Here is a 225417-nt window from a genome sequence, read left to right as displayed (position 1 = left end):
CGCAACTACCGCTCCACCGGCCATATCCTCGCCGCCGCCTCCGGCCTCATCGCCAAGAACGAGGGCCGCCTGGGCAAGACCCTGCGCACCGAAGACGTGGCCGGTGAGAAGGTGACCGTGTCGGGCGCCTGGGATTCGGAGGAGGAGGCGCGCCAGGTCGCCGAGGCGATCGAGAGCCTGCAGGCCAAGCAGCACCCGCTCTCCGAGATCGCCGTGCTGGTGCGGATCTCGGCGCAGATGCGCGAGATCGAGGACCGCTTCGTCCAGCTCGGCCTGCCCTACCGGGTCATCGGCGGCCCGCGCTTCTACGAGCGGGCGGAGATCCGCGACGCGCTCGCCTATCTGCGCGTCACCGCCAATCCCTCCGACGACCTCGCCTTCGAGCGCATCTTCAACACGCCGAAGCGGGGTCTGGGCGACGCCACCCTGCAGGCGCTGCACGCCTATGCCCGGGCCGAGCGGGTGCCCCTGCTCCAGGCCGCCCGCCTGGTCGTCGAGACCGACGAGCTGAAGCCCCGCGCCCGCTCCGGCGTCCGGGCCCTGGTCGAGAGCTTTTCGCGGTGGTCGCGCCTCGTCGGCACGCAGCCCCATTCCGAGGTGGCGCAGACCATCCTGGAGGAATCCGGCTACACCGAGATGTGGCAGAAGGAGAAGTCGGCCGACGCCGCCGGGCGCCTGGAGAACCTCAAGGAGTTCGTGCGCTCCATGGAGGAATTCCCGGATCTCGCCGCCTTCCTCGAGCACGTCTCCCTCGTCATGGAGGCCAGCGAGCAGGAGGGCGCCGACCGGGTCTCGCTGATGACCCTCCACGCCGCCAAGGGCCTGGAATTCGACACCGTGTTCCTGCCCGGCTGGGAGGACGGCCTGTTCCCCAACCAGCGGGCCCTGGACGAGAGCGGCCGCGCCGGGCTGGAGGAGGAGCGTCGCCTCGCCCATGTGGGACTGACCCGCGCCCGCAAGCGCGCCAAGCTGTCCTTCGCCGTCAACCGGCGCATCCACGGCCTGTGGTCCTCCACGGTGCCGAGCCGCTTCATCGACGAGTTGCCCGAGGACAGCGTCGACGTGATCGACGCGCCCGCCCACTTCTCGGCCGGAGCCTCGCGCTTCGACCGCAACCCGACGCCCTTCGGCTCGTCCTACGGCACCCCCGGCTGGCAGCGGGCCCAGGCCAATACGGCGCAATCGGGCAACGCCAACGGCTACGGGGTGGGCAACCGCCCGGCGGCCGGCCGCGGCGGCCCGCGCCAGATCGAGGGCGAGCTCATCGCCAAGTCCACCGGCGCGCCTTCGGCCTTCAGCGTCGACATGCGGGTGTTCCACACCAAGTTCGGCCCCGGCACCGTCGCGGGTGTGGACGGCAACAAGCTGACCGTTGATTTCGACAAGGCCGGCCGGAAGATGGTCCTCGACAGCTTCATCCAGGCGGCCTGATCGCGGGACGCCGGGGGCTGCGGAGGGCGTCGTGCCGATGCGGACTGCGTCTTTTCGGACACAGGACCAGGCAATCGGCCGCTGCGGCCGATTTGCTCCCGCAGTGCAGCATCAGCGCAGACTTTGTACATCATTCGCAAGAATAGTTGTTGTCACGCCCCTGTCGCGCCCGGCGCGGCATGGTGCGTGCAACGCGAAGTCCTGCGGTCATCGGGGCCGCATCGGAAATCCACAGGCTTGATGGACCCGCCCGGAACTTGAGGGCGGTCTCCGGATTGGCTGTGAAGCGGGCGAGGTGGAAAGGATCGCCGAAACGGGAACGGTCAAGGAATGATGCGAAGCCAGTTCAGCAAGTCAGGCTCAGATTAAATCCAGGTTGGCAAGTCCGGTTGGAGTGTTGATCGATGAAGAGACGCCGCGCACGACTTGAACTCGTTGAGGACCGTCCGGTCCGGCTGCACAAAACCCGCTTCGACGAAGAACGTAACTTAAGTCCGATCCAACCCCTCACCGACCGGCAGGCGCAATATCTCGACGCCCTCGCCCTTCACAAGCAGGTCATCGTGCTCGGCCCGGCCGGCACCGGCAAGACCTTCATCGCGGGCACCCGCGCCGCCGACCAGCTCCGCCAGCGCCGCATCGCCAAGGTGATCATCACCCGGCCGAACGTGCCCTCGGGCCGCTCCCTCGGCTTCTTCCCCGGAACGCTCGAAGAGAAGATCGCCCCCTGGGTCGCGCCGCTGACCGAGACCATGAAGGAGCGCATGGGCGAGGCCGCCTTCGAGATCGCGGTGAAGACCGGCGACATCGAGGTCGTGCCCTTTGAGGTGATGCGCGGGCGCACCTTCAAGAACTGCCTCGTGATCCTCGACGAGGCGCAGAACACCACCACCGCCGAGATCAAGATGTTCCTCACCCGCATCGGCGACGATTGCCAGGTGATCATCAACGGCGACGTTTCCCAGACCGACCTGCGCGAGACCTCGGGCCTGCGCACCGTGATCCACCTGATCAAGAGCCGGATGATGCCGATCCCGGTGGTGGAATTTACCCTCGACGACATCGTCCGCTCGGGAATTTGTGCTGAGTGGGTGCGGGCTTTCGAGGAAACGAATCTCTGACTCGGGTGTTATCTGCGGCGGGCCGGAACGGGGCTCGCCGCTCACTCCGGTGCGCGACACGCGTTTCTCGGCCGCCGGTGCGAGAGAACCAACCGGGTGCCGCGCTCGGATTTAAGAGAATGGGAGTCTTCACGTGAGGAAACTGACCCTAGCCTTCGCCGTGCTCGCCTCGCTCGGCGGTGCCAGCCTCGCCACCACCGCCTCGGCCGCCCCGGGCGCTCCCATGGGCGTGACCGCCCCTGAGACCGTGTCCACCGTGCAGATGCGCATGGAGCGCCGGATGGAGCGTCGCATGATGCACCGTCGCATGGAGCGCCGGATGATGCGCCGTCACATGGAGCGCCGCATGATGCACCGTCGCATGGATCGCCGGATGATGCACCGGATGTGATCGGTCGCCCGATCTGACCGGTCTGGAGAAGGGTCCCTCGCGGGGCCCTTTTTCGTTGGGCGCCGGGCTGGCCCGCGTCCGGACCGGGCGCTGCCGGCGGCGGCCTTCTGGTAAGGGGACCTGTGCCGTCGCGCGCGACGCGCCAGGAGTGCTTGCCCCGTGACCTTCCAGACCTGGTGGCTGTTCCTCAGCGCCGTCTTCCTCCTGTCCGGCACGCCCGGCCCCAACATGCTGCACGTCCTGGCGCGCAGCGTCCGGGTCGGCTGGCGTCGCAGCCTCGCCGCCATGGCCGGCTGCCTGAGCGCGGTGATCCTGGTGCTGGTCGCCTCCGCGGCCGGCCTGAGCGCCGTCCTCCTGGCTTCGCCCATCCTGTTCGACGGGCTGCGCTATGCCGGTGTCGCCTACCTCGTCGTCCTCGGCATCCGCGCCTGGCGCGGACAGGACGGGGCGCTGGGCGTACCCGGCGCGGAGGGGGCGCCGGCACCCCTCGGACTGGCGCGGCTCTACCGCGACGGGCTGCTGATCGGCCTGAGCAACCCGAAGCTCCTCCTGTTCGCCAGCGCCTTCCTGCCGCAATTCGTCGAGCCGACGCGGCCGCAGGCCCCGCAATTCGCGATCCTGGTCGTCACCTTCGCGGGGGCGGAGCTGTTCTGGTACGCGGTCTACGCGCTCGGCGGCCGTCGGCTCGCCGCCTCCCTGACCCGCCCGGCGCTCCGGCGCGCCTTCGACCGGATCACCGGCGGGATCTTCCTCGGCTTCGGCGTGATGCTGCTCGGCACGCGCTGAGCCGGACCCGGGCGGGGGAATCAGTTCTTGGGTGTGGTGGAGCCGGTGGTCTTCGGCGAGGCGGCCGCGGCCGCCTTCTGGACCGGCTTGCCGGCCTTCTCCTCGTCGGCCTTGCCGGTGTTGGCCGGCGCCGCGGCCGCATGCACCGTCTTGGCCGGAACATGCTTCGCGGCAGGCTTGGCCGCGATGTTGGGCTTGGCCGCGACGTGCTCCGGCTCGGCCGCTGCCACGGCCGGGACGGTGGCGGCGTCGGTGGCCGGGGTCGCGGGGGTACCGTTGCTGAACAGGTTGCCGAGCAGCTTCTTGTAGGCGGCCGGATCGCCCTCGGCGTCGGCCACCATGACGCGGGCGGGCTTGGCCGGCTGGACCGCCGGCTCGGCCACCACCGGCTCGGGTTTGGGCGCCGGGCCGACGCCCTTGCGGGCGAGGTTTGCGGCGGCGGCCTTGGTGGGAATCGGAGCGGCGGCGGCCATCATCACCGGGCGGCCCTTGGCGTCGACCTCGATCTCGCGCTCGCCGGCGGCCAGGCTCTCGGGGCGGCTGACGTCGCCGAGCCGGTGCTGGGCGTAATCCTTCGGATCGAAGGGCAGCTCCGGCTCGGGCGCGGTCTTGCCGAGGCTCGCGAAGGTCAGGGTGCTGGCGGGCGGCTGCTGGCCGCGGAACACCGGGTTCTGGCTGCCGTCGTCGTACACGAGGCGGGTCGCCGGTGTGCCTTTGGCGATCAGCTCGGCGATCTCGCGGTTGTCGCGCTCGCGCTTCTCCGCCACCAGGGGCTCGACCTTCGGCGTACAGGAACCCGCCGCCGCGTCGGCGCCGCCGAAGACGTACTTGGTCCCGCACAGGCCGACGCGCGGCTCGTCGCGCAGGGCCTCGAAATAGTCCGAGCCCTCCTTGAGGTTCTTCCAGAACGGGGCGTTCGGATCGTTGCGGAACTTGGCGACGTTGGCCGCCGTCATCCGGAACGGATAGGACTGGAACTGGAACGCGCGCTGGCCGCCCGCGAAGGAATCGCGCGCCAGGGCGTAGATCTCCCCCATCGACTCGTCGGTCATGGCAAAGCAGCCCGATGACGAGCAGGTGCCGTGCACCATGATGTAGTTGCCCGTTCGCCCGTTCGCCCGGTCGTAGGCGTTCGGATAGCCGGTGTCGAAGGAGAGGTAGTAGGACGAGTTCGGGTTCATCTGACCCGGTGTGACGGTGTAGAAGCCCTCCGGCGCTTGGCGGTCGCCCTGCTTGGTCTTCGGGCCGAGCTGGCCCGACCAGCGGCAGATCGGGAAGGTCTTCAGGAGGGCGTACTGGCCGTTGGTGCCGCGCTTCCACACCTCCATCTCGGCTTCCCGCTTGTAGGCGCGGATCAGGATGGGGTCGCTCTGCGACATGCCCTTCTGGGCCATCAGCGCGAGGGTCTTCGGGGGCACCGGGGCCAGGGCGCGCAGGGGAACGCCACCGCCCGTCGAACCGTCCTGGCAGGCGCCGAGCGACAGGGCGAGCAGAGCGAAACCGGCGGCCACGAGCGGGCGCATAGCCATGGGGAAACCTATCCTCAGTCATGCAATCCCGGGCTCGCGCCCTGGAATGCCACTCCCCAACCCCTTAGCGTCGTTAAACTTACCCGGTTGTTACCGCAAGGCGACGGAGCCGGCGGCCCGGGCGGGGTGTGGATTGCGGAGATCGGCGGCCCGCCGACCCGATCTCGCCGCAATCGGTGCCGCGTCCGATGCGCCGGTGGGAAGAGGATTGATTTGGCAGGTCTTTCGCCGCCGATCCCCTCGGGCGAGGTGTGGCGAAACCTTGGCGGGAGCCGACAGGCCCGATCCCTATTGGTTCCAGCGGCCGGACGCGACGGAGTGTCGCGGTTTCAGAGCTTGCGGCCGATGTCCAGGAACTTCGCGGCGCGCCGGTCCCGGATCTCGTCGGGCCCCAGGCCCTGGAACTCGATCAGGGCCGCCTCGATCGCGGCGCCCGTCGCCTCGATGGCGGCCTCGCGCCCGCGATGGGCGCCGCCGGTGGCTTCGGGCACGATGCCGTCGATGATGCCGAGGCGCAGCAGGTCCTGGGCGGTGATCTTCATGGCGGTGGCCGCGTCCGCGGCCCGGCCCTGGTCGCGCCAGAGGATCGAGGCCGCGCCCTCCGGCGAGATCACGCCGTAGATGGCGTGCTCCAGCATGAGCACCCGATTGGCGGTGGCGAGCGCGATGGCGCCGCCCGAGCCGCCCTCGCCGATGACCACGGCGACGTTCGGCACGCCGAGGGCAAGGCAGGCCTCCGTCGAGCGGGCGATGGCCTCGGCCTGCCCGCGCTCCTCGGCCTCGATGCCCGGGAAGGCACCGGCGGTGTCGACGAAGGCCAGCACCGGCAGGCCGAAGCGGTCGGCGAGCTCCATCAGGCGCACGGCCTTGCGGTAGCCCTCGGGCTTGGCCATCCCGAAATTGTGCCGCAGGCGGGTCTCGGTGGTGGACCCCTTCTCCTGGCCCAGGACGCAGACCGGCCGACCGCGGAAGCGTCCGAAGCCGCCGACGATGGCCTGGTCCTCGCCGAAGGCGCGGTCGCCGGCGAGGGGGGTGAAGTCGGTGATCAGGCCGGCGCAATAGTCGATGAAGTGCGGCCGCTGCGGATGCCGGGCGACCTGGGTCTTCTGCCACGGCGTCAGGCCGGCATAGATGTCCGACAAGGCGGCGGCGGCCTTGGCCTCCAGGCGCCCGACCTCCTCGCTGATCGAGACCGCGCCGTCGCGGGCGGCCATGGTCTTCAGCTCCTCCAGCTTGGATTCGAGCTCGGCCACCGGCTTCTCGAAATCGAGATAGGAGCGCGTCACCGACATGGGTCAGGGATCCTTGTTCGTCGCCATCGCGCGCGGGGCGGCCGGGTCAGGGACGATCGCGGCGGAGGGCGTGCGGAAAAAGCCGCGACTGGGCGGGGGTGTTGGCGAAGGAGCCCCGCCTGTCAACCATCAGGGGGCGGCCGGACCCTGCGAAGGCGCGGGTCCTGACAACGTGCCCGCATCGTCCGGTCCCGCGGTGGCGATCACCCGGGCCTTGCGTCATGGTGGCGTCACCCGCCCCGGGCAACCCTCGGTTGGCGTTCCACCGACCTGGGACTCGCCCGCCGCGACGCGCGCCGGCACGCCGCGTGCAGGATGGAGTGTTCGGACCGATGAAAGACATCCGCTCGTGACGGCAGAATCCGGTTGTACCGTCCTCGTGCTCCAGGGCGGCGGGGCGCTCGGCTCCTATCAGGCCGGGATCTACGAGGCCCTGGCGGGCGACGATCTCGGGCTCGACTGGGTGGCGGGCATCTCCATCGGGGCGATCAACGCCGCCCTCATCGCCGGAAACCCGCCCGACCGCCGCCTGGAACGCTTGAGGGCTTTCTGGGAGCTGGTCTCCTCCGGCGTGCCCGGAACGCCGTGGCTTCCGGGCGAGTGGGCGCGGTCAGCCTTCAACGAAGCGAGTGCCGGCTGGATCGCCGCCTTCGGCGTACCCGGATTCTTCGAGCCCCGGTTTCCGCCCGCGCCCTTCTTCCCCGTCGGTGCACCGGAGGCGCTGAGCTACTACGATACGGCACCGCTCCGGGCGACGCTGGAGCGCTTCGTCGACTTCGACCGCATCAATGCCGGCGCCGTCCGCCTGAGCGTCGGCGCGGTCCACGTTCGCACCGGCAACTTCGTCTACTTCGACAATCGCCGCGATCGCATCACCCCGGAACACATCATGGCTTCCGGAGCGCTGCCACCGGGCTTTCCGCCGGTGATGATCGACGGCGAGCCCTACTGGGACGGCGGCATCGTCTCGAACACGCCGCTACAATACGTCCTCGACGCGGAGCGCGGGCGCGATCTCACGGTGTTCCAGGTCGACCTGTTCCCGGCGCGCGGAGCGATGCCGCGCTCGCTGACCGATGCCGCCGAACGCGAGAGGGATATTCGCTTCTCCAGCCGGACGCGCCTCAACACCGACATGACCATCGAGATTCGCAGGGCCAAGGCGGCCACGCGCAATCTCCTCGCCAAGCTGCCCCCGGAACTGGCCGACGATCCCGACGTCGCGTTCCTGAGGAGCATCAGCCACGACAACGTCGTGACGATCCTGCAACTGATCTACCGCCGCAAGGCCTACGAGCGGAACTCGAAGGACTACGAGTTCTCGCGCACGACCATGCTGGAGCACTGGGCCGCCGGCCTCGACGACATGCGCCGTTCCCTGCGCGATCCCGTCTGGCGCGACCGCCGGGCGGATGCCGGCGGCATCGCCGTGTTCGACCTCACCCGCGAGACCGAGACCTGAGCGGCCCCACCTTCCGAAGGGAGACATGCCCGTGACCCGCGACGAGATTCTCCAGGTTCCCTCGATGCCGGCCTTCAGCCCGAGCTATCCCCCTGGGCCCTATCGCTTCCTCCGGCGCGAATACCTCATCGTCACCTACGAGACCGATGCCGACGCCCTACGCCGGGCGCTGCCCGAGCCGCTGGAGCCGCACCCGGACAACCTGGTCTACTACGAGTGGATGAAGATGCCGGATTCCTCCGGCTTCGGCGACTACGAGGAGAGCGGCTCGGGGGCGCTGGCGACGTTCGACGGCGAGCCCTGCAACTTCTCGATCCAGATGTACCTCGACGACGAGCCGCCGATCACGGCCGGGCGCGAGATCTGGGGCTTCCCGAAGAAGTGGGGCGTGCCCCGCCTCAAGCTCACCAAGGACACCCTCACCGGCACCCTCCATTACGACGACGAGCGGGTCGCGATGGGCACCATGACCTACAAGCACCGGAGCCTGGAGCACGACCTCGCCGCGGTGAAGCAGGGCCTGGGCAAGCTCAACGTCAACCTCAAGCTGATCCCGGATGTCGGCGGCGGCCCGAAGGTGGCACAGCTCGTCGGCTACCGCCTGGAGGACATCACCGTCCACGGCGCCTGGGAGGGCGAGGCCCGCCTCCACCTGATCCCGCACGTGAATTGCCGGGTGGCCGACCTGCCCGTGCGCCGCATCGTCGGCGGCCGGCACATGGTCGTCGACTTCACATTGCCCTACGGGCAGGTGCTGCACGATTATCTCGCCTGAACGGCCGGGCTTTCCGGGTCGTGACGTCCCGCGTCGTGGTCGGCGCCGCCCGGGCCGGCCACCCGTCCCAGGCTTTGTTCGACCGCACGCTTTTCCGACGCGTTCGGATCCCCTTCGTCGAAGAGCGCCCCCAAGGAGGCTTCCATGATCCTGACATCCAAGACCGCCGTCGTCACGGGCTCCACCAGCGGCATCGGGCTCGCCTGTGCCCGCGCCTTCGCCAAGGAGGGGGCCAACATCGTCCTCAACGGCTTCGGCAAGCCCGAGGAGATCGAGGCGACGCGGGCCGGGATCGAATCCGAGTACGGCGTGAAGGCCACCCACTCGCCGGCCGACCTGACCAAGCCCGGCGAGATCGAGGGGCTGATCCGTCTCGCGGAGGAGACCTACGGCTCCGTCGACGTGCTGGTGAACAATGCCGGCGTCCAGTACGTCTCGCCGATCGAGGATTTCCCGCCGGAGAAGTGGGAACAGATCATCGGCCTGAACCTGTCCTCGGCCTTCTACACCATGCGGGCGGCGATCCCCGGCATGAAGCGGCGCGGCTGGGGGCGGATCATCAACACAGCCTCGGCGCACTCGATGGTGGCCTCGCCGTTCAAGTCGGCCTACGTGGCGGCCAAGCACGGCCTCGTCGGCCTGTCCAAGGCCGCGGCCCTGGAACTCGCCACGCACGGCATCACGGTGAACTGCATCTCGCCGGGCTACGTCTGGACGCCGCTGGTCGAGAGCCAGATCCCCGACACCATGAAGGCCCGGGGGATGACCGAGGACGAGGTCATCAACGAGGTGCTGCTCAAGGCGCAGCCCACGAAGGAATTCGTCACCATCGATCAGGTGGCGGCGCTGGCGGTGTTCCTGGCCTCGGACGCGGCGAGCCAGATCACCGGCGCCAACATGGCCATGGATGGCGGCTGGACCGCGCAGTAGCGCGATCCCGCGCGGGCTGCCCCCTCGCGCCGATTGCAGCGGGGGGCAGCCGGTCGGCTCAGCGGCGGCCGTGCAGCAGCAGGGCGAGGCCGTAGCCGACGGCGCCGGCGATCACGAGGGCGATGAACGGGTTCTCCTCGACGCGGTGGCCGACCACCCGGCCGCCGTCGCGCAGGTAGCTGCCACCGCGCTCGTAGGCGTCCTCGGCGTAATCGGAGACATTGTCGGCGACATCGCGCAGGGTGTCCTTGGCCTGCCCGTAGATGTCCTGCGCGCGGCCCTCGGCTTCGCGGTAGCGGCCCTCGGCCGAAGTGCGGGAAGAGCCGGCGAGGTCTCCCGCAGCGCCCTGAACCTTGCCGCCGAACTCCTTGGCGGCGCCGACGATGCGATCCGTATCGACCATGGTCTCTCTCCTGAACGCGGATGATGCGGGTCGTCCGTCCGGGGTCGGGGACGCCCGCATCCGACGTGCACAGAACGCCCGACGGCGCGAAGGGGACCCATGCCCGGATGGAAATTCTTCCGGCGCCGGCAAAGGACCGGGCCGCACAGCGGCTCAGCCGCCGGTCCGGCCGCGCAGCACGAGCCGGCGCGCGACCTCCGCACAGGCGCGGGCGAGGTGCTCCTCGGGCGTCTGGCGCCGGGGCCGCGCGGGCGCCGTCACGGGCCGCCGGGTCCGGGGCGGCAGCGGGATGTGTACGAACAGCGCCGGGGGCAATTCGCGTAAAGCGCGGAAATAGCTGGCGTTGCAGAGGTAGCGACCGGCATCGCGCGAGGGGATCGCCACGATCCCATGCCCGCGCAGCGTCGCAAGCGCGGCAGTCGCCGCGGGGGAGCGGCGCGCGGCCGGGCCATCCGGCTCCAGGGTCAGGCGCGACGCGATCCGGCCTGAGGCATCGGGGAAGAGCCGGCTCGTGCGGTTGCGGCCCTGGACTTCGACCCGGACCCGCTTGGCGCGGGTCGCGACGCCGAGCATCAGGATCGCGGCCGGCGCCTCGGCGAGGGCCGGCTCCAGCATCTCGGGGATCGCCGCGTAGGTGGTGCGCAGGATCAGAACCCGTACCGGGGTGCCGCCGAGCTTAGGGCGCGCGAGGGCGCCGATGCGCCGGGCCAGGGCCGCGCTCGGATTGCGGGGCACCCCGGGAAACGGACCGAAGCCGGTGATCAGCAGCGGTCCCGCCACGCGGTCAGAGGCCGATCAGGGTGGCGATGGCCTCCGCCCCGGCGGCGGGCGAGGATTCTCCGCGGCCGACCGCGGCCTCGGCCTCGGCCGTCTGGCGGCGCACATCGGCCGAGCCGACGAGGCGCTGGTGCAGGCGCTCGTGCACGAGGGCCCACATCCATTTCACGTCCTGGGCCCGGCGCTTCGTGGCGATCTCGCCCGTGGCGGTGAGCTTGTTGCGGTGATCGACGATCCGCTCCCACAGGCCGTCGAGGCCCTTGTTGTTCAGGCCCGAGATCGTGACCACCGGCGGCGTCCAGGTGGAGCTCGGCGCCGAGAGGATGTGCAGGGCGGCGCGGTATTCCGAGGCGGCCGCGCTGGCCCGGCGCTCGCCCTCGCCGTCGTCGGCCTTGTTCACCGCGATCATGTCGGCGAGTTCGAGGATGCCCTTCTTGATGCCCTGGAGCTCGTCGCCGGCCCCCGGAAGCATCAGCACCAGGAAGAAGTCGGTCAGGTCCGCCACCGCCGTCTCGGATTGGCCGACGCCGACGGTCTCGACGAGGATGACGTCGAAGCCCGCCGCCTCGCAGAGCAGCATGGTCTCGCGGGTCTTGGCCGCGACGCCGCCCAGGGTGCCGGATGAGGGGGAGGGGCGGATGAAGGCGTTGGGGTCGAGGGCGAGGCGCGCCATCCGGGTCTTGTCGCCGAGGATCGAGCCGCCGGTGCGGGTGGAGGAGGGGTCGACCGCCAGCACCGCCACCTTGTGACCGGCCGCCGTCAGGTTGGCGCCGAGCGCGTCGATGGTGGTCGACTTGCCGACGCCGGGCACGCCGGTGATGCCGACGCGGATCGCCGTGCCGGTATGGGGCAGCACCGCGTCGATGAGCCCGCGCGCCGCCGCCCGATGATCGGGTCGCTTCGATTCGGCCAGCGTGATCGCCCGCGCCAGGGCGGCGCGGTCTCCGGCGAGCAGCCGCTCGCGCAGGGCATCGATGTCGAGGGCGGGAGCGGGGGAGGCGGCCATGGTTGCCTTCTTTGCCGGTCCGGCCGGGTTTCGTCGAGGGGGACGAGCCCGCACGGCGGCGCTCCCCCCGCAAACCGGCGTGATCCGGGCGCCTCCGGCCTGTGGACCGGGGGCCACAGAGCCGCCTCTGCCCGCAATCCACATCGCCACGGTCACGCTTCCGCCCCGCCATGGTCACGATCCTGATCGACAGGGTACTGACGCGCTGCGCCCGTCCCGGGGCCGTCACGTTCAGGGCCGCCTTGCACGACATGATCCGACCCAAGAACCGAGCCATGACCCGACCTCTGCCTCCCACCCGTCGCGCGCTGCTGCGCTTCGCCGCCCTCTGGGGGGTGGCCGGCCTGACGCCCGGGCTGGCCGGCTGCGTCGCCGACGGCCTCGTCACCGACGCGGTGGGCGGCGGCGCGCCGGAGCGCCAATCGGCCCTCGACGTCAGCCCGGTCCTGCTCGTGGCCACCACGCGCAAGCCCGTCGGCATGCCGCCGAAGAGCCCCTACTTCACCTCCGAGCGCGGCCGCGGCCTCAGCTTCGCCGAAGTCCGCCTGTCGGCGCCGGACCGCTCGCTGATCGGCAAGGTCTCCTCCGTGGTGACGGGCGACTGGGCCGTGACGGCGGTGCCGCAGGTCGAGACCGGCCCGGGCGCGGCCGGCGCCTTCGCCCAGGCGGCGCTGGGACGCGACGTGCTGATCTACGTCCACGGCTATCGCGAGAGCTTCCAGTCGGCGGCCCTGAGCGCGGCCAAGCTCTCCGACGGCATCCGCTTCCGCGGCGCCTCGGCCCTGTTCACCTGGCCCTCGGCCGCCGCCACCTTCGATTACGGCTACGACCGCGAGAGCGCCCTGTGGTCGCGCGACGGCTTCGAGGACCTGCTGAAGGCCCTGGCGAACTCGCCCTCGGGCGGGCGCATCAACATCGTCGCCCACTCCATGGGCACCCTGCTGACTCTCGAAACCCTGCGCATGCTGCGGGCCGAGGCCGGCGAGGCCGCCATGGCGCGCATCGGCGCGGTGGTCCTTGCCGCGCCCGACATCGACATCGACCTCTTCACCAGCGCGGTGGAGCGCATGGGGCCGGACGTGCACAAGATCACGGTGATCTCGTCGACGAATGACCGCGCCCTCGAGCTCTCCGGCGCCATCGCGGGCGGCATCGTGCGGGCCGGCGCCGCGGACCGCGAGCGCCTGGAAGCCCTCGGCGTGCGCGTGGCCGACGCCTCCGATTACGGCGGCGGCCTGATCAACCACGACCTGTTCCTGTCGAATCCCGACGTGCAGGGCGTGGTCAAGCGGGCGATCGCTCGGGCGAGCGGCGGAGCCTGAGGTCCGGCCCGCTCCCGCAAACCGACCCACTCCGTCCCGGGCCATCCGTCCCGGGCCATCCATCCCGGGCCATTCATCCCGGGCCTTGGCCTGCGCTCCGTTCGCCCCTACACGGACGGCGGCCCCGAGGCTGCAGACAACAAGGATTCGCGATGTTCACACTCGAGATCGATGGCGTGGCCATCGCGGTCATCAACGGCTCCGAGGAGGTCGCCAACGACCTCTTCACCTGCGATGGCTTCAAGGACGACATCCAGACCATGAAGAGCGACGGCAAGGTGCTGTGGAACGGCACCTCTCCGCTCAAGGTCCGGGCCGCCACCGAAGAGGAGATCGAGATCTTCGAGGACGCCCTCGCGGAGGACGATTCCGAGGAGGACGAGCCCTACGAGCCGGATGCCCGCCACGCCGAGGCCTCGAACGACGACGAGGCCGATGACGAGGAGGATGCCGACATCGTGTTCCTGGTCGACATCGACGAGGACGGCGGTCTCGATTCCTGATCGACCGCGCAAGCACCCCGGCCCGGGATCTCAGCCCCGGGGCGGGGTCGCGCCCGGCGCCGGCCGCACGCCCCTGGTGGGGATCAGCCCCGGGGGAACGGGCCCTTCGCTCGCCGACCGGGCCGGGGTCGCGCGCGCCGCCTCCGGCCTGACGGCTTCGGGCTTGAAGACCTCGGGTTTCGAGGCTTCGGGCCTGACGGCTTCGGACTTCGGCGCCGCGCTCCGGCCGGCCTCGGGCCGGGCCGGAGGGGCGCCGCTGGAGGGGGCCTTCGGTTTCGGCGGCGCGATCGTGCCCGTCGCCGCCACGTCCGGCATCGGCACCGCCGGGCTGTCGATGCCGTAGATGTCGTCCCGGAAATGGGCGCGGCCGTCCGGCGTGGCGTAGCCGGTGAGATACACGAAGGTCACCGGGATCTGCTTCGGCAGCTTGATGTCGAGGCGCTCGTTGGTGGCGATGCTGGTCTCGATCTCGATTGGACCCCAGGTCGAGCCGGGGCCGTTGGGGCCGGGCGTGCCCTCGAGCAGCCAGCCGGCCAGTTCCTTCACCTGCGCGACGCGCACGCAGCCATGCGAATGGAACCGCACCTCGCGGGCGAACAGCGACTTCGACGGCGTGTCGTGCATGTAGACGGCCTGCTTGTTCGGCATGTCGATGCGCACCTGGCCCAGGGAGTTCTCCAGGCCGGAATCCTGCCGCAGGGTGTAGTTGGCGGCCTTCTCGCTCGACCAGTCGATCGCGGTGGGATCGACTTGCGTGCCGCCGGGGCCGAGGATGCGGATGCGCTCCCGGGCGAGGTAGCCTGGGTCCTTGCGCATCTTGGGGATGATCTCCTTCTTGATGATGGAGACCGGCAGGGTCCAGGTCGGGTTGAGGTTCACGTCGGTGATGCGCGCCTCGATCCGCGGCGTCGCCTTGTCGGGCTTGCCGACCACCGCCACGTAGCGGCGCACCACCACGCCATGGTCCACCGCCTCCACCGTGGCCGAGGGGATGTTCACCACCACGTAGCGGTCGCCGTAGGCGAAGTTCGAGCCGATCTGGCGGGCGGCCGAGGCCGCGAGCTGACGCTGGCGGGTGGCCGCCGGCACGTTGAGCGCCGCCACCGTCTGGCGTCCGATCAGCCCGGTCTCGGGCAGGCCGTGCCGGGCCTGGAACGCCTTCACCGCGGCGACCAGGGTGGCGTCGAACTGGTCGCTCATCGGCGCGTCGGCAGCCAGATCCCCGACGAGGATGAGGTGCTTGCGCAGGGCCGGAATGGATGGGTGGCCGGCGCCGGGCTTGACCACGAGATCGGTCGGCAGGGCGGCCCAGCCCCCGGCATCCGCCATGGCCTGGTAGCGGTCGGCCATCCGCAGGGTGTCGAGGAAGGTCGAGGGGCTCAGGGTCGGCACCGGATCGGCGGAGACCCTGGCCACCACCAGCGGCGGCAGCTCGCGCGACTTCTTGGCCGGGGCGGCGGGGAGGGGGCCTGCGTCGGCCGCGCTCGGGGCGATCGCCTGCACGGCGGGGGTCGCCGGAGCGGTGGTGGTCAGGCTCTCGACCTTCGGCGGTTTCGCGGAGGCGGGCGCGTCCGGCGCGCCGGAGACCTGTGCCGTCGCGGCTCCGCCCAGGGCCAGGAGCAGGGCCAGGGGCGACAGGCCCGCGCGGAGGCGGTGCGGGCGGAGGGCGACGGTTCTGTGGCGCGAAAGCATCGCGAACCTTTCGAATGGCTTGTCGCCCCGACCATGCGCACAGAGGGTTACCAATCTCCTGTCGCGCCGTGACGGGCGCCGGCGCGCGCCCTAACTCCCGCCTCGAAACGGCAGAGCAGGAGCGGCCATGACCAACCATCCGGCAATCCAGGCGGGACGGACCGCCATCGTCACCGGTGCGGCCAGCGGCATCGGCCTCGCGGCCGCCCGGCGCTTCGCGGCGGCCGGGATGCGGGTCTGGCTCGCCGACCTGCCCGGGGACGCGCTGGAGGCCGCGCAGGCCGAGGTCGCGCGGAGCGGCACCCCGGACTCCGTCCACGCGATGGCCACGGACGTGGCACGGCCGGAGGCCTTCGCGGCCCTGAGCGCGGCGGCTTGCGCGGAGGGCGTGCCGGCCGTGGTCATGCTCAATGCCGGGATCGAGGCCGGAGGCCGGCTGTTCTCCGATGCCGAGACCTGGCACCGCATCCTCGACACCAACCTTTGGGGTGTCATCAACGGCATCCAGGCCTTCGCCCCGGCGATGATCGCGGGGTCTCAGCCCGGCGCCATCGTGGTCACGGGCTCGAAGCAGGGCATCACCACGCCGCCGGGCAACACGCCCTACAACGTCTCGAAGGCGGGGGTGAAGGTCGTGACCGAGGCCCTGGCCCACGACCTGCGCGGGCGCGAGGGTGCCCGCATCAGCGCCCACCTGTTGATTCCGGGCTTCGTCTATACCGGCCTCACGCGCGCCCGCGGCGTCGCCGAGAAGCCGGCCGGCGCCTGGACCCCGGACGAGACGGTGGATTTCCTGATGGCCGGGCTGGCGCGGGGCGACTTCTACATCCTGTGTCCCGACAACGAGACCACCCGGGCGCAGGACGAGAAGCGCATCGCCTGGGCCGCCGGCGACATCATCGAGAACCGCCCGGCGCTGTCGCGCTGGCATCCCGACCATGCCGAGGCGTTCAAGCGGTTCGCCGGGTCGTGATCCCCGCCGGGGAGCGGTGCCGTCGCGCACGCCGAGCCGGTGGCGGACGCCTTGCATAGCGCTTCGGGGAAGCCGACACAGCGGGGACGATTCTTCGCGACCGGCCCGGGCCGCGCAACCGCGGGCAGACCGACGTGCAAACCGAACGGGAGCCGCCCTTGGCCACCATCATCCCCGTCGCCTCCTTCGACTGCGTCGTCTTCGGCGCCACCGGCGACCTGACGACGCGCAAGCTGCTGCCGGCCCTGTACTACCGCTTCAAGGACGGACAGATCCCGGGTACGAGCCGGATCATCGGCGCCTCGCGCTCGGAGATGAGCGCCGAGGCCTTCCGCGAGCGCGCCCGTGACGCGATCAAGCGCTTCGTGCCGGCCGGCGACATCAGCGAGGACAGGCTCGTCGCCTTCCTCGACCATCTCGACTACGTCGCGGTGGACGGGGCCGGCGACGAGGGCTGGGAGGATCTCGCCGCCAAGCTCGCGGAGCGCCCGGACCAGGTGCGGCCCTACTATCTCGCCACCTCGCCCGACCTCTACGGCTCGATCTGCCAGAACCTGTCGAAGCACGGCCTGATCGGCGAGAAGTCCCGCGTCGTGCTGGAGAAGCCCATCGGCAAGGACCTGAAATCGGCCCGGGCCATCAACGACGCCGTCGGCAAGGTCTTTCCCGAGGAGCAGATCTTCCGCATCGACCATTATCTCGGCAAGGAGACGGTCCAGAATCTCCTCGCCCTGCGCTTCGCCAACACGATCTTCGAGCGGCTCTGGACGGCCGACGTCATCGACCACGTCCAGATCACCGTGGGCGAGACCGTCGGGGTCGAGGGGCGTGCGGGCTACTACGACACCTCGGGCGCCCTGCGCGACATGGTGCAGAACCACATGCTGCAGCTCCTCTGCCTGATGGCGATGGAGAGCCCGCTCTCGCTGGACGCCAACTCGGTGCGCGACGAGAAGCTGAAGGTCCTGCGCGCCCTGAAGCCGATCACTCCGCACGACGTGCAGACCGTGACGGTGCGCGGCCAGTACGCGGCCGGCGCCGTCGGCGGCAAGCCCGTGGACGGCTACCGCACCGACCTCGGCGGCGACGTCGACAGCCGGACCGAGACCTTCGTCGCCCTGAAGCTCGAGGTGCAGTCCTGGCGCTGGGCCGGGGTGCCGTTCTACCTACGCACCGGCAAGCGCCTGCCCCAGAAGCTCTCCGAGATCGTGGTGCAGTTCCGCGCCTCGCCGTTCTCGATCTTCCCGGCCGAATCCTTCGGGCGCGAGCCCAACCGCCTCGTGATCCGGCTCCAGCCGGAGGAGGGCATCAAGCTCGAGGTCATGACCAAGGACCCGGGTCCCGGCGGCATGCGCCTGCGCCCGACCAACCTCGACATCTCCTTCGAGGAGACCTTCAAGCAGCGCTACCCCGACGCCTACGAGCGCCTGCTCATGGACGTGGTGCGCGGCAACGCCACCCTGTTCATGCGCCGCGACGAGGTCGAAGTCGCCTGGGCCTGGGCCGATTCCCTGCTCAAGGCCTGGGCCGACCGGCCCGAGCCGCCGCGTCCCTACGCGGCCGGCAGCTGGGGGCCCACCGCCGCCATCGCGCTGATCGAGCGCGACGGCCGGACCTGGCACGAGGAGATCCGCTGACGGGATGTCCGCCGGCTCCGAGCGGAGGTCCCTGTCGCCTGCGCGCGGGCGGCGCCGGGGCGTAGCCCTCATCCGTCGTCTCAATGGGATCGAGCGGATCTCGCCGGAGGCCTGTGCGCAGAACCGGGCTATAGTTCCGGCCTCTCTCGACAGGTCCCAGTCGAGGGATTACCAAAGGGGAGTATTTTTCCTTCCTGCTGCAGACGTCGCGGACCCATGAACAAGATCGAGACGGGCCTCGGCATCAACCGGCGCTATCTGCACGACGAAGTGGTCGACCGGATGCGCGACCTCATCCGCTCGGGTGAACTCGAACCGCGCGCACGGATCAACGAAAGCGAGCTGACCGAGCGCTTCGGTATCTCCCGCACGCCCCTGCGCGAAGCGATCAAGATCCTCGCCACCGAAGGCCTGTTGGAATTGCTGCCGAACCGGGGCGCCCGGGTCGCCAGCCTGTCGCAATCCGAGATCGAGGAGATGATCGAGGTCATCGCTGGCCTCGAGGCGACCGCCGCGGACCTCGCCTGCCGCATCGTCACCGATGCCGAGATCGACCGGATCTCGCGCGACCACGAGGCCATGGTCGCGGCCTGGCGGGCGGGCGAGGAGGGGGTCTACTTCGCCCTCAACCGCGAGATCCACGAGGCCATCATGCGGGCGAGCCGCAATGCGACGCTCGGGGGCATCTACGACAGTCTCTCGGGCCGGATCCAGCGCTCGCGCTACGCCGTGCACCAGACCCCGGAGCAATGGGCCCAGTCGGTGGCCGAGCACGAGCGGATGATCACCCTGCTGCGGGCCCGCGACGGCGAGGCGCTGGCTCTGCTCATGCGTGCCCATATCCGGGCCCGGACTCCGGTGATCGCCGAGAATTTCGGCACCGCCACCGGCGAGGCCCCGGGCTCGGCGGCCTGAGCCGCCATCGGTCCAAGCCGAACCCGGCCTGACGGACGGGCCGGGAGAAAGGCCTGGTCCTGCGCCGCGCAGCAGGTCGAGCTAGTTCCAGGTGTGCAGCACGGTGCGCCAGCCCTCGGGGCCGCGCTCCATCACGTTGACCCAGTTGCCCTCGAACCTCTTCCGGGCCCCACCCTCGCCGGGGCCGGTCATCGCCCAGCGCCCGGACAGCACGAGGACGTCGCCCTTCTCTCGCGCGGACTGGACGGTGATCCTGTGATCGTCGAAGCCCTTGGCCTTCAGGCCCGCGAAGAACGTCCTGATGTCGGCCGGTCCCGAGATCGCCGCGCCCTTCGGAATCACTTGCGCGTCCGGGGCATAGAGCGTGCCCAGGGTGTCCATGTCGCCGCTGTTGTAGATCCTGTCCCAGGCCTCCGCGGCGCTGCGTCCCACCGAAGCGGCCGTGTCGGCACGCGTGGCCGTGGGCAGGACGAGACACGCGGCCAGAGCCGCACCGAGAATTTGTCCGGTTGTCAGCATGGATGCCTCCCTCGCGAGATCCGGTCGATCCGACTCGCGAGGGAGATTTGGCAATTCAAATCGTCGTCAGTAAAGCGGATATGCGAAGACTTTCGCTTCACTGCAAGGCGACGGCGAAGTCGGTTCAGGCGGCGCGGACGGTGCCGAGGAACCGCGCCAGTTCCTGGGTCAGGTGCTCGGATTCACGCGAGAGCTCTGAGGCCGAGGCCAGGACCTGGGAGGCGGCCGCACCGGTCTCCTCGGCCGCGCCGGCGACGCCGGTGATGTTGGCCGTGACCTCGCCGGTGCCGGTGGCCGCCTCGCTGACGTTGCGGACGATCTCCTGGGTGGCCGCGCCCTGCTCCTCGACGGCCGCCGCGATGGACGTCGCCACGTTGCTGATCTCACGGATGCGCCCGCTGATGCTCTCGATCGCGGTGACGGCCTGACCGGTGGAGCCCTGGATGCGCCCGATCTGACCGCTGATCTCCTCGGTGGCGCGGGCGGTCTGGTTGGCGAGTTCCTTGACCTCGGCGGCGACCACGGCGAAGCCGCGGCCCGCCTCGCCGGCCCGGGCCGCCTCGATGGTGGCGTTGAGCGCCAGCAGGTTGGTCTGGCCGGCGATGCTGGCGATCATGGCGACGACGTCGCCGATCCGCGCGGCGGCGCTGCTGAGTTCCTGGACCTGCGACGCGGTCTGGGCGGCCTCGTCCACCGCCCGCTGGGCGAGCTGGGTCGAGCCGTCGACCTGCCGGCCGATCTCCTGAACCGAGGCGCCGAGCTCCTCGGCCGCCGCCGCCACCATGCCGACGTTGGAGGCCGCCTGGTCGGCCGCCGCCGCGACGGTGCTCGACTGCTGCGCCGTCTCGGACGCGGTGGTCGCCATGCTCTGGGCCGTGCTGCGCAGCTGGCCCGCCGCCGCGGTCACCCGGCCGAGGATGCCGCCGACGGCGCCCTCGAACCCGTCAGCCATCTCGCGCAACGCGGCCTTGCGCTGCGCCTCCGCGCCGGCGCGGGCGAGGCGGGTCTCCTCCTCCAGGGCGCGGCTACGCAGCAGGTTGGCGCGGAAGGTCTCCAGGGTATCGGCCATGGCGCCGATCTCGTCCTGGCGCCCGACACTCGGGATCTCGGTCTCCGCGTCGCCGTCCGCCACGCGCCGCATGGCCGCCGTCATCGCGCCCAGCGGCCGGGTGATGCCGCGGATCGTGTAGGCCATGGCGGCCAGCGCCATCAGGACGGATAGTCCGAGCATGACCTGGGTGGTCCGCACCGCGCCGGCGTGCTCGCTGCGCGCCGCCGTCTTGGCGGCCTCGCCGGCCTCGCCGTTGAGGGTCACGAGCTTGCGCATGGTGGCGCTGGTGGCGAGGTAGTTGGCGTTCATCGAGCCGCGGAACAGGGTCAGCACCTCGTCGCGCCGGGCCGGGTCGATCGCCTGGAGCTGGGTCCAATCCTGGCCCATCTGGGCGAGCTTGGCGCTGACCTCGTCGTAGAGGGCGCCCTCCTCGCGGGAATTCACCAGGGCCTTGTAGGCGACGCGCCGGGACTCGAGCTCCTTGGCCAGCGTCGCCGCCTGCGCGACGCTGTTGGCGCGCTCCTCGGCGGTATCGGCGACGATGTAGCGGAACTGCCAGAGCCGGATCCGCATCACCAGGGCGTTCATGGCGTGCGCGCCATCGACGGAGGGGAGGGCGTTGTCGGACAGTACCGTCATGCGGTCGCCGATGGCGTCCATCTTCGACAGGGACAGCAGACCCTGTCCGGCGGTAATGATGGCCAACAAGCCGAAAAGGCCGATCAAGGTCGACTTGAGGGAGAAGCGCATGGGAGGGACCGCGTGTCGAAGGGGTTCCTCTCTCGATTAGTCGATCTCCCTTAAGATTGACTTGCGCACCTACAAAATGCAATTATAGGTTGAATTACAAATTCTCGTGATGACCTTAGTGGCACGCTCTTCGGGGCGTCATGCCGCGGCATTGATCGAGCGCAGGCCCGCCACGAGGTCCGAGAAGCGGTCGCCCTGGACGATGACGTGGGCGCGCAGCCGTTCGGAGGCGCCGACCTCGTCGCCGGACACGATGGCGGCGACGATGGCCTCGTGCTCGGCTAGCGACTGGCCGAGACGGTTGCGGGCGCGCAGCTGAAGGCGCCGGAAGGGCGCGAGCCGGCGGTGCAGCTGGCGCGCCTGCTCCTCCAGGAAACCGTTCCGGCAGGCCCGGTAGATCACCGTGTGGAAGATGTAGTTCTCCGCGTAATAGGTCTCCGGGTCGCCGGCGGCCGCCGAGGCGGCGCAGGCGGCCAGGGCCGCCTTGAGGGCCGCCTCGTCGTCCGGTACGAGGCGGCGCGCCGCCAAACGTCCGCACGAGGCCTCGATCTCCGCCATCGTCTCGAACATCGCGATGAGGAGCTGCGGATCGGGAGCGCTGACGATGGCGCCGCGCCGCGGCTTGATCTCCACGAGGCCGGTCACCGCCAGCTGCAGCAGCGCCTCGCGGATCGGCGTGCGCGAGACCCCGAAGCGCTCGGCGAGCTCCATCTCGTCGAGGCGGGCGCCGATGGCGAGGCGCCCATCCACGATCTCGGTCTCGATGGTCTGCCGGAGGCGGCCCGACTGGTTCATGCGCTGAGGTCCCGGCCCGTTTTAATCCCGCCGACTCGCAAAAATCAGGCGTCCATCATTATTCAATCGCATTGACAAAATATACAAGACGTCGTTTCATGTATAAATAAGTCGCATCGCAGTATAAATGCTGCGCCGCAAAACGAAGCGGCCGGGCGCCGGCCCAGGGAGAGACACGCCATGATGCTGACACGCCGTGCCCTCGTCGCCGGCGGCCTCGCCGCCCCCGCCATCCTGTCCCTGGGCTCGCGCGCCCGGGCGGCCACCACCCTGAAGCTGTCGCACCAGTTCCCCGGCGGCACGATCGACGAGGGCGACTTCCGGGACCGGATGTGCCGCAAGTTCGCTCTGGCGCTGGCCGAGCGCTCGAAGGGCGCCCTCGAGGTGCAGGTCTATCCCGGCTCGTCCCTGATGAAGACGAACGCCCAGTTCGCCGCCATGCGCAAGGGCGCCCTCGACCTGTCGCTCTATCCCTCGCCCTATGCCGGCGGCGAGGTGCCGGAGTTGAACATCGGCCTGATGCCGGCGCTGGTGAGCTCCTACGAGCAGGCCATCGCCTGGAAGAAGGCGCCGGTGGGGCGCAAGCTCACCGAGATCCTGGAATCCAAGGGTATCATCCTCGTCTCCTGGGTCTGGCAGGCGGGCGGCGTCGCCAGCCGCGAGCGTCCCCTCTACGCGCCGGCGGACGCCAAGGGCCTGAAGGTCCGGGGCGGCTCGCGCGAGATGGACCTGATGATGAAGCAGGCCGGAGCGGCCACCCTGTCGATCCCGTCGAGCGAGTCCTACGCCGCCATGCAGACGGGGGCCTGCGACGCGGTCATCACCTCTTCCACCAGCCTGATCTCGTTCCGCCTGGAGGAGCTCGGCAAGGCCCTGACCTCGGGCCGCGAGCGCTCCTACTGGTTCATGCTCGAGCCGATCATGATGTCGAAGCTCGCCTTCGATCGGCTGCCCAAGGACCAGCAGGACCTGATCATGACCATCGGCGCCGAACTGGAGCCGTTCGGGCAGGCCGGCGCCAAAGCGGACGACACCAAGGTCGAGGAGATCTTCGCCAAGGCCGGCGCCAAGGTGCAGAACCTCGACGAGAAGACCCTGGGCCAGTGGCGCGACATCGCGCGGGACACGGCCTGGAAGGACTTCGCCGGCAAGTCGGCCGGCTGCGCCGAACTCCTCAAGCTGGCGGAGCAGGTCTCGTGAGCCACGCCTTCGACGCGGCATCCGCCGCCGCCGAGACGCACACCGCAACAGAGCCCCGGGTTCCGGGGCTCCTCGGCACCATCGACCGCTCCCTGAAGGGCGTCAATCACGTCATCATGCTGCTGGGCGGCATCGCCCTGGTCTGCGCCTGCCTGGTGCTCAGCTACAGCGTCGTCATCCGCTACGTCCTGCACGAGCCCACCGACTGGCAGGACGAGATGGCGGTGTTCCTCATCGTCGGCGCCACCTTCTTCTCGGCCGCCGCCGTGCAGGCCAAACGCGGCCACGTCGCCATCGAGGCGCTGACCGGCCTGCTCTCGGCGCGGGTCAACCGCGCCCGCCTGCTGATGGCGGACGTGATCAGCTTCGTCTTCGTGGTGTTCTTCGCCTGGAAGAGCTGGACCCTGCTCCACGAGGCCTGGGTCGACGGCCAGGTCTCGCAGTCGAGCTGGGGGCCGCCGCTCTGGATCCCCTATGTCCTCATGGCCGCCGGCATGACCCTGCTCGGCATCCAGTTCGCCCTGCAGATCGCCGAGGAGGTCCTCTACGGCGCCGAGAAGGCCGGCTGGGCGAACCCGAAGATCGGCCTCGGTGCCGATCTCAACCGTGACACGCAAGGGCGTCCCGGCCTGACGCCGGACGGCACCCGGCCCCTCGGCGATCCCCTCGCCAACACCGTACCGGACACGAAGGTCACCGGGAGGCATCCATGAGCGTCGCGGCCATCGGCTTCCTCTATGCGGGCGCCACCCTGAGCGCGATGCTCGCCGGCATTCCCATCGCCTTCGCCCTGGGCTTCGTCGCCCTGGCCTTCATGTATTTCTTCATGCCGGGCGCCTCCCTCGATACGGTGGCGCAGAACGTCTACGAGGAAATGGCCTCGATCACCCTGCTGTCGATCCCGCTCTTCATCCTGAAAGGCGCGGCGATCGGGCGGTCGAAGGCCGGCCAGGACCTCTACTCGGCCATGCATGCCTGGATGCACCGCATCCCCGGCGGCCTCGGCATCGCCAACGTCTTCGCCTGCGCGCTCTTCGCCGCCATGGCGGGGTCGAGCCCCGCGACCTGCTCGGCCATCGGCTCGGCCGGCATCCCGGAGATGCGCAAGCGCGGTTACTCGCCGGGCTTCGCCGCCGGCATCATCGCGGCGGGCGGGACGCTCGGCATCCTGCTGCCGCCCTCGATCACCATGATCCTCTACGCGGTGGCGGCCGAGCAGTCCCTGGGGCGCCTGTTCCTCGCCGGCATCGGGCCGGGCCTGCTCCTCGTCGGCCTGTTCGCCGCCTGGTCGGTGTACCGCTTCCGCGCCGAGTACGCCGCCGCGAAGGTCGCCTACGAGCGGAACGGCACGCAATCCGCGATCCTCGCGGAGGACACCTACAGCATGCGCCAGCGCTTCTCGACGCTGCCGCGGGTGCTGCCCTTCGTGATCCTGCTCACCGGCGTGATGGTGGCGCTCTACGGCGGCTACGCCACCCCGTCGGAGACGGCGGGTCTCGGCGGCCTGCTGGCGCTGGGCCTGATCGCCGTCATCTACGGCGTCTGGCGCCCCCGCGACGTCAGCCCGATCCTCACCGCGACCCTGCGGGAATCGACCATGCTGATGCTGATCATCGGCATGTCGCTCCTCTACGCCTACGTGATGAGCTACCTGCACATCTCGCAGTCGGCGGCGGCCGCGATCGTGGCGATGCAGCTCTCCCCCTGGGTGCTGCTGGTGACGATCCTCGGCCTGGTGATCCTGCTCGGCTTCTTCCTGCCGCCGGTCTCGATCATCCTGATGACGGCGCCGATCATCCTGCCGCCGCTCAAGGCCGCCGGGTTCGACCTCGTCTGGTTCGGCGTCGTGATGACCATCACCATGGAGATGGGTCTGATCCACCCGCCGGTGGGCCTCAACATCTTCGTCATCAAGAACATCGCCCCCGACATCCCGCTCAAGGACATCATCTGGGGCACGCTGCCCTTCGTGATCCTGATGGCGGTGGCGATCCTGATCCTCTGCCTCGTGCCCGGCATCGCCATGTGGCTGCCGAACTGGCTTCTGCCCACCACGCGGTGACGGCGGGCGTCGCGCAGGCGACCCCTCCGAGATCGGACACGGCCCCGGACGGGGCGTGCGACGGGCCCACGGCCGCGCACGTCCCCCTCCGGGGCCGATTGCGTTTTCGGGGCCACCGCATCCCTGGATCACCGGATCAGAGGAAAATGCGCGCCTTTAATCCTTTGAACACGGGTTGTTAACGAAGCGGTAACCATACCGGGCATCAATGGTCTGGTAAGGAATCGCGAGAGCCCGTGACTGACACAAGCCCTCCCCGCAGACCCGTTCAGCTTCGCGGCCGCGCCTTCAAGTCCTTGGTGCTGGCCCCGGAGACACCGCTTCCCGATTGGTTCGCCGATCTGGACGAGGCGCTCAAGCGCTCGCCGACCCTGTTCGACGGGCGCGCCCTGATCCTCGACGTGGCGGGGCTGGCGCCCGCCGCGCCGGACCTCGACAGCCTGCTCGCCGAACTCGGCAGCCGGCGGATCCGCATCCTCGGCATCGAGGGTACGGACGTGTCGCTCCTCGGACCGGGGCGCCCGCCGCTCCTCGTTCGGGGACGGCCCTCGGACACGATCGAGATCCCGGCCCAGCCGGAGCCGGAGCCCGAGGTGCCGCCGGCACCGCCCGAGCCGGCCACGACCTCCCTCACCATCGAGGGCTCGGTCCGGTCCGGACAATCCATCGTCCACCCCACCGGCGACGTCACCGTCATGGGGTCGGTCTCCTCCGGCGCCGAGATCCTCGCCGGCGGCTCCATCCACGTCTACGGCGCGCTGCGCGGCCGGGCCATCGCCGGTGCCGCCCGCAACCCCCGCGCCCGCATCTGCTGCCGCAAGTTCGAGCCCGAGCTTCTCGGCATCGACCGCCTCGTCCGCACGGCCGAGGAGATGGGCAACCACCTGCGCGGCAAGGCCGTGCAAATCTGGCTCGATGGCGGCGCCATCAAATTCGCATCCTTGGATTGAGGAGACAGCTCATATGGCCAAAGTTCTGGTCGTGACATCAGGCAAGGGCGGCGTCGGCAAGACGACGACGACGGCGGCCCTCGGCGCGGCCCTCGCGCAGGCCGGCAAGAGCGTGGCGGTGGTCGACTTCGACGTCGGCCTGCGCAACCTCGACCTCGTGATGGGCGCCGAGCGGCGGGTCGTCTACGACCTCATCAACGTGGTCAACGGCGACGCCAAGCTCAACCAGGCCCTCATCCGCGACAAGCGGCTGGAGAAGCTCCACCTGCTGCCCGCCTCGCAGACCCGCGACAAGGATGCGCTCACCGACGAGGGCGTCGCCCGCGTCATGGACGAGCTGCGCGAGAAGTTCGACTGGGTGATCTGCGACTCGCCGGCCGGCATCGAGCGCGGCGCCACGCTGGCCATGCGCCACGCCGACGTCGCCGTGGTGGTGACCAACCCCGAAGTCTCCTCGGTGCGCGATTCCGACCGCATCATCGGCCTGCTCGATTCCAAGACGCTTAAGGCCGAGCGCGGCGAGACGATGGAGAAGCACCTCATCCTCACCCGCTACGACCCTGCCCGGGCCGATCGCGGCGACATGCTCAAGATCGAGGACGTGCTCGAGATCCTCTCGATCCCGCTGCTCGCGATCATCCCGGAGAGCATGGAGGTCCTGCGCGCTTCCAACGTCGGCTGCCCGGTGACCCTGAACAACCCGCTCTGCGCCCCCGCCCGCGCCTACACCGACGCCGTGCGCCGCCTCAACGGCGACGCGGTCCCGATGTCGGTCCCCACCGACAAGAAGTCCTTCCTCGACAAACTCTTCACCCGGAGGGCAGCATGAGCCTCCTCAACATGTTCAACCGGCGCGGTTCGGCGCCGGTCGCCCGCGACCGCCTGCAACTCATCCTCGCCCATGAACGGGCGGGGGTCGGCGGCTCCGATCTCGTGATGGTGCTGCGCGAGGAGATCCTCGCGGTCATCGCCAAGCACGTCGAGGTCAACAGCGACAAGGTCCAGATCCGCCTCGACCGCGGACAGGACATGTCGACCCTCGACATCGACATCGAACTACCGCTCACGGCCGCCACCAAGGCCGGCCCCGCGAAGGTCAAGGCGGCGAAGCTCGCCGCCGCATGAGCCTCCGCGCCCCCGTCCTGGCCGGCACAGCCGTCAGGCTCCGATGAACAACCCGGCGAGCGTCGCGCTCGTCAGGTTGGACAGGGTGCCGGCCAGGATCGCGCGCAGGCCGAACCGGGCGATCTCCGCCCTGCGCTCCGGCGCGAGGCTGGCGAGACTCGCGAGCTGGATCGCCACCGAGGTCAGGTTGGCGAAGCCGCAGAGCGCGAAGCACAGGATCGCGGCCGTGCGCGGATCGAGGCTGCCGCCCTTCAGGACCGGCGAGAGCTGCGCGTAGGCCAGGAACTCGTTGAAGGCGATCTTCTGACCGAGCGCCCCGCCGACGAGCCCGGCCTGCTCCCAGGGCACGCCCATCAGCCAGGCCAGGGGCGCGAACACCGCCCCGAGGATGCCCTCGAGGCTCAGGGCGGGATAGCCCGCGAGGCCTCCGGCCCAGCCCATGAAGCCGTTCAGCAGGGCGATCAGCCCCGTGAACGCGATCAGCATCGCCCCCACCGAGACCGCGACGGCCAGCCCCTTCTGGGTGCCGTCGGCCGCCGCCTCGATCACGTTGACCGCCCGCGTCTCGCCGAAGGTGACCTGCGTGGAGGTGACCCGGCTCGGCTCCGTCGTCGGCACCAGGATCTTGGCGAAGAGGAGCCCGCCCGGCACCGCCATGGCGCTGGCGGCCAGCAGATACTCCATCGGCACGCCGAGCGCCGCGTAGCCGGCGAGGATCGTGCCCGCGGTGGAGGCGGCCCCGCTCGACATCACGGCGAACAGTTCGGCCGAGGTCAGCGCCGTCAGGAACGGACGCAGCGCGATGGCGATCTCGCTCTGGCCGATGGCAATGGTGATCACCGCCGAGAAGGTCTCGATCCGCGAGGTGCCGATCACCCGCTGCAGCACCGCGCCGATGCCGCGCGCGGCCGCCTGCATCACGCCGAAATGGTAGAGCACCGCGATCAGCGCCGAGACGTAGAGGATCTGCGGCAGGATGCGCAGGGCCAGGATGAAGCCGCTGCCCCCGAACAGTTCGAACATCCGCGGTTCGACGAGGCCGCCGAACAGGAACGCGGTGCCCCGGTCGCCGTAGTTCAACACGGTCTGAACAAAGGACGCCGCCGCCGCGAGGCCGGCCCGGCCCGCCGGAATGAACAGCACCAGGGCCCCCAGCGCCACCTGCAGCGCCAGGGCCGAGAGCACCACACGCGGGGAAATCGCCCGCCGATTCGTGGAAAACAGCACCGCGACGGCCAGCAGCAGGGCGAGGCTCGCGCCCGCGTGGATAAGTTTCTCGACCATGCCGCCCCACTGTTTCGACGGGGTGGAGCAAGCCCGATGCCGGGACGCTTGTCGCCTCCGAAGTGGAGGCATCCACCGCGACCCGCCCGGGACGGATCATCCGCCCAGGCGCGCATCCTCCCGCCACGCTTCGCCGGGGCGACGAGAGGGGTGGCCATCTCTCTGTCGGGCTGCCGTGCCTGTTGCCCGCAACCGTCACGACACTGTCGCCCAGACTTGCGATCCAGCACCGCGACCGTCGGCGGTTTGCCGGCAACAGGGCCGCCCGCATGCAGCGCCTCCTCACCGACACCACCGCCCTCCCGTGCCTGCTCTTCGCGATGGTGTTCGACGCCGCGGGGCGCGGGCGCCTGCTGGAGCCGGGCGGCGGCCTGCCCGAGCCGGTCGACGCGGGATTCCTCTGGCTGCATCTCGACCTCGTCGATGCGCGCCTCGACGGGCTGATCGGCGCCGGGCGCCTCGGTCCGCCCGCGCTCGCCGCCGCCACCTTCGCCCGGGACGGGCATCAGCGCGTGGTGATCGAAGACGCGGATCTCGGCCTCGTGATCGCCGACCGGGAGCGCGAGTTCGGCGGCCGGATCGAGGACGAGCCGGCCGGGCGCCTGCACTGCGTGCTCGGCAAGCATCTCCTCGTAAGCGGGCGCCGGCACGCCACCGCCGCCGCCGAAGCCGCCCGCGACGCGGTGTTGGCCGGGCGCCGGGTGACGGCCCCGGCGGGCCTGCTCGAGATCTTCGTCGCCGGTGTCGCCGCCTCCCTCGACGCCTCCGCCCGCCGCTTCTCCGATGCCCTCGACGCCATCGAGGACCGGATGCTGGACGAGGATCAGCCCGACGATCCCCGGCCGCTGGCTCCGATCCGCCGGCAGGCCGTGCGCCAGCACCGACAACTCGCGGGCTTGAGCGCGGTCTTCCACCGCCTCGAATCCGAGACAGAGGAGGACGACGACGCCCTGCCGGAGGCGGTGGTCAGCATGGCCGCCCGGGTGGTCCAGCGCCTCGATTCGCTACATCGCGACATGTTGGTCCTGTCCGAGCGCTCGCGCCTGCTGCAGGACGAGATCGCCGGGCGCACGGCGGCCGAGACCAATCGCCAGCTCTTCACCCTGTCGATCCTCACCGCCCTGTTTCTGCCCCCGACCCTGGTGACCGGCGTGTTCGGCATGAACACCAAGGGGCTGTTCCTCGGCGAGTTCGAGAACGGCTCGCTCCTCGCCCTGGCGATCTGCGGCGCCGCGGCGCTGGCGGTCTACGGCGTGATCCGCCGGCTCGGGCTCGTCAAACGGCGCGCCTGATCGTAAGCCGGCTCTCCGTCGGGCCGCGCGGAGCCTGAAAACACCGCGGCCGCCGCAAGATCGTCATCGAAGCGTCACGTCCCGTCGCGAACGGTGCGCCAAACGCCCCTGGGAGCCTTTTCCGCATGGACTTCTTTCGCCGCTTCACCGTCCTGATGTGCGCGCCGAACTTCGACCCCGACGATCTCGAGGGCGTGCGCGTCCAGCAGATCATCGGCTCCGTGGAGAAGCTCGGCTTCGAGGTGGTGCGGGCCCGGCGCGTCGAGGACGCCGCCATCGCGGTCCAGACCGATTCGGCCATCGGCTGCATGGTGGTGGACTGGGGCAAGCGCGGCCTCGACGGCAAGGCGGCGGCGCTGATCAACCTGATGCGCAAGCGCGGGCTGGAAATGCCCATCGTCATCATGGTCCGCCGCAAGCGCCTGGAGGACATTCCCGTCGAGGTGCTGGACTTCATCGACGGCTACATCTTCCTCGCCGAGGAGACCCCGGACTACATCGCCCGCGGCCTGGTGAGCCGCGTGAAGCAGTACGCCGAGACCCTGAAGACGCCGTTCTTCGGCGCGCTGGTCGACTATGCCGAGCAGGGCAACCAGCTCTGGACCTGCCCGGGCCACAACGGCGGCATCTTCTACAACCGCTCGCCGATCGGGCGGATCTTCGTCGAGCACCTGGGCGAGGCGGTGTTCCGCGACGATCTCGACAACTCGGTGCTCGATCTCGGCGACCTCCTCGTCCACGAGGGCCCGGCGCTCAAGGCGCAGAAGGAGGCGGCCGTCATCTTCGGGGCGGAGAAGACCTACTTCGTCCTCAACGGCACCTCGGCCTCCAACAAGATCGTGCTCTCGGCCCTGGTCGCCGAGGGCGACCTCGTGCTGTTCGACCGCAACAACCACAAGGCCGCGCATCACGGCGCGCTGTTCCTCGGCGGCGCGATCCCCGTCTTCCTGGAGACCGACCGCAACGCCTACGGGCTGATCGGGCCGATGTACCACGAGGCCCTCGACGAGACCGTCATCCGCCAGAAGATCCGCGACAATCCGCTGATCACCGACCAGGAGGCCTGGCGGCGCGAGCGCCCGTTCCGCGTCGCGGTGGTCGAGCAGTGCACCTACGACGGCACGATCTACAACGCCCAGATGATCCTCGATAAGATCGGGCATCTCTGCGACTACATCCTGTTCGACGAGGCCTGGGCGGGCTTCATGAAGTTCCACCCGCTCTTCGCCGGGCGCTTCGCCATGGGGCTCAAGGGTCTCGACGAGACCTCGCCGGGCATCATCGCCACCCAGTCGACCCACAAGCAGCTGGCGAGCTTCTCCCAGGCCTCGCAGATCCACACCAAGGACAGCCACATCCGCGGCCAGACCCGGCGCATCGAGCACCGACGCTTCAACGAGACCTTCCTCGTCCACGCCTCGACCTCGCCGTTCTATCCCCTGTTCGCCTCGCTCGACGTCGGCGCGCAGATGATGAAGGGCCGCTCCGGCGTCGTCCTGTGGGACGACACGATCCGACTCGGCATCGAGTGGCGCAAGAAGGTCCGCGCCATCCGCCGCGAGTTCGAGGAGAAGGAGGGCGATCCCCTGCGGCGCTGGTTCTTCGACCCCTTCGTGCCGGACACGGTCAAGGGACCCGACGGCAAGGTGCCGTGGGAGAGCCTCTCCACCGACGAACTCGCCAGCAATCCGAAATACTGGGAGCTGACCCCGGGGGCCGACTGGCACGGCTTCACCCACGTGGCGCCCGACTACGCCATGACCGACCCCAACAAGCTCACGGTGCTGACGCCGGGCTTCAACCGGCACACCGGCGCGTATGCCGAGCACGGCGTGCCGGCCCCCATCGTGGCGCAGTACCTTCGCGAAAACCGCATCGTGCCGGAGAAGAACGACCTCAATTCGCTCCTCTTCCTGCTGACGCCGGGCGTCGAGTCGTCCAAGGCCGGCACGCTGATCTCCGGCCTCGTCGCCTTCAAGCGCCTGCACGACGAGAACGTGCCGCTCGAGGAGGCCATGCCCGAATTCGTGCGGCGCCGGCCCAACCGCTACAAGGGCGTGCGCCTGCGCGACCTCTGCGCCGATTTCCACGCCTTCCACCGCGAGGCCGGCACCAGCACGCTCCAGCGCAAGCAGTTCGAGCCGGGACACCTGCCCGAGATGGTGATGACGCCCAAGGAGGCGGTGCAGCAGCTCACCCGCAACAACGTCGATTACGTGCCGATCGCGGAGGCCGAGGGCCGCGTGGCGACGACCTTGCTTCTGGTCTACCCGCCGGGCATCGGCACGGTGCTTCCGGGCGAGCGATTGGACGAGCGGGCCAAACCCATGCTGGACTACTTCAAGATGTTCGAGCGCTCCGCGAACCTGTTCCCGGGCTTCGAGGCCGAGATCCAGGGCGTGTTTCGCGACGTCGATCCGGACGGGACGATCCGGTTCTACACGTATGTCATGCGGGAGCCCCGCGTCATGCGCGAGAGCCGCTGATGGCGGGCTCGTCCGAGAGCGATCCCGATCTCGTCATCCGGCCCTCGTCGGATGCCGACGTGCCGGACATGGTGGACATCTATGCGCACCACATCCGGCGCGGCGTCGGCGATGTCGGGGATTTCGAGGAGGATCCGCTCCACCCCGACGACCTGAAGAAGCGCCGCAAGGCCATGCGCAAGAAGCGCCTGCCGCATCTCGTGGCCGACCGCGACGGGATCGTAGCGGGCTACGCCTACGCGGTGCCGTTCCGCAAGCGCCCGGCCTACCGCTACACCCTGAAGCACTCGATCTACGTCCACCACGAGCACCTGCATGCCGGCATCGGCCGGCGCCTGCTGCCGGCGCTGATCGAGGCCTGCGCGGCGGGAGGCTACCGCCAGATGATCGGCTACATCGACGCGCAGAACGAGGCGTCCTTGCGCCTGCACGAGGCCTGCGGCTTCGTCCGCGTCGGGCTGCTGCCGGCAGTGGGCTACAAGTACGGGCGCTGGAGCGACAGCGTCATGGTCCAGTGCGCCCTCGGAACCGGGTCCACGGACCAGCCCGGCACCTGGACCCGCCCCGTCGAGGCGGTGGTGGCGGGGCACGACTGGATCGGGAAGTAGGGAAATGCTGGGTCGGTCCGGCCGCGCGGGGCGCGCCGGACCGAGGCCCCTATTGCTGCGTGCGGTTGATCAGCGCCTGCAGCGCCCGGGCCACCGCCTCGCTGACGTTCTTGCGATACTTGCGGTGAACCAGCTGGCCGTTGTGGTAGATGTCATGCTCCACGTAGAGCTTTTCGCCGTCCCACCGGACGATGTTGTCGGTCTCGGTGGTCTCCTCGACGCCGAGATCCTCGCGAAAGGTAACGCCCCCGGCTTGCGCAAACATGGCTCGTCCCTGGTGATCGAAGCGACTTTCCGGCTTCCTGGAGCCGCATCTTAGGCAGCCGGGGCGCGGCGCGCTACCCGAAACGGCTTCAGCGCACCGTCACCTGATCCTTGATCCGCTCGTAGACCGCTCGGCTGAGGACGCGCTTCGACAGGAGTTCGCCGACGGAGGCGTAGGGCCGCTTCTGCACGATGGCGCGCCCGATCATGCCGCCGCCCCGTAGGCCGTTCAGTTCGGCGACGCTTCCGGTGTTGAGGTCGATGACCGCGACACCGCGCGGCCCGGCCGTCTCGGCGGCGTTGTCGATCGCCTCCTCGCCGGCCGACGGGGTCGCCGGGCGGGCGACGGTCCCGAGGTCCGGATCGGGCGACGGGAAGCTCGGCGCCGGGGTGCGCGGCGGAGACAGGGGCGAAGCTGCATTCGATGCGGGCGCTGGCGATGGGGCCGGCAAGGGGGCCGGCAAGGGCGCAGTCGGTGTCGGTGCGGGCGCCGGAGCGACTTGCGGCAGGGGCGCCGGCGCTATCGGGGACACGGGCCGCGTTGCGGCCGGCGGCACCGCCGCCTGGGTTCCGGCGGCCCCGGTCTCCGGGGCCGTCCGGGTGATGGGCGCCTCCGATGTTCCGCTGTCATGCGGACGCAGGATTTGGATGATCCCGGCCAGGACGGCTGCCACCACGATGAGAATGCCGACCCGCAGGACCGCTGAACCGCTGAGCATTGTGAGGGCGGCCTCGCGCCTGTGATGAGGATGAACGCCTAACATAGGCGATAAAGTGAAGTCTCGCCGGTGAAACGCCTGTCCTCAAGAGCTTGAAGACTTCGGTCGGTTCCGTGCTGACATCTGCGCGATGGGGTGCGGCGTCTGCGGCATCGACGGGGGAAGCGCGCCCGGTCATGGTCCCGGCCGATGCCCGACCGCCTCTCCGTCCTGACGGCCCTCTCCGCGCGCTTCGGCGTCCTGCGACACCTGCCGGCCCTGGCGCACCTCGTTTATGCCGCGAGTCCCCGCCTGCTCGTGGTCAGCCTCGGTCTGCGCCTGGCGCGGGCGAGCCTGCCCGTGGCAATGCTCTACCTCGCCAAGCTCATCCTCGACGCGATCGTGGCCGAGCATGCCAGGCCGCACCCCGGCGGGCTCGGGCCCGAGGCCTGGCTGGCGGACCCATCCCTGCGGCACCTCGCCCTGCTGGTGGCGGCGGAGTTCAGCCTCGCCATCCTGGCCGACCTCCTCGGCCGGGCCAGCACCCTGGTCGACGGCCTCGTGGCCGACCTCTACGGCACGGCCGCCACCCTGAAGCTGATGCGGCACGCCGCCGACCTCGACCTCGAGCAGTTCGAGGACAGCGCACAGCAGGACCGGCTCGAGCGGGCCCGGCGCCAGGTCACCGGCCGCTCCAACCTCCTGTTCCAGCTCTTCGGCCAGGGGCAGGACCTCATCACCCTGGTGGCCTTCGCGCTGGGCCTCGTGGCCTTCGCGCCCTGGCTGATCCTGCTCCTCGTGATCGCCCTGGTGCCGGCTTTCCTCAACGAGACCTACTTCAACCGCGAGGGCTACCGGCTGTCCTGGACCCGGACGCCGGAGCGGCGCGAGATCGACTACCTGCGCTTCCTCGGGGCGAGCGTCGAATCCGCCAAGGAGGTCAAGCTGTTCGGGCTGAACGGCTACATCGCCGAGCGCTACCGCGGGCTCGCGGCCAAGCTCGTGGCCGACAATCGCGCCCTGGCGTTGCGCCGGGCCGGCTGGGGCGGTGCCTTCGCGGCCCTGGGCACCCTGGCCTACTACCTCGCCTACGCCACCATCGTCTGGCGTACCGCGGCGGGCCAGTTCTCGATCGGCGATCTCGCCTTCCTGGCGGGCTCCTTCCAGCGCCTGCGCGGCCTGATCGAGGGCCTGCTCCTGGGCTTCTCGCAGATCGCCTCCCAGGCGCAGTACCTCGACGACCTGTTCTCGTTCTTCGCCGTCGTTCCGGCGATCCGCTCGCCGGCCGACCCGATGCCCCTGTCGCGTCCGATCCGCAGCGGGATCGTCTTCGAGGCGGTGGGGTTCCGGTATCCCGGAACCGAGACCTGGGCGGTGCGCGACCTCAGCTTCCGGCTTGCGGCCGGGGAGGTGCTGGCCCTGGTCGGCGAGAACGGCGCCGGCAAGACCACCATCGTCAAGCTGCTCACCCGCCTCTACGACCCGACGGAGGGCCGCGTGCTCCTCGACGGCCTGCCGCTCTCCGCCTACGACCTCGACGACCTGCGCGGCCGTATCGGCGTGATCTTCCAGGATTTCGTGCGCTTCAGCTTCACCGCCCGCGAGAACGTGGCCGTGGGCCGGATCGAGGCGCGCGACGATGGCGACCGCGTCGTGCGGGCGGCCGGGCGCAGCCTCGCCGACGGCGTCATCGGCCGCCTGCCGCTCCAGTACGATCAGCCCCTGGGCAAGCGCTTCGCCGAGGGTGTCGACCTGTCGGGGGGCGAATGGCAGAAGATCGCCATTGCCCGCGCCTACATGCGCGAGGCCGAGATCCTGATCCTCGACGAGCCCACGGCCGCCCTCGACGCCCGGGCCGAGTTCGAGGTGTTCCAGCGTTTCCGGGAACTGAGCCACGGGCGCACGGCGGTGCTGATCTCGCACCGCTTCTCCACGGTGCGCATGGCGGACCGCATCCTGGTGCTGGCCGGCGGGCGGGTGATCGAATCGGGCAGCCATGCCGAGCTGCAGGCGCTGGGCGGGCGCTACGCCGAACTGTTCGAGCTGCAGGCCGCCGGCTACCGTTGAGCCGGCCTAGACGCCGAGGGCCTCACGGTAGGCCGGTGCGAGGCGCAGGCCGAGGGGTACGGGCACGCGTGGCGGCGGGTCGCGCAGGCACGCGCTGAAGAACGCCATCGTGTCTAGGACGACCGCCTCGGTGAAGGGCTTGGCGATGACGCCGGCAGCCCCTTCGAACCCCTCCGGCAGGTGCTGGGCATTGGCGGTCACGAAGACCATCACCATCGCGGGATCTTCCCGCAGCGCGCGGACGATGTCGATGCCGGACGAGCCGCCGCGCAGCTGGAGGTCGACGAAGACGAAGTCCGGCCGCTCCGCGCGGGCGGTGCCGATCGCCTCGTCGGCGGTCGCCGCGGTGCCGACGACGATGTGGCCGGCATCCTCCACGAGGAGTTCGAGCTGCATCAGGATGAGCGCCTCGTCTTCCGCGATCAGGACGCGGAGAGGCTCGCTCACGTGCCGTCCTTCGCGCCGGGAGACTCGCGCGGCAGGCGAATATCGATCGAGGTTCCGGGATGTCCCGGATGCCAGGCGATGCTGGCGTTCAGCTGACGGGCCAGGCTCTCGATCAGGCGCTTGCCGAAGGAGCGCGTCCCCACGACCTCCTGGGGCATGCCGACGCCGTCGTCGATGATCCGGATGCCGAAGTAGCGCCCGTCGGGCTGGACCCGGATCGAGAGGCGGCCGGGCCGGCCGTCGGGGAAGGCGTGCTTGAGCGCGTTGGTGATGAGCTCGTTCATCATCAGCGCCACCGGGGGGGCCTTCTCCACCGGCACCTCGACGGGCTCGAGGTCGAGATGCAGGCTGATCTCGGAGCGGCCGGAGCCGCGCACCAGGTCGGTGGCCAGCTCCCGGGCGAACTCGGCGACGTCGAAGCGCTCGACGTCGTGGGACTGGTAGAGCCGCTTGTGCACCGTGCCCAGAGCCTCGACCCGCGTCAGCATCGACTTCATGGCTTCGCGCGCGCTTGGGTCCGAGATGCTCCGCGTCTGCATCGTCAGGAGGGAGGCGACCATCTGCAGGTTGTTCTTCACCCGGTGGTCGACCTCGTGCACCAGCATGGTCTTGGCCGCCAGGGCGTCCGAGAGTTCGCGTGTCCGCTTGGCGACCTCGCGCTCGAAATGCTCCTTCTCGTTCTGCGTCCGCATCTGCGCGTCGACCCGGTCGGTGACGTCGAGCTGCGAGGCGAAGAAGTAGTGCAGGTCGCCGGCCATGGTGACGACCGGGCTCATGTAGAGGGCGTTCCAGAACGGGGTGCCGTCCTTGCGGTAGTTCAGGATGTCGACGGCGATGTCGCGCCGGGTGTCCACCGCCTCACGGAGCTGCCGGACCGCGTTCGGATCGGTGTCGGGGCCCTGCAGGAAGCGGCAGTTGCGCCCCATGATCTCGTCGCGCTCGTAACCGGTGAGGCGCAGGAAGGCATCGTTGACGAAGACGATCGGGTTGTCGGCCCGGCGCGGGTCCGTGACGATCATGGGCATCCGGGTCGCCCGGATGGCGGCGGCGAAGGGATCGCCCTTGCCGTCCTCGACCATCAGGTCGTCCGTCATGTGCCACGCGTCGTCTCGTTCCATCGCCTCTGCCTCCTCCTCGCGACACCGACCCGCGCGGCCGGCCCGCCTCCGTCGACATCGTCACGACCGTCGGCGGCCCATGCGGACGGCGCGGCCGGTCCGCGCGGGCGCGATCGGTCGGCGAGAGCGGGTTTCGCGAGGGAAACGGGATGTCGGACCATCGATGCGACGGGCAACCGTCACAGGATGGTGCTCCAACGGACCTGCGTGCGGGAAGTTCATTTGATGTTGCAACCGGACGCGACGGCCGCGAGATCCACATACATTCGCGAGAGCGGACGGGATCGAGCCGCCTGCTGCCCGAATGCCACACCGGGAAGGTGTCGCGAAGCGTAGCCGGAACACGGCAAAGGCCAAGCTCGTTTCCGTGCTAGGGTCGTGTCGGGGTCGGGCTCCGGAATCTTGGCAGTGAACATGTCGAACATGCGTCGTCTCCGGTGGACTCGGGGGCTCCTCGTCCTGCTCGCCGCCGGCCAGCTCGCGGCCTGTGGCACCACGCCGCGCACCCCCTACACGGCGAGCGAGGCGGCCGCCGCGGTCCTGCCCGGGCTCGATCCGAACGTCCGCGCCTACGCGGACGCCTCGGAGAAGACCTTCACCGAGATGTCGGCGCGCCCCGAGAACAGCAAGGTGCCGTTCGCCTACCTCGCCCTGTCCGGCGGCGGCGGCGACGGGGCCTACGGCGCCGGCCTGCTGAACGGCTGGACGGAATCCGGCAAGCGTCCGGAATTCTCCCTGGTCTCCGGCGTCTCCACCGGTGCCCTGATCGCCCCCTTCGCCTTCGTCGGTCCGGAATACGACGCCGTCCTGAAGGACATCTATACCAGCGGCGTCGCCTCGACGCTGGTGCAGTCGCCGAGCTTCGCCAACGTGCTGTTCGGCTCGGGCCTGTTCGGCGACGGACGGCTGCGCGGCCTCGTACGCCGCTACGTGACGCCGGACCTCCTCGCCGCGGTCGCCGCCCAGCATGCCAAGGGCCGTCGTCTCCTCGTGGTGACGACGAACCTCGACGCCCAGCGTGCCGTGATCTGGAACATGGGCGCCATCGCCGCCAGCGGCGGGCCCGCGGCGATCGACCTGTTCACCGACGTGCTCACCGCCTCGGCCAGCATCCCGGCGGTGTTCCCGCCCCAGCTCATCGACGTCCAGGCAGCGCAGCGCACCTTCCAGGAAATGCATGTCGACGGTTCGGTGGTGACGCCGGTGTTCACCCTGCCGCAATCGTTCCTGCTCCGCGACCGCCGGTTCAAGGCGGGCGCCAAGTCGGACATCTACGTCATCATCAACGGGCGGCTGGAGCCGGAATTCGATCTCGCCCAGAACAACACGCTCTCCATCGTCGAGCGCTCGTTCACCACGGCGAGCCGCGCCCGCAGCCGGGCCACCCTGGCCTCGACCTACGCCTTCACCCGCGCCAACGGCATCGGCTTCAACCTCGCCTATATCGACGAATCCGCGCCCAACACCTCGACCGCGCGCGGCTTCGACACCGGCTACATGCGCAGCCTCTACGAGGCCGGCTATCAGACGGGCCGCACCGGCACCTTCTGGCAGAAGAACGTGCCGGTGGCGCCGCTGGTGAAGGCCTCGGTCGTCGCCGCGCAATAGGCCGGCGACCGGCCGGTCGGGACGCGTGGAGCGAGGGGGCCGGTTGCGCCGGGCGCCCCTCGCGCCGGATGGTGCGGTGCGGTAGGGTCCCGTCAGCGTCCGGGTCCGTCCGGTGTCCGCCCCCGACGAGTCCCCCCGCATGATCCAGATCGAAGACCTCACCTTCAGCGCCTGGGGCCGGCGCTTCTTCGACCGCGCCAGCGTCGCCGTGCCGCCGGGGTCCAAGGTCGGGCTCGTCGGCCGCAACGGCGTCGGCAAGTCGACCCTGTTCAAGATCATCCTGGGCGAATTGCAGCCCGACGGCGGTGCCATCCTGCTGCCGAAGACGGCGCGCGTCGCCTCGGTCGACCAGGAGCATCCCGCAACCCCCGTCAGCCTGATCGACACGATCCTGGCGGCGGATGTGGAGCGCGAGGCCCTGAACGCCGAGCTCGAGACCGCCGCGCCCGAGCGCCTGGGCGAGATCTATGGCCGCCTCATCGAGATCGACGCCGACCGGGCGCCGGCCCGGGCCGGCGAGATCCTGGCCGGCCTCGGCTTCTCGGTCGAGGACCTGACCCGGCCGATGGCGGAATTCTCCGGCGGCTGGCGCATGCGCGTGGCGCTGGCCGCCGCCCTTTTCGCCGAGCCGGACATGCTTTTGCTGGACGAGCCCACCAACTACCTGGATCTCGAGGGGGCTCTCTGGCTGGAGGCGCGACTCAAGCGCTACCCGCACTCGGCCCTGATCATCAGCCACGACCGCGAACTCCTGAACAATTCGGTGGACGCGATCCTGCACGTGGCCGGCGGCAAGCTCGAGCTCTACGCGGGCGGCTACGACGATTTCGAGAAGCGAAGGGCCGAGAAGGCCCGCCTCCAGGCCTCGACCAAGCAGAAGCAGGAGGCCGAGCGCGCGCATCTCCAGAGCTTCATCGACCGGTTCAAGGCCAAGGCCTCGAAGGCGGCCCAGGCGCAGTCCCGCGTCAAGCGCCTCGCCAAGCTAGAGCCGATCGCCACCACCATCGAAGAGCACGTGGCGCCGTTTCACCTGCCCTCGCCGAAGCGCCCCCTGGCGCCGCCCCTGATGCACCTGACGAACGCCACCATCGCGTATGGCGACGATGCGCCGGTGCTGCGCGACCTCAACCTCACCCTGGACGTCGACGACCGCATCGGACTGCTCGGCGTCAACGGGGCCGGCAAGTCGACCTTCGCCAAGATGGCGGCCGGTGCGCTCCAGGTGCGCGACGGACGGATGGTGCGGGAGGGCCGGGTGCAGGTCGGCTGGTTCCACCAGCACCAGATCGAGGCCCTCGACCCGAAGGACACGCCGCTGGCCATCATCCGTCGCGAGCGGCCCGACGACAGCGAATCCGCACGGCGCGCCAAGCTCGCCAGCTTCGGCCTCGCCTTCGACAAGCAGGAGACGACGGTGGATGCGCTGTCGGGCGGAGAGCGCGCGCGGCTGCTCCTCAACCTCGTGGCGATGCAGGCGCCGCACCTGCTGATCCTCGACGAGCCGACCAACCACCTCGACATCGACAGCCGGAGGGCACTCCTCGACGCGCTGAACGATTACGGAGGGGCGGTCATCCTCATCACCCACGACCGCTCGCTGATGGAGCTGGTGGCAGATCGCCTGTGGCTGGCCGCGGACAACACGGTGAAGCCGTTTGCCGGCGACATGGATGATTATGCGAAGTTCGTGCTCGACCGGACCCGCGCCGGCCAGCGTGCGCCCGGGCAGGGACGCGAAAAGAAGGCGAAGCGCCGAGCGGCCTGAGCCGCGAGGGCGTCCGGGCTCCGGAAGGGCCCGGATCGCGAAGGCGGCGGAGTTCCGGGCGGCCCGCGCCGCCCGGCTCGCAGAGACCGGTTCCGTATGGGGCCGTTCCCTGCGCCGGACTTTCTACTTGCGCAGGATCTTCGTCACGAGGCGGCCGAGCGGCGTGCCGGAATCGTAGTTGCGGTCGTCGCGGACCACGGGACGGTCCTCGTTGCCGAGGAGCTTGGTGACGATGCGTCCGATCAGGCTCATGGGTGGACCCTCTTGCTGTATGGGGCGCCGGGCAGGCCGGACTCGCGGCCCGCGAAATGGCGCAGCTTGTCTCTCAACCCGCGGGACGCGGTCCCCGTTCCCTCCAGCGGTCGGTCGCCCCGCCGCGCCGTATCAAGCCTGTCATGAAGCCGTGATCTAACCTTGGCTGTTAAGGCGGCAGGGATGGACTTTCACATGGACGGCGGGCAACGGGCAGCGGAGGTCGAGGCGATCCGCCGGGAGGTCGCCGACGACATCGACGAGGAACTCGAACTCGAGATGGAGGACGAGCGCCTGGAGCGCCTCGCCGGCGAACTCGGCCGTCCTTCCCGTCCGCCCGGCCTCGACCGCAAGGTCTATTTCCGCGAGCTGTTCCGCCTCCAGCACGAGTTGGTGCGCCTGCAGGACTGGGTCCAGGCCCACAAGCTGCGCGTCGTCGTGATCTTCGAAGGGCGCGACTCCGCTGGCAAGGGCGGCGTGATCAAGCGCATCACCCAGCGGCTCAACCCGCGCGTCTGCCGCGTCGCGGCGCTGCCCGCCCCGAGCGAGCGCGAGCGCACGCAATGGTATTTCCAGCGCTACGTCGCCCATCTGCCGGCCGCCGGCGAGATCGTGCTGTTCGACCGCTCCTGGTACAACCGCGCCGGCGTCGAGCGCGTGATGGGCTTCTGCTCGGCCGACGAGGTGGAGGAGTTCTTCCGCTCCGTTCCCGAATTCGAGCGCATGCTGACACGCTCTGGGATCATCGTGCTGAAATACTGGTTCTCGATCACCGACGAGGAGCAGGCCTTCCGCTTCCACATGCGCATCCACGATCCCCTGAAGCAGTGGAAGCTCTCGCCGATGGACGTGCAGTCCCGCCGCCGCTGGGAGGACTACACCAAGGCCAAGGAGGACATGCTCGCCCGGACCCATATCCCGGAGGCACCGTGGTGGGTGGTCGAGGCCGTCGACAAGAAGCGCGCCCGGCTCAACTGCATCAGCCACTTCCTCGCGCAGATCCCCTACGGCGACGTCGAGCATCCGCCCGTGCACCTGCCGGACCGGGAGCGCCACGACGACTACACCCGCCACCCCGTGCCGCCCGAGATGTTCGTGCCCGCGGTGTTCTGAGACGGAGGGAGGCGAGCCGGCCGCTTGCCCCGGCCGGCTTCGATGGGCGAGAGGGTAGCGCAGGCTTTCCGCGCCTGCGCGCCCAGGGACCCGGCATGACCGATACCAACCAGACCCATACCGAGGACCTTCTCTTCGCGGTCGAGGGCAGCATCGCCCGCCTCACCCTCAACCGGCCGCAGGCACGCAACGCGCTCACCTTCGGCATGTACCAGGGGCTAATCGACGCCTGCGCGCGCATCGAGGCGGACGGGGACATCAAGGCCCTCGTCATCACGGGGGCGGGCGACAAGGCCTTCGCGGCCGGCACCGACATCGCCCAGTTCCGGAGCTTTTCGAGCGCCCAGGACGCGATCGCCTACGAGCGCTTCATGGATCGGGTGATGGGTGCGCTGGAGCGCCTGCCCGTGCCGACCATCGCGGCGATCGCCGGCGCCTGCACCGGGGGCGGGGCGGCCATCGCGGCGGCCTGCGACCTGCGGCTCGCCACCCGGGACGCCCGGCTCGGTTTCCCCATCGCCCGGACCTTGGGCAACTGCCTCTCCCTCGGCAACCTGCGCCGGCTCTCCGCCCTGATCGGCCCGGCGCGGGTGAAGGACATGATCTTCACCGCCCGCCTCGTCGGGGCCGAGGAGGCCCTGGCCATCGGACTCGTCGGCGAGGTCCTGCCCGATGCCGAGACCCTGGCGACCCGCGCCGCGGAACTCGCGGCCCTGGTCGCCAGTCACGCGCCGCTCACCCTGCGGGCGACCAAGGAGGGTCTGCGCCGCCTCCAGGACGCGGACGAGGCGGGGGCCGAACGTCCCGGCGACGACCTCATCCGCCTCTGCTACACCAGCGCGGATTTTCGCGAGGGCATGGAGGCTTTCCTCGCCAAGCGCGCTCCGGCCTGGACCGGCCGGTAGCGCCTAGTCCAGCGCCGCCACCTTGATGGCGTCGCCCTCGAGCCGGACCTGGGCCGGCAGCCCGCGTTGGACCGGGCCGAGGTCGTCGGCGGTGCGGTAGAGGCCGTCGATGGCGATGAGTTCGGGTTCGAACCGGCGGCAGGTGATGCGCGCCTCCGGATTGCCCGCCGCCCCCGCGATCGCCCGGCCGCGCAGGGCGCCGTAGACGTGGAGCGAGCCGCCCGCGATCACCTCGGCGCCGGAGGCCACCGAGCCCATCACGGTGATGTCGCCCTCGAGATGCAGGATGGTCTGGCCGGAGCGCACCGGCGCATCGAGGATCAGCGAGCGGAACGGGGCCGGCGCCGAGGGCACCACGGGTGCGTCGGGCTCGGCGTCCGGCGTCGCCTGCGGGGCCGGGACGGCGTCGACCGGGCGCCCGCCCGCCGGGGGCGGCGGCAGGCCGGGGCCGAGCTGGCCCGGATCGGCGCCCTCGATGCCCATCACGGCGACGTCGCGGGCGGCGAGGTCCGCCACCAGGGCGGTCAGGGCCTCCCGTTCGAGTCCCAGCCCGGCCACGTCGAGGATGACTGGCCGGCCGACGAAGAAGGCCGGCGAGCGCCGGGCCAGGGCGTCGAGTTCGTCGAGCCAGTCCGAGACGGGCAGCACCGGGGCGAGCACCAGGGCCATGAACGAGCGGCCGCGGAAGCGGATCGGGGGACGGGAGGAGCTTGCGGTCACGATCGGGTGTCTTGTTCTCGTGCGGTGTTCGCGGGAAGCGGGCGCTGGCCGTCACCTTATCCTAACCCGCGTTCGGGATGCACAGGGCGCGACCTGCGGCCCGTCAACACGATTTCCGACGGCGAGGCGGTGTCCGCACCCCGACGAGGTCGCAGGGTGAAGCGCAGCGTCGAAAAGTCGAATTGGAATGATTCCACAACATAGCGTTTGCGAGCCCAAGACCAGGATCGCTATAGCGAGGCGATCCCCGTGAGATCGCGGGGCGGCCGAGAGATCTTCCCGGCCGTGACTGCCAGATCTGCCTGCCGTTGCGGGGTTCGGCTCCGCGCTCGTCTCGCCCACGCTCGTCCCGAAGGTGTTGCCCGTGACGGATGTTTCCAGTTTCCCCGACAGGAGCCGCCTGCGACAAGGCTGGCGCTACCGCGCGGCGGTGGCCGCGCGCGTGGGGCTGGCGGCCTTCGGCGGCTACGCGCTCGCGGGGCTGGCGACCGCCTTCCTGTCCCTGACCCTGCCGATGGTGCGCTCGGAGGCGGTGGCCACCGCGACCCTGATCAGCTTCGCCATCCTGGCCGGAGCCGTGATCTGGGTCTTCGCCGCCCGCACGCTGCTGCGCGCCGCACTCGGCCTCGGGTTTCCGATCGCACTGGTGGGCCTCGGCCTCTGGCTCGCCCTCGACGGCGTCGCGATGGGGCCGCCCGCATGAGGCAGGGATTCCGTCAGTCCATGGCCTGGCTCCACACCTGGGCCGGGCTCGTCACCGGCTGGGTGATGTTCGCCGTGTTCGTCACCGGCACCGCCACCTACTACCGCACTGACATCTCGCTCTGGATGCGCCCGGAGCTGCACGCCGGCCCCACCGATCCGGTCCCGGCCGCCGAACGCGGCATCGCCTACCTGAAGGCCCACGCCCCGAAGGCCATGGCCTGGTACGTCTCGGTGCCGCAGCCGGACCGGCCGGTCATCGGGGCCTATTGGATGGACAGCCTGGAGGCGCCCCTCGGCCAGGCCATGCTCGACGTCGAGACGGGCGCGCCGACCAGAGCGCGCGACACCCACGGCGGCGACTTCTTCTACCACTTCCATTACGAGCTCCAGATGATGCCGGTACTCGGCCGCTGGATCGTCGGGGCCGCCGCGCTGATCCTCCTCATCGCCCTGATCTCCGGCATCGTCACCCACCGGCGCATCTTCGCCGACTTCTTCACCTTCCGGCGGGACAAGTCGGCCCAGCGCGGCTGGCTCGACGCGCACAACGTCACCGGCGTGCTCGCCCTGCCGTTCCACCTGATGATCACCTATACGGGGATCGTCACGCTCGGCGTGATGTACATGCCCTGGGGCGTCACGGCGGCCTACAAGGGCGACGAGCTGCGCTTCTACGTCGAGGCCGCCCAGACCACGACCTGGCGTCCGGCCGCCGGGCGCCCTGCCGAGGCCGTCCCGCTGGCGCCGCTCCTGGCCCGGGCCCAGGGCGAGGTCTCCGAGCCCCTCGAGATGGTCATCGTGAACAACCCGGGCGACGCCAACGCCACGGTGGTCGCGGTGTTCGAGGAGCCCCACGGGCTGGCCCACCAGCATCCCCAGATCGCCTTCGACGCCGCCTCCGGCGCCGTCGTCGAGCGGGTGACGACGATGAAGCCGGCCGCGCGGGTCTTCACCAGCTTCATGGGCCTGCACGAGGCGCATTTCGCAAGCTCCGCGCTGCGGGCTCTGTTCTTCCTCTGCGGCCTGCTCGGCGCGGCCACCATCGCCACGGGCCTCGTCCTGTGGACCGTCGCCCGGACGCCGAAGGCGGGCGAGGTGCCGGGCTTCGGCCTGCGTCTCGTGCGCGGCCTGAACATCGGCACGATCCTCGGCCTGCCCATCGGCATGGCGGCGTTCCTCCTCGGCAACCGCCTGCTGCCGGTCGACCTCGCCCATCGGGCGACCTGGGAGGGCGCCGCGTTCTTCGGGGCCTGGGCGCTCGCCGCCCTGGTGCCCCTGGTGCGGCCGCACCGTCGGGCCTGGACCGAGATGGGCCTCGCCGCCGGCCTCCTCTTCGCCGCCGTGCCGGTGGTGAGCGCGCTGACCACGGATCGCGGCCTCGATTTCCTGGCCTTCGACGCCGCCATGCTGGGGCTCGGCCTCGTCCTGGCCCTCGGGGCCCGCCAGGTCTCCCGCTTCGAGGAGCGTCGCAGGTCCGCGAAGCCGGTGCGCCCCGTCCAGGGCCGGTCGCCCGAAGGTCTCGTCGAAGCATGACGCCGCTCTCCATCGCCCTCAACCTCGCCCTGAGCTTCGCCGGGCTCGCCGCCCTCTGCCTCGCGATGGATCGGCATCACCGGGCCATCGTGGGGCGCGGCCAGAGCCGGACCCGTGCCCGGGCCCTGCGCCTCTCCGGTTGGGCCGCCATCGCGGCCTCCTTCGCGGCCGCCATCGTGACCTCGGACTGGAACTTCGGTCCGGTGCAGTGGATCGGCTCGCTGACCGGCGCCGCCCTCGTCGTCGTCGGGCTGGTCTCCTACCGGCCGGCCTGGATCCGCCCGGCGGCCCTGCTCGCCCTGCCGCTGGCACTCGTGGCGGCCCTGCTCGCCTGAACGCGCCGGCATCGCTATCCTGGCAGCCGCCGCAGCCTGAGCCGGAGCGCCGATGCCCCTCGATCCCGCCCTTGCCGCCCGCATCGCCGAGGCCGTCGCGGCGGGTTTCCCCGAGCAGGTCGCTCACACGCAGGCCCTGGTGCGGTTCGGCTCGACGCGGGGCGCCGAGCACGCGATCCAGGATTTCGTCTTCCGGTCCTTCCGGGCGCGGGGCTACGCCCTCGACCGCTTCACCATGGACGGGGCGGCCCTCGCCGCCCATCCCGGCGGGGCCGCGCTGTCCGAGACGCATTCGCAGGCGCCCCTCGTCGTCGGCATCCACCGGCCCCGGGCCGAGACCGGGCGCTCGCTGATCCTCCAGGCCCATGTCGACGTGGTGCCGCCCGGCCCCGCCGACCTCTGGACCCATCCGCCCTTCGAGCCCGTCATCGACGGCGACTGGATGTACGGACGGGGCGCCGCCGACATGAAGGCGGGCCACGCCGCCAACCTGTTCGCCCTCGACGCACTGGCCAGGGTCGGCCTGCAGCCGGCCGCCACCGTCACCCTGCAATCGGTGGTCGAGGAGGAATCCACCGGCAACGGCGCCCTGATGACCCACCTGCGCGGCTACCGTGCCGATGCCGTGCTGATCCCCGAGCCGGAGGACGAGAAGCTCGTGCGCGCCAATGTCGGCGTGCTGTGGTTCACCGTCGAGGTCCGCGGCCGCCCGGTCCATGTCCGCGAGATGGGGGCCGGCGCCAACGCCATCGACGCCACCTACCGGGTGATCGGCGCCCTGCGGGCCCTCGAGGCGCGCTGGAACGCCGAGAAGGCGGCCCATCCCCATTTCGCTGACCAGCCCGACGCCATCAACCTCAATGTCGGCCGGATCGAGGGCGGCGACTGGGCCTCCTCGGTGCCGGCCTGGTGCCGGATCGACTGCCGCATCGCCCTCTATCCGGGCGTCTCGGCCGGGGAGGCCGCCCGCGCGGTGGAGCAGGCGATCGCCGATTTCGCCCGGGACGATGCCTTCCTGTCGAACACGCCGCCCCGCGTCGCCTTCAACGGCTTCTTCTCCGAGGGCTATGCCCTGGCGGAGGGATCGGACGCCGAGGCGGTTCTCGGCCGCGCCCACCGGACCGCGACGGGTGCGGAACTGCAGAGCTTCATGTCGCCGAGCTATCTCGATACCCGGGTCTACGCACTCTACGACCGGGTGCCGGCGCTCTGCTACGGGCCGATCAGCCAGAACATCCACGGCTTCGACGAGCGCGTCAGCCTCGCCTCCGTGCAGCGGATCACCACCGCGATGGCGCTCTTCATCGCCGAATGGTGCGGGACGGAGGGCCGGGACGCCGCCTGACCCGGCGGCCATCCGCGACATTGTGAGAACCGGCGGTGTGGATGGCGTCCCGGTGGAGCCTTGCCGAACCGCTGGGCTCCGCTAACCCTCTCCCCCGTGACACATCCGCGTAACGCCTCCCCCGCCGCGCCGCCCGGCGTCCTTCGCCGTCCGGCTCCCCTGGCCGCGTGCCTGCCGCTCCTTCTGGGGTTCGCGGCCGGCGGGGCGGGCGCGCAGACCACCGATACGAGTTGCTACGTCACCGGTGGCGGCACCCTGGAGATCTGCCGCGGAAGCGAGGCCGAGGGCGTGTTCTTCGCGCCCCGGGCCTGTGAATCCGCCAGCAGTGTGCAGATCCTCCGCACGACGCCCGGCACCGGGCCGCTCCAGGCGGTCTACCAGGCCGAGACCCCGGCCGCGGCCGGAAAGTCCCGACGCGGTGCGGCGGCCGAGGCCTGCGCGGCGCGCCGGGCCACCGATCCCCTCGACGGCGGCTCGGTCCGCTCCGGCGCGATGCCGGAGCAGCTCGCCACCACGATGCCGCCGACCCAGGGACGCCTGTGGGAGATGGCCCGCGAGGTCGCCCGCAGCCAGGAGGGGCGCCGGGAGCGCGGCCGGCGCGGCCGTCGCCGGGCCGAGGCCGCGGCGCCCCCGACGCCCGATCCGGCGGGCGAGGGCATCGCGGCCCGTCACCCGATGACGGTCGCGGGGCGGGCCTGGGGCGGGGACGCCTACAGCTACGTGTTCTTCCTCGCGGCGGTGCCGACGGAGGCCGGCAACCGGCACGCGCTGCTCCAGGCCCGCACGCTGGACTTCGCGAGCTTCGACATCCGCGGACGCACCGAGGCGGGAACGGTCTGGACGCCGTTCGGCGGCGACCGCCCGGAGGAGCGCTCCCGCCGTGGCCGGTCGCGGACGCCCGAAGCGCCGAGCCCCAGCGCCGTCCTCGACGAGACCGGGGCGGCGATCATCGGCAACTGCGCCGGGCAGGGCTTCGACCGCACCGATCTGGTCGGCGCGATCAGCGTGGTCGATCAGGTCTACCACTACTACTACACCGACGTGCTGCCCTCCGATTGCAACGAGCCGGCCGCGACCCGACGCATGGGGCTCTACCTGCGCACGAGCCGGGACCTCACCGCCGACCGTGTCTGGTCGCCGGCCCGCACCATCGCCGAACCGCTGCCGGCCCAGAGCCTCGTGCGGGTGGCCAAGGCCCGGGACATGGACCGCTGGGTGGCGGCGTATCGCTGCAACCGGCCCGCCAACACCATGGACGGTCCCGTCGCCGACATCTGCGTGCAGTACACCGCCGATCTCGCCCCGGGCTCCCTCGCGACCCTGACGTGGTTCTCGGAGCCGCAGGCGATCATGCGCTCCACCGCCTATCTCGGCCTGCGCTCGGGCGGCGACGGATCGGGCCGTTTCGGGCGCAGCCAGCATTTCTGGATGACCGACCGCTACGGCAACCTCGCGACCCCGACCAACTACCGCGCCAAGGCCGGGTTCCTGACATGGCTCGACCGGCTCGCACCCGGACCGGGCGGCGCGAACGCATCCAGCGTGTTCGGCCGTCCGGTCTATTGGGCCACCTGGTCGGTGCGGCCGGTGGCGGCGAAGTAAGCGCCTCAGGCCCGGGCCGGGGCCAGGGCGGACGCCGCGTCGGTCTCTGCCTCCGCGGGCAGATCCGTCTCCGCGCCCATCTCGCCCTGCCACTGGGCGACGGCGGCGGTGGCGAGGCCGTTGCCGAGGACGTTGGTGACGGTGCGGCCCATGTCGAGGATCTGGTCGACGCCCATGATGAGCAGGATGCCGGCCGCCGGCAGCCCGAACATCGGCACGGTCGCGGCCACCACCACGAGGGAGGCACGCGGCACGCCGGCGATGCCCTTGCTCGTTACCATCATGACGAGGAGCATCGTGAACTGCTCGGCGACGCCGAGATGGATGCCGAAGGCCTGCGCGATGAAGAGCGCCGCCATCGCCTGGTACATCATCGAGCCGTCGAGGTTGAACGAGTAGCCGAGCGGCAGCACGAAGCCGGTGACGCGGGGGCGCACGCCGAACTTCTCCAGCACCTCGACGGTGCGGGGGAAGGCGGCTTCGCTGCTGGCGGTGGAGAAGGCGAGGATCATCGGGGCGCGCAGCAGATCCAGCAGCCGCACCACCCGGTTGCCGAGGGCGAGCCAGCCGGCGCCGATCAGGATCACCCAGAGCACGGCGAGGCCGAGGTAGAATGCGCCGATGAACTTGCCGTAGTCGATGAGGACGCCGAGGCCCTGGACCGTGATCACCGCCGCGATCGCGGCGAAGACCGCCAGCGGAGCGAGCCGCATCACCGCGTCGGTGACCGCGAACATCACCCGGGCGAGGCCGTCGATCATGTGCACCATCGGGTCGGCATAGCGCCGGTCGATGACGCTGAGGCCGGAGCCGAAGAAGATCGAGAACACCAGGATCTGCAGCACCTCGTTGGTGGCCATGGCCGAGACGATGCTGGTCGGGAACACGTGGGTGAGGAAGTCGCGCAGGTTGAGGGAGGCGGCCTTCAGCCCGGTCTGGGCGCCGGCCTCCGGCAGCGGCAGGGCGAGGCCGGCCCCCGGCTGGAACAGGTTGGCGACGAGGAAGCCGAGGGTCAGCGACACCACGGAGGCGGTGAGGAACCAGCCCATGGCGAGGGCCGCGACCCGTCCGACGGAGCGCGTGTCGCCGAAGCTCGCGATGCCCGACACGATGGTGGCGAAGACCAGCGGCGCGATGATCATCTTGATCAGGCGCAGGAAGATGTCCGTGCAGAGGGTGAAGTACCCGGCGATCTCCTTGGCTTCCGCCGGCCCCGCCGCCATCCCGTGCAGGATCGCGCCGACCAGAATGCCGAGGACGAGTCCGATGCCGGTGTAGAGAGTCAGGCGGCCGGGTTTCCTGCCGTCCGCCTTGATGTCGCTTTTGGTCATGGTGTTTCCTCCCGATGGATGCTGTTGGCGCCGTGTCGGCGCTCTGGATCGCGGGTCATGGCGTGACCCGGTCAGGTGCAGCGTTTCCCTCCCCCTCTGCGGGGGGAGGGGGGATGCGCACGAAGGGTCAGCAGAGTTGAGCCCTCAGGCCACCGAGAACGCCTGCGGCCGGGTCAGGCGGTCCGGCTGGAGCACGGCGTCGAGCTGCGCCTTGGCCATCAGGCCCTTCTCGAGCACGAGCTCGTAGACGCCGCGCCCGGTGGCATCGGCCTCCAGGGCCACGGCGGTGGCGTTGCGGTAGCCGATGTAGGGGTTGAGGGCCGTGACGATGCCGATCGACTGCTCCACGCCGGCGCGCAGGCGCTCGCGGTTGGCGGTGATGCCCTGGACGCAGTGGACGTCGAGGGTGATGCAGGCCGCACGCAGGTGGGTGAGGCTGTTGAACAGGCTGTAGGCGATCACCGGCTCGAAGGCGTTGAGCTGGAGCTGGCCGGCCTCGGCCGCGAAGGTGATGGTCACGTCGTTGCCGATGACCTCGAAGGCGACCTGGTTGACCACCTCGGGGATCACCGGATTGACCTTGCCGGGCATGATCGAGGAGCCGGCCTGGCGCGCCGGCAGGTTGATCTCGTTGAAGCCGGCGCGCGGGCCGCTGGAGAGGAGGCGCAGGTCGTTGCAGGTCTTCGACAGCTTGACGGCCACCCGCTTGAGTACGCCCGAGAGCTGCACGAAGGCCCCGCAATCCTGAGTCGCCTCGACGAGATCCTCGGCCGTCTGCAGGGGGATGCCGGTGATCTCCGAGAGGCGCGCGCAGACGAGGGCGGCGTAGAGCGGATGCGCGGTGATGCCGGTGCCGATCGCGGTGGCCCCCATGTTGATCTCGCGGATCAGCAGGGCGGCCTCCCCGAGCCGGGCCTCGTCCTCGCGCAGCATCAGCGCGTAGGTGCCGAATTCCTGGCCCAGCGTCATCGGCACCGCGTCCTGCAACTGGGTTCGGCCCATCTTGAGGACATCGGAAAACTCGGTCGCCTTGACCGAGAAGCTGGCGCGCAGGCCGGCCATGGCCTCGATCAGTCGCCGGATGGCGCCGGTGGCTGCGATCTTCAGGGCGGTCGGGTACACGTCGTTGGTGCTCTGCCCCATGTTGACGTGCTCGTTCGGGTGCAGGTGCTCGTAGGCGCCGCGCGAATGCCCGAGGATCTCCAGTGCCCGATTGGCGATGACCTCGTTGGCGTTCATGTTCGTGGAGGTGCCGGCGCCGCCCTGGATCAGGTCGACCACGAACTGGTCGTGCAGGGCGCCGGCGCGGATCTCCTCGCAGGCCGCCACGATGGCCTCGGTGCGGGGCGCGTCGAGGAGGCCGAGTTCGCGGTTGGCGAGCGCCGCCGCCTGCTTGATCGCCGCGAGCGCGTTGATGAGGTCGGGGCAGTCGGCCAGGGTCCGGCCCGTGATCGCGAAGTTCTCGACCGCCCGCAGGGTGTGGACGCCGTAATAGGCCGCCCTCGGCACCTCCCTGTCGCCCATTAGGTCGTGCTCGGTGCGGGTCGGATGGTCGGTCACAGGTCTCTCCTCGTATTCCGGAGCGAGCGGCGTGCGGATGCGATCCGGCACGGCGTGCGGGGCGAGCAGCGGCCACGCGGACACGTCGGCGCAGCCGCGGGAGCGGCCTCGCCTCGGGTCTTCGTGGAGGGTCGGGATGGGGCGCGCCCGCGGTTCGCGGCGGGGCGGCTGCGGCTCAGATCGCCGCGGAGAGGGGATTAGCTTCGCGCGTCGCGCGCCGCCAATGCTCGTTTCGACCGTGTTTATTCCTGCAATGCATAATTTGGTTCATCGAGGGCGGCGGCGGCCCAGACGGCGTCGAGGAACGGTCGGGCACGCTCGGCGCTCCGGTAGAGCCGAATCTCCATCAGCATCTCGGCGCTGACGACCTTGAGGGCACCCGAGTCGATCTCGCCCGCCACCAGGCTGACGGGGAGCCAGGCGACGCCGTGGCCGGCCAGCGCCATGGAGCGCAGGGCCTCGGCCATGGAATTCTCGTTGGTGTGGATCGGGTAGGTGACCGGCGCGCCCTCCCGGGACTGGGCGATGGCGGCGAGGAGGCCGAGGAAGGACCCGCGGGAATATTGCAGCAGCGGCCGCCGTCCCTCGCGGTCGGGCGGGAGGCCGTTCGGGGCGGCTACCGCCACCAGGCTGTCGCGCCCGATGACCCGGTGAGGGTAGCGCTCCGGATCGAGGGGCATCGGGATGCCCGGGTGATGATAGGTGAGCAGCAGGTCGTAGCCGCCTTCCACCAGGGCCTGGACGCAGATGTTGAAGTTGTCGGGCAGGACCCGGCTCGCCATCGGCCCCACCGCCTCGCGGATGCCGTTCAGCCAGCGGGGCAGGACGGAGAGGCAGAGGGAATGGAGTGCCGCGATCGTCACCACCGGCAGGCTGGAGCGTTCGCTGCGATTGCGGAAATCGGTGCGGCTGAGGGTGAGGAGGCGCAGCACCTCTTCGGCGGTCTCGAGGAACTGGCGTCCGTCCGCCGTGAGGGTGATCGGGTAGGTGCTGCGGTCGAGGAGCACCGTGCCGAGCCAGACCTCCAGGGAGCGGATGCGCCGGCTGAAGGCCGATTGGGTGACGAACCGCGCCTCGGCCGAGCGCGAGAAGCTGCGGGTCTCGGCGAGGCTGATGAAGTCCTCGATCCACTTGAGTTCCATCGTCGTCCTTCGGCCCCGCCCCCGCTCGCTCCGGGGGCCGGCCGCGAACTCTCGCATCCGTGCGCGCGACGCGGCAAGGTGGGGCCTGCCGGGGGCCGTTTCCCGCACGGTCCGGCCCTTGCTGGGCGTCCTGGCCGGGCGTCCTGGTATCCTCCCCCGAACCCGAGAGAGCAGCGCATGCGCACGACCCCGATGCCGGACCCCGCGCTGCGCCAGCCCGCCCGGGCCGCCATCGCCGCCTTCGTCGGCACCACCATCGAGTGGTACGACTTCTTCATCTACGGCACGGCCGCAGCCCTGGTGTTCGGGCCCCTCTTCTTCGCGGAGGCGACGCCCTTCGTGGCGACGCTGGCGGCCTTCGGTACCTTCGCGGTGGGCTTCCTCGCCCGGCCCCTCGGCGGGCTGGTCTTCGGCCATATCGGCGACAGGCTCGGGCGCAAGCGGGCCCTCGTCGTCACCCTGGTGATGATGGGGCTGGCCACCACCGGCATCGGCCTGCTGCCCACCTATGCCAGCATCGGGATCTGGGCGCCGGTGGCGCTGGTGTGCCTGCGCATCCTCCAGGGCATCGCCGTGGGCGGCGAGTGGGGCGGGGCGGTGCTGCTCGCGGCCGAGCATGCGCCGAAGGGGCGCTCGACCTTCTTCGCCTCCTTCGCCCAGCTCGGCAGCCCGGCCGGGCAGATCCTGTCGCTGCTGGCCTTCCGGCTCGCCGGGTTGATGGACAAGGAGAGCTTCCTCGCCTGGGGCTGGCGCCTGCCCTTCCTCGTCAGCATCGTCCTGCTCTTCGTGGGCCTGTTCATCCGCCTCGGCGTCGGCGAATCACCGGACTTCCAGGAGGATCGAGAGGCCGCGAGCCGGACGGCCGCCCCGGCCCAGGCCCCGATTCGCGAGGTTCTGGCCACCAGCCTGACGCCGCTGGCCCTGGCGGCGGGGGCCAACACCTTCGCGATCGGCTCGGTCTACCTCTTCAACACCTTCATGATCACCTACACGACCCAGTATCTCGGCCTCCCCCGGGCGACGATCCTCGACGCGCTGCTGGTGGCGGCCTGCGTCCAATTGGTGATGACGCCGGTGGGCGCGCGGATCGCCGAGGCCATCCGCAACGAGCGCCTCTTCCTCCAGGGCACCCTGGTCTGGGCGATGCTGGCGCCCTACCCCCTGTTCCTCCTGGTCGATCTCGGCTCGGTACCGGCCCTGATGCTCGGGCTGGCCCTCAACGTCGTCGGCAGCGCCACCTTCTACGCGGTGATCGCCGGCTACGTGGCCGGCGCCTTTCCGACCCGGGTGCGCTACACCGCGATCTCGGTGGCCTATCAGGTCTGCGGCGCGGTGGCGGGTGGGCTCACCCCGATCGTCGGCACCATCCTGGCCGAGCGCTTCCAGGGCCATTGGTGGCCGATCGCCGTGTTCGGCACCACCCTCGCGGCGATCTCGTTCGTCTGCGTCACCGCGCTCGGGCGCTACCGGGCGCGCACCCCGCTCCTCGAGGCCGCCCGCGCCTGACGGGGGAGGGGTATGTCCGGTCCGGCGACGGTCGCCCCTTGCCCCGGAGGCCCACACCTTATATTGCGACGCGATAGCTCGATCCCGTGACCCGGCGCAGCCGGCCGCATTCCTGCGGCCCGTCGCGTGACGGGCTCTTCTCGCTTCCGGATACCCTATGAAGCTTCGCAACATCGCCATCATCGCCCACGTCGACCACGGCAAGACGACGCTCGTCGACAAGCTGCTGTCGCAGTCCGGATCGTTCCGCGAGAACCAGCGCGTCGAGGAACGCGCCATGGACTCGAACGACCTCGAGAAGGAGCGCGGCATCACCATCCTGGCCAAGGCGACCTCGGTCGTCTGGAAGGACACCCGCGTCAACGTCGTGGACACCCCCGGCCACGCCGATTTCGGCGGCGAGGTGGAGCGCATCCTCTCGATGGTGGATGGCGTGATCGTGCTCGTCGACGCCGCCGAAGGCCCGATGCCCCAGACCAAGTTCGTGGTCGGCAAGGCGCTCAAGATCGGCCTGAAGCCGATCGTGGCGATCAACAAGGTCGACCGCCCGGACGCGCGCATCACCGAGGTGGTGAACGAGGTGTTCGACCTCTTCGCGGCGCTGGACGCCACCGACGAGCAGCTCGACTTCCCGATCCTCTACGGCTCGGGCCGCGCCGGCTGGATGGCGACCTCGCCGGACGGCGACCAGAGCGAAGGCCTCGCGCCCCTCTTCGACCTCGTGCTGGAGCACGTGCCCCAGGCCAAGGTCGAGGAAGGTCCGTTCCGGATGCTCGGCACCCTGCTGGAGGCCAACCCGTTCCTCGGCCGCATCATCACCGGCCGCATCGCGTCCGGCACCGTGAAGCCGAACCAGGCCATCAAGGTCATGGACCGCACGGGCAAGCTCGTGGAGACCGGCCGCGTCTCGAAGATCCTGGCCTTCCGCGGCCTGGAGCGCGCCCCCATCGACGTCGGTGAGGCCGGCGACATCGTCTCCATCGCGGGCCTCGTGAAGGGCACCGTGGCCGATACCTTCTGCGATCCGCAGGTCGAGACCCCGATCCAGGCCCAGCCGATCGATCCGCCCACCGTCACCATGTCGTTCATCGTCAACGATTCGCCGCTGGCCGGCACCGAGGGCGACAAGGTCACGAGCCGTATGATCCGCGACCGCCTGTTCAAGGAGGCCGAGGGCAACGTCACGCTCAAGATCGAGGAGGCGGCCGACAAGGATTCGTTCTTCGTCTCGGGCCGCGGCGAACTCCAGCTCGCCATCCTGATCGAGACCATGCGCCGCGAGGGCTTCGAGATCGCCGTCTCGCGTCCCCGCGTGGTGCTCTCCAAGGACGAGAACGACAACGTCCTCGAGCCGGTCGAGGAGGTCGTGGTCGACGTCGACGAGGAGTACTCGGGCGTCGTCGTGCAGAAGATGTCCGAGCGCAAGGCCGAGATGATCGAGATGAAGCCGTCGGGCGGCTCCCGCCTGCGCCTCGTCTTCCATGCGCCCACCCGCGGCCTCATCGGCTACCAGGGCGAGCTCATGACCGACACCCGCGGCACCGCGATCATGAACCGCCTGTTCAAGGCCTACGAGCCCTACAAGGGCGAGATGCCCGGCCGCCGCAACGGCGTGCTGATCTCGAACGACAAGGGCGAGGCCGTGGCCTACGCCATGTGGAACCTCGAGGATCGCGGCCCGATGATGATCGAGCCCGGCGCCAAGGTTTACCAGGGCATGATCATCGGCGAGCACAACCGCGAGAACGATCTCGAGGTGAACGTGCTCAAGGGCAAGAAGCTCACCAACATCCGCACCACCTCGAAGGACGAGGCCGTGCGCCTGACGCCGCCGATCCGCATGACCCTGGAGCGCTCGCTCGCCTGGATCCAGGACGACGAGCTGATGGAGGTCACCCCGAAGTCCATCCGCCTGCGCAAGACCTATCTCGACCCGAACGAGCGCAAGCGCTTCGAGCGCTCGGGCGGGGTGGCGTAAGCGCACCCGTCCGCGACACCCACAGGACGACGAAAGGCCGGGCGAAAGCCCGGCCTTTTTTCGTTTGGCCATCTGACTACCAGTGCCTCCGGCAGCATCGGACAGGGTTCAAAAATAATACCTAGAATAAATTTTCATCCAACGTTAGGTTGGATCATGTTCAGCGTGTCCGCCACCGATCGCCTCGACCTCGCGAGCTTCGCAGGTGCGCCCCCGCTCCGGATGAGGTTGCACCCCGGTCGGGGGCGGGCCCCAGCCCCTTCGAATTCTCCCGGTCGGTTCGGACGCACGCCGGTGAGGCCTGCGCCTTCTGGAGAGGAAGCGCAGATGGCGGCTGGGCCCGCCTGCCTTTGCCCTGTTGCGTATCCGGCGATCGGCTGAGGCCGGAACGCTCGATCGAGACTGATGCGGACGCGCTGGAGTGTGTCGAATGGACCTAGAGCGAGGACGCGATTTCGATCGATTTCTGGAAGTCCTGGATCGGTTGTGCCAGCGCTTCGCGAAATACCGGTCTGAGTATCGCAAGGGCTTGGACGAATACTCGTTGCGAAACGAGTACTTGGATCCATTTTTCGCGGCGTTGGGCTGGGACGTCAGGAATACGAAGGACGATCCGCCCTTCATGCGAGACGTGCGGGTCGAGTACCGGGCCTATGACGGCGTCGTCAACGGCAAGGCGGATTACGTTTTTCGGATCGGTGGGTTCGATCGGTTCGTCTGCGAGGCGAAAAAGTTTCCCGAGAAGCTGGAGAATCATCGGTTCCAGCTGCAGAACTACGCCTACAACTTGCGTCTCTGGATCGGCCTGACGACGAATTTCGACGAGCTGAACCTGTTCGTCGTCGGGGGGAAGCCGAGTCGGGAGAAACCGTTCAGCGTCGTGCCGGGCTGGCGGCTCTGCTATCAGGATTATCTGGCTGCGGCGCCCAAGATCTGGGACCTGCTATCCCGGCAAGCCGTCGCGGCCGGGTCTTTGGAAGCCTTCATCCAGGACCTGCCCAAGGTCATCTCCCGTACGGACCGGCAACTCTGGCTGATTAAGCCGGACCGTAACCGGGCCGTCGATACCGATTTCCTGCAGTACCTCGAAGGCGAGCGTGCGCGCCTCGCCAAGTCCCTGATTCGGCATAATCCAGCCCTGCACTGGGACGTGGAGTCGATCAACGAGGCCGTCCAGGTGATCCTCGATCGGCTCATCTTCCAGAGGGTCTGCGAGGACCGCGACATCGATACATTCCAGACGCTCCGGCAGGCGTTGACGCTCTGGGAACGGCACGGACGCCGGAAGGGCGAACTCTGGAGCGTGATCGTCGGCAATCAGGCGAACATGCGGGCGGCCTTCAACGGTGGGCTCTACGGACGGTCTGGAACACCGTCTCACTTCGTCGAGTCCTGCGTGGTCGACGACCGGTGGCTCGCCGATTTCATCGATCATCTGGCCGGGGACGAGTCGCCCTATCTCTTCAGTACTCTGCCGATCGAAATCCTTGGGTCGGTCTACGAGCGCTTTCTCGGCTCGATCATCGACGAACAGGGGAACGTGACACCGAAGCCCGAAATCCGGAAGCAGGGCGGCGTCTTCTACACGCCCGAACACATCGTCGCCCACATCGTCGACGGCGCCCTGGCGCCGCTTCTGGAAGGCAGGACGCCGGATCAGATGCGCCGGATCCGGGTCCTCGATCCGGCCTGCGGGTCCGGAACCTTCCTGATCCGTGCGCTGGAGAAGCTCTTCCAGGCGCATATCCACTACTACCATCTCAACGTGGATAAGCGGGATTGGAAATCCGTCTACATCGACGCGCACGGCGACCTGAAGTTAACCAGTGAACTCAAGAAGCGCATCGCTAAGGATTGCATCTTCGGCGTCGATATCGATCGCCAAGCGGTCGAGGTCTCGGAGATGTCGATCTATCTCAAGATCCTCGAGGGCGAGACCCAATCCACCTTGGGGCGACAGAAGGTGCTGTTCCCGAACGAGACTTTTCTGCCGGACCTCTCCGGCAACATCCACGTCGGAAACAGCCTCGTCGGACAGGATGCCTACGCGCTTCTACCGGCCGACCTGCGAATTGCCGAGGCGAGGCCGTTCTCCTGGGACCTGGCGTTTCCCGAGGTCTGCGCACGTGGCTGGTTCGACGCCGTCATCGGCAACCCGCCTTACGATGTGATCGAGAAGGAACGCGGTGCGGCCTCCTGGCCCCACGACGTCTTCCGCGCCTACCTCGATCGGACGGACCGCCTGGACGCCGCAAAGGGCGGCAAACTGAACCTGTTCCGGTTCTTCCTGATCCAGAGCCTGCAACTCGTGCGGCACAACGGCTATCTGGGCATGATCGTGCCCATGGCGCTCCTGGCCGACTTCAGCTGCAGGAAGACGCGCCTCTCGGTCCTCGATCAGGTCGACGGGCTGAACGCCTGGGCCTTCCCGCAAAAGGACATCCGCCAGCATCGCGTCTTCTACGATGCCAAGCTGTCGACGGTGGTCGTCGGGGGCCGCAAGCGCTCACCCTCCCGGCGCAGGCACAATCCGCGCATCGGCCTCCACGTCTATCCCCGGGCCTCCTTCGACGATCCCTCCCGGGACGTCACGATGCAGCGGAGCGAACTGGCGGCCATCGATCCTCAGGGCCTGCCGATCCCGATCACCGATCAAGCCTCGTGGGAGCTGGCCAAGAAGCTGCATCGATCGAATTCGGTCGCGCGCCTCGACGGGATCGAAGGGATCCGGATCGCCCGCGGCGAGATCAATCAGACGATCTACCGCGCCTACATCACGGATGACCCGCGGCACAGCCGGCTTCTGAAAGGTGTCGAGGTCTCCGCCTACGCGATCCATCGTACCTTGAGCCAGGGACGGGTCGAATGGTTCGACCGTGTGCGGTACGAGCGGATCCGCAACACACCGGATGCCGTCGGTGTCCGGCGCATCGCGACCCAGAGGATCACCGGCGTCGACGAGAAGCAGCGGATCGTCGCCACCCTGTCGGAGCCCGGTTGGTACTTCGCCGATTCGACCAACTCGGTGGTCGTCGATCCGACCTGTGATCTGTCGCCGGAATACATCCTCGCCTGCCTGAACAGTCGCCTGCTGCAATGGCGATTCCAGCTCACCAGCTCCAACAACAATGTCGGGACAAACGAACTCGCCGCTCTGCCGATCAGGCTGCTCGACCTCGCTGATGACGGCGAGGGACACACACACGCCGCGATCGTCGCGCAGGTCGGTCGCCTGGTGCAGATCGGCGTGCAGATCCATGCCAGCCCGAGCGAGAGGGTCCGAACGGACGCGATTCAGCGCTTCGCCCAGATTCGGGCTGGCCTCGACCGGACGATCGAGGCGATCTACCAGCTGACCGCGGCCGAATCGGCCCTGATCAACCGGCGCTTCGGGGGCGATTGAGGGCTCGCGGCGGGCGCCCGCCTTCGATCCTGCTCACCCCTCCTTCGCCCGCTCCCGCAGCAGGTACTTCTGCACCTTGCCGGTCGAGGTCTTGGGCAGTTCGCCGAACACGATGTGGCGCGGGAGCTTGTAGCCGGCCAGGCGCTCGCGGCACCAGGCGATCAGGGCATCGGCTTCGACGGTGGCGTCGGGTTTCAGTTCGACGAAGGCCATCGGGGTCTCGCCCCATTTCGCGTCGGGGCGCGCGACGACCGCCGCGGCGGAGACGGCGGGGTGGCGGAACAGGGCGTCCTCGACCTCGATCGAGGAGATGTTCTCGCCGCCCGAGATGATGATGTCCTTCGAGCGGTCTTTGAGCTGGATGTAGCCGTCCGGGTGCTTGACCCCAAGGTCGCCGGAGCGGAACCAGCCGCCCGCGAAGGCCGCCTGCGTCGCCTTCGGGTTCTTCAGGTAGCCGCGCATCACCACGTTGCCGCGGAACATCGCCTCGCCCATGGTCTCGCCGTCGGCGGGCACGGATTCGCAGGTCTGGGGATCGCGGATGTCGAAGCCCTCCAGAACCGGGTAGCGTACGCCCTGGCGCGCCATCTTTTCCGCGCGCGCATCCGCGTCGAGGGCGTCCCAGTCCCGGTGCCAGGCATTCACCACGGCCGGGCCGTAGGTCTCGGTGAGGCCGTAGAGGTGGGTGACGTCGAAGCCGGCGGCTCCCATGGCGCCGAGGACCGCCTGGGGCGGGGGCGCGGCGGCCGTCAGGAACGCGGCCCGGCGGGGCAGGGGGCGGCGCTCGGCCTCCGATGCGTTGAGGAGGAGCTGCATCACGATCGGCGCCCCGCAGAGATGGGTGACGCCGTGCTCGGCCAGCGCCTGGTAGAGCGCGCCGGCGCGGACCTGGCGCAGGCAGACATGGGTGCCGGCGACCACCGACAGGGTCCAGGGGAAGCACCAGCCGTTGCAGTGGAACATCGGCAGGGTCCAGAGATAGACCGGGTGCTGCCCGAGGTTGCCCGTGATGACGTTGCCGAGGCAGAGCAGGGCGGCGCCGCGATGGTGGTAGACCACCCCCTTCGGGTCACCGGTGGTGCCCGAGGTGTAGTTGAGCGAGATCGCGTCCCACTCGTCGGCGGGCATCGCCCAGTCCCAGGCCGGGTCGCCTTCCGCCAGGAGCGCCTCGTAGCCGAGGCTGCCGACCGCCGTGCCGGGACCGGTGAATTCCGGGTCGTCCACGTCGATCACCAGGGGCTTCACCCGCGCCTGCGCCAGCGCCGGAGCCACGACCTTGGAAAACTCCCGGTCGGTGATCAGCACCTTGGCCTCGCCGTGGTCGAGGCAGAAGGCGAGGCCGGCGGGGTCCAGGCGGGTGTTCAGGGTGTTCAGGACGGCGCCGGTCATCGGCACCCCGTAATGGACCTCGATCATCTCGGGCGTGTTGGCCAGGATGACCGCGACGGTGTCGCCGCGCCCGATGCCCCGCGCCGCCAGCGCCGCGCCGAGGCGGCGGCACCGCGCGTAGAGTTCGGCGTAGCTGCGCCGCAGGGAGCCGTGAATGACGGCGCCATGATCGGGGAACACCCGCGCCGCACGGTCGAGATAGCTCAAGGGGGTCAGCGGCTGGTAATTTGCCGGATTCTTGTCGAGGTCCCGGTCGTAGATCGATGGTGCGGCCCTGCCGGCCGTCGTCGCGGTGGTCATCGGCGTATCTCCCTGGCCGGAAGAGTACTCCGCCGGGGCGATCCGACAAATCGTTCCGGGTGCACATCGACGGCGGAGCGTCGCCAGATCGAAATCAGGGGGCGGCGGCGCCACCCCTCGAAGGCCCTGTACCGAGTCTGCGGTGCGGCGGTCGGCGTCAGGCCGGAGTTCAACCTCGTGGACGCGACGAAGCTGCAGAGGTTTGCCGTCGCGCTCTGGGTCGCGGCGTGTCTGTACGTCTCGCCCCTCGACTGGGCGCCGCAGACCTGCCCGACGATTCCCGCCGGCTGCACGGCGGCGCTGACCGGGTACCCGGCCGTGGGCGAGACGGAGGCGATCTTCGACACTTCCGTCGCCCATGCCGGGGAGATCACGCTGGGCATCCTCTGCGCCAGCCGTCTGTCGTCGATGGTCCTGCTGCAACCCGTGGCTCGGGCCATCACCGGCGGTGGAGGCATGCCGCTCGGTGCGCGCGACGGCCCTCGGCACCGATCCAGTTTGGACCGATCTGGTGCAGGAATCGTCCGCGCCGTCTCGGCGGCGACGCCGGAGGCCGAAACCTAGCGCGAGCAGCGCAGCGGAGGCTCTCGATGCTTCAATGGGCCTGATTGCCGGGAACCGAGTCCGGACTGTTTTCAGCTTCACGTTCGGTCAGGTTCGACGAAAGTGCGGATATCGGGTGATCGAGCGATGCTCACGTGACCCTGCGCGGAATCCTCGATCCATTGAGGCTCGAAGAACCTCAGCCGGGAGGGCGCGGAACGTCGTTGGGCCATGCCACGCCCTCACAGCACCGGATCGTAGGCCGGCTTGCCCACCACCGCGCCCGGGGTCGCCAGCCACTTCGAGGCGAGCACGGCCAGGACCATGACGGCGAGGAAGATCGCGAAGATCGCCGGGTTGTAGATCACCAGGGCGACGAAGCAGATCGCCGCCATCAGCAGGGCGAAGGCGGGCGCGGCGGGGTAGAGCGGCGCGCGGTACGGCCGGGCGAGGTCCGGCTCGGCCCGGCGGAGCCGGAACAGGCTCGCCATGCTCATGCCGTACATCACCAGCGCGCCGAACACCGCCATGGTGACGATGCTGGCGGTGAGCGACTGCCCGGCGATGGTGACGAGGTTGTCGCTGTAGATCGCCGCGATCCCGACCACGCCCCCGGCGAGGGTGGCGATGTGGGGCGTGCGGTAGCGCGGATGCACCCGGGCGAGGCCGCGGGGCAGGAAGCCGGCCCGGGCGAGCGCGAAGATCTGGCGCGAATACCCCATGATGATGCCGTGGAACGAGGCGACGAGGCCGAACAGGCCGAGCCAGACCAGCATGTGCAGCCAGCCGCTGGATTCGCCGACCACACCCTTCATCGCCTGGGGCAGGGGGTCGTTGAGGTTGCTCAGGGTTCGCCAGTCGCCCGCACCGCCGGCGAAGATCATCACCCCGAAGGCCAGGGCCGTCAGGGTCAGCACGCCGGTGATGTAGGCGACCGGGATGGTGCGCTTCGGGTCCTTGGCTTCCTCGGCGGCCATCGCCACGCCCTCGATGGCGAGGAAGAACCAGATCGCGAACGGGATCGCGGCGAACATGCCGCCGATGGCCGGCAGGCCGAACGTGTCCGTGCCGGCCCAGCCGTTGGCGGCGAAATTCGACCAGGCGAAGGCCGGTGCGACGACGCCCATGAAGACGAGGAGCTCGGCCACCGCCAGGATCGTCACGAAGAGCTCGAAGGTGGCGGCGATCTGTACGCCGACGATGTTCAGGGTCATGAAGACGAGGTAGGCGCCCAGAGCCGCGTGCTTCGGGTCGAGGCTCGGGAACTGCACGTTGAGATAGGCGCCGATCGCCAGGGCGATGGCGGGCGGGGCGAAGACGAACTCGATCAGCGTCGCGTAGCCGGCGATGCAGCCGCCCACCGGCCCGAAGGCCCGCCGGCTGTAGGCGAAGGGGCCGCCGGCCTGCGGGATCGCGGTGGTCAGTTCGGTGAAGCTGAAGATGAAGGCGACGTACATCGCCGCCACCGCCGTGGTGGTGATCAGGAAGCCGAGGGTGCCGGCGGAGGCCCAGCCGTAGCTCCAGCCGAAATACTCCCCCGAGATCACGAGCCCGACCGCGATGCCCCAGAGGTGGAAGGCGTTCAGGCCCTTGTGGAGTCCCTCGGTCTCGGTCTGCATGGCCCTGGCCCCTTCGGTCCGCCCGCTGCGGGCGGTGGACCGCGAAGCAAGAGCGCTGCCGCCGCGGCCGCCCTCAGGCCGCGCTGGCGCCCGGCCGCAGCCGCCGCCACGGTTTGCGGCCCGAGGGTTCGGGCGCCTTCGCCCGGATGTCCATGGGGTTGCCGCGCCAGACGATGGCCCCGCGCATCCAGGCGCCGGTCCAGAGGAACGGGATCAGGGCATCGCGGATCAGGAAGGCGAGGAGGAGCCGGGGGTGCCGGTACCAGCCCGCCCGGGCCGCCAGGACGATCTCGGCCCCATACCAGAGCCCGATGAGCCCGAGGAGGAGGGTCGCCAGCGCGAGGGACGGCACGGCCGCCAGGGCGATGGCGAAGGGCAGGAGCGGGCCGCAGCCGATCTCGGGGGCGAAGAACAGCGGGAACGTCACCCGGCGCAGGCGGGCCCAGCGCAGCTGCCGCGACCAGATTTCCGCAAGGCTGCGGCGCCCGAGGGGCTGATCGAAGGGGTCGGCCACGAGGTGGACCCGGGCGCCCGCCGCGCGCACGAGCTTCGTCGCCGCCGCATCCTCGGCGATCTCGGCCGCCAGCGCCCGGATGCCGCCGCGCGCCTCGAGGAACGGCTTGTGCCAGAGCATGCTCTTGCCCTGGGCGAAGCCGAGGCCGAGGGCTTCCCCGGTATATTGCCAGCGCGCCTGCAGGGTGTTGAGGAAGGCGCATTCCACCGCGGCGAACAGGCCGGTGGGGCGGGCGCCGATCGGCGTCGAGCAGACGAGGCCGGTATCGGGGCGCCAGGCCGCCTGCAGCTGTTGTAGGTAGTCCGGCGGCATCGCGACGTTCGAGTCGGCGAGCACGACCCAGTCGTGGCGGGCCGCCTCCCAGCCGCGGACGCAGTTGTTGAGCTTCGGGTTGTCGCTGATCCGCTCGTCGCCGACGATCAGGCGCGCGGGCACCTGCGGATTGCCCGCCATCAGGCGCTCCAGGAGCGGGACGATGGGATCGGCGCCGTTGGCGACGCAGAAGATCAGCTCGTAGGCGGGATGGGCGAGGTGGAAGCCGCGGGTCAGCAGCTCCTCGCTGAAGGGCTCGACGCCGCAGACCGGCCGGACCAGGGAGACCGGGGCGCCGGCCGGGAACACCGACGCGCCGTTGCGCCGTCCGATCCGCAGGGCCGCCACCGCGATGCCCACGAGATTGATCAGCGTCAGGGCGACGCACAACCCGAGCGCGACGGCGGCGCTCGGCTCCGACAGGTCCCGCAACGCCTGATCCCACATCCGCGACGTCTCCCGTTCGCGTGGTCCCGAAATCGCGGCCGGTCGCGGATCGGACACCGCGTCGCGTCCCCGGCTGCACAGCGCCCCTAACAGCCGCGATGCTTCAGTCGTATGACAACCCGGGACGACGGCGGGAGACACGGGTGGCGGAACCGGTGCGGGTGGCGATCGTGGGGGCCGGGATGGCGGGGGCGAGCGCGGCGCGCCGCCTCCACGAGGCCGGGTATCCCGTCGCGGTGTTCGACAAGGGCCGGCAGCCCGGCGGCCGCATGGCGCACCGCCGCGACCGCGAGACCGGCCTCGCCTTCGATCACGGCGCGCAGGTGATCCGGGCGCACGGCCCCGCCTTCCGCGCCCGACTCGCCGACTGGGAGACCCGCGGCCTCGTCGCGCCCTACGACGCCGCCGGCAGCGTCACCGCCGTTCCCGATATGACCGCGCCCGTGCGCGACCTCCTCGCCGGGCTCGACGTCCAGGTCGGCCGCACCGTCACGGCGCTGGCCCGAAGCGGACGCGGCTGGCGGGTTGCCCTGGCGGAGGCCGGCGAGGACCGGACCTTCGACGCGGTGCTGCTGACGCTGCCGGGTCCGCAGGCCCTGCGCCTCCTCGCGGCGAGCGGCCACGCGCTGCCCGGCATCGAGCGGGCCTCCTACGCGCCCTGCTGGTCGCTGATGCTGGCGCTCGGACAGGACCTCGCGATCCCGGGCGACGGCTTCCCTGGCGATATCTTCCCGGGCGACGTCTTCCCGGGTGACGTCCTGCGCCCCGCGACGGGGCCCATCGCCGCCCTGTTCCGCGAGGGCGTGAAGCCCGGGCGGCCGGCGACGCCGCCCGCCTATACCGTCCATGCCACGCCCGGCTGGTCGAGGGCCCATCTCGAGGAGACGCCGGAGGCGGTGGAGGCGGCCCTGCTCGCGGCCGTCGGCGACCTGTCCGGCGGGGTCGTCGCCCCCATCCGGGCCCGCGCCCATCGCTGGCGCTACGCCCTCGTGGAGGAGACCTGCGGCGCGCCCTGCCTCTACGATCCGGATCGGCGCCTCGGCTATGCCGGCGACGGCTGCCTCGGGCCGCGGATCGAGGCCGCCTACGACAGCGGGCTCGCCCTGGCGGACCGGCTGATCGCGGATTTTCGATGAGCCTGCCCATCGTCTTCCATCCGGCCTACGAGGCGACCCTGCCGGAGGGACATCGCTTCCCCATGCGCAAGTACGGGCGCCTGGCCGAGCTCCTGGTGGAGCAGGGTCTGGTGCCGGACGGCTTCGCCCGGCCCGAGCCCGCCGGCGCCGATCTCCTGGCCGCCGCCCATGACCGCGCCTACGTGGAGGCGGTGCTCGCCCTCGACGTCTCCCGCGAGATCGAGCGCAACATCGGCCTGCCGGTGGGCGCCTCCGTCGTCGCCCGTTCCTGCGCCTCGGTGGGGGGCACCCTGCTGGCGGCCCGCCTCGCCCTGGCGCACGGCCTCGCCGGCAGCACGGCCGGCGGCAGCCACCATGCGCGGCGCGAGACCGGTGCCGGCTTCTGCATCTTCAACGACGTGGCCGTGGCCGCCCGCACCCTACATGCCGAGGGCACCATCGCCCGCGCCCTCGTGGTCGATTGCGACGTCCACCAGGGCGACGGCACCGCCGATTGCCTCAGCGGGACGCCCGACCTCTTCACCCTCTCGATCCATGCCGAGAAGAACTACCCGACGCGCAAGATCGCCGGCGACCGGGATGTCGGGCTGCCGGACGGCCTCGACGACGCCGGCTACCTCGCCGTCCTGGCCGCCCATGTCGGGCCGCTGCTCGATGCCCTGCAGCCCGACATCGTGTTCTACAATGCGGGGGTCGATCCCCACCGCGACGACCGGCTCGGGCGTCTCGACCTCACCGATGCGGGCCTGCTGGCCCGCGACCGCTTCGTGGTCGGCGAGGCGCGCCGGCGCGGCGTTCCCTTCGTCGGGGTCATCGGCGGCGGCTACTCCACCGACATCGACGCCCTCGCGGCCCGCCACGCCCTGGTCTTCTCGGCGATGGCCGAGCGTGCGGCCTGACCGGCCCCTCAGGATTCCGACAGGGCCGCGTGCCGGGCGACGATCCGGTTGATCGTCCGGCCGAGCTGCTCGGCGGAATAGGGCTTGTGTAGGAGTTCGAAGCCGTGGGCATCCTCCTGGGCCAGGATATGGCTGTAGCCGGAGGCGAGCAGCACCGGCAGGTCCGGCCTGCGTCGCCGCAGTTCCTCCGCCAGGGCGACGCCGCCCATGCCGGGCATGACCACGTCCGAGACGACGATGTCGAAGGGCGTGGTCTCGCCCTCCACCTCCGCCAGCGCACTCTCGGCATCGGTGTGCCAGGTCGGGCGATAGCCGAAATCCTCCAGGATCTGGCGCGCGAACCGGCCGATCTCGAGGTTGTCCTCGACGAGAAGCACGCGCAGCCCGTCCCCCGACACGGCGGGATACGCCGGGGCGGCGCCCGTCGGGACGGCCGGGAGGGCCGCGACCTCCGGCAGGTAGAGCGTGAAGGTCGTGCCGGCTCCGGGCGTGCTCGCCACCGCGATGTCGCCGCCCGACTGCTTGGCGAAGCCGAAGACCTGGGACAGCCCGAGCCCGGTGCCCTTGCCCACGCCCTTGGTGGTGAAGAACGGCTCGAAGATCCGGTCGAGATGCTCCGGCGGGATGCCGCTGCCGGTGTCGGTGAGCGAGATCGCCGCGAACCGGTCCGCCGCGCCGCCTCCGTGGCTGCGCAGGGGCGGCGGGGGCGCCCGGCATTCGAGCCGGATGGTCAGGGTGCCGCGCTCCTCCATCGCGTCCCGGGCGTTGACGGCCATGTTGATCAGGGCGGTCTCGAACTGGCTGAGATCCGCGCGGATGTGGCAGGTCTGGGCGGGCAGGTCGGTGACGACCCGGATGCGGGCCCCCGTCACCGTCTCCAGGAGTTCGGCCACGACGACGAGCCGTGCCCGGACGTCGAACACCTCGGGCTTGAGCGCCTGGCGCCGCGCGAAGGCGAGGAGCTGGCCGGTGAGCTTGGCGGCCCGGTCGACGGTCTCGGAGACCGCGTCGAGGTAGCGGCTCTTGCGCGCCTCGGGCAGGTCCGGCCGGCGCAGGAAGTCCACCGAGGAGCGGATGATGGTCAGGAGGTTGTTGAAGTCGTGGGCGACGCCGCCGGTGAGCTGGCCCACCGCCTCCATCTTCTGCGCCTGCCGCAGGGCCTCGTGGGTCTGCTCCAGCTCCGCCGTGCGCCCCGCCACGCGCTCCTCGAGGGTCGCGTTCAGCTCGCGCAGGGCCGCCTCGGCCTCCGCCTGCGCATAGGCCGACCAGGTCCGCGCCGCGACCTCCATGGTCAGGCGCACCTCCTCGTCGGTCCAGTGGCGCGGCGCGGCGGAATGCACGTAGAACACGCCGCCGAGGGTCAGGGGGCCGCCGTCCCGCCCCCGCATCATCGGCGCCAGGATCAGCGCCCGGGTGCCGATGCTGTTCCAGGTCGCCTGGAACGCCGGCCCCGCGGTCCGTGGGTCGGTCCGGCAATCGGTGACCACCAGGGTCTCGCCCCGGCGCAGCTGCGCGATCAGGATGGGGCCGAAGGCGTCGAGCACCCGGGTCTCGCCGGCGAGCGACGCCATGCGCCCGTCACACCAGTCGCGCTCGACCGAGACGACCTCGCCCCCGTTCTGGAGGTGTCCGTAGCCCGTCCGCCCGACGCCCAGATGCGCCCCGAGGCTGGCCGCGGCGATCATCTTCACCTCCAGGGGCGCGCTCGCGGCCCGCAGGCGGTCGCCGAGCGCGATCTGGAAGTGCAGGTGGCCCTCGGCGGCCTTGCGCGCCGAGATGTCGATGGTCGTGCCCAGCGCCCGGACGCAGGCCCCGGCGGCGTCGAACACGCCCCGGCCCTTCACGGCGATCCAGCGTAGCCGCCCGTCGTCGCGCCCGAGGGTGCGGTACTCGACGTCGTAGTTGGCCCGCAGAGCCGGATCGAGAGCCGAGGCGAAGGCCGCGCGGGTGGCCTCCAGGTCCTCCGGGTGCAGGCCGGCATAGAAGTCGTCCAGGGTCACGGACGCCTCCGGGGGGAGGCCGAACATCGCCTTGGTCCGCTCCGACCAGACCAGCGTATTCCCCACCGTGTCGAGGTCCCAGGTCCCGATCTCGGCCGCCTCGGTGGCGAGGCGCAGCTGCTCCTCGCGCCGCTGCAGGCGCATCTCGGCCTGCTTGCGGTCGTGGATGTCCTCGACCACGCCGTACCAGCGCAGGATCGCGCCGTCCTCGGTCCGCCGCGGGTAGGCCCGCGCCCGCATCCAGTGGTGTTCGCCCGTGGCGAGGCGGAGGCGGTAGTCGACGTCCACCGGCTCCCCGGAGGCGATCGAGGCGCCGAACACCGCGAGGGCCCGCGGCAGGTCCTCGGGGTGGACCGCCCGGGTCCAGCCGTCGCCCAGCGGTTCGCCCGGCGCCTGTCCGGTCAGGGTGAGCCAGCGCGTGGCGTAGGAGGTGATGTTTCCGGCGGCATCGCAGGTCCAGGGCACCTGCGGGTTCAGTTCGACCGCGTGACGGTAATGGTCCTCGCTCTCGCGCAGGGCGGCCTCGCCCAGGACGCGGTCGGTGGTCTCCGCGGTGATGCAGAACAGCCCGTTGATCGCCCCGGCATCGTCGTAGACGGGCGAGTAGGTGAAGGACCACCAGCTCTCCTCGGCCCGGCCCGAGCGGGCGAGATCGAGCTTCATGTCGGTGAGGGTGCGGCTCTCGCCGGCGAGGGTGGCCTCGACCAGCGGGCCGATGTCGTCCCAGATATTGCCCCAAACCGCGCGGAACGGGCGCCCGAGGGCGTTCGGCAGGCGGTAGCCGAGCATCGGCCGGTAGGCGTCGTTGTAGAAGCAGAGCAGGTCCGGCCCCCAGGCCAGGAACATCGGCCGGGGACAGGCGAGCATCAGGGCCAGCGTGTTGCGCAGGGCCGGCGGCCAAGTCTCCGGCGGGCCGAGCGTCGTCCCCGACCAGTCGTGGGTACGGATCTCGGCGCCGGTGACGCTGCCCGCGTCGAGGAACGCCAGGGCGCCGCTCACGCGTCCCGCGATCCGCAGCTTTCGCTCCCGGTCGGGGTCAGGAACGGTCGGGCGATCGAATCGGCAGGTCCGGCGAGCATGATCGAGGCCTAGCGCGTCCCTGCCGGATCGTACAGCGGCGATCCGGTCACGGGCAGAACAGATTTCGGAATGTCCAACTAAATCCGCCGCGCCGGACTCTTCGGGCGCGCCGATCGGGAAGCGTTGCACGCTGTCCGGGAAGTATCGGCCAGGATCCGATCCGGTGAATCGGCGGAAACCATCTTGGCGGGCGCGGTCCCGCGAGGGGTCCGCGGCCGGGCCGACCTCGGACAATACGGCGCGCGGGCCCGTGTCGGCTGCCCGTCAACAGTGTTCGGGACCGGACGGGCGCGGACGTGCGGTCCTCAAGTCCGCGCGTCCGCCTTCGGCAGCGTCTGGGCGGCGTGCTCCATGGCGTCGAACAGTCTCTCCAGTTCCGGTCCCTCCAGGCAGTGGAAGCCCAGGGTCCGGGTCAGCAGGAGGCCGAGGGTGGCGAAGGTCAGCATCGCGCCGGCGCCGGGGCAGCAGGCCACGTCCTCCATCTGGGCGAGGCGCTGCTTGAGGAAGGCGTTGAAGCCCGCGAAGGCCTCGGGATTCTCGGCGGAGGCGAGCAGCAGGGCGCGGGGAAACCCATCCTCGTCGGCATAGACCTGACGCGCATGGGCGATCAGCGCCAGGGGGAGGGCGGCCGCGTTCGCACCCTGCTCGGCCTCGTGGGCGGCCACGCTCTCGCGGATCTCGCGCAGCTTGCGCTCGGCCAGCGCGGAGATCAGCGCGTCCTTCGAGGCGTAGTGGTGCAGCACGCCGCCCTTGCTGAGCGAGGCCTCGGCCGCCACCGCGTCGATGGTGAGGGTGCGCGTGCCCATGCGCCGGATCAGGCGTTCGGCGGCGTCGAGGATCACCAGGGGCCGGTCTTCGCGGCGGGTGCGCGCCTTCATCGTCGACAATCCGGCTGGTTCGCCAGCGGTTTCGGGGCAGGGGATCCGCTGCCCGGGCCGGCGAGATGATCGTTCACAGCGAGGGAGATACTGGGGAACGCCGGCGTAGGAAAGACGATCCGGCGAAAAAAGAAACCGTCTGGACGGTCGGTAGCGGAGCCGATATGGGAGGCGCGACGCAGGGGTCTTTCGAGTTCGAGGACGCGATGGTGGGTTGGCTGATCGTGGGGCCGCGCGGATGGGGACGCGTGACCCGGATGCCCGTGGTCCTGATGCCCTTGGCCCGGACTCCCTTGGCCCGGATTCCCGCGGCCCCGGTGCTCGTGACCATGCTGCTCCTGGCCTGTGCCGGCGCGATACCGTCCGCGTGGGGCGCGGACGGAACGCCCCAGGAGGCGCCCAAGCCCGAGGCAGCGCCCAAGCCCGCGGGTTCGAAGACCGCGAGCCCCGCCGTCGCGGTGGTGCGGACGGCCGTGGCGCGCGCCAGCACGATCGCCTCCGACCTCATCTTCACCGGCGACATCCAGGCCCAGTCGCAGGTGAACGTCGCCTTCCGCACCAACGGCAAGATCGCCAAGCGCCTCGTGGAGGTCGGTGACCACGTCACCGCCGATCAGGTGCTGGCCAAGCTCGATCCGCAGGAGCAGCGGGCCAACCTGAACAACGCCCAGGCCGCGCTCACCTCCGCCGAGGCGCTGCTGACCCAGGCCAAGCTCAACTTCAAGCGCCAGGAGCAGCTCCTCGCCAGCGGCTACACCACCCGCCCGAGCTACGACGATGCCGAGCAGCAATTACGGACCACGCAGGCCTCGGTGGATTCGGCGAAGGCGGCCCTCGGCAGCGCCGAGGAGCAGTTCTCCTACACGGACCTGAAGGCCGGCGTGGACGGGATCGTGCTGAGCCGCACCTTCGAGGTCGGCCAGGTCGTGCAGACGGGCCAGACCGTGCTGGCGATGGCCCAGGACGGCCCGCGCGACGCCGTCTTCAACATCTTCGAGGCGGTGCTGGCCGCGCCCCCCGAGAGCAAGACCGTGGAGGTCACGCTGCAGGCCGATCCGCGCATCCGGGCGATCGGCCGGGTCCGCGAGATCTCGCCCAGCGTCGATGCCGCCTCCGGCACCGTGCGGGTCAAGGTCGGGCTCGACGAGACTCCCAGGGCCATGAGCCTCGGCGCCGTGGTCATCGGCACCGGCAAGTTCCGGCCGCGCCAGGCGATCGTGCTGCCCTGGTCGGCCCTCTACCGCTGGGAGAACGGCCCGGCGGTCTGGGTGCGCGACCCGGCCAGCGGCACCGTCGCGCCGCGCCTCGTCACGATCGAGCGCTACGGACCCAACACCATCGCCCTGAAGGACGGCGTCGAGCCCGGCGAGGAGGTCGTCATCGCGGGCATCCAGCTCCTGCGGCCGGGTCAGGCCGTCGCCGTCGCCGAGACCCTGGAGGCGACCCGATGATCCGCCCGGCCCTGCGCGTCCTCGCGCTCGCCCTGCCGCTCGGCGCCTGCCACGCCGCCGAGGAGGCCGCCCCGCCGCCCCCGGTGCGGCCCGTGCTGGTCCGGGTCGTCAAGCCGGTCACCGCCCAGGTCTTCGGCCCCTTCGCGGGCGTGGTGGCGCCGCGCTACCAGTCGGAGATCGGCTTCCAGATCGCCGGGCGCATGATCGCCCGCGACGTCACCATGGGCGACATCGTCCACAAGGGCCAGCGCATCGCGGCCCTCGACCCCGTGGTGACGCGCTTCGCCCTGACCCGGGCCGAGGCGGATCTGGCCGACGCCAAGGCTCAGGCCGAGAACGCCAGCGCCACGGAATCCCGCCGCCGGCGCCTGCTGGCCGGCGGCAACGTCACCCAGGCCCAGCTCGACACCGCCGTGGCCAGCCGCGACACCGCCCAGGCCCGCGTCTCGCAAGCCGAGGCGAACCTGCAGCGGGCCCAGGACCAGATGGGCTATACCGAGCTGCACGCGGATTTCGACGGCGTCGTCACGGTGCGCAGCGCCGAGGTCGGGCAGGTGCTCAGCGCGGGCCAGGCGGTGGCGACCCTGGCCCGGCCGGAGGAGCGCGAGGCCGTGGTCGACATCCCGGAGGAGCTCATCGGGACGATGCCCACGGACGGCCAGTTCACCGTGGCGCTCCAGAGCGCCCCGGACGTGACGGCGGCGGCGCGGGTGCGCGAGATCGCGCCCTTCGCCGACCAGACCACGCGGACCCGGCGCATCCGCATGACCCTGATCCGGCCCTCGGAGGCCTTCCGCCTGGGCTCGACCCTCACCGTCACCCTGGCCCGGGCCGAGCGGCCCCATGTCGAGCTGCCCGCCACGGTGGTGCTGACCGAGGACGGCCGCGACGCGGTCTGGGTCGTCGCGCCGGACGGGAAGAGCGTGCGCAAGCGGCCCGTCACCGTCACGCGGCGCGACGCGAACGGCGTCAGCATCGGCGCGGGCCTCAACGCCGGCGACCGCGTGGTCCTGGCCGGGGTCCATTCCCTCACGGACGGGCAGGCCGTGCGCCTGCCCGACCAGGCGCCCTGATCCCCGCGGGCCAGACGCCGTCCATCATCAGCCGCCACCCCGGTGAGGCGAGAGCAATTCCGTGAAGACCTTCAATCTCTCCGAATGGGCACTGGAGCACCGCTCCTTCGTCTGGTTCCTGATGCTGATCTCGGTGGTGGCCGGCTTCCTGGCCTACGAGCGCCTCGGCCGCGAGGAGGACCCGCCCTTCGCGATCAAGACCATGATCGTGCAGGCGCGCTGGCCGGGCGCCACCATCAGCGACACCCTCGATCAGGTCACCGAGCGGATCGAGAAGGAATTGCAGCAGATCGACGCCGTCGATTTCAGCCGCAGCTACACCACGCCGGGCCAGGCCACGGTGTTCGTTCAGCTGCGCGAGACGACGCCGCCCAAGACCATTCCGGCGATCTTCTACCAGGTGCGCAAGCGCATCGGCGACATCCAGAACACCTTCCCGCAGGGGATCCAGGGGCCGTTCTTCAACGACGAGTTCGGTGACGTCTTCGGCAACGTCTACGCCTTCACGGCCGACGGCGTGACCCAGCGCCAGCTGCGCGACTACGTCGAGCGGGTCCGCGCCGAGGTGAAGAAGGTGCCGTCCGCGGGCAAGATGCAGCTCCTCGGCGCGCAGGACGAGGTGATCTACCTCGACTTCTCCACCCGCAAGCTCGCCGGCCTCGGCCTCGACACCAACTCGGTCATCCGCACCCTGCAGTCGCAGAACGCCATCGCGCCCTCCGGCGTGATCCAGGCGGGACCGGAGCGGGTCTCCGTCCGGGTCGGCGGCCAGTTCGTCAACGAGGAGAGCCTGCGGGCCGTCAACCTGCGGGTGAACGACCGCTTCTTCCGCCTCTCGGACGTCGCCGAGATCTCCCGCGGCTTCACCGACCCGCCCACCGACCTGTTCCGCTTCAACGGCCAGCCGGCCATCGGCCTCGCCATCGCCATGCAGCCCTCCGGCAACCTGCTCACCTTCGGCCACGACCTGAAGGAGCGGATGCGCAAGCTCGAGGGCGAGCTGCCGGTGGGCGTCGGCATCCACCTCGTCTCGGACCAGCCCAGAATCGTCGAGGAGGCGGTGGGCGGCTTCACCAAGGCCCTGGTCGAGGCGGTGGTGATCGTGCTGGCGGTGAGCTTCATCTCGCTCGGCTGGCGCGCCGGCCTCGTGGTCTCGCTGTCGATCCCGCTGGTGCTCGCCATCGTGTTCGTGATCATGCAGACCATGGGCGTCACCCTCCAGCGCATCTCGCTGGGCGCCCTCATCATCGCGCTCGGCCTCCTCGTCGACGACGCGATGATCACGGTGGAGATGATGGTCGCGCGCCTGGAGGTCGGCGACAGCCTGAAGAAGGCCGCGACCTTCGCCTACACCTCCACCGCCTTCCCGATGCTCACCGGCACCCTGGTGACCGTGGCGGGCTTCCTGCCCATCGGCTTCAACGGCTCGTCGGCGGGCGAGTACACCTACTCGCTCTTCGTCGTCATCGCCGCCTCGCTCCTGGTCTCCTGGGTGGTGGCGGTGCTGTTCGCGCCCCTCATCGGCGTGAAGCTCCTGCCGAAGCAGATCAAGCACAAGGACCACGACGCCCCGAGCCGGTCGATGCGGATCTTCACCGGGATGCTGCTGGGCGCCATGCGCTGGCGCTGGACCACCGTGATCGTCTGCGTGGGCATGCTCGGCGCCGCGATCGTCGGCATGGGCTTCGTGCAGCAGCAGTTCTTTCCGGCCTCCGACCGGCCCGAACTCCTCGTCGACATGACGCTGCCGCAGAACGCCAGCATCGCTGAGACCAAGGGCCAGATGGACCGCTTCGAGGCGACCCTGGTGGGCGACCCCGAGATCGTGCGCTGGTCCTCCTACGTGGGCCAGGGCGCGGTGCGCTTCTACCTGCCCCTCGACCAGCAGCTCGGCAACGCCTTCTTCGGCCAGATCGTGATCGAGACGAAGTCGATCGAGGCGCGCGAGCGCATGAAGCTGAAGCTCGACACGCTCGCGCGCGAGAAGTTCGTCGGCACCGACTTCCTGATCCACTCGCTCGACCTCGGGCCGCCGGTGGGGCGCCCGGTGCAGTACCGCCTCAGCGGCCCCGACCTGCAGACTCTACGGGCCTACGCCCTCACCCTCGGCAACATCGTCGGCGGAAACCCGCATCTCGACGTGCCGACCTTCGACTGGAACGAGCCCGGCAAGGTGCTCAAGGTCGACATCATCCAGGACAAGGCGCGCCAGCTCGGCGTGACCTCGGAGGACATCGCCGGCCTCCTCAACGGCATCGTGGGCGGCCGGTCGATCACCCAGGTCCGGGACTCGATCTACCTCGTCAACGTGGTCGCCCGGGCGCAGGCGGTGGAGCGCAACTCCCTCGACACGCTCCAGAGCCTGCAGGTGCCGCTGGCCAACGGCAGCGTGGTGCCGCTGCTGGCCTTCGCCACCATCGGCTACGAGCTGGAGCAGCCTATCGTCTGGCGCCGCGACCGCCTACCGACCATCACGGTGCGGGCCTCGATCTCCGACGACACCCAGCCCGCCACGGTGGTGAGCCAGCTCGACGAGAAGATCACCGCGTTCAGCAGGAGCCTGCCGGACGGCTACGTGCTGGCGGTGGGCGGCGCCGTGGAGGAGAGCGCCAAGGGTCAGGGACCGATCGCGGCCGTGGCGCCGGTGATGCTGCTGACCATGGCGATGTTCCTGATGATCCAGCTCCAGAGCTTCCAGAAGCTCTTCCTGGTGGCGAGCGTGGCGCCGCTGGGGCTGATCGGCGTCGCCATCGCGCTGCTCGCCTTCAACAAGCCGATGGGCTTCGTGGCGATCCTGGGCGTGCTGGCGCTGATCGGCATCATCGTGCGCAACTCGGTGATCCTGGTGACCCAGATCGACGAGTACGAGCGCGACGGCCTGCCGCCGTGGGACGCGGTGGTGGACGCCACCTGCCACCGGATGCGCCCGATCCTGCTCACGGCGGCGGCCGCCAGCCTCGGCCTCGTCCCCATCGCCCGCGAGGTGTTCTGGGGGCCGATGGCCTACGCGATGATCGGCGGCATCCTGGCGGCGACCTTCCTGACGCTGTTCTTCCTGCCCGCCCTCTATGTCGGCTGGTACCGGATCAAGGCGCCGCCGAAGGGCACCCCGCGCAAGGTCCACGGCGCGGACGGACAGGTCCACGGCGCCGCGGAACCGGCGCGGGCGGGCTGATCCGCCAAGCCCGGGCGGCGCCTCAGCGCGGCGCCGTCCCGGCCCGGTCCACCGTGGCGCCGGGACGCGAATCCGTGGTCGCGAAATAAGGCTTGATGTCGAGGAGCGGGGTTCCGTCGCGGCAATCGAGGCCGCGCACCCGCAGGGTCGCCCCGTCCCGCTCCAGGAGTTCGACCACCGAGAGGGCGATGGGGTTGGGGCGCACCGGCGAGCGCAGGGAGAAGGTGCCCCGGCCGCCCTCCGCGTGGCGGGGGCGCTGGATCGCGAGGTCGCGGGCGGCCTCGTCCATCCAGTAGAGCACGATGAGGTGGCTCGCGCCCTCGACGTTCTGGAGGGCCTCCGAGAAGGGCGCCTCGACCGCCAGTGTGCAGACCGCGTCCGTCTTCAGGCCGTTCTTCGGGCATTCGCCCCGCGTCGCCCAGGGCGTGCGGATGCGGCCGATGAAGTAGAGCCCGGCATCGAAGCTGTCGGGCAGCGGGATCGCCGCCTCGCCGGGGCGATGTCCGGTCTCGTCGTCCATGATGCGCCTTTCCAGGATTGCCGACCGTTGCGCCGGGCGCACGGTTTCGGGCAAGCGGGCGCCGGGGGCAAGCGGAGGCCGAAGCCCGGCCCGGCTCAGGCGGCGACGGGCGCGCGTTGCCGGGTGCCGCCCGTCTGCTGCTCGAAGCCGCCGATCGGCCCGGGCCGGCCGATGAAGTAGCCCTGCGCGGCGTGGCACTTCTCGGCGACGAGGAAGCCGAGCTCCTCGACCGTCTCCACGCCCTCAGCGATGACCGGCAGGCCGAGGCCCGCCCCGAGCCCCAGCACCGAGCGCACGATGGCGGCCGCCTGCGGGTTGGAATCCACCGCGGCGATGAAGGAGCCGTCGATCTTGATGGTGTCGAAGGGGAACAGCCGCAGGTTCGAGAGCGACGAGTAGCCGGTGCCGAAATCATCCATGGCGATGCGCAGGCCCAGGGCCTTGAGCTGGCGCAGGTTGGTCAGGGCGCGGTCGGGATCGCGGATCAGGGCCGTCTCGGTGATCTCGAGTTCGAGGCGCGCCGGGTCGAGGCCGGTCTCGGCCAGGATCGCCTGGACCGCCGGGGCGAAGCCCGCATCGTGGACCTGCACGCCCGAGACGTTCACCGCGACGCTGAGCGGTACGCCCCAGCGCGCGGCCTCGCGGCAGGCCTCCCGCAGCACCCAGGCGCCGATCTCCCGGATCAGCCCGCTCTCCTCGGCGATGGGGATGAACACCGCGGGCGAGACGAAGCCGCGGGCGGGCTGGTGCCAGCGCAGCAGCACCTCGAACCCGATTACCGTCCCGGTCCGGGTCTCGATCTGCGGCTGGTAGACGAGGCGCAGCTGGTCCTCCGCCAGGGCGCGGCGCAGCTGCTTCTCCAGGAGGCGGCGCTCGCGCACGTCGTGCCCGACCGAGGCCTCGAAGAAGCGGTAGTTCCCGCGTCCCTCCGCCTTGGCGAGGAGGAGGGCGGTGTCGGCGGCGTTGAGGAGGTCGTTGCGGTCGCGGGCATCGTCGGGGAACACCGCGATGCCGATCGTGGCGGCCGGAACCGGCTCGCCCTGGGCCGCACCCTCGGCCGCCGCCTGCAGGCTCGCCCGGATCTCCTCCGCGAGGCGGCCGGCGGCCACCGCATGGGTGCAGGGCGTCAGCACCGCGAACTCGTCGCCGCCGATGCGGGCGATCATCTGCGTCGCGTCGAGGAGGCCGCCCAGGAGGCGGCCGACCCGGACCAGCGTGCCGTCGCCGATGGCGTTGCCGAACAGGTCGTTGATTTCCTTGAACCCGTCGAGATTGATGTGGAGCAGGGCGAGGCGGCCGCCGGAGGCCGCCGCGCGCCGGAGCCCCTCGTCCAGGCCCGAATGGAAGTGCTGCCGGTTGGGCAGGCCGGTGAGCGGGTCGTGGCCGACAAGGAACTGGATCTGGCGCTCGGCCCGCCGGCGCGTCGTCAGATCGCGCACCGCGAGCGCGACGTGCGGCGTGCGCCCATAGGCGATGGGCCGCATGATCAGCTCCACCGGCAGGGCGGAGCCGTCCGTGCGGTAGAGGGTGCCCTCCACCGCCTCGTCGCGTCCCGCCTCCAGGCTCCGGAGCGTCCCGGCATCGGGGATGAAGTGGGACAGGGACACCCCGTCGAGGCTGCGCGCCTCCGTGCCCGTGAGGGCCGCGAAGCTGTCGTTGGCGCTGACGATGACGCCGTCCTGGCAGATCACGAGGCCTTCCACGGCGGCGTTGGCGAGGCTGAGCAGGCGCCCGCGATAGATCTCGCGCTGGCGGTTGCGCAGGTCGAGACCCAGCGTCGTGCAGGCCAGGATCAGGATCGTGAGGCTCGCGAGCCCCACCGGCAGCGCGAGCCAGAGCGGCTTCACCGTCTCCTCGGGCACCAGCACCCGCGGGTCCGGCACCAGGGTCAGGGCGGTCATCCCGATGAGGTGGTGGGAGCAGATCGCGCCGGCGAGGCAGGCGGCGCCGACGATCCGGGCCCGGGGCCGTACGCCGGTCAGTCCGATCCAGAGGGCCGCCATGGCGAGCCCGACGCCGGCGAGGAGGGAGAGCGCCACCAGGCCCGGATGCCATTCCATGTGCCCGGCGACCTGATAGGCCGCCATGCCGGTGTAGTGCATCGTCGCGATGCCGAGCCCGACGATCGCGCCGCCCGCGAGGGGGGCGACGCGGGCGTTCCAGAACACCGAGGTGGCCAGGCCGATCCCGCTCAGCAGGATGGCGAACACCAGCGACAGCACCGTCAGACCGGCGGCATAGGCCGCGTCCAGGCCGGGATCGGAGGCCAGCATGCTCAGGAAATGGGTCGCCCAGATCCCCGAGCCGCCGCCGACCGCCGCGACCGCGACCCAGCCGCTGCGCCAGCCGGTCCGGGTCTGCTTCGCGTGATGCACCAGCGCAATCGTAGACGTCGTCGCGAGCGCGCAAATGATCGCCGCGAGGACCATCAGCCAAGGATCATTTTCAGCAATGAAGCAACCGATGGCTGTGAGCATCGACGCGCTGTTCTCCCTACCGTCGCCGCTTATGCTGACCCGAGAACCCAGTTTTCATCTCGATGAGACGAATTGGATGCCTTGCATATGTTAATGGAATCATAGGCGCAGCAAAATGGTTGGTGGTTGACAAACGGACAATTGGGAAACGTCTCCGCCGCGGGCGCCGGAGGGCATCACGGAAGCTGCGCGTTCGCCTCCGGTGTCCCCCGGGTGTAAGACCCTCCGGACCGAGATTTGGCCAGGAGGCACCGTGATCCGCGACGAGCTGCGACCGATGGAGTCCGTCTCCGACCCCGAGACCGCGGTGGACCGCCTCGCGGCCCTGCATGCCGGGGCGATCGAGGCTCTGCGGTCGGCCCTCGCGCGCTATCTCGACGGCGGGCCGCCGCCGGACGCCACCGAGCGGCTGCAGTTCCGCTATCCGGAGCTGCGCCTGACCTACCAGCCCACCGGCCCGATGCCGCAGGTCTCGCGCGCCACGGCCAAGCTCCAGGCGCCGGGCACCTACGCCACCACCGTAACCCAGCCGGCGCATTTCCGCGGCTACCTGCTGGAGCAGCTGCGGCCCCTGGTGCGGGACTACGCGGTCACCCTCGAGGTCGGCCTCAGCGCCCAGGAGATCCCCTATCCCTACGTGATCGAGCCGGGCGCCGATCTCGGGCGCAGCGGCGTCACGCCCCGGGACCTCGCCACCTACTTCCCCGTGCCGCTGCTCTCGGTGGTGGGCGACGAGATCGCCGACGGCCTCTGGCACGATCTGCCCGACGCGCCGCGTCCGCTCGCCCTGTTCGACGCGATCCGCACCGATTACTCGCTCCGCCGCCTCGTGCACTACACCGGCAGCGACTGGGGCGACGTGCAGCCCTGGATCCTGCTGACCAACTACCACCGCTACGTCGACGGCTTCATCCGCCACGGGCTCGAGCGCCTCGCCCGCGGCGACGAAGGCTTCGAGCGGATGATCCTGCCGGGCGGCGTCACCGTCTCGCGGGCCGAGGCGGCGTCGGTCGATCCCTCCGCGCTCATCGCCGCCTCGCCCTGGCACAAGTACCAGATGCCGGCCTACCACCTCGTGGCGCGCGGGCCCGACGGGAGCCAGCAGGGCACCACCCTGGTGAATATCGGCGTCGGCCCGTCCAACGCGAAGACGATCACCGACCACCTCGCGGTCCTGCGCCCGCATTGCTGGCTGATGGTCGGGCATTGCGGCGGCCTGCGCCAGTCGCAGACCATCGGCGACTACGTCCTCGCCCACGGCTACCTGCGCCGCGACCGCATCCTCGACGAACTGGTGCCGCCCGACGTGCCGGTGCCCGCCCTGGCCGAGGTGCAGCTCGCCCTCCAGGCGGCGGCCGCCCACATCACCGGCGAGAAGAGCGAGGCCCTCAAGCGCCGGCTCCGGACCGGAACGGTCGTCACCTACGACGACCGCAACTGGGAGCTCCGCTTCAGCCAGGAGCGGCGGCGCATCAACCTTTCCCGCGCCATCGGCGTCGACATGGAGAGCGGCACCATCGCGGCCCAGGGCTACCGCCTGCGGGTTCCCTACGGCACCCTGCTCTGCGTCTCCGACAAGCCGCTGCACGGCGAGATCAAGCTGCCGGGCGCCGCCAACGCCTTCTACGAGCGCGCGGTGGCCGAGCACCTGCTGATCGGGCTCGCCGCCCTCGACAACCTACGGGCCGAGCGCCACGGCCTGCATTCGCGCAAGCTGCGCAGCTTCGACGAGCCGCCGTTCCGGTAGCGGGTCGCCGTCACGCCGGTTCGGCCAGGGCCTCCCGGGTCTCTGCGGGCTCGAATTCCGGAAAGATCGCCCGCACGGTGGTGCCCTCGTCGGGCACGCTCTCGATGATCAGCCGGCCCTGGTGCCGGTTGACGATGTGCTTGACGATGGCGAGCCCGAGGCCGGTGCCGCCCTGGTCGCGGCTCGAGGCGACGTCGACCCGGTAGAACCGCTCGGTCAGGCGCGGGATGTGCTCGGCGGCGATCCCCGGCCCGTGATCGCGCACCGACAGCTCGACGCCGGTGCGCCCGCTGGCGGCGTCCTCCTGGCGCCGGAGCGCGACCTCGACGCGTCCCCCGCTGCCGCCGTATCTCACCGCGTTCTCGATCAGGTTCTCGACCACCCGCAGCAACTCGTCGCGCTCGCCGAGGATGGGGAAGGCGCCCTCGGCCGCGACGCTCAGCACCACGCCGCGGTCCCGGGCCAGCGGCCCCTGCGTGTCCACCATCTGCCGGGCGATCCGGGTCAGGTCGACGGGCCGCGTCGGCGCCACGTGCTCGCGCAACTCGATCCGCGACAGCGACAGGAGGTCGTCGACGAGGCGCGCCATCCGCTGCGCCTGGGTCTTCATGATGCCGAGGAAGCGCTCCCGCGCCGGCGGATCGTTGCGGGCCGGCCCCTGCAGCGTCTCGATGAAGCCGAGGAGGGAGGCCAGCGGCGTGCGCAGCTCGTGGCTGGCATTGGCGACGAAATCGACCCGCATCGCCTCCAGGCGCCGCGCCGAGGTGAGGTCGCGCAGGAACAGCACGACGTTCGGCTGCCCACCCACCACGCCGTCCGGCATCGGCAGGGCGCCGATCTGCACCTCGAAGGCGCGCTCGGTGGGCACGCGCGTGGCATAGAGGGTCTTGAGCGGGGCGCCGGTGCGCAGGACCTCCTCGATCCCGTCGAGGACGTCGGGCGCGCGCAGGGCGAAGGAGAGCGGGTGTCGCAGCTTCAGCGCCGGCAGCAGGGCGCGGGCGGCGGGATTGACCTCGATCACCACGGCGCGGCGGTCGACCAGGATCACGGGGTCGGGAATGTTGGCGAGCAGCGCCTCCGCCACCGAGTGGCGGCTGGTGCCGGGGCTCTCGGGGACGCGCACGATGCGGGTGCGCCCGAGGCCGCCGATGACGCCGCCGAGGCAGAGGACGACGACGGAGGCCGCGACCGTCGGGCCGTCGAGGGTGCCCCGTCCCGCGGCGAACACCCCGAGGCCCAGGGTCGCGACGGCGGCGGCGGTCCAGGATGATCGGCGCGCGCCCCGTGCCATGCGGACCCTCCCGGGTTACGGCGCGCCGCGGGTCCCGGTGCCCCGGCTGCGCTTGACGATCTCGTACACGGTCAACATGACCAGGGCGATGACAAAGGGCACGAGGTAGTAGCAGACCCGGAACAGCAGCAGCGAGCCGAGCACCTGGTCGCGGGGCAGGCTCGACAGCGCGAGCAGGATCGTCGCCTCGAACACCCCGATCCCGCCCGGCGCGTTGGAGGCGATGCCGAGCATGGCCGCCAGGACGTAGATCGCCACGAAGGTGGTGAAGCCGATGGAGGTGCCGGCCGGCAGGAGCACGTAGAGCGTGGCGGCGGCCGCGCAGACGTCGCCGATGCCCACCACCATCTGGCTCAGGGAGACCGAGGCGCCGGGCAGTTCGAGGCGCCAGCTCTTCACCCGGACGTGCCGGCGCTTCAGCGAGACCCAGAGCAGGTAGGCGACCACGGCGAGGAGCGCGCCGAAGCCCACCCCCTGGTTCAGCGCGATGCTGGTGAAGGTGAGGGCGGCGAGCTGGCCCGCCTCGACGATGAGGCTGAGGCCGAGGACGACGCCCATGCCGAGCCAGAAGGTGAAGCCGGCGATCACCGTCAGGGCGGCGATCTTGGCCGCGCCGAGGCCCTTGCTGGAGTAGATCCAGTAGCGGATCGTCCCGGCCGTCAGGAGCGGGAAGCCGAGGGTAAAGCTGACGGCGTAGCTGGTGAACGAGGCGAGCGCCGTCGTCCGGTAGGGCACCTTCAGCTTGAGCTGCCGCAGCGCCAGGGCGTCGTAGCAGGTGAGGAAGAGGTAGCTCAGTCCCACGAACAGGAAGGCGAAGCCGAGCTGCTCGGCCGAGGCCCCCGTGAAGGCCGCATGCATCTCGGCCCAGGTGACGGTCTGGACGAGCTTCCACAGGACGAACAGCGAGCCGGCCAGGATGGCGAGGCTGGCGATGGTGCCGAGCCAGGCATAGCGCCCGCGCATCCCGGATTTCGCCGGGGCCGCCTCGGCCTCCGTCGCGTCGATCGGGGACGCCTCGGGCGCGAGGGCCTCGGCCGTCTCGATCTGCTTCTGCTGTCTCGCAAAGTTCATCGTGTCGGCGTCCGCCTCCGCTGGGCTCCCCGCACACGGCCGCATGGCGGCATGGGTCAACCCGAGCTTGTGCCGGACCACGGCCCGTCGCCCGCATTTAGGGGCATCGGGCGGCAATTGCCAGCGAGGGAGGCGCAATGCCCACCGGCGATGCAGGCCTGCGCCTCGGCGAGACCGGCCCGGATGCGCTCGGCGACGCTGGGGGCGGTGCAGACATAGGTCGGGCTCGGATGCGGGACGGCGATCGCGGGCAGGTCCGGCCGCAGCGCCGCGAGCTCCCCGCGCGCGAGGCCCGCGACCCGGCCGGAGAGCACGACCACGCGAAGCCGCGGCAGCCGGGCGAGGAGCGGCGCGAGGCAGGGCAGGGCCTGCCTCATCTCCGCGCGGCGCGGGGCCCGGTTCAGGGCACCGGGCGCGTGGATCACCCACGGGATCGTGTTCCAGAGCAGGGTGTCCCGGCGGGCGATCCCGGCCTCGGCGAGGAAGCGGAACAGGTTGGCGGCGGTGCCGGTCGGGTTGTCGCGCGAGACGAAGCCGGTGCCGCGGATGCTCGGCCCCGGCGTCTCCAGCAGGATCAGCAGGCGGGCCTCGACGCCGCCGTCGAGGGGATCGGGGTCGGGCACCACGGCCCCGTGCGCCTCGGCGATCTGCCGGGCGAGGGCGCGGAGGGGAGCGATGTGGGGGCTGTCGCGTAGGGCCCTGCGCGCGGCGAGGGCGCCGGGGTCGCGCAGGCTCTTCGGTTCGGCGGGCGGCGCCTCAGCCGGCATCGGCGACGAGGCGCGCCAGGTTCTCCGGCAGGGCGCCCTGCCGGCGGAAGCCCTCGCGGCCGCCCTCCTGCTCCAGGCGCCGGACGAGACCCTCGCGGCCGCCGAACTGGAAGCCGAGCTGCGTCGCGTAGGCGGCGCAGGCCTCGGCCTTCGCTTCCCGGCCCTCGGGGCCGAAACGGATCTCCGCCTCCGGCAGCGCGGCGAAGCGCGCGCGCAGGGGTTCCTTCGGGTTCTGGTCGCGCACGGTGTAGGGGAAGTCGCGCCACCACAGGATCGGCGCGGCGGGCTCGGCCGCGTCGAGGGCCCGCACCACCTGGACGTGGTCGACATGGCCGCCGATGGCCTGGGGGGCGAGGATCAGGTCGGGGGCCGTCTCGGCGAGGATCGCCCGGATCGCGCGGGTCAGGTCGGGCACGATCCCGTCCTCGGCCCGGACCTCCCCGAACAGCTCGGGGGCCGAGGCGTAGCCGCGATGAGGCGCCTCGCGGAATGGCCAGTGGCGGGGCGGGGCCAGCCCCAGGGCGCGGATCGCCGCCGCATCCTCGGCCCGGCGCAGGTCCATGTAGTCGACCTCCGGTCCGAGCCCCTTGTCGGTCTGGCAGGCGAGGGCGAAGCCGGTGGGGTTCTCCACCGAAGCGGTGAAGACCGTCACGGTCGTCACGTCCCAGCCCGCCGCCCCGAGGGCGTGCAGGAGGCCGCCGCAGGAGAAGGCGGCGTCGTCGAGATGGGGCGACAGGGCGAGCGCGCGGGGCATCGGCTCAGAGCAGGTGCGGTTCGGCGCGGAAGCGGCAGGACGGATCGTGCGGCAGCACCGTGGGGAAGTCGGTGGCGGGCCGGGCCTGGGCGATGCCGGCATAGACGTCCATGATCTGCCGGCCGACCGCGCGCCAGGAATAGACCCGCCGGCATTCGGCGAGGCCGTCCTCGGCGAGGCGCCGCCGCAGGGGCGCGTCCTCGATCACCCGGGCGAGGGCGTCGGCCAGGGCCGGCACGTCGCCCGGCTGGACCAGCAGGCCGTTCTCGCCGTCGCGCAGGCAGTCCGAGACGCCGACCGAGTGGGTCGAGACCACGGCGAGCCCGGCCGCCATCGCCTCCAGGATGGTGTTGGAGAACCCCTCCGCGTAGGTCGGCGACACGAAGACGTCCGCCGCCCGATAGAGGTCCGGCACGGTGTCGTAGTCGGCGTAGCCGGTGAAGCGGATCTCGGCCTCGGAGAAGTCCAGCTCCGCCGCGCGGGCCTTCGAGGACTCCACGTCCGGCCCGATGCCGGAGATGATCGCCTCGAACGGGATGGCGCGGGCGCGCAGCAGCGCGAGGGCGTCGATGAAGTCGAGCACGCCTTTCCGGCGGTCGACGCGGCCGTGATAGAACAGCCGCACCGGTCCGGAATGCGCGCCGGGGCCGGGGGTGAAGCGGGCGGTGTCGACGGCGCCGGGCACGATGGTGAAGCGGGCGGGGTCGGCGCCGAGCCGGTCGCAGACCTCCTCGACGAAGGAGGCGCCGCCGATCAGCAGGGCGTTGGCATGGGCCAGCACCTCGCACATGGCGACCCGGTGCGTCTCGCAGCAGGAGCCGACCCAGTGGCCGTCGCCGCCCTGGATCGAGACCACGTTCGGCACGCCGATGGCGCGGGAGGCCAGCAGCGTGGCCCAGCCGGTGGGATAGCCGTACTGCGCGTGCAGGATGTCGAAGGGCTTCTTGGCGTGCTCGGCCTGGATCGTCGCCACCATCGTGTCGATGTCGCGCTCGAAATCGCCGCTCTCCTGCTCGCCGACCTGTTCCAGGCCGATGACGGTGACGCCGGGCACGGCGGGCGGCGGGCCGCCGCCATAGACCCGGGTGCCGAAGGCGTCGCCGCGGTACTGCGAGATCAGCGTGACGTCGTGGCCGGCCTCGACCAGCTCGCGCAGGAGGTTCTGCGCGTAGACGCTCATGCCGGAGATCGCCGGGAAGTAGCGGCGCGAGACGAAGCAGATCCTCACGCGGAGGCTCCCGGGTTCGGGTTGCGGCAGTCGCGCAGGTATCGCAGCGAGGCCGGGACCATCAGGTCGGCGCGGTGGCTCTCGCGGGAGAGCTCGACGCAGATGAGTTTCTCGAAGCCGATCGCGTCGAGGGCATCGAGCACCGCGGGCACGTCCATGTCGCCCTCGCCGAAGGGCAGGTGGACGTGGACGCCCCGCGCCATGTCCTCCAGGGCCACGGTGCCGAGCCGGTCCGCGAACTCGCCGACCGCCGCGGCCGGGTCGCGCTCTCCGGTGACGAGGCAATGGCCGGTGTCGAGGGCGAGCCGCAGGCCGGGGATGTCGAGGGCGGCGTAGTCGTCCAGCGTCTCGATCAGCATGCCGGGCTCGGGCTCCAGGCAGGCGACCACGTTCCGCTCGGCGGCGTAGGCGACGATTTCGGTCAGGCCCTCGCGCAGCCAGCCCCGGGCTTCGTCGGGATCGATGCCGGACTTCGGGACGCCGGCCCAGAACGAGACCGCCTCGGAATGCAGGACGGCGCCGATGTCGATGGCGCGCTTGAGGAAGCCGATGCGGCGCGTCCGCCCCGTCACGTCGCCGCTCACCAGGGTCGGCTCGTGCTTGGCCTTCGGGTCGAGGAGGAAGCGCGCGCCGGTCTCGATCACCGAGCCGAGGCCGAGGCGCTGCAGACGGCTCGACACGCGCTGCGCCTCCTGCAGCCAGGCCTCGGCGAAGGGGTCGAGGTGGTGGATGTCGAGGGTCAGCGCCACGCCCTGGTAGCCGGCCTCGGCGATGAGGTCGATCGCGTCGTCGAGGCGGTGATGGGCGGTGCCGTTGGTGTTGTAGGCGAAGCGCAGGCTCATGCGGCGCGGCCCTGCTGCTCCAGGCGGAAGGGCGCGTGGTGCGATTCCGGCTCCCGGTAGAGCGGGTAGTGCGCGCCGACGATCCGGTCGGCCAGCGCGGTGTCGAACAGGGGCTGGCCGCCGAAATGCTCGATCGCCTCCGGGGTCAGGCGCACGGGCTTCAGGGTGTCGGTGGCCTCGCCGAAGCGGATCAGCGGATGGTCGCGGTCGAGGAGCTTCTGCGTGTTGCGCGCGCCGATGCGGTGGTAGCTCATGGTCTCGACCTCGAGCCCCGGCACGATCGCCTTGACCACGCCGACCCGGTCTCCGGGCGGCGAGCAATCGACGTAGAGGACGTCGAAGCCGGCCTGCTCCAGGCGCTCGCGGGCGATGCGGCCGCGGGCATGGCCGTCCGGCGCCTCCGTGGTCGGCAGGTCCTGGAAGCGCTTGGTGGAGCGCTCGGAATAGACGGTGTCGCGCAGGGTCGCGGCGATGCCCTCCGGCGGCTGGACGATCCATTCGAGCATCGCCTTCAGGGCGCGGCTCTCCTCCAGATCGAGGCTCGGCAGCGCCTTGTCGATGAAGGCCTTGACGTAGCCCGGGGGGGTGACCCGCTCGGCGAAGGCCAGCGGCCCGTGGCCGAAGGCCTTGCGCACGCGGGCGGCCTGGAATTCGAGGAGCGCCTTGCGCAGCGCGCGCTCGCGGTCCGGGTCGCAGGCCTCGCCGCAGGCCGAGAGCGCGATCGGCACCGGCGTGTCGGCGAGGTTCCGGTCGTGGCCGACGACGTAGAGGTTGGTCAGGCCGAACTGGTCGGTGGCGAATTTCGGCAGGGCCTTGATCCCAAGGGACTCCAGCCGGTCGAGCATGCCGCGCGTCTCAGGGCCGAGGCCCTCCGAGAGGTCGAGCACCACGCCCTGGTCGAGGGCGCGGAACAGCAGGCCGTTGCCGTCGCGCTGCAGGAGTTCGAGCAGGCCGTGGCCCAGCGCGAAGTCCACGTCCGGCCCGGCGCCGAGTCCGTTGGTGATGAGGTTGGTGAAGGGCTTGTAGCCCTCCGACAGCTCGAAATAGTCGGTGGCGGCGATGTCCAGCGGCATCAGCACGGTCTCGCCGGTGCGGGCGCGGATCGTGGGCGTCCATTCGAGGGTGGTGGTGCGCCCCACCGGGCTGCCGGCCGGCAGGCACAGGGTGAGGGGATCGGCGACCGCGCCGGTGCCGTAGACCCGCACGAGCTCGTCGTAGCTGGCGCGCTCCTTCTTGCGCGGCATGACGGCGAGCGACGGCATCAGGTTCTCGGCGATCTCCGCCACCGCGCCGATGATGGCCTCGTCGTCGGTGGCGCCGTAGCCGATGCCGCTCGGCATGGCGCCGACGAAGAAGGGATCGTCGAGGAACAGCGACACGAACCAGACCGGGATGCCGGTGCGGTCGAGGGGCGCCAGGGGGAAGCCGACGATGCGGCCCTCCGGCAGGATGTCCAGATAGGCGCGCACCGGCTCGGGCAGAGCGGCCGGCAGGCCCTCGATCCGGCGGGGAGCGCCGTAGCTGTAGGCGCGCGGCGCCTTGATCCGGCTGTGGCGGGCGCGGTCGTCCTGGTCCTGCTCGTTCACGGTCGTGGTGTTCCGTTCCTCAGGGCAACGCGGCGTAGGCGCGGGCCAGCAAGCGCATGGTGTGGAGGTCGCGGGTGGCGCTGTAGGCCTCGCGCTCCTCCGGCCGGCGCAGGGCCGAGCCGAAGGCCTTCACCTGTTCGAGGAAGGGCGAGGCCTCCCCGTCGAAGGGCAGAGTGTCCGATGCGCCGGTTGACCCGTCGGTGAACGACAGGGTGCCGCCCGCCACCTGGCCCATCGTGTCGATGGCGGTGAGCAGACCCTTCGTGCCGGTCACTTCGAGGCGGCGGCGGGGCAGGGCATCCGGGCAATTGTAGGCGACGTGCAGGTTGGCGAGGATCCCGGACGGCGTGCGCCCGATCAGGAGGGCCCCGTCGTCGACGGCGTAGTCCTGGGCGCGGGCCTGGGTCAGGGCGGCGAGGTCGTGGATCGACTCGTCGAGGAGGAAATCGACGAGGTCGAGGCCGTGGGGCGCGAGATCCATCAGGGCGCCGCCGCCGGCCTTGGCCGGGTCGATGCGCCAGTTGTCCTGGCCGGCGAAGGAGGTCCAGGCGCGCGGCAGCCAGCAGGCATAGACGATGCGGATCGCCGTCACGGTGCCGAGCCGGCCCGCGCGGATGGCGGCCCGCATGGCCCGGTGGGCCGGGTGGTGGCGCTGGTCGAAGGCGGTGCCGTAGAAGGTGTCGCCGCCGCGCAGAGCCGCCACCATCGCCTCGGCGTCGTCGAGCGAGGCCGCCATGGGCTTCTCGCAGAGGATGGCCTTCCCGGAGCCCGCCAGGGCCTCGATCGCCTCCCGGTGGAGGTGGTTCGGCGTGGCGACGTAGACCGCCTCCACCTCGGGATCGTCCACGAGATCCTGGAGCCGCGCATAGGCCCGGGCGCCCTCGGCTTCGGCCGCGGCGCGCGAGGCCTCGCCCGGATCGGCGACGGCCACGAGCCGGTGCCCGGCCGCGCGGATGCCCGGCGCCATGTAGTCGCGCGCGACCCAGCCGTAGCCGACGATGCCCCAGGCGACGGGGCCCTGGTCCGAGGATGCCATCACCAGCGCTCCGGCAGGTCGACATAGGTCCGGTCGCGGACCCGGTCTGCCTCCGGGGCCTCGAGCTCGCCCTGCCAGGCGAGGCTGTCCGGGCCGGTGAAGGTGACCGGATAGGTGGCCCGGGCCGCGTATTCGGCCTCGTAGCGCTCGGACGGCCAGCGGATCGCGTGGCGATTGTCCCCGTCGGCGACGTAGAGCGGGTTGAGGCGGAGCGTCCGGCCGGGGCGCGGCACGGTGATGCCGTCGATCACGGGGCGGGGGGCCGGGCGCATGCCGGGTCCCGCCACCACCGAGAAGGCCTCGCAGCCCGCCAGATCCTGGGGCTTGCGGGGGGCGGGCGCGCGCCGTTCCACGAGGGCGCGGGTCAGGTCCTCGTCGTCGTAGACGAGACCGTCGGGAAAGAGCTCGTCGATCTCGGCCGCCGAGACGGCGCGTCCCGCCGAAAAGCCGGGCCGGTCGCTGTTGTGGATGTGGCTGACGGCGAGCCAGCCGTCGTCGCCGGCATTCTGGCGCAGGCATTCCAGCACCTCGGCCTTGCGGTCGAGGAAGTAGAACGCGTCGTTGCAGACCACGAGGTCGACCGGCGCGCCCGGGATCGCCCAATGGGGCGCGTTGGCGTCGAAGCAGACGAGCTGCGCCGACTTGCCGACCACCCAGTGCCGGGCGACCCAGAGCTTGGCGAAGACCACGTCGGCGCCCGAGACCTTGATGCCGCGGGTCTGGAACTCGCGCAGGTAATGGCCGATGCCGCAGGCGAACTCGAACACGCAGACCGGGTCGTTCCAGTGCGCTTCGAGGAGGGTGAGCCCGGCGAGGAAGGTCGGGTCGGTCCAGCGATGCAGGAAATAGTCGCCGACCCGGCCCCAGCCCAGCAGGCGCACGGCGTCGCGCAGGGAGCGCTTGTCCCGCTCGCGGACCAGTTCGTGCAGGTCGAGCGGGTCGGCCGGTGGGCCGGTCCACCAATCGTCCTGGTCGGCCAGCAGGCCTTCGAGGGCGAGGTCGGCCTCGCCGGCATCGAGCAGCTTCAGGGTCCGCGCGACGAGGCCGGCGCGGTTGGTCCGCAGATAGGGGATGCCGTCGATCACCGGCCAGCGCGCGCCGCTCTGGACTTCGCGGAGCGAGTGCGGGGTGTCGGCCTTGAGGGGCTCGCCGGTCTCCGGCGAGCGAAGGTCGAAGGGGATCATGACGGGGCGCCCGCGCGGTCGCGAGGAGACATCACGGGATCTGCATGTCCTTCAGCACGCGGTCGTGGAAGCCCTTCACCGGACCCGCATGGACGAGCTCCATCTCGTCGAGGACCGTGCCCATGGTCAGGGTCGCGGCCCGCAGGTGCTGGGCGATCTGCAGCACCCGGTCGATGCAGTCGGCGGCATGGAAGGCGCGGCCCTCCGCCGTGGCATCGTCGGGCAGGACGGCGCGCGCCCGCTCGACCGTCTCGCGCAGGGCCGGGTCGAGCTCGTCGAGGGCCCATCGCGTGGTCCGGGCCATGATCGGCAGGAGGTGGTCGCCGAGCAGCATCTCGCCGGTGAAGCCGGCATCCGGCATGGCCGCGTTGTGGAAGTGGTGCGCCATGGCGGCGAGGAAGACCAGGGTCGGGTCGGCCCGGTAGAACGGGCTCAGCACGACGCCGTAGACCGCCACCATCAGGCAGTGCTCGGCATGGTTCTCCGGCGGCTCCAGCAGGATGCGGGGCTTGCCGGGGCAGGTCACGCCGGCCCGCGGCTGGTGCGCCAGGGCGGCGACGAAGCCCGGCAGGGGACCCTGCGCGAAGCTCGCCGGCGCGCGCAGGGCCGCCCGGAGGCGGTCCCGCAGGCCGGACTCGACGCTGTCGGTGACGGCGTCGAAGCCGGAGACCAGGATGTCGGCCGTCGCCCGCTCGTCGAGCCCGGCGGCGCCGAGGAAGGCGGCGTCGAGGTCGCAGAGGCGGGCGGCGGCGAGCGCCTTGGCGGTGATGTCGAGGGCGACGGCCTCCGGCGCGGCGCCCCCCGTGAGGGCGCCCCAGCCTTGCGCGAACAGGCGCTCAGCGATGGAGCCGGTCCGCCCGGCGGAGTGCACGCGCTTGAGGTCGTTGACCTCGACGAGGAGGGCGCGAAGCGCCAGCGGGGCCGCGGGACCGGCGCCCTCCATCTGCATCGACATCAGTGCGCGCCGAGCCACTCGAGCAGCATGGTCTGCTGCTTGCCGAAATCATGCTCGGGGCCGTGGCCGTTCTTCACCATCGGGGCCTTGAAGAAGCTCGAGAGCTGCTCCTGGACACCGCCGTCGCCGCGCTGCTTGGCGAGCTCGAGGACGCGGGCGATCTCGATGACGAGGGGCGCGGCCAGGATCGAGTCCTTGCAGAGGAAGTTGACCTTGATCTGCATGCGCTGGCCCATGAAGCCGCTGACGTCGATGTTGTCCCAGGCTTCCTTGTCGTCACCGCGGGGGCGGTAATAGTGGATGTGCACGAGGTGGTCCTCGACCGGATAGCCGAGGATCGAATCGAGCACCGTGCCCTTGGTGTTGAGCTTCGACTGGAGCGAGTCCTTGTCGTTGAGCGCCAGGCCGTCGCGGTTGCCGAGGATGTTGGTGGAGAACCAGCCGTCCACGTGCAGGGCGCGAGCCTTGAGGGCCGGGGCCAGGACCGTCTTCATCATGGTCTGGCCGGTCTTGCCGTCCTTGCCGGCCACGGGGACGTTCATCTCCATGGCGAGTTCGAGCAGGGCCGGCACGTCGGCGGCGATGCTGGGAGTGAAGTTGGCGTAGGGCACGCCGCTCTTGATCGCCGCGTAGGCGTAGAGCATCGCCGGGCTGATCGACTCGTCGCTGCTGTCGAGGCCCTTCTCGAAGGCCGCCGTCGAGTTCAGGGTCGGGTCGGACAGGTCCGGCCAGCGCTCGGTGGAGGCGAGGTTGATCACCACGACCTCGTCGAGATTGCTCTCGGCCTTGAAGCGGCGCAGGTCGTTGGCAATCACGGAGACCGCCTCGCGGTGGTCCTTGGCGACGATGCGGTTGGCACCCTCGATGTTCTTGCAGAACTTGGCGCTGCCGACGGCCGGCCAGGGCTTGATGCCCTTCAGGACCTGGGCGCCGTTCTCGATATCCTGGGCGGTGAGGACGCCGTGGCCGGTCGCGGCAGAGGCGAGGTCATCGTCGTTCAGGTCCCATCCGCCGAACACGAGGTCCTTGTAATCGGCCATCCCGGCGACGGGGACACCCGCGAGGGGCAGGCCATCAAGGCGGTTCGATCCGGATTTAATCATCTCGATGCCAGCGATGGCGGTGGTGGCGACAGCCCCACCCATGCCAACGAAGGCAACGCCGACGCGGCGACCGGTCTGCATGCTCATTGGGAAACGGCTTCCTTCTTCAGGCGAACGGGAGCCTGTCCCAACCTGGGGGCCGTTCCGCTCAGCCCTCACTAACTGGGCTTCCGGGGTTGCGTTCCAACCCTGGCCAGGACGCCTTTTTGACGCGGTACGCCTGAACGGCACCGGAACGAAGCGTTAAAAAATCGTAAATACAAGGGCTTAACCCATCGTTAAGCCTGCCATCGTTGAATCACGGAGCTGTCCCATTCTGGTCACAGCGACCGGCGAGACGTCCCCTCGCTGAACGACAACGAAGCCGCGCCCGACGAAGGCTGCGGTACGAACAAGGACCAATGATGGGGGTTTTCCCGGAGCCGGCGCCCTGCGCCGACGACGTGAGCCGTCTCGTGCCCAACGAGACCTTCGACGCAGACCCGACCGTGGCGTGGCTGCCGCGGACCGAGCGCCGGACGCGCCGGACCTTCGCCACCCTTCGCCGCCGCACCCTCGCGACCCTCGTGACGGGCGCGCTCCTGGGCGGCGCCCTGCCGCAGAACGCCCTGGCCCCGGCCGCGGCGGCCCATGACCGGATCGACGAGCGCGCCCTGTCGGCGCAGGCTCTGGTCCGGACCTCGCCCGCGCCGGCCTCCGACGCTGCCAACGCGTCCGACTGGGCCGGGGTTCCGCTGATCGAGCAGGAACCCGCGACCGCGGCGCTGATCGAGAGCGACCTCGCGAGCCTCGCCCCGAGCCGGGACGCCTCCGGCGCCGAGCGCCTGCGCTTCGGCGACATGGCCGTGCCGCGCGAGATCGTCGACACCATCCTGCGGGCCGCCACCGAGACGGGCGTCGACCCGGTCTACATGATGGCGCTGGCCGACAAGGAATCGAGCTTCTCCACCACGGTGAAGGCCTCGACCTCCTCCGCCGAGGGCCTGTTCCAGTTCCTGTCGGGCACCTGGCTCGAGCTCATCCGCGCCTACGGCGCCCGCCACGGGCTCGCCGACGAGGCGGCGGCGGTGAAGGGCCGCGGCAGCGCCATCATGATCGCCGACGAGGGGATGCGCAGCCGCGTCCTGCGCCTGCGCCAGGACCCCTACGTCGCCGCCCTGATGGCGGGCGAGCTCATCAACCGCGACAAGGGCCGGATCGAGCAGCGCATCGGCCGCGACCTCTCCACGGCCGAGCTCTACTTCGCGCATTTCCTCGGCACCGCCAGCGCCGGCCGTTTCCTCGAACTCACCGCCGAGAAGCCGGGCCAGGTCGCCAAGCAGGTGTTCAAGGCCGCCGCGAAGGCGAACCGCAGCCTGTTCACCGAGAAGGCCGGCAAGGGCCGCCGCAGCCTCACGGTCGCCGAGGTCCGCGAGAAGATCGGCGGCATGATCGACCGCCGCCTCGACCGCTACGAGGGCGTCTCGGCCCTGGCGGGGCCCGAGCTGAAATCCGAGGTCACCCTCACGGAGATCGAGACCGACGCGGCCCCGGTCCCGGTCCAGGCCGGGCGCGTCCACGTGACGGAGGCGACCACGCCGGCCGACTGACTCAGTGCCCGGCCGGCGCCCCGCCGCCGAGCTTGACCTTGCTGAGGATCATCGCGAGCGGCACCGCCGCGCCCGAGACGAGGCAGAGCGACCAGAACACGTCGATGTAGCCCCAATACGCCACCTGGGTCTGGAGCTGCTGGCCGATCCAGGCGATGGCCTGGTTCTGCGCCTCGACGCCGGAGGCCCCGTGGGCCTGGAAGTACTGCGTCGCCGCCCGCAGGGTCTCCTGGTAGTTCGGGTTGGCGCTGGAGATGCTCTCCCCCAGGCGGCTCTGGTGGAATTGCTGCCGGTAGGCGAGCACGTTCTGGGCGAGGCTGACGCCCATCGAGCCGCCGACGTTGCGGGCGACGTTGATCAGCGCCGAGGCCTGGTCGGTCTGACCCTTGTCGATGCCCTCGTAGGAGGCGGCGGTGATCGAGATGAAGATCATCGGCAGGCCGATGCCGATATAGATGCGCGACCAGGCGAAGAACCAGAAGCTGGTGTCGCCGTAGAGCCGCGTCAGGTCGTACATCGCCGCCGAGACGATCGCGGCGCCCAGCGCGATCAGGTATTTCGGCTGCACCTTCCCCGAGAGGCGGCCGATCACCAGCATCATGAACACCGTGACGAGGCCGCCCGGGGCCAGGACGAGGCCGGCGAGGGTGGCGGTGTAGCCGTAATATTCCTGCACCAGCTGCGGCACGAACTGCGTCGTGGCGATCAGGATCGCGCCGGTGGCCATCATCACCAGGAAGCACGAGCCGAACTGGCGGCTGCCCAGGAGCCGGAGATCCACCACCGGGTTCTTCCGGGTCAGCTCCCAGGGGATCATCGCCACGAAGGCGACGGCGCAGATCACCGCGAACACGACGATGAAGTTCGAGCCGAACCAGTCCTTGCGCTGGCCCTCGTCGAGGACGACCTCGAGCGCGCCGAGGAAGGTGGCGACGAGCAGGAATCCCACGAGGTCGAAGCGCACGCCCGCGCGGCGCAGGCGCCGGCGCTCCGCCACCGCCCCCGGCGGGTCCTCCAAGAGCACGTGCATCAGCCCGAGGGCGATCAACCCGATCGGGCCGTTGATCAGGAAGCACCAGTGCCAGGAGACGTTGTCGGAGAGCCAGCCGCCCAGCGTCGGCCCGACAACGGGCGCCACCACCACGGCGAGGCCGTAGAGGGCGAAGGCCTGGCCGCGCTTCGCGGGGGGAAACGAATCGGCCAGGATCGACTGGGCCAGCGGCGCCATGCCGCCGCCGCCGAGGCCCTGGAGCACGCGGAAGACCAGCAGTGATTCGAGGTTCCAGGCGAAGCCGCACAGCACCGAGGCCACGGTGAAGAGCGCGATGCTCCACATGAAGAACGCCTTGCGGCCGAAGCGCTTGGCGAGGAAGCTCGAGGCGGTGAGCACGATGGCGTTGGCGACGAGGTAGCTCGTCACCACCCAGGCCGCCTCGTCCGGGCCGACCGCGAGGCCGCCGGAGATGTAGCGCAGGGCCACGTTGGCGATGGTGGTGTCGAGCACCTCCATGAAGGTCGCCAGGGAGACCACGAGGGCGATGGCCCAGGGGTTGTGCTCGCCCGGCGCCTTGCCAGAGGCGGCCGCCTTGCCGTCTCCGCTGCCGCCCCCCTTGCCGCCCCCCTTGCCCTCCGCCTTGCTCCCCGACCCGCCGCCCGCCTGCGCCGCCGCGGCGCTCACCGGACGTGGACCCGGGGCACGATCGACATGCCAGGCCCGATGGCGACGTCGGTCGGCCACTGGTCGACGACGATCTTCACCGGAATGCGCTGGACCACCTTCACGTAGTTGCCGGTGGCGTTCTGGGCCGGGAGCAGGCTGAAGGCGGTGCCGGAGCCGGGCTGCACGGAGTCCACGTGCCCGGTGATCTTGCGCTCCGGATAGGCGTCGATCTCGATGTCGGCGTGCTGGCCCGGGCGCATGTCGGTGATCTGCGTCTCCTTGTAGTTGGCGACCACCCAGATGTCGTCGGGCACGAAGGTCGACAGGGTCTGGCCGGCCTGGGCGAACTGGCCCTTCGCGCCGGAGAGTTGCACCACCCGGCCCGCCTGGGCCGCCGTCACGGTGGTGTAGCCGAGGTTGAGTTCGGCCTGTGCCACCTGGGCCTGGCCGGTGGCGAGGCTGGCCTCGGCCCCCGCCTTCTGCGCACCGAGCGCGCCGACCTGGGTGCGGGCCGCGACGACGTTCGCACGCGCCCGGTCGTAGGCGGCCTGCTGCTGGTCGAGGGTCGAGGACGAGGATTGCGAGCGCTGGATCGTGCCGGCGCCCTTCTCGGCGAGGTCCCGGTAGCGCGCCGCATCCTCGCGCGCGAATTTCAGGGAGGCCTCGGCCTGCGTCACCTCCGCCTGCGAGGCGGCGACCTGGGCCTTCTGGCCCTCGATCTGCGCGTCGAAGTTCCGGATCGAGGCCTCGGCGGAGGCGACCTGCGCGCGGGCCTGCGCCAGGGCCACCTCGTAGTCGCGCCGGTCGATCTGGAACAGCACCGCCCCGGCCTCGACATGCTGGTTGTCGGTGACCGGCACCGCGACGATGTAGCCGGCGACCTTGGGGGCGATGGAGAATTGCCGGGCGTCCACGAAGGCGTCGTCGGTGGATTCGTAGGGATGCAGCTGGGTCAGCCAGTAGACGTAGGCCCCGGCCGCCAGGGCGACGACCGCCACCGCGATGCCGAGGGCCCAGAACGGATGCCGGCGCAGGATGTTCGGCCGGCGCGCCGCGTCGCCGCCCGAATCCCGATCGTCCGAAGCGTTTTCGGAATCCGACGCGTCTTCGTCCTCCGGAGACGTCCCGTCCTGCGGAGCGTTCTCGGCGTCGTCGCCGTCGTTCCGCTTCCGGCCCTCCGCGGGCGGGGCCTCGCCCTCGGGGGGGCGCCCGGTCGCCGCTCCGGCGGCGGGTGGCCGGCCGTGGGGGTCGGACGGCCGCGCCGCATCGTCTCGTGAGGGCCGGAGCCCCACGGTCTGCTGGTCCTGAAGCATCGACCGATCGTCCGCACGCATCCAGGGGCCGCGCGATCGAAACCGCGCCGCCCGAAACTCCCGCCTCGGCCACAACAAGAAGGCGCGGGGGCGATTGTTCCGGGGGCGGATCACAATTGCGGGTCCCGTCGGCGGCCGGACGGAACGCCCGAAATCCGGCCTGCGTTCTGGGGCTTAGCGGACCGGGGCTTGGCGGACGGATTTCCGACCGGGCGGGAGCCGGACTCATGGAGGGCCCGGCGGACGGGACCCGGTTCGTCCGCAACCTGCAGGAGGCGCGTATGTCGGCCGGTTCTCCCCTGATCCCACCGGGTGTCGCCGGTCCGGGCGGCCTCGCCCGGCTCGATGCGATGAGCACGGTGCTCGCCCGCAACTGGTGGCTGGTGGCCCTGCGGGGCGTCGTCGCCATCCTGTTCGGGCTGATCGCCTTCGTGGCGCCGGGCGCCTTCGTCCTGTCGCTGGTCCTGTTCTTCGCCGCCTACATGCTGGTCGACGGCATCGTGGGCATCGTCGCCTCGGTGCGGGCCGCCCAGCGGCATGAGCGCTGGGGCTTCCTCCTCATGGAAGGCCTGCTCGACATCGTCGTCGGCGTCGCGGCGGTGCTGGTGCCGGCGGCTGCCGTCTGGGCCTTCGTCTACCTCGTGGCCTTCTGGGCGCTCGTCACCGGCGGCCTGATGATCGCGGCGGCCTTCCGCCTGCATGCCCATTACGGGCGCTGGTGGCTGGTGCTCGGGGGCGCGGTCTCCATCCTGTTCGGCATCGCGCTGCTGATCAATCCGGGCATGTCGGCCCTGGTCCTGACCTGGTGGATCGGCAGCTACACGATGGCCTTCGGCGTCCTCTTGGTGATCCTGGCCTTCCGCCTGCGCGGCCGCCACGCCGAGGCCGGCCGGCCCGGCCCCCTGGGACGGCCCGGAACGGCGTAGCTTTGTCCGGGCGAGATGGTCTAGAACCGAGCGGACAGCACCCGGCGCCCGGCGGTCGAGCACCGCTCGGCGGACGGACGCCGCTCCCCGTGACCATGGCCCCCGATGACCTCCCCCGACCCGGACCGCCCGAGCCACGAGAGGGCGAACCCGCCCAAGCCGGCGCCCGCGGACGGGACGGCCGGACCGCGCGAGGCGGAGGACACGCGGGCCGCCGCCCGGGAAGCCGCTGCCGCGGCCCGCATCCTCGGCCGGCAGCTCGGCGTGCTGGCCGCCGGCGCGGCCCGCGGGGCGGGACGGCGCGCCGCCGGGGCGGCCCGCGCGGCCGGCCCCGCCTGGCAGGACCTGGCCGGCCGCTTCCGGACCCGCGCGTCCGCCGCGACCCCGGCTTCCGCCGCCGCACCCGCCGCCGCATCCGCGACGACGGCCTCCGCAACGACAGCCTCCGCCGGCGCGCCCCCGGCCGCCGCCGCGCTGCCGGCGCGCCTGCGCCGCCACCCCTGGATCGCCGCCGCCCTGGTGCTGGTCCTGCTGCCCGTCCTGTTCCTCGCCGGGCTCGTCCTCTACAGCTTCGTCACCCTGCCGCCCCTCGGCGGGGTCGTGCCGGAGGCCGGCCAGCGGGCGCTCACCGTCGAGGCCGATGACGGCCGGGTCTTCGCCACCCGCGGCGCCTTCCAGGGCCAGAAGCTCACCGCCGCCGAGATGCCCCCGCACCTCGCCCAGGCGATCATCGCCATCGAGGACCGGCGCTTCCGCGAGCACTGGGGCATCGACCCCCGCGGCCTGCTGCGGGCCGTCTACCGCAACGCCGTCGGCGGCGGCGTGCGCGAGGGCGGCTCGACGATCACGCAGCAATACGTCCGGCTCACCTCCCTGACGCAGGAGAAGACCCTGCGCCGCAAGATCCAGGAGGCGTTCCTGGCGCTTCGCGTCGAATCCACGATGACGAAGGACGAGATCCTGCTCGGCTACCTGAACACAGCCTATTTCGGCGCGGGCGCCTACGGCATCGACGCGGCGGCCCGGCGCTACTTCGGCAAGGGCGCCAAGGCGCTGACCCTGCCGGAGGCCGCGATGCTGGCGGGCCTCGTGCGCGCGCCCTCGCAGCTGGCCCCGACGCGCAATTTCGGCGGCGCCAAGGAGCGCGCCGACGTGGTGCTGCAGACCATGGTGGAGACCGGCGCCATCTCGGCCGCCGAGGCCGACAAGGCCCGGGCCCAGACCATCACCCTGCGCACGCCCCCCGAGACGCCGCCGGGCACGAACTACTTCCTCGACATGGTCTCGGCCGAGGCGCGCAAGCTCGCCGACGCGCCGGGCGACGTCACCGTGCGCACCACCCTCAACCTCGACCTGCAGAGTCTGGCCGAGGGCGTCGTCGCCCGCCGCCTCGACGCCGAGGGGGCGAAGAAGAAGGCCGGCCAGGGCGCCATGGTGGTGCTCAACAAGGAGGGCGCGATTCTCGCCATGGTGGGCGGGCGCGACTACGAGGACAGCCAGTTCAACCGTGCGACCCAGGCCAAGCGCCAGGCCGGCTCGCTGTTCAAGCTCTTCGTCTACCTCACGGCCTATGAGAACGGCTTCAATCCCGAGACGGTGCTGGTCGACCGGCCGATCCAGATCGGCGACTGGGAGCCGCAGAACTCCACCGGGCGGTTCAAGGGGGCGATGCCCCTGCGCAGCGCCTTCGCGCAATCGGTGAACACCGTGGCGGCCCAGCTCGCCGACGAGGTCGGCATCCCGGCCGTGATCGCCACCGCCCGCCGGATGGGCGTGACCTCGGACCTGCCCAACGTGCCGAGCCTCGCCCTCGGTTCGGCCGAGGTCACCCTCCTGGAGATGACCCGCGCCTATGCGGGGGTGCTGGCCGGGGCCGCGCCGGTGGACACGCACAGCGTCCACGCCATCCGGGGCGCCCAGCCCCAGCCGCTCTACCTGCGCGCCGACGCCAAGGGCGGCACCGCGATCCCCACCGAGGCCCGGGCGATGATGCTCGATTCCCTCCAGGCCGTGGTCGACGGTGGCACCGGCAAGGGCGCCCGGGTCTCCGGCCTGCCGGTGGGCGGCAAGACCGGGACGACCCAGGATTACCGCGACGCCTGGTTCATCGGCATGACGCCGGACCTCGTCGTCGGGATCTGGGTCGGCAACGACGACAATGCGTCGATGAACCGGGTCGGCGGCGGCGACCTTCCGGCGAGCATCTTCCACGACTTCGTCCAGCGGGCGACGGCGCAGCTGGCCAAGGGCCGCAAGCGCCCGTCCGCGGCGCGGGGCGAGCCCGCCCGCGCCGAGCCGGCGCCCGCCCGCGAGGTCGCGGCCAACGCCGCGCCGGGCGTGCGCGGCGTGCCCGAGGTGGTCGACACCGGCACCCTGGCCTTCCGCGGCCGCACCGTCCGCCTCCTCGGGGTGGAGGGGGAGGGCGGGGCGCTTGCCCGCCAGCTCGCCCGCTACCTGCGCCGCCGGGAGGTGACCTGCGCCCCGCCGGCCGGGGCCGACGCGGCCGCCGAGCAGCTCCGCTGCCAGATCGACGGCGACGACCTCGCCTCGCTGATCCTCACCGCCGGCGGCGCCCGCGCCGCCGAGGACGCCCCGGCCGATCTCCTGGCCGCCGAGGAGCAGGCCCGCTCCGAGCGCGCCGGCATCTGGGGCCGGCGGCGGTAGCCCGCGCGATCCGACGGCGGGTGGAGGGCCGCCCCCGTCGGTCGCGTTCCGCCCCTTGACCTTCCCACCATGGGAAGCCCCACATGGGGGGCATGGACAAGCGCCCGACCCTCGACTCACCCATCCTCGACTCATCGACCCCAGCCCCCGGCCGCCGCCTCGGCTTTCCGGTGGAGGGGCTGTCCTGCGCCTCCTGCGTCGGGCGGGTGGAGCGGGCGCTGCGCGCCCTGCCCGGAGCCTCGGAGGTCTCGGTGAACCTCGCCACCGGGCGGGCCGAGCTGCGCCTGCCGGGTCCGGGCGCCGCGGCCGTGGAGGCGATCGCCCGGGCGGGCTACGCGGTGCCGGAGGCCGTCACCACCCTCGAGATCGGGGGGCTGTCCTGCGCCTCCTGCGTCGGGCGGGTCGAGCGCGCCCTCGCCGCCGTCCCGGACGTCACGGCGGCCGCCGTCAACCTCGCCACGGGCCGGGCCGAGATCCGCCACCCGGAGGGTCTGGTCGCGCGGGCGGATCTGGAGGCGGCCGTCGCCAAGGCCGGCTACGAGCCGCTGGCTCCGGCCGAGGCGCCGGTCGCGGCCGGCAAGAGCCGCCGGGACCGCGAGGGCGAGGCCCTGCGCCGGGACCTCGCCGCGGCCGCGATCCTGTCCGCGCCCGTCGTCGTCCTCGACATGGGCGGCCACCTCGTGCCGGCCTTCGGCCACGCGGTGCACGGGGCGCTCGGCGCTTGGGCCGGCTGGCTCCAGGCCGAGCTCGCCACGCTCGTGCTCGCCGGACCCGGCGCCCGCTTCTTCCGCCAGGGCCTGCCCGCCCTGGTCCGCGGCCACCCGGACATGAACGCCCTCGTGGCCCTCGGGGCGGGCGCCGCCTACGGCTATTCGCTGGTCTCGGTCCTGGCGCCCGGCCTCCTGCCGCCGGGCACGGCGCATCTCTACTTCGAGGCGGCGGTGCTCATCGTCACCCTGATCCTCCTCGGCCGCACCCTGGAAGCGCGGGCCAAGGGGCGCACCGGCGAGGCCATCGCGCGCCTGATCGGCCTCAGCCCCGCCACCGCGCGGGTGATCCGCGACGGCGTCGAGACGGAGGTGGCGCAGGCGAGCCTCCGGCGCGGCGACGTGGTCCGGGTGCGCCCGGGCGAGCGCATCGCCGCCGACGGCGTGCTGCTCTCCGGGTCGAGCTACGTCGACGAGAGCATGATCACCGGCGAACCGGTGCCGGTGGCCAAGGCGCCCGGCGATCGCGCGGTGGGCGGCACGCTCAACACCCATGGCAGCTTCGACCTGCGGGTGGACACCGTCGGGACCGAGACCGTGCTGGCCCGGATCGTCCGCATGGTCGAGGCGGCCCAGGGCGCCAAGCTGCCGCTCCAGGCCCTGGTCGACCGGGTGACGGGCTGGTTCGTGCCGGCCGTGATCGCGGCGGCGCTGGCGACCTTCGCGGGCTGGCTCGCCTTCGGCCCGAGCCCGTCCCTGGGCCTGGCGCTCGTCAACGCCATCGCGGTGCTGATCATCGCCTGTCCCTGCGCCATGGGCCTCGCGACCCCGACCTCGATCATGGTCGGCACCGGCCGCGCGGCGGAGCGCGGCGTGCTGTTCCGCAACGGCCAGGCCCTCCAGCGCCTGCGCGAGGTCCGCGTGGTCGCCTTCGACAAGACCGGCACGCTCACCCTCGGCCGCCCGACGCTCACCGACCTCGTCGCCGCGCCGGGCTTCGCGGCGGAGGAGGCCCTGCGCCTCGCCGCCAGCCTCGAGACGCGCTCCGAGCACCCCGTCGCCCGCAGCCTGGTGGCGGCGGCCGACGCGCGCGGACTGGCGCTCGGGACCGTGACGGCCTTCGAGGCGCAGCCCGGCTACGGCATCGCCGGCACGGTGGACGGCCGCTCCGTCGCCGTCGGGACCCGGCGCTTCCTCGACCGTCTCGGCATCGCCGCCGAAGCCCTCGAGGCCGAGGCCGCCCGCCTCGGGGGCGAGGGCCGCAGCCCGCTCTGCGTCGCCGTCGACGGGCGCCTCGCCGCCCTCGTGGCGGTGGCGGACCCGGTCAAGCCCGGCGCGGCCGAGGCCGTGGCGGCGCTGCGCGCCCGCGGCCTCGTCGTGGCGATGGTCACCGGGGATGGCCGCGCCGCCGCCGAGGCGGTGGCCCGGAGCCTCGGCATCGAGACCGTGTCGGCCGAGATCCTGCCCGGGGGCAAGGTCGCGGCGGTGCAGGCCCTGCGCGCCCGCCACGGCGCCGTGGCCTTCGTGGGCGACGGCATCAACGACGCGCCGGCGCTCGCCGAGGCGGATGTCGGGCTCGCCATCGGCACCGGCACCGACATCGCGGTGGAGGCCGCCGACGTGGTGCTGATGTCGGGTGCCCTCGCGGGCCTCGTCACCGCGATCCGGCTCTCGGCCGCGGTGATGCGCAACATCCGCCAGAACCTGTTCTGGGCCTTCGCCTACAACGTCGCGCTGATCCCGGTGGCGGCGGGCCTGCTCCACGCCTTCGGCGGGCCGCTGCTCTCGCCGGTGCTGGCGGCCGGCGCCATGGCGCTGTCGAGCGTCTTCGTCCTCGCCAACGCCCTGCGCCTGCGCCGGGCCGGCGGCCGGGAGGGAGCGGACCAGAGGGCGGCGGCATGAATGCGGGCGCGGTCACCATCGGCGAGGCCGCCAGCGCCACCGGCGTCTCGGCCAAGATGATCCGCTACTACGAGGAGACCGGCCTGCTGGCCCCGGCCGAGCGGACGCCCGGCGGCTACCGGCTCTACGCCCCGGCCGATCTCCACGCCCTGCGCTTCGTGCGCCGGGCCCGCGACCTCGGCTTCACCCTGGAGGACATCCGGGCGCTCCTCGCCCTCTGGCACGACCGCGCGCGGGCGAGCGCCCAGGTCCGCCGCCTCGCCCTCGACCACGTGGCGGACCTGCGCGGCCGGATCGCCGCGCTGGAAGGCATGGCCCGCACCCTGGAGGACCTCGCTGCCCATTGCGGGGGCGATGCCCGGCCCGACTGCCCGATCCTCGACGACCTCGCCGCCGGTCCCCAGGAGGCGCCACGCGATCCCGAAGGCGCGCCACGCGAACCCGAAGGCGCGCCATCCGGCTTCCGGGACGCGCCCGGCGCGACACCGCGGCAGGGGGAGCGCGACCCCGAAGCGCCGCCTTCCCGGCGCGGCAAGCGTTGACCCTGTCCCTGGCCTCTTGTTTGCTGCGTGGGCACCGTCGCAACCCCGGCGCGTCCCCCTTGAGAGCCGTCGCCTCTCGAAAGTCGCTGTCCATGCCCGTCCTCGACCGGATCGCCGCCTTCGCGGACGAGATCGCCGCCTGGCGCCAGGATCTCCACGCGCATCCCGAGCTGCAATACGACGTCCACCGCACCGCCGGCTTCGTGGCCGACAAGCTGCGGGCCTTCGGCTGCGACACGGTCGCCACCGGCATCGGCCGCACCGGCGTCGTCGGCGTGATCCGGGGCCGCGCCCACGGCTCGAACCGCGCCATCGGCCTGCGCGCCGACATGGACGCCCTGCCGATCCAGGAGGCGCGCGACCTGCCCTACCGCTCCACGGTGCCGGGGAAGATGCATGCCTGCGGGCATGACGGGCACACCGCGATGCTGCTCGGCGCCGCGAGGTATCTCGCCGAGACCCGCGACTTCGACGGCACGGCGGTGCTGATCTTCCAGCCGGCGGAGGAGGGCGGCGGCGGCGGCGAGGCCATGGTCCGCGACGGGCTGATGGAGCGCTTCGGCGTCGAGACGGTCTACGGCATGCACAACATCCCGGGCCAGGCGCTGGGCACCTTCGCCATCCGGCCGGGCCCGATCATGGCCTCCACGGACCGCTTCACCATCACCATCGAGGGCCGGGGCGGCCACGCCGCCCAGCCGCACAACGCCATCGACAGCGTGCTGGTGGCGAGCCACGTGATCACGGCCCTGCAATCGGTGGTGTCGCGCGCGGTCGATCCCCTGGAGAGCGCGGTGGTCTCGGTCTGCGCCCTGGAGGCGGGGGAGGCCTTCAACGTGCTGCCGCAATGCGTGGTCCTGCGGGGCACCATGCGGGCGCTCTCGAAGCCGATGCGGAGCCTGATCCAGGACCGCATCACCGAGATCGTCACCCACGTGCCCCGGGGCTTCGGCGCCGCGGGCACCATCGACTTCAACAGCGGCTACCCGGTCACCGAGAACCATCCGGCGGAGACGGACTTCATCGCCGACGTGGCGGCGGGCCTCGTCGGCGAGGCGGGCATCGACCGGGCGGTGGCGCCCATGATGGCGGCCGAGGATTTCTCCTACATGCTCGCCCATCGCCCCGGCGCCTACATCTTCCTCGGCAACGGCGACAGCGCCGGGCTGCACCATCCGGACTACGACTTCAACGACGCCGCCGCGCCCTACGGCGCCTCGCTCTGGGCCCGGGTGATCGAGACGGGGCTGCCGATCCGGGGCGCCTGAGGCGGACCGGCGCGGGGCTCGCCCGCCTCGAGGGCGCTGCGTCTCCCGGCCCCCGCGGCCTCGATTGAGATTGCGGTCCCGGCGGTCTATGCACGGACCCCATGGACCTCCAAGCTTCCGCGAGCCGATCCGTGGCTCCCCTGGCCTGCAAGGCGCCGCCGCACGGGACCGCGGCGCCGTTCCTGCCGATGAGCCGCGCCGAGATGGCGGCGCTCGGCTGGGATTCCTGCGACATCGTGCTGGTGACGGGCGACGCCTACGTGGATCATCCGAGCTTCGGCATGGCCATCATCGGCCGGCTGCTCGAAGCGCAGGGCTTCCGGGTCGGCATCATCGCGCAGCCCGACTGGCACTCGGCGGAGCCGTTCAAGGCGCTGGGCCGGCCGGCGCTGTTCTTCGGCGTCACCGGCGGCAACCTCGATTCGATGGTGAACCGCTACACGGCGGACCGTCGCCTGCGCAGCGACGACGCCTACACGGCGGGCGGGGAGGGCGGCGCCCGCCCGGACCGCTGCACCATCGTCTACACGCAGCGCTGCCGCGAGGCCTACAAGGACGTGCCGATCATCCTCGGCGGCATCGAGGCCTCCCTGCGCCGGATCGCGCACTACGATTACTGGTCCGACAAGGTCCGCCGGTCGATCCTGGCGGACGCGAAGGCGGATCTTCTCATCTACGGCAATGCCGAGCGCGCCGTGGTCGAGGTGGCGAACCGCCTCGCGGCCGGCGCGGCGCCGAAGGACCTCGATTCGGTCCGGGGCGTCGCCCTGTTCCGCCGCGTGCCCGCCCATTATGCCGAGCTGCCCGCCGACGATCTCGATTCGGCGGACGAGGCCGCCGCCCGCCGGCCCGGCGAGACCGTGATCCGGCTGCCCGCCTACGACGAGGTCAAGGACGACAAGGAGGCCTATGCCCGCGCCTCGCGCGTCCTGCACCGGGAGGCGAACCCCGGCAATGCCCGCCCGCTCGTCCAGCGCCACGGCGACCGGGACCTGTGGGTCAACCCGCCGCCGATCCCGCTGACCAGCGACGAGATGGATGCGGTCTACGACCTGCCCTACGCGCGGGCCCCCCATCCCTCCTACGGCGACGCGAAGATCCCCGCCTGGGACATGATCAAGTTCTCGGTGACGATCATGCGCGGCTGCTTCGGCGGCTGCACCTTCTGCTCCATCACCGAGCACGAGGGCCGCGTCATCCAGAACCGCTCGGAAGGCTCGATCCTGCGCGAGATCGAGCTGATCCGCGACAAGACGCCGGGCTTCACGGGCGTGATCTCGGATGTGGGTGGACCGACCGCCAACATGTACCGGATGGCCTGCAAGGACCCGAAGATCGAGGCGGCGTGCCGGCTGCCCTCCTGCGTCTTCCCGGACATCTGCCCGAACCTGAACACCTCGCACGACGACCTGATCCGCCTCTATCGCAAGGTCCGCGAGGTGGAGGGCGTCAAGAAGGTGATGGTCGCCTCCGGCGTGCGCTACGACCTCGCGGTCCGGAGCCCGGAATACGTCGAGGAACTCGTGACCCACCATGTCGGCGGGCGCCTCAAGATCGCGCCCGAGCACACCGAGCGCGGCCCCCTCGACCTGATGATGAAGCCGGGCATCGGCACCTACGACCGCTTCAAGGAGATGTTCGACGCCGCCGCCAAGAAGGCCGGCAAGAAATACTACCTGATCCCGTATTTCATCGCGGCGCATCCGGGCACGACCGACGAGGACATGATGAACCTCGCGCTCTGGCTCAAGAAGAACGACTATCGCGCCGATCAGGTGCAGACGTTCCTGCCCTCGCCGATGGCGACCGCCACGACCATGTACCACACCGAGATCAACCCGTTGCAGGGCGTGCGCCGCGGCGGCAGCGAGCCGGTCGACGCGATCAAGGGGATGCGGCAGCGCCGGCTGCACAAGGCGTTCCTGCGCTACCACGACCCGGAGAACTGGCCCCTGTTGCGCGAGGCCCTGAGGGAGATGGGCCGCGCCGACCTGATCGGGCCGAGGCCGGACCAACTCGTCCCGCTCTCGCAGCCGTCGGGCACGGGCGCGGGCAAGGGGCGGGGCCAGACCGGCCCCGCGCGCCATCCGGGCGCGCCGCGTTTCACCACGAAGGGCGTGCCGCTGCGGAAGTGACGGGCTGCGCCCCGTCGCTCGTCGGCGGTTCCGGATGGCACGCCGCCGGCGCGCCCCTCCGCGTCCGGGCTGCGATTACTCCGGCTGTCGCCTGTCGGCAGAAGAGGAAGGTGGGGCCCGCTCCCCTGGCCTCCGACCCTGGCACCCCGTCATCCCGGGGCCGCGCAGCGGAACCCGGGACCCAGACGCACAGGGGGTGCAGGACTTGAAACCGTCGGCGGTTCTGGATGGCACGCCGCTGGCGCGCCCCTGCGGGTCGGGGCTCGCCTGCGGCGCCCCGGACTGACGGGGTTTGGACTCTTCGCGAGGGGATAGAGGTGGGCCCGGCTCCACCGGTCCCGAACATGGCACCCTGCCATCCCCGGGCCGGAATCCAGGCGCGCAAGGTGGTGCCGAAACCGACGCCGTCGGCGCCCCGCGGCGAGGGCGCGGCGTCTGGTCCCGACGGCGAGGGGAGCCGAGCGCCCCGCTCAGGCCGGGCGGTTGGCGGTCCCGCCGAGGTGGAACACCCGGTGCGGTACCAGTTCGCCGCGCTCGACGTCGCCCACCGCCACCAGGATGCCGCCGCAGGTGGCGAAGGCCTTGCCCTCCACCGGGGCGTCGCGTCCGCGCAGGATCACCGGCTGGCCGCGCATCAGGCGCAGGGCCATGTCGCGGGAGACCGGCACCGAGGGCACCGCGTCGAGGGCGGTCTCGACGGGATGGAGATGGCCGGCATTGCCGTCCGGCCCGGCTTCCTCGAGGGTGGCGACCTGGCAGGAATCCGCCTCCGTGAATGGGCCGACGCGGGTGCGGCGCAGGGCCGAGACGTGGCCGTAGCAGCCGAGCAGACGGCCGAGATCGCGGGCGATGGCGCGGACATAGGTGCCCTTGCCGCAGGCGGCCTCGATCACGGTGCGCTCGGGGCTGTGCTCCACCACCGCGAGATGGTCGATCTGCACCGGGCGCGCCACCAGCACCACCTCCTCGCCGTCGCGGGCGAGGTCATAGGCGCGTTCCCCGGCGATCTTGATCGCCGAGTAGCGCGGCGGCACCTGCTCGATGGCGCCGATGAAGGTCGGCAGCGCCGCCTCGACGGCCTCCCGGGTCGGGCGCGCTTCGCTGGTGGCGACGGGACGGCCCTCGGCGTCGTCGGTGTCGGTCTCGATGCCCCAGGTCACCGTGAAGATGTAGGCCTTGCGCCCGTCCATCACGAACGGGACCGTCTTGGTCGCCTCGCCGAGCGCGATCGGCAGGATGCCGGAGGCCAGCGGGTCGAGGGTGCCGGCATGGCCCGCCTTCTTGGCGTTGAAGGCGCGCTTCACCACCGCGACCGCATGGGTCGAGGTCATGCCCACGCCCTTGTCGAGGATCACCCAGCCGTTGACGTCGCGGCGCTTCGGCCGGTCCGGGCGCGGCGCGCCCCGCGGCGGACGACGGCCCTCGGCGGCCATGGGCCGGTCCGCCGGGTTCGGCGGCGCTGAGCCCTCGGTGCGCTCGACGGTCGGTTCGTTGATCATGGGGGTCCTCGGTCACTGATCATAGGGGGCGGGCGGCCCGCTCGGCGCCGTCATCCGTCCCGTTCGGGGTTTGCCGTCCTCGGGGTCTCCGCCGCTCCGGGCCGGAGAATCGGCACCGCTTTTCCGCGCGGCGGGCGTCAGGCCGCGTCGGGGTCCGACGCGCCGTCCTCTGTCTCCACGGCCGGCGATTCGAGATCGCGCCGTACCTTATCAGTCCGCAGCAGGGCGTCGATCCGGTCGGCCTCGTCGAAGGTCTCGTCGCGCAGGAAGCGCAGGTCGGGCGCGTATTTCAGGTTCACCCGGCGGGCGACCTCCTGGCGCAGCGCCTTCTTGTTGCGCGCGAGCGCGGCGAGCACCGGCGCCTCGTCGAGGCCGCCGAGCGGCATGATGTAGGCGGTGGCGAGCTTCAGGTCCGGCGACATCCGCACCTCCGGCACCGTGATGACATGCGCGCTCAGGACCGGGTCCTGGATGTCCCCGCGCTGGAGAACCTCGGCGATGGCGTGGCGGATCAGCTCGGCGACGCGCTGCTGGCGCTGCGAGGGTCCGGTGGGTGTCTGTCTCTGGGCCATGTCGGATTCTGATCGTCTTGTCGTCGAAACGGTTCGACACCGGCGCGCCGGGAGCCGCGGACGATGCGTCGCTGAAACGGAACATCGAGGTGCCGCCGCACGGAAACGCCGAGCCGGCCGGAAACGAAGCGGACGTCGAAGGCGACCCTCTTAGCCCAGATCGGCCTCCGGGATATAGGCCTGTCGCGCAGGTTTCCGCGTCGTCCCCGGCGCGGAGGCGCGGGTTACGCCCGCCGGAACGAGAACGGGGCCGCGACCTCGTCGCGACCCCGCTGGTATTTCGAGCCGAATCCCCCGCTCAGAGCGTGCGGCGGATCTCCTCGACCCGGTAGCACTCGATGGTGTCGCCGGCCCGCATGTCCTGGAAGTTCTCGAAGGACATACCGCACTCGTAGCCGGCGGTGACTTCCTTCGCGTCGTCCTTCAGGCGCTTCAGCTGGGCGAGCTTGCCCTCGTGGATGACCACGCTGTCGCGGATCAGGCGGACATGGGCGCCGCGCTGGACCACACCGTCGGTGATGCGGCAGCCGGCGATCTTGCCGACCTTCGACACGTCGAAGATCTGCAGGATCTGGGCCTCGCCGAGACGCTCCTCGCGCAAGGTCGGCGGAAGCATGCCCGACAGGGTCGACTTAATGTCATCCACGAGGTCGTAGATGATGTTGTAGTAGCGGATCTCGACACCGTTCCGCTCGGCCGATTCGCGCGCTTCCTTGTGGGCCCGCACGTTGAAGCCGATGACGACGGCCTTCGAGGCCTCCGCCAGGGTGATGTCCGACTCGGTGATGCCGCCGACGCCCGCGAGCAGGATGCGCGCCGACACCTCGTCGTTGCCGAGCTTCTCCAGCGCGCCGTTGATGGCTTCGACCGAACCCTGCACGTCGCCCTTGACGACGAGAGCCAGTTCCTTGCGGCCGGCGCCCTCCTTGAGGTCGCGCATCATGTCCACGAGCGACCGATTCGCGCCACCGGTGCGGGCAGCGAGGCGCTCGCGCTTCTGGCGGGCACGGTACTCGGTGACCTCGCGGGCACGGGCCTCGTTCGGCACGACCACGACGCGGTCGCCCGCATCCGGGGTGCCGTTGAAACCGAGCACTTCGACCGGGACCGACGGGCCGGCATAGGGCACGTTCTCGCCCTTGTCGTCGATCAGGGCGCGCACGCGGCCCCATTCGGCGCCGGCCACGACGATGTCGCCGGTGAACAGGGTGCCGCGCTGGACCAGGACTGTGGCCACCGGGCCGCGACCGCGATCGAGCTTGGCCTCGATGACCGTGCCTTCGCCGTCCCGCGTCTCGTTGGCGCGCAGGTTCATGATCTCGGCCTGGAGCTGCAGGCCCTCGAGAAGCTCCGGCAGACCGTCGCCGGTCTTGGCCGAAACCTCGAATTCGAGGGTCTCGCCGCCCATGGACTCGACCTGGATGTCGTGCTGGAGCAACTCGGTGCGGACCCGCTGGGGGTTCGCATCGGGCTTGTCGATCTTGTTGATCGCCACGATCAGGGGAACGCCCGCCGCCTTGGCGTGGGAGATCGCCTCCACCGTCTGGGGCATGACGCCGTCATCGGCCGCCACCACGAGCACGACGATGTCCGTCACCTTGGCACCGCGGGCGCGCATGGAGGTGAAGGCCGCGTGGCCGGGCGTGTCGATGAAGGTGACCATGTCGCCGCTGGGGGCCGCGACCTGATAGGCGCCGATGTGCTGCGTGATGCCGCCGGCCTCGCCGGAGACCACGGTGGTCTTGCGGATCGCGTCGAGGAGCGAGGTCTTGCCGTGGTCGACGTGGCCCATGATGGTGACGACCGGGGGACGCGGATCGAGATCCTCCTCCAGCTCCGGCTCGTCACTGAACAGGCCTTCCTCGACGTCCGACTCGGCGACGCGGCGCACCGTGTGCCCGAGCTCTTCGGCGATGAGCTGCGCCGAATCCGAGTCGATCACGTCGGTGATCTTGTGGATCTGGCCCTGCTTCATCAGCAGACGGATGACATCCACCGCCCGCTCCGACATGCGGTTGGCAAGTTCCTGGATCGTGATCGTCTCCGGGATGGTCACCTCACGGGAGAGCTTCTCCTTCTGCTCCACCTGCCGGTTGCCGCTCATGCGCTGCTGGCGGCGGCGGAACGAGGCGACCGAGCGCGTGCGCTCGTCCTCGCCGGAGGTGGCGGTGGCGATCGTGAGACGGCCGCGGTTGCGGTCGCCGCCCGGTTGCTTCGGGGTCTTGGGCGGCGTGATGATCTTCAGCGGCATGCCGGGGCGGCGGATGACGCGCTTCTGCTCGCTCTCCTCCTCGGCAGCCTGCGGCCGGCCGGCCGTGCGGGCCGGTGCGACGCCACCGGCCGGACGCGCGGCGGTGGCCGCAGTCGGTGCCGTGGGCTCGGGCTCCGGCGCCGGAGCGGGACGGGCCATGAAGTTCAGGTCGCGCGGCTTGCGCACGTCGGCCGTGATGGTCTTGCGGGGCTCGGCCGTCGCCGGGCGGGCCGTGAGCGGGGGACGCGCAGCCGGACGGGCCGGCACAGTCGGAGCCGCAGGCCGGGCGGGAGCGGCAGCCGGACCGGGACGCTCCGCCGACGGGGCAGCGGGGGCCGGGGGCGCCGAGCGCACGATGGTCGGGGCCGCCGGCATCGGGGCGGTCTTCGACACGGTCGGGGCAGCGGCCGGTGCGGCATCGGCCTTCGCAGCGTCCTGAGCCGCCGCTGCGGCGGCGCGCTCTGCCTCCTCGGCGGCGCGGCGATCCTCTTCCTCCTTGCGGCGGCGGGCCTCCTCTTCGCGCTTCTTCGCTTCGGCGGCTTCACGCTCGCGCTGCTCGGCGGCCAGGCGCTCGCGCTCCGCGGCAGCTTCCGCCTCGGCACGCTTCTGCGCCTCGGCCTCGCGGCGCTTGGCGTCGGCGAGCGCGGCCGCACGGGCATTGCTCTCCTGCTCGCTCAGCGTGCGAAGCACGACGCCGTTAGCGGACCGCTGGGCCTGACGCGGCGCAGCCGGCGGCGGGGGCGGAGCCACCCGCGTCGCAGGGGCGACCGGTGTCGTCTCACGCGCGGGGGCAGCCGGCGCCGCGCCGATGACACGGCGCTTCACCGTCTCGACCACGACCTGCTTGGAGCGGCCATGGGAGAAGCTCTGACGCACCGTTCCCTGCTCGATCGGGCGCTTCAAGGACAGCGGCTTCGAAGGGGGTCTCGCCTGCGTCTTGTCGCCCGGATTGTTCGTATCGCTCATTCAGTCCAAACCCTGAGGGTTTCCATCGTCCCGTGAACCGGCAAACTGCTGTGCGCCGGGTAGATCCGTCACTTCAATCGTCGTGCAGATCGGAAACGGCCTGCCCATTGCGGGCGGAGCCGGCCTCCTCGGCCGTCGTCGCCAAACCTTCGAAGGAGCGGAGCCGACGCCAACGCGCAAGGCAGCCGGAAGCTCCGACTCCTGCGACGAGAGCCGCATGTATCACATGATCCCGACCCAAGGCCATGTCCAATTCTTCGTTGGACAGGTCATCGATGACGGGTATGCCCGATATGGCACTGCCATGCCGCCGGTGCAATGCCGCGACGATCTTGCGCCGTCCATCCGCGCTGCCGTCGGAAGCTTGAATCACAGCCGCGACGCCGGTCTTGTCGCCGATCGCCGCCTCGACCTTGGCGAAGCCCGCCACCACGCAGCCGGCCTTGTTGGCCAGCGACAGCGACTGGCGCAGATCGGATCGAAGCCCCTCCGCGATCCGGTCGGAGAGATCGATGGCGACGGCGTCCTTGGTCTTGAAGGCGCGCTGGAAGGCGCGTCGCTTCACCGCCTCGTCAACCACCGCACGGGTCGGCGTGAGCCAGGCACCGCGGCCGGGCAGGCGTGCCCGCAGGTCAGGGACCACGGTGCCGTCGGGTCCGAGCACGAAGCGGATCAATCCGGCGGGTGGCTGAGACACGCGGGTGACGAGGCATGTGCGCAGAGCATTGGCGCGACCCCGCCCCAGCCCCGTATCGAGCAACGTGCTCGGGTCCGGCTCGGCGGCGGCGTCGGTCACGTCTGCGATTTCGCCCGTCATGCGGCGTCGGTTTCTCTCGTCGTCCCGGACACATCCCCGCGATCCGCGATCGCGGGGTCCTCGATTCGCCGCCTCAGGCCGAGGCCGGCTCCTCGTCGGCGGCCTCGGATGCCTCTTCTTCCGTCGGCGCCTCGATCCAGCCGGCATGCACGCGGGCCGCCATCACCATGGCCTCCGCCTCGGCCCGCGAGACCTCGAAACCGTCGAGGTAACCGGCATGGCGCTTGGCCTCCGGACCGCGTCCCTCGGTGTAGCCGACGAGATCGTCGGTGGCGCACCCGGCCAGATCCTCGATCGTCTTCACGTCGTTCTCGCCGAGGGCCACCAGCATCGGCGTGGTGATGCCGTCGATCTCGCGCAGTTCGTCCTGCACGCCGAGTTCCTGACGCTTGGCATCGAACTCCGACTCGACGCGGGCAAGATGATCCTGGGCGCGTGCCTGGATCTCGGTGCCGCTCTCCTCGTCGAGGCCCTGGATGTTGGCGAGTTCGCCCGGCTCGACATAGGCGATCTCCTCAACGTTGCGGAAGCCTTCCGCCGCCAGGAGCTGGCCCACCGTCTCGTCGACGTCGAGGGCTTCCATGAAGATCGCGGTGCGCTCGGAGAACTCCTTCTGCCGGCGCTCGGACTCTTCGGCTTCAGTGAGAATGTCGATGTCCCAGCCCGTGAGCTGCGAGGCGAGACGCACGTTCTGGCCGCGGCGGCCGATCGCCAGCGAGAGCTGATCGTCGGGCACCACCACCTCGATGCGGTCGGCCTCCTCGTCGAGCACGACCTTCACGACCTCGGCCGGCTGGAGTGCGTTGACGATGAATGTCGCCTGATCCTCGGACCAAGGGATGATGTCGATCTTCTCACCCTGCAACTCGCCGACGACCGCCTGGACGCGGGAGCCGCGCATGCCCACGCAGGCGCCGACCGGATCGATCGAACCGTCGCGCGAGATCACCGCGATCTTGGCGCGGGAGCCGGGATCGCGGGCCACGGCCTTCACCTCGACGATACCGTCGTAGATTTCCGGCACTTCCTGGCCGAACAGTTTGGCCATGAACTGCGGATGCGAGCGCGACAGGAAGATCTGCGGCCCGCGCACCTCGCGGCGCACGTCGAACAGGTAGGAGCGAATGCGGTCGCCCGGACGGAAGGTCTCGCGCGGGATCATCTCGTCGCGCCGCACGATACCCTCGCCACGGCCGAGGTCGACGATGACGTTGCCGTACTCGACGCGCTTCACGAGGCCGTTCACGACCTCGCCGATGCGGTCCTTGTATTCGTCGAACTGGCGGTCGCGCTCGGCGTCGCGGACCTTCTGGACGATGACCTGCTTGGCCGACTGAGCGGCGACACGGCCGAAATCGAAGGGCGGCAGGGTGTCGGAGATCACGTCGCCCACGAGGGCGCCGGGGTTGTAGCGGCGAGCCTGCTCCAGGGTGACCTCACGGGCATCGTTCTCGACCTGATCGACCACTACGAGGTGGCGCGACAGTCGGAGCGCCCCGGTCTTCGGGTCGATCTCGGCATGCACGTCGGTCTCGGCGCCGTAGCGGGAGCGGGCGGCCTTCGCGATGGCTTCCTCCATCGCGTCGATGACGATGGATCGGTCGATTACCTTTTCACGGGCGACCGCTTCGGCGATCTGCAGGAGTTCGAGCCTGTTGGCGCTGACGACAGCCATCGGTTTTCGTCCTTCTCTTCGTCGTGTTCCGGCGCGATCCCCTCCGCCGCTGGGCAGGGTGGGGATTCGGGCGTGTTAGTGGAGCTTGCCGTCTTCTTTCACCCGCACCGCCTTGGTGCGGACGGGCTTCGCCTTGTTCCGGGCCTTGACGGCGAGACTCTCCTCTGTCTCGACCTTCACGGGCTTCGGCCGCTGCGACGCCTTCGGCTTCAAGGGACGGGAAATCTTCTTCTTGAGCGGGGCAGGGGCCGGTTCGGCTTCGATCTCCGCCTCGTCCTCGTCTGAGTCGTCCGTATCGTCGTCGAGGACGGGCGGACCGCCGCGGCGCAGGGACTCTCGGACCAGTTCATCCGTGAGCACCAAGTAGGCATCGCCGAGGTCGCGCAGCGGCAGGTCGATGCGGCTCGGCAAGCCTTCCTTCACGTCGGGCAAATCGATCGGTACGGTAAGCCCATCGGGGTTCGGCGCGCCGATGATGCCGCGGAAGCGCTTGCGGCCTTCCATCGGAACGGCAAGCTCGACCTTGGCCTCGTAGCCGGCCCAGCGCGCGAAATCGACGGCCCGCACCAGCGGCCGGTCGATGCCCGGCGAGGAGATCTCGAGATAGTAGGGCTTGCCGATCGGGTCATCGAGATCGAGCAGCGGCGAGATCGCCCGGCTCACCGCCTCGCAATCGTCCACCGTCATGGTGCCGTCCGGCCGCTCGGCCATGATCTGCACCGTGCAGCCGTTGGCGCTCGACACCTTCACCCGGACCACGCGATAGCCCAGGCCCTGGATCGAGCCTTCGATGACCTGCACCACCCGCGCGGCAACACCGGTCTCGGTGATGAGGCGCTTCTCGGTGAGCTCGCTGTTGTGGTTGTCCGCCATGCTGCGCTTGAAGTCCGGCCTTGTCCGAGGCGATCCGGCGCGGGAGGCATTGCGGCAATAAAAAAGAGCGGACCCGGTGGGGCCCACTCCCGAACCGCAGTCTCACAACTGCAACCAGAACTGATGTTTCCGAAGTTAGGCCGGTTCGCCTCGATTTTCAAGGTGTTTTGAGGCGGTCGACAATGGGTTTCCGCATACATCTCTCGGAAGGGAGAACCGTCGGCCATCGCCTTGCAGTGGGCGCGGCCGGCAATCTTGAACTCGATCGGACGATCTGCGTCCGCCTCCGGAGCCCCGCGGTGTCCGACGATTGGGGCAAAAGAAAACGCCGCCCCGCCTGAGGGACGGCGTCGATGATCGTCGTGGACCCGGTCCCGAAATCCGTGGCCCGGCGTCGAAACTTAGGCGGCCGCCTGCGACCGCTTCAACAGCTTCCGATTCACCAGCATCTCGGCGATCTGCACGGTGTTGAGCGCCGCGCCCTTGCGCAGGTTGTCGGCGACGCACCAGAACGAGAGGCCATTCTCGACCGTGGCGTCCTCGCGGATGCGGGAGACGTAGGTGGCGTCCTCGCCAGCGGCCTCGTGCGGGGTCATATAGCCGCCGGGCTCGCGCTTATCGACCACCATGAGGCCGGGGGCCGAGCGCAGGATCGCGGTGGCCTGCTCAGCCGAGATCGGACGCTCGAACTCGACGTTCACGGCTTCCGCATGGCCGATGAAGACCGGCACGCGCACGGCAGTGGCCGTGAGCTTGATCTTGGGGTCGAGCATCTTCTTGGTCTCGGCGACCATCTTCCACTCTTCCTTCGTGTAGCCATCCTCCATGAATACATCGATGTGCGGGATGACGTTGAAGGCGATGCGCTTGGGGAACTTCTCGGCCTTGATCTCGCCGGCGGTGAAGACCGAACGGGTCTGCTGGAAGAGCTCGTCCATGGCGTCCTTGCCGGCGCCGGAGACCGACTGGTAGGTCGCCACCACCACGCGCTTGATCGTGGCCGCGTCGTGGAGCGGCTTCAGCGCGACCACGAGCTGTGCCGTGGAGCAGTTCGGGTTGGCGATGATGTTGAGCTTGGAGAAGCCGTGGATGGCGTCCGGGTTCACTTCCGGAACGATCAGCGGCACGTCCTGATGGTAGCGGAAGGCCGAGGAATTATCGATCACGACGCAGCCGGACTGGCCGATGCGCGGCGACCATTCCTTCGAGGTCTCGCCGCCGGCGGACATCAGGCAGATGTCGGTGTCGGAGAAGTCGTAGGAATCGAGGGCCTTCACCTTCAGGATCTTGTCGCCGAAGGACACTTCCTGGCCGGCCGACCGGCGCGAGGCGATCGCCACCACCTCGTCAGCCGGAAAGGCGCGCTCGGACAGGATGTCCAGCATCTCGCGGCCCACATTGCCCGTGGCACCCACGACGGCGACCTTGTAACCCATTGCTCATCACTCCGCTCTGCGTGGGCGCCGGGGGCCGGCGCGGCGCCACCGGTCTGGCGAGCCGCAGCGTCCGGTCCGGCGCCGTTCTCAAGCCTCCCTGCCGTGCGCCGAGCCGCCCGGGCGGCCGGCGGCCCGCCGGCCGCGAAGGTTCGCGGCCCGATTCCGGTCCGCACCGTCTGGCGCCCGCCGCATCGCAGCATGAGTCGCCAAGCGCGGGAGCAAGACGCCTCGCTCCCGCCGCTGTCAAGGGTCGCGCGCCTCGATCACGCCACCAGGGCGGCCGGGGTGGCGCCGAGGGTGTCCCGGGCCTCCGCCAGGATCGCGTAGGAGCGCCGCCGCGCCGCCTGGTCGTGGATCGCCGCCGCGACCATGATCTCGTCGGCGCCGGTCTCCCGGATCAGGTCGGCGAGTCCCTGCCGCACCGTCTCGGGCGAGCCGACGAGGGCGCGCGCCAGCATCCGCGAGGCCTGCGCCTTCTCGTGCGGGGCCCAGTAGCTCTCGATGTCGTCGATCGGCGGACGCAGGAGACCGCGCGTGCCGCGCACGAGGTTGGTGAATTGCTGCTGGGCCGAGGTGAAGAGGCGGCGTGCCTCGGCGTCGGTCTCAGCCGCGACCACGTTGACGCCGATCATCGCGTGCGGGCGGCTCAGCTGCGCCGAGGGCTGGAAACGCTCGCGGTAGATGGCGAGCGCCGGCAGGAGCTGGTCCGGGGCGAAGTGCGAGGCGAAGGCGTAGGGGAGTCCCAGCATCGCGGCGAGCTGGGCACCGTATGTGCTCGAGCCGAGGATCCAGAGCGGCACCTTCAAGCCTGTTCCGGGAACGGCCTGGACCGCCTGCCCGGGCTGCGGATCGCCGAGGAGCGCCTGCAACTCCAGCACATCCTGCGGGAAGGTGTCGGCGGCGTCGGGCGAACGCCGCAGCGCCCGGGTGGTGCGTGGATCGGTGCCGGGCGCGCGCCCCAGGCCGAGGTCGATCCGGCCGGGAAACAGGGTCTCCAGCGTGCCGAACTGCTCGGCGATCACCAGGGGCGCGTGGTTCAGCAGCATGATGCCGCCGGCGCCGACGCGGATCGTGCGGGTGCCGGCCCCCACGTGCCCGATCACGACGGCGGTCGCCGCGCTGGCGACGCCGATCATGTTGTGATGCTCGGCCAGCCAGAATCGACGGTAGCCGTGCTCCTCGGCGTGGCGGGCGAGGTCCAGGCTGTTGCGCAGGGCTTCAGCGGGTGTCGCGCCCTCGGGCACGAAGGCGAGGTCGAGGACGGAAAGGGGGATCATGGCTTCCTAATCTGTATCTCGCGGTGCTGCCCCGGGACTTCAGATCGCGACGGGCACGGCCCACTGCAAGCCGGGGCCGGCATGTGCCGTCCGCATGGGTCGATACCAAGGATTCACCCTGTCACCCGAAAGCCGGCCCCACTGTGGATTCGGAAACCCGGGCTTGGCGGGGCGCGGAGCAGAATCGCGTCTGGCGGCGCAGGGCCGCCGGAGAACCCCGGAACGCGATGCGGACGGTATGCGAGCAGGATGACATCGGTGCGGGCAGCGAGGATGCGCATCGGGGGCGGTCGACCCGGCCGCTGGCCCGCCTCCTACAGGTTCTGGTGGCCGGAACGGTGGTCGCGGGTCTGAGTCTCGCAGCGCGGAGCGGAGCATCCGCACCGACCGTGCCGCCGGCGGAGGTCTCGATCGGTGCCGCCTACGGACCGGCCTCGGCGCAGGCGGTCAGGCCGGCCCTGCCGCTCGCCCAGACGGCGCCGCGCTTCCGCCTCGATGATCCCGAGGCGATCGAGGCCCCGCGCGCGGAGTCCGCCCGCCGCAATCCAACCAGCGGGCACCGGGAGGACATCCTGGTCCAGGGTGGCTTCGACACCATCGAGGCACCCGATCTGCGCCTCATTCTGACCGAGGCCTCCGAGTCCGAGGCGAGCCCTGGCCTGTTCATCACCCTGGCCCGGCGGGCCGCGGACGGTCAGGCCCTGGCCGTGATCCGCACCGGCGAGCGGGGCACGATCGAGACGAAGTTCGGCCCAATGGAAACTCTGGAGGTGACGCTGGGCGGCGAGGGCAAGCGGGCCTGTACCGGTTTCGCCAGCCTGACCCGCGGGACGCTTCGCCTCGACGGCTGGCTCTGCGCGCCCCTCGGTCAGGCGCCGGAGCCGCGCGCCGTGACGTGTCTCCTCGACAAGGTCGCATTGAACGGCCAAGCTTGGCCGGAGATGTCGGCCGCCTTCGCGGCGATCGAGAGCCGTCGCGATCCGGGCTGCGGGCCGCGGGCGGCGGTGCCGACGCGGGATTTCGGCGGCGAGACCGGATCGCTTCCGGACCGGGGCACACGAAAAAATGAGGCCAAACTGCGGCGATCTCGCGAAGCGCGGCCATAATCCGGGAACCTCGACCGCGCTGGCACGTCTTCATCCCATACGAAGGCCTCAGTTTCTTAAGGAAGCCCGGCCTACAGTCCCACAGCTTCAACGAAGGTGCGTCATGCGCTCTATCTCGATTGCCCTGATGGGTGCCCTCACGCTCGCAGCCGTCGGCGCGAACACCGCCGCCGAGGCCCAGGGACGCTACGCGCCGGCCGGCTACCGCGTCAGCCAGCCGCTGCCGATCCGTATCCGTCCGCGCAGCTGGCTGGATGCCGGCAACGTGGTCGAGGCGAACAATGGTTCGGTCAGCAACCCGGCCACCAACCCGCAATTCATCACCGCGAGCTATCTGAACTCGCCGCCCTACGGCCGCAACGATCGGTTCGGCGGAGGCATCCTGCCAGACCCGATCACCAACGGCCCGTTCATCGGCGCCCGCTCCAGCGCGATCCGCAACGTCGACTTTTCGGCCGTCGATGCGATCGACCCGACGTCGTACGTGTCTCGCTTCGGCAACCCCTACTAAATCCGGCACCAACAGCCGGACACGCGACGGGCCCCTCACGGGGCCCGTTTTCGTTTGGTCTTTCGTCGAATCGGAGGTCGCGAGCCCTCTCAGCCCGCGGCGTGCCGCAGCTCGCGAATGATCGCGTCACCCATCTCGGCGGTGCTGACCGGCGTGACGCCCTCGGCGGCGATGTCCCGGGTCCGCGCACCGGAGGCGAGAGTGCGGGTGACGGCGGCGTCCAGCAGGTCGGCCGCCTCGCCGAGACCGAACGAGTAGCGCAGGCACATGGCGAGCGAGCCGATCATGGCGATCGGGTTCGCGTATCCCTTGCCGGCGATGTCCGGCGCCGAACCGTGGACGGGCTCGTAGAGGGCCTTGCGGCTACCCTTGGCATCGACGGCACCCAGCGAGGCGGAGGGGAGCATGCCGAGGGAGCCGGTGAGCATCGCCGCGACGTCCGAGAGCACGTCGCCGAACAGGTTGTCGGTGACGAGGACGTCGTACTGCTTCGGGCGGCGGACCAGCTGCATGGCGCAGTTGTCGGCGAGAACGTGCTCGAGGCTGACGTCGCTGTACTCGGCATGGACCCGGGTCACGACCTCCTTCCAGAGGACGCCCGACTTCATCACGTTGTGCTTCTCGGCCGATGCGACGCGGCCCGAGCGCTTGCGCGCCAGGTCGAAGGCGACGTGGGCGATCCGCTCGATCTCGCCCGTGGTGTAGACCTGCGTGTCGACGGCGCGCTTGCTGCCGTCCGGCAGGGTGGTGATCTCCTTCGGCTCGCCGAAATAGACGCCGCCCGTGAGCTCGCGCACGATCATGATGTCGAGGCCCTCGACCAGTTCGCGCTTCAGGGCCGAGGCTTCGGCCAGCGCCGGGTAGCAGATCGCCGGGCGCAGGTTGGCGAAGAGGCCGAGGTCCTTGCGCAGGCGCAGGAGGCCCGCCTCGGGCCGGATCTCGTAGGCGACGTCCGCCCATTTCGGGCCGCCGACCGCGCCGAGCAGGATGGCGTCGGCGGCATCAGCCCGGGCCAGGGCCTCGTCGGTGAGCGGCTTCCCATGGGCGTCGATGGCGCTGCCGCCGACGAGGTCGCGCTCGATCTCGAAGTGGGCCAGACCCAGCGCGTCCAGGGCGCCGATCACCTTCTCGACTTCCGCCATCACCTCGGGGCCGATGCCGTCGCCGGGAAGGAGGAGGAGCTTGTAGGAGGTCATGGGATCAACTCGCGATGGATGTTCGAAGGCCGAGGGCGGTCAGACCGCCGTCGGATCTGGCGTCAGACCTTGCGGGCCACCGTGAACCGCGCCGCCTGGCGCAGCGTCTCGGCCCTGTCGCCCCAGGATGCCACGGCCTCCTCGCAGACACCGACGAGGCGGTCGCACTCGGCGCGGGCGCCATCGAGGCCGAGACGGTCGACGAGGGTCGCCTTACCGGCATCCTTGTCCTTCCCGGTGGCCTTGCCCATGGCCTCGGACGAGGCCTCGCGGTCGAGGATGTCGTCGGCGATCTGGAAGGCCTGCCCCAGGGCGTGGCCGTAGCGCAGCAGCGCCTTGCGCTGGTCCGGCGTCGCGCCGCCGACGATCGCGCCGGCCTCCACCGAGAACGCCAGGATCGCGCCGGTCTTCATCGCCTGGAGCTGCAGCGTGTCGTCGACGTCCAGGGAGACGGGGCCGAAGCGCCCTTCCGCCCCGAGGTCGAGGAGCTGGCCGCCCACCATGCCGCCGAGGCCGGAGGCCTTGGCGAGGCCGAGCACGAGGTCGGCGCGCACCGACGGGTCGGGCTGCCAGGCGGCGTCGGCCAGGATCTCGAAGGCCAGGGTCTGGAGGGCGTCGCCCACGAGGATCGCGGTGGCCTCGTCATAGGCCTTGTGCACGGTGGGTTTGCCGCGGCGCATGTCGTCGTCGTCCATCGCCGGCATGTCGTCATGGACGAGGGAGTAGCAGTGCACCAGCTCGATCGCCGAGCCGGCCGCGAGCGCGCCGGTCTCAGAGCCGCCGAGCATCCGGGCTGTCTCGATGGCGAGGAAGGGACGCAGGCGCTTGCCGCCACCGAGGACGGCGTGGCGCATCGCCTCCATCAGGCGCACCGGCCGGGTGATCTCGCCGGCCTGCGTCTCGGGGCCCAGGCGCTCCGCGAGATAAGCCTCCACCGTGTCCGCGGCCGCGGCAAGCCTGTGGGAAAACGCATCGACCGGGGCATCCGCCTTGACCGAAGCGTGGGATCCTTGCGTTGAGGTCATGTTCGGTCGGGCCTTCGGTCAGACGGTGTCGTGTCGTGGGCGGGGGGAGGTTCGAATTCAGGAGCGGGAGGAGAGCGCGGAGCGGCCGTTGCGGCAGGTTTCGGCGCGCCCGATACCGACGCGCGAGGCATCCGGCCGGCGGCGGAGCAGAGGCTTGCGGCGGATCGTCAATCTCATCCTGCTCCTCCCCGTCATCGGCCTCGTCCTCTTATTGTCGCTCGCGCTCGTCTATAGTGCGCTGACCCCGCCCTCAACCCTGATGCTGGGACGATGGTTGACGCTGAAGCCCGTCGACCGGCAGGCGGTCGGCCTCGACGCGATCTCGCCTTACCTCGTTCAGGCGGTCATTGCCTCGGAGGACCAGCGCTACTGCCTGCACAACGGTGTAGATTGGGGCGCCCTGCGCGACGTGGTCGACGACGAGGAGGGCCCGAGCCGGGGCGCCTCGACGATCCCGATGCAGACCGTAAAGAACGTGTTCCTGTGGCCGGGCCGCTCGGTGATCCGCAAGGCCCTGGAGATTCCTCTCGCCCTGATGGCCGACACGCTGTGGGGCAAGCCGCGCACCATGGAGATCTATCTCAACATCGCCGAGTGGGGGGAGGGGGTGTTCGGCGCCGAGGCCGCGGCGCGGCGCTGGTTCGGCAAGCCGGCCCGCGTCCTGACCCGCGGCGAGGCGGCCCTGCTCGCCGCCGTGCTGCCGAACCCGATTCTGCGTAACCCCGCCCTGCCGTCGCGGGGCGTGCGCGCCCAGGCCGCCCGCATCCAGACGCGGATGAACGGCGTCTCCGGCCTGATGGGCTGCCTGAAACGGTAGCCCGGCGCGACGGGATCGGCTACCTGCCGCCCCAGATCTGCCGACAATTCCGATTTCCCGGCGACCAGGACGGGCCTGCGCGCGGCCCCACGGGCGAAAGACCGACGATGACCCAGCCGACCTTCGAACTCACCCTGGAGCGCATCGCGCTGATTCGCCGGATGGTGGTGGCCTGGAATCCCGAAGGTGTCGGCGCGCCCATCGTCCATCCCGATGCGCCCTACGGCAGCACCGACCGCGACGGCGACATCTTCAACGTCACCGGCGACGACGACGGGGCCGACGAGGAGCACCGGGCTCTGGGCGAGGCGCTTGCGGTGTTCACCGCCAACGCCGTTCTGAAGCCGGGGCGCTACGCCTACCACAACACCCTGGCCAAGCTCGCCTCCGACGATGTCGGCGACGTCTTCCGCGACGAGGCTACCGACGAGACGCCCGAGCACGTCACCTTCGACGTCACGGCCGAGCAGGTCGCCCGCGTCCGGGCCCTGGCCATCCGCTGGGACGCCGCCCGCGACATACCGGCCGTGGACACGGACGCGCCCTACGGACCGGGCGCCGATCTGCCGGCCGAGCACCGCGAGATGCAGCCGGTGCTGCAGATCTTTCTCCGGTACGCCGATCTCGGGCCGGGCGACTTCACCCATACCGACGCCGGCTGGCGACCGGCCTGACGCGCGTCCCTCCGCGTCTGGAACGACGCAGGGGCGAACGGGTCGGCCCGCAGGAACGTTGCCGAGGTGGAACAAGCCGAGGACCATGACGGATGCTGCAACGCTGGCCGAGCCGGATCTGGATCGTCCGACACGGCGAGAGCGCAGGGAACGTCGCGCGCGACGCCGCTCATGAGGCCGGGCTCGAGCGCATCGACATCGCCGAGCGCGACGTCGACGTTCCCCTGAGTGATCGCGGCCGGCAGCAGGCCGAGGCGCTGGGGCGCTGGTTCGCCGAGATGCCGGAGGCCGAGCGCCCGAACGTGGTGCTGACTTCACCTTATCGCCGGGCCCAGCAGACCGTCTCGGGCATCCGGCAGGCCGGGGGCGTCGCATCGAATGCGCCCGAGGACTACGTCGACGAGCGTTTGCGCGAGAAGGAGCTCGGCCTCCTCGACCGCCTGACCCGGTCGGGCATCGAGGCGCTTCACCCGGACCAGGCCGAATTGCGGGCCCGCCTCGGGAAGTTCTATTACCGGCCGACCTGCGGCGAGAGTTGGTGCGACGTTATCCTACGCCTGCGCAGCGCGATGGACACCGTCTCGCTGCACCACGGCGAGAAGCGCGTCCTGATCGTCGCCCATCAGGTGGTGGTGCTCTGCCTGCGCTACCTCATCGAGAACCTCAGCGAGGCCGAGATCCTCGGCATCGATGCCGAGGGCGACGTCCTGAACTGCTCGGTCACCGAGTATGCGTTCCGGGCGGAGGCGGGGTCCACGGGGCATCTCCACCTCGCGCGCTACAACTTCGTCGCTCCGATGCAGCGGGCGGGGGCCCCCGTCACCGCCGAACCCTCGCTGACGGGAGACGTGCGATGAACGGGATCAAACTCGACGCGGCGTGCCTGCGGGCGCGCCCGCTCCCGACCCCGGAGGCCGGCAGCAAGGACGACCGCGGCAGCGTCCTCGTCCTCGGCGGCTGTGCGGCGGTGCCGGGCGCCGTCTTCCTCGCCGGCGTTGCGGCCCTGCGAGCCGGTGCCGGGAAGCTCAAGATCGCTTCCGTCCAGTCCGTTGCGGTGGCGATGGCCCTGGCCGTGCCGGAGGCCATGGTGATCGGCCTTCCCGAGACCGATGCGGGCGAGATCGAGGCCGAGGCGGCGGCTTCCCGCATCGCCGAGGCGGCCCGGCGCTGCGATGCGGTGCTGCTCGGACCCGGCATGAACACCTGCGACATCACCACGGCGCTGGTCCGCAGGCTCCTCGCCGAGCGGGAAGAGCATGCCTACGTCCTCGATGCCGGCGCGATCTGTGGCCTCGCTGCCCACGCGGAGACCGTCCGTGCCCTCGCGTCGCCTCCGGTGCTGACGCCGCATGCCGGCGAGATGGCGCAGCTCCTCGATTGGGAGCGCGAGGCGGTCGAGGCCGAGCCGCTGAAGGCGGGGCAGCGTGCCGCCGAGATGCTGCGGGCCGTGGTGATCATGAAGGGGGCCGAAAGCTGGGTCGTCGCTCCCGACGGCACGCACTGGCACTACGACGGCGGCGGCGTCGGCCTCGCCACCTCCGGCTCGGGGGATGCCCTCGCGGGCCTCGTCACCGGCATCCTCGCCCGGGGCGCCGATCCGGTGACGGCCGCCCTCTGGGGCGTCTACCTCCACGGCGAAGCGGGCGCCCGGCTCGCGCGATCGATCGGGCCCGTAGGATTTCTCGCCCGGGAGATTTCAGGCGAGGTTCCGCGGATCCTGCGGGAGTTCTCAGCCAGCCCGGCCGGGTAGCCGACCCCCCCCCCCCCCCCCCCACCCCCCCCCCCCGGGGGGGGGAGGGGATCGCGTCGACCCGGCCTCGCCCTCAGGCGCCGAGCTTCTTCTTGCGCTGGGCCAGGGTGCGCAGGCGCAGGGCGTTCAGCTTGATGAAGCCGGCCGCGTCGCGGTGGTCGTAGGCGACCGCGCCCTCCTCGAAGGTCACGAGGTCCTGGTCGTAGAGCGAATTCGGGCTGGTGCGGCCGATGACGTGGACGCCACCCTTGTAGAGCTTCAGCCGAACCTCGCCGGTGACCATCTCCTGGCTCTTGTCGATCAGGGCCTGCAGCATCTCACGCTCGGGCGAGAACCAGAAGCCGTTGTAGATCAGCTCCGCATATTGCGGCATCAGCTGATCCTTAAGGTGCGCGGCCCCCCGGTCGAGCGTAATCGATTCGATGGCGCGGTGAGCGGGCAGCAGGATCGTGCCGCCGGGCGTCTCGTACATGCCGCGGCTCTTCATGCCGACGAAGCGGTTCTCCACCAGGTCGAGGCGGCCGATGCCGTTGTCGTGGCCGAGCTGGTTGAGCTTGGCGAGGAGGCTCGCCGGGGACAGGCGCTCGCCGTCGATCGAGACCGCGTCGCCCTTCTCGAAGCCGATGGTGATCACGGTCGGCGTGTCGGGCGCCTCTTCCGGCGAGCGGGTGCGCGAGTAGACGTAGTCCGGCACCTCGTCGGCGGGGTCCTCCAGCACCTTTCCTTCCGAGGAGGCGTGCAGGAGGTTGGCGTCCACGGAGAACGGGCTCTCGCCACGCTTGTCCTTCGAGATCGGGATCTGGTGCTGCTCGGCGAAGGCGATCAGCTGCTCGCGGCTCTTCAGGTCCCACTCGCGCCAGGGGGCGATGACCGTGACGTCCGGCTTCAGGGCGTAGTAGCCGAGCTCGAACCGGACCTGGTCGTTGCCCTTGCCGGTGGCGCCGTGACAGACGGCGTCGGCCCCGAGTTTCTCGGCGATCTCGATCTGTTTCTTGGCGATCAGCGGCCGGGCGATGGAGGTGCCGAGGAGGTAGACGCCCTCGTAGACGGCGTTGGCGCGGAACATCGGGAACACGTAGTCCCGCACGAATTCCTCGCGCAGGTCCTCGATGAAGATGTTCTCGGGCTTGATGCCGAGCAGTTCGGCCTTCCTGCGCGCCGGCTCTAGCTCCTCGCCCTGGCCGAGATCGGCCGTGAAGGTGATGACCTCGCAGCCATAGGTGGTCTGCAGCCACTTCAGGATGATCGAGGTGTCGAGGCCGCCGGAATAGGCGAGCACGACCTTGTTGACGGGCTTCGGGTTCGCGTCGGTCATGGGCTCGCTTCCGGTTCGGGCTTCGTGCGCGTCGGCGTCGTCAGATTGCGGCGGCTTATCAGCGGAGCGCGGGGCCGTGCAACCGCCATGCCGCCGGATGCGTTCGCTCAGCGTAGCCGTGGTCGTGAAGTGCCTTGTCGCCGGCCCCGCGGCGGGTGACACTCGCCACCATCCTCGATCCCGGAGATTCGACGCATGCCGCGCAGGCCGACCCTCGAATTCTGGTACGAGTTCGCATCGACCTATTCCTACCTTTCGGCGATGCGGATCGAGGCCCTGGCGGCGGCGGCCGGCGTCGAGATCCGCTGGCGCCCCTTCCTCGTCGGGCCGATCTTCGCCGCGCAGGGCTGGAACTCCTCGCCGTTCAACCTCTACGCCGCCAAGGGCCGTCACATGTGGCGCGATGTCGAGCGCGAGGCCGCCCGCCTCGGGCTGCCGCCGCTGACACGCCCCGATCCCTTCCCGCAGAACAGCCTCAGCGCCACCCGCGCGGCGACCTACGGCATGGACCACGACTGGCTCGTGCCGTTCTCGAAGGCCGTCTACGAGGCGGAGTTCGCCCGCGGCCAGTCGATCGCCGAGCCGCCGGCCGTGGTGTCGGTCCTCAACGGCCTCGGCCTCGACGGCACGATCATCCTGAAGCAGGCGGCGGCCGAGACCAACAAGGGTCGCCTGCGCGTCAACGGGGAGGAGGCGCGCTCGCGCGGCATCTTCGGGGCGCCGACTTTCCTCGCCGACGACGGCGAGCTGTTCTGGGGTAACGACCGCCTGGAGCAGGCCCTCGCCTGGGCGGTGGGCGACCGGCCCGGCGCGATGCGCTGAGGCGCAACCCTGGCGGCCCGGGCCGGGCGGGTCTAGAAGCCGGGCCGTTCCGACGCTTGCCGTCTTCACGCTTCCAGGGCCACCCCATGAGCTTCGCGTTACCGGGCCTCGACCGCCGACGCTTCCTCTTCGCCTCCGCCGGGCTCGGCGCCGGCCTCGGGACTGTCGGGGCTGCCCTCGCTCAGGGCTACGGCCAGGCCTTCAGGGTGGACAACGACGACGGCCGCCCCGTCGCCAACATGCGTCTGCCCGGCGAGATCGTCGGCGAGATCCCGGCCCTTCGGGGCGTGACCTATGTCGGCCCGGCCGAGGCCGAGACGACCCTGTACGAGTTCTTCGACTACAACTGTCCGTATTGCCGGAAGGCCGCGGCCGACATGGTCTCGCTCAGCGAGAGCGATCCGTCGCTACGAATCGGCCTGATCAACAACCCGATCCTGGCCGTGCAGTCGGCCCAGGCCGCCAAGGTCGCCCTGGCGATCCAGCGCCGGCTCGGCTCGGCCGCGGCCTGGAGCCTGTACCGGACCCTGCTCGCCAAGCCCGGCAAGATCGACGGGGTCGATGCCCTCCAGGCCGCGGCGAAGCTCGGCGTGCCGGCGGCCGAGATCGAGAGCATCGCCGACAGCGAGGAGGTCCGCCTCGCCCTCAAGGCGCAGATGCGCATGGCCGCCGATCTCGGCCTCAGCGCGACCCCCTCCTACGTTCTCGGCAATACCGGTCTCCTCGGTCATCCCGGACCGAAGGCGCTCGCCCGCATGGTCGCCGCCACGCGCCGCTGCGACCGGATCGCCTGCTGAGGCCGTGGCCTCACCTTCGCCACCGTTTGCCCGCATCGGAACCCGGTTCGGCATCTCGCGTTGCACAATGCTTCGGCGCAGGTGCCCTCGTCTTGCGCCCCTCGGACACGCATGCTAGGCCCTCGCCGCGCCGGAAGGGCGGGCTTTTCATGGCCCGCGCAGACCGGCACGTTCCCAATCCTGACGGTTTCGTAAGCCCGCGCCGAACACGGTGCGACACGGCCGGAGCCCTCAGGCAGGATTGAAGAGAGAGCGGCGCGTGGCGCAGAACGGTTCCGAGGCGGGTTCCCCGGTTGCAGGCGTGGCGGCGCGTTACGCGTCGGCCTTGTTCGAACTGGCACGTGACGAGCGCGACGTCGATGGCGTCGCGGCGAGCCTCGACCAGTTCGACGCGATGCTCAAGGACAGCGCGGATCTGCGTCGCTTCGTGCGCAGCCCGGTCTTCTCGGGCGCCGAGCAGGAGGCCGCCATCGTGGCCCTCCTGGAGAAGGCCGGCATCGGCGGCCTCGGCGGCAATTTCATCCGCCTCGCGGCCGCCAACCGCCGCCTGTTCGCGCTCCCCGACATGATCCGCGGCTTCCGCACCCTGGTGCGCGAGTCGAAGGGGATCGTACGCGCCGAGGTGACCGTCGCCGAGCGTCCCTCGGAGGCTGTCATCGAAGAGATCAAGGCCTCCCTGCGCGATGTGGCGCGCTCGGAGATCGACCTCGACCTCCGGATCGACCCCAGCCTGATCGGTGGCCTCGTCGTCAAGATCGGAAGCCGCATGGTCGACGCCTCCCTGCGCACCAAGCTCAACGGCATTCGCCTCGCGATGCGGGAAGCCCGGTAAGGGCCTGTTCCAGGCCCGACCGCTCCCCGTTCCCAACCCCATTCAATCATTCCAAGACAAGAGGCCCGACGATGGACATCCGCGCCGCCGAGATCTCCGCGATCCTGAAGGATCAGATCAAGAACTTCGGCCAGGAAGCCGAAGTCACCGAGGTCGGTCAGGTCCTGTCCGTGGGTGACGGCATCGCCCGCGCCTACGGCCTCGACAGCGTCCAGGCCGGCGAGATGGTCGAGTTCGAGTCGGGCGTGCGCGGCATGGCCCTCAACCTCGAGCAGGACAACGTCGGCATCGTGATCTTCGGGTCCGACCGCGACATCAAGGAAGGCCAGACCGTCAAGCGCACCGGCGCCATCGTGGACGTTCCGGTCGGCAAGGCCCTGCTCGGCCGCGTCGTCGACGCCCTGGGCAACCCGATCGACGGCAAGGGCCCCATCGCCACCACCGAGCGCCGCCGCGTCGACGTGAAGGCCCCGGGCATCATCCCGCGCAAGTCGGTGCACGAGCCGATGGCCACCGGCCTCAAGGCCATCGACGCCCTGATCCCCGTCGGCCGCGGCCAGCGTGAGCTCATCATCGGCGATCGCCAGACCGGCAAGACCGCCATTGCCCTCGACACGATCCTGAACCAGAAGCCGGCCCATGCCGGCACCGACGAGAACGCCAAGCTCTACTGCGTCTACGTCGCCATCGGTCAGAAGCGCTCCACCGTCGCCCAGTTCGTGAAGTCCCTCGAGGACAACGGCGCGCTCGAGTACTCGATCGTCATCGCTGCCACGGCGTCTGATGCCGCGCCAATGCAGTTCATCGCGCCCTTCGCCGGCTGCGCCATGGGTGAGTACTTCCGCGACAACGGCATGCACGCCGTGATCGTGTACGACGATCTCTCCAAGCAGGCCGTGGCCTACCGCCAGATGTCACTGCTGCTGCGTCGCCCGCCGGGCCGCGAGGCCTATCCGGGCGACGTGTTCTACCTGCACTCGCGCCTGCTCGAGCGCGCCGCCAAGATGGGCGACGCCGCCGGCAACGGCTCGCTGACCGCGCTGCCGGTCATCGAGACCCAGGCCAACGACGTCTCGGCCTACATCCCTACCAACGTGATCTCGATCACCGACGGCCAGATCTTCCTCGAGACCGACCTGTTCTACCAGGGCATCCGCCCGGCGGTGAACGTCGGCCTCTCGGTCTCCCGGGTGGGCTCTTCGGCCCAGACGAAGGCGATGAAGAAGGTCGCCGGCAAGATCAAGGGCGAGCTTGCGCAGTACCGCGAGATGGCCGCCTTCGCGCAGTTCGGCTCCGATCTCGACGCTTCGACTCAGAAGCTCCTGAACCGCGGTTCGCGCCTGACCGAGCTCCTGAAGCAGCCGCAGTTCTCGCCGCTGAAGATGGAAGAGCAGGTCGCGGTGATCTATGCCGGCGTGAACGGCTACCTCGACACGCTGCCGCTGAACAAGGTCCGCCCGTTCGAGGACGCCCTGCTCTCGGCCCTGCGCACCAAGCACGCCGACCTGCTCACCAAGATCCGCGACTCGAAGGACCTGTCCGACGACAGCGCCAAGACGCTGAAGGGCGTCGTCGAGAGCGTCGCCAAGTCTCTGGCGTAAGGCATCGACGGCACAACCGGCTGCCCGCGGGTAGCCGGACCTCAATAAGAGCAGGCGCCCGGATCGTCCGGGCGCCTCGCCTTGAGCGGCAGCGGATGGATCTGGAAGTCACCCCATGGCGAGTTTGAAGGATCTGCGGAACCGCATCACCTCGGTGAAGGGCACGCAGAAGATCACCAAGGCGATGCAGATGGTCGCCGCCGCCAAGCTGCGGCGCGCCCAGATGGCCGCCGAAAGCGCGCGTCCCTACGCCGAGAAGATGTCCCAGGTGCTCGGCAACCTCGCAGCCAACCTCGTCGGCGGCGTGCAGGGTCCCCGGCTCCTCTCCGGAACCGGCTCCGAGAAGACCCACCTGCTCATCGTCTGCACCGCCGATCGCGGCCTGTGCGGCGGCTTCAACTCGTCGATCGCACGCCTCGCCCGCGAGCATGCCCGCAAGCTGACGGCCGAGGGCAAGACGGTGAAGATGATCACTGTCGGCAAGAAGGGCTACGACCTGCTCCGTCGCCAGTTCCGCGACGAGATCATCGAGAACCGCGACCTGCGCGGCAACAAGGCGGTCGATTACGAGTTCGCCGCCGAGATCGCCGACAGCATCATCGCCCGCTTCGACGCCGGCGAGTTCGATGTCGCGACCCTGTTCTACTCGCGCTTCCGCTCCGTCATCTCTCAGATCCCGACGGCGCAGAAGCTCATCCCGGCCGAGCTGCCCGAGACCGGCGCCACGGCCCCCGATGCCGCCCTCCAGTTCGAGCCGAGCGAGGAGGCGATCCTCGACACGCTGCTCCCGCGCAACCTCACCGTTCAGGTGTTCCGTGCGCTTCTGGAGAACGCCGCCTCCGAGCAGGGCGCCCGCACCGGCGCCATGGACTCCGCCACGCGCAACGCGGGCGAGATGATCAAGAAGCAGACGCAGATCTACAACCGGACGCGTCAGGCCATGATCACCAAGGAACTCATCGAGATCATCTCGGGCGCCGAAGCGCTCTGAGCGCACCCGACGCCCTGACCGCAACGTATCCAAAGGACCCGTAACATGGCGAACACCGCTCTCCCCGGCGCCGGCTCGAACAAGGTCGGCAAGATCACCCAGGTCATCGGCCCCGTGGTCGACGTGCACTTCGACGGCCACCTGCCCGAGATCCTGAACGCCCTGGAGACCAAGAACAACGGCAGCCGCCTCGTTCTCGAAGTCGCCATGCAGCTCGGTGAGAGCACCGTGCGCTGCATCGCCATGGACACCTCGGAAGGCCTGGTCCGCGGCCAGGAAGTCACCGATACCGGCGAGGCCATCAAGGTCCCGGTCGGCTTCAACACCCTCGGCCGCATCATGAACGTCATCGGCGAGCCGATCGACGAGGCCGGCCCGATCCAGTCCGACACCCTGCGCGCCATCCACCAGCCGGCGCCCGCCTATTCCGAGCAGTCCACCGAGTCGCAGATCCTCGTCACCGGCATCAAGGTGGTCGACCTCCTCGCCCCCTACGCCAAGGGCGGCAAGATCGGCCTGTTCGGCGGCGCCGGCGTCGGCAAGACTGTGCTGATCATGGAGCTCATCAACAACATCGCCAAGGTGCACTCCGGCTACTCGGTGTTCGCCGGCGTCGGCGAGCGCACCCGCGAGGGCAACGATCTCTACCACGAGATGATCGAGTCCAAGGTGAACATGGACCCCAAGGAGCACAACGGCTCCGCCGAGGGTTCGAAGTGCGCTCTGGTCTACGGCCAGATGAACGAGTCCCCCGGCGCCCGCTCGCGCGTCGCCCTCACCGGCCTGACCATCGCCGAGGATTTCCGCGACCAGGGCCAGGACGTGCTGTTCTTCGTGGACAACATCTTCCGCTTCACCCAGGCCGGTTCGGAAGTGTCGGCGCTTCTCGGCCGCATTCCGTCCGCGGTGGGCTACCAGCCGACGCTGGCTACCGATATGGGCGCCCTGCAGGAGCGCATCACCACCACCACCAAGGGCTCGATCACCTCGGTGCAGGCCATCTACGTGCCGGCCGACGATCTGACCGACCCGGCGCCCGCCGCCTCGTTCGCCCACCTCGACGCCACGACCGTGCTGTCGCGCTCGATCGCCGAGAAGGGTATCTACCCGGCCGTGGATCCGCTGGACTCCACCTCGCGCATGCTCAACCCCGCCGTCCTCGGCGAGGAGCACTACGAGGTCGCCCGTAAGGTCCAGCAGACGCTGCAGCGCTACAAGGCCCTGCAGGACATCATCGCGATCCTGGGCATGGACGAGCTCTCGGAAGAGGACAAGCTCACCGTCGCCCGCGCCCGTAAGATCGAGCGCTTCTTCTCGCAGCCGTTCTCGGTGGCCGAGATCTTTACCGGCTCGCCGGGCATCCAGGTCCCGCTGGCCGACACGATCAAGGGCTTTAAGGGCCTCGTGAACGGCGAGTACGACGACCTGCCGGAGGCGGCGTTCTACATGGTCGGCACGATCGAGGACGCCAAGGAGAAGGCGAAGAAGATCGCCGCGGCGGCTTGAGGTCTTGAACGCGAAGGTCGTTCTCCTCCTCGTCGGTCTCGTGGTCGGCGGCCTTGCCGGGTATCTCACCCGGCCCGAGGCCGCCGAGATCAAGATCGGCTCGTTCAGCCTGGAGGTTCAGGGAGATTCGCCGGCGGGAACCCGCGGCGGCTCCCTGACCACGGGCCAGATGCAGCATATCGGCATCTTCGCCGTCATCGGCGCGGTGCTGGGCCTCGGGATCGGCTTCGTCGCCGATCGCCGCCGGGCCTGACGACGAACATGACGGCGCGCGCCTTCCGGGCCCGGCGCGCCGTCACCCCGTACAGACACCCCGAGCCGGGATCCTCGACCTCATGGCCACCTTCCAGTTCGATTTCGTCGGCCCCGAGCGGACGCTGTATTCCGGTCAGATCGAGGCCGTGCAGCTGCCCGGCATCGAGGGCGAGATGACCGTTCTCCCCGGCCACGCCCCCGTGCTCACGGCCCTCAAGGTCGGCGTCATCGTGATCAACGAGGCCGGTCATACCGGCAAGCGCGTCCTGGTCCGCGGCGGCTTCGCCGATATCGGCCCGACCTCCGTGACCGTGATCGCCGAGCGTGCGAACCCCTTCGAGGAGATCTCGCCGGAATCCCTCGACCGCGACATCGAGGCCGTCGAGATGCTGCGCGACGCCACCGAGGATTTCGCCAAGAAGGACGAGCTCACGGGCCAGATCGTCCAGCTCCGCGACGCGAAGGTCGCGCTCAACTTCTGAACTGGTCGACGTTGGGACCCTAAGCGGTCGCGCGCTCGAGCAGGGTCTCGCGTGCGGCCGAATCCTCCGGGCAGCCGAGATCTAGCCACAGGGCCCGCGCTCGGGCGAGCCGGCTGCCGATCTCGGGGCCGGGTCGAACACCCCGCGCCACCATGTCGGCGCCCGCGAGGGGAAACTTCGGCGGCGTCACCCGGCCGCTCACGAGATCGTCGAGATAGGTCCCGGCCTCCGGTGTGACGACCGGATTTGGGTCTCCCCGGGTCACCGCGTATGCCAGTCCGAGGGCGGCGCGATCGTAGTTGGCCGCCAACCGGCGCATCTCGGTGGCGTCGATCGTGGACCGTCCGTGCAGGGCTCCGAGAGCCCGCCCATAGGCCGCCAGCGCCGCGTGTTCGGCCTTCGAGAGCCGGAGGCCGGCCTCCAGACGCCCGGCATCGACGTCGGACCACACCGCCAGCGCGGCCAGGCGCTCGACCGTCGACGTTCCGGTGCCCTGGGCGACGACGCGGATGAAGCGGCCGCGATCGCCGAGGCCGCCGATCAGCCGCATCAGCAGCCCGGTCTCGCTCAAGGTCTCGACGGCAGCGGGCGCGCCCGGGGCCGACAGCAGCTTCAGGAATTCCGTTCGGATGCGCTCGCACGACAGGCCGTCCAGGGCGTCCCGAGCAGCGATGCAGGCCGACAGGCCCTCCGGGTCGGGAGGCCCGGCCCCGTAGCGGGCGTGAAACCGGAAGAACCGCAGGATGCGCAGGGCGTCCTCGCGAATACGCGTCCGGGCCTCGCCGATGAAGCGCACCCGGCCGGCCTTCAGGTCCTCGATTCCGCCGGTGGTGTCGTGGAGCGTGCCGTCGGATGCGAGCGAGAGCGCGTTCATGGTGAAGTCCCGGCGCTGCGCGTCGAGGGCGAAGTCGCGGCCGAACCGCACGACGGCATGGCGGCCGTCGGTCTCGACATCCTCCCGCAGGGTCGTGACCTCGAAGGTGGCCTCGCCCGCGAGCAGCGTGACGGTGCCGTGCTCGATCCCCGTCGGGACGGCGCGCAGGCCGGCTGCCTCGGCCCGGGCAATCACCGTGTCGGGCAGCAAAGTCGTGGCCAGGTCGATGTCGTCGCCGGCACGTCCGAGCAGGGCGTCGCGCACGCAGCCGCCCACGAGGCGGGTCGCCTCGCCCTCGGATGCCAGGGCGGCGAGCACGCGTCGGACCCCTGGCCGGTCGAGGAGACGGGCGAGGCCGGCCTCGTCGAGATCGTGCCCGCTCACTGGAATCGCCCGGGCACGACTTGCCCGTTCTCCAGGTGAGGCGGCACGTAGCCGCCGCGATGACGTTCGCTGAAGAGTCCCGTCGCCACCAGGGACAGGATGACTAGGACGAGGCCCGCAAGGGTCAGGCGGAAGGCCTGCCCGTCCCAGTGCGCGCGCTGGTCGGGCCGGTGCCCGCGGATCGCGAGGTAGACCGCGAAGAGCAGGAACGGGGAGAGGAAGATCAGGAGTTCTTCGAGGACGCGGCGGATCATGTCTGGCTCGGGCGACGGGGGGACGGGCGCGGCGTCACGGGTAGAGGCGCTCCTGCAAATTGTTGACGATCCCGGCCGTGACGCCCCAGATTCGGAACTCGCCGTAGGTGATGGCGTAGTAGCGCCGCTGCCGGCCGCGCCAGACTGCGCTCTCGATACGGCGCTGGCCCGGGTCGAGGAGGTGGCTCAGGGGCACCTCGAAGGTCGCGGCAACCTCGTCCGGATTGAGGGTCAGACCGGCCTCCGGATCGACGAGGCCGAGGACGGGCAGGACCAGGAAGCCGGTGGCCGAGAGATAGGGGTCGAGGTAGCCGAGGACGCGGATCGCCTCGGCCGGGAGTCCGACCTCCTCCCGAGCCTCGCGCAGGGCGGCCTCGGCCGGGCTCGGATCGTCCGGGTCGATCTTGCCACCCGGGAACGCGATCTGCCCCGAATGGTCGCGCAGATGCGCGGCCCGGACGGTGAACAGCACGCGAGGGCCGTCCGCCCGGGGCAGCACCGGCACCAGCACCGCCGCACGCCGGTGCGGACGCTCCGGCACCACCGCCGCCTCGGCCCCGTCGAGATCGTGGTCGCCCCGCGGGTTTGCCGTCGGGGCGCCGTCGCCCGGCGGCTCCGCGGACAGGTACTCGGCGGCCCGGGCGACGAGGTCCGCCAGCGCATCGGCCTGCCTCATGCGCTCTCGGCGGGCGCGATGCGGTGGAAGGTGCCGCCGGCCATGACGCCGAGCCAGCCGTCCCGCTCCTCTACCAGGGCGAGAAGATCGTAGGTCAGCGCCCGGGTCAGCAGGGCCCAGAGGTCGCGGCGGACGTGGACGTAGGGGCGCAGGCCGCCCCCCGCATCCTGCTCGAAGCGCAGGGCATGGTCGGCATCGACCGCGACGAGGTCGTCCACGCTGGTGCGGAAGGCGATCCGCCGGCCCGGCCCGTCGCCTTCGACCGCCATTTCCACGGCCACGAAGGGCGCATCCTCCACCGTGATGCCGACGCTCTCCACGGGAGTGACGAGAACGTAGCCGCCGTCGGGCTCGCGCCGGAGGATCGAGGCGAACAGCTTGACCAGGGCCGGGCGGCGGATCGGCGTGCCGTCGTGGTGCCAGGTCCCGTCGGCGGCGATCCGCATGTCGATCGCCCCGCAGAAGGGCGGGTTCCAGCGCTCCACCGGCGGCGGGCCGCGGCGGGCCGCATCGCCGAGGGCGGCGCTGAGGCGGTCGATCGTCGGATCGGCGACGGGCGGAGTCGTGTCGGTCATGTCATCACAAGATAGCGCATCCGGGCGACGGGGGAACGGCGGCGCGACGTCCTCTCCCCTCCATCCTGGCGCATGCGGGCAGGTCCGAACCCTGCGTCGTCGCGCCGACCTTGCCAGCGTGCCGCAAAGGGCGCCACACTCCCGGCCAGACGGCCGACGCCAGGCCCGCCCCTCGATGGCGCATTCCCGCCGCGCGCGGCCCTCGACGGCCGACGCGGAAGAAGCCAGGACCGACACGCATGATTCAGGGCTCCCAGCCGGCCACCACCCTCGATGACGGCATCGTCGCCACGGCCGAAGCCTGTCTCGGTTCGGTGGGTCAGGCCCGCGAGGCGATCCACAAGGTCATCTTCGGCCAAGAGCAGGTGGTCGACCTCGCGCTGGTGACGATCCTGGCCGGCGGCCACGGACTTCTCGTCGGCCTGCCGGGCCTCGCCAAGACCAAGCTCGTCGAGACCCTCGGCACCGTCCTCGGCCTCGATGCCCGCCGCGTTCAGTTCACGCCGGACCTGATGCCGTCGGACATCCTCGGCACCGAGATCCTCGACGAGGATGCCGACCGGCACCGCTCGTTCCGTTTCGTGAAGGGCCCGGTCTTCACCCAGCTCCTGATGGCCGACGAGATCAACCGCGCGAGCCCGCGCACGCAGTCGGCCCTGCTGCAGGCGATGCAGGAGCACTTCGTCTCGGTGGCCGGCGAGCGGCACGATCTGCCGCGCCCCTTCCACGTGCTGGCAACCCAGAACCCGATCGAGCAGGAGGGCACCTATCTGCTGCCCGAGGCCCAACTCGACCGCTTCCTCCTGGAGATCGACGTCGGCTATCCCGATCGGGCCGCCGAGCGCCGCATCCTGATCGAGACCACAGGCATCGACGAGCACAAGCCGCAGGCGGTGATGTCCACCGAGGCACTGCTCACGGCCCAGCGCCTCGTGCGCCGCCTGCCCGTCGGGGACGCGGTGGTCGATGCCATCCTGGACCTCGTGCGGTCCGCGCGCCCCGAGGGCGGCGATCCGGCGCTCAAGGGCAAGCTCCTCTGGGGGCCGGGCCCCCGCGCCAGCCAGGCGCTCACCCTGGCGGTGCGTGCCCGCGCCCTGATCGAGGGCCGCGTCGCCCCGTCCATCGCCGATGTGAAGGCCCTGGCCGAGCCGGTGCTCAAGCACCGCATGGCGCTGAGCTTCGCGGCGCGCGCGGACGGCGAGACCATCCCGGGCCTCATCGCCCAGCTCGCCGGCAAGCTCTAGGGCATGGCGATCCCCCGGCCCGGCGGCGGCGCCACCCAGGTCCTCGACCGGAGCGCTCGCAATCCCGGACGCCGCGAGACCGAGAGTGCCCTCGCCCTGGCCGAACGGATGCCGCGGCTGATCCTCGAATCCCGCCGGGTGTCCTCGACGCTGGCCCATGGCATCCACGGGCGCCGTCGCGCCGGGCCGGGCGAGAGCTTCTGGCAGTTCCGGCCCTTCGTCGCCGGCGAGGCCGCCGCGCGGATCGACTGGCGCCGCTCGGCCCGCGACGACCGGCTCTACGTGCGCGAGCGCGAGTGGGAAGCCACCCACAACATCTGGTTCTGGATCGACCGCTCCGCCTCCATGGGCTTTGCCTCGCACTTGGCGCAGGCGCCCAAGGTGGAGCGCGCGCTGGTGCTCGGTTTCGCGCTGGCCGACGCCCTGGTGGAGGGCGGCGAGCGCACCGGCCTGCTCGGCCTCACCCGTGCCACCGCCTCCCGGCGCATCGTCGAGACCATGGCCCAGGCCCTCGTCGCCGACGGCCAGGGACAGGACGACGACGCCCCGCCGTCCGCCACGCCGGGCCGATTCGACGAGGCCGTCCTGATCAGCGACTTCCTGTCGCCGCCCGAGGCCGTGAAGGCGTCGGTGGACCGGCTCGCCGGCCGGGGCACAAGGGGTCACCTCGTGATGATCGTCGACCCCGTCGAGGAGACCTTCCCGTTCTCGGGGCAGGCGGTGCTGCACGACCTCGAGTCGAAGCTCAGCCTCAATGTCGGTGATGCGGGCGCCTGGGGCGAAGCCTACCGGGTGCGGATCGCCGCCCATCGCGATCGCCTCGCGGAGATCGCCCGGACCCAGGGCTGGACCCTGACGATCCATCGCACCGACCGTCCGGCGAGCGAGGCGGCCCTGCGCCTCCTGACCCTCGTCGCGGCGGCGCGCGGGACCGGCTGAGGATCGCCGCATGCTCGGATTGCCCCTCACCTTCGCCGCGCCCCTGGCGCTCGCCGCGCTCGTCGCCCTGCCGGCCCTTTGGTTCCTGCTGCGGGTGACCCCGCCGCGGCCGCGCCGCATCGATTTTCCGCCGCTGCGGATCATGGCCGACCTTCTCGGTAAGCGCGAGACGCCGGCCCGGACCCCACCCTGGCTGCTGATCCTGCGCATCCTCGCCGCCGCCTGCCTGATCCTGGCGGTGTCCGGCCCGGTCTGGAATCCCTCCGGCACGGGCGCCGTCACCGGGCGCACGCCGCTCCTCGTCGTCCTCGACAACGGGTTTTCCGCCGCCCACGACTGGCGCGATCGCCTGCGGGTCGCCACCGACACGGTCGAGAGTGCGGCGCGGGACGGCCGGCCCGTGGCGGTGACCGCCCTGGCCGAGCCGGTGGCCGCCCTCGAGGCCAAGGTGCCGGCCGCGGCCTTGGATCGCCTGCGCGCCATCGCGCCGCGTCCGCACCTCGCGGACCGCGCCGCGCACCTGCCCTCGCTCACCGCCTTCCTCGAGCGCAGCCCGAGCACGGCGATTCTCTGGATCAGCGACGGTGTCGCCGGCCCGGGCGAGGACACGTTCGGCAAGAGCCTCGCCGATCTGGTCGGCCGGACCGGGGCCGCGCTCACCATCCTGAAAGCCGACCGGCCCCCGGCCCTCGCGCTCTCGGCCGCCGAAGCCAGCGGCCAGCTGACCGCGCATGTCCTGCGGGCCGCCGCCAACGGCCGCGACACCGGCCTCGTGCGCGCGGTCGACCAGAAGGGCCTGCCGCTCGCGGAGCATGCCTTCACCTTCGCGCCGGACGCCACCGAGACCGAGGTCGGCTTCGACCTGCCGGTGGAGCTGCGCAACAGCATCAGCCGCATCGAGGTCGCGGCCGAGCGCTCGGCCGGTGCCGTGACCCTGGTGGACGAACGCGGCAAGCGCCGCCGCGTCGGCCTCGTCTTCGGCGGCACCAGTGATCAGGCCCAGCCGCTGCTGGCGCCGACCTACTACCTGTCGCGCGCGCTCGGCCCCTATGCCGACGTGCAGGAGCCTCGGGGTGCCAAGGGCATCGCGGAATCCATTGGACAGCTTCTCGACAACCAGGTCTCGGTCCTCGTCCTCGCCGATGTCGGCGCCCTCGACGGACCGACGCTCGCCCGCGTCGAGCAGTTCGTCGACGAGGGCGGTCTCCTGCTGCGCTTCGCCGGGCCACGCCTCGCCGCCGGCAACGATCCGCTCGTTCCCGTGCGCCTGCGCCGCGGCGGCCGTACCCTGGGCGGCACGCTGTCCTGGGACAGCCCCAAGACCCTCGCCCCCTTCGCGCCCGAGAGCCCCTTCGCCGGCCTGACCCCGCCGATCGATATCGGCGTGCGCCGGCAGATCCTGGCCGAGCCGGACGGCGACCTGCCGGGCCGGACCTGGGCGTCGCTCCAGGACGGCACCCCCATCGTCACGGCGCAGAAGCGCGGCCAGGGGCTCGTCGTGCTCTTCCACGTCACCGCCGACACCACCTGGTCGAACCTGCCCCTGTCGGGCCTGTTCATCGATATGCTCCGACGGGTCGTGAACCTCGCCGGCGCCAAGGCACTGCCGGCGGGCGATGCCGGGGCGCGGGCGACGGCCGTGCTCGCGCCGCGCCTCACCCTCGATGGGTTCGGCGCCCTGGGTGCGCCGCCGGCCGGCGCCACCGCGGTCTCCGCCGACTCCGCCGACCGCGCGACCCTGGAGCATCCGCCGGGCTTCTACGGCCCGGCCGACGGGGGGATCGCGGTCAACGCCCTCGGGGGAACGGACCGGCTGAAACCCTTCGACTTCGCGCCCCTGTCCGGTGCCCGCCTCGGCTCGCTCGCCGGCGCCGAAACGCTCGACCTGCGCGCCACCCTCTTCACCCTGGCCCTGATGCTCCTCATCCTCGATACCCTCGCGGGCCTCTGGCTCGGCGGCTTCCTCCGGCGCGGACGGGGTTTCGTCTCGCGCCCTGCCGCGGTCCTCCTGGCCGGCCTCGCCCTCGGCGCCCTGGTGGGCGCGCCGCAACCGGTGCAGGCCCAGCAGGCCGCCCCGGTCCGCGCGGGCGCTTTCGATTCGGCGTTGGCGACCCGGCTCGCCTACGTCGTCACCGGCGACGAGGCGGCGGACACCGCGAGTCGGGCCGGCCTCTCCGGCCTGACCCAGATGCTGGCGAGCCGCACCGCCCTGGAACCCGGCGATCCGATCGGCATCGACCCCGCCAAGGACGAACTCGCCTTCTATCCGTTGATCTACTGGCCCATCGTCGCCGGGCGGCCGCAGCCGAGCGAGACCGCGATCCGGCGCATCGATGCCTTCATGCGCAACGGCGGCACCGTGATCTTCGACACCCGCGACGCGCTGACCGCGCGGCCGGGCGCCCCGCCGACGCCGGAGGGCGCCTATCTGCGCAAGATGCTGGCGACCCTGGAGGTGCCCGAGCTGGAGCCGGTGCCGCCCGACCACGTGCTCACCAAGGCCTTCTACCTCGTCGACACCTTTCCCGGCCGCTATGCCACCGGCCAGACCTGGGTCGAGACCCTGCCGCCGGCGGGCGAGGGCGCCGAGCGCCGCCCGGCCCGGGCGGGCGACGGCGTCTCGCCCATCGTCATCACCAGCAACGACCTCGCCGCCGCCTGGGCGGTGGGCAAGCGCGGCGAGCCGCTCTACCCCATCGTCGGCGGCGACCAGCGCCAGCGCGAAATGGCCTTCCGCGGCGGCATCAACTTCGTGATCTATACCCTCACCGGCAACTACAAGGCCGACCAGGTCCACGTCCCGGCGCTGCTGGAGCGGCTGGGCCAGTGACGAATTTCGTACCGGAGGCACCGCGCCCATGCTGAGCCTCAGCTTCACCCCCCTGGTGCCCTGGCCGGTGCTGATCGCCTTCGGCGTGATCGTCGCGGTCTTCGCCGTGCTGGCCTTCCTGGCGCGGGGCCGAACCGCGATCCTGCGGGCCCTCGCCCTAGGGCTGGTACTCCTGGCGATCGCGAACCCGTCCCTGGTGCGCGAGGACCGCGAGCCGGTGAAGGACATCGCCGCCGTCGTGGTCGACCGCTCTGGCTCGCAGGCCCTCGGCGACCGGCCGGCCATGACCGATGCGGTGCGCGCCGAACTGCAGCGCCGCTTCGGCGCGCTGACCAACATCGAGCCGCGCTTCATCGACGTACCCGACGCCAAGGAGGGCGACGAGGGCACGCGGCTGTTCACCGCCCTGTCGCAGGCGCTGGCGGACGTGCCGGCCGAGCGGCTGGCGGGCGTGGTCATGCTGACGGACGGCGTGGTGCACGACATCCCGGCCTCGGTGGCGGCTCTGGGCCTGAAGGGCCCGCTCCACGTCCTCGTCACCGGCCACCCGGACGAGCGCGACCGCCAGATCAAGCTCATCGAGGCGCCGCGCTTCGGCATCGTCGGGCGCGACCTCACCATCCGGGCCGAGGTGATGGAGCGCGGCGGCACCGGCAGCGCCACCGTCACCGTGCGCCGCGACGGCGAGGAGGTCGGGCGCCGGACCTTCCCCACTGGTCAGCCCTTCTCCCTGACCATGCGGATCGAGCATGGCGGCCCGAACGTCGTCGAGATCGAGGTGGAGCCCCTGCCGGGCGAACTCACCACCATCAACAACCGCGCGGTGCTGCCCATCGAGGGCATCCGCGAGAAGCTGCGGGTGCTCTTGGTCTCCGGCGAGCCCCACCAGGGCGAGCGCACCTGGCGCAACCTGCTGAAGTCCGACGCCAACGTCGACCTCGTCCATTTCACCATCCTGCGCCCGCCGGAGAAGCAGGACGGCACGCCGATCTCCGAACTCTCCCTGATCGCCTTCCCGACGCGCGAGCTGTTCGTCCAGAAGATCAAGGATTTCGACCTGATCATCTTCGACCGCTACGCCAACCAGAGCGTGCTGCCCTCGGCCTATTTCGACAACATCGTCCGCTACGTCCGCGAGGGCGGCGCACTGCTGATCGCGGCCGGCCCCGAATTCGCCTCGCCCTCCAGCCTGTCGCGCACGCGCCTCGCCGCGATTCTGCCGGGCGAGCCCAACGGGCAGGTGGTGGAGCAGCCCTACAAGGCGGCCCTCACGGGCGTCGGCAACCGCCACCCGGTCACCCGGGCGCTGCCCGGGTCCGAGGCCTCGCCGCCGGCCTGGGGCGACTGGCTGCGCATCGTCTCCGCCCAGGTAAAGCCCGGCATCCAGCCGATCCTGCAGGGGCCGAACGCCCTGCCGTTGCTCGCCCTCTCGCGCGAGGAGAAGGGCCGGGTGGCCCTGCTCCTGTCCGACCACGCCTGGCTCTGGGCCCGCGGCTACCAGGAGGGCGGGCCCTATCTCGACCTGCTGCGCAGGCTCGGGCACTGGCTCATGAAGGAGCCGGCCCTGGAGGAGGAGGCTCTCCGGGCCCAGACCACAGGGCATGGCCGCGAGGTCCGCGTGGAGCGGCAGACCATGGCCGACACGGTGGAGCCCGTCACCGTCACGGGCCCGACCGGAAGCCAGCGCACCCTGACCCTGACGCAAGGCGAGCCGGGCCTGTTCACGACGACCTTCGAGGCCGCCGAACTCGGCCTGCACACCCTGCGCTCCGGCACCCTCGTCGCCTTCGTCAGCGTCGGCCCGCCGAACCCGCGCGAGCTCGCCGACGTCTTCAGCGACACCGAGCGCCTGAAGGCCCTGGCCGAGGGCACCGGCGGCTCGATCCGCCGGGTCGCGGAGGCCGGTGGCGGGATCGCCGTGCCGCGCCTGCAATCGGTCCGCAGCGGCCGCCTCGGTGGGGCCGACTGGATCGGCTTCCGCCCGAGCGACAGCGCCAACATCCGCGGCGTCGAGGTCTATCCCCTGGCCCTCGGCCTGTGGGCGCTGGCCGCCCTGGCGGCGGCCGTGCTGGCGATGTGGCTCGTGGAAGGACGCCGCGGCCGGGCGGCCTGAGGGGCTACCCCGGCAGACGCTCGAAGAACCGCGCGATCTCCTCCGCGGCCCGGTCCGGGTCCTCCCGGTGTGGGAAATGTCCGGCGCCCTTCAGTTCGGCGAGGTCGAGATTCGCGAAGGTCTCGCCGAGGCGGTCGGTCCAGGCGAACGGAAACAGCGGGTCGGAATCGCCCCAGCGGATGCAGATCGGCACCGTGATCGGCGGAAGCCGCGGAGCCTCGCCGCGGATCATGGCGAGGCGCCCGGCCTGCGCGCTGACGTACCAGTTGAAGCCGCCCTGCAGGTTGCCCGGGGCCAGGAAGTTGTCGACGAAGGCCTCCAGCACGTCGTCGAAGGCGGCCGGGTTGCCGCCGGCCCAGTGGCGCAGGAAATGGCCGATATAGAGCCGGCAGCCCTCGCGCGAAGCCCCGACCTGGGCCGCCGCGAACGGCTTCACGTGGTAGGACTGGTACCAGATCTCGGCGAGCATCTCGGGCGCGGCGAGGCGCGGCCCGATGCCCGGATAGGGACAGTCGAAGGTGAACAGACCGGTCAGCCGCTCCGGTGCCGTTCGGCCGAGGGCCTGGACCACGTAGGCTCCGACGTCGTGGCCAACGATGCCGGCCCGGGCGATGCCGAGGGCATCGAGCAGGGCGACGATGTCGGCGGCGTGCACCTCGGCACCGGCCTTGTCAGAGGGGTGGAGGTCGGGCTTCTCGCTGGCGCCGAAGCCGCGCAGATCCGGCGCGATCAGTTCGAAACGGTCCGCGAGGCGCCGCATCACCGGCTCCCAGGTCAGCCAGAATTCCGGCCAGCCGTGCAGCAGTACCAGCGGGCGGCCACGCCCGAGCCGCGCCACGTGAAGCGCGACGCCGTTGGCCGTGATCGTGTCGTGCCGGATCGCCGAATCATCCATCGGGGTGTGGTCCCTGCCGGCGCCCGGTCGGCGCCCTCGGCGGGTCAACGCCGGCGGAGGGCGGTCACGTTCCCCGAGACTGTGGCGGCCGCACCGGGCCTGAGTTCGCGCCACAGGAAGCGGGCCGGGTCAACGGGGGAGGGCGGGACGAGGCGCCCGGACGGGATCGGCGCGAAGCCGAAGCGCCGGTAATAGGGCGCATCCCCAATCAGGATGACGAGACCGTGCCCCCCTGCCGCCGCGGCATCCAGGCAGGCCGTCATCAGGGCGGCGCCGATGCCGCGCCCCTCGAAGCTCGGATCGACGGTGAGGGGGCCGAGCACCAGGAGCGGATCGCCCGCCTCGGCCGGGCCCACCCGCACCGAGCCCACGAGGTAGGTCGCCACCAGTGCGGTGAAGCAGAGTTCGGCCACCGGCACCGTGCCCTCGCGCAGGCGGTAGGCGGTGCGGGCGAAGCGCCCGGGGCCGAAGGCGCGGGCGTGGAGCCGCTCGATCGCTTCGGCGTCGCCGGCATGCTCGTGCCGAATGACGAGGGGGAGGGCGGTCACGTCGCCCGCGCCGAGAAGTCGATGCGCGGGTCGATCCAGGTGTAGATCAGGTCGGAGAGCAGGTTCACCGCCAGCCCGAGCAGGGAAAAGATGTACAGGGTCGCGAAGACCACGGGGTAGTCGCGCCCGACGATGGAGGTGAAGGACAGGAGCCCGAGCCCGTCCAGCGAGAAGATCGTCTCGATCAGCAGCGAGCCGGTGAAGAAGGCCGAGATGAAGGCCGCCGGAAAGCCCGCGATCACGATGAGCATGGCGTTGCGGAAGACGTGTCCGTAGAGCACCCGGCGCTCGGAGAGGCCCTTCATGCGGGCTGTGAGCACGTACTGCTTGCGGATCTCGTCGAGGAAGGAGTTCTTGGTCAGAAGGGTCGAGGTCGCGAAGGCGCCGAGCACCAGGGCCGCCAGCGGCAGCGTCATGTGCCAGGCGTAGTCCACCACCTTGCCCCAGAGGCTGAGGGAGTCGAAGTTCTCGCTGGTCAGGCCGCGGATCGGGAAGATCTGCACGAAGGAGCCGCCCGCGAACAGGATGATCAGGGCGATGCCGAACAGGAAGCTCGGGATCGCGTAGCCGACGATGACCACGGTCGAGGTCCAGAGGTCGAAGCGCGAGCCGTCATGCACCGCCTTGCGGATGCCCAGCGGAATTGAGATCGCGTAGGAGATCAGCGTCATCCACAGGCCCAGGGAGATCGACACCGGCAGCCGCTCGCGGATCAGCTGCAGGACCGAGACATCGCGAAAGTAGCTGTTGCCTAAGTCGAACCGCACGTAGTCCCAGATCATCTTGGCGAAGCGCTCGGGGGCCGGCTTGTCGAAGCCGAACTGCTGCTCGAGTTTCTTGATGAAGGCCGGGTCGAGCCCCTGCGCCCCGCGGTAGCGGGCATTGGCCTCGCCCCCGCCGCCGGTGCGGGCGGCGCCGCCGAGATCGCCCGCCCCGCCGGTTACCCGCGACAGGCTGCCCTCGTTCTGGCCCTGGAGCTGGGCCAGCACCCGCTCCACCGGGCCGCCGGGGGCGAACTGCACGATGACGAAGGTGATGAGCATGATCCCGAAGATGGTCGGGACCATGAGCGCGATACGGCGCAGGATGTAGCCGAGCACAGGTGTCCCTCAGGTTCGGCCGATGCGCCGGGCCTTGTCGGCATCGTACCACCAGACGGTCGGGACGCCGAGATCGTAGGTCGGTCCCTTGGCCGGGCGGCCGTAGACGTCCCAGAGCGCCAGCCGGTGATCGGCCTTGTACCACATGGGCACCCAGTAGCGGCCGGCCCGCAGCACCCGGTCGAGGGCGCGCGCGGCATGGGTCATGTCGGTGCGCGAGGTCGCCTCCGTCACCTTGTCGATCAGCGCGTCGATTGCGGGGCTCGCGATGCCCGCCAGGTTGTTCGAGCCGGGCGTGCCGGCGCTGCGGGAGCCGTAGGCCTCGCGGAGTTCGGGGCCGGGCGTGAGGCCGCTGGCGAAGCGGCGCGCCGTGAGGTCGAAATCAAAATCCTTGACCCGGGCCTGGTACTGCGAGGGATCGACCAGCCGGATGCTGGCGCGGATGCCGATCAGCCCGAGATTGCGGATGAAGGGCTGCGTCACAGGCTGGAACACCGGGTCGTTGTCGAGGAACTCGATCTCCAGGGGCTTGCCGGAGGGCAGGCGGATCACGCCGCCGTCGCGGGTGCAGCCGGCCTCGCGGAGGAGGGCCACGGCGCGGCTGAGCAGGGCGCGGTCCTGGCCCGAGCCGTCGGAATTGGGCGGGCTCCAGGCCTCGCCGAAGACCTCCGCCGGCAGGTCGCCGCGCATCGGGTCGAGGAGGGCCAACTCCTCCGGCGCGGGGCGCCCGGTGGCCTTCAGGTCCGAGTTCTCGAAATAGGAGGCCGTGCGGATGTAGGCGCCGTACATCAGGTTGGCGTTCGACCAGTTGAAGTCGAAGCACAGGCCGATCGCCTCCCGCACGCGCGGGTCGCGGAAGGCCTCGCGCCGGGTGTTCATCCACCAGCCCTGCGTGCCCGAGGGGCGGGCATCGGGGACCACCTCCTTGTGGACGCGGCCCTCCCGCACAGCGGGAAAGTCGTAGCCCGTGGCCCAGACCCGGGCGGTGAACTCCTCGCGAAACGTGAAGGCGCCGCCCTTGAAGGCCTCGAACGCCACCTGACGATCCCGAAAATACTCGTACCGGATCGCGTCGAAGTTGTTCTGGCCGACATTCACCGGCAGCTCGGCGCCCCAATAGTCCTTCACCCGCTCCAGTTCGATGAAGCGCCCCGCCTCAACGCGCCCCACCCGGTAGGGTCCCGAGCCGAGCGGCGGCTCCAGGGAGGAGGCCTCGAAATCGCGCTTGGCGTAGTAGGCGGCGGAGAACACCGGCAGGGTGGCGACGAAGAGGGGCAGGTCGCGGCTGCGGCCGGGCGCGAAGCGCAGGGTCACCGTGGCGTCGTCCTCGGCGACGGACTCGGAGAGGTCTCGGATCACCTGCGAGATCTCGGGGTGGCCCTTCTCCTTGAGGAGGCGCATCGACGCCGCCACGTCGCGAGCGGTGAGGCGCGAGCCGTCGTGGAAGCGGGCCTGCGGCCTCAGGCTGAAGCGGTAGGTCAGCTCGTCCTCGGAAACCTCCACCGCGCGGGCGAGGAGGCCGTAGAGTGCGTCCGGCTCGTCCAGCGCCCGCACCATCAGCGAATCGAAGGTCAGGTTCATGCCGGCGGCGCCGTCGCCGCGCAGGACGTAGATGTTCAGGGTGTTGAAGGTGTCGGAGGCCTGGTTGCCCAGGGTGGAGGCGAGCTGCGCCGAGAAGCGGCCCCCCCGCGGCGCGTCCGGGTTGACGTAGTCGAAGTTCCGGAAGTCGGCCGGGTACTTGAGATCTCCGAAGCTCGATAGGCCGTGGCTGGTGCGGCCCGCCGCCCGGGCCGGGGCGGGGAGGACCAGGGTGGCCCCGAGGGCGCCGGCGCCCGCGACGACGGCACGCCGGGTCGGGCCGGCGCTCAACGCGGGGCCCCGGTCTTGGCCGCCAGGGCCTCGTCGTACCACCAGGTCGCGGGGAAACCCGAGCTTCCGTATTTCGGCAGGACCTCCGGGTGCCCGAAGCGATTCCAGCGCAGGGTGCGCGAGACGTTCGAGCCCCATTGCGGCACGACGAAGTTGTGGGCCAGCAGCACCCGGTCGAGGGCGTGGGTCGCCGCCAGCACGCCGGGGCGGTCCTTCGCGAAGATCACCTTCTCCACCAGGGCGTCGACGCCTGCGTCCTTGATGCCGATGAGGTTGCGCGAGCCGGTCTTGTCGGCGGAGGCCGAGCCCCAGTACTCGCGCTGCTCGTTACCCGGCGAGAGGGATTCCGGCCACGAGCTCGTGGTGATGTCGAAGTCGAAGGCCCGCAGTCGGTTCTGGTACTGGGCCTGGTCGATGACCCGCAGGGTGCTGTTGATGCCGATGAGCTTCAACTGCGCCGCGTAGGGCAGCACCACCCGCTCGAACACGCTCTGGTATTCCAGGAACTCGACGGTGAGGGGCTCGCCGCTCTTCACGTCGGTCATCTGGCCGTTGCGCAGCTCGTAGCCGGCCTGCTTCAGGAGGCCGACGGCCTCGCGCAGGTTGGCGCGCACCGCATCCGGCGTTCCGTTGACGGGGTTCGTGTAGGGCGCGGTGAAGACGGAAGGAGGGACCTTGTCCTTCACGGATTCGAGGATCGCGAGCTCGTCGCCCTGGGGCAGGCCGGACGACGCCAGCTCCGAGCCGAAATAGTAGGAGTCGATGCGCTTGTAGAGGCCGAAGAACAGCGACCGGTTCATCTCCTCGAAGTTCATCGCGAGGTTGAAGGCCCGCCGAACCCGCGGATCGGCGAATTTCGCCCGGCGGGTGTTGAGCACGAAGGCCTGCATGTTGCCGTTGCCGCGATCGGGGAATTCCTCCTTGATCAGGCGGCCCTCCTTCACGGCGGGAAAATTGTCGTAGGCGGTGGCCCAGTTGCGTGCCACGTTCTCGGCCCGGAAGTCGTACAGGTCGCCCTTCAGCGCCTCGATCAGCACCGTCGCATCGCGAAAATATTCGTTCCGCATGGTGCCGAAGTTGTTACGGCCGACATTCACCGGCAGGTCCTTGCCCCAGTAATCCGCCACCCGCTCGTAGGTGGCGCTGCGCCCAGCCTCGAACTTCGCCAGGCGGTAGGGGCCCGAGCCCAGGGGGATCTCCAGGGTGGTCTGGGTCACGTCGCGCGGCCGCCCCTGCGCATCCTTGCCGGTCCACCAGTGCTTGGGCAGCACCCGCAGTTGGCCGAGCACCTGGGGCAGCTCGCGGTTGCCGGCCTCCGAGAAGGTGAAGGTCACCTCCCGCGGGCCGGTGACGGCGGCCTTGGTCACGGTCTGGTAATAGGCCGAATAGAATGGGCTGTTCGCCTTCAGGACATCGAAGGACCAGACCACGTCCTCGGGCGTCACCGGCTGGCCGTCGTGCCAACGGACGCCCTCGCGCAGACGGTAGGACACCGCCGAGAGGTCGTCGGCGAGGCGCACGCCGTCCGCCAGGAGGCCGTAGGAGGTGAACGGCTCGTCGGCCGACTCCGTCATGAGGGTGTCGTAGATCTGGACGATCCCGTTCTCGAGATCGCCCTTCAAGCCCGAGACCACGTAGTTGAAGTTGTCGAAGCCGCCCTGCGCGCCCAGGCGCACGAGGCCGCCCTTCGGCGCGTTCGGGTCGGCATAGTCGAAATGCTTGAAGCCGGGACCGTATTTCGGCTCGCCCATCAGCGTGATCGCTGGCTTCCAGTCACCCTGTGGCGTCGCGGGCGCCGGATCGGGAGCGGCCCGGGCGGGCAGGCCGCAGGCCAGGAAGGCGAGGGCGGCGACGAGGCGTCCGATCGGGGCAATTCGCATCACGGGCAGGCAGTCTCCGGATTCCGGGGGCGCGGGTCCGCTGCCGCGAGGGCGACGGCGGGGTGGCTGTTCTAGGACGGACCGGCCGCGAACGCCAAGCGGGCGCGTGCGCGCAGGAGCCGTCGACCGCGGCACCATCTCGGGGGTCGACAAACGAAAAGGCCGGGCGCTGGCCCGGCCTTGGTCACTCTCCAGACATCTCCCTCAGGACATCTCGATCCTCGGCGAGAGCCGGCTTACTGCTGGGCCGGCTTCTCGGCCGGTACGGTGGCGGCCGGGGCCGGGGGCGCGGCGGGAGCCGCCTGGACCGGAGTGTCGTCGGCGGGCTTCACCGAGGCCGGCTTGTTCGCCTCCTCGCCCGCCACGGTGGGCTTGGCGGCCGTGGCCGGGTTGGCGACCTCGGGCTTCTGGTCCTCGGTCGGCTTGGAGGTATCGGCGGGCTTCGGCGCCTGCTCGCGCCGAACCTCGGCGGCGGGCTTGGAGTCGGGCGCAGGCTTGGCATCCGCAGGCTTGGCGTCAGCGGGCTTGGCATCCGCAGGCTTGGCATCCCCGGCCTTGGCGGCGGCCGGCTGAGCCTCGGCCGGCTTGTCGCCCTCGGCCTTCTTCTCCGCCGCCGGCAGCGGCGCCGGCGTGTCGGCGAGGCTGCGCAGGTACAGGATCACGTCGGCGCGCTCGGTGGGGGAGGTGATCCCGGCGAAGGCCATCTTGGTGCCGGGAACGTAGCCCTTCGGGTTCGTCAGGAAGTGGTCGAGCTCGTCGTAGGTCCAGGTGCCGCCCTTCTCCTTGAGCGCGGCCGAGTATTCGAAGCCCGGCTCGTGTGCGCGCTGGCGGTCGACGACGCCCCAGAGATGCGGGCCGACCTTGTTCGGTCCGCCCTTCTCGAAGCTGTGGCAGGAGGCGCATTTCTTGGCCGCCGCCTGGCCCTTGTCGACCGTGGCGCTGGCCAGGCGGATCGGCAGCGGTTCGGCCTTGGCCTCGGGGGCGGCCGCACCGCCGGCCTTGGCCTGGGGCTCGGGCAGGGCATAGCCCGCATTGCCCGCCGGCTTGGGATGATAGATCAGTTCGGCGACGAAGCCCGACCCTACGGCGAACAGCAGCGCGCCGAGCGCGGCACCCGCGACCTTGTTCAGCTCGAAAGAGTCCATTCTCGACAACTCCGGTGCGGCCGGCCTGAGGGGGGGAGAATTCAGGGCGAAGTCCAGCGCGGATCCGTGCCGGACTTTGGAAACGGTCGAGGGTGCTTAGCCGCTCATGCCCGACCTTGACAATGGTCCCATCGCGCTTCGCGTAGTCGCAGAGCGGCCTGTGTCGCCGCCATCCCTCACTTCTTGAGACGCGAGCGGGCGCGTCCGGTTCCCGCCGGAGTGGTCGAAGAAAGGCGCGGTTCGGCATGGGCCGCCGGCGCGCGGCATGACAAGCCGGGGCGCCGCTGTTAAGCACCGACCCCAGCCGGAGCAGGGTCCAGACCGATGTCCGATCCCATCGTCCTCATTCCCGCGCGCATGGCCGCGACCCGCCTGCCGAACAAGCCGATGGCCGACCTCGCCGGCGAGCCGATGATCGTGCACGTCTGGCGTCGCGCCGTGGAGTCCGGCATCGGCCCCGTCGTGGTCGCCACCGACACGCCGGCCATCGTCGAGACCATCGAGGCCGTCGGCGGCCTCGCGGTGCTGACCCGGGCCGACCACCCGTCCGGCTCGGATCGTCTGGCCGAGGCCCTGGAGATCATCGATCCGCAGGGCAACCACGACGTCGTGGTCAACGTCCAGGGCGACCTGCCGACCATCGACCCCGGCATCATCGGCGCGGCGATCCTGCCCCTGGCCGACCGCTCGGTCGACATCGCCACCCTCTGTGCCGTCATCACCGAGGAGTCCGAGCGGCGCGACCCGAACGTGGTCAAGCTCGTGGGCCACACGGTCGGCACCCGGCGCCTGCGCGCCCTCTACTTCACCCGCGCCGAGGCGCCCTGGGGGGCGGGCCCGCTCTACCATCACATCGGCCTCTACGCGTATCGCCGGAAGGCGCTGGCCCGCTTCATGGCGTTGCCGCCCGGCGAGCTCGAGACCCGCGAGAAGCTGGAGCAGCTCCGCGCCCTCGAGGCCGGGATGCGCATCGACGCCATCGTCGTCGACGACCTGCCGCTCGGCGTCGACACCCCCGCCGACCTGGAGCGCGCCCGCGCCATCCTGTCGGCCCGCCGCCTGAACTGAAGCGCCTCGGAAAGACCAGCCCGCCATGCCCCAGCACATCGTCTCCTACCAGGGCGAGCCCGGCGCGAACTCCCACATCATCTGCGCCCAGGCCTATCCGGACTGGACGCCGCTGCCGTGCCCGACCTTCGAGGACGCCTTCGCGGCCGTGAAGGAGGGCCGCGCCACGCGGGCGATGATCCCGATCGAGAACTCGATCGCCGGCCGGGTGGCGGACATCCACCACCTGATCCCGACCTCCGGCCTGCACATCGTGGCCGAGCACTTCCTGCCGATCCATTTCCAGCTGATGGTCCTGCCGGGCACGCCCGTCGAGCGCATCCGGACGGTGCACAGCCACGTCCACGCCCTCGGGCAGTGCCGCAAGATCATCCGGCGCCTCGGGCTACGCGCCATCGTGGCCGGCGACACGGCCGGAGCGGCCCGCGAGGTCGCGGAGGCGGGAGATCCGACCCGGGGTGCCCTGGCGCCGGCCCTGGCGGCGGAGGTCTACGGCCTCGATATCCTGGAGCGCGACGTCGAGGACGAGAGCCACAACACCACCCGCTTCGTCGTGTTCTCGCCCGAGCCCGAGGCGGTCTCGCCCGGGCAGGACCCGATGGTCACGAGCTTCGTCTTCCGGGTCCGCAACATTCCGGCGGCCCTCTACAAGGCGCTGGGCGGTTTCGCCACGAACGGCGTCAACATGTCGAAGCTCGAGAGCTACATGGTCGAGGGCCAGTTCTCGGCGACGCAGTTCTACGCCGAGGTGGACGGTCACCCGGAGGATCCGGGCCTGTCGCGGGCTCTCGCCGAACTCCGTTACTTCTCCCGGGAGGTGCGGATCATCGGCACCTACCCGGCGCATCCCTATCGCGAGGCAAGCCGTATCACGGCGGAATAGGGGCTTCCCCGCCTAAAGAACGGTCCCGGCGGCGGCGCCGCGCGGGGGCCTTCCGAACGCTGTGCTGCGATCGCCCTCTGGGGAGCGGCAGACGAGCGTTTCGACAACCTGCACGATTGTTCACAGCCTGGGTGCGCCGCATGCCCTCACGGGGCCTGCCACGTTCGAAACCACATTTCATTCCCTGGTATATTGCATACAACGAATTTTGGTGCATGCTGACGCCATCGGTGCGAACAATCCGATCAAGAAGGAATTCGGGATGGAACGTCAGGACCCGCCGTCCGCCAAATGGTGGCAACTCGCCTTCGGCGTGCTGTGCATGGCGATGATCGCCAACCTCCAATACGGGTGGACGCTCTTTGTCGATCCGATCGACGCCAAGTTTCACTGGGGCCGTGCGGCGATCCAGTTCGCCTTCACCATCTTCGTCGCCACCGAAACCTGGCTCGTGCCGGTGGAGGCCTGGTTCGTCGACCGCTACGGCCCGCGCATCGTGGTCTGCTTCGGCGGCGTCATGATCGCCCTCGCGTGGTTCCTGAACGCCCACGCCGATTCCATCTTCCTGCTCTACGCGGCGGCCGTCATCGGCGGCATCGGAGCGGGATCGGTCTACGGCACCTGCGTCGGCAACGCCCTAAAATGGTTCCCCCATCGGCGCGGCCTCGCCGCCGGCGCCACCGCGGCCGGCTTCGGCGCCGGTGCCGCCGTCACCGTGATCCCGATCGCCAAGATGATCGCCACCAGCGGCTACCAGGACGCCTTCCTGTATTTCGGTCTGGGTCAGGGGGCCATCGTGGTCCTGCTGTCGTTCTTCCTGCGCAAGCCGTCCCTGGCGGTCCCGGTCCAGCGCAAGACCCTGCGCCTGCCCCAGGCCAAGGTCGACCGCACGCCGCGCGAGGTGGTCCGCACCCCCGTCTTCTGGCTGATGTACGTGATCTTCGTGATGGTGGCCTCCGGCGGCCTGATGGCGGCGGCGCAGATCGCCCCGATCGCCCACGACTTCAAGGTGGCGGACGTCCCCGTCAGCCTGTTCGGCCTTCAGATGGCGGCGCTCACCTTCGCGATCTCCCTCGACCGCATCTTCGACGGCTTCGGACGCCCGTTCTTCGGGTTCGTCTCGGACAACCTCGGGCGCGAGAACACGATGTTCATCGCCTTCTCGATCGCCGCCCTGGCGATCATCACCCTGCTGACCTACGGCACCAGCCCGCTGGTCTTCGTCTTCGCCACGGCGGTCTATTTCGGCGTCTTCGGGGAGATCTACTCGCTGTTCCCGGCCACCTGCGGCGACACCTTCGGCTCGAAATTCGCCACCACCAATGCCGGCCTGCTCTACACGGCCAAGGGGACCGCCTCGTTCCTGGTGCCGATCGCCAGCGTCATCTCGGCCAAGTACGGCTGGTCGGCGGTGTTCTCGATCATCATCGGGCTCAATGTCGTGGCGGCGATCCTGGCGATGTTCGTCCTGAAGCCCCTGCGCCTGCGCTTCCTCACCGACGAGCCCGTCGCGGCTCCGGTGGCGGCGCGACCGGCCCAGGCGGCCTGAGCGCAGCCGGGCGTCACACCCTCCGCCCGCAGCGTGTCCGCCGGCCCGACGCTCGCTCCACGGGGCGGGCCGGCGGAAAAACCGGATGTCCTGGTCGGCGCCATCCGCGCCGGTCGGGGGATCGACCCGACGATCCGGCCGACTTCGAGGTTGTCCATGAACATTGCGGCGGCACTCACCCTCCAGACGGTCCCCTTCGCGGGGATCGTCCTGGCCGGTCGAGACGATAGGGATCTCTTCGCGGTCGTGTATCTCGGCGCGGTCGGTCTGATCCTGACGCTGATCGTTCTCACCGGTGAAAGTCCCGGCTACGTCTCGTCCTTCGCCGCGGACATCGAGAGCCTGTCGATGAACTGATTGGTGCGCTGCGAAAACTTAGGCATCCGGGCGGTCTCGCGCCGATCATCTGTCCGGTGAGGTCTGCACGACCGACGGCCGAGCGATGCAGGAAGGACCGGTTCCGCGACGGCAGAGAGGGCGTTTACGGCCAGGCCTGCATTGCCTGCATGCGGGGTCTGTTGGATTTGGTATACCAGATGAAATGGTGCGGTGCCATATAAGGTTCAACGCAACCGCACCGGAACGCCTCAGATGATCGCTCTCCTCGTCGTCGCCGCCATCGCCCTGAACGTCTCGCTGGTCTTCGTGGCCGCCAACGTCCTGACGCCGAAGAACGGTCCGCTCTCCAATTCCGGCCGCTTCATCGCCAGCAACGAGAACGCTCCGTCGACCCTGCGCCTCGCCGCCTGAGGTCGTCGGACCGCCGGGCGCTCGCGCCCCGGTGGTACCCGGAAGAAGAGCCCGCCCGGCCAGGCCGCGGCGGGTTTTTTCGTGCCCGCCTATTCGCGCTTGATCACACGGTCCACCACGAGGTCCGACCAGAAACCGGGACGGAACGAGCGCTTCAGCGCCTCCGGGTCGTACTCGGTCTCGACCCAGGTCAGGAAGTCGAGGCCACGGGCTTCGCCCTCCTGGCGGTAGAGCGCGAAGAACGCATCGAGGATTCCGGTCTTGGCGAACCGGAAATGGCCGTAGCGGGCGGAGAGCTGGCCCATGGCCTCCGCCACCGGCAGGCCCTCGTGCAGGATGAGGTAGAGCGCCGCCGCGAGCCCGGCGCGGTCCGCCCCCGATTTGCAATGCATCATCGCCGGATACTCGACCCCGTCGAAGAACGCCTTGGCGGCCAGGATGGTCTCGCGCGAGGGCGCCTCCCGCGAGCGCAGCACGAATTCCACCAGGGTCAGGCCCTGGCGCTCGCAAGCCTCGCGCTGCAGGGGCCACGAGCCGTGCTCGCGCCCGCCGCGCAGGGAGATGACGGTTCGCACGCCCTGGCGCTTGAACCAGGCGAGCTGGTGCGGTGTCGGCTGGGCCGAGCGCCAGAGCTTGCCCGCGCCGATCCGATGCCGGTTCAGGTAGGCGAGGCGGAACACGCCGTGATCCACCAGCAGCATGTTCGCCCAGGCCTTGGCCCGCGAGACCGGGCCGGCGATCGGGCGCTCGAAGCGCGCGATCCGCGCCATGCGCCGGGCGTAGCGGGTCTCGTACGAGAGGAAGCGGTTGAACACGGGTGCGGCGGAACCGGTGGGAGGCGGGGGGAGCGGAGGCTGCTGATCTACCAGTGCGCGGCGGCTGCGGCAAACGGGCTGTGGAGTGCGGAGAGCAACCGGCATTTACCTTGCGTTACTCGCAAACGCCTTGTCTTCGCCCGGATCGTCACCTCCGATGCGGTGATCGACACCGATAGCGAACCGTCCATCGTCTTCATCGAGCGCGGGGATCCGTCATGCGTACGAGCACCACCAGCATCCGCCGCGCCCGTCCGGTCGACGCCGACCGCCTGGCGGATCTGTTCGACGAGACCTGGCGCGAGGCCTATCGGGGGATCATCCCCGGGGTCGCCCTCGAGCGGATGATCTCGCAGCGCAGCTCGCAATGGTGGCTCGGCGCCACCCAGCGCAGCCGCCCCCTCGTGGTGGTCGAGCAGGAGGGCAGCCTCGTCGGCTACGCGGTCTACGGACCCGCGCGGGGCCGCCTCCTCCAGGCACCCGGCGAGATCGACGAGCTCTACATCCGTCCGGCCTACCAGGGACTTGGCCTCGGCCGGCGCCTGTTCCGGGCCGTCTCCAACGACCTCGCCGACCATGGCCTCGTCCGCGTCGGGGTCTGGGCGCTGGAGGGCAACGACCGGGCCCGGACCTTCTATGCCGGGCTCGGCGGCGCCGAAATCGGCCATGCCGTCGACCGGATCGCCGGAACGGTTCTGCCCAAGGTCGGTTTCCGCTTCACCTGACGGCGCCGAAGCCGGGACCGCCCATGCGGTCCGGTCCGGCGGACCAGGCCTCGCGGCGAAGGGACGGGACCACGGATGAGCGTGACGGCAGCGGATTGGGACAGGCGGGTCACGGATCTCAGCGCCAAGCTGCCGGACCGCATCCGCCGGGCGGTGGACTGGCTGCGCGAGCCCTCCCGGTTCTGGGTCCGCCTCCTGGCGTCGATCCTCTTCATCCTCGGCGGCGTCTTCTCGATCCTGCCCATCCTCGGCCTGTGGATGCTGCCGGTCGGCCTCGCGCTCCTGAGCCAGGACGTGCCCGCCCTCAAGGTGCCCCTGGAGCACGCGGCGCGCTGGATCGAGCGGACCTTTCGGCGCCTCGCCGCCGCCTGGCGCCGGCGTTTCGGGCCCTCGGACCGGCCCTGAGGCGGCGCCCGACAATTTCGCACAAACGTCGCCCCCTGCCGCAAGGTACGATTTCCTTCGCGACGGAAGGGCCTTAAGAAACCCGGCAACGGGGCCGGAATGCCCCTGCTTGCGGGAGCACAGACATGATCATCGATGCGGTCTCGATCGGCAAGAATCCGCCGGACGACGTGAACGTCATCATCGAGGTGCCGATCGGTGGCGACCCGATCAAGTACGAGATGGACAAGGAGGCCGGCGCCCTGGTGGTCGACCGGTTCCTGTATACGGCGATGCACTACCCGGGCAATTACGGCTTCATCCCGCACACCCTGTCGGGCGACGGCGATCCCTGCGACGTGCTGGTGGCCAACACCCGCGCCATCGCCCCGGGCGCCATCATCAGCGCCCGTCCGATCGGCGTGCTGGTGATGGAGGACAATTCCGGCGAGGACGAGAAGATCATCGCCGTGCCGTCGCGCCACCTGACCATGCGCTACGACCGGATCGAGAACTACACCGACCTGCCCGACATCACGATCCACCAGATCCAGCACTTCTTCGAGCACTACAAGGATCTGGAGCCCGGCAAGTGGGTCAAGATCAAGCGCTGGGGCGGCAAGGACGAGGCGCACCGCCTCATCCTCGAGGGCATCGAGCGCGAGAAGGCCAACAAGGCCGCCAAGGGCAAGTAACCGCCCCGGAAACCGGGGAAGTAACCGCCCCGGAAATCTGGAAAACGAACGGCGGTCCTTCCATCGGGAAGGGCCGCCGTCTCGCGTTTCAGAGGGCCTCGCCGCGCATCAGGCGGGGCTGGGGGCCGCGCGCCGCCGCCGCCTCGCCGATGAACAGGCGCTTCAGGCCCGGCAGCCGGTCGACGAGACCGAGGCCGAGGTCGCGCGCCAGGCGCAGCGGCGTCGCGTCGTTCGAGAACAGGCGGTTGAGCCCGTCCGTGACCGCCCCCATCGCCACGGTGTCGAAGCGGCGCGCGCGCTCGTACTGCCTCAGCACGTCCGGGCTCCCGGGGTCGAGGCCGAGCCGAAGGGCGTCGGTGACCGCCTCCGCCAGCACCGCCGCCCCGGCGAGGCCGAGATTGAGCCCCTGGCCGGCGATGGGATGGATGACGTGCGCGGCATCGCCCAGGAGCGCGAGGCGCTCGCCGCGGAAGCTCCGGGCCATGCCGAAGGCGAGGGGATGGGCGCTCGGGCCCCGCTCCAGCGACAGGCGGCCGAGTGTCAGCCCGAAGCGGCGCTCGATCTCGGCCAGTGTTTCCTCCGGGACGCCGCCGGTCAGGGCCGGCACGTCGGCCGCCCGCTCCGTCCAGACGATGGAGGAGCGATGGCCGAGGGCGCCGCCGTCCACCAGGGGCAGGATGGCGAAGGGGCCGCTCGGCAGGAAGTGTTCGTAGGCCCGGCCCGCATGGTCGCGGGCGTGCCCGATCGTGGCGACGAGCCCCATCTGCGGATAGGACCAGCCGACCCAGCCGATCTTGGCCGCCTCGCGCAGGCGCGAGCGCGCCCCATCGGCCGCCACCAGGAGGGCGGCCTGCAGCACCCGGCCGTCGCCGAGGGCGAGGCGGATGGCGCCGCCGGCCGGAACGGCCTCGACGATGCCGACGGGCTCGAACACCACCCCGGCCGCCTCGGCCGCCGCCAGCAGCGCAGCCACCAGCGGCTCAGCCTCCACCATGTGGGCGAAGGGTGCGCCGGCTTCCGCCTCCTGCGCAAAGGTGAGGAAGACCGGCCGCACGGGATCGGAAAGCCGGCTGTCGCTCACCACCATGTCGTGGATCGGCTGGGCCGCCCGGCTCGCCGCGTCCCAGACGCCGAGGCGCTCGAGCATGCGCCGCCCGCCGGCCACCACCGCATAGGCCCGCCCGGCATGGCGCGCCGCGCCGGCGCCGAGGCCGGGATCGCACAGGGTGACGGTGAGCGCGGGCCCGTTCGCCTGCGCGAGCGCCAGGGCGAGGGTCAGGCCGGGAATGCCGGCGCCGGCGATGACCACGCTGCGTGAACTGCCGGGCTTCCTCGTTGCGTCCATGCCGATCCCCGCCCTCCGCGCTGCCGGAGTGGGAGTGCCATTCCCCGGCGCCGGGGGCAACGCGCGACGCCGGGCATCGAGCCCGCCGCATCGTCGCTGGCCGCGATCACGGTGAAGCCGGACGCGCGGGCCCTCGTGATCCGTGCCATCCCGATCCTTGCCAGCCCGATCCTTGCCAGCACGATGGTTCACATGTGAAGGATCGCCCGGGGCGCTGCGGCGACCACGCGGCCCGGGGATCGCCGGGCGACCAGGGAAGCGGCATGACCGGCATCGTCACCGAACTCCTCGACATCCTCGACCTGAAGAGCCTGGAGCCGGATCTCTTCCGGGGCGAGAGCCTGCAGACCGGCTGGTTCCGGGTCTTCGGCGGGCAGGTGGTGGCGCAGGCCCTGGTCGCGGCCGCCCGCACGGTGCCGGACACCCGGCCGCCCCATTCCCTGCACGCCTACTTCCTGCTCGGCGGAGATCCCACGGCGCCGATCGACTACGCGGTGGAGCGCATCCGCGACGGGCGCAGCTTCACCACCCGCCGCGTCGTCGCGCACCAGCATGGCCGGGCGATCTTCGCGATGTCGGTCTCCTTCCACGACGCGGAGGAGGGGGCCGCGCACCAGGCGGCCATGCCCGACGTGGCCCCGCCGGAGGATGTGCCGGAGGCACCGGCCGCCACCGCCGATGCCGCCCGGCACGGCCTCGCGATCCCCGCCCCGATCCTCTCGTATTTCGGGCGCCGCCGCCCGATCGAGCTGCGGCCCGTCGAGATCGAGCGCTACCTGCGCCGGGCCCCGCGCGAGCCGCGCTTCCACGTCTGGATGCGGGCCGTCGATCGTTTGCCCGACGATCCCGCGATCCACCGCGCCGTCCTGGCCTACGCCTCAGACATGACGCTCCTCGACGCGACCCTGATCCCGCACGGCCAGACCGTGTTCGACCCCGAGATCCAGTCGGCCAGCCTCGATCACGCCCTGTGGTTCCACCGACCCTTCCGGGCCGACGACTGGCTGCTCTACGCCCAGGACAGTCCGAGTGCCGAGGGCGCGCGAGGCTTCGCCCGCGGCCAGATCTTCACCCGCGACGGCACCCTGGTCGCCTCGGTGGCGCAGGAAGGCATGATCCGGCCGCGCCGTAACGTGGCCTGACGGGCTCCGGAACCCGATCGACGCCCGCCATGCATCCAATTTGCCCGTTTGATCGGCGCTCTGCCTAATTTGCGCGCAAACTTGGCCGGGAAAACGCTGCGTCTTGAATCAGCGCCCGGCCACTTCTTGGGCAGAACCGCCACCGGCGAAAAAGTTCCTCTGGCATAGTCCTTGAATATGGGGGGCGAACGCACGGGCCGGTCACGGTCCGTGCGGACCGGCCGGTCCGATCCTGTCGCGACGCTTGCGTGCGCCGGCCGGTGGCCTCCACGCGCGCAAGTCTCTCGTCTGCCTGTTTCTCGTCTGCCGAACTCAACTCGTACCGAAGGGGGCGTCGCCCATGAAAATCGTGATGGCCATCATCAAGCCGTTCAAGCTGGAGGAGGTGCGCGACGCTCTGACCGGCATCGGCGTTCACGGCCTCACCGTCACCGAGGTGAAGGGCTACGGTCGCCAGAAGGGCCACACCGAGATCTACCGCGGCGCCGAGTATGCCGTGAGCTTCCTGCCCAAGCTCAAGATCGAGGTGGCGGTGGCCTCCGACCTCACCGCCAGCGTCATCGACGCGATCGCGGCGGCCGCCCGCACGGGCCAGATCGGCGACGGCAAGATCTTCGTCGTGCCCCTCGAGAAGGCCGTCCGCATCCGCACCGGCGAGACCGACGTCGACGCCCTCTGAGGCGGCCCCCGACCGGACGCCCCCGTCCGGCCAGACCTGACATTTCCTCTTCACATCAGCATCGCACCGCGATCGGGAGTCTCGTTTCCATGAAGCTTCGCAATGCCCTGGCGCTCGGGCTGGGGGGCGCCGCGCTGGCGCTCCTGTTCATCGAGCCATCCCTCGCGCAGACGCCCACGGCGGAGGCCGTGCCGGCCGCCGCGAGCGCCGCGCCCGTCCCGAACAAGGGCGACACCGCCTGGATGCTCATCTCCAGCGCCCTGGTGCTGCTGATGGTGGTGCCCGGCCTCGCCCTGTTCTACGGCGGCCTCGTGCGCACCAAGAACATGCTCTCGGTGCTGACGCAGGTTTTCGCCATCGCCTGCATCTCCTGCCTCCTGTTCGTGATCTTCGGCTACAGCCTCGCCTTCACCAACGGCGGCGGCCTCAACGACTTCGTCGGCGGCCTGTCCAAGGCCTTCCTGAAGGGCATCGACGCGAACTCCACCGTCGCCACCTTCTCGAACGGCGTCGTGATCCCCGAATACGTCTACATCTGCTTCCAGATGACGTTCGCGATGATCACCCCGGCCCTCATCGTCGGCGCCTTCGCCGAGCGGATGAAGTTCTCGGCGCTGGTCGTGTTCATGATCCTCTGGACCACGCTGATCTACTTCCCGATGGCGCACATGGTCTGGTACTGGGGCGGCCCGGATGCCGTCGGCAACGCCGCCAAGGCGCTGGCCGCCGCCACCGACGACGCCTCGAAGGCGACCGCCCAGGCGGCCCTCGACGCCGTGAACGCCGATGCCGGCCTGCTCTTCAAGTGGGGCGCCCTCGACTTCGCCGGCGGCACCGTGGTGCACATCAACGCCGGCATCGCGGGCTTCGTCGGCTGCCTCATGCTCGGCAAGCGCATCGGCTACGGCCGTGACCTGCTCGCCCCGCACTCCCTGACCATGACCGCCATCGGCGCCTCGCTCCTCTGGGTGGGCTGGTTCGGCTTCAACGCCGGCTCGAACCTCGAGTCCAACGGCACCGCCGCCATGGCCATGCTGAACACCTTCGTGGCCACCGCCGCCGCAGCCCTCTCCTGGCTGTTCGTCGAGTGGATGCTGAAGGGCAAGCCGTCGCTCCTCGGCATGCTGTCGGGCGCCATCGCGGGCCTCGTGGCCGTCACCCCGGCCGCCGGTTTCGCCGGCCCGATGGGCTCGATCATCCTCGGCCTCGTCGCCGGCGCGGTCTGCTTCATCATGTGCTCCACGGTGAAGAACGCGCTTGGCTACGACGACTCCCTCGACGTCTTCGGCGTCCACTGCATCGGCGGCATCATCGGCGCCGTGGCCACCGGCCTGCTCGTCAACCCGGATTTCGGCGGCGTCGGCCTGCCGGACTACACCTCGAAGCCCGGTGAACTCGCGGTCGGCGCCTACGAGACCTCCGCCGCCCTCCTGAGCCAGCTCAAGGCCGTCGGTTTCACCATCGTCTGGTCGGGCGTCGGCTCCGCGATCCTGTACAAGCTCGTCGATCTCACCATCGGCCTGCGCGTCACCCAGGACGAGGAGCGCGAAGGCCTCGACATCGCCGATCACGGCGAGCGCGCCTACAACTACTGAAACGACCGCTTCGCCGAGGGCGCCCAGAACATCGGGTGCCCTCGGCCTCGGCACGGAAGGCCCCGGTCCTCGCGACCGGGGCCTTTCGCGTTTCGGGGACCGCCGGACCGCTGCGGTAGGGCTTGCGCCAGCGCTGTGGCCGCGGGGCAACAGCGTCGGAGTAACGCCGGCGTGAGCCGAGAACTGCCTAGAAAAGCTGCACTTGCTCGAAAGTTGATTTTGCCAAGAACAGGCGCTTTCCCCATCGTCCCGACAGAAGACAAATTGGGGGCTGTGGCAATGATGGGCAAGTCGGGAGCCGGCGCAGCGGCAGCTGTTCTACTGTTGAGCCTCGGTTGGATCCGGGCCGATGCGGCCGACCTCGCGGTTCCGAAGACCATGCCGGTCGAAGCCAAGGCTCCCGATCCGCTGATCGGCTTCGCATTCGGCGCGCGCTACCAGACCGACTATAATTTCCGCGGCATCTCGCAGTCGAATCTGCAGGGAAGCTATCAGACCTTTTTCGAAGCGCAGTATTTCGACAACCTCGCCTATACCGGCTTCGCGACCTACCAGACCCGCCTGCCGACCCGGGGCGACATGGAGTTCGACCTGGTGGCGGGTATCCGCCCGACCTTCGGCAAGTTCGCCTTCGACCTCGGCATCCTCTACTATTTCTACCCGCGCGAGCAGCGGATCTTCATCCCCGGCTCGGCGCCCGTCGGCCCGTTCCCAGCGACGCCCTTCACCACCGCGAACACCGACTACTACGAGGCCGCCGGCAAGGTTCTCTACACCGCCACCGACGAACTCACTCTCGGGGCGAACGTGTTCCACTCGCCGAACTTCCTCGGCACGCACGCGATCAGCACCTACGTTTCGGGCACCGCGGCCTACCTGTTGCCGGCAACCCTGTTCCCGTTCCTGCCCACGCCCTACGCGGGCGGCTTCTCGCTCTCCAGCGAGGTCGGCTACTTCTTCCTCGGCGCCGCCAAGTCCTCGGCGACCGGCATCAACCCGGTCACCGGACGCTTCAATTCGTTCGACCTGCCGAGCTACCTCTACGGCAATGTCGGCCTGTCCTACACCTACAAGAACGTCATCCTCGACGTGCGCTACCACAACACCGACCTCAACAAGGTCCAGTGCGCGGCCGTCACCGGCGACTTCCGCCAGCTCGGCAATGGCGGCGTCTCGAAGTGGTGCGGCGATGCCGTAATCGGCTCGATCACCTTCCAGGCCTCCACCGCCGCCCCCGGGATCTTCGCCGAGCCCGGCGGTCTCCCGAACCTGTTCCGCTGATCCTCTCCACGGGGATTCCGGGGCGACCCGGGCCCCTCCGGCCGACACCCTGCCCGCGCGACGATGGGCGGGGGCGGGGCGTCGCTTTGGCTTTCCCGGGTTTGGCGCTCCGCCGGCTTGGAAGGAAAGTCTCAACCTTAGCCGCCCGTTAACTTCGCCGACGCTACCGTCACCGGACAGTTCCCCATCGTGTCTGGTACCGCATGCGCTCGCTTCGCCGTTCCGCATCGCCCTACGATACTTTCGTCGACAGCTTTCGCCCCTTCCTGGCCAAGCGGATGACGGAGTTGGGCGGTCTCGTGCTGTTTGCCGGTGCCACCGCGCTGACGGTCGCCCTGGCGACGTGGTCGATCGACGATCCGAGCCTGAACCACGCCACCGACCATCCGGCCCACAACGTGCTCGGCACCGGCGGCGCCGTCGTGTCCGACCTGGCGATGCAGCTCCTCGGCCTCGGCTCCCTGGCCTTCGTGCTGCCCCCGGCGCTCTGGGGCATCCAGCTGATGCGCTCGCGGATGCTGCCCCGCGGCGGCCTGCGCCTCACCCTCTGGATCATCGGCTTCTTCGCCGCGAGCGCGGTGGCGAGCGCATTACCCTCCACGGCGCGCTGGCCGCTACCCACCGGCCTCGGCGGCGTCGCCGGCGACGCGCTGATGCATGCCGCCCGCACGATGCTCGGCATCGTCGCGACGCCGCTGCTCGCCTTCGCGGGCTTTCTCTTCGCCGGCGTCGCCATCCTGTGCCTGACCGGGGCGTGCCGGGTCGGCGAGGTCGATGAGGAGGATCTCGACGCCTACGATGCCCCGCCGGCCCCGGCGCGCCAGCCGGCACGCGGCCGTCCGGATGCCAGCCAGGACGGACGCTACGAGGACGACGAGCCGAGCCTCGGCATCGTCTCCCTCGGTGCGATGGCCCAGGCCGTGATGGGCGGACGCGCGGCCCTGGCGGCGCGCATCGCCGATTGGCGCGCCGAGCGCGCGGCGGCCGCCACCGCGCTCGCCTATGCGGGGGCCTCGCCGGCCCTGGCCGCGCAGCGCGCCTTCGCGGCGCCCGAGGATGCCCCCTGGGCGACGCACGCCCCCGACGCCCGGACGGCGCCGTCCGATGGCCGGCGCGAGCCGGTCTTCGACGCGCCGCCCCAGGCTCCGGCCGCCGCACGGCGCCCGCTGCCCCCGGTGCATCACGAGGACGAGGAGGCCGACGAGGCGGACGATTTCGAGGCTCCGCCCGCCGAGGCCGTGGCACCGGCCCGTTCGCGCGTGGCGCCTGCCGCTCCGCCGCCGGTCCCGGCCGCCGCCCGCCAGGCGGCACCGCCCCAGCCCCAGAATGCCGAGAACTACCGGCACCCCGCCCTGGAGCTTCTCGCCGACGCGCCGCGCCTGCCCGCCTCGAGCCAGATCTCGTCCGAGGCCCTGGAGCAGAACGCCACCCTGCTCGAGGCCACCCTCAGCGATTTCGGCGTGCGCGGCGACATCCTGGCGGTGCGCCCCGGCCCGGTGGTGACCCTCTACGAGCTGGAGCCGGCGCCCGGCACCAAGTCGAGCCGCGTGATCTCGCTCGCCGACGACATCGCCCGCTCGATGTCGGCGGTCTCCGCCCGCGTCGCCGTGGTGCCGGGCCGCAACGCCATCGGCATCGAGCTGCCGAATGCCCGACGCGAGACCGTGTACCTGCGCGAGCTCCTCGCCTCGGCCGATTTCGCGGAGACGAAGCAGAGCCTCGCCCTGTGCCTCGGCAAGAACATCGGCGGCGAGCCGATCATCGCGGACCTGGCCAAGATGCCCCACCTGCTGGTGGCCGGCACGACGGGCTCGGGCAAGTCGGTGGCCATCAACACGATGATCCTGTCGCTCCTCTACCGGATGAAGCCGGAGGAGTGCCGCCTGATCATGGTCGATCCGAAGATGCTGGAACTCTCCGTCTACGACGGCATCCCGCACCTGCTCTCCCCCGTCGTCACGGATCCGAAGAAGGCGGTCATCGCCCTCAAATGGGCAGTGCGCGAGATGGAGGAGCGCTACAAGAAGATGTCGAAGGTCGGTGTGCGCAACATCGACGGCTTCAACGCCCGCCTCGCCGAGGCGCGCGGGCGCGGCGAGATTCTGACCCGGACCGTGCAGACGGGCTTCGACCGCGAGACCGGCGAGGCCGTCTACGAGACGGAGGAGATGGACCTCTCGGCGCTGCCCTACATCGTGATCGTGGTCGACGAGATGGCCGACCTGATGATGGTGGCGGGCAAGGACATCGAGGGGGCGATCCAGCGCCTGGCTCAGATGGCGCGCGCGGCCGGCATCCACCTGATCATGGCGACCCAGCGTCCCTCGGTCGACGTGATCACGGGCACGATCAAGGCCAACTTCCCGACCCGGATCTCCTTCCAGGTGACGAGCAAGATCGACAGCCGCACGATCCTGGGCGAGATGGGCGCCGAGCAGCTGCTGGGCCAGGGCGACATGCTGTTCATGGCCGGCGGCGGGCGCACCACCCGCGTGCACGGGCCGTTCTGCTCGGATTCAGAGGTCGAGAGCGTGGTCGCCCACCTCAAGCGCCAGGGCCGGCCCTCCTACCTCGAGGCCGTCACGGCGGAGGAGGACGCCGCCTCGAGCGCCAAGGGCGGCGCCGACGAGATCGAGGTGGACGGCGCGGTCTTCGACCAGGGCAGCTTCGGCGAGGCCGGCGGCGACCTCTACGACCAGGCCGTGCAGGTGGTGCTGCGGGACAAGAAGGCCTCGACGAGCTACATCCAGCGCCGCCTGCAGATCGGCTACAACCGCGCCGCCTCCCTGATGGAGAAGATGGAGATCGAGGGCATCGTCGGCCCGGCCAACCATGCCGGCAAGCGCGAGATCCTGATCGAGGCGGATTCGCACCACGGCTGAGGCGCTTGGCAGCGCCCGGCCTACGCCACCGTTCCGAACCGATAGGTCGTGGTCGCCCGGAACGGCGCGTCCGGCCGCAGGACGGAACTGGGAAAGGCCGGGTGGTTCGGTGCGTCCGGGAAGCCCTGCGCCTCGAAGCAGACCGCGTCGCCCGCCCGGTAGAGCCCGCCGCCGGAGCCCGTCACCGTCCCGTCGAGCATGTTGGCGGTGTAGAGCTGCAGCCCCGGCTGGGTCGTCGCCACGGTGAGGCAGCGCCCGCTCTCCGGATCGACGGCCCGGGCCACCTCCCGGAGGCTGCCGTCGCCCCCGAGCACGTAGGTGTGGTCGTAGCCGTGGGCGAGCGCGAGCTGCGGATGCGCCGTCCGGATGCGCGCCCCCAGCGCCGTCGGCGTGCGGAAGTCGAAGGGGGTGCCGGCCACGGGCAGCACCGCACCCGTGGGGATCTGCTCGGCATCCGTCTCCAGCACCGCCTCCGCCGCGACGGTGACGACGTGGCCGAGGGCCGAGCCCGCGCCCTCGCCGGCGAGGTTGAAGTAGCTGTGGTTGGTCAGGTTGAGGATCGTTGGCCGGTCGGTGACGGCGGCATACGCGATGGCGAGGGTGCCGTCCGCCTCCAGCCGGTAGGTCACGGTGACGTCGAGGTTGCCCGGAAAACCCTGCTCGCCGTCGGGGGAGCGGTAGGCCAGGGTCAGGCTCGCCGCATCGGCGGCCTCGACCCGCCAGATCCGGCGGTCGAATCCCTCCGGTCCGCCATGCATGGTGTTGCGGCCCTCGTTCCGTGGCAGCCGGTAGACCTGCCCGTCGAGGCTGAAGCGGCCGCCGGCGATCCGGTTGGCGTAGCGCCCGATCAGCGCCCCGAAATGCGCGTCGCTGGCGGCGTAGCCGGCCAGATTGGCGGCGCCGAGGACGACGTTGGCGACCCGGCCCGTCCGGTCCGGCACCTCGACCCGGCTGACGATGCCGCCGTAATCGAGGATCTGCACCCGCAGGTCACCCCGCGCGAGGGTGTGGCGGGTCACCGCCGCGCCGTCCGCGGTGGTTCCGAAAGGCTCTGTCCGCATCGAGGTTCGCATCCCGCTCCGGCCGGCTCAACGCGCGGCGGGCGGATCGGTCCCGTCAGGCCGGCACGGCCGCGTCCTCGGCATCCCCGGAAAGCTGCATCCGGTGGAGCCGGGCATAGGCGTCGCCGGTCGCCACCAGGGCCTCGTGCCGGCCGGTCTCGACGATGCGTCCGCTCTCCATCACGACGATGCAGTCGGCGTCGCGCACGGTGGAGAGGCGATGGGCGATGACCAGGGTGGTGCGGCCCCGCATCAGGCGCAGGAGCGCGTCCTGGACGAGGCGCTCGGACTCGGAATCGAGGGCACTGGTCGCTTCGTCGAGAAGGAGGATCGGCGCGTCCTTGAGGAAGGCGCGGGCGAGGGAGATGCGCTGGCGCTCGCCCCCCGAGAGGCGCCCACCCGAAGGCCCGACGGGGAAGTCGTAGCCGTCCGGCAGGCGGCTGATGAAGCCGTGCGCCGCGGCCGCCTCGGCCGCCGCCTCGATCTCGGCCCGGGTCGCCCCCGGCCGGCCGAAGCCGATATTGGCCGCGATGGTGTCGTCGAATAGGACCACGTCCTGCGAGACCACCGCCACCGCCGCGCGCAGGGAGGCGAGGGAGATACCGCGGATATCCTGCCCGTCGATGAGCACCGCACCCTCGGTGACGTCGTAGAGGCGCGGCACGAGGTTGAGGAGGGACGACTTGCCCGAGCCCGAGCGGCCGACCAGCGCCACCGTGGCCCCGGCCGGAACGGTGAGGTCGATGCCCTCCAGGGCTGGCGCGTCGGCCCGGTAGCGGAAGCGCACGCCGGTGAAGCGGATCTCGCCGCCGGTCACCTGGAGCGGCCGGGCATCCGGCGCGTCACGGATCTGCGGCGCCTCGTCCATCAGGGCGAAGTAGCGCTGCAGCGCCGCACCCGCCTCCTGCAGGATCGCGTTGAGGGTGCCGAGCGTCCGGATCGGCTGGGAGGCCAGCAGCAGCGCCGTGACGTAGCCGGTGAAGTCGCCGACCGTGCGGTCGCCCGAGGTCACGCGCTGGCCGACCAGGGCCAGAACCGCGGCGACCGCGAAGCCGCCGCCGATCTCGAGGAGCGGGTCGAGGCGGCCGCGGGCATTGGCGGCCTTCATCTTGAGCCGGCGCACCTCGTCGAAGGCGCCCTGCGCCCGGCCCTTGAGGTAGCCCTCCAGGGCGTAGGTCTTGGCAATGCGTGCGCCCTGCAGGCTCTCGGTGATCAGGCTGGCGGTCAGGCCCATTCGTTCCTGGGTCGCGGTCGAGACCCGGCGCAGCTTCTTGCCGACCCGGCCGATGGGCCCGGCCACGAACGGCACCACCACGCCGGCCACCAGGGTGAGGAGCGGGTCCATCCAGACCAGGGCCGCCACCAGGGCGATCAGCATGGCGATGTCGCGCAGGAGCACGGTGGAGATGCGGGTCAGGGCCTCCTTGATGAAGGCGAAATCCGTGGTGAAGCGCTGCGTGAACGCCGCCGGGCTCTCGCGCCCGAGCTGGGCGAGGTCGGATTCGATGAGGTGCCCGTACAGGGCCGCCTGCATGTCGGCCTCGACGCGGGTGACGACCCGGTTGGTCAGGACGTTCTGGCCGAACAGCGCGAAGCCGCGGATCGACGTGATCGCGATGACGATCACCGGGCCGTAGGCGAGGGCGGCCATGTCCTTGCGGTCGAAGGCGTCGAAGGCGAGCTTGATCAGGGTCGGGTACAGGCCCGTCGCCGCGCCGACGACGGCGATGAGGACCAGGACCACCGCGAGCGTCGCCCGGTGCGGCCGCAGCCATTCCCGCCAGACCCGGCCGAGGAGGGGGAGGATGTCGCTCTTGGGAAGCGCCCGTCGCGCCATCTGATCCGCTCTTTCCGGTGTCCGTGCCCGCCCGAGGGCGCCCGGGCCGTGACTGCCGGGGGTGTTTGCGTCCGCATCCCGGCGAGATCAAGGGAAACACACGGGGACCGGCCTTGCCCGCCGCCGGACCCGAGGCCCATTCTCGGGCTTGGAAATGTGATAATGTTACAGTAGAGCCGACGGGTTCACCGAAAGGATCGCCCCCGATGCCGTTCCGGCTGCCGCGCCTGCCCGTCGCCCTCGTGCTTCTCCTCGGCCTTCTCGGGCCGGTCTCGGCGGCGGAGGCCAAGCTCCGCGCGGTGGCGAGCTTCTCGATCCTGGCCGACCTCGTCGCTCAGGTCGGCGGCGACCGGGTCGAGGTGACGTCCCTGGTCCAGCCGAACGCCGACGCCCACGGCTATGCGCCGGCGCCGAGCGACGCCCGCACCCTGGCCGACGCCAAGCTCGTGGTGGTCAACGGTCTCGGGCTGGAGGGATGGATCGACCGCCTGATCAAGGCCTCGGGCACGAAGGCGCCGGTCGTCGTCGCCTCCGCCGGGGTCAAGCCGATCGAGGCGGAGGACGACGATCACGGCCATGGCCACGACCAGGGCGGGTCCGGCCACGCGCACGGCCATCACGACGATCCCCATGCCTGGCAGAGCATCGCCAATGCGCGGATCTACGTCGCCAACATCCGCGACGCCCTGGTACGGATCGACCCGGACAACGCCGCGGCCTATGCGGACAACGCCAAGGCCTACCTCGCCACCCTCGATGCCCTCGACGCCGAGGTGCGCACGGCGATCGCCGCGATCCCGAAGGCCCAGCGCCGGATCATCACGACCCACGACGCCTTCGGCTACTTCACTGCCGCCTACGGCCTCACCTTCATCGCGCCGCAGGGGGTGTCGACGGACAGCGAGGCGAGCCCGCGCGACGTCGCCCGCATCATCCGCCAGATCCGCCAGGAGAAGATCCCGGCGGTGTTCCTGGAGAACATCAGCGACCCGCGCCTGATGCAGCAGATCGCCCGCGAGAGCGGGGCCGCCATCGGCGGCAAGGTCTTCTCGGACGCCCTCTCGGGGCCCGACGGGCCGGCGCCGACCTACGTGGCGATGATGCGCAACAACCTCGCGGCCTTCACGTCGGCGCTCGCCAAGCGTTGAAGCCGACGCCTCATACAGTTTCCGGCCGAATCGCTCGGGTTCTGGCGCGGGTCCCCTCTCCTGGAAGGAGAGGGAGCGCGTCGCGCACAGGCTGACCGAAGCCATCATCCGGAAACCGTATCAGCTCCCTGTCATGGGGGGGCGATGGCTGAGGCTTGCGCCTCAGCCCCCCGTCATCGGCGGGAAGAACGCGACCTCGGAAGCGCCCGCGATGGGCGCGTCGGGCTTGGCGTGGACCCGGTCGATCGCCGCGCGCACGATGCCGGTGGTCTCGAAGGCGTAGGCGTATTCCTCGCCCCGGCCGCGCAGCCAGTCGACGAGGTCCGCGACCGTGACGATCCCGGCAGGAAGGTCGACGGTCTCCTCGGCCTTGCCGACGCGCTCGCGCACCCAGGCGAAATAGACGAGCTTCATCGCGTGGTGTCCCTCAACGCGGGTCGTCGATCACGTGCTTGATGCCGGCGCGCAGGTAGTCCCAGCCGGTGTAGAGCGTCAGCGCGGCGGCGATCCAGAGCAGGACGGTTCCGGCCCGGATCGTGCCCGGCAGGATGGTTTCCCCGGCCGGGCCGGCGACGAGGAAGCCGATGGCGATCAGCTGCACGGTGGTCTTCCACTTGGCGACCTTGCTCACCGGCACGCCGACCTTGAGCTCGGCGAGATACTCGCGCAGGCCCGAGACCAGGATCTCCCGGCACAGGATCACGATCGCAGCCCAGAGCGTCCAGCCCACGATGGTGTTGTCCGCGGCGAGCATCAGGAGGCAGGCGGCCACCAGCAGCTTGTCGGCGATGGGGTCGAGCATCCGCCCGAGGGCCGAGCTCTGGTCGTAGGTCCGCGCCACGTAGCCGTCGAGGTAGTCGGTGATCGCCGCCAGGATGTAGACCGCCAGGGCGCCGAAGCGCGCGCTCGGCTCGTTGGGCCAGTACAGCAGCGCGACGACCACGGGCACCGCCACGAGCCGCCCGTAGGTGAGGCAGTTCGCGAGCGTCCAGGCTGGCGACCGGCGGCGGGTGAGGACGGGATTCATCGCAGGCGTGAAACCATGTGCGGCGGTGGGGGTCAACCGCTCCGGCCCGCCGATATCCTCACGCATGGGTGTGGAAGAAGTCGTACACGGCCCGGGCCGTGGCGGCGTTGACCCCGGGGGTCTTCGCCAGATCCTCGAACGCCGCCCGCTGAATCGCCTTCACGGTACCGAAATGATGCAGCAGCGCGCGCTTGCGGCTCGGCCCGATCCCGGCGATCTCGTCCAGGGGATTCTTGACCATTTCGCGCTTGCGCTTGGCCCGGTGGCTGCCGATGGCGAAGCGGTGCGCCTCGTCGCGCAGGCGCTGCACGAAGTAGAGGGTCGGGTCGCGCGGGGGCAGCTTGAAGGGCGGCCGGCCGGGCACGAAGAAGGTCTCGCGCCCCGCGTCGCGGTCCCGGCCCTTGGCGATGCCCACCAGGGCGACGTCGGTGACGCCGATCTCCTCCAGGGCGGTGCGGGCGGCGTCGAGCTGACCCTTGCCGCCGTCGATCAGCACGAGGTCGGGCCAGGCCGGCAGGGTGTCGCTCTCGGGCGGCGCCTCGGCGACGGGCTCCTGCGCACCGCCCTCGCTCGCGGCGATGGCGGCCTCGCGCGCCGTGCGCGGGTTCTCCTTCACCAGGCGCTTGAAGCGGCGCTGCAGCACCTCGCGCATCATCCCGTAATCGTCACCCGGGGTCAGCTCCTCCGACTTGATGTTGAAGGTGCGGTAATGCTGCTTGGCGAAGCCCGTCGGCCCGGCCACGATCATGCCGCCGACGGCGTTCGTGCCCATGATGTGCGAGTTGTCGTAGACCTCGATCCGGCGGGGCGCGCCGGAGAGCCCGAAGGACTGGCCGAGGGCGACCAGCAGCTTGCCCTGCGAGGCGGTGTCGGCGAGGCGCCGGCCGAGGGCCTCCTTGGCGTTGCGCTGGGCGTACTCGACGAGGTTCTTGCGCTCGCCGCGCTGGGGCTGGTGGATCTCGACCCGGTAGTCGGTGCGGCTCGACAGGGCGGCGGCCAGCAGCTCGGCATCCTCGATGGCGTGCGAGACCAGGACGCTGCGCGGCGCCGGCTTGTCGTCGTAGAACTGGCCGATGAACGAGGCCAGCACCTCGTCCGGCGTCATGGTGCGGTCGGCCTTGGGGAAATAGGCGCGGTTGCCCCAGTTCTGGAAGTTGCGGAAGAAGAACACCTCGATGCAGAACTGGCCGGCCTGCTCGTCGAGGGCGAAGACGTCCGCCTCCTCGACGCCCTGGGTGTTGACGCCCTGCGTGCCCTGGATCGCCGACAGGGCCGCGATGCGGTCGCGGAACCGGGCCGCGCGCTCGAACTCCATCTTCTCCGAGGCGTCCTGCATCTCCTCGCGCATGCGGTCCTTCACCGCGTTCGACTTGCCCGCCAGGAAGCTCTTGGCGCTGTCGGCCAGCGCCCGGTAGTCGGCGAGGTCGATCTCGCCGGTGCAGGGGCCGGAGCAGCGCTTGATCTGATAGAGCAGGCAGGGCCGGGAGCGGTTCTCGTAGTAGCTATCGGTGCAGGTGCGCAGCAGGAAAGCCCGCTGCAGGGCGTTCACCGTGCGGTTCACCGCCCAGACGCTGGCGAAGGGGCCGTAATAGCTGCCCTTCCGGCGCCGGGCGCCGCGATGCTTGATGATTTGCGGCGCTTCCGAATCGGCCGTGACGAGGATGTAGGGGAACGACTTGTCGTCCCGCATCAGCACGTTGAAGCGCGGCTTCAGCTGCTTGATGAGGTTGGCCTCGAGCAGCAGCGCCTCGGTCTCGGTGGCGGTGGTGACGAATTCCATCGCCGCCGTCTGCGAGATCATGCGGGCGATGCGGTTGGAATGCGCCTGGCCGCGGGCATAGGAGCCGACGCGCGCCTTCAGGTTCTTGGCCTTGCCGACGTAGAGCACGTCGCCCTTGTCGTCGAACATCCGGTAGACGCCCGGCGAGGTCGGCAGGGTGGTCCAGAACCGCCGGATCACCTCGGTGCCGGCCTTGACCGCGCCCTCCTCGAAATCGAAGTCGATCTCGGGGGCGTCGTCGGCCTGGGCGTGGTCCTGCGCGTCGTCGGCGGAATCTTCCTCGCGGAAGCCGTCCTGCAGGAAGCCGTCCTGATCGTCGAAGCCGTCAGGCGGCAGGTCCTGCGCGGAACGGTCTTTCGAGGCGTGGTCTTTCGCGGGCGCGCGGCTCATGCCGCTGACTTAAGCCTCGCGGAATGGAGAGGGAAGGGGCGCCGGTGGGGATCGGCGCCCGGGAAAGGCGCTCGCCCTCAGTCGAACAGCGCGTCGATGTCGCCCTGGTCGACATGGCCGATATCGTCGGCGAGCCTCGGACCGTTGAGGAGCGAGCTCTCGTCGTCGATGTCCACTCTCGGGGGAGGCGCGCCCAGCAACTCGCTGAAGGTGTCGAGGCCACCCCAGGCCTCGATCATCCGGTCGAGGTGCTCCTCGATGAACTTCAGCACGCCGACGATCTTGTTGATGCGCTGGCCGGTCAGGTCCTGGAAGTTGCAGGCCTCGAAGGCGACCACGACGCGGTCGAGGATCGCGTCGATGTTCTCGCGTCCGGCCATGGTGGTGGTCATGGCGCGCAGCATGCTCGCGTTGGTCTCGATCTCCTCGATCGCGCCCAGGATCGTGCTGGTGGCCCGCTCGGTGGAGTCCACCACCGCGTCGAGCTCGCCGGCCACCCGGCGCATGCCGTTGCCGGTGTTCTCCGAGCGGTAGAGGGTCGCGATCTCCTGCTTGGTGCGGGTGATCGCCTCCTTCATCACGTCGAGCTCGGAGCGCATGGCGAAGGCTTCGTTGAGCTCGCGCCGGCAGGCGTCGATCGTCTCCACGGTGCTCGTCTGCGTGATCTTCCGAAGGTCCTGGATCGCCGCGAGGATCTCCTCGAGGCGCTTGTTGTTCAGGTTCACCGCCTCCGGCGAAACGGCCGCCTCGGCCGCCACGGCAGGGGCGGCGAGCCCGAGGCTGTCCTCGATGCGGTAACGTTTGAGAGTCATCGGTCGCGATCAGCCGGCAAGAGGGAAGCCGGATGACGATGCCGCGAACTGATTGCGATTTCTTGAACGTCGCAACCGGTTCGCAACCTTTACCGCCCGTTCACGCTGAATCCGAAGAGCTGTTCGAAGCCGCGCCCGCGCTGAACGATTCACCATGTTCCTTCACCGCGTCCTCGGCGCGGCCCCCGATCCTGCCGGCATGTCGCACCCGCGAGCGGGTCCGACCGGGCGTGGAGCGTTGACGAGCATGCGGTTCGATTGGTGCGTGGCCATCGCCTGCCTGACGGCAGGTCTGGCGGGGCAGGGGGCACAGGCGCAGGCCCAGGGCGCGGCGCGACCCGGCGCCTATGGCGGGGGATTCATCGAGTACATGCTGGGAGGCGGGCCGGAGGCGCGTCCGGCGCCGGTGCGCTACGCCTCGAGCTCCCGTTTCGCCGACGAGCGGGCGTCGGCGCGCGATCCGGGGGTCTATGGTGGCGTCCAGGCTCCGCGCCTGCTGCACTCGGGCGACCGCGTTCCCGAGGAGCGCTTCGAGGCCCGGTCCGAACCGCCGGTCCGCGTCGCTCCCGACCGGGCGCCCCAGCGCCTCGCCGCCCTGCCGCAGGCCGGGGCGATGGAGCCGGCGGTGGAGACCATCGCCCGCGCGCCCGATCCGCGCTACGCCCGGCAGGTCGTGTCCTTCGACGGCCCGCAGCGGCCGGGGACGATCGTGGTCGATACGCCCGGAAAGTTTCTCTATCTCGTGCAGCCCGGGCATCAGGCGATCCGCTACGGCATCGGCGTCGGCCGGCCGGGCTTCGCGTGGTCGGGCCTGAAGACGATCAGCCAGAAGCGGGAATGGCCGGACTGGACCCCGCCGCAGGAGATGATCCGCCGCCGCCCGGACCTGCCGCGCCACATGGCCGGCGGCCCCGGCAATCCGCTCGGGGCGCGGGCGCTTTATCTCGGCTCGTCGCTCTACCGCATCCATGGCACCAACGAGCCGCACACGATCGGCCAGAACGTCTCGTCCGGCTGCATCCGGATGATGAACGAGGACGTCATCGACCTCTACGAGCGTACGCCCGTGGGCACCCGGGTCGAGGTCCTCTGAGAGCGACCTGAAACGCGAGGAGCCGGCGCCCGTCCCCGGGCGCCGGCTCGCTGTCGTCTCCGGAATCCCGTCCGGATCGGGCCTCGTTCAGACCCAGTCGTCGTCGCCGCCGCCGCCGAGGTCGCCCCCGAAATCGCCGCCGGAATCATCGGCGAACGAGGCGTCCTGGAGGTCGTTGCCGCCGCCGAGGGCCGAGCCGAGATCCTCGTTGCCGCTGCCGCCGAAGAAGTTGTTCTCGGTGATGTTCGGCGTGCCGCCGAGGCCCGCCGCCGCGGCGCTGCCGAGCTGCGAATGGCCGCCCGCGAAGGCGTTGGAGAGGGCGCTGCCGAGCAGCATGCCGCCGGCGGCACCCGCCGCCATCGGCAGGGCCGTCGCCATGAAGCCGCCGCCGCGGGCCGGCGCCGCCTGCTGGCCGGCCCAGGGGCCGCCCTGCTGCGGGCCACCGTAGCCCGGCTGCTGGCCATAGCCGGGCTGCTGACCGTAACCCGGCTGCGGCTGGCCGTAGCCGGGCTGGCCGCCCTGGTTGCCCCAGGCGCCGCCCTGGCGCGGCGGCTCGGGCTGGCGGCTGGAGGAGCCGCCGCCGAAGATGCTGGAGAGGAAGCCGCCGCCACCCTGGGGCTGCTGCTGGCCCGCGCGGCGCAGCTGCTCGAGCTGCTCGTTCAGGCTCTTGATCGCCTCTTCCTGCACGTAGATCAGCTGCGCCATCGCGTAGGGCGCGTAGGGCTGTGCCCGGATCTTGTCGGCAATGAAGCGCTCGGCTTCCGCATCGCGGGGCTGGCTCGAAGCCTGCTCCAGGCGCTGGAAAATGCCGCCGATGACGTCGCGTTCTTCGCTGTTCATGGAGTTGTCCTCCTGGGGCAAGCCGGCGGGTGACCACCCGCACGGGCGGGTCACAGATGGGGGTGCCGCCGGCCTTTGTCAGGGGCTCAACGCGAACTTTGCCGTCCCGGATGCATCCGCCTGTTCGGAATGTTCCGCGATTCCGCGCACACCCGCGCGAAACGGTCCTTCAACGCGAAAGAGCCCGGCCTTGCGGCCGGGCTCTCCCGTGGGATCGGCGCTCCGCGAGGGGAGCGCCGTCCGGTGCAGGTCCTAGTAGGAGCCGAACTTGTAGTTCAGGCCGGCGCGGACGACGGCGAACTCGGTGTCGCGCACCTGACGGCCGCCGCTGACCAGGACGACGCCCGGGCTGGTGGTGGTGACGACGTTGCCGACGTTGTTGACCGCGAAGGCGCCGTTGTTGCGGTTGCCCTGGTCGAGGTTCACGTACAGACCTTCGATCTTCAGCGTGACGGCCGAGGACTTGAAGAAGTTCAGGAACGAGTCGGTGGGGAGCGCGTACTCGACGCCGCCGCCGGCAGCCCAGCCGGTCTGGAAGTCGTCACGGCTGGAGTTGGTCAGACCGAAGTCACGACCGCCGCCCGAACCGTAGGCGAAGCCGCCGGTGCCGTACACGAGGGTGCGGTCGAAGGCGTAGCCGAGGCGGCCGCGGACGGTGCCGAAGTAGTCGAGGCCCGAGACGCCGGCCGGGTTGAAGACCTGCTGGGCGGCCAGCGGGCCGGTCGAGGAGAAGCGGTTCCGGTCACGACCGAAGTCGACGTACTGGGCGTCGGCCTCGACACCGATCACGACACCGGAGCCCGGGGTGAACTGGTAGTTGTAGCCGACCTGACCACCGCCGACGAAGCCGTCGTTGCTGCGGCCGTTGCCGAAGGCGACGACAGCGGTCGAGCCCGGCAGGACGAGCGTGCTGGCGCCGTTCACGCCGATGACGGTCGCCTGGTTGTTGCTGGAGGCGTCGAAGCCGTAACCGGCGTTGAAACCAGCGTAGAAGCCGGTCCAGGTGAACACCGGCACCGGCACGAACACCGGCGGCGGAGCCTGGCGACGCGGCAGGTCGGCAGCGAAGGCGGAGCCGGCGAGAGCGATGCCGGCGAGCGCGGTGGCGCTGCGAAGGAAGGATTTCATGATCTGGTCCTCTACTCGTTACGCACCGGCGCCGCTTTTACTGGCGGCGTCCGCTGCAGTTCCCCGTCTTTAAGCCAGCAGCGTGCGAGAAGCTGTTGCGTAACGATCACGCCAGCCGCAGTGAACGCGGCCCCTTTGTGGCGATGCTCGTCTTATTCTCACCCACTCCGTGAACACCGAACGCGCACCAATGGCCAAGGTTCGCCCACGGCCACGCTTTTTCGGCCTCCGGACGTTGACAAAGTGTCGCAGGGGGCTGGACGCGCTCAGGCGTTCAGGGTGATCGCCGAGATCAGGCGCCCGTAATCCGCCTCGCCGCGATGGGTGGTGCGGCGGTAGCTGTAGAAGAGGTCCGGCTCGGCATAGGTGCAGCGGCCGAGGTCGCCGGACCGGGCGATGCCCGCCTCGCCGAGGCGGGCCAGGACGAAGCCCGGCAGGTCGAACTGCGCGTGGTCGGCGCGGGTGCCGGGGCCGAGGAAGCGCTCGAAGCCCGCTGCCTCGGCGCGGAAGCGCACGAGGAAGTCGGGCCCGACCTCGTAGGAGGGCTGCGCGATCGTCGGGCCGAGCACCGCGACGATCTGGCCGCGCTCGGCGCCCAGTCCTTCCATCGCCGCGACGGTCGCCTCGATCACGCCGCCGAGGGCGCCCTTCCAGCCGGCATGGGCCGCGCCGACGACCCGGTTGCAGGCATCGGCGAACAGGATCGGCCCGCAATCGGCCGTGGCGATCCCGAGGGCGAGGCCCGGAACCCGGGTCACCATCCCGTCGGCCTTCGGGCGATCGGCGAGGGCGATCGGGCCGTCCACCACCACGACCGCAGGCGAATGGACCTGATACAGGCTGACCAGGGCCGCCTCCGCGACGCCGAGGTGCCGGCTCATCCGGCCGCGGTTCTCCGCCACGTGATCGGGCGCGTCGTGCGAGCCGAGCCCGCCGTTCAGCGTGGCGTAGATGCCTTCCGAGACGCCGCCCCGGCGGGTGAAGAAGGCGTGCCGGATGCCCGGCAGGCCGGCGAGGTCGCGAGATTCGAGGAAGTCGGGCCGTTCGCGCGTCATCGTCACACCGTTCCTTCGCCTATCCCGTCCGTGGCCGATCCCGGCCGGCGCCCGCCTGTATCACGGCCGTCGGACGGCGCGGTGTGGAGAAAACGATCCGTCCGCATCGCGCCGGCCGCAGCCTGGCGTCGTGGGTCTTTACGGTTCGTTAAGCATGTTTTGATCGGATGCAGCTCAAGAGTCGAGGATCAGCCGATGTCGGAAGCCGCGCGTCACCCAGCCCCGTATGAACCGGCATCCCGGCCGCAGCCCGGTCCGCTGCGCGATTGGCTGGCGGCGATGAAGGCGGCCACTCATCCAGCCGAGGCCCCGCCCGCCGCCGCTCCGGCCGCGGTGGCCGAGGAAGCCCGCGCCGCCGACCAGGGCAAGAGCTGGACCCCGCGCGTCGTGACCCCGGCGCCCGCTCCGGCCGATGCCGCGGAGGCCGACGTCTCGGACCTGATGGCCGAGAACATCATGCTGAAGGCCAAGCTGAAGGTGGAGGGCGACCGCTACGACGCGCTTCAGGGCGTCATCGCCCGCGAGCTGCGCAACCTGCGCGCCCATGTCGAAGCCGAGATGCGCGAATTCGAGGACGTGCGCGGCGAGCGCGACCGCCTCTTCGCGGCCCAGGGCGAATTCGAGAAGGAGATCCGCGAGCTCCGGGCCAGGATCACGGCCGATGCCGCGCAGCTGACGGAGATGCGCGGCGAGCGCGACCTCTGGGCCGCCCGGGCCGAGGCCCTGGCGCAGCCGATCTTCCAGAAGCGCAGCGTCTGACGCCGCCGCGTCTGCCGACAGCCCTCGAAACATCGAAGGGCCGCCCCTCGCGGGGCGGCCCTTCCATTGCCGAACCACTCGTGTCCGGCCGAAACTGTCGCGTTCGCTTCGAGCGCTAGAAGGCTGCGCCGGAGGCGACGGTCCAGGTCCGGAAGGCCGGGGTGAGCGGCTGATGACAATGAGACACTGGATCACCTCCTTTCGTTCGTTGCGGGTGAGCCGAAGTTAGTCAGCCCCATCCGGTTTGAAAAGGCCCGCGCCCGCGCCCATCCGCCGCTCCCCTGTGCTGGGACGGGTCGCGGCGGGCGCCGGCTGGCCTCGGCCCCGCCGGAGGTCTAAAGCATCGGGCCTTATCCCCCCGCGGGGTGCCGCGACGCGCGCAACCCCGCCCGAAGGCCACGGACCCGTCCCTCCCCATGTCCTCAGCCCTGCGGATGCCAACGCCCGACGAGGCCGCGCTCGACCCGGACGCCATGCGCCAGCCGCTGGCGGACGCCTGGTACTGCGTCGGCCGCTCGGAATCCCTGAGGGCGGGAGCGCTGCGGGCGGTCGAGCTCAACGGCGAGCAGATCGTCCTCGGCCGCGAGGCCTCCGGCGCCCCCTTCGCCCTGCGCGACCGCTGTCCCCATCGCGGCATGGCCCTGTCGAAGGGGCGCTTCGCCGGCGGCGAATTGACCTGCCCGTTCCACGGCTGGCGCTTCGGCACCGACGGCCGCTGCCGCGACGTGCCGACCCTGTCGGCCTCGGACACGGCCGATTTCTCGCGCATCGCCGTGCAGCGCTTCCCCATCCGCGAGAGCGCGGGCTTCGCCTGGGTCAATCCCTTCCTCGGAGCGGAGACCGACTCGCCCCCGGCGGCGCTGCCGGAACTCGGCTTCACGGCCGCCGGCTCCCTCGTGGTCGAACTCGTGGTCGAGGCCTCCTTCGACCTGACGACGCTGAGCCTCGTCGATCCCGGCCACGTCGCCTTCGTCCACGATTCCTGGTGGTTCCGGCCCTCGAAGGAACTGCGCGAGAAGGTGAAGACCTTCACGCCGACCCCGCACGGCTTCACCATGACGAGCCACGCCACCACCACGAGTTCGCCGGTCTACCGGCTGCTCGGCGGCGTGCCCGCGGTGGAGATCGAGTTCCGTCTTCCCGGCGTGCGGCTGGAGCGGATCGAGGCCGGGGCCAAGCGGGTGGCGAACTACACCTTCGCCACGCCCCTGACCCAGAACCGGACGATGCTCACCAACGCCCTCTACTGGAACATGCCGGCGCTGAACCTGCTCAAGCCCCTGGCGCGGCCGCTGATGCGCCAGTTCCTCACCCAGGACCAGCAGGTGCTCCAGCACGCCCAGGCCGGCCTCGACCGCAAGCCCACCATGGTGCTGTTCGGCCAGGGCGACCTGCCGTCGCAATGGTATTTCCGCCTCAAGCGCGAGGCGCTGCAGGCCGCCCGCGAGGGGCGGCCCTTCGCCAACCCCCTGTCCACGCAGGAACTGCGCTGGCGCTCCTGACTCGGCGCGCTCCGCCGCAGACGGCATGCGTCGCCCGGTTGCGGTGCGTCTTCCGGCCGTGGTCACGGGCCGCGCCGCTTGATCGGCGGGCCGCAGCCGCCATTTCGGGTCCATGAAACGGCAAAGTCTGATCAAGGCGCTGAGCGCCGCCACCGTGATGACGCTCGGCGGGGTCGGCTATGCCGCCCACAAGCGCGGTCGCAATCCCTATTACCGCGGTCCGCGCAGCGACCATTTCGACGGGGTCCGCTTCCACAGCCCGGACCAGCCGGCGGACAAGACCCTCGGCGACATCGCCCGCTGGCGCTCCCGGCGCGGGGTCGACAGTCCCCTGCGCCAGACCTGGCCCGCCTTCCACCCCAGCCCCTACGCGCCCGACCGGCCGCCGGAGCGGGTCGCGGGCCTGCGCGTCACCCTGATCGGTCATGCGAGCTACCTGTTCCAGGTCGCCGGCCGCAACATCCTGGTCGATCCCGTCTATGCCCGCCGGGCGAGCCCGGTGCGCTTCGCCGGGCCCAAGCGCGTGAACCCGCCGGGCATCGCCTTCGCCGACCTGCCCCCCATCGACGCGGTGCTGATCACCCACAACCACTACGACCATCTCGACGGACCGGCACTGGCGCGGATCTGGCAGGCGCATCAGCCGCTGATCCTGGCGCCCCTCGGCAACGAGGCGATCCTGCGCGCCTACGACGACACCATGCACGTGGAGACCCGCGACTGGGGCGAGGCGGTGGATCTCGGCGGCGGCCTCACCGTCCACGTCACCCCCGCCCATCACTGGTCGGCCCGCGGCCTGAACGACCGGCGCATGGCACTATGGTGCTCCTTCGTCCTCACGACCCCGGTGGGCGTGCACTACCATTCGGGCGATACGGGGCTGCGCGACGGCGCGACCTTCCGGGAGGCCCGCGCCCGCTTCGGGCCGCCGCGCCTCGCCACCCTGCCGATCGGCGCCTACGAGCCGCGCTGGTTCATGCAGGACCAGCACATGAACCCGGCCGAGGCGGTGGAGGCCGGCCTGCTCCTCGGGGCCGACCAGATGCTCGGCCACCACTGGGGCACCTTCCAGCTCACCGACGAGGGCATCGAGCAGCCCGTGGAGGCCCTGGCCCAGGCCTGCGCCGAGCACGGCCTCGCGCCGGAGCGATTCGTGGCGATGCGCCCCGGGCAGGTCTGGGAGGCGTAATTTCTATGCCGGCGACCCGACACCGAACTCAGGGAAGGTCAGGATTTGTTTCCCGGAAGATGATTTGAGTCTGTAGAAGATCATCGTTCTGATGCCTGGCAGAAAGCGATGAAATCGTACCAAGACCTGTGTCGTTAAGGTCGTGATAGCACCTGTCGCCCAAGTCTCGATCATACGTTGACGATGATCGCATACGGGTTGCACGATGATTCTCCTTAGGACGCTGACTGCGAAGGTCTTACTACTGGCAGCTGGTGCAATCTTGCTGGTATCCGTGGCCCTGTTGCTTGTGACGGGGTACGAGATCGGCTCCCAGCTCGACGCCAAGCAGCGGGCCGATGGCGAGCGCCACCTGCGCACCCTCGGTATGGTCGTCGGCGACCGGATTCCGGCGGCCGAGATCGCCTTCGACGGCGAGCGGGTGACGGCGGTGCGCACGCCCGATCTCGGGGGCCTGGCCGACGAGGCCATCGTCGACCGCACCGTGGCGTATGTCGGCGGCACCGCGACCGTGTTCGCCTACGACCCGGCCGGCGACCGCTTCGTGCGGCGCGTGACCACGGTGAAGAACGAGCGCGGTGAGCGGGCGGTGGGCACGGCCCTGGCGGCCGATCACCCGGCACAACCCCTGATCCGCACCGGCAAGGCCTATAGCGGCCCCGCGACCCTGTTCGGCCGCTCCTACCTCACGGTCTACCAGCCGACCCTCGACCCGGCCGGGCGCGTCAACGGCATCCTGTATGTCGGCGTGCCCCTGGAGGCCTACGAGGCGGTCTATGCCCAGACCATGGCGGCCATGCGCTGGACCATCCTGTCGGTGGCGGTGCTGGCCTGCCTCCTCGTCGGCCTCGTGGCCGTTCGCCTGTTCCGGCCGATCCGGGTGATCGCGGATCGGACCTCGGGCCTGGTGGCCGGCGACTACGAGGGGGCCATTCCCTACCGGGACGCCCGGGATGAGGTCGGCGCCGTCGCACGGGCCCTGGAGGCCCTGCGCGACACCAGCCTGCGGGCCCGGGCGCTCGAATCCGACCGGTCGGCCATGAGCCAGGTCGCCCAGGACCGCCGGGCGCTCCTCGACGCCGAGATCGCGCGCTTCCGCACCCGTGTCGCGGAGGCCCTGAACGCCGTCGGCACGCAGACCGGCGACCTGCGCACCCGCGCGGCGGCGATGTCGAGCGCCTCCGCCGAGGCCTCGCTCGCCGTGGAGGGGGCCTCCGCCGGTTCGCGCGAGACCTCCGCCCACGTCCAGACGGTGGCCAGCGCCGCGGAGGAACTGACGGCCTCGATCGTGGAGATCAGCGGTCGCCTCGATGCCGCCAAGGGCGAAGTCGAGGCGGCCTTCGACGAGGCCTCCGGCACCAACGCCCGCATGGGCGAGCTCGTCGGGACGGCTCAGCGCATCGGCGACGTGGTGGGCCTGATCCGCGCCATCGCCGACCAGACCAACTTGCTGGCGCTCAACGCCACCATCGAGGCGGCCCGGGCCGGCGAGGCGGGCCGCGGCTTCGCCGTGGTCGCCTCCGAGGTCAAGGCGCTGGCGACCCAGACCGCCAAGGCGACCGACGAGATCGCCAGCCAGGTCGCCTCGGTCCAGACCTCGACGGGTCAGGCGGTGGACGCCATCGGGCGCATGACCGATCGGATGGGCACGATCAGCGCGATGACGAAGGATCTCGCGGCCGCAGTCGCCATGCAGGGCGAGGCCACCGGCGAGATCTCGCGCAACGCCGGCAACACCGCGACCACCTCGGTCGCCATCGCGCGCGACCTCGGCACGGTCACCGACGCCACCCGCCGGACGGCGGCGATGGCGGAGGGCGTCCAGGGCAGCGCCGCCTCCGTCGAGGACGTGGCGTCGGGCCTGGAGGCCGAGATCGGCCGCTTCCTCGAAGCCGTCGCGGCCTGACGCCGCGACGGCCCGGACCTCAGAGGATGAAGCGGCTCAGATCCGCGTTGGCCGCCAGGCTCTCGACCCGGGCGCGCACGTAGGCGGCGTCGATCGGCACGGTCTCGCCGGAGCGGTCGGTGGCCGTGAAGGAAATCTCGTCGATGACGCGCTCCAGCACGGTCTGGAGCCGGCGGGCGCCGATGTTCTCCACCGAGTTGTTCACGTCGACCGCGACGCGGGCCAGCGCGTCCACCGCATCCTCGCTGAATTCCAGGGTGACGCCCTCGGTCTGCATCAGCGCCACGGTCTGCTTCAGCAGGCTCGCCTCCGTCGAGGTCAGGATCTGGCGGAAATCCTCGACGGTGAGCGGCTGCAGCTCGACGCGGATCGGCAGGCGGCCCTGCAGCTCCGGCAGCAGGTCGGAGGGTTTCGAGACGTGGAAGGCGCCGCTGGCGATGAACAGGATGTGGTCGGTCTTCACCGGCCCGTGCTTCGTCGCCACCGTGGTGCCCTCGATCAGGGGCAGGAGGTCGCGCTGCACGCCCTCGCGGGAGACGTCGGCCGAGGAACGGCCCTCGCGGGCGCAGATCTTGTCGATCTCGTCGAGGAAGACGATGCCGTTGTCCTCGACCTCGCGGATCGCCTCCTGGGTCAGGGACTCGGCATCGACGAGCTTGTCGGATTCCTCGGCCAGCAGGGGTGCGTAGGCGTCCTTCACCGTCATCCGGCGCGGCTTGCCCTTCTGGCCGCCGAGCGCCTTGCCGAGCATGTCGCCGAGATTGACCGCGCCCATCGAGGCGCCCGGCATGCCGGGGATCTCGAACATCGGCAGGCCGCCCGGGGCGGCGCCGGAGAGCTCGATCTCGACCTCCTTGTCGTCGAGTTCGCTCGCCCGCAGCTTCTTGCGGAAGCTGTCGCGGGTGGCCTGGCTCGCGGTCGGGCCGACGAGGGCGTCGAGGATGCGCGCCTCCGCCGCCGCCTCGGCCTTGGCCTTCACCGAGCGGCGCTTCTCCTCGCGTTTGAGGCCGATGCCGACCTCCACGAGGTCGCGTACGATCTGCTCCACGTCGCGGCCGACATAGCCGACCTCCGTGAACTTGGTGGCCTCGATCTTGAGGAAGGGCGCGCCGGCGAGGCGCGCGAGGCGGCGGGCGATCTCGGTCTTTCCGCAGCCCGTCGGGCCGATCATCAGGATGTTCTTCGGGGCGACCTCCTCGCGCAGGGGGCCGGTGAGCTGCTGCCGGCGCCAGCGGTTGCGCAGCGCGATGGCGACGGCGCGCTTGGCGTCGGCCTGCCCGACGATGAAGCGGTCGAGTTCCGAGACGATCTCGCGGGGGGAGAAGGTGGTCATCACGCTCCGGTCGGATGCGGCAGCCGGGCTGCCAAGGGGCGGGGCAGGGGGCAGGGCAGAAAGCAGGGCAGAAAGCAGGGGAGGCCGCGGGCGACCGGCGCACGCGCGGGGCGCCGGCCGCCACCCGGCGCCGTGCGGAAGACCCCGGCGGTGGCGGGGCACGCCCGATCGGCGCCGGCGCGGCCTCGCGCGGCGCGTCTCGGCGCAGGGCGGCCGGCGGGGATCACGACGGGACCTCGCGGCCGGCCGCCCCTGGCCGTGCAGGGGCGAGGCCGCATCGGGCGGGGGAGGGGGCTGACTGGCGCACGCCCCCGACTTAAGCGCGCCGCGCCGCCCTTTCCAGTCGTCCCGGCGCCTCAGGCGGCCCGGATCGAGCCGACGAAGTGCGTGACCTCGCCGTCGAGGGCGCTGGAGCGCCGGGCGAGTTCCGCCGCCGAGGCCAGGACCTGCGCGGCTCCGGCGCCGACCTCGACGGCCGCGCCCTGGACCTCGGCCATGGTCTCGGTGACGTCGTGGGTGCCGCGGGCGGCGTCGTTGACGCTGCGGGCGATCTCCTGGGTGGCGACCTGCTGCTCCTCCACCGCGGCCGCGACCCCGAGGGCGATGTGGTGCACGCTGCCGATGGTGGTGCCGATCTCGCGGATCGCCTCCACGGTCTCCCGGGTGGCGGCCTGGATCATGCCGATCTGGGCCGTGATCTCGTCCGTGGCCTTGGCGGTCTGGGCCGCCAGGGTCTTCACCTCGGTGGCGACCACGGCGAAGCCCCGGCCCGCCTCGCCGGCGCGGGCCGCCTCGATGGTGGCGTTGAGCGCCAGCAGGTTGGTCTGGCCGGCGATGTTCGAGATCAGGGCGACGACGTCGCCGATGCGGGCGGCGCCCTCGGCCAGGGCCTCGACGCGGGCATTGGTCTGCCGGCTGCTCTCGACGGCCTCGGCCGCGGCGGCCGAGGTCTGGCCGACCTGCTGGCCGATCTCGTTGGCGGTGGCGGCGAGCTCCTCGGTGGCGGCGGCCACCGCCTGGACGTTCTGCGCCGTCTCCTGGGCGGCGCGCATCACCGCGGCCGATTGCCGGTTGGTGCGCTCGGCCTGGGCCGACATCGTCCGGGCGGTCTCCTCCATGGCGGCGGCGGCGTCCGAGAGGTCGCCCACCAGGGCGCCGACGCTGCCTTGGAAGCGGTCGGCGAGTTCGGTCCGCTCGGTCCGGCGGCGGCTGGAGGCGAGGCCGGCGGCCTCGTCCTGGGTCGCCCGCAGGACCGCGCTCTCCCGCATCGAGTGGGCGAAGACCTGCATGCTGGCCCAGATCGCGCCGATCTCGTCCCGGCCGGGCTTCACGGCCGGCAGGTCGAGCTGGCCCTCGGACAGGCGCCGGATCGCGGCGGTGACCCGGGCGAGGGGCGCGGCGATCTGGCGGTGGCCGACGACGAGGCCGAGGCCGAGGCCCGCGAGCGTGCCGCCCACCGCGAGGGCGATCAGCAGGGTCCGGCGGCTGGCGTAGAGGGCATCGGTGGCGGCATCGATGGCGGCGACCTGGGCCTGGCCGCTGGCGACCAGGGCGTCGATCGAATCCTGGAAGGCCTGCCGGTTGGCCCGGTTGGCCTCGTTGAAGCCGAGATCCGCCGCGGCCTTCGGGGCGATCGCGGTTCCGGCCCGGGCGATCTCCAGGCGCAGGGTGGTGAAGGTGGCCGCGCCCTCGGCGACGCGGGCGAACTGCGCCCGCTCGGCCTCCGGCACGCGCGCGCCCCAGACGGCCAGGAGCGCGTTCATCGCCGTCAGGTTCTGGCGCAGCCGGTCGGCATATTTCTGCGCGTCGGCAATGTCCTTGGCGGCGTAGACGCCGCGGGATTCGAGCACGACGTTGCTGACGAGGCGGTTGACGTTGGCGGCGTCGAGGGCCCGGCGGGCCGCGTGCCGGGACTCGATCATCGCGTCGTTGAAGGCCGAGAGGGTGCCGATGCCGACGCCGGCGACCAGCAGGGTGATCGCCCCGCAGGCCAGGACGAACATGAGTATCTTCGCCTTGATCGTCATGTTCGAGACCCTGCCCGGAGCTTGTCTGCAAGCTGGTAGGCAGTATCTCGAAATCTTCGGTTAACGGACGGAGAATCCGTCAGATTTCGGAGGTCTCCAGCGTCTCGATCACGAGACTGTCATTGGTGTAGACGCAGATCTCGGCCGCGATCCGCATGGCTCGACGGACGATTTCTTCCGCATCGTGACTGCTGTCTTCGAGCGCACGGGCGGCGGCGAGGGCGTAATTGCCGCCCGAGCCGATCGCCATCACGCCGCTCTCCGGCTCCAGCACGTCGCCCGCCCCCGAGAGCAGCAGGCCGACCTCCTTGTCGGCGACCAGCATCATCGCCTCCAGGCGGCGCAGGTAGCGGTCGGTGCGCCAGTCCTTGGTCAGCTCGACGCAGGCCCGGGTCAGCTGCCCCGGATACTGCTCCAGCTTGGCCTCCAGCCGCTCGAACAGCGTGAAGGCGTCCGCCGTGGCGCCGGCGAAACCGCCGATCACCGCGCCCTTGGCGAGGCGCCGGACCTTGCGGGCATTGCCCTTGACGATGGTCTGGCCGAGGCTGACCTGCCCGTCGCCGCCGATCACCACCCGGCCGCCCTTGCGGACCATCAGGATGGTGGTGGCGTGCATCTGCGGCGGGCCGTTCGAATCGTGCGCCAAGTCTGGCTCCTGGGATGTCGGGTGCGTGGGAGAAGCGGGGTTCGGGAGGGAGGTAGGCGCGCCCGGCCCCGAATGCCACCGCCCTACACCACCACGGTGATCCGCTTGGCCGCCCGGGTCAGGCCCGTATAGAGCCAGCGCGCCCGGTGCTCGCGGAAGGCGAAGGATTCGTCGAACAGCACGACGTCGTCCCATTGCGAGCCCTGCGCCTTGTGGACGGTCAGGGCGTAGCCGTAGGTGAACTCGTCGGTCTCGCGCTTCAGGAAGGCCGGGATCTCCTCCTCGGAGCCCGACATCACGGCCTTGAGCACCTTGATGTCCACCGGGCGGCGGCGCAGGGCCGGGTCGTCCTCCGGCACCACGTCGAGGCGCACCGTGTCGGCGCGCGGCGAGGAGCGCTGGGCGTGGACCGTCCAGGTCGAGCCGTTGAGCAGGCCCTTGGTGCGGTCGTTGCGCAGGCAGACCAGCTTCTCGCCCACCGCCGGCATCGGGTCGGTGTGGCCGGCGAGTTCGCGCAGGCGGTTGTTGTAGAGCCGCCGGGTCTTGTTCATGCCCACCAGCACCTGGTCGGCCTGCAGCACCACGGCCGGGTCGATGTCGCGGCGCGAGACGATGCGGCTCTCGCCGTATTCGCCGATCGACAGGCGCCCGCCCTCGCGCACCGTCATCGCCATCCGGACGATGGGATCGTCGGCGGCCTGCCGGTGGACGTCGGTGAGCATCACGTCGGGCTCGGCCTCGGTGAAGAAGCCGCCCCCGCGCACCGGCGGCAGCTGGGCCGGGTCGCCGAGCACCAGCACCGGCCGGTCGAAGGACAGGAGGTCGTTGCCGAGATCCGAATCGACCATCGAGCACTCGTCGATCACGATCAGCTCGGCTTTCGAGACCGGCCCGGTCCGGTTCAGGGTGAAGGCCGGGCCGCCATCCTCGGTCTCCTTGGTGCGGTAGATCAGGCTGTGGATGGTCGCCGCGTCGTGGCAGCCCTTCTGGCGCATCACCGAGGCGGCCTTGCCCGTGAAGGCGCCGAACACCACCGTGCCCTCGACGTCGTCGGCGATGCGGCGGGCGAGGGTGGTCTTGCCGGTGCCGGCATAGCCGAACAGGCGGAAGACCTGCTGGCCGCCGGACTTGCGCCACGCCGAGATCGCCTTCAGGGCCGCGTCCTGCTGCGGGGCGAAGCGGGTCGGCAGATCCGTCCTGGTGTCGGTCTCGGCCATCAGAGCACCGAGGGCCGCTGGAGGTCGAAGAGGTCGGTGCCGCGCGTCGCGAACAGATCCTCCAGGGCATCGCCGCCGGAATCCTGCGCGAAGGCGTACTCGGCCTGCGAAATCGGCACCGCCTGGAGGAAGGCCAGCGCCGCGTCGGGCGTGGGCAGCGTCTGCAGGCGCGCCTCGAACAGGGCCGGCGGCACGAACAGGACGTGGGCGAGGCTGGCCGACAGGCCCGTGAGCAGGCCGGGAAAGACGATGCCGGGGGCGAGGAACCAGCGCCCCTCGATGACCTGGAAGGCGCAGGCCGCCAGCATGCGCGCCACGTCCGGGTCGGTGCCGACGGCCAGGATCTCGCAGCGCCCGGGAAATTCGGCGCCGTCCTGGTAGAGCGGGTGGTTGGCCAGGGTCACCGTCGCGCAGGCGGTGAGGCCGGGGCGCGGGGCGTCCAGGCAGGTCAGGATGTCGACGTGGCTGCGCCCGGTCTCGTCGGCGTGCCGGGCGACGGAGGGGCGGCCGCCGAAGGCGCCCGCCAGCATCCGCGCCACCGCGCGGTTGGTCTCGGTGATGTCCGCCGGCGGGGCGGCCGGGGCGCTCACGGCCAGCGCACCGTCGGGGGCAGCGACGAGAGGATCGAGGCGACGTTGCCGCCGGTCTTCAGGCCGAAGATCGTACCGCGGTCGTAGAGCAGGTTGAACTCCACGTAGCGCCCGCGCCGGACCTGCTGCTCCAGCCGGTCCGCCTCGGTCCAGGGGGTGGACAGGTTGGCGCGCACGATGGCCGGGTAGGCCTTGAGGAAGGCCCCGCCGACGTCGCGGGTGAAGGCGAGGTCGGCCTTCGGGTCGCCGGTCCAGTGGTAGTCGTAGAAGATGCCGCCGATGCCGCGCGGCTCGTTGCGGTGCTTGAGGTGGAAGTACTCCTCGCACCAGGCCTTGTAGCGGGCATAGTCGGCGGCCGGGGCATGGGCCTCGCAGGCCTCGCGCATCGCCGCGTGGAAGGCCAGCGAATCCGGGTCGTCCTGGATCCGGCGCCGGTCGAGCACCGGGGTCAGGTCGGCGCCGCCGCCGAACCAGGTCTTCGTGGTCACCACGAAGCGGGTGTTCATGTGCACCGTCGGCACGTTCGGATTCCAGGGATGCGCGATCAGCGAGATCCCGGTGGCGAAGAAGCGCGGGTCCTCGGCGGCGCCCGGCATCTGGGCGCGGAACTCGGGGGCGAATTCGCCGTGCACGGCCGAGACGTGGACGCCGGCCTTCTCGAAGACCCGGCCCTTGATCATCGCCATGGTGCCGCCGCCGCCGGGCGCACCGGTGTGGTCCGTGCGCTGCCAGGGGGTCTTCACGAAGGTGCCGGGCTCGGCCGGGGCGTCGGGATGGAAGGGGCCCGTCGCCTCCGCCTCCAGGGTCTCCAGGGCGGCCACGATCCGGTCGCGCAGGGTGGTGAACCACGCCGTCGCCTCGGCCTTGACGGCGTCGCGCTCGGCCTCGGGCAGCGGGGGGACGGAGGATTCGGGCATCGTCATGCCGGGGGATGTCCCATCCCGCCGCCCGGCCGTCAATTCGCCGGAGCGGCCACGATCCCGCCGCGGCTCAATCCTTCACCGACATCAGCAGCCGCTCGGTCTTGGCGTCCTCGATCCGGTTGACCATGCGCCGGCCCTCGTGGACGTCGCGGATCGTCTTGGTGGCGGTGATGCAGGACTGCATCAGCATGATCGTGCCCATGGCGAGGTAGCCCTTGATCCAGATGTCCATGGGCATGAACAGGATGCCGAGGCCCACCATCGCGGCGGAGCCGAGGAACGAGGCGTAGGTGAAGGCGACCCAGGCGCCGGAATGCTGCGTGGTCTCGTTGGTCATGGGAGTTCTCCTCGGGTTGGGGTGATGTCGGAAGGCGGGATTCGTGCGGAACGTCGCGGTGCATCCCTTCTCCCCGCTGCGGGAGAAGGTGGCCCGCGCAGCGGGTCGGATGAGGGGAGAGCGGTCTTCGGAGGGGGCGTCCACTCTCCCGCCTGCTCCACAGAGGGAGCGTGGGCGTGGCGGTCAGGCCCCCTGCGCCCGGGCGCGCAGGCGGTCGAGGATCGCGGAGGGGGCCGGGCGGGTGCTCGGGCCGAAGCCGGCGCGTTCCATCCGCTCGGCGATGTCGGCGCCGGGCTCGGCCTCGCGCAGGGCCTCCTCGGTGTCGTCGGCCTCGGCCTGGAGGCTGCGCAGGCGGGCCAGGGTCGCCTCGGCCTCCTTGAGCGTCGCCCGGTCCTGCGGGGCCGCGCTCACCCGCAGGCGCCGGGCCGTCTCGGCCGCGGCGGCGAGGCGGCGGCCCCGTTCCAGCTCCGCCTGGCGCCGGGTGGCGTCGGCGACCTTGGCGCGGATGCGAGCGAGCTCGCTGGCGAAGCGGCTCCGGGCGGCGCGGATGGCGTCGCGCTCGGCCTCCAGTTCGGCGAGTGCCTCGGCCGCCTGCCCCGCGAGGTCGTCGCGCCCGGACTGGAGCGCCGCCACGGCGCGGGTCTCGAGATCGGCGGCGCGGGCCTCGACCTCGGCGAGGCGGCGCTCCTCGGCCCGGTCGCCGGCCACGGCGGCGGCGAGCGCCTGGCGGCTGCGCTCCAGGGCGGCGCGGGTCTCGCGGATCTGCTGGTCGAGGATCAGGAGGGCTTTGCGGTCGAAGAGGTCCTGTTCGGCGCGGGCGGCGGCGCCGCGGGCGAGGGTTCGAAACAATCTGAGCATCGTCGGGCTCCGGGTGCGTGGCTGCTGTCCACCCCCCGGTTGTCGCATGGTTTGAACACCGTTCAAGTGCGGTATTGCACGGCGTTCAATCAGCGCCCGGAAAGCCCTCGGTCTGGCGCAGGGCCTCGCCCAGGATCATCGCGGCGCAGACCGCGACGTTGAGCGAGCGCAGGTCGGGGCGGATCGGCACCACCACCCGGGCCTCCGCCGCGGCGTGGACGGCCTCGGGCACGCCGGCCGATTCCCGGCCCATCAGCAGGCAGTCGCCGTCGCGATAGGCGAAGGCGGTGTAGGGCAGGGCGCCCTGCGTGGTGGCGAGGACGAGGCGGATGTTCTCCGCGCGGCGCCAGTCCGAGAACGCGTCCCACGAGCGGTGGCGGGTGACCGCGACCCGGTCGAGGTAGTCGAGGCCCGAGCGGCGCAGGTGCCGGTCCGAGACGTCGAAGCCGGCGGGCTCGATGATCTCCACGGCGGCGCCGAGGCAGGCGGCCATGCGCAGCAGGGTGCCGGTGTTCTGCGGGATGTCGGGCTGGTAGAGGGCGAGGCGGATCATCGGCGGCGGCTCGGGACGGGGCGGACGGGTCCGTGCGGCATCGCCCCCCGGTTGGCAGACGGTCAAGGCGGCATAGCTAAGGGGGCGCTGCAGCAACCGGATGTTCTCATGTTTCTCGATTGGCTCGAGCGCCGGATCGACACCTTCGCGCCGTTCGACGACGGCCGCATGCCGCCGAAATCGGTGCTCGGCTTCGCGGGCTTCTACCTGCGGCCGATCCGCGGCGCCCTGGCGATCCTGTTCGTGGTGGCGGTGCTGGCCGGGTCGGTGGAGGCCTCGCTCTACCTGCTGATGGGCTGGTTCATCGACCTCCTGAACAAGGCCGACCGCGCCACCCTGTGGCAGGAGCACGGCACCGGCCTGATGCTGGCGGCCGGCCTCCTCCTCGTGGTGCGCCCGATCACGATCTGGCTGCACGAGATCCTGTCGAACCAGCTCATCGTGCCCCAGGCGACGAACCAGATCCGCTGGCGCACGCACCTCTACACCCTCGGCCACTCGCTCTCGTACTTCCAGGCCGACTTCGCCGGGCGCCTCGCCAACCGGGTGGTGCAGGTCGGCCCGGCGGTGCGCGAGCTCGCCGTCGTGTTCATCGACACCCTGCTCTACGTCGCGATCTACGCGGTGACGGCGGTCGGCCTGTTCGGCTCGATCTCCCTGTGGCTCGCCCTGCCGGTGGTGCTGTGGATCGCGGCCTACGCGGCCCTGACGCGCTGGTTCGTGCCCCGGGCCCGGTCCCGCTCGCTGCTCACCGCCGACACGCGCTCGGCCCTGATCGGGCGCATCGTCGACAGCTACACCAACATCCTGACCGTGAAGCTCTTCGCCCGCGACCGCGAGGAGCGCGCGGCGGTGCGCGACGCCGTCGACGTGCACACCAAGGCCTACCTGCACCAGTTCCGGCTGGTGAGCAGCACCACGACCCTGCTCGGCCTCCTCAACAGCCTGCTGATCCTGGCGACCGCCAGCGTCTGCGTGATCCTGTGGCAGCGCGGCGGCATGACCACCGGCGAGGCCTCGGCCGGCCTCGCCCTGGTCCTGCGCCTGATGGCGATGTCGGGCTGGGTGATGCAGACCGTGCGGGGCATCTTCGAGAATGTCGGCGTGATCCAGGAGAGCATGCAGACGATCGCCCGTCCGCACGCCATCACCGACCGGCCCGATGCCGCGACCCTGGCGGTCTCGGGCGGCGACATCCGCTTTGAGAACGTCAGCTTCCACTACGGCCGCGACGACGCCGCCATCATCGAGGACCTGAGCCTACGCATCCGCCCGGGTGAGAAGGTCGGCCTCGTCGGCGTCAGCGGCGCCGGCAAGACCACGATCACCGCGCTGCTCCTGCGCCTGCACGACCTGGAGAGCGGCCGCATCCTCGTGGACGGCCAGGACATCGCCGGGGTGTCGCAGGGGTCGCTGCGCAGCGCCATCGCCATGGTGACCCAGGACACCTCGCTGCTGCACCGCTCGATCCGCGACAACATCGCGTATGGCCGCCCCGACGCCACCCAGGCCGAGGTGGAGCGCGCCGCCCGCCTCGCCCAGGCCGACACCTTCATCCGCGACCTCGTCGACCACAAGGGCCGCACCGGCTACGACGCCCAGGTGGGCGAGCGCGGCGTGAAGCTCTCGGGCGGGCAGCGCCAGCGCATCGCCATCGCGCGGGTCATCCTCAAGGACGCCCCGATCCTCATCCTCGACGAGGCGACCTCGGCCCTCGACAGCCAAGTCGAGGCGGCGATCCAGGAAAGCCTCGACACGCTGATGGAGGGCAAGACGGTGCTGGCCATCGCCCACCGCCTCTCGACCATCGCGGCCCTCGACCGCCTGATCGTGCTCGATGCCGGCCGGGTCATCGAGGAGGGCACCCATGCGGAGCTGGTCGCGCGCGGCGGCCTCTATGCCCGGCTGTGGGAGCGCCAGTCCGGCGGCTTCCTCGCCGACGGCCTCGTCGCCGAGCCCTACGAGGCGGCCGCCGAATAGGCGGCCGGCCCGCCCATATGGGAGGCGGCGACGCCCCGGGAGGCGTCCGGTTCCGGGACATCCGTGCTGCACCGCACATGCGGCGGGCCGCGGCTGCCAGTGCATTGGGCAGGAGCGGTCCGCCGAACCGCGGCGAAGCGCTGGAAACCACAGCGTCAAGAGGGGGTTAGGGCAAAAATGCGCAGAGGTTAATCAACCACTGCCCGTTTCATGTCCATCCTGCATACCAGACCGGCCGCATCACCGCTCGTGCTGCACCGCGGCGAGGCCTACATCAGGGCCATGGCGACGGGGCGACAGGCTCCGCTGCACGAACCGTTTCGGACCTCATTCCCATGGTACATTCGATCATCAACCACATCCGGTCCTCCTGGAAGGAGAACGCCTCGGCCCGCGAGATCGCGGACCTGACCGACCGGCAGTTCGCCGATATCGGCGGCGACCGCCTCGACAGCCGTCTCCTGGCCAAGGCCCGCCGCCACCGGGCGCGCGAGACCGTGCAGTTCCACAAGTCGGTGGGCGTGTTCTCCTACCCGACCGCCTGAGCCTCAGAACCGACCCGTTCTTCCGGCCGGGCCCGGAGACCGTCACCCGACGGTCTCCGGGCCCGGCGCCGTTTCGGGGCAGGCCCGTGGCGGCGCGGAGTAGTTACTTCGTGCACGGCTAAGTATTGCCAAGGTGATCCGCCCGCGGCTGTCCTGCGGCGACGATACCCTCCTCTCGGACTCGCCCGACGGATTCTGTGATGGATCAACGCATCCCGGGCTGCTAGGCGCCTCGGATCGCGCAGATGTCGGGGCCGGGCAGGCGCTCCGGCAGGGAAGGGCATGTCATGCACATCGTGATGGTTGGCTCCGGCTATGTCGGCCTCGTCTCGGGCACCTGCCTGGCGGATTTCGGCCACCAGGTGATCTGCGTCGACAACGATGCCGGCAAGATCGACCTCCTGAATGCCGGGCGCATGCCGATCTACGAGCCGGGGCTGGAGGCCCTGGTGGCGGAGAACGTCCGCCACGGGCGGCTGAGCTTCTCCACCGACCTCGCCGGCGCCGTCGCCGACGCGGAGGCGGTGTTCATCGCGGTCGGCACCCCGTCGCGGCGCGGCGACGGCTTCGCCGACCTGTCCTACGTCCATGCCGCGGCCCGCGAGATCGCCCACGCCCTGAACGGCTTCACCGTGGTGGTGACGAAATCCACCGTCCCGGTCGGGACCGGCGACGAGGTCGAGCGCATCATCCGCGAGGCCCGGCCCGACGCCGAGGTGGCGGTGGTGTCGAACCCGGAATTCCTGCGCGAGGGCGCCGCGATCGAGGACTTCAAGCGGCCCGACCGCATCGTCATCGGGTCCGACAGCGAGCGCGGGTCCGCCGTGATGGGCGAGGTCTACCGGCCGCTCTACCTCAACCAGGCGCCGATCCTCTACACCGACCGGCGCACCGCGGAGCTGACGAAGTACGCCGCCAACGCCTTCCTCGCCACCAAGATCACCTTCATCAACGAGATCGCCGACCTCTGCGAGCAGGTCGGCGCCAACGTGCAGCAGGTCGCCCGCGGCATCGGCCTCGACAACCGCATCGGCTCGAAGTTCCTGCATGCCGGCCCGGGCTACGGCGGCTCGTGCTTTCCCAAGGACACCGTGGCCCTGGTCAAGACCGCCCAGGATGCCGGCACCCCGATCCGCCTCGTCGAGACGGTGGTCTCGGTCAACGACCAGCGCAAGCGCGCCATGGCCCGCAAGGTGATCCAGGCCTGCGGCGGCTCGGTGCGGGGCAAGACCATCGCGATCCTCGGCCTCACCTTCAAGCCGAATACCGACGACATGCGCGACGCGCCCTCGCTCTCGATCATCACCGGCCTGCAGGACGGCGGCGCCGTGGTCCGCGCCTACGACCCGGAGGGCATGGAGGCGGCCCGCGCGCTCCTGTCGAACGTGACCTATGCGGGGGATGCCTACGAATGCGCCGCCGGGGCCGACGCGGTGGTGATCGTCACCGAGTGGAACGCCTTCCGGGCCCTCGATTTCGCCCGGCTGCGCACCACGATGACCGCCCCGGTGCTGGTGGACCTGCGCAACGTCTACAAGGCCGAGGACGTGCGCCGGCGCGGCTTCCGCTACACAGGCGTCGGCCAAGCCCCCAGCCGGGACGAGCATCTCGAACAGGAAGCCCTCCGGGCTCCCGGCGGCGACGCCCCGCGGCACGGTTAGGTCCGGACCCGGCATGCGTTACGGCGAGGCGAAGACGGTCCTGGTTACCGGCGGGGCCGGCTTCCTGGGCTCCCATCTCTGCGAGCGGCTGCTGGCGCAGGGCCACGACGTGCTCTGCGTCGACAACCTCTTCACCGGGTCGCGCCGCAACATCGCGGCGCTGCTGGACAATCCGCGCTTCGAGTTCATGCGCCACGACGTGACGTTCCCGCTCTACGTCGAGGTCGACGAGATCTACAATCTCGCCTGCCCGGCCTCGCCGGTGCATTACCAGTTCGATCCGGTGCAGACGGCCAAGACCAGTGTCATCGGGGCGATCAACATGCTCGGCCTCGCCAAGCGCCTGAAGATCCCGATCTTCCAGGCCTCGACCAGCGAGGTCTACGGCGACCCTGAGGTGCATCCGCAGCCGGAGGATTACTGGGGCCGGGTCAACCCGATCGGCTACCGCTCCTGCTACGACGAGGGCAAGCGCTGCGCCGAGACGCTGTTCTTCGACTACCACCGCCAGCACGCCGTCGCGATCAAGGTCGCGCGCATCTTCAACACCTACGGCCCGCGCATGCACCCCGACGACGGCCGGGTGGTGTCGAACATCGTGGTCCAGGCCCTGCGCAACGCGGACATCACCCTCTACGGCGACGGCTCGCAGACCCGGGCCTTCTGCTACGTGGACGACCTCGTCGACGGCGTCCTGCGCCTGATGCGGACCGGGCCCGAGGTCACCGGCCCGATCAATCTCGGCAATCCGGGCGAGTTCTCGATCCGCGAGCTCGCCGACCTCGTGATCGAGCTGACGGGCTCGCGCTCGCGCATCGTCGCCCGCCCGCTGCCCCCCGACGATCCGCGCCAGCGCCGGCCCGACATCGCCCGGGCCCGGGCCCTGCTCGACTGGGCGCCGACGGTCCCGCTCCGCGAAGGCCTGATGCACACCATCGGGTATTTCGACCGTCTCCTCGGGGCGGACGCCCCGGCCTGACCGGAGGCCGCCGCGACGGCGCGCGGGTCATCGAGGGGGGTGTCGCCCGCGTGGCGCCGCCCGGGCGTCACGCCGGCGGGGTTCGGGCCGAGCGCCGCCGCAGGATCAGGTGCGTGGCCGAGACTGCGTGCCCGATGGTGATGACGAGGGCGGCGCCGGTGATACCGCCCCAGGCGATCAGCGGAACCATGATCGCCAGCGAGACCACGAGGCTGACCACGAAGGCGCGGAAGACCGGGCCGGTGTCCTGGGTCGCGCGGAAGTACTGGGTCGCCATATCGCGCAGGAAGATGCAGGCGACCGCCAGAGCCAGGATGCGCACGCTCACGGCGTAATCCGCGAAGGCCGGACCGAACACCAGGGTGAGCCAGGTCCCGGCCGGCAGGGCGATGGCCAGGAGCAGCAGCCCGACCAGCGGCCCGAGGACCAGCGTCGCCCGGGCGAGATAGGCGCGCAGGCCCCGGTCGCCGCCGGCCTCGCGCGCCTGCGCCGCCGCCGTGGGCAGGATGTTCTCGGTGGCGGTCAGGAGGATGATGACGAAGCCGACGAGGTACTGCGCCGCGCGCAGGCCGCCGATCGCCTCGTCGCCGAGCATGATCCCGGCGAGGATCCAGGCCATCTGCTCCTGCCCGAAGGTCACGAAGACCAGGGGGAACATCCAGCGGCCGATGCCCCAGTGCCGGCGCAGCACGGGCCTCAGGCGCAGCGAGCGCCGGGGGGCGCGCCAGATGCCCCAGGCGAGGGGGGCGGCGGTGACGAAGGCGGTGCCCGCCAGAAGGGCGGTGACGAGCGCCGCGTCGAGGACGAGGCCCGACCACCAGGCCAGGGCGAGCGCCAGGGGGAACGCGACGGCCCGGGCCGTGTCCATCGCCACCGCGACGAGGCCGCGCCCGCGGGCGAACAGCGTCCGGCGCACGGTGAGCTGGAGGTTCTGCGCCAGCGTCAGGCCGGCGCCGGCGGCGACCACGCCGACCGCCACGGCCTGATGGCGCAGGGCGAAGATGGCGACGAGGGCCAGGGCGACCCCGGCCGCGGCCAGGAGGGCGGCCAGGACGGCGGCGGCCAGGATCGTGGCGTCGTAGGTCGGGGCGGAGCGGCGGCCCCGCGCCGCCAGCGTCATCATCGGCGCCGTCACCAGGGCGTTGTGCAGCCCCTGCGCGAAGGCCGTCACGATCAGGATCAGGACGAAGAGGCCGAATTCCTCGATGCCGACCAGCCGCGCGGTGGCGATGCCGCTGAGGAAGCCGAAGCCGCTGACCATGGCCTGGTCGAGCAGCGAGGCCAGGGCCGGGCGCCGCACGAAGCGCCGCGCGCGGGCGGCGAGCCCGGTCTCGTCGTCGAGCGTCGGCATGACGGGGGCGTGCGGGACCATCGGCCTTCCGGGGGGCTGTCGGTCAGCGATAGGACAGGAACGCCGCCGCCGCGTCCCGCAGGCGCGGCGTGCGGCCGTAGATCCAGCGCGGGCCGCTCAGGGCCGGCCTCTTGCTCAGGCCGTGCTTGAACTCGAACACCCCACGGTTGCTCGCGGGATCGATGCCCCCGAAATCGAAGGTCCGGCGTCCCTCCGCGCAGGCCTGCTCGACGAAGCGCCAGACCGCCAGGGTCGGGGCGGCGCAGGCCCGGGCCCGGTCGTTGGAGGCGGTGTAGAAGTCGGTGAAGCGCTGGCCCGAGACGTGGGCGATGCGGACCAGCACGCGCTCGCCGTTCTCGCGCACCTCGAGGATGCGGTGGTGGGGGTCGCGCGCGACGAGGTCGCGGAAATGCGCGCCGTTCAGGCTGTCGCGGAAGCCCTTCTGGGCCTGGAGCGCCCCGTACATCTCCCAGAACGCGTCGAAGGCGGCGAGGCGCTCGTCGAGGTCGGTGAGGAAGCGGGTGGTCAGGTCCGGGTTGCGCTCGGCCTTGCGCAGGGCCTTGCGCCAGCGCTGGTCCATCGCCTGCAGGATCGGCTCGGTGCCGCCCGTCAGGTCGAGTTCCAGGGTGAAGTACTTGGCCGATTGCGCCGGCACGAAGCCGTGCCCCAGCAGGGCGAGCAGCATCGCGTCGGACTGGAAATGCTCGAAGCTCACCGCCAGGAGGTCGAGCCGGCCGAGCGCGAGATGCTCCAGCAGGAGGGCGACCACCGCCTCGGCGTGCTTCTCGCCCTTCTCGGTGAGGAGCGGGCAGCCCTGGAGCAGGACGAAGCGCACGAAGCCGCGCCGCTTCACCTGGACCTGGATCAGCCCCAGCGGCGCCTCGCTGGCATCGCGCACGATGAGGCGGGTCACGTCCCAGCCGACCTTCGCCTTGTAGGTGCCCCACATCCAGGACGCGAAGACGTTGCCGCGGGGCAGCGACCAGATCGCCTCGTCCCAGACGGCCGAGTCCTCGCAGGGACGGATGGTCAGCGCCGCGCTCATCGGACCTTCATGCCCCGTCTCATCTCTCGATCCATGTTCTCTCGATCCATGCCGCCTCTCACGGTCGTCCGTGGCGGCCGATGCGCCGTCTTACGGGCAAACGCCTTGCATCCCCGTCTGCGGCGGGCTCTTCTCCCGGCAAGACTGTGAAGATCCTTAATTTAACGCTGTTGGCGATTGTCGAGCGGCCGATCCGTCCGCCGGGTGCTGATCTGTCCGCGACCTGCTAAGACCGGGCCATGCCCAGGACTTTCGAACAGGTCATCCGCGACACGCCCGTCCTGCGCGAGGCGGCCCTGCGCCTGCGGGCCCTGTCCCGGTCGATGGCGGCGGCGCCGCCCGGGCTCTACACCCTCTGCTACCACCACGTCGCCCCGGCGCAGCAGGCGCGTTTCGAGCGCCAGCTGCGCTTCCTCGGCCGCCACGGCACGTTCGTCACGGCCGACCGGGCCGCCGACCTCGTGACACGCGGCGCCCTCGACCAGGGCCGGTATTTCCTCGTCAGCTTCGACGACGGCTATACCGACAACCACGCCGTGGCGTTGCCGGTGCTGCGCCGGCTGGCCGTCCCGGCGATCCTGTTCCTCGTCAGCGACTGGGTCGACGCCCCGCCCGGCGGGGACCGGGCCGGCTACATGGACCGTGCCGCCGTGGCCGACTGGCTCGCGGCCGGCCTCGACGTCGGTTCGCACTCGGCGACCCACCGCAATCTCGGGCGCCTGACCGCGGCGGAGGTCGGCGAGGAACTGACCCGCTCGCGCCGGGACCTCGAGGCGATGACCGGCCGCCCGGTTCGGGACTTCGCCTGCCCCTGGGGCGTCGCCGGCACCGATTTCGACCCGGCGCGCGACACCGCGCTCGCCCGGGACGCCGGCTACCGCAGCTTCCACACCACCCGCCGCGGCGTCGCCCGCGGCCCGGACGACCGCATGCTGATGCCGCGCCACGTGCTCGAGCCGGACTGGGGCCTCTACCAGATCGACGCCCTCGTGGGCGGCCGGGGCCGGGCGCGCGCCGTCTGATGAGCCGGCCCGCCAGCCGCCCCGCGCCGGGGCGCCGCGACGGCCCCGTCGTGATCGCGATCGGCGCCCGGGCGCCCTACATGCACCGGCTCTACGAGCGCCTCGGCGCCCTGCTCGACCGGCCGCTCCACGTCCTCGCCTGCAGCGCCCGCGAGGCCGCCCGGCAATGGGAGATGCCCGAGCCGGAGGCCTACCGCTTCGCGGTGGTGCCGGGCCTGCGCCGCTACCGCAGCGCGGTGAGCAACCTCTACGTCAACCCCGCCATCGTGCCGCGCCTCGTGGCTTTGCGTCCGAGCGTCCTCGTCGTCAACGACTTCGCCCCCACCATGCTGATGGCCGCCGCCGCGGCGCGGGCCCTCGGCGTGCCCTACGGCCTGCGCACGGACGGCGTGCCCGAGACCGATCCGGGCCGGCGCTCGCGGCCGCACCGGGCCATGCGGCGCCTGCTGGTGCCGGGCGCGCGCTTCGGCTTCGGGGCGAGCGCGGGCAGCCTCGCCCTGCTCGAAGGCTACGGCCTGCCCCCCGACCGCCTCGCCCTGGCCCCGCTGTTTCCCGCCTGGGACCCCGGCCCGGCGGCGGCGACGCCGGACGCGGACCGCCCCTACGACCTCCTGTTCTGCGGCATCCTCAACGAGGAGGTGAAGGGCGCGCGCTTCTTCACCGACGTGGTCCTGGCCTGCCGGGACCGCGGCCGGCCGCTGCGGGTCCGGGTCGCGGGCGACGGCCCCCTGCGCGCCGAGATGGAGGCGCGCCTCGCGGCGGCCGGGATCGCGGCGCGCTTCGACGGCTTCGTGCAGCAGGGGGATCTCGGCGCGGTCTACGCCTCGGCGCGGCTGCTCCTGTTCCCGAGCCGGGGCGACGTCTGGGGCATCGTCCTGCAGGAGGCCCTGCAGAGCGGGGCGTCCGTGCTCGCCTCGCCGCATTCCGGCGCGGCGCGGGAGCTGGTCGAGCCCTGGGCGTGCGGCCATGTCCGGCCGATGAGCGTCGAGGGCTGGGCCGAGGAGGCGCTGGCGCTCCTCGACGATCCGGCCCTGCGCGCTGCCCTGCAGGCGCGGGCCGCCCCGGCCCTGGCGCGGTTCTCCCTCGAGACGGCGACGCGGGCCTATCTCGACGCCCTCGCGCCCTTTCTCGGCTGAGGGCTGCCCGAGCCTCAGACCGACCGGACCCCGTCCGGCGGCGCCGCCCGCTTGGCCCGGCGGGCGCGGTCAAAGGCCACGATGGCGAGGAAGCGCGGCACCACCTGGGCGTAGCGGGCGCGCAGGCGCCGGGGCTCCTGGATCAGGCGGAACAGCCATTCCAGCCCGCACCGGGTCATCATCCGGGGCGCGCGCGGGATCGCGCCGATATTGACGTCGAAGGCCGCCCCGACCCCCATGGCGACCACCCCCGGCAGGAACGGGGTGTGGGCCTGCATGAAGAGCTCCTGCTTGGGCGTACTCAGGCCGATCCACAGGATCTGGGTGCCGTTGGCGCGCAGGCGCCCGTAGAGGTCCTGCGCCTCCGGCTCGGTCAGGGGCCGGTAGGGCAGGGTCTCGGCGCCGGCCACCGCCAGGCCCGGCGCGCGCCGGGCCATCTCGGCGGCGAGCCGCTCGGCCACGCCCGGTCCGCCGCCGAGGAAGAAGTGGCGCCAGCCCGCCTCGAGGCCGGCCCGGCACACCGCCTCGACCGATTCGATGCCCGGCACCTGCGCGATCGCCCTGTGGCCGCGCAGGCGCCCGACCCAGGCCAGCGGGCGCCCGTCGGCGCAGACCAGGAGGGCCGCGTCGTGGGCCGCGCGCACCTCCGGCTCGTCCTGGGCCCGGACGATGCCGTGCGCATCGCGGAAGACCACGAAGGTGCCGGGGGCGGGCGCGCGCCGGCTCAGGCGCCGCCGCAGCGCGGCGACGAGCCCGCCCATGTCCGTGATCGAGACCGGGACGCCGCCCAGGAGGAAGTGCGGAACATCCGGATCGTGGCCCCAAGCGCGCGCAGGCATGTCTCTGTCCGGAGTGAGGGGGCGCGTCATGCGGCGGCCCGGGCTGTGTCGGTGGAACGGGAGGCGATGGCTTCGCGGTAGATCGCGAGGGCGCGCGCGGTGACGGCGGCCTCGGTCCAGTCGCGCTCGTAGGCGCGCCGGGCCCGGTCCCCCATCGCCCGCGCGGCGTCGGGGTCGTCGACGATCCGGTCGAGGGCGGCGGCCAGCGCGGCGGGATCGCGCGGCGGCACCAGGAGGCCGGTGCCGCCGTCGGCGACGAGGTCGGCCAGCGCGCCGATGCGCGAGGCGACGACGGGGGTGCCGAGGCTGTAGGCCTCGGCGATCACCATGGGCAGGCCCTCGTACCAGTGCGAGGGCACCACCAGGGCGGCGGCCCGCGCCATCGCGGCCTGCACGGCCTCGCGGTCCTGGGGGCCGAGGACGGTGAGGCCGGGCGCGGCCCGCAGGGCCTCCGCCTCGGGGCCTTCGCCGATCACCGTGATCGGCGCGCGGCTCAGGCGCGCGGCCGCGATCAGGGTGCCGATGCCCTTCTCGGGCACGAGCCGCCCGACGAACAGGATGCCGGCCCGCGGCGCCCGCGTGTCGAGGCCCGGATCGGCGAGACCGTTGGGCTTGATGCGGATGCGGTCGTCCGGCAGCCCGGCGGCGAGGAAGCGGTCGCGGGCGAAGGGCGTCAGGGCGATGAAGCGGTCGACGTCCCGCCGCCAGGTGCCGGCCCGCCGGTGCACGTCGATCATTCGCGCCACCGCCAGCGATCCCAGACGGGAGCCGCGATAGCAGGCGTGCCGGACCGCCCGATAGGGGGAGCCGTCCACGCAATCCTCACAAGGTCGAGACTCGCGCATGAGGATGCCGTTGGCGCAGGTCACGCGAAAGTTGTGCAGGGTCTGCACGGTGGCAACCCCTTCGGCCCGCACCGCGGCGTGCATCCCCGGCGAGACCTGCGGGAACACGTTGTGGGCGTGGACCACGTCGGGGCGAAGGGCGCGCACCGCCGCCACCACGGCGGCGATCCCGCGCGGGGCGTGCGGCGCCTCCCAGGCCGTGCGCAGGCGGTCCCAGCCGGTGCGGATGGCGGCATTGTCGAAGAACAGGGTCTCGACGGTCTGCCCGGCGCGGCGCAGGCTCGCCACCTCCTGGGCCACCACCGAATCCTCGCCGCCGCGGACCTGGTAGCGGTTGTGCACCACGAGGATGCGCAGGGGCGCGGGCTCGCGCGCGGCGACGACGTCGGGCACGGCTGCGACGTCGCGCACGGCCGGCGCGGACAGCCCGCGCTCCGGGCGGCTTCGTGCGATTTCTGGATCCATCATCGCGACATGCCATGCCCGGTGCGGTGGCAGCGGCGCTGCCGGCGAAGCGGACGGCGAACCTGAGGCAGTCGCCGATCCTTTGCAAGATTAATCGCGCCAGCTTTAAGAATTGTCACCGGGTGTCGATGTTCTCGCCGCACCGCCGTTCACCTTTGTCTTACCACGTCGAATTTTCGGGCCGCCGTACGAACCGAGATCAAGATTCGGTCGGCGGAGAGACTCGGGACGGCGCGCGGGTCGGGGCCGGGAGCAAGGACAGGGATACGTCAGTCAAGATGAACGACGGCCTCCCGCGTCCGTCCGTCTGTTGTCGGCCAACGCCGGCCCGGCGACGTCGTTCGCCGCCGGGCCGGCGACATCAATTTATGGTTGACGATCGCCTTCCGGAGGGCGGCCGGCGGTGATCGGCGGCCTCCGGGCGTGGCCATGCGGAGGTCGCATGCCTGGGCCGTCATCCACCGGGAACGGCCCCGCGACGGCGTCACGGCAGGAACATGGGCCGAAGCCTGTCGTTATTGGCCAGACTGATCGCGCAGGGGACGCCCGCCGCCGCCTGCCCGAGATCACGTTCAGCCGAAATCGGAAGGCTCGGCGCTGCGACCGCCCCCCGGGTGCGGGTCGCGCGGCACGCCCTCCACGAGACTCGAAGGACGATCCGAATGGCCGATAAGACACAAGCCGGAAACCAGCGTCTCCACGAGACCCAGAACGGCACCAAGTCCAACGCGAAGAAGGTTTCGATCGACGTGCTGAACGCGCGCCTGTCGGACGGGATCGATCTCGCCCTCGACGTGAAGCAGGCTCACTGGAACCTGAAGGGACCGCAGTTCATCGGCATTCACGAGATGCTCGACGGCTTCCGGACCGAGCTCGACGACTACAACGACAAGGTCGCCGAGCGCATCACCCAGCTCGGCGGCACCGCCCGCGGCACCGCCCAGGCGGTGGCCTCGGCCTCGCAGCTGAAGGCCTACCCGCTCGACGCCTACGCCATCGCCGACCACCTGGCTGCCCTGATCGACCGCTACGGCGTCTACGCCAACGCGGTGCGCCAGAACATCGACGACACCGACGAGGCGGGCGATGCCGGCACCGCCGATCTCCTCACCGAGGTCTCGCGCGGCGTCGACAAGCAGCTCTGGTTCCTCGAGGCCCACGTGCAGGAGCCGACGGGCGCCATGCGCGACGGCGACCACGCCGGCCAGCGCTGAGCGTTTTTCACGGGATGTGAGTGAAGGGGGACGCCGCGAGGCGTCCCCTTTTTCGTGGGCCGGTCGCCGCGGACGGGAGCCCCCGACCGCATCCCCCGGTCCGGGATCACGGCGAACCCGCGCGGGCGGCCCGCGCTGACCCGGGGCGGCACACCGGGCTCCGGCCAATCCCGTGCCGCCCGGGCTTGCGCGGAGCGTCCGCCGTCACGACCCTCCTGCGATCGTGGCCGTCCGCGCCTCGGTCTCCAGGCACTCCCGCTCCAGGCACTCTCGCTCCAGGCACTCTCGCTCCAGGCACTCCCGCTCCAGGGACTTCCGCTCCAGAAACTCCCGCGCGATGTCCGAAAACTCCGGCGTGCGCAGGTAGCCGTAGGATTTGTGGTGGTTCGCCTCGCCCGTCGGGCGGCGGTAGTCGTTCACCACCCGGTGATCCGCGACCGCGACGCCGGACTCGCTCGGCCCGTAATCCTCCGCCAGGGTGCCCGTGAGGGTGACGATGTCGTTGCCGTCGGCGAGATTGGTCCAGCGGTCGAGGTTGGCCGGGACCCGGGTCTCGCCGAACTCGTCGGCGATCTTCATCTTCACCTTGGCGAGGCCGAGGGGGGAGCCGACGGTGACGAGATGGTCGACCCGCAGGTCCGGCCGCTCCCGCTCCAGGAGCCGCAGCACGTCGTAGGCGATCACCGAGCCCATGGAATGGGCGACCAGCAGGATGCGGTGGTCGTGGAACTCGGCCAGCCGCTCGCTCAGGCGGGTCCGGACCTCGGCCGCGAAGGCGCGCTCGCCGTGATAGTGCCAGAGGTCGTCGAAGCGGTGTTCGAGGATGACGTCGTCGACGAGGGTGATCCCGGTGGCCTCCTCGATGCGGTCGATCCCGGCATACAGGGTGGCGAGAAGGTCCTGCCCGGTCAGGCCCGGGGCCTCGGCCTCGGTGGGGAGGGGGCCCGCCTCCGCCTGCGGCCGGTAGGGCTCGGCGATGGCGTCGCTGGCGAGCGGCGCCTCGTAGCGCAGGTCGGCCCAGTACACGAAGGCGAAGCGGAAGGCGGCGTCGAGGCCGGCATTGCGCGACAGCCCCTCGGCGATGGCGTCCCGCCACCAGCGCGTCTTCTCATCGACCGGCGGCTTGTTGGCCAAGCCGTGGATGCCGATGATGACGCTGGGCCGTTCCATGATGTCCGAAGGTTCCCTGTCGCCCGGGCCGGGTGATCGCACGTCTTCTTGCCAAGGGGCTGCCGCAAGTCTTCACCCACCGCGAGTCTTAACCCACCGCGCGTCTTCACTTACCGCAAGTCTTGGCTTGCCACGGGTACCGGCTGCAAGTCTTCACCGCGACACGATTTCGGCAAGATAGGGCCGCGCGCGCGACGGGCGACCGGACGAATGGTCGCCCGGGGACGATGCCGCTCAGCCGGCATCTTCCCAGTAGCCCCGGACATCGGCCGCGGTGGCGGTGAGGTGGACGTGCTCGTCCACGCGCTCGACCCAGGACAGCGGCAGCAGGTGGTGGCGGCCATGGGCGGCGGGGTCCGACCGCGTCAGCTTGATCAGGGTGTCGCCCTCCATGTGGTCGACGGTCCCGACATGCAGCCCGTCCGACGAGCGCACTTCCATGTGCGCCCGGATGTCCTGCGCGGAGATCCCCTGCGCCGTGACGCCTTCCTGGGTGACGCCTGCCTCTGTGACGCCTGGCTCTGCGGCGCCCTGCGCCGTGCTGTCCGATGGCTCTGCCATGTGCCTGTTTCGCTCCGCGACCTTTCCAGCACAACGACCCGGCGCTGCCGTGGTTCGCGCCGGGGGCGCTTCGCCACGGGGCCTCAGGCGGGCCGGGGTCCGAAGCCGATATCGGCGGCCACCCCCCGGAGCCGCTCCGGCGCGGGCTCCTCCACCCGCTCCTTGCGCTCCGAATAGCGGTCGACGAGGTAGTCGGCCCGCTCGCGGGTCAGCAGCGTGAACTTCACCAGTTCCTCGCAGACATCGACCACCCGGTCGTAGAGCGGCCCCGGCTTCATCCGGCCGGCCTCGTCGAACTCCCTGTAGGCCATCGGCACCGAGGACTGGTTGGGGATGGTGATCATCCGCATCCAGCGCCCGAGTACGCGCAGGCCGTTGACCGCGTTGAAAGATTGCGAGCCGCCGGAGACCTGCATCACCGCGAGCGTCCGCCCCTGCGTCGGGCGCACCGAGCCCTCCGAGAGCGGCAGCCAGTCGATCTGCGCCTTCATCACCCCGGTCATGGCCCCGTGGCGCTCGGGACTGACCCAGACCTGGCCCTCGGACCAGACCGAGAGGGCGCGCAACTCCCGCACCTTGGGATGGTCGGCGGGGGCGTCGTCCGGCAACGGCAGGCCGTGGGCGTCGTAGATCCGCACCTCGCCCCCCATCGCCTCCAGGAGGCGCGCGGCCTCGTAGGCCAGGAAGCGGCTGAACGAGCGCTCGCGCAGGGAGCCGTAGAGGACGAGGAAGCGCGGGGCGTGCGCGAAGGTCCGGGCGAGGCCGAGATCCCCGGCTTCCGGCACGGCGAAGTGCGGGGCGCTCAGCGCCGGCAGCCCGTCGGCGAAGGGCTGTGCCGGCTGTGTGCGAACGGTCTCGTCGGAGGGAAGCGTCTTGTCCAAGGCGCGCGGGTCCTCTACTGTTCAATGATGTTTGAAGCATTGACATCATGATGGACGAGGGGCAAGCCGTCGCCGCCTTCGCGGCCCTCGGCCAGGCGCACCGCCTGCGCATCGTGCGCCGTCTCGTCACCGCCGGGCCCGAGGGCATGCCGGCGGGGCTCCTCGCCGAGGCGGTCGGGGTCTCGGCCACCAACCTGTCGTTCCACCTGAAGGAACTCAGCCATGCCGGGCTCGTCGCCGCCCGGCGCGACGGCCGCTCGATCCGCTACAGCGCCGCCTATCCGGACCTGTCGGCCCTGATCCAGTTCCTGATGCGCGATTGCTGCCAGGGCCGGCCGGAGGTCTGCGCCCCCGCCGTCGCCGCCCTGTCGGCCTGCTGCCCGGAGAGCGCCTGATGGAGCGTACCCGATGGACGTCGTGATCTACCACAACCCGGATTGCGGCACCTCCCGCAACGTGCTCGGCCTCATCCGCAACGCCGGCATCGAGCCGCACGTGGTCCCCTACCTCACGGCGCCGCCCACCGGGGCGCTGCTGCGCCGCCTCGCCGGGCGGGCGGGCCTCACGATCCGCGACCTCCTGCGCGAGAAGGGCACCCCTTACGCCGAACTCGGCCTCGACGACCCGGCCCTCTCCGACGACCGGCTCCTCGACGCCATCGCGGCCCACCCGATCCTCCTCAACCGTCCCCTGGTGGCGAGCCCCCTCGGTGTCGCCCTGTGCCGGCCCTCCGAGACCGTGCTCGCCCTGCTGCCGCCCCAGCAGGGGGCCTTCGCCAAGGAGGACGGCGCCCCCGTCGTCGACGCGCGGGGACGGCCCGTTCCGGGCCCCTGACCGCCGGGATCGAGATCTCGCAAGGTCTCGCGCCACGACAATCCATCCGGACAAGACGAACCGATGCTCGCCCTCGCCATCTTCGCCGTCACCCTGACCCTCGTCATCTGGCAGCCGCGGGGCCTCGGGATCGGGTGGAGCGCGCTCGCGGGCGCCGCCGTGGCGCTGGCCTGCGGGGTGATCCAGCCCGGCGACATCCCGGTGGTCTGGCATATCGTCTGGGACGCCACCTTCACCTTCGTGGCGCTGATCGTGATCTCGCTCGTCCTCGACGAGGCCGGCTTCTTCCACTGGGCCGCCCTGCACGTCGCCCGCTGGGGCGGCGGACGCGGCCGCCGGCTGTTCCCGCTGGTGGTCCTGCTGGGGGCCGCCATCGCGGCCGTCTTCGCCAATGACGGCGCCGCCCTGCTGCTCACGCCGATCGTGCTGGCGATCCTGCTCCGGCTGGAGTTCCGGCCGGCGGCGGCGCTGGCCTTCATCGTCGCCTGCGGGTTCGTCGCGGATTCGACCAGCCTGCCCCTGGTGATCTCGAACCTCGTCAACATCGTTTCGGCGAATGCCTTCGGGATTTCCTTCGGCCGCTACGCCGCCGTGATGGGGCCGGTGAACCTCGTCTCGCTCGCCGCGACCCTCGCGGTGCTGTGGCTGTTCTACCGGCGCGACCTCGACGCGACCTATGCCGTATACCGACTGGACTCCCCGGGCGGCGCCATCCGCGATGCCGGGGTCTTCCGCGCGGCCTTTCCGCTCCTCGCCGTGCTGCTCGCTGCCTACTTCGTCACCGCCCCGTTCGGCGTCCCGGTCTCCGCCGTCACCGGCGCCGGCGCCCTTCTGCTGCTCGCCGTCGCCGGCCGCGGCGGGGTGATCCCGCTCCGCAAGGTCCTGGCCGGGGCCCCCTGGCAGATCGTGCTGTTCAGCCTCGGGATGTACCTCGTGGTCTACGGCCTGAAGAATGCCGGGCTCACCGAACTCCTCGCCCGGGGCCTCGTCCGCCTCGCCGATGCGGGACCGGTCGCCGCCACCCTCGGGACGGGCGTCGCCGCCGCCCTGCTGTCCTCCGTGATGAACAACATGCCGAGCGTCCTGGTGGGCGCCCTCTCGATCCAGCAGGCCCCCGGCCTGTCGCCCCTGATCCGCGAATTGATGATCTACGCCAACGTGATAGGCTGCGATCTCGGCCCGAAACTGACCCCGATCGGCAGCCTCGCGACGCTGCTCTGGCTGCACGTCCTCGCCGCCAAGGGCCAGCGCATCACCTGGGGCCAGTACCTGAGGGTCGGTCTCGTCCTGACCCCGCCGGTGCTGCTGGCGGCCCTCCTCGCCCTGGCGATCTGGCTCCCGCTCCTCGGCACGCCCTAGGCATTGCTGGCGCGGCGGCCGCCCGTCCGGTCCGGTAAATCGCCGCCCGATCAACAATCGTGAATGCGCGATCCGGGGCGATGCCCGAACCTGCCCGCTCACCGCGGGCTCTGAGGGTGGCGCATGAGGGCGGCATGGGAGGAGGGGCTTGCCGCCGTCGAGCGGATCATCGCCACGGCCGAGCAGCGTCGGGTCGAGCAGATGATCCACATCGCCGTCCTGCTCGCGGAGGAGCGGGATGCCGCCGAGACGCAGGAGGAACTCCGTCGGACGGAGCGGCTCCTGAAGATCATGCGCACCCAGCGCAGCCTCCTGATCGGCGCCCATTCCGGGCCTCGCTCCGAAGGGTGGAGCGTCGATCCGGCCATCGCCGCCGCCGCGCAGTCCGGTCCGCCGGCGCCCGATTTCGCACCCCTGTAGCGTCAACGATCAAGCCGGATCGGGAAGCTGAGGTCGGTCGTCCCGGCGGGCGTCAGCAGGGGCGTGGGCGGCGGTCCGAAGGGCCCGGCTGCCCTGACCAGGCTTCGGGCGCGCTCGTCGAGCGCGGCCACGCCGGAACTGCGCTCGATCTCCACCCGGTTGACGAAGCCGTCCGCCGCGATCTGGACCCGGACCACGACGGTCCCGGCCCCGCTCCGCCGACCCGGGACCGGTCGCCCCCGATCGGCGGCATCGATCTTCGCGATGACGTTCGAGACCCAGGCCTGCACCTCGGGAGCGGTCCGCTCGCGGGCCAGCGTCGCCGAAGCGACCAGCAGGGCCGCGCCGAAGCCGATCGAGCGGGCGAGCGGGCGCAGTTTCATCACGATCCTCCCGGAACGCAGGCGAAGAAGGACGGTCCGGTGCCCCGTGGGCGCCCCCGGGCCGGCGGGAGAGCTCCGGCGCACCGGGCGGAAAGCCGAACGGCGCAGGGCCTGTGGGCCGCTGCGCCGCTGGTTCTGGCCGCCGAGGGGGCGATGGCGGCCGCTCTCTTGATGCACCCGTGCCGAGGGCCCGGATGTGCGCCCGGGCACCGCGAAGGCGCCCGCGCAGGAAGGAGCTGTCGCTTCCCCGTCACGCCCCGGCGGGTTTGATCGGGCCGCTCCGTGTCAGGCGTGGCGAGCGGTAGTTCAGCGCGCCGTGCTCCGCACTGGAATGGCGGACCTTCGACGGGCGGCCCTCGAGGCGCATCCGTCGATCGGCCTCCGCCCAGGAGGGAAGCCCCGCCTCGGACTCGGTCCAGTGAACGACGGAGGCCTCGTCGCACCAGTGGATCAGCCGGGGCATGGCCTGACGATGGGCGTCGTTCGTCATGTAGTGGCGCATGGCCGCCTCGTCGTCCCAGGCCGTCATGGTCCAGAACGCCCAATCGTGGTCGGCCAGCACCGCCCCTTCGCGGAACCCCGGCGCGTGCCGGACCTGCTTCCGGGAGCGCAGAGTGTGCACGGCAAAGCCCGGCAGGAAGCGCAGGGAGCGGATCCGAAGGCGTGTGATGCTGATGAAGGGCACGTCGCGCCTGCTCTCCGAGATCATCGACGAGTCGGTCCGGCGCACAGGATAGGGCATCGCGAGTTCGGACGGGAGCCGGCCGAATCCGTTTCGTACGGCTGATGCCGGATCCGCCTTGATACGATTATCCCGAGCGGAACGTGGCACGATTAAATGTTCGAACGGTGCAGACGTGCCAAACGGCACTGCGGTCTGACTTAGGTGAGCCTAGGTCAAGGTCACTCAACAAGTCACGGCCAGCCGCCCTTCGACGGAGACCGCGCAAACCTGATTGGATTGTGCTATGAACACGCGTCTTGTTTCAACTGTTGCTGCTGTCATCCTGAGTGTCGCTGCCGCATCGTCGCCCGCCTTGGACCAGAGCTACACCGCGCCCGCCGGCATCTCTGCGGTCGTTGCGCCCGGCGGGCACGAGGTCCGCGCCGAAGACGAGATCACCACTGGGTCCATCGGCTACGGCCGCCGCCCCTCCTCCGCTCAGGAGGGAAATGCCGAGCAGAACAGCTTCCCGGTCTGGCAGTATGGTCGTACCTCCGGAGGGACGGCCCGTTAGGGCGCGGTTCGTCAGATCGAAAATATCGGGCGGCGGGGCGAAAGCTCCGCCGTCGTCGTTTCCGGCGTCCCGCGCACCCGCCGGGCTTCAGCGACGGTTTTTGCCTGGGCGAGCGGACCGCGACATCGCCGGGAGGGGGCAGAATGCCGGCGGCCTCCCTATCTATCCGGCATCGCCATCGGGCTTCGAGCTGGAGTGAACCATGAGCCAAGAACGCGCAGTCCTCGCAGGCGGCTGCTTCTGGGGGATGCAGGACCTGATCCGGCGCCAGGAGGGCGTCGTGTCGACCCGTGTCGGCTACACGGGCGGAGACGTTCCGAATGCCACCTATCGAAACCACGGCACCCATGCGGAGGCTATCGAGATCATCTACGATCCGGAGCGCACCAGTTTCCGCCGTGTGCTGGAATTCTTTTTCCAGATCCATGATCCGACTACGCCCAACCGGCAGGGCAACGACCGCGGTCTGAGCTATCGCTCGGCGATCTATTACACCGACGATACCCAGCGGCAGGTCGCCGAAGAGACGATCGCGGACGTGAATGCGTCCGGCCTCTGGCCCGGCAAGGCGGTGACGGAGCTGGCCCCGGTCGGCCCGTTTTGGGAGGCCGAGCCGGAGCATCAGGACTATCTGGAGCGTCGCCCGGACGGCTACACGTGCCACTTCATCCGTCCGAACTGGCGCCTTCCCGTCCGCACGACGGTGGCTCAGGACGCCTGATCGGTCGCTCTCTCGCCCCGACCCAGGGGCGGGAGATCGATCCTGCAACGCTGAATCGGACGAGGGCGGACTTTAACGCAAGGTCTCGGACTCGCCCGGCTTCAGCGGGCGCTCCTGCCCACCCGGACCACCCAGCGACACGTGGGAATTCAAGCGGCCCAGATGGTCGAACACGTGCTCGAACGCGCGCGTGACCGCTTCCTCGAAGGACCCGTCGCCTTTGCCCATCGCATTTTTGAGGCCGGCAATCAGGTCGCGGTGCGTTTCGGTATCGCTCGACATGGACATTCCTCGCGGCTCGGCCTGATTGCCGACACGGAACACCAAGTCCCCGTTCAGACCGATGTTCCGGCGCCGGCCCGGAGCAGGGTTTGGGGTTCGGCGGGGACCAAATCCTTGCCATCGCAGCGGAAATACTCTCGCCCGCGCATTTTGTCCCGAGAACGTCACTTCCCCAGAGCACGCGCACGTGCGGGCTGCCGACGCAGCGACCTACGGATGAGCGTTCGGAAAAGGAACGATGGTGCCGCAAGAGGGATTCGAACCCCCGACCCCCTCATTACGAATGAGGTGCTCTACCAGCTGAGCTATTGCGGCGCGATTCCGTATCGGGATCTGAAACCCGAGGGGACCGTTCGGGGGAGGGTCATATCGGGCGCCGCGTCGGATGGCAAGCTGGGACCGGTCCCGCGTAGCTCGGAATGCGGCGCGAAAAGCGATGCGCCATGGACACGGTGCCGGCGCATCGCCGCCGCCGAGGGACCGATTGCTTGACGGCCCGGCGGTCGCCCACGAAGGATTCGGGGCATTCCGAGGATTGTCATGTCGCTGCTCGCCCGCCTTCGCGCCTATGCCGCCGAATCCTTTGGTCTCGGGAGCCATGACGCGCCCGCCGAAGAAGCCGACGAGCGCCTCGCAGCCATCGCGCTTCTCGTGCACGTCGCGCGGGCCGACGGTATCCTGGCACCGGAGGAGACAGAGCGCCTCGGCCGCCTCGTCGAGGGGCGTTTCGCCCAGAGCCGGGTCGAGGCGGAGGCCCTGATCGCCCGCGCCGCCGCGTTCGACGCGCAGACCCGCGACATGTCGCAGCTCGTCGAGTTGATCGGTTACGAGGTCGGCCTGGACCGGCGTGCGCGACTCCTCGCCATGGCGTGGTCCGTGGCCGGGGCCGACGGCAGCGTCCACGAGTTCGAGGAAGCCCTGGTCGAGCGCCTCGGCGGTCTTCTCGGACTCGACGAGGCCGCCATCGGCGAGGCCCGGCGCAGCGCAGCCGAGGGACAGGCCTCCCTCGGCTGAGCGCGCCGCCCGGATGATCCTCAGTCTCACCCTGATCCTTTTGGCGCAGCTCATTGGCGAAGCCCTCGCACGAGCGGCAGACCTGCCGGTGCCTGGGCCGCTGATCGGCTTGGCGCTGCTGCTGCTGTTCCTCGTCTTGCGGGATGCCGCGCCTCGGCTGGCTCCCCGGGTGCTGGCGGCCCCCCTGGTGGACGGACGCCTGGAAGCCACCGGCAAGGGCCTGCTCGCCAACCTTTCGCTGATGTTCGTCCCGGCTGGCGCGGGGATCGTCGGGCGCCTCGATGTGCTCGCCGTGCATGGCGTCGCCCTGGCCCTGGTGGTGCTGGTCTCGACCGTCGCAACCCTCGCCGCCACGGCGCTGACCTTCGTGGCCGTGTCGCGTTGGCTCGCCAAACCGAAGGCGCGGCCATGACCGGAGATTTCGCCGTCTGGGTCTATCTCTCGCGGACGCCGCTGCTGTGGCTGACCGTGACGCTTCTGGCCTACGTGGTTGCCGACAGGATCGCCCAGGCCACCCGTCGCCATCCCCTGGCGAACCCGGTGCTCATCGCCATCGCGCTCACCGCCGCCGTGCTGGAGCTCACCAGGACCCCCTACGCCACCTATTTCGAGGGTGCCCAGTTCGTGCACTTCCTGCTCGGACCGGCCACCGTCGCCCTGGCGATTCCCCTGTACGAATATCGCGCCACGGTGCTGCGCTCCCTGGCGCCGATGCTGGCAGCACTCGCGGTCGGCTCGGTGGTGGCGCTCGCCTCGGCCCTCCTGCTGGGGCGGGCCTTCGGCATCCCACGCGACGTCATCATCTCCCTGGCGCCGAAATCCGTGACCACCGGCGTCGCCATGGGCATCGCCCAGACCCTCGGCGGCGACCCGACGCTCGCCGCGGTCATCGTCATGCTCACCGGAATGACCGGCGGTATCCTCGTCACGCCCCTCATGAACGCCCTCCGCATCCGGGACATGCGGGCGCGGGGCTTTGCCGCCGGGCTCGCAGCGCACGGCGTCGGCACCGCGCGTGCCTTCCAGGTGAACGAGGTGGCGGGCGCCTTCGCGGGCATCGCTCTCGGCTTCAACGCCTTCCTCACCGCGATCCTGGCTCCGATCGCGGTGACGTTTCTGCGCTGAGCGTTACTCCGCGGCGACCGGCGAAGGCACTTCCCGGGGCACGAACCGTCCATCATTGGCCGGCTGCATGTCGAGGCGCCGGTCGTGGAGATCGTGCAGCGTCGAGCGGTGCCCGATGGAGACGATGGTGGTGCCGGGCAGGCGCTCGCGCAGCATCCGGTAGATCGCGGCTTCGCTCGGCTCGTCGAGGGCGGCGGTGGACTCGTCGAGGAACAGCCAATCGGGCTTGGCTAGGACCGCACGGGCCACGGCGAGGCGCTGCTGTTCGCCGCCGGAGAGACGCTGATCCCAGGCATCCACTTCGTCGAGGCGATCGACCAGCGCCGGCAGTTGGGCGGCCACCAGAGCATCGCGGATCGCCTCGTCCGGGAACATGTCGGTGGTGTTCGGATAGACGACGGCACCCCGCAAGGTGCCGAGCGGGATGTAGGGCCGTTGCGGCAGCACGAGAGCCGATTGCCCCTTGGGCAGGTCGATCCGTCCCTTGGCGAAGGGCCAGATGCCCGCGATGGCGCGGAACAGGGTGGACTTGCCCGAGCCCGAGGGACCGGTGAGCAGCGTCGTGCCGCCCTTCGCGATGGTAAGGTCGTCGGCGGACACGATCTCGCGTCCGTCGGGCAGGGCGAGGCTCAGCTGCGAGGCGGTGACGTCGCCCTTGGTGTCGTTGCCCTGGAACAGGCCTTCGCCGGTCCCGCCGATCGCCTCGGCCTTGGTCATTGCCAGCTTGAACGAGGAGAGACGGTTCGTGTTGGCGCGGTAGGCCGCGATGGTGACGTAGGAATTGATGAAGAACGACAGCGACGACTGCACGCTGCTGAAGGCGTCGCCGGTCTGCTGGAACTGCCCGAGGGTGATCTTCTTCAGGAAGTAGGACGGGGCGGCGAGGATATAGGGAAACACCACGCTGATCTGGCTGTAGGACAGCGTGAAGCTGCCGAGCTTGATCCGCCGCACGATGATGTCGAGGTAATTGTCGACGATGGCGTGAAACAGGCTGCCGAGGCGTACCGTCTCGGCGCGCTCACCGCGCAGGAGCGCGATCTGCTCCCCGTAGATGCGGGTACGGGCCAGGGAGAAGCGGAAATCCGCCTCCACTTTTTCCTGACGGAAGTCGAGCCCGATGAGCGGGCGGCCGATGACATGCGTGAGCCAGGTGCCGACCACGGCGTAGCCGACCACCAGCCAGACCAGGAAGCCAGGCACCACCGTATCGGTGAAGGGGAGCACGAAGTCGCGCGACAAACCCCACAGGATGACCATGAATGAGACCAGGGTCGCGGCCTGCGACAGGAGCCGGATCGACAGGGTGGTGGTCTGCGAGATGAAGAGGTTGATGTCGCTTTGGATGCGCTGATCCGGGTTGTCGGCGCTCTCCCCGGTGAACGGAACCCGGTAATGGGTCCCGGCATCCAGCCATCGGCCGTAGAAGCTGCGCGTCAACCAGGTGCGCCAGCGGATGTGCAGGGTGGCATCGACGAAGGTATCGAACATGCCGACCACCACCCAGACGGTGGCGAGTGGTGCGAACACCCAGACGAGCTGGTACCAGAAGGCGTCGGCGTTGTATTCCTGCAAGGCGTTGAACAGGTCACGGAACCAGAAGTTCAGGCGCAGCTGCAGGGCGACCTGCGCGAAGGTGATGAAGATCGACAGGGCGACCAGGCGCTGGCCGACCTTGCCTTCGGTGTTGCCGAAGAGGCGGAAGGGGCCGATCTCGCGGGTCGGCTTGTCGGTCGTGGCGAAGTAGGGGTCCGCGATCAGCGTGATCGCCCGGATCGGCTCGAGATACGAGATCGCCAGGACGATGCCGGCGAATACCACGGCACCGGTGGCGGCGAAGCTCGGCGGCAGCAGGGCGGCCAGCGTCGGCGGTAGGAAGCCCATGGCCGCCAGCTGCTTGGCCCCGGCCAGGAACAGGTAGCCGATCCCGTAGACCGAGACGAAGACCTTCAGGTAGGACGAGAGCCGACCCGACGCGAGCAGGATGCCCGCCATGGCGAGGCCGCTGAGGCTGACGTAGATGGGCGCGGAGACGCCGGGCAGTAGGAGAAGCGCGAGGGCGAAGAGCGCCGTGATGGCGGCTTGCAGGCCGAGGCCTGTCCTCAATACGGCCACGCGCGTCTCCCCATCCCTTGAAATCGTCGGGCGGCATACCCTCGGGGGGCTGCCGCTCCACCGGCATTGCAGGCGGGTCGTGGCGAGATCGTGGCGCTCTCCTGCGGCGCAGGAGCCGGACGCCGACGACCTCCCTACCAGTCCCAGTCGCCGAATTCCGGTTCGCGGCAGCGATAGCCGATCGGGCATTCCGGATTGTCGCGGGTCGGCACGAAGCGCAACTCCGCGATCTCGGTGAGATGGCACTGCCCGCGGTCGCGCACGAAGCGCTCAGGGACACCACCGGAACTGATGGAAACGGAGCCCCGGCTCTTTACCAGGGCCATCGCGTCGGCACAGGTCATACGCTGGGTTGTCGAGAGGGGGCTCTGGGCACTGGCCGGCGTCGCCAGGGCGGCGCAGAAGGCAAGTGCGAGGCGTCTCGTCACGATACTCGGCGCCACTTTTCGGTTTCGATACCGTCAAGCATGGCAGTTTCCGCGTGGCGCGGAAAGGGGTTGCCGTCCGCTTGCCGCAATCGGGCGCTCTATCCACCGGGATTGCGTCCCCGCAGGGGCGCTCCACCCAGCGCGCGACCGCCCGAACCCGGCCCGGCGCGCCCGAACGGACGAACGTCGAAGCCATGACGGGATTGTCGATCCTCAACCTTGATGCCGTGCGGGCCGCTCCGGTCTCGCGTGAGCCCTACAGCTTCTTCCTCGGCAATGACGTCCTCAAGCCCGACGCCGTCGAGGACATCCGTCAGGATTTCCCCGCGATCGCCAAGCCGGGCTACCTCACGGTGGACGAGGTGGCTCTGAAGGGCCGCTTCAAGGCGCTGATCGACGAACTCGAGAGCGACGAGTTCTCACGCATCATGGGCGAGAAGTTCGGCATCGACCTCGTCTCCTGCCCGCGCCTCACCACCATCATGAAGCGCAGCCAGCTGAAATACGGCTCGATCCACACCGATGGCCCGTCCAAGGTGATGACGATGCTGATCTACATGAACGACGCCTGGGACGCCCCGGCCGCCGGCCGCCTGCGGGTGCTCTACGACGGCAAGAACTATGAGCCCTTCGCGGTCGAAGTTCCGCCCACCATGGGCACGATGTTCGCCTTCCTGCGCGCCGACAATTCCTGGCACGGCCACGAGCCGTTCGAGGGGGAGCGCCGGGTGGTCCAGGTGGCCTGGGTCAAGGATGCCACCGAACTCGAGCGCAAGAAGAAGCGCAACCGGACTGCCCAGTTCCTGAAGGGTATCTTCGGCCGCTGACTTCGCTCAGAGGCCCCGCAGAAGCCCCGGTCATCGCCGACCGGGGCCCATCGATCGAGCGAGCGTGGACCTGATCCTCCCGAGGTCGGCAGTACGACGGATCGCCGACCCACCGAATCCTTGACCGCGTACCGTCGGGTTCCCTGCCGCTGGCGCCTCTGGTGTCGGCCCTGTGCTCACGGGCGGGAACCGGCCACCGCGCCCCGTTGTCGTGCAGGCTAAACCCCCTTCATGCAACGAAGATCGAAGGCGCCGCAATTGCGAACCTGTCGATGACGCGTGAGCAGAGAACGCTCCTCATCTGAAAAACAAAGTCTCTCGCCCCTGACAACTGTGCCTCGGCGTGACTATGCAGGGGTGCCTGTCGAAAAGCGACATGCGAGGCATCAGGCCGAGCAGCGTGCGTGATTCGCGTGTCCGGATCGCCCGATTTGCCGGTCGATAACGCGCTGGACCGACCGACGGCGACGGGAGACGACTTTGCAGGAGAAGCAGCCGGAAGAGACGGACATCGGTGGATTCACGCGCTCGGGCCGGAGCGGCGGCCGGCTCATCGCCGTGGCGAACATGAAGGGCGGCGTCGGCAAGACGACGACGGTGGTCATGCTGGCTGAGGCCTTGGCTGCGGACGGAGCTTCGGTGCTGGTCGTCGACCTCGATCCGCAGGCCAGTGTCTCGGTCTGTCTCGCCGGAGAAAGCGTGCTTGCCGAGATGATCGCCCGGGGCCGTACCCTGGAGGCGTATCTCGCCCTCAAGCTCGTGAGCCGAGAAAAGCCGCTCCTGGCGCCTCGCATCCGGGATCAGGTCAGCGTCACGATGCACCAGAATCGGCCTCTGGCGCTCGCGCTGCTCCCCGCCGGGCCGTATCTTCGACTCGTGGAGCGGGAGATCATCTATGAGCTCACCGCGCGTAGTTTCTCGATGCACGCCATCGAGGGAAAGCTCACGACAATCTTCCAGGAGGAGTTCGTTCCGCTCACCGAGCGCTACGACTACGTCCTCTTCGATTGCGCGCCGGGCATTTCCCCGATGACCGAGGTCGCGATCCGCGGCTCCGACCTCGTGATCGTGACGTCGATCCCGGACTACCTCTCGACCTATGGGCTCGATGCCTTCGTTCAGACGGTGTGGGGTGACAAGGGTCGACGGCGCAGCACCGTCGTGCCGCCGCGCCAACCTCACGTCCTGGTGACGCGGTATCAGCAGCAGGTCCGTCAGCACCGACACACGCTCGCGCGGCTCCAGGCGGAGGCGAGTGCCGAGGACGCGGGGTTCCGTCTCTTCGCAACGCGTATACCCCAGGCGGCAGCCCTTGCCGAAGCGCTCATGCCGCGCCGGGATCCGCCCACGTTCTCAGGCAAGTACGGGGTCCATGTCTCAACCATCCTCATCCCGCTGGTCGCGGAAGTGAAAGGGGTCTTCGATGGCGCTTGACGTGGATGGCTTCGTCGCCCTCGGGGCGATCGCGCACGCGCCGGAGGTCTTTCCGGATATTCGGGCCGACCTCGCCAAGACGGTCCGGGCCCTGGTGGTCAAGCAACTGAAGGCCAGGAATCTGACGCTCGACGGCCTGCGGCGGGTGCGCAAGTGCCTGGGCTCGGAAACCTACGCCCTGATCGTCGACGGCCTCACCGAGGCCGAGGTGCGGGCCTTGATCGGGCGCTTCGACAAGCACCACGCCGACGCGAAGCTCGCTCAGACGGACTGGCTGCGACGCCGCTTGGCCGATCTCGCCCATGGTGCCGAACCGGCGATCAAGTCGTCGAAGCCGGGTCCTCAACGCCGGTCCAGATCCGCCGCCGAGGGCCGGGAGGTCACCCGCGCTCTCGGGAGTCCTGCCTTCACAGCATCCTGGGACGGGAAGGACCACGATCGGACCGAGAAGCCCCATCCAAAGGGGATCGCGGCAAAGGCGTCGCGCGGCAAGAAGAAGGGCGGCTGACCCGTCGCTCGTGTCGGGGCCACGTCGCTGCTCAGCTGCCGATGGCAGCGGTTCATACGAAAAGGAGGCCGCCTCGCGGCGACCCCCATTCCGATCCGGTGCGGTTCGGACTTCTTAGAAGTCCATGCCGCCCATGCCGCCGCCGCCCGGCATCGCCGGGGCGCCGCTGTCCTTCTTCGGAGCATCGGCGATCATGGCCTCGGTGGTGACGAGGAGGCCGGCGATCGAGGCCGCGTCCTGAAGGGCGGTGCGCACGACCTTGGCCGGGTCGACGATACCGGCCTGGATCATGTCGACGTACTCTTCGGTCTGGGCGTTGAAGCCGAAGGTGATCGAAGAGGTGTTGTCGGTGATCTTGCCGACCACGATCGAGCCCTCGACGCCGGAGTTGGCGGCGATCTGACGGATCGGAGCCTCGAGCGCCTTCAGCACGATCTTGATGCCGGCCTGGACGTCCGGGTTGTCGCTCTTCAGAGCGCGGACGGCCTCACGGGCACGGAGGAGGGCAGTGCCGCCGCCGGGAACGATGCCCTCTTCCACCGCAGCGCGGGTGGCGTTCAGCGCGTCGTCGACGCGGTCCTTCTTTTCCTTAACCTCGACCTCGGTCGCGCCGCCGACGCGGATGACCGCGACGCCGCCTGCGAGCTTGGCCAAGCGCTCCTGCAGCTTCTCACGGTCGTAGTCCGAGGTGGTCTCCTCGATCTGCGCCTTGATCTGACCGACGCGGGCCTCGATGTCCGACTTCTCGCCGAGACCGTCGATGATCGTGGTGGTCTCCTTCTCGATGCGGATGCGCTTGGCGCGACCGAGCATCGGGAGGGTGACGTTCTCGAGCTTGATGCCGAGATCCTCGGCGATCATCTGACCCTGGGTCAGGATCGCGATGTCCTCGAGCATGGCCTTGCGGCGGTCGCCGAAGCCCGGAGCCTTCACGGCCGCGACCTTCAAGCCGCCGCGCAGCTTGTTGACGACGAGCGTGGCGAGCGCCTCACCCTCGATGTCCTCGGCGATGATGACGAGCGGCTTGCCGGTCTGCACCACGGCCTCGAGAACCGGCAGCATCGCCTGGAGCGAGGACAGCTTCTTCTCGTGGATGAGGATGTAGGGGTCCTCGAGCTCGGCGACCATCTTCTCCGCGTTCGTGATGAAGTACGGGGAGAGGTAGCCGCGGTCGAACTGCATGCCCTCGACGACGTCGAGCTCGGTCTCGGCCGTCTTGGCCTCCTCGACGGTGATGACACCCTCGTTGCCGACCTTCTGCATGGCGTGGGCGATCATCTCGCCGATTTCCTTGTCGCCGTTGGCCGAGATGGTGCCGACCTGAGCGACTTCCTCGGACGAGGCGACCTTCTTGGCGCGGCTCGTGATGTCCTTCACGGCGGCGGTGGTGGCGAGGTCGATGCCACGCTTCAGGTCCATCGGGTTCATGCCGGCGGCGACGTACTTGGCGCCTTCACGGACGATGGCCTGGGCCAGCACGGTGGCGGTGGTGGTGCCGTCGCCCGCGATGTCGTTGGTCTTCGAGGCCACTTCGCGCACCATCTGGGCGCCCATGTTCTCGAACTTGTCGGCGAGCTCGATCTCCTTGGCGACGGTGACGCCGTCCTTGGTGATGCGGGGCGCGCCGAAGGACTTCTCGATGACGACGTTGCGGCCCTTGGGGCCGAGCGTCACCTTCACCGCGTCGGCGAGGATGTCGACGCCACGGAGCATCTTCTCGCGGGCGTCGGAGGCGAAGCGGACTTCTTTCGCTGCCATGTCAGATCCTTGTCAGTGATGGGCCCCGAGGCGCCGGACGGCGCCCTCGAAGGGCTCGTGGAAGGGAGGAGAACCGAAAACCGACTTAGGCGACGACGCCCATGATGTCGGATTCCTTCATGATCAGGAGGTCCTGACCGTCGATCTTGACCTCGGTGCCGGACCACTTGCCGAACAGGACGCGGTCACCGGCCTTGACGTCGAGCGGGTTCACGCGGCCGGCCTCGTCACGGGCGCCGGGGCCGACGGCGACGATCTCGCCCTCTTGCGGCTTCTCCTTGGCGGTGTCCGGAATGATGATGCCGCCTTTGGTCTTCTCTTCGCCTTCGATGCGGCGGACGACGACACGGTCGTGCAGCGGACGGAACTTCATGAGCTGCCCTCTTGCTTCAAATTCGTGGATGGCGTTGATGCGGCGCGGCAGCGCGCTCAACCCAGGCCGTTAGCACTCTCCTTGAGTGAGTGCTAACGCTGGCGCCGAGTTAGGCGCGGGAGCCGTTCGAGTCAAGACTGTCGCAGGCTCCGACGACGATCCGGCGACAGGATCATCCCCC

At 70.5% G+C, this 225417-nt stretch carries 199 protein-coding genes and 1 tRNA gene (1 of these 200 only partly in view); 104 read left to right on the top strand and 96 right to left on the bottom strand.

The genetic code is table 11. The features are described 5' to 3' along the window. From ACXJY8_RS16190 to ACXJY8_RS16175, 4 genes are all read left to right on the top strand, one after another. Positions 1 to 1431, top strand: the 3' portion of a protein-coding gene (locus ACXJY8_RS16190; RefSeq protein ID WP_463770629.1) for an ATP-dependent helicase. Its footprint begins 936 nt before the window's first position; 1431 of the gene's 2367 nt are visible here — the last part of the coding sequence; its start codon lies off the left edge, out of view; its stop codon occupies positions 1429 to 1431. 404 nt (positions 1432 to 1835) lie between these two features. After that, on the top strand, positions 1836 to 2552 hold the full coding sequence (locus tag ACXJY8_RS16185) for a PhoH family protein (protein ID WP_055945921.1): 717 nt from the start codon (positions 1836 to 1838) through the stop codon (positions 2550 to 2552). 133 nt (positions 2553 to 2685) lie between these two features. Beyond that, positions 2686 to 2943: a hypothetical protein gene (locus tag ACXJY8_RS16180; protein WP_463770626.1), complete on the top strand. Its 258-nt coding sequence runs from the start codon at positions 2686 to 2688 to the stop codon at positions 2941 to 2943. Positions 2944 to 3102: 159 nt separating this feature from the next. Then, a complete protein-coding gene (locus ACXJY8_RS16175) occupies positions 3103 to 3729 on the top strand; it encodes a LysE family translocator (RefSeq protein WP_463770623.1) in 627 nt (208 codons plus the stop codon). Between the two features lie 20 nt (positions 3730 to 3749). Here ACXJY8_RS16175 and ACXJY8_RS16170 read toward each other — a convergent pair whose 3' ends face one another. Together ACXJY8_RS16170 and ACXJY8_RS16165 are read right to left on the bottom strand one after the other, a co-directional pair. Further along, complete coding sequence (locus ACXJY8_RS16170; RefSeq protein ID WP_463770621.1) at positions 3750 to 5258, bottom strand: L,D-transpeptidase family protein; 1509 nt, start codon at positions 5256 to 5258, stop codon at positions 3750 to 3752. 329 nt (positions 5259 to 5587) lie between these two features. Further along, on the bottom strand, positions 5588 to 6550 hold the full coding sequence (locus ACXJY8_RS16165; RefSeq protein WP_463770619.1) for an acetyl-CoA carboxylase carboxyltransferase subunit alpha: 963 nt from the start codon (positions 6548 to 6550) through the stop codon (positions 5588 to 5590). A 349-nt stretch (positions 6551 to 6899) separates the two neighbouring features. Between ACXJY8_RS16165 and ACXJY8_RS16160 the strand changes: the two genes are divergently transcribed. Together ACXJY8_RS16160 and ACXJY8_RS16155 are read left to right on the top strand one after the other, a co-directional pair. Continuing rightward, positions 6900 to 8012 (top strand): DUF3734 domain-containing protein, encoded by a 1113-nt coding sequence (locus tag ACXJY8_RS16160; protein WP_463770617.1) that lies wholly within the window; start codon positions 6900 to 6902, stop codon positions 8010 to 8012. 31 nt (positions 8013 to 8043) lie between these two features. Beyond that, the gene (locus ACXJY8_RS16155; protein ID WP_463780698.1) at positions 8044 to 8787 is read left to right on the top strand and encodes an acetoacetate decarboxylase; all 744 of its coding nucleotides are present in this window, start codon (positions 8044 to 8046) and stop codon (positions 8785 to 8787) included. Here ACXJY8_RS16155 and ACXJY8_RS16150 read toward each other — a convergent pair. Then, positions 8775 to 8933 (bottom strand): hypothetical protein, encoded by a 159-nt coding sequence (locus ACXJY8_RS16150; RefSeq protein WP_463770615.1) that lies wholly within the window; start codon positions 8931 to 8933, stop codon positions 8775 to 8777. The genes ACXJY8_RS16155 and ACXJY8_RS16150 overlap by 13 nt on opposite strands. Between ACXJY8_RS16150 and ACXJY8_RS16145 the strand changes: the two genes are divergently transcribed. Continuing rightward, positions 8932 to 9717, top strand: coding sequence for a 3-hydroxybutyrate dehydrogenase (locus ACXJY8_RS16145; RefSeq protein WP_463770613.1), 786 nt, complete (start codon positions 8932 to 8934; stop codon positions 9715 to 9717). The genes ACXJY8_RS16150 and ACXJY8_RS16145 overlap by 2 nt on opposite strands. A 58-nt stretch (positions 9718 to 9775) precedes the next feature. Here ACXJY8_RS16145 and ACXJY8_RS16140 read toward each other — a convergent pair whose 3' ends face one another. The 3 genes from ACXJY8_RS16140 to meaB all read right to left on the bottom strand — a co-directional run bounded on the left by ACXJY8_RS16140 (position 9776) and on the right by meaB (position 11903). Further along, a complete protein-coding gene (locus tag ACXJY8_RS16140) occupies positions 9776 to 10120 on the bottom strand; it encodes a CsbD family protein (protein ID WP_463770611.1) in 345 nt (114 codons plus the stop codon). 153 nt (positions 10121 to 10273) lie between these two features. Beyond that, the gene (locus ACXJY8_RS16135; protein ID WP_463770609.1) at positions 10274 to 10900 is read right to left on the bottom strand and encodes a pyroglutamyl-peptidase I family protein; all 627 of its coding nucleotides are present in this window, start codon (positions 10898 to 10900) and stop codon (positions 10274 to 10276) included. A gap of 4 nt (positions 10901 to 10904) precedes the next feature. Beyond that, the gene (gene meaB / locus ACXJY8_RS16130) at positions 10905 to 11903 is read right to left on the bottom strand and encodes a methylmalonyl Co-A mutase-associated GTPase MeaB (RefSeq protein WP_463770606.1); all 999 of its coding nucleotides are present in this window, start codon (positions 11901 to 11903) and stop codon (positions 10905 to 10907) included. 275 nt (positions 11904 to 12178) lie between these two features. On the opposite strand from meaB, the gene ACXJY8_RS16125 reads away from it, so the two are divergent. Together ACXJY8_RS16125 and ACXJY8_RS16120 are read left to right on the top strand one after the other, a co-directional pair. After that, positions 12179 to 13225, top strand: a complete 1047-nt coding sequence (locus ACXJY8_RS16125; RefSeq protein WP_463770603.1) for an alpha/beta hydrolase — start codon at positions 12179 to 12181, stop codon at positions 13223 to 13225. A gap of 152 nt (positions 13226 to 13377) precedes the next feature. Beyond that, positions 13378 to 13728: a hypothetical protein gene (locus tag ACXJY8_RS16120; protein ID WP_463770601.1), complete on the top strand. Its 351-nt coding sequence runs from the start codon at positions 13378 to 13380 to the stop codon at positions 13726 to 13728. Positions 13729 to 13758: 30 nt separating this feature from the next. On the opposite strand, the gene ACXJY8_RS16115 is transcribed toward ACXJY8_RS16120, so the two are convergent. Further along, positions 13759 to 15420, bottom strand: coding sequence for a L,D-transpeptidase family protein (locus ACXJY8_RS16115; protein WP_463770599.1), 1662 nt, complete (start codon positions 15418 to 15420; stop codon positions 13759 to 13761). 127 nt (positions 15421 to 15547) lie between these two features. Here ACXJY8_RS16115 and ACXJY8_RS16110 point away from each other — a divergent pair, with 127 nt between their 5' ends. The 3 genes from ACXJY8_RS16110 to ACXJY8_RS16100 all read left to right on the top strand — a co-directional run bounded on the left by ACXJY8_RS16110 (position 15548) and on the right by ACXJY8_RS16100 (position 18945). Continuing rightward, on the top strand, positions 15548 to 16393 hold the full coding sequence (locus tag ACXJY8_RS16110; protein ID WP_463770597.1) for an SDR family NAD(P)-dependent oxidoreductase: 846 nt from the start codon (positions 15548 to 15550) through the stop codon (positions 16391 to 16393). Positions 16394 to 16551: 158 nt separating this feature from the next. Then, positions 16552 to 18030 carry a glucose-6-phosphate dehydrogenase gene (gene zwf, locus ACXJY8_RS16105; protein WP_463770595.1) on the top strand — a complete coding sequence of 493 codons (1479 nt, stop codon included), beginning with the start codon at positions 16552 to 16554 and terminating at the stop codon, positions 18028 to 18030. A gap of 216 nt (positions 18031 to 18246) precedes the next feature. Beyond that, positions 18247 to 18945, top strand: coding sequence for a GntR family transcriptional regulator (locus tag ACXJY8_RS16100; RefSeq protein ID WP_463770593.1), 699 nt, complete (start codon positions 18247 to 18249; stop codon positions 18943 to 18945). 81 nt (positions 18946 to 19026) lie between these two features. Here the strand turns inward: ACXJY8_RS16100 and ACXJY8_RS16095 are convergent, their stop codons facing one another. The 3 genes from ACXJY8_RS16095 to ACXJY8_RS16085 all read right to left on the bottom strand — a co-directional run bounded on the left by ACXJY8_RS16095 (position 19027) and on the right by ACXJY8_RS16085 (position 22060). Beyond that, on the bottom strand, positions 19027 to 19464 hold the full coding sequence (locus ACXJY8_RS16095; RefSeq protein WP_463770590.1) for a YybH family protein: 438 nt from the start codon (positions 19462 to 19464) through the stop codon (positions 19027 to 19029). Positions 19465 to 19588: 124 nt separating this feature from the next. Next, a complete protein-coding gene (locus tag ACXJY8_RS16090; protein ID WP_463770588.1) occupies positions 19589 to 21265 on the bottom strand; it encodes a methyl-accepting chemotaxis protein in 1677 nt (558 codons plus the stop codon). Positions 21266 to 21403: 138 nt separating this feature from the next. Then, a complete protein-coding gene (locus ACXJY8_RS16085; protein ID WP_463770586.1) occupies positions 21404 to 22060 on the bottom strand; it encodes a GntR family transcriptional regulator in 657 nt (218 codons plus the stop codon). Positions 22061 to 22240: 180 nt separating this feature from the next. On the opposite strand from ACXJY8_RS16085, the gene dctP reads away from it, so the two are divergent. The 6 genes from dctP to minE all read left to right on the top strand — a co-directional run bounded on the left by dctP (position 22241) and on the right by minE (position 27397). After that, the gene (dctP, locus tag ACXJY8_RS16080; protein WP_463770584.1) at positions 22241 to 23260 is read left to right on the top strand and encodes a TRAP transporter substrate-binding protein DctP; all 1020 of its coding nucleotides are present in this window, start codon (positions 22241 to 22243) and stop codon (positions 23258 to 23260) included. Next, the gene (locus ACXJY8_RS16075) at positions 23257 to 23973 is read left to right on the top strand and encodes a TRAP transporter small permease (protein ID WP_463770582.1); all 717 of its coding nucleotides are present in this window, start codon (positions 23257 to 23259) and stop codon (positions 23971 to 23973) included. Before dctP ends, ACXJY8_RS16075 begins: the two co-directional genes overlap by 4 nt. Beyond that, positions 23970 to 25322: a TRAP transporter large permease gene (locus ACXJY8_RS16070; RefSeq protein ID WP_463770580.1), complete on the top strand. Its 1353-nt coding sequence runs from the start codon at positions 23970 to 23972 to the stop codon at positions 25320 to 25322. Before ACXJY8_RS16075 ends, ACXJY8_RS16070 begins: the two co-directional genes overlap by 4 nt. A 236-nt stretch (positions 25323 to 25558) precedes the next feature. Then, the gene (minC, locus tag ACXJY8_RS16065) at positions 25559 to 26272 is read left to right on the top strand and encodes a septum site-determining protein MinC (RefSeq protein WP_463770578.1); all 714 of its coding nucleotides are present in this window, start codon (positions 25559 to 25561) and stop codon (positions 26270 to 26272) included. A 13-nt stretch (positions 26273 to 26285) separates the two neighbouring features. Continuing rightward, positions 26286 to 27101: a septum site-determining protein MinD gene (minD, locus tag ACXJY8_RS16060; RefSeq protein ID WP_056178720.1), complete on the top strand. Its 816-nt coding sequence runs from the start codon at positions 26286 to 26288 to the stop codon at positions 27099 to 27101. After that, positions 27098 to 27397, top strand: a complete 300-nt coding sequence (gene minE, locus ACXJY8_RS16055; RefSeq protein WP_463770574.1) for a cell division topological specificity factor MinE — start codon at positions 27098 to 27100, stop codon at positions 27395 to 27397. Before minD ends, minE begins: the two co-directional genes overlap by 4 nt. A 33-nt stretch (positions 27398 to 27430) precedes the next feature. Here the strand turns inward: minE and ACXJY8_RS16050 are convergent, their stop codons facing one another. Continuing rightward, a complete protein-coding gene (locus ACXJY8_RS16050) occupies positions 27431 to 28681 on the bottom strand; it encodes a NupC/NupG family nucleoside CNT transporter (RefSeq protein ID WP_463770572.1) in 1251 nt (416 codons plus the stop codon). Between the two features lie 269 nt (positions 28682 to 28950). On the opposite strand from ACXJY8_RS16050, the gene ACXJY8_RS16045 reads away from it, so the two are divergent. The 3 genes from ACXJY8_RS16045 (at position 28951) to ACXJY8_RS16035 (ending at position 33067) form a co-directional block, all read left to right on the top strand. After that, positions 28951 to 29973, top strand: a complete 1023-nt coding sequence (locus ACXJY8_RS16045) for a CorA family divalent cation transporter (protein WP_463770570.1) — start codon at positions 28951 to 28953, stop codon at positions 29971 to 29973. A gap of 125 nt (positions 29974 to 30098) precedes the next feature. Beyond that, complete coding sequence (locus tag ACXJY8_RS16040; protein WP_463770568.1) at positions 30099 to 32459, top strand: Orn/Lys/Arg family decarboxylase; 2361 nt, start codon at positions 30099 to 30101, stop codon at positions 32457 to 32459. Beyond that, positions 32459 to 33067 (top strand): GNAT family N-acetyltransferase, encoded by a 609-nt coding sequence (locus tag ACXJY8_RS16035; protein WP_463770566.1) that lies wholly within the window; start codon positions 32459 to 32461, stop codon positions 33065 to 33067. The genes ACXJY8_RS16040 and ACXJY8_RS16035 overlap by 1 nt, the downstream gene beginning before the upstream one ends. Positions 33068 to 33116: 49 nt before the next feature. Here the strand turns inward: ACXJY8_RS16035 and ACXJY8_RS16030 are convergent, their stop codons facing one another. After that, on the bottom strand, positions 33117 to 33332 hold the full coding sequence (locus tag ACXJY8_RS16030; RefSeq protein WP_056178740.1) for a hypothetical protein: 216 nt from the start codon (positions 33330 to 33332) through the stop codon (positions 33117 to 33119). 88 nt (positions 33333 to 33420) lie between these two features. Continuing rightward, positions 33421 to 34050, bottom strand: a complete 630-nt coding sequence (locus tag ACXJY8_RS16025; protein ID WP_463770563.1) for a helix-hairpin-helix domain-containing protein — start codon at positions 34048 to 34050, stop codon at positions 33421 to 33423. Positions 34051 to 34239: 189 nt separating this feature from the next. On the opposite strand from ACXJY8_RS16025, the gene ACXJY8_RS16020 reads away from it, so the two are divergent. After that, positions 34240 to 36096 (top strand): ABC transporter ATP-binding protein, encoded by a 1857-nt coding sequence (locus ACXJY8_RS16020; protein ID WP_463770561.1) that lies wholly within the window; start codon positions 34240 to 34242, stop codon positions 36094 to 36096. Between the two features lie 6 nt (positions 36097 to 36102). Here ACXJY8_RS16020 and ACXJY8_RS16015 read toward each other — a convergent pair whose 3' ends face one another. Next, a complete protein-coding gene (locus ACXJY8_RS16015) occupies positions 36103 to 36543 on the bottom strand; it encodes a response regulator (protein WP_463770559.1) in 441 nt (146 codons plus the stop codon). Next, positions 36540 to 37661, bottom strand: a complete 1122-nt coding sequence (locus ACXJY8_RS16010) for a histidine kinase dimerization/phosphoacceptor domain -containing protein (protein WP_463770557.1) — start codon at positions 37659 to 37661, stop codon at positions 36540 to 36542. The genes ACXJY8_RS16015 and ACXJY8_RS16010 overlap by 4 nt, the downstream gene beginning before the upstream one ends. A gap of 414 nt (positions 37662 to 38075) precedes the next feature. Between ACXJY8_RS16010 and ACXJY8_RS16005 the strand changes: the two genes are divergently transcribed. Next, positions 38076 to 39269, top strand: coding sequence for a patatin-like phospholipase family protein (locus ACXJY8_RS16005; RefSeq protein ID WP_463770555.1), 1194 nt, complete (start codon positions 38076 to 38078; stop codon positions 39267 to 39269). Between the two features lie 139 nt (positions 39270 to 39408). Continuing rightward, positions 39409 to 41034 (top strand): ABC-F family ATP-binding cassette domain-containing protein, encoded by a 1626-nt coding sequence (locus tag ACXJY8_RS16000; RefSeq protein ID WP_463770553.1) that lies wholly within the window; start codon positions 39409 to 39411, stop codon positions 41032 to 41034. A gap of 123 nt (positions 41035 to 41157) precedes the next feature. On the opposite strand, the gene ACXJY8_RS15995 is transcribed toward ACXJY8_RS16000, so the two are convergent. Next, positions 41158 to 41286: a hypothetical protein gene (locus tag ACXJY8_RS15995; protein WP_055945825.1), complete on the bottom strand. Its 129-nt coding sequence runs from the start codon at positions 41284 to 41286 to the stop codon at positions 41158 to 41160. 195 nt (positions 41287 to 41481) lie between these two features. Between ACXJY8_RS15995 and ppk2 the strand changes: the two genes are divergently transcribed. Together ppk2 and ACXJY8_RS15985 are read left to right on the top strand one after the other, a co-directional pair. Further along, entirely contained in the window at positions 41482 to 42399 is a 918-nt protein-coding gene (ppk2, locus tag ACXJY8_RS15990; RefSeq protein WP_463770550.1) for a polyphosphate kinase 2, read from the top strand. Positions 42400 to 42494: 95 nt separating this feature from the next. Continuing rightward, positions 42495 to 43304: an enoyl-CoA hydratase/isomerase family protein gene (locus tag ACXJY8_RS15985; RefSeq protein WP_463770548.1), complete on the top strand. Its 810-nt coding sequence runs from the start codon at positions 42495 to 42497 to the stop codon at positions 43302 to 43304. Positions 43305 to 43307: 3 nt separating this feature from the next. Here the strand turns inward: ACXJY8_RS15985 and minC (ACXJY8_RS15980) are convergent, their stop codons facing one another. Beyond that, positions 43308 to 43973 (bottom strand): septum site-determining protein MinC, encoded by a 666-nt coding sequence (minC, locus tag ACXJY8_RS15980; protein WP_463780696.1) that lies wholly within the window; start codon positions 43971 to 43973, stop codon positions 43308 to 43310. Positions 43974 to 44388: 415 nt separating this feature from the next. On the opposite strand from minC (ACXJY8_RS15980), the gene ACXJY8_RS15975 reads away from it, so the two are divergent. From ACXJY8_RS15975 to ACXJY8_RS15955, 5 genes are all read left to right on the top strand, one after another. Next, positions 44389 to 44727 carry an iron transporter gene (locus ACXJY8_RS15975; RefSeq protein WP_463770546.1) on the top strand — a complete coding sequence of 113 codons (339 nt, stop codon included), beginning with the start codon at positions 44389 to 44391 and terminating at the stop codon, positions 44725 to 44727. Continuing rightward, positions 44724 to 46262, top strand: coding sequence for a PepSY-associated TM helix domain-containing protein (locus tag ACXJY8_RS15970; protein ID WP_463770544.1), 1539 nt, complete (start codon positions 44724 to 44726; stop codon positions 46260 to 46262). The genes ACXJY8_RS15975 and ACXJY8_RS15970 overlap by 4 nt, the downstream gene beginning before the upstream one ends. Next, positions 46259 to 46597 (top strand): DUF3325 domain-containing protein, encoded by a 339-nt coding sequence (locus tag ACXJY8_RS15965; protein WP_463770542.1) that lies wholly within the window; start codon positions 46259 to 46261, stop codon positions 46595 to 46597. The genes ACXJY8_RS15970 and ACXJY8_RS15965 overlap by 4 nt, the downstream gene beginning before the upstream one ends. Positions 46598 to 46649: 52 nt before the next feature. After that, positions 46650 to 47942, top strand: coding sequence for an ArgE/DapE family deacylase (locus ACXJY8_RS15960; RefSeq protein ID WP_463770540.1), 1293 nt, complete (start codon positions 46650 to 46652; stop codon positions 47940 to 47942). Between the two features lie 96 nt (positions 47943 to 48038). Next, a complete protein-coding gene (locus tag ACXJY8_RS15955; protein WP_463770538.1) occupies positions 48039 to 49544 on the top strand; it encodes a hypothetical protein in 1506 nt (501 codons plus the stop codon). Between the two features lie 5 nt (positions 49545 to 49549). Here the strand turns inward: ACXJY8_RS15955 and ACXJY8_RS15950 are convergent, their stop codons facing one another. The 3 genes from ACXJY8_RS15950 to ACXJY8_RS15940 all read right to left on the bottom strand — a co-directional run bounded on the left by ACXJY8_RS15950 (position 49550) and on the right by ACXJY8_RS15940 (position 53577). Continuing rightward, positions 49550 to 50875 (bottom strand): dicarboxylate/amino acid:cation symporter, encoded by a 1326-nt coding sequence (locus ACXJY8_RS15950; protein ID WP_463770536.1) that lies wholly within the window; start codon positions 50873 to 50875, stop codon positions 49550 to 49552. Positions 50876 to 51019: 144 nt separating this feature from the next. Continuing rightward, positions 51020 to 52435, bottom strand: coding sequence for an aspartate ammonia-lyase (aspA, locus tag ACXJY8_RS15945; protein WP_463770534.1), 1416 nt, complete (start codon positions 52433 to 52435; stop codon positions 51020 to 51022). 242 nt (positions 52436 to 52677) lie between these two features. Beyond that, on the bottom strand, positions 52678 to 53577 hold the full coding sequence (locus tag ACXJY8_RS15940) for a LysR family transcriptional regulator (protein WP_463770532.1): 900 nt from the start codon (positions 53575 to 53577) through the stop codon (positions 52678 to 52680). A 177-nt stretch (positions 53578 to 53754) separates the two neighbouring features. Here ACXJY8_RS15940 and ACXJY8_RS15935 point away from each other — a divergent pair, with 177 nt between their 5' ends. The 3 genes from ACXJY8_RS15935 (at position 53755) to ACXJY8_RS15925 (ending at position 60464) form a co-directional block, all read left to right on the top strand. Further along, positions 53755 to 55083 (top strand): MFS transporter, encoded by a 1329-nt coding sequence (locus tag ACXJY8_RS15935; RefSeq protein WP_463770530.1) that lies wholly within the window; start codon positions 53755 to 53757, stop codon positions 55081 to 55083. Between the two features lie 157 nt (positions 55084 to 55240). Beyond that, positions 55241 to 57061, top strand: coding sequence for a translational GTPase TypA (gene typA / locus ACXJY8_RS15930; RefSeq protein WP_108037701.1), 1821 nt, complete (start codon positions 55241 to 55243; stop codon positions 57059 to 57061). Between the two features lie 529 nt (positions 57062 to 57590). Then, entirely contained in the window at positions 57591 to 60464 is a 2874-nt protein-coding gene (locus tag ACXJY8_RS15925; protein ID WP_463770528.1) for an Eco57I restriction-modification methylase domain-containing protein, read from the top strand. A 33-nt stretch (positions 60465 to 60497) separates the two neighbouring features. Here ACXJY8_RS15925 and ACXJY8_RS15920 read toward each other — a convergent pair whose 3' ends face one another. Further along, on the bottom strand, positions 60498 to 62153 hold the full coding sequence (locus ACXJY8_RS15920; protein ID WP_463770526.1) for an acyl-CoA synthetase: 1656 nt from the start codon (positions 62151 to 62153) through the stop codon (positions 60498 to 60500). Here ACXJY8_RS15920 and ACXJY8_RS15915 point away from each other — a divergent pair. Then, positions 62052 to 62717: an FUSC family protein gene (locus ACXJY8_RS15915; protein ID WP_463780692.1), complete on the top strand. Its 666-nt coding sequence runs from the start codon at positions 62052 to 62054 to the stop codon at positions 62715 to 62717. The genes ACXJY8_RS15920 and ACXJY8_RS15915 overlap by 102 nt on opposite strands. Before the next feature lie 221 nt (positions 62718 to 62938). Here ACXJY8_RS15915 and eat read toward each other — a convergent pair whose 3' ends face one another. After that, entirely contained in the window at positions 62939 to 64315 is a 1377-nt protein-coding gene (gene eat / locus ACXJY8_RS15910) for an ethanolamine permease (RefSeq protein WP_463770524.1), read from the bottom strand. Positions 64316 to 64388: 73 nt separating this feature from the next. Continuing rightward, a complete protein-coding gene (locus ACXJY8_RS15905; RefSeq protein WP_463770522.1) occupies positions 64389 to 65588 on the bottom strand; it encodes a ceramide glucosyltransferase in 1200 nt (399 codons plus the stop codon). Between the two features lie 143 nt (positions 65589 to 65731). On the opposite strand from ACXJY8_RS15905, the gene ACXJY8_RS15900 reads away from it, so the two are divergent. Together ACXJY8_RS15900 and ACXJY8_RS15895 are read left to right on the top strand one after the other, a co-directional pair. Then, a complete protein-coding gene (locus ACXJY8_RS15900; protein WP_463770520.1) occupies positions 65732 to 66724 on the top strand; it encodes an NAD(P)/FAD-dependent oxidoreductase in 993 nt (330 codons plus the stop codon). After that, positions 66721 to 67623, top strand: a complete 903-nt coding sequence (locus ACXJY8_RS15895) for a histone deacetylase family protein (protein WP_463770518.1) — start codon at positions 66721 to 66723, stop codon at positions 67621 to 67623. Before ACXJY8_RS15900 ends, ACXJY8_RS15895 begins: the two co-directional genes overlap by 4 nt. An 8-nt stretch (positions 67624 to 67631) precedes the next feature. Here ACXJY8_RS15895 and ACXJY8_RS15890 read toward each other — a convergent pair whose 3' ends face one another. Both ACXJY8_RS15890 and ACXJY8_RS15885 read right to left on the bottom strand, forming a co-directional pair. Continuing rightward, positions 67632 to 70622, bottom strand: a complete 2991-nt coding sequence (locus ACXJY8_RS15890; RefSeq protein WP_463770516.1) for a PAS domain-containing protein — start codon at positions 70620 to 70622, stop codon at positions 67632 to 67634. Between the two features lie 386 nt (positions 70623 to 71008). Further along, positions 71009 to 71581 (bottom strand): TetR/AcrR family transcriptional regulator, encoded by a 573-nt coding sequence (locus ACXJY8_RS15885; protein WP_463770514.1) that lies wholly within the window; start codon positions 71579 to 71581, stop codon positions 71009 to 71011. Positions 71582 to 71910: 329 nt separating this feature from the next. Here ACXJY8_RS15885 and ACXJY8_RS15880 point away from each other — a divergent pair, with 329 nt between their 5' ends. From ACXJY8_RS15880 to ACXJY8_RS15870, 3 genes are all read left to right on the top strand, one after another. Beyond that, the gene (locus ACXJY8_RS15880) at positions 71911 to 73032 is read left to right on the top strand and encodes an efflux RND transporter periplasmic adaptor subunit (RefSeq protein ID WP_463780690.1); all 1122 of its coding nucleotides are present in this window, start codon (positions 71911 to 71913) and stop codon (positions 73030 to 73032) included. Beyond that, complete coding sequence (locus ACXJY8_RS15875; protein WP_463770512.1) at positions 73029 to 74105, top strand: efflux RND transporter periplasmic adaptor subunit; 1077 nt, start codon at positions 73029 to 73031, stop codon at positions 74103 to 74105. Before ACXJY8_RS15880 ends, ACXJY8_RS15875 begins: the two co-directional genes overlap by 4 nt. Positions 74106 to 74166: 61 nt before the next feature. Next, entirely contained in the window at positions 74167 to 77280 is a 3114-nt protein-coding gene (locus tag ACXJY8_RS15870) for an efflux RND transporter permease subunit (RefSeq protein ID WP_463770510.1), read from the top strand. A 22-nt stretch (positions 77281 to 77302) separates the two neighbouring features. Here the strand turns inward: ACXJY8_RS15870 and tsaA are convergent, their stop codons facing one another. Further along, positions 77303 to 77800 carry a tRNA (N6-threonylcarbamoyladenosine(37)-N6)-methyltransferase TrmO gene (gene tsaA / locus ACXJY8_RS15865; RefSeq protein ID WP_463770508.1) on the bottom strand — a complete coding sequence of 166 codons (498 nt, stop codon included), beginning with the start codon at positions 77798 to 77800 and terminating at the stop codon, positions 77303 to 77305. A gap of 95 nt (positions 77801 to 77895) precedes the next feature. Continuing rightward, positions 77896 to 80175 (bottom strand): bifunctional diguanylate cyclase/phosphodiesterase, encoded by a 2280-nt coding sequence (locus ACXJY8_RS15860; RefSeq protein WP_463770506.1) that lies wholly within the window; start codon positions 80173 to 80175, stop codon positions 77896 to 77898. Positions 80176 to 80530: 355 nt separating this feature from the next. On the opposite strand from ACXJY8_RS15860, the gene ACXJY8_RS15855 reads away from it, so the two are divergent. Then, positions 80531 to 82024: an AMP nucleosidase gene (locus tag ACXJY8_RS15855; RefSeq protein ID WP_463770504.1), complete on the top strand. Its 1494-nt coding sequence runs from the start codon at positions 80531 to 80533 to the stop codon at positions 82022 to 82024. Positions 82025 to 82034: 10 nt separating this feature from the next. Here the strand turns inward: ACXJY8_RS15855 and ACXJY8_RS15850 are convergent, their stop codons facing one another. Genes ACXJY8_RS15850 through ACXJY8_RS15800 form a run of 11 tightly spaced genes read right to left on the bottom strand, consistent with a single transcriptional unit; the run spans position 82035 to position 93928 of the window. Then, positions 82035 to 83315, bottom strand: a complete 1281-nt coding sequence (locus ACXJY8_RS15850; protein ID WP_463770502.1) for an ATP-binding protein — start codon at positions 83313 to 83315, stop codon at positions 82035 to 82037. A gap of 15 nt (positions 83316 to 83330) precedes the next feature. Continuing rightward, a complete protein-coding gene (locus tag ACXJY8_RS15845) occupies positions 83331 to 84386 on the bottom strand; it encodes a lysylphosphatidylglycerol synthase domain-containing protein (RefSeq protein WP_463770500.1) in 1056 nt (351 codons plus the stop codon). A 56-nt stretch (positions 84387 to 84442) separates the two neighbouring features. Beyond that, positions 84443 to 85153: a uracil-DNA glycosylase gene (locus ACXJY8_RS15840; protein ID WP_463770498.1), complete on the bottom strand. Its 711-nt coding sequence runs from the start codon at positions 85151 to 85153 to the stop codon at positions 84443 to 84445. Next, entirely contained in the window at positions 85143 to 85907 is a 765-nt protein-coding gene (locus ACXJY8_RS15835) for a PIG-L deacetylase family protein (protein ID WP_463770496.1), read from the bottom strand. Before ACXJY8_RS15835 ends, ACXJY8_RS15840 begins: the two co-directional genes overlap by 11 nt. Positions 85908 to 85911: 4 nt before the next feature. Then, positions 85912 to 87135, bottom strand: coding sequence for a glycosyltransferase family 4 protein (locus ACXJY8_RS15830; protein WP_463770494.1), 1224 nt, complete (start codon positions 87133 to 87135; stop codon positions 85912 to 85914). Next, positions 87132 to 87977, bottom strand: a complete 846-nt coding sequence (locus tag ACXJY8_RS15825) for a sugar phosphate isomerase/epimerase family protein (RefSeq protein WP_463770492.1) — start codon at positions 87975 to 87977, stop codon at positions 87132 to 87134. Before ACXJY8_RS15825 ends, ACXJY8_RS15830 begins: the two co-directional genes overlap by 4 nt. Further along, positions 87974 to 89563, bottom strand: a complete 1590-nt coding sequence (locus ACXJY8_RS15820; RefSeq protein WP_463770490.1) for a YcaO-like family protein — start codon at positions 89561 to 89563, stop codon at positions 87974 to 87976. The genes ACXJY8_RS15825 and ACXJY8_RS15820 overlap by 4 nt, the downstream gene beginning before the upstream one ends. Before the next feature lie 19 nt (positions 89564 to 89582). Beyond that, entirely contained in the window at positions 89583 to 90599 is a 1017-nt protein-coding gene (locus ACXJY8_RS15815) for a Gfo/Idh/MocA family protein (protein ID WP_463770488.1), read from the bottom strand. After that, positions 90599 to 91783 carry a class I SAM-dependent methyltransferase gene (locus ACXJY8_RS15810; protein WP_463770486.1) on the bottom strand — a complete coding sequence of 395 codons (1185 nt, stop codon included), beginning with the start codon at positions 91781 to 91783 and terminating at the stop codon, positions 90599 to 90601. Before ACXJY8_RS15810 ends, ACXJY8_RS15815 begins: the two co-directional genes overlap by 1 nt. A 31-nt stretch (positions 91784 to 91814) precedes the next feature. Continuing rightward, positions 91815 to 92732: a hypothetical protein gene (locus ACXJY8_RS15805; RefSeq protein ID WP_463780688.1), complete on the bottom strand. Its 918-nt coding sequence runs from the start codon at positions 92730 to 92732 to the stop codon at positions 91815 to 91817. 5 nt (positions 92733 to 92737) lie between these two features. Beyond that, positions 92738 to 93928 (bottom strand): inositol-3-phosphate synthase, encoded by a 1191-nt coding sequence (locus tag ACXJY8_RS15800; RefSeq protein ID WP_463770484.1) that lies wholly within the window; start codon positions 93926 to 93928, stop codon positions 92738 to 92740. Positions 93929 to 94245: 317 nt separating this feature from the next. On the opposite strand from ACXJY8_RS15800, the gene ACXJY8_RS15795 reads away from it, so the two are divergent. Beyond that, positions 94246 to 95430, top strand: a complete 1185-nt coding sequence (locus ACXJY8_RS15795) for a transglycosylase SLT domain-containing protein (RefSeq protein ID WP_463780686.1) — start codon at positions 94246 to 94248, stop codon at positions 95428 to 95430. Between the two features lies 1 nt (position 95431). Here the strand turns inward: ACXJY8_RS15795 and ACXJY8_RS15790 are convergent, their stop codons facing one another. Then, positions 95432 to 97108: a DHA2 family efflux MFS transporter permease subunit gene (locus ACXJY8_RS15790; RefSeq protein ID WP_463770482.1), complete on the bottom strand. Its 1677-nt coding sequence runs from the start codon at positions 97106 to 97108 to the stop codon at positions 95432 to 95434. Further along, the gene (locus ACXJY8_RS15785; protein ID WP_463770480.1) at positions 97105 to 98403 is read right to left on the bottom strand and encodes an HlyD family secretion protein; all 1299 of its coding nucleotides are present in this window, start codon (positions 98401 to 98403) and stop codon (positions 97105 to 97107) included. Before ACXJY8_RS15785 ends, ACXJY8_RS15790 begins: the two co-directional genes overlap by 4 nt. A gap of 281 nt (positions 98404 to 98684) precedes the next feature. Between ACXJY8_RS15785 and ACXJY8_RS15780 the strand changes: the two genes are divergently transcribed. The 6 genes from ACXJY8_RS15780 (at position 98685) to ACXJY8_RS15755 (ending at position 108547) form a co-directional block, all read left to right on the top strand. Continuing rightward, positions 98685 to 99329: an HdeD family acid-resistance protein gene (locus ACXJY8_RS15780; RefSeq protein WP_463780682.1), complete on the top strand. Its 645-nt coding sequence runs from the start codon at positions 98685 to 98687 to the stop codon at positions 99327 to 99329. A gap of 105 nt (positions 99330 to 99434) precedes the next feature. Continuing rightward, positions 99435 to 101993 (top strand): PBP1A family penicillin-binding protein, encoded by a 2559-nt coding sequence (locus tag ACXJY8_RS15775; protein ID WP_463770478.1) that lies wholly within the window; start codon positions 99435 to 99437, stop codon positions 101991 to 101993. 83 nt (positions 101994 to 102076) lie between these two features. Continuing rightward, positions 102077 to 104602, top strand: coding sequence for a heavy metal translocating P-type ATPase (locus tag ACXJY8_RS15770; protein ID WP_463770476.1), 2526 nt, complete (start codon positions 102077 to 102079; stop codon positions 104600 to 104602). Continuing rightward, entirely contained in the window at positions 104599 to 105144 is a 546-nt protein-coding gene (gene cueR, locus ACXJY8_RS15765; protein ID WP_463770474.1) for a Cu(I)-responsive transcriptional regulator, read from the top strand. The genes ACXJY8_RS15770 and cueR overlap by 4 nt, the downstream gene beginning before the upstream one ends. Before the next feature lie 92 nt (positions 105145 to 105236). Continuing rightward, positions 105237 to 106412: a M20 aminoacylase family protein gene (locus ACXJY8_RS15760; protein WP_463770472.1), complete on the top strand. Its 1176-nt coding sequence runs from the start codon at positions 105237 to 105239 to the stop codon at positions 106410 to 106412. Positions 106413 to 106513: 101 nt separating this feature from the next. Beyond that, positions 106514 to 108547: a YgiQ family radical SAM protein gene (locus tag ACXJY8_RS15755; protein ID WP_463770470.1), complete on the top strand. Its 2034-nt coding sequence runs from the start codon at positions 106514 to 106516 to the stop codon at positions 108545 to 108547. Between the two features lie 470 nt (positions 108548 to 109017). On the opposite strand, the gene truB is transcribed toward ACXJY8_RS15755, so the two are convergent. The 8 genes from truB to ACXJY8_RS15715 form a co-directional block, all read right to left on the bottom strand. After that, a complete protein-coding gene (gene truB, locus ACXJY8_RS15750; RefSeq protein WP_463770468.1) occupies positions 109018 to 110046 on the bottom strand; it encodes a tRNA pseudouridine(55) synthase TruB in 1029 nt (342 codons plus the stop codon). Between the two features lie 137 nt (positions 110047 to 110183). Then, a complete protein-coding gene (rbfA, locus tag ACXJY8_RS15745) occupies positions 110184 to 110618 on the bottom strand; it encodes a 30S ribosome-binding factor RbfA (protein ID WP_463770466.1) in 435 nt (144 codons plus the stop codon). Between the two features lie 298 nt (positions 110619 to 110916). Further along, positions 110917 to 113835 (bottom strand): translation initiation factor IF-2, encoded by a 2919-nt coding sequence (gene infB, locus ACXJY8_RS15740; RefSeq protein ID WP_463770464.1) that lies wholly within the window; start codon positions 113833 to 113835, stop codon positions 110917 to 110919. Positions 113836 to 113908: 73 nt separating this feature from the next. Then, positions 113909 to 114652, bottom strand: a complete 744-nt coding sequence (locus ACXJY8_RS15735; protein WP_463770462.1) for an RNA-binding protein — start codon at positions 114650 to 114652, stop codon at positions 113909 to 113911. Positions 114653 to 114725: 73 nt separating this feature from the next. Further along, a complete protein-coding gene (gene nusA, locus ACXJY8_RS15730; protein ID WP_463770460.1) occupies positions 114726 to 116327 on the bottom strand; it encodes a transcription termination factor NusA in 1602 nt (533 codons plus the stop codon). A gap of 75 nt (positions 116328 to 116402) precedes the next feature. After that, positions 116403 to 117200, bottom strand: a complete 798-nt coding sequence (gene rimP / locus ACXJY8_RS15725; RefSeq protein WP_463770458.1) for a ribosome maturation factor RimP — start codon at positions 117198 to 117200, stop codon at positions 116403 to 116405. 401 nt (positions 117201 to 117601) lie between these two features. Next, a complete protein-coding gene (locus tag ACXJY8_RS15720) occupies positions 117602 to 118636 on the bottom strand; it encodes an aspartate-semialdehyde dehydrogenase (protein ID WP_463770456.1) in 1035 nt (344 codons plus the stop codon). Between the two features lie 263 nt (positions 118637 to 118899). Then, the gene (locus ACXJY8_RS15715) at positions 118900 to 119913 is read right to left on the bottom strand and encodes an LLM class flavin-dependent oxidoreductase (RefSeq protein WP_463770454.1); all 1014 of its coding nucleotides are present in this window, start codon (positions 119911 to 119913) and stop codon (positions 118900 to 118902) included. A 227-nt stretch (positions 119914 to 120140) separates the two neighbouring features. Here ACXJY8_RS15715 and ACXJY8_RS15710 point away from each other — a divergent pair, with 227 nt between their 5' ends. Together ACXJY8_RS15710 and ACXJY8_RS15705 are read left to right on the top strand one after the other, a co-directional pair. Next, positions 120141 to 121019: a hypothetical protein gene (locus tag ACXJY8_RS15710; RefSeq protein WP_463770452.1), complete on the top strand. Its 879-nt coding sequence runs from the start codon at positions 120141 to 120143 to the stop codon at positions 121017 to 121019. 103 nt (positions 121020 to 121122) lie between these two features. Continuing rightward, a complete protein-coding gene (locus tag ACXJY8_RS15705) occupies positions 121123 to 121530 on the top strand; it encodes a hypothetical protein (protein WP_463770450.1) in 408 nt (135 codons plus the stop codon). An 89-nt stretch (positions 121531 to 121619) separates the two neighbouring features. On the opposite strand, the gene leuB is transcribed toward ACXJY8_RS15705, so the two are convergent. Both leuB and ACXJY8_RS15695 read right to left on the bottom strand, forming a co-directional pair. Next, positions 121620 to 122726 carry a 3-isopropylmalate dehydrogenase gene (gene leuB / locus ACXJY8_RS15700; protein ID WP_463770448.1) on the bottom strand — a complete coding sequence of 369 codons (1107 nt, stop codon included), beginning with the start codon at positions 122724 to 122726 and terminating at the stop codon, positions 121620 to 121622. 62 nt (positions 122727 to 122788) lie between these two features. Next, a complete protein-coding gene (locus ACXJY8_RS15695; protein WP_463770446.1) occupies positions 122789 to 123751 on the bottom strand; it encodes a polyprenyl synthetase family protein in 963 nt (320 codons plus the stop codon). Here ACXJY8_RS15695 and mtgA point away from each other — a divergent pair. The 4 genes from mtgA to ACXJY8_RS15675 all read left to right on the top strand — a co-directional run bounded on the left by mtgA (position 123750) and on the right by ACXJY8_RS15675 (position 126992). Then, positions 123750 to 124568 (top strand): monofunctional biosynthetic peptidoglycan transglycosylase, encoded by an 819-nt coding sequence (gene mtgA / locus ACXJY8_RS15690; RefSeq protein ID WP_463770444.1) that lies wholly within the window; start codon positions 123750 to 123752, stop codon positions 124566 to 124568. The two genes, ACXJY8_RS15695 and mtgA, sit on opposite strands and share 2 nt — an antisense overlap. Before the next feature lie 107 nt (positions 124569 to 124675). Further along, positions 124676 to 125242: a hypothetical protein gene (locus ACXJY8_RS15685; RefSeq protein ID WP_463770442.1), complete on the top strand. Its 567-nt coding sequence runs from the start codon at positions 124676 to 124678 to the stop codon at positions 125240 to 125242. Between the two features lie 92 nt (positions 125243 to 125334). Continuing rightward, positions 125335 to 126099 (top strand): histidine phosphatase family protein, encoded by a 765-nt coding sequence (locus ACXJY8_RS15680; RefSeq protein ID WP_463770440.1) that lies wholly within the window; start codon positions 125335 to 125337, stop codon positions 126097 to 126099. Further along, complete coding sequence (locus tag ACXJY8_RS15675) at positions 126096 to 126992, top strand: NAD(P)H-hydrate dehydratase (RefSeq protein ID WP_463770438.1); 897 nt, start codon at positions 126096 to 126098, stop codon at positions 126990 to 126992. The genes ACXJY8_RS15680 and ACXJY8_RS15675 overlap by 4 nt, the downstream gene beginning before the upstream one ends. 73 nt (positions 126993 to 127065) lie before the next feature. On the opposite strand, the gene ACXJY8_RS15670 is transcribed toward ACXJY8_RS15675, so the two are convergent. Continuing rightward, positions 127066 to 128307, bottom strand: a complete 1242-nt coding sequence (locus ACXJY8_RS15670) for an argininosuccinate synthase (protein WP_463770436.1) — start codon at positions 128305 to 128307, stop codon at positions 127066 to 127068. Positions 128308 to 128502: 195 nt separating this feature from the next. Between ACXJY8_RS15670 and ACXJY8_RS15665 the strand changes: the two genes are divergently transcribed. The 8 genes from ACXJY8_RS15665 (at position 128503) to atpC (ending at position 135593) form a co-directional block, all read left to right on the top strand. Then, a complete protein-coding gene (locus ACXJY8_RS15665; RefSeq protein WP_463770434.1) occupies positions 128503 to 129129 on the top strand; it encodes a 2-hydroxychromene-2-carboxylate isomerase in 627 nt (208 codons plus the stop codon). 86 nt (positions 129130 to 129215) lie between these two features. Beyond that, positions 129216 to 129926 (top strand): DsbA family protein, encoded by a 711-nt coding sequence (locus ACXJY8_RS15660; protein WP_463770432.1) that lies wholly within the window; start codon positions 129216 to 129218, stop codon positions 129924 to 129926. A 259-nt stretch (positions 129927 to 130185) separates the two neighbouring features. After that, complete coding sequence (locus tag ACXJY8_RS15655) at positions 130186 to 130758, top strand: F0F1 ATP synthase subunit delta (protein WP_463770430.1); 573 nt, start codon at positions 130186 to 130188, stop codon at positions 130756 to 130758. Between the two features lie 71 nt (positions 130759 to 130829). Continuing rightward, positions 130830 to 132359, top strand: coding sequence for a F0F1 ATP synthase subunit alpha (atpA, locus tag ACXJY8_RS15650; RefSeq protein ID WP_056179751.1), 1530 nt, complete (start codon positions 130830 to 130832; stop codon positions 132357 to 132359). A gap of 115 nt (positions 132360 to 132474) precedes the next feature. Continuing rightward, complete coding sequence (locus ACXJY8_RS15645; RefSeq protein ID WP_463770428.1) at positions 132475 to 133350, top strand: F0F1 ATP synthase subunit gamma; 876 nt, start codon at positions 132475 to 132477, stop codon at positions 133348 to 133350. 45 nt (positions 133351 to 133395) lie between these two features. Continuing rightward, entirely contained in the window at positions 133396 to 134856 is a 1461-nt protein-coding gene (gene atpD, locus ACXJY8_RS15640; RefSeq protein WP_463770426.1) for a F0F1 ATP synthase subunit beta, read from the top strand. 4 nt (positions 134857 to 134860) lie between these two features. Beyond that, positions 134861 to 135109, top strand: coding sequence for a hypothetical protein (locus ACXJY8_RS15635; protein WP_108039879.1), 249 nt, complete (start codon positions 134861 to 134863; stop codon positions 135107 to 135109). An 82-nt stretch (positions 135110 to 135191) separates the two neighbouring features. After that, positions 135192 to 135593, top strand: coding sequence for an ATP synthase F1 subunit epsilon (gene atpC / locus ACXJY8_RS15630; protein WP_056466941.1), 402 nt, complete (start codon positions 135192 to 135194; stop codon positions 135591 to 135593). A gap of 19 nt (positions 135594 to 135612) precedes the next feature. Here atpC and ACXJY8_RS15625 read toward each other — a convergent pair whose 3' ends face one another. The 4 genes from ACXJY8_RS15625 to ACXJY8_RS15610 are packed head-to-tail and all read right to left on the bottom strand — an operon-like array spanning position 135613 to position 138356. Next, entirely contained in the window at positions 135613 to 136851 is a 1239-nt protein-coding gene (locus ACXJY8_RS15625) for a CCA tRNA nucleotidyltransferase (RefSeq protein WP_463770423.1), read from the bottom strand. Continuing rightward, entirely contained in the window at positions 136848 to 137105 is a 258-nt protein-coding gene (locus tag ACXJY8_RS15620; protein ID WP_463770421.1) for a DUF6111 family protein, read from the bottom strand. Before ACXJY8_RS15620 ends, ACXJY8_RS15625 begins: the two co-directional genes overlap by 4 nt. Before the next feature lie 34 nt (positions 137106 to 137139). Next, the gene (locus ACXJY8_RS15615) at positions 137140 to 137781 is read right to left on the bottom strand and encodes a CoA pyrophosphatase (protein ID WP_463770419.1); all 642 of its coding nucleotides are present in this window, start codon (positions 137779 to 137781) and stop codon (positions 137140 to 137142) included. After that, positions 137778 to 138356, bottom strand: coding sequence for a DUF1285 domain-containing protein (locus tag ACXJY8_RS15610; RefSeq protein ID WP_463770417.1), 579 nt, complete (start codon positions 138354 to 138356; stop codon positions 137778 to 137780). Before ACXJY8_RS15610 ends, ACXJY8_RS15615 begins: the two co-directional genes overlap by 4 nt. 239 nt (positions 138357 to 138595) lie before the next feature. Between ACXJY8_RS15610 and ACXJY8_RS15605 the strand changes: the two genes are divergently transcribed. The 4 genes from ACXJY8_RS15605 to ACXJY8_RS15590 all read left to right on the top strand — a co-directional run bounded on the left by ACXJY8_RS15605 (position 138596) and on the right by ACXJY8_RS15590 (position 145482). Next, complete coding sequence (locus ACXJY8_RS15605; protein ID WP_463770415.1) at positions 138596 to 139600, top strand: AAA family ATPase; 1005 nt, start codon at positions 138596 to 138598, stop codon at positions 139598 to 139600. Between the two features lie 108 nt (positions 139601 to 139708). Further along, the gene (locus tag ACXJY8_RS15600; protein WP_463770413.1) at positions 139709 to 140539 is read left to right on the top strand and encodes a DUF58 domain-containing protein; all 831 of its coding nucleotides are present in this window, start codon (positions 139709 to 139711) and stop codon (positions 140537 to 140539) included. A gap of 10 nt (positions 140540 to 140549) precedes the next feature. Continuing rightward, a complete protein-coding gene (locus ACXJY8_RS15595; protein ID WP_463770411.1) occupies positions 140550 to 143369 on the top strand; it encodes a DUF4159 domain-containing protein in 2820 nt (939 codons plus the stop codon). Positions 143370 to 143397: 28 nt separating this feature from the next. Further along, positions 143398 to 145482 carry a hypothetical protein gene (locus ACXJY8_RS15590; protein WP_463770409.1) on the top strand — a complete coding sequence of 695 codons (2085 nt, stop codon included), beginning with the start codon at positions 143398 to 143400 and terminating at the stop codon, positions 145480 to 145482. A 4-nt stretch (positions 145483 to 145486) separates the two neighbouring features. Here the strand turns inward: ACXJY8_RS15590 and ACXJY8_RS15585 are convergent, their stop codons facing one another. The 6 genes from ACXJY8_RS15585 to ACXJY8_RS15560 form a co-directional block, all read right to left on the bottom strand. Then, positions 145487 to 146377 carry an alpha/beta fold hydrolase gene (locus ACXJY8_RS15585; RefSeq protein ID WP_463770407.1) on the bottom strand — a complete coding sequence of 297 codons (891 nt, stop codon included), beginning with the start codon at positions 146375 to 146377 and terminating at the stop codon, positions 145487 to 145489. A gap of 44 nt (positions 146378 to 146421) precedes the next feature. Further along, on the bottom strand, positions 146422 to 146925 hold the full coding sequence (locus ACXJY8_RS15580) for a GNAT family N-acetyltransferase (RefSeq protein WP_463770405.1): 504 nt from the start codon (positions 146923 to 146925) through the stop codon (positions 146422 to 146424). Continuing rightward, positions 146922 to 148025: a microcin C ABC transporter permease YejB gene (locus ACXJY8_RS15575; protein ID WP_463770403.1), complete on the bottom strand. Its 1104-nt coding sequence runs from the start codon at positions 148023 to 148025 to the stop codon at positions 146922 to 146924. The genes ACXJY8_RS15580 and ACXJY8_RS15575 overlap by 4 nt, the downstream gene beginning before the upstream one ends. A 9-nt stretch (positions 148026 to 148034) precedes the next feature. Then, positions 148035 to 149894, bottom strand: coding sequence for an extracellular solute-binding protein (locus ACXJY8_RS15570; RefSeq protein WP_463770401.1), 1860 nt, complete (start codon positions 149892 to 149894; stop codon positions 148035 to 148037). After that, a complete protein-coding gene (locus tag ACXJY8_RS15565; RefSeq protein WP_463770399.1) occupies positions 149891 to 151774 on the bottom strand; it encodes an extracellular solute-binding protein in 1884 nt (627 codons plus the stop codon). Before ACXJY8_RS15565 ends, ACXJY8_RS15570 begins: the two co-directional genes overlap by 4 nt. Before the next feature lie 236 nt (positions 151775 to 152010). Next, positions 152011 to 152919 (bottom strand): c-type cytochrome, encoded by a 909-nt coding sequence (locus ACXJY8_RS15560; RefSeq protein WP_463770397.1) that lies wholly within the window; start codon positions 152917 to 152919, stop codon positions 152011 to 152013. A 324-nt stretch (positions 152920 to 153243) separates the two neighbouring features. On the opposite strand from ACXJY8_RS15560, the gene ACXJY8_RS15555 reads away from it, so the two are divergent. The 5 genes from ACXJY8_RS15555 to ACXJY8_RS15535 all read left to right on the top strand — a co-directional run bounded on the left by ACXJY8_RS15555 (position 153244) and on the right by ACXJY8_RS15535 (position 157169). Next, positions 153244 to 153987, top strand: a complete 744-nt coding sequence (locus ACXJY8_RS15555; protein ID WP_463770396.1) for a 3-deoxy-manno-octulosonate cytidylyltransferase — start codon at positions 153244 to 153246, stop codon at positions 153985 to 153987. 25 nt (positions 153988 to 154012) lie between these two features. Beyond that, the gene (locus ACXJY8_RS15550; RefSeq protein WP_463770394.1) at positions 154013 to 154870 is read left to right on the top strand and encodes a prephenate dehydratase; all 858 of its coding nucleotides are present in this window, start codon (positions 154013 to 154015) and stop codon (positions 154868 to 154870) included. A gap of 262 nt (positions 154871 to 155132) precedes the next feature. Next, positions 155133 to 156419, top strand: a complete 1287-nt coding sequence (gene oxlT, locus ACXJY8_RS15545) for an oxalate/formate MFS antiporter (protein ID WP_463770392.1) — start codon at positions 155133 to 155135, stop codon at positions 156417 to 156419. Between the two features lie 156 nt (positions 156420 to 156575). Further along, positions 156576 to 156776 carry a hypothetical protein gene (locus ACXJY8_RS15540; protein ID WP_463770390.1) on the top strand — a complete coding sequence of 67 codons (201 nt, stop codon included), beginning with the start codon at positions 156576 to 156578 and terminating at the stop codon, positions 156774 to 156776. A 234-nt stretch (positions 156777 to 157010) separates the two neighbouring features. Then, positions 157011 to 157169 (top strand): hypothetical protein, encoded by a 159-nt coding sequence (locus tag ACXJY8_RS15535; RefSeq protein ID WP_463770388.1) that lies wholly within the window; start codon positions 157011 to 157013, stop codon positions 157167 to 157169. A gap of 89 nt (positions 157170 to 157258) precedes the next feature. Here ACXJY8_RS15535 and ACXJY8_RS15530 read toward each other — a convergent pair whose 3' ends face one another. After that, a complete protein-coding gene (locus ACXJY8_RS15530; protein ID WP_463770386.1) occupies positions 157259 to 157984 on the bottom strand; it encodes a fused DSP-PTPase phosphatase/NAD kinase-like protein in 726 nt (241 codons plus the stop codon). A gap of 218 nt (positions 157985 to 158202) precedes the next feature. Here ACXJY8_RS15530 and ACXJY8_RS15525 point away from each other — a divergent pair, with 218 nt between their 5' ends. The 3 genes from ACXJY8_RS15525 (at position 158203) to ppa (ending at position 159788) form a co-directional block, all read left to right on the top strand. Beyond that, positions 158203 to 158709: a GNAT family N-acetyltransferase gene (locus ACXJY8_RS15525; protein WP_463770384.1), complete on the top strand. Its 507-nt coding sequence runs from the start codon at positions 158203 to 158205 to the stop codon at positions 158707 to 158709. Between the two features lie 75 nt (positions 158710 to 158784). After that, positions 158785 to 159114 carry a hypothetical protein gene (locus tag ACXJY8_RS15520; RefSeq protein WP_463770382.1) on the top strand — a complete coding sequence of 110 codons (330 nt, stop codon included), beginning with the start codon at positions 158785 to 158787 and terminating at the stop codon, positions 159112 to 159114. Between the two features lie 125 nt (positions 159115 to 159239). Further along, positions 159240 to 159788, top strand: a complete 549-nt coding sequence (gene ppa, locus ACXJY8_RS15515; RefSeq protein ID WP_056270831.1) for an inorganic diphosphatase — start codon at positions 159240 to 159242, stop codon at positions 159786 to 159788. Positions 159789 to 159876: 88 nt separating this feature from the next. On the opposite strand, the gene ACXJY8_RS15510 is transcribed toward ppa, so the two are convergent. Next, positions 159877 to 161133: an FAD-dependent monooxygenase gene (locus ACXJY8_RS15510; RefSeq protein WP_463770380.1), complete on the bottom strand. Its 1257-nt coding sequence runs from the start codon at positions 161131 to 161133 to the stop codon at positions 159877 to 159879. 263 nt (positions 161134 to 161396) lie between these two features. Here ACXJY8_RS15510 and tesB point away from each other — a divergent pair, with 263 nt between their 5' ends. From tesB to ACXJY8_RS15485, 5 genes are all read left to right on the top strand, one after another. After that, positions 161397 to 162275 (top strand): acyl-CoA thioesterase II, encoded by an 879-nt coding sequence (gene tesB / locus ACXJY8_RS15505; protein WP_463770378.1) that lies wholly within the window; start codon positions 161397 to 161399, stop codon positions 162273 to 162275. A 340-nt stretch (positions 162276 to 162615) separates the two neighbouring features. After that, positions 162616 to 162954: a P-II family nitrogen regulator gene (locus ACXJY8_RS15500; RefSeq protein ID WP_056467014.1), complete on the top strand. Its 339-nt coding sequence runs from the start codon at positions 162616 to 162618 to the stop codon at positions 162952 to 162954. Positions 162955 to 163043: 89 nt separating this feature from the next. Next, on the top strand, positions 163044 to 164549 hold the full coding sequence (locus ACXJY8_RS15495; RefSeq protein WP_463770375.1) for an ammonium transporter: 1506 nt from the start codon (positions 163044 to 163046) through the stop codon (positions 164547 to 164549). Positions 164550 to 164873: 324 nt separating this feature from the next. Beyond that, a complete protein-coding gene (locus ACXJY8_RS15490) occupies positions 164874 to 165830 on the top strand; it encodes a TorF family putative porin (protein WP_463770373.1) in 957 nt (318 codons plus the stop codon). Between the two features lie 203 nt (positions 165831 to 166033). Then, positions 166034 to 168712, top strand: coding sequence for a DNA translocase FtsK (locus ACXJY8_RS15485; RefSeq protein WP_463770372.1), 2679 nt, complete (start codon positions 166034 to 166036; stop codon positions 168710 to 168712). A gap of 20 nt (positions 168713 to 168732) precedes the next feature. Here the strand turns inward: ACXJY8_RS15485 and ACXJY8_RS15480 are convergent, their stop codons facing one another. Both ACXJY8_RS15480 and ACXJY8_RS15475 read right to left on the bottom strand, forming a co-directional pair. Next, positions 168733 to 169773 carry an aldose epimerase family protein gene (locus tag ACXJY8_RS15480; RefSeq protein WP_463770370.1) on the bottom strand — a complete coding sequence of 347 codons (1041 nt, stop codon included), beginning with the start codon at positions 169771 to 169773 and terminating at the stop codon, positions 168733 to 168735. Positions 169774 to 169828: 55 nt separating this feature from the next. Further along, the gene (locus tag ACXJY8_RS15475) at positions 169829 to 171610 is read right to left on the bottom strand and encodes an ABC transporter ATP-binding protein (RefSeq protein WP_463770368.1); all 1782 of its coding nucleotides are present in this window, start codon (positions 171608 to 171610) and stop codon (positions 169829 to 169831) included. A 206-nt stretch (positions 171611 to 171816) separates the two neighbouring features. Here ACXJY8_RS15475 and ACXJY8_RS15470 point away from each other — a divergent pair, with 206 nt between their 5' ends. Further along, entirely contained in the window at positions 171817 to 172758 is a 942-nt protein-coding gene (locus tag ACXJY8_RS15470) for a metal ABC transporter substrate-binding protein (RefSeq protein ID WP_463770366.1), read from the top strand. A 162-nt stretch (positions 172759 to 172920) separates the two neighbouring features. Here the strand turns inward: ACXJY8_RS15470 and moaD are convergent, their stop codons facing one another. The 4 genes from moaD to ACXJY8_RS15450 all read right to left on the bottom strand — a co-directional run bounded on the left by moaD (position 172921) and on the right by ACXJY8_RS15450 (position 176767). Then, a complete protein-coding gene (gene moaD / locus ACXJY8_RS15465) occupies positions 172921 to 173172 on the bottom strand; it encodes a molybdopterin converting factor subunit 1 (protein ID WP_463770364.1) in 252 nt (83 codons plus the stop codon). A gap of 13 nt (positions 173173 to 173185) precedes the next feature. Continuing rightward, positions 173186 to 173785, bottom strand: a complete 600-nt coding sequence (pgsA, locus tag ACXJY8_RS15460; RefSeq protein WP_463780678.1) for a CDP-diacylglycerol--glycerol-3-phosphate 3-phosphatidyltransferase — start codon at positions 173783 to 173785, stop codon at positions 173186 to 173188. Between the two features lie 58 nt (positions 173786 to 173843). After that, a complete protein-coding gene (gene uvrC / locus ACXJY8_RS15455) occupies positions 173844 to 175955 on the bottom strand; it encodes an excinuclease ABC subunit UvrC (RefSeq protein ID WP_463770362.1) in 2112 nt (703 codons plus the stop codon). Positions 175956 to 176032: 77 nt separating this feature from the next. Beyond that, entirely contained in the window at positions 176033 to 176767 is a 735-nt protein-coding gene (locus ACXJY8_RS15450) for a chemotaxis protein (RefSeq protein ID WP_463770360.1), read from the bottom strand. Between the two features lie 247 nt (positions 176768 to 177014). Between ACXJY8_RS15450 and ACXJY8_RS15445 the strand changes: the two genes are divergently transcribed. Then, complete coding sequence (locus ACXJY8_RS15445) at positions 177015 to 177860, top strand: L,D-transpeptidase (RefSeq protein WP_463770358.1); 846 nt, start codon at positions 177015 to 177017, stop codon at positions 177858 to 177860. An 87-nt stretch (positions 177861 to 177947) separates the two neighbouring features. On the opposite strand, the gene ACXJY8_RS15440 is transcribed toward ACXJY8_RS15445, so the two are convergent. The 3 genes from ACXJY8_RS15440 to pgeF form a co-directional block, all read right to left on the bottom strand. Continuing rightward, positions 177948 to 178700: a DUF2076 domain-containing protein gene (locus ACXJY8_RS15440; RefSeq protein ID WP_463770356.1), complete on the bottom strand. Its 753-nt coding sequence runs from the start codon at positions 178698 to 178700 to the stop codon at positions 177948 to 177950. A 252-nt stretch (positions 178701 to 178952) separates the two neighbouring features. Next, positions 178953 to 179828: an outer membrane protein gene (locus tag ACXJY8_RS15435; protein ID WP_463770354.1), complete on the bottom strand. Its 876-nt coding sequence runs from the start codon at positions 179826 to 179828 to the stop codon at positions 178953 to 178955. A gap of 266 nt (positions 179829 to 180094) precedes the next feature. Next, entirely contained in the window at positions 180095 to 180883 is a 789-nt protein-coding gene (pgeF, locus tag ACXJY8_RS15430; RefSeq protein ID WP_463770352.1) for a peptidoglycan editing factor PgeF, read from the bottom strand. Between the two features lie 279 nt (positions 180884 to 181162). Between pgeF and ACXJY8_RS15425 the strand changes: the two genes are divergently transcribed. The 4 genes from ACXJY8_RS15425 to ACXJY8_RS15410 all read left to right on the top strand — a co-directional run bounded on the left by ACXJY8_RS15425 (position 181163) and on the right by ACXJY8_RS15410 (position 186239). Beyond that, positions 181163 to 181642 (top strand): hypothetical protein, encoded by a 480-nt coding sequence (locus tag ACXJY8_RS15425; RefSeq protein WP_463770350.1) that lies wholly within the window; start codon positions 181163 to 181165, stop codon positions 181640 to 181642. 416 nt (positions 181643 to 182058) lie between these two features. Beyond that, the gene (locus tag ACXJY8_RS15420) at positions 182059 to 183144 is read left to right on the top strand and encodes a Rieske 2Fe-2S domain-containing protein (RefSeq protein WP_463770348.1); all 1086 of its coding nucleotides are present in this window, start codon (positions 182059 to 182061) and stop codon (positions 183142 to 183144) included. 112 nt (positions 183145 to 183256) lie between these two features. Then, positions 183257 to 184333: an MBL fold metallo-hydrolase gene (locus ACXJY8_RS15415; protein WP_463770346.1), complete on the top strand. Its 1077-nt coding sequence runs from the start codon at positions 183257 to 183259 to the stop codon at positions 184331 to 184333. A 274-nt stretch (positions 184334 to 184607) separates the two neighbouring features. After that, positions 184608 to 186239 carry a methyl-accepting chemotaxis protein gene (locus tag ACXJY8_RS15410; protein ID WP_463770344.1) on the top strand — a complete coding sequence of 544 codons (1632 nt, stop codon included), beginning with the start codon at positions 184608 to 184610 and terminating at the stop codon, positions 186237 to 186239. A gap of 19 nt (positions 186240 to 186258) precedes the next feature. Here the strand turns inward: ACXJY8_RS15410 and hslU are convergent, their stop codons facing one another. From hslU to ACXJY8_RS15365, 9 genes are all read right to left on the bottom strand, one after another. Further along, positions 186259 to 187572: an ATP-dependent protease ATPase subunit HslU gene (gene hslU, locus ACXJY8_RS15405; RefSeq protein ID WP_463770342.1), complete on the bottom strand. Its 1314-nt coding sequence runs from the start codon at positions 187570 to 187572 to the stop codon at positions 186259 to 186261. Positions 187573 to 187928: 356 nt separating this feature from the next. Beyond that, positions 187929 to 189599 (bottom strand): methyl-accepting chemotaxis protein, encoded by a 1671-nt coding sequence (locus tag ACXJY8_RS15400; RefSeq protein WP_463770340.1) that lies wholly within the window; start codon positions 189597 to 189599, stop codon positions 187929 to 187931. Between the two features lie 79 nt (positions 189600 to 189678). Next, a complete protein-coding gene (gene hslV / locus ACXJY8_RS15395) occupies positions 189679 to 190215 on the bottom strand; it encodes an ATP-dependent protease subunit HslV (RefSeq protein ID WP_463780676.1) in 537 nt (178 codons plus the stop codon). Between the two features lie 113 nt (positions 190216 to 190328). Continuing rightward, positions 190329 to 191462 (bottom strand): ATP-dependent DNA helicase, encoded by a 1134-nt coding sequence (locus tag ACXJY8_RS15390; RefSeq protein WP_463770338.1) that lies wholly within the window; start codon positions 191460 to 191462, stop codon positions 190329 to 190331. Further along, the gene (locus ACXJY8_RS15385; protein WP_463770336.1) at positions 191462 to 192052 is read right to left on the bottom strand and encodes a suppressor of fused domain protein; all 591 of its coding nucleotides are present in this window, start codon (positions 192050 to 192052) and stop codon (positions 191462 to 191464) included. Before ACXJY8_RS15385 ends, ACXJY8_RS15390 begins: the two co-directional genes overlap by 1 nt. Continuing rightward, a complete protein-coding gene (hemF, locus tag ACXJY8_RS15380; protein WP_463770334.1) occupies positions 192049 to 192975 on the bottom strand; it encodes an oxygen-dependent coproporphyrinogen oxidase in 927 nt (308 codons plus the stop codon). Before hemF ends, ACXJY8_RS15385 begins: the two co-directional genes overlap by 4 nt. Before the next feature lie 67 nt (positions 192976 to 193042). Further along, positions 193043 to 193312 carry a YiaA/YiaB family inner membrane protein gene (locus ACXJY8_RS15375; RefSeq protein WP_463770332.1) on the bottom strand — a complete coding sequence of 90 codons (270 nt, stop codon included), beginning with the start codon at positions 193310 to 193312 and terminating at the stop codon, positions 193043 to 193045. A gap of 183 nt (positions 193313 to 193495) precedes the next feature. Then, positions 193496 to 194170 (bottom strand): PspA/IM30 family protein, encoded by a 675-nt coding sequence (locus tag ACXJY8_RS15370; protein ID WP_463770330.1) that lies wholly within the window; start codon positions 194168 to 194170, stop codon positions 193496 to 193498. A gap of 85 nt (positions 194171 to 194255) precedes the next feature. After that, complete coding sequence (locus ACXJY8_RS15365) at positions 194256 to 194723, bottom strand: tRNA (cytidine(34)-2'-O)-methyltransferase (protein WP_463770326.1); 468 nt, start codon at positions 194721 to 194723, stop codon at positions 194256 to 194258. Positions 194724 to 194831: 108 nt separating this feature from the next. Here ACXJY8_RS15365 and ACXJY8_RS15360 point away from each other — a divergent pair, with 108 nt between their 5' ends. The 4 genes from ACXJY8_RS15360 to ACXJY8_RS15345 all read left to right on the top strand — a co-directional run bounded on the left by ACXJY8_RS15360 (position 194832) and on the right by ACXJY8_RS15345 (position 199888). Then, on the top strand, positions 194832 to 196703 hold the full coding sequence (locus ACXJY8_RS15360) for an ABC transporter ATP-binding protein (RefSeq protein WP_463770324.1): 1872 nt from the start codon (positions 194832 to 194834) through the stop codon (positions 196701 to 196703). Positions 196704 to 197038: 335 nt separating this feature from the next. After that, the gene (locus ACXJY8_RS15355) at positions 197039 to 197248 is read left to right on the top strand and encodes a hypothetical protein (protein WP_463770322.1); all 210 of its coding nucleotides are present in this window, start codon (positions 197039 to 197041) and stop codon (positions 197246 to 197248) included. Between the two features lie 287 nt (positions 197249 to 197535). After that, positions 197536 to 198909: a UDP-glucose dehydrogenase family protein gene (locus ACXJY8_RS15350; protein WP_463770320.1), complete on the top strand. Its 1374-nt coding sequence runs from the start codon at positions 197536 to 197538 to the stop codon at positions 198907 to 198909. 13 nt (positions 198910 to 198922) lie between these two features. Further along, positions 198923 to 199888 carry a UDP-glucuronic acid decarboxylase family protein gene (locus ACXJY8_RS15345; RefSeq protein ID WP_463770318.1) on the top strand — a complete coding sequence of 322 codons (966 nt, stop codon included), beginning with the start codon at positions 198923 to 198925 and terminating at the stop codon, positions 199886 to 199888. A gap of 67 nt (positions 199889 to 199955) precedes the next feature. Here the strand turns inward: ACXJY8_RS15345 and ACXJY8_RS15340 are convergent, their stop codons facing one another. Beyond that, entirely contained in the window at positions 199956 to 201260 is a 1305-nt protein-coding gene (locus tag ACXJY8_RS15340; RefSeq protein ID WP_463770316.1) for a lipopolysaccharide biosynthesis protein, read from the bottom strand. Positions 201261 to 201282: 22 nt separating this feature from the next. Then, positions 201283 to 202284 carry a lipid II:glycine glycyltransferase FemX gene (locus ACXJY8_RS15335; RefSeq protein WP_463770314.1) on the bottom strand — a complete coding sequence of 334 codons (1002 nt, stop codon included), beginning with the start codon at positions 202282 to 202284 and terminating at the stop codon, positions 201283 to 201285. Between the two features lie 239 nt (positions 202285 to 202523). Between ACXJY8_RS15335 and ACXJY8_RS15330 the strand changes: the two genes are divergently transcribed. Both ACXJY8_RS15330 and ACXJY8_RS15325 read left to right on the top strand, forming a co-directional pair. Continuing rightward, a complete protein-coding gene (locus tag ACXJY8_RS15330; protein ID WP_463770312.1) occupies positions 202524 to 203306 on the top strand; it encodes a polysaccharide deacetylase family protein in 783 nt (260 codons plus the stop codon). Next, a complete protein-coding gene (locus ACXJY8_RS15325; protein ID WP_463770310.1) occupies positions 203306 to 204442 on the top strand; it encodes a glycosyltransferase family 4 protein in 1137 nt (378 codons plus the stop codon). Before ACXJY8_RS15330 ends, ACXJY8_RS15325 begins: the two co-directional genes overlap by 1 nt. Positions 204443 to 204456: 14 nt before the next feature. Here ACXJY8_RS15325 and ACXJY8_RS15320 read toward each other — a convergent pair whose 3' ends face one another. Both ACXJY8_RS15320 and ACXJY8_RS15315 read right to left on the bottom strand, forming a co-directional pair. Next, on the bottom strand, positions 204457 to 205281 hold the full coding sequence (locus ACXJY8_RS15320; protein ID WP_463770308.1) for a WecB/TagA/CpsF family glycosyltransferase: 825 nt from the start codon (positions 205279 to 205281) through the stop codon (positions 204457 to 204459). A 26-nt stretch (positions 205282 to 205307) separates the two neighbouring features. Beyond that, complete coding sequence (locus ACXJY8_RS15315) at positions 205308 to 206594, bottom strand: glycosyltransferase family 4 protein (protein ID WP_463770306.1); 1287 nt, start codon at positions 206592 to 206594, stop codon at positions 205308 to 205310. Between the two features lie 659 nt (positions 206595 to 207253). On the opposite strand from ACXJY8_RS15315, the gene dps reads away from it, so the two are divergent. Further along, positions 207254 to 207805 (top strand): DNA starvation/stationary phase protection protein Dps, encoded by a 552-nt coding sequence (dps, locus tag ACXJY8_RS15310; protein ID WP_463770304.1) that lies wholly within the window; start codon positions 207254 to 207256, stop codon positions 207803 to 207805. Positions 207806 to 208009: 204 nt separating this feature from the next. On the opposite strand, the gene ACXJY8_RS15305 is transcribed toward dps, so the two are convergent. The 3 genes from ACXJY8_RS15305 to arsH form a co-directional block, all read right to left on the bottom strand. Next, a complete protein-coding gene (locus tag ACXJY8_RS15305; protein ID WP_463770302.1) occupies positions 208010 to 208975 on the bottom strand; it encodes an esterase/lipase family protein in 966 nt (321 codons plus the stop codon). Positions 208976 to 209209: 234 nt separating this feature from the next. Then, positions 209210 to 209536 carry a DUF2171 domain-containing protein gene (locus tag ACXJY8_RS15300; RefSeq protein ID WP_463770300.1) on the bottom strand — a complete coding sequence of 109 codons (327 nt, stop codon included), beginning with the start codon at positions 209534 to 209536 and terminating at the stop codon, positions 209210 to 209212. Positions 209537 to 209619: 83 nt separating this feature from the next. After that, positions 209620 to 210417: an arsenical resistance protein ArsH gene (gene arsH / locus ACXJY8_RS15295; RefSeq protein ID WP_463770298.1), complete on the bottom strand. Its 798-nt coding sequence runs from the start codon at positions 210415 to 210417 to the stop codon at positions 209620 to 209622. 47 nt (positions 210418 to 210464) lie between these two features. Between arsH and ACXJY8_RS15290 the strand changes: the two genes are divergently transcribed. The 4 genes from ACXJY8_RS15290 (at position 210465) to ACXJY8_RS15275 (ending at position 213030) form a co-directional block, all read left to right on the top strand. After that, entirely contained in the window at positions 210465 to 210812 is a 348-nt protein-coding gene (locus tag ACXJY8_RS15290; RefSeq protein ID WP_463770296.1) for an ArsR/SmtB family transcription factor, read from the top strand. Between the two features lie 13 nt (positions 210813 to 210825). Continuing rightward, positions 210826 to 211251, top strand: a complete 426-nt coding sequence (gene arsC / locus ACXJY8_RS15285) for an arsenate reductase (glutaredoxin) (RefSeq protein ID WP_463770294.1) — start codon at positions 210826 to 210828, stop codon at positions 211249 to 211251. A gap of 63 nt (positions 211252 to 211314) precedes the next feature. Next, a complete protein-coding gene (locus tag ACXJY8_RS15280) occupies positions 211315 to 212610 on the top strand; it encodes an arsenic transporter (RefSeq protein ID WP_463770292.1) in 1296 nt (431 codons plus the stop codon). Between the two features lie 123 nt (positions 212611 to 212733). Then, complete coding sequence (locus tag ACXJY8_RS15275; RefSeq protein ID WP_463770290.1) at positions 212734 to 213030, top strand: hypothetical protein; 297 nt, start codon at positions 212734 to 212736, stop codon at positions 213028 to 213030. Between the two features lie 2 nt (positions 213031 to 213032). On the opposite strand, the gene ACXJY8_RS15270 is transcribed toward ACXJY8_RS15275, so the two are convergent. Both ACXJY8_RS15270 and ACXJY8_RS15265 read right to left on the bottom strand, forming a co-directional pair. Then, positions 213033 to 213413, bottom strand: coding sequence for an energy transducer TonB (locus ACXJY8_RS15270; protein ID WP_463770288.1), 381 nt, complete (start codon positions 213411 to 213413; stop codon positions 213033 to 213035). Between the two features lie 250 nt (positions 213414 to 213663). After that, a complete protein-coding gene (locus ACXJY8_RS15265) occupies positions 213664 to 214155 on the bottom strand; it encodes an antibiotic biosynthesis monooxygenase (protein ID WP_463770286.1) in 492 nt (163 codons plus the stop codon). A gap of 226 nt (positions 214156 to 214381) precedes the next feature. Here ACXJY8_RS15265 and ACXJY8_RS15260 point away from each other — a divergent pair, with 226 nt between their 5' ends. Both ACXJY8_RS15260 and msrA read left to right on the top strand, forming a co-directional pair. Beyond that, positions 214382 to 214651 carry a hypothetical protein gene (locus ACXJY8_RS15260; RefSeq protein WP_463770284.1) on the top strand — a complete coding sequence of 90 codons (270 nt, stop codon included), beginning with the start codon at positions 214382 to 214384 and terminating at the stop codon, positions 214649 to 214651. Between the two features lie 202 nt (positions 214652 to 214853). Then, positions 214854 to 215372, top strand: coding sequence for a peptide-methionine (S)-S-oxide reductase MsrA (gene msrA / locus ACXJY8_RS15255; RefSeq protein WP_463770282.1), 519 nt, complete (start codon positions 214854 to 214856; stop codon positions 215370 to 215372). Positions 215373 to 215444: 72 nt separating this feature from the next. On the opposite strand, the gene ACXJY8_RS15250 is transcribed toward msrA, so the two are convergent. Together ACXJY8_RS15250 and ACXJY8_RS15245 are read right to left on the bottom strand one after the other, a co-directional pair. Further along, positions 215445 to 215654: a hypothetical protein gene (locus tag ACXJY8_RS15250; RefSeq protein ID WP_463770280.1), complete on the bottom strand. Its 210-nt coding sequence runs from the start codon at positions 215652 to 215654 to the stop codon at positions 215445 to 215447. 239 nt (positions 215655 to 215893) lie between these two features. Continuing rightward, positions 215894 to 215969 (bottom strand) — tRNA-Thr (locus ACXJY8_RS15245). Between the two features lie 225 nt (positions 215970 to 216194). On the opposite strand from ACXJY8_RS15245, the gene ACXJY8_RS15240 reads away from it, so the two are divergent. Genes ACXJY8_RS15240 through ACXJY8_RS15230 form a run of 3 tightly spaced genes read left to right on the top strand, consistent with a single transcriptional unit; the run spans position 216195 to position 217793 of the window. Next, a complete protein-coding gene (locus ACXJY8_RS15240; protein WP_463770278.1) occupies positions 216195 to 216668 on the top strand; it encodes a tellurite resistance TerB family protein in 474 nt (157 codons plus the stop codon). A gap of 13 nt (positions 216669 to 216681) precedes the next feature. Next, on the top strand, positions 216682 to 217080 hold the full coding sequence (locus ACXJY8_RS15235; RefSeq protein WP_463770276.1) for a CidA/LrgA family protein: 399 nt from the start codon (positions 216682 to 216684) through the stop codon (positions 217078 to 217080). Further along, positions 217077 to 217793, top strand: coding sequence for an LrgB family protein (locus tag ACXJY8_RS15230; protein ID WP_463770274.1), 717 nt, complete (start codon positions 217077 to 217079; stop codon positions 217791 to 217793). The genes ACXJY8_RS15235 and ACXJY8_RS15230 overlap by 4 nt, the downstream gene beginning before the upstream one ends. Positions 217794 to 217796: 3 nt before the next feature. Here ACXJY8_RS15230 and ACXJY8_RS15225 read toward each other — a convergent pair whose 3' ends face one another. Next, a complete protein-coding gene (locus tag ACXJY8_RS15225; RefSeq protein WP_463770272.1) occupies positions 217797 to 219908 on the bottom strand; it encodes an ABC transporter ATP-binding protein/permease in 2112 nt (703 codons plus the stop codon). Between the two features lie 134 nt (positions 219909 to 220042). Beyond that, the gene (locus ACXJY8_RS15220; RefSeq protein ID WP_463770270.1) at positions 220043 to 220336 is read right to left on the bottom strand and encodes a hypothetical protein; all 294 of its coding nucleotides are present in this window, start codon (positions 220334 to 220336) and stop codon (positions 220043 to 220045) included. Between the two features lie 194 nt (positions 220337 to 220530). Here ACXJY8_RS15220 and ACXJY8_RS15215 point away from each other — a divergent pair, with 194 nt between their 5' ends. The 3 genes from ACXJY8_RS15215 to ACXJY8_RS15205 all read left to right on the top strand — a co-directional run bounded on the left by ACXJY8_RS15215 (position 220531) and on the right by ACXJY8_RS15205 (position 223105). Continuing rightward, positions 220531 to 221163, top strand: coding sequence for a 2OG-Fe(II) oxygenase (locus ACXJY8_RS15215; protein WP_463770268.1), 633 nt, complete (start codon positions 220531 to 220533; stop codon positions 221161 to 221163). A gap of 480 nt (positions 221164 to 221643) precedes the next feature. Then, positions 221644 to 222597 (top strand): ParA family protein, encoded by a 954-nt coding sequence (locus ACXJY8_RS15210; RefSeq protein ID WP_463770266.1) that lies wholly within the window; start codon positions 221644 to 221646, stop codon positions 222595 to 222597. Continuing rightward, positions 222587 to 223105, top strand: coding sequence for a hypothetical protein (locus tag ACXJY8_RS15205; RefSeq protein WP_463770264.1), 519 nt, complete (start codon positions 222587 to 222589; stop codon positions 223103 to 223105). The genes ACXJY8_RS15210 and ACXJY8_RS15205 overlap by 11 nt, the downstream gene beginning before the upstream one ends. A 114-nt stretch (positions 223106 to 223219) precedes the next feature. Here ACXJY8_RS15205 and groL read toward each other — a convergent pair whose 3' ends face one another. Together groL and groES are read right to left on the bottom strand one after the other, a co-directional pair. After that, on the bottom strand, positions 223220 to 224863 hold the full coding sequence (gene groL / locus ACXJY8_RS15200) for a chaperonin GroEL (protein ID WP_055956495.1): 1644 nt from the start codon (positions 224861 to 224863) through the stop codon (positions 223220 to 223222). Between the two features lie 85 nt (positions 224864 to 224948). Continuing rightward, complete coding sequence (groES, locus tag ACXJY8_RS15195; RefSeq protein WP_018042554.1) at positions 224949 to 225236, bottom strand: co-chaperone GroES; 288 nt, start codon at positions 225234 to 225236, stop codon at positions 224949 to 224951. Positions 225237 to 225417: the final 181 nt, after the last annotated feature.

The organism is Methylobacterium sp. TK31 (assembly GCF_055361545.1).
This window is presented reverse-complemented; position numbering and strand designations above follow the sequence as displayed.

Bases quoted from the DNA above. Each gene is read 5' to 3' on its own strand.
- ACXJY8_RS15520 (WP_463770382.1), top strand. From the start codon at position 158,785: ATGAGCGTGACGGCAGCGGATTGGGACAGGCGGGTCACGGATCTCAGC.
- ACXJY8_RS15555 (WP_463770396.1), top strand. From the start codon at position 153,244: ATGTCCGATCCCATCGTCCTCATTCCCGCGCGCATGGCCGCGACCCGC.
- ACXJY8_RS15415 (WP_463770346.1), top strand. From the start codon at position 183,257: ATGAAACGGCAAAGTCTGATCAAGGCGCTGAGCGCCGCCACCGTGATG.
- ACXJY8_RS16000 (WP_463770553.1), top strand. From the start codon at position 39,409: ATGATCCAGATCGAAGACCTCACCTTCAGCGCCTGGGGCCGGCGCTTC.
- ACXJY8_RS15475 (WP_463770368.1), bottom strand. From the start codon at position 171,610: ATGGCGCGACGGGCGCTTCCCAAGAGCGACATCCTCCCCCTCCTCGGC.
- ACXJY8_RS16050 (WP_463770572.1), bottom strand. From the start codon at position 28,681: ATGGTCGAGAAACTTATCCACGCGGGCGCGAGCCTCGCCCTGCTGCTG.
- ACXJY8_RS16035 (WP_463770566.1), top strand. From the start codon at position 32,459: ATGGCGGGCTCGTCCGAGAGCGATCCCGATCTCGTCATCCGGCCCTCG.
- ACXJY8_RS15230 (WP_463770274.1), top strand. From the start codon at position 217,077: ATGACCGGAGATTTCGCCGTCTGGGTCTATCTCTCGCGGACGCCGCTG.
- ACXJY8_RS16185 (WP_055945921.1), top strand. From the start codon at position 1,836: ATGAAGAGACGCCGCGCACGACTTGAACTCGTTGAGGACCGTCCGGTC.
- ACXJY8_RS15615 (WP_463770419.1), bottom strand. From the start codon at position 137,781: ATGAGGCAGGCCGATGCGCTGGCGGACCTCGTCGCCCGGGCCGCCGAG.
- eat (WP_463770524.1), bottom strand. From the start codon at position 64,315: ATGCAGACCGAGACCGAGGGACTCCACAAGGGCCTGAACGCCTTCCAC.
- ACXJY8_RS15550 (WP_463770394.1), top strand. From the start codon at position 154,013: ATGCCCCAGCACATCGTCTCCTACCAGGGCGAGCCCGGCGCGAACTCC.
- ACXJY8_RS15595 (WP_463770411.1), top strand. From the start codon at position 140,550: ATGCTCGGATTGCCCCTCACCTTCGCCGCGCCCCTGGCGCTCGCCGCG.
- minE (WP_463770574.1), top strand. From the start codon at position 27,098: ATGAGCCTCCTCAACATGTTCAACCGGCGCGGTTCGGCGCCGGTCGCC.
- ACXJY8_RS15525 (WP_463770384.1), top strand. From the start codon at position 158,203: ATGCGTACGAGCACCACCAGCATCCGCCGCGCCCGTCCGGTCGACGCC.
- ACXJY8_RS15485 (WP_463770372.1), top strand. From the start codon at position 166,034: ATGCGCTCGCTTCGCCGTTCCGCATCGCCCTACGATACTTTCGTCGAC.
- ACXJY8_RS15805 (WP_463780688.1), bottom strand. From the start codon at position 92,732: ATGCAGATGGAGGGCGCCGGTCCCGCGGCCCCGCTGGCGCTTCGCGCC.
- ACXJY8_RS15825 (WP_463770492.1), bottom strand. From the start codon at position 87,977: ATGAGCCTGCGCTTCGCCTACAACACCAACGGCACCGCCCATCACCGC.
- ACXJY8_RS15940 (WP_463770532.1), bottom strand. From the start codon at position 53,577: ATGGAACTCAAGTGGATCGAGGACTTCATCAGCCTCGCCGAGACCCGC.
- ACXJY8_RS16150 (WP_463770615.1), bottom strand. From the start codon at position 8,933: ATGGAAGCCTCCTTGGGGGCGCTCTTCGACGAAGGGGATCCGAACGCG.
- ACXJY8_RS15205 (WP_463770264.1), top strand. From the start codon at position 222,587: ATGGCGCTTGACGTGGATGGCTTCGTCGCCCTCGGGGCGATCGCGCAC.
- ACXJY8_RS15265 (WP_463770286.1), bottom strand. From the start codon at position 214,155: ATGCCCTATCCTGTGCGCCGGACCGACTCGTCGATGATCTCGGAGAGC.
- ACXJY8_RS15435 (WP_463770354.1), bottom strand. From the start codon at position 179,828: ATGAAATCCTTCCTTCGCAGCGCCACCGCGCTCGCCGGCATCGCTCTC.
- ACXJY8_RS15610 (WP_463770417.1), bottom strand. From the start codon at position 138,356: ATGACCGACACGACTCCGCCCGTCGCCGATCCGACGATCGACCGCCTC.
- msrA (WP_463770282.1), top strand. From the start codon at position 214,854: ATGAGCCAAGAACGCGCAGTCCTCGCAGGCGGCTGCTTCTGGGGGATG.
- ACXJY8_RS15970 (WP_463770544.1), top strand. From the start codon at position 44,724: ATGAGGCAGGGATTCCGTCAGTCCATGGCCTGGCTCCACACCTGGGCC.
- ACXJY8_RS15680 (WP_463770440.1), top strand. From the start codon at position 125,335: ATGCTGCAACGCTGGCCGAGCCGGATCTGGATCGTCCGACACGGCGAG.
- ACXJY8_RS15365 (WP_463770326.1), bottom strand. From the start codon at position 194,723: ATGATCCGCCTCGCCCTCTACCAGCCCGACATCCCGCAGAACACCGGC.
- ACXJY8_RS15560 (WP_463770397.1), bottom strand. From the start codon at position 152,919: ATGGACTCTTTCGAGCTGAACAAGGTCGCGGGTGCCGCGCTCGGCGCG.
- ACXJY8_RS15670 (WP_463770436.1), bottom strand. From the start codon at position 128,307: ATGACCGACGCGAACCCGAAGCCCGTCAACAAGGTCGTGCTCGCCTAT.
- minD (WP_056178720.1), top strand. From the start codon at position 26,286: ATGGCCAAAGTTCTGGTCGTGACATCAGGCAAGGGCGGCGTCGGCAAG.
- ACXJY8_RS15775 (WP_463770478.1), top strand. From the start codon at position 99,435: ATGACCTCCCCCGACCCGGACCGCCCGAGCCACGAGAGGGCGAACCCG.
- ACXJY8_RS16005 (WP_463770555.1), top strand. From the start codon at position 38,076: ATGTCGAACATGCGTCGTCTCCGGTGGACTCGGGGGCTCCTCGTCCTG.
- ACXJY8_RS16045 (WP_463770570.1), top strand. From the start codon at position 28,951: ATGCAGCGCCTCCTCACCGACACCACCGCCCTCCCGTGCCTGCTCTTC.
- ACXJY8_RS15600 (WP_463770413.1), top strand. From the start codon at position 139,709: ATGCCGCGGCTGATCCTCGAATCCCGCCGGGTGTCCTCGACGCTGGCC.
- ACXJY8_RS15305 (WP_463770302.1), bottom strand. From the start codon at position 208,975: ATGGAACGGCCCAGCGTCATCATCGGCATCCACGGCTTGGCCAACAAG.
- ACXJY8_RS15215 (WP_463770268.1), top strand. From the start codon at position 220,531: ATGACGGGATTGTCGATCCTCAACCTTGATGCCGTGCGGGCCGCTCCG.
- leuB (WP_463770448.1), bottom strand. From the start codon at position 122,726: ATGACCTCCTACAAGCTCCTCCTCCTTCCCGGCGACGGCATCGGCCCC.
- ACXJY8_RS16095 (WP_463770590.1), bottom strand. From the start codon at position 19,464: ATGCTGACAACCGGACAAATTCTCGGTGCGGCTCTGGCCGCGTGTCTC.
- ACXJY8_RS15425 (WP_463770350.1), top strand. From the start codon at position 181,163: ATGAAGGCGGCCACTCATCCAGCCGAGGCCCCGCCCGCCGCCGCTCCG.
- ACXJY8_RS15960 (WP_463770540.1), top strand. From the start codon at position 46,650: ATGCCCCTCGATCCCGCCCTTGCCGCCCGCATCGCCGAGGCCGTCGCG.
- ACXJY8_RS15495 (WP_463770375.1), top strand. From the start codon at position 163,044: ATGAAGCTTCGCAATGCCCTGGCGCTCGGGCTGGGGGGCGCCGCGCTG.
- groES (WP_018042554.1), bottom strand. From the start codon at position 225,236: ATGAAGTTCCGTCCGCTGCACGACCGTGTCGTCGTCCGCCGCATCGAA.
- cueR (WP_463770474.1), top strand. From the start codon at position 104,599: ATGAATGCGGGCGCGGTCACCATCGGCGAGGCCGCCAGCGCCACCGGC.
- ACXJY8_RS16170 (WP_463770621.1), bottom strand. From the start codon at position 5,258: ATGGCTATGCGCCCGCTCGTGGCCGCCGGTTTCGCTCTGCTCGCCCTG.
- ACXJY8_RS16020 (WP_463770561.1), top strand. From the start codon at position 34,240: ATGCCCGACCGCCTCTCCGTCCTGACGGCCCTCTCCGCGCGCTTCGGC.
- ACXJY8_RS15695 (WP_463770446.1), bottom strand. From the start codon at position 123,751: ATGACCTCAACGCAAGGATCCCACGCTTCGGTCAAGGCGGATGCCCCG.
- ACXJY8_RS15300 (WP_463770300.1), bottom strand. From the start codon at position 209,536: ATGGCAGAGCCATCGGACAGCACGGCGCAGGGCGCCGCAGAGCCAGGC.
- ACXJY8_RS16115 (WP_463770599.1), bottom strand. From the start codon at position 15,420: ATGCTTTCGCGCCACAGAACCGTCGCCCTCCGCCCGCACCGCCTCCGC.
- ACXJY8_RS15250 (WP_463770280.1), bottom strand. From the start codon at position 215,654: ATGTCGAGCGATACCGAAACGCACCGCGACCTGATTGCCGGCCTCAAA.
- ACXJY8_RS15360 (WP_463770324.1), top strand. From the start codon at position 194,832: ATGTTTCTCGATTGGCTCGAGCGCCGGATCGACACCTTCGCGCCGTTC.
- ACXJY8_RS16165 (WP_463770619.1), bottom strand. From the start codon at position 6,550: ATGTCGGTGACGCGCTCCTATCTCGATTTCGAGAAGCCGGTGGCCGAG.
- ACXJY8_RS15755 (WP_463770470.1), top strand. From the start codon at position 106,514: ATGGACCTCCAAGCTTCCGCGAGCCGATCCGTGGCTCCCCTGGCCTGC.
- ACXJY8_RS15450 (WP_463770360.1), bottom strand. From the start codon at position 176,767: ATGACTCTCAAACGTTACCGCATCGAGGACAGCCTCGGGCTCGCCGCC.
- tsaA (WP_463770508.1), bottom strand. From the start codon at position 77,800: ATGGACGACGAGACCGGACATCGCCCCGGCGAGGCGGCGATCCCGCTG.
- ACXJY8_RS15605 (WP_463770415.1), top strand. From the start codon at position 138,596: ATGATTCAGGGCTCCCAGCCGGCCACCACCCTCGATGACGGCATCGTC.
- ACXJY8_RS15540 (WP_463770390.1), top strand. From the start codon at position 156,576: ATGAACATTGCGGCGGCACTCACCCTCCAGACGGTCCCCTTCGCGGGG.
- ACXJY8_RS16140 (WP_463770611.1), bottom strand. From the start codon at position 10,120: ATGGTCGATACGGATCGCATCGTCGGCGCCGCCAAGGAGTTCGGCGGC.
- ACXJY8_RS15760 (WP_463770472.1), top strand. From the start codon at position 105,237: ATGCCCGTCCTCGACCGGATCGCCGCCTTCGCGGACGAGATCGCCGCC.
- ACXJY8_RS16125 (WP_463770603.1), top strand. From the start codon at position 12,179: ATGACCCGACCTCTGCCTCCCACCCGTCGCGCGCTGCTGCGCTTCGCC.
- hslV (WP_463780676.1), bottom strand. From the start codon at position 190,215: ATGCACGCCACCACCATCCTGATGGTCCGCAAGGGCGGCCGGGTGGTG.
- ACXJY8_RS16030 (WP_056178740.1), bottom strand. From the start codon at position 33,332: ATGTTTGCGCAAGCCGGGGGCGTTACCTTTCGCGAGGATCTCGGCGTC.
- hemF (WP_463770334.1), bottom strand. From the start codon at position 192,975: ATGACGATGCCCGAATCCTCCGTCCCCCCGCTGCCCGAGGCCGAGCGC.
- ACXJY8_RS15235 (WP_463770276.1), top strand. From the start codon at position 216,682: ATGATCCTCAGTCTCACCCTGATCCTTTTGGCGCAGCTCATTGGCGAA.
- atpA (WP_056179751.1), top strand. From the start codon at position 130,830: ATGGACATCCGCGCCGCCGAGATCTCCGCGATCCTGAAGGATCAGATC.
- ACXJY8_RS15705 (WP_463770450.1), top strand. From the start codon at position 121,123: ATGCGCTCTATCTCGATTGCCCTGATGGGTGCCCTCACGCTCGCAGCC.
- ACXJY8_RS15875 (WP_463770512.1), top strand. From the start codon at position 73,029: ATGATCCGCCCGGCCCTGCGCGTCCTCGCGCTCGCCCTGCCGCTCGGC.
- ACXJY8_RS15510 (WP_463770380.1), bottom strand. From the start codon at position 161,133: ATGGACGCAACGAGGAAGCCCGGCAGTTCACGCAGCGTGGTCATCGCC.
- ACXJY8_RS15535 (WP_463770388.1), top strand. From the start codon at position 157,011: ATGATCGCTCTCCTCGTCGTCGCCGCCATCGCCCTGAACGTCTCGCTG.
- ACXJY8_RS16010 (WP_463770557.1), bottom strand. From the start codon at position 37,661: ATGGAACGAGACGACGCGTGGCACATGACGGACGACCTGATGGTCGAG.
- truB (WP_463770468.1), bottom strand. From the start codon at position 110,046: ATGATCAACGAACCGACCGTCGAGCGCACCGAGGGCTCAGCGCCGCCG.
- ACXJY8_RS15770 (WP_463770476.1), top strand. From the start codon at position 102,077: ATGGGGGGCATGGACAAGCGCCCGACCCTCGACTCACCCATCCTCGAC.
- ACXJY8_RS16145 (WP_463770613.1), top strand. From the start codon at position 8,932: ATGATCCTGACATCCAAGACCGCCGTCGTCACGGGCTCCACCAGCGGC.
- ACXJY8_RS15920 (WP_463770526.1), bottom strand. From the start codon at position 62,153: ATGACCACCGCGACGACGGCCGGCAGGGCCGCACCATCGATCTACGAC.
- ACXJY8_RS15965 (WP_463770542.1), top strand. From the start codon at position 46,259: ATGACGCCGCTCTCCATCGCCCTCAACCTCGCCCTGAGCTTCGCCGGG.
- ACXJY8_RS15780 (WP_463780682.1), top strand. From the start codon at position 98,685: ATGTCGGCCGGTTCTCCCCTGATCCCACCGGGTGTCGCCGGTCCGGGC.
- pgeF (WP_463770352.1), bottom strand. From the start codon at position 180,883: ATGACGCGCGAACGGCCCGACTTCCTCGAATCTCGCGACCTCGCCGGC.
- ACXJY8_RS15270 (WP_463770288.1), bottom strand. From the start codon at position 213,413: ATGAAACTGCGCCCGCTCGCCCGCTCGATCGGCTTCGGCGCGGCCCTG.
- atpD (WP_463770426.1), top strand. From the start codon at position 133,396: ATGGCGAACACCGCTCTCCCCGGCGCCGGCTCGAACAAGGTCGGCAAG.
- ACXJY8_RS15400 (WP_463770340.1), bottom strand. From the start codon at position 189,599: ATGACGATCAAGGCGAAGATACTCATGTTCGTCCTGGCCTGCGGGGCG.
- ACXJY8_RS15685 (WP_463770442.1), top strand. From the start codon at position 124,676: ATGACCCAGCCGACCTTCGAACTCACCCTGGAGCGCATCGCGCTGATT.
- rbfA (WP_463770466.1), bottom strand. From the start codon at position 110,618: ATGGCCCAGAGACAGACACCCACCGGACCCTCGCAGCGCCAGCAGCGC.
- ACXJY8_RS15340 (WP_463770316.1), bottom strand. From the start codon at position 201,260: ATGGTCCCGCACGCCCCCGTCATGCCGACGCTCGACGACGAGACCGGG.
- ACXJY8_RS15885 (WP_463770514.1), bottom strand. From the start codon at position 71,581: ATGAAGGCGCGCACCCGCCGCGAAGACCGGCCCCTGGTGATCCTCGAC.
- ACXJY8_RS15620 (WP_463770421.1), bottom strand. From the start codon at position 137,105: ATGATCCGCCGCGTCCTCGAAGAACTCCTGATCTTCCTCTCCCCGTTC.
- dps (WP_463770304.1), top strand. From the start codon at position 207,254: ATGGCCGATAAGACACAAGCCGGAAACCAGCGTCTCCACGAGACCCAG.
- ACXJY8_RS16085 (WP_463770586.1), bottom strand. From the start codon at position 22,060: ATGAACCAGTCGGGCCGCCTCCGGCAGACCATCGAGACCGAGATCGTG.
- minC (WP_463780696.1), bottom strand. From the start codon at position 43,973: ATGGCCCTGGTGCTCGCCCCGGTGCTGCCCGTCTCGGACTGGCTCGAC.
- groL (WP_055956495.1), bottom strand. From the start codon at position 224,863: ATGGCAGCGAAAGAAGTCCGCTTCGCCTCCGACGCCCGCGAGAAGATG.
- ACXJY8_RS15240 (WP_463770278.1), top strand. From the start codon at position 216,195: ATGTCGCTGCTCGCCCGCCTTCGCGCCTATGCCGCCGAATCCTTTGGT.
- ACXJY8_RS15850 (WP_463770502.1), bottom strand. From the start codon at position 83,315: ATGGCACGGGGCGCGCGCCGATCATCCTGGACCGCCGCCGCCGTCGCG.
- oxlT (WP_463770392.1), top strand. From the start codon at position 155,133: ATGGAACGTCAGGACCCGCCGTCCGCCAAATGGTGGCAACTCGCCTTC.
- ACXJY8_RS15835 (WP_463770496.1), bottom strand. From the start codon at position 85,907: ATGCCCCGCGCGCTCGCCCTGTCGCCCCATCTCGACGACGCCGCCTTC.
- ACXJY8_RS15985 (WP_463770548.1), top strand. From the start codon at position 42,495: ATGACCGATACCAACCAGACCCATACCGAGGACCTTCTCTTCGCGGTC.
- ACXJY8_RS15480 (WP_463770370.1), bottom strand. From the start codon at position 169,773: ATGCGGACAGAGCCTTTCGGAACCACCGCGGACGGCGCGGCGGTGACC.
- typA (WP_108037701.1), top strand. From the start codon at position 55,241: ATGAAGCTTCGCAACATCGCCATCATCGCCCACGTCGACCACGGCAAG.
- ACXJY8_RS15720 (WP_463770456.1), bottom strand. From the start codon at position 118,636: ATGGGTTACAAGGTCGCCGTCGTGGGTGCCACGGGCAATGTGGGCCGC.
- ACXJY8_RS15280 (WP_463770292.1), top strand. From the start codon at position 211,315: ATGCTCGCCCTCGCCATCTTCGCCGTCACCCTGACCCTCGTCATCTGG.
- ACXJY8_RS15675 (WP_463770438.1), top strand. From the start codon at position 126,096: ATGAACGGGATCAAACTCGACGCGGCGTGCCTGCGGGCGCGCCCGCTC.
- ACXJY8_RS15345 (WP_463770318.1), top strand. From the start codon at position 198,923: ATGCGTTACGGCGAGGCGAAGACGGTCCTGGTTACCGGCGGGGCCGGC.
- ACXJY8_RS15735 (WP_463770462.1), bottom strand. From the start codon at position 114,652: ATGACGGGCGAAATCGCAGACGTGACCGACGCCGCCGCCGAGCCGGAC.
- ACXJY8_RS15950 (WP_463770536.1), bottom strand. From the start codon at position 50,875: ATGACCAAAAGCGACATCAAGGCGGACGGCAGGAAACCCGGCCGCCTG.
- infB (WP_463770464.1), bottom strand. From the start codon at position 113,835: ATGAGCGATACGAACAATCCGGGCGACAAGACGCAGGCGAGACCCCCT.
- ACXJY8_RS16090 (WP_463770588.1), bottom strand. From the start codon at position 21,265: ATGCGCTTCTCCCTCAAGTCGACCTTGATCGGCCTTTTCGGCTTGTTG.
- ACXJY8_RS16110 (WP_463770597.1), top strand. From the start codon at position 15,548: ATGACCAACCATCCGGCAATCCAGGCGGGACGGACCGCCATCGTCACC.
- ACXJY8_RS15995 (WP_055945825.1), bottom strand. From the start codon at position 41,286: ATGAGCCTGATCGGACGCATCGTCACCAAGCTCCTCGGCAACGAGGAC.
- ACXJY8_RS15470 (WP_463770366.1), top strand. From the start codon at position 171,817: ATGCCGTTCCGGCTGCCGCGCCTGCCCGTCGCCCTCGTGCTTCTCCTC.
- ACXJY8_RS16025 (WP_463770563.1), bottom strand. From the start codon at position 34,050: ATGCTCAGCGGTTCAGCGGTCCTGCGGGTCGGCATTCTCATCGTGGTG.
- ACXJY8_RS15330 (WP_463770312.1), top strand. From the start codon at position 202,524: ATGCCCAGGACTTTCGAACAGGTCATCCGCGACACGCCCGTCCTGCGC.
- ACXJY8_RS15815 (WP_463770488.1), bottom strand. From the start codon at position 90,599: ATGGCATCCTCGGACCAGGGCCCCGTCGCCTGGGGCATCGTCGGCTAC.
- ACXJY8_RS15845 (WP_463770500.1), bottom strand. From the start codon at position 84,386: ATGAACTTTGCGAGACAGCAGAAGCAGATCGAGACGGCCGAGGCCCTC.
- ACXJY8_RS15320 (WP_463770308.1), bottom strand. From the start codon at position 205,281: ATGCCTGCGCGCGCTTGGGGCCACGATCCGGATGTTCCGCACTTCCTC.
- ACXJY8_RS15275 (WP_463770290.1), top strand. From the start codon at position 212,734: ATGAGGGCGGCATGGGAGGAGGGGCTTGCCGCCGTCGAGCGGATCATC.
- atpC (WP_056466941.1), top strand. From the start codon at position 135,192: ATGGCCACCTTCCAGTTCGATTTCGTCGGCCCCGAGCGGACGCTGTAT.
- moaD (WP_463770364.1), bottom strand. From the start codon at position 173,172: ATGAAGCTCGTCTATTTCGCCTGGGTGCGCGAGCGCGTCGGCAAGGCC.
- ACXJY8_RS15880 (WP_463780690.1), top strand. From the start codon at position 71,911: ATGCTGCTCCTGGCCTGTGCCGGCGCGATACCGTCCGCGTGGGGCGCG.
- ACXJY8_RS16040 (WP_463770568.1), top strand. From the start codon at position 30,099: ATGGACTTCTTTCGCCGCTTCACCGTCCTGATGTGCGCGCCGAACTTC.
- ACXJY8_RS15905 (WP_463770522.1), bottom strand. From the start codon at position 65,588: ATGTGGGATCAGGCGTTGCGGGACCTGTCGGAGCCGAGCGCCGCCGTC.
- meaB (WP_463770606.1), bottom strand. From the start codon at position 11,903: ATGGCCGCCTCCCCCGCTCCCGCCCTCGACATCGATGCCCTGCGCGAG.
- ACXJY8_RS15935 (WP_463770530.1), top strand. From the start codon at position 53,755: ATGCGCACGACCCCGATGCCGGACCCCGCGCTGCGCCAGCCCGCCCGG.
- ACXJY8_RS15895 (WP_463770518.1), top strand. From the start codon at position 66,721: ATGAGCCTGCCCATCGTCTTCCATCCGGCCTACGAGGCGACCCTGCCG.
- ACXJY8_RS15590 (WP_463770409.1), top strand. From the start codon at position 143,398: ATGCTGAGCCTCAGCTTCACCCCCCTGGTGCCCTGGCCGGTGCTGATC.
- ACXJY8_RS15315 (WP_463770306.1), bottom strand. From the start codon at position 206,594: ATGATGGATCCAGAAATCGCACGAAGCCGCCCGGAGCGCGGGCTGTCC.
- ACXJY8_RS15810 (WP_463770486.1), bottom strand. From the start codon at position 91,783: ATGATCCCCTTCGACCTTCGCTCGCCGGAGACCGGCGAGCCCCTCAAG.
- uvrC (WP_463770362.1), bottom strand. From the start codon at position 175,955: ATGAGCCGCGCGCCCGCGAAAGACCACGCCTCGAAAGACCGTTCCGCG.
- ACXJY8_RS15325 (WP_463770310.1), top strand. From the start codon at position 203,306: ATGAGCCGGCCCGCCAGCCGCCCCGCGCCGGGGCGCCGCGACGGCCCC.
- ACXJY8_RS16070 (WP_463770580.1), top strand. From the start codon at position 23,970: ATGAGCGTCGCGGCCATCGGCTTCCTCTATGCGGGCGCCACCCTGAGC.
- ACXJY8_RS15445 (WP_463770358.1), top strand. From the start codon at position 177,015: ATGCGGTTCGATTGGTGCGTGGCCATCGCCTGCCTGACGGCAGGTCTG.
- ACXJY8_RS15645 (WP_463770428.1), top strand. From the start codon at position 132,475: ATGGCGAGTTTGAAGGATCTGCGGAACCGCATCACCTCGGTGAAGGGC.
- hslU (WP_463770342.1), bottom strand. From the start codon at position 187,572: ATGACCACCTTCTCCCCCCGCGAGATCGTCTCGGAACTCGACCGCTTC.
- ACXJY8_RS15800 (WP_463770484.1), bottom strand. From the start codon at position 93,928: ATGAGCATGCAGACCGGTCGCCGCGTCGGCGTTGCCTTCGTTGGCATG.
- ACXJY8_RS15440 (WP_463770356.1), bottom strand. From the start codon at position 178,700: ATGAACAGCGAAGAACGCGACGTCATCGGCGGCATTTTCCAGCGCCTG.
- ppk2 (WP_463770550.1), top strand. From the start codon at position 41,482: ATGGACGGCGGGCAACGGGCAGCGGAGGTCGAGGCGATCCGCCGGGAG.
- ppa (WP_056270831.1), top strand. From the start codon at position 159,240: ATGATCATCGATGCGGTCTCGATCGGCAAGAATCCGCCGGACGACGTG.
- ACXJY8_RS15390 (WP_463770338.1), bottom strand. From the start codon at position 191,462: ATGGCCGAGACCGACACCAGGACGGATCTGCCGACCCGCTTCGCCCCG.
- ACXJY8_RS15260 (WP_463770284.1), top strand. From the start codon at position 214,382: ATGAACACGCGTCTTGTTTCAACTGTTGCTGCTGTCATCCTGAGTGTC.
- ACXJY8_RS15290 (WP_463770296.1), top strand. From the start codon at position 210,465: ATGATGGACGAGGGGCAAGCCGTCGCCGCCTTCGCGGCCCTCGGCCAG.
- mtgA (WP_463770444.1), top strand. From the start codon at position 123,750: ATGTTCGGTCGGGCCTTCGGTCAGACGGTGTCGTGTCGTGGGCGGGGG.
- ACXJY8_RS15500 (WP_056467014.1), top strand. From the start codon at position 162,616: ATGAAAATCGTGATGGCCATCATCAAGCCGTTCAAGCTGGAGGAGGTG.
- ACXJY8_RS15565 (WP_463770399.1), bottom strand. From the start codon at position 151,774: ATGCGAATTGCCCCGATCGGACGCCTCGTCGCCGCCCTCGCCTTCCTG.
- ACXJY8_RS16120 (WP_463770601.1), top strand. From the start codon at position 13,378: ATGTTCACACTCGAGATCGATGGCGTGGCCATCGCGGTCATCAACGGC.
- rimP (WP_463770458.1), bottom strand. From the start codon at position 117,200: ATGGCGGACAACCACAACAGCGAGCTCACCGAGAAGCGCCTCATCACC.
- ACXJY8_RS15785 (WP_463770480.1), bottom strand. From the start codon at position 98,403: ATGCTTCAGGACCAGCAGACCGTGGGGCTCCGGCCCTCACGAGACGAT.
- arsC (WP_463770294.1), top strand. From the start codon at position 210,826: ATGGACGTCGTGATCTACCACAACCCGGATTGCGGCACCTCCCGCAAC.
- ACXJY8_RS15660 (WP_463770432.1), top strand. From the start codon at position 129,216: ATGAGCTTCGCGTTACCGGGCCTCGACCGCCGACGCTTCCTCTTCGCC.
- pgsA (WP_463780678.1), bottom strand. From the start codon at position 173,785: ATGAATCCCGTCCTCACCCGCCGCCGGTCGCCAGCCTGGACGCTCGCG.
- ACXJY8_RS15420 (WP_463770348.1), top strand. From the start codon at position 182,059: ATGTCCTCAGCCCTGCGGATGCCAACGCCCGACGAGGCCGCGCTCGAC.
- ACXJY8_RS15585 (WP_463770407.1), bottom strand. From the start codon at position 146,377: ATGGATGATTCGGCGATCCGGCACGACACGATCACGGCCAACGGCGTC.
- ACXJY8_RS15795 (WP_463780686.1), top strand. From the start codon at position 94,246: ATGGGGGTTTTCCCGGAGCCGGCGCCCTGCGCCGACGACGTGAGCCGT.
- nusA (WP_463770460.1), bottom strand. From the start codon at position 116,327: ATGGCTGTCGTCAGCGCCAACAGGCTCGAACTCCTGCAGATCGCCGAA.
- ACXJY8_RS15355 (WP_463770322.1), top strand. From the start codon at position 197,039: ATGGTACATTCGATCATCAACCACATCCGGTCCTCCTGGAAGGAGAAC.
- ACXJY8_RS15370 (WP_463770330.1), bottom strand. From the start codon at position 194,170: ATGCTCAGATTGTTTCGAACCCTCGCCCGCGGCGCCGCCGCCCGCGCC.
- ACXJY8_RS15840 (WP_463770498.1), bottom strand. From the start codon at position 85,153: ATGCCGGCTGAGGCGCCGCCCGCCGAACCGAAGAGCCTGCGCGACCCC.
- ACXJY8_RS16100 (WP_463770593.1), top strand. From the start codon at position 18,247: ATGAACAAGATCGAGACGGGCCTCGGCATCAACCGGCGCTATCTGCAC.
- ACXJY8_RS15710 (WP_463770452.1), top strand. From the start codon at position 120,141: ATGCGGACGGTATGCGAGCAGGATGACATCGGTGCGGGCAGCGAGGAT.
- dctP (WP_463770584.1), top strand. From the start codon at position 22,241: ATGATGCTGACACGCCGTGCCCTCGTCGCCGGCGGCCTCGCCGCCCCC.
- ACXJY8_RS15715 (WP_463770454.1), bottom strand. From the start codon at position 119,913: ATGATCCCCCTTTCCGTCCTCGACCTCGCCTTCGTGCCCGAGGGCGCG.
- tesB (WP_463770378.1), top strand. From the start codon at position 161,397: ATGACCGGCATCGTCACCGAACTCCTCGACATCCTCGACCTGAAGAGC.
- ACXJY8_RS15375 (WP_463770332.1), bottom strand. From the start codon at position 193,312: ATGACCAACGAGACCACGCAGCATTCCGGCGCCTGGGTCGCCTTCACC.
- ACXJY8_RS15335 (WP_463770314.1), bottom strand. From the start codon at position 202,284: ATGAGCGCGGCGCTGACCATCCGTCCCTGCGAGGACTCGGCCGTCTGG.
- ACXJY8_RS15350 (WP_463770320.1), top strand. From the start codon at position 197,536: ATGCACATCGTGATGGTTGGCTCCGGCTATGTCGGCCTCGTCTCGGGC.
- ACXJY8_RS15665 (WP_463770434.1), top strand. From the start codon at position 128,503: ATGCCGCGCAGGCCGACCCTCGAATTCTGGTACGAGTTCGCATCGACC.